Origin of the sequence: Vibrio stylophorae (assembly GCF_921293875.1) — a bacterium.
GTDB lineage: Bacteria > Pseudomonadota > Gammaproteobacteria > Enterobacterales > Vibrionaceae > Vibrio_A > Vibrio_A stylophorae.
The window spans coordinates 114,604-345,289 of record NZ_CAKLDI010000001.1; the positions used below are offsets into that span (position 1 = coordinate 114,604).

Here is a 230,686-nt window from a genome sequence, read left to right on the forward strand (position 1 = left end):
CTTTGTTGGCGCGCTATTTGTTTATCAACAATGGTTGATTCGCCAGCGTCAGCGAGAAGCCTGCTTTCAAGCCTTTTTGAATAATAACTATGTTGGTCTGGTGGTGTTTTTAGGGGTGGCGCTGGAATATCTATTGGCCTAATCAAGATGCGCCATTGGTGCGAACATTTATTCGAATCAGAAAAAGCCTCGCAGTTGCGAGGCTTTTTGCTATTTCTATGGAAGAATCAGTTCAATGGAAGAACAAGGCGAGCTTAAGCTGGTTTGCTTGGCGCTTTTGTTTCTTGTGCTTCTTTAACTTCAACTTCATTTTTTGTCTTGGCTTCAGTGTCAGGCGCTTTCTCTGCGATTGCATTCGATGCAGAAGCTTCAGAGGTATCAGTTTTTTCTGAGGCGTCCTCGTCATCATGGTGCTCGGCAACCGCGGCGATGGTCAGCTTCATATCCGCTGAGATCAGCTGATTAAGAATATCGAGCAAGCCGTCGACCTGATTCAACTGAGTTTGGCCCTCGGCATCAATATAGCCTTCTTGATGTAGGGTATTGACCAAAATGGCAAACACGCCTTTATCAAAGAACTCTGGCGCATTAATACCATGCAAGCGGCTTAGACGCTGCGCTAGCATTTGGCTCTGTTGCTCTAAGTCACTTTGCGCAATCTCAGGGCGTGAAGCGAGCACAGTTAGGCTAATGCAGTAGCGCTGTAGTGTTTCTTCAATGGTGCGACCAAGAAGCTGTACAGAGCGTAGGCGTGCGCGATTAATCTGAATATGGATATTATCGCAACGCAGTAACTGCTGGCGTGACAACTCAGCCAAGATACTATCGATGATCTCAGGCAGCTGCGCTTGCTCAAATGGCATAAATAGTTCCGCTTTGAGTAGCGGATAGATCGCGACAATTTGCTCATGCAGCTCATCACGGGTGAGGTTTTGATACTGCAGCGCGATATGTGCAATCAATGATGGCAAGGCAAACAGGTGAATGATGTTGTTGCGATAGTAAGTCATCAGAATGGATTCATGGCGTGTCAGTGAAATGATCTCACCAATGGCATCTTTCTCAATGACAAATTTATCCATCGCAATGGCACTATCGACAAGCTCTTCTGCACTTTGATTTGGCATGGTGCTAAAGGCGGAATAAGGCACTTCACGCGCTAAATCCAGATAGCAGGCCACTTGCGCAATCAAATCTTGGCGGCTTAGTGCGCGCTGGCCTGAAGCAAGTAGCGCCATGGCACAAAGTGACATCCCATTGAGCGCGGCTGCGCTGTTGATATGAGTCATCATACGACCTGCAAGTTGGTTGACGGTTGGCGTCATCCAACTTGGTTTTTGTGGCTCAAGTGGGTTAATTGCCTCATACCAATTGGGCACGTTTTGGTTGAGGTATTGGTTGAGCTGAATCGGCTCACCAAAGTTCACATAACCTTGGCCCAAGTTGCGCAATTTACGAATGGTACGCAGGACTTGGCCAACGTTCTCTTTCTCTTTACGTTTGCCGCGCAGCTCTTTGGCGTAGGTCTGCACTTCCATCACGTGCTCGTAGCCGATGTAAACCGGAACTAGCGTCACTGGGCGCTTAAGACCACGTAGCATAGCTTGAATGGTCATCGCGAGCATGCCGGTTTTGGCGGTCAGCAAACGACCGGTGCGTGAACGGCCACCTTCGCTGAAGTATTCCACGGAATAGCCGCGCGCAAAGAGTTCGGCAAGGTATTCACGAAAGACGGTGGAATACAGCTTATTACCGCGGAAGCTACGGCGAATAAAGAAGGCACCACCACGACGGAAAATCGGCCCAGCAGGGAAGAAGTTCAGGTTAATCCCCGCAGCGATATGCGGTGGCACTAAACCTTGATGGTAAAGCACGTAAGAAAGCAGCAAGTAGTCCATGTGGCTACGGTGACAAGGCACGTAGACAATCTCATGACCTTCTTGCGCCAGCTGGCGTACTTGTTCTGCATGGCTAACGTTGATGCCTTTATAGAGGCGGTTCCATAGCCAACCTAGAATGCGATCACCGGAGCGAACCAAGCCGTAGGAGAAATTGGCGGCGATCTCATCCATCATCGCCTGTGCTTCTTTTTGCACTTTTTCTACCGGCTCATCGCGGCGTTTGGCTTCTTCATTGACGATTTTTTCAATCGCTTTGGAGTTCAGCAAACGGCGGAATAGCGCTTGGCGGTTCGGTAATTGTGGGCCTGAAGCAGCCAGTTGCTGGCGCGAAAAATGGATGCGTGCAACGCGAGCCAGCTTTTGCGCGATGGCATCATCGGTGCCATGGTTATCGGCCATATAGCGAATTGATACCGGGCGGCTGAGGCGCACCAAGCAATCGCGACCCTGAGTGAGAATCGCCCACAGCTTCTGTAAACCATTCATGGCTGTAAGACGTGGGGTTGCTTTATTTTCATGACCTGGCTTGCGTCCCCAAAGCACGGATGCGGGTAGCAACTGCACATCCAGCTCACTGTCTTGCTGGTGGGCATGGAGCAGTTGGCTGAGCCAAGCTTGGGTTAGTTCTGGTAGATCGCGCTGGCGATTCATCAAACTTGGACCATTATCTAAAAATGCATAGCGCATCATCGACTGGCCATTGATTTCGATGGGGGTCAATGGGTCTGGTAGCCCGAGTTTCAAGGCATCACGACGCAAAGTAAGCAGGTCGGTGTTCGAACGAAAAGGCAATACATAGACCAGAGGGCGATCGAGGCTAAGGCCGAGGTCTTGCACCGGGTCGGCTGGTACCGATTGACTTTTAACCAGTAAAGAGAGCGGTGCTCGCAGTGTTGCGCGAGTCAGACGTTGCCAATGTGACATAATGGATGGACTGCCTTTGAGTAATTTATCCGCGCCAAGAATACCAGAAAAGCGCGCTAAAATTGCACTGAAAAGGTGAGGAAAGTAGGTTCATTGTCCTATTTTGTTGCACTTCCTCGTCATTATCCGCATAGTTGCACGCTATTTGATGTGAAATATCTTTCAGTTAGGAACACACATGGCTAAACATTCAGTTTTTAGTATTCGCCGCTTAATCAATGCCACTAAATTTTCTTGGTTGGGTTTTCGTGCTGCTTTTCGTGAAGAAGCCGCATTCCGCCAAGAGGTTCTGGCACTTTGTATTGCAATTCCAGCGGCATTTTTAATCGATGTTGATGGCATGACGCGTCTTTTACTGATCCTTTCTGTGCCTTTGGTGATGCTCACTGAGCTTTTAAACTCTGCGGTTGAAGCTGTGGTGGATCGCATTGGTCCTGAGCACCATGAGTTATCAGGTCGCGCTAAAGATATGGGCTCTGCCGCTGTGCTGATTGCCATGTTGATGGCAGCTGCAATCTGGGCTTATGCTATTTTCTTTGCTTAAGGTTCTGTTTTTAGAACGGATCAATTCGACATTGTGAGCTGGAAGTGTTGGCAATCTTTCGCCTACTGGATATACTGACAGTTAACTGTATAAAACGACAGGTTCGCGATGATGAAACCCTTAACGGCCAGACAACAGCAGGTCTTTGATCTGATTAAAGCCAAGATCGATGATCTTGGGATTCCCCCAACCCGTGCTGAGATCGCCAAGGAGCTTGGTTTTCGTTCTGCTAACGCGGCAGAGGAGCATTTAAAAGCGCTTGCGAAAAAAGGCGCGATTGAAATTGTTCCAGGTGCATCTCGCGGGATTCGTATTCTACTTGAAGATCAGAGTGAGGTTGAAGATGGCCTACCTTTGATCGGCAAGGTTGCTGCGGGTGAACCGATTTTGGCGATTGAAAATGTCGAGAGTCATTACAAGCTCGATCCAGCGCTATTTAGTCCCAATGCAGATTTTCTATTACGCGTGCAAGGCATGAGTATGAAGGATATCGGCATTATGGATGGCGACCTTCTCGCGGTTCATAAAACCCAAGAAGTCCGTAATGGCCAAGTGGTGGTTGCGCGTGTCGATGACGATGTTACTGTGAAGCGTTTTGAGCGCAAAGGCGACCAAGTGCTTTTGCATCCTGAAAACGAAGAGCTCAGCACCATTGTGGTGGATTTACAGCAACAGAGTTTGACCATTGAGGGTTTGGCTGTTGGCGTAATCCGCAATGAGTGGATGTAACTGATTGCTCAGAGAGCGGGCAGATAAACCCAAATAAAAGCGCACAGTGGTGCGTTTTTTTATGCTTGAGCTTTTATTTGATAATCATTATCATTTGCGTGTTTGGCTGATGGGAGAACGCCGTGACACACGCAAGATTACCGCAGATTCCTGAGCATTTAATGCAGCCCTTATGGTTGCGCCGCTGTGAAAGTTTTTGCCAAGACAGTTTGCTCTATGATCCCATCGCCGCCATGGTGTGTCAGCGCTGTGCTTACCAGCCGCAGTGTAAACAAGGAAAGATTCAAGCGCAGCAACAACTCCTCAATGTCTCACTCACTTGGCTCGGCGATCGCTTGGTGCGTGAATTTCTACAACTGCACCCGCAAGGTCGAGTGATTAACCTTGGTGCTGGTCTCGATACACGCTTTTTCCGCCTCGATAATGGCCGTTGTCAGTGGATAGATTTAGATTGCCAAGCGCATTTGATTTTACGTCAGCAGCTTTTTCATCGTACTGAGCGTTATAGCATGCTGCAGGGATGTATTGACAGTTGCGATTGGATTGAAGGACTCGCCAAAGAACAAAAACCAACGCTGGTGCTTGCAGAGCATGCACTGCTGGCATGTTCCCCCTCCGCTTGTGAGCAATTGGTGTTGCGTCTTTCTCGGCGCTTTAGCCACCTTGAGTTGGCCTTGGTGCTCGCGGGCAGTTTAAGTGAAAGCCGTTTGGCCAAGCATTTGGGCTGTACCGATTATGGCCATGGCTTTGAAGATGGCAAAGCTCAATTGCAACAATGGGTTCCTTGGGCGCAGTGGCAAGGCATCTATTCCCCTTTGGCTGTGCCTTGTCCGCGTTGGCAGCGCTGGCGCCGTTGGATAAAGCATTGGCCTGCACAAATGACTCAGCTCACGCCATCTTGGTATCACTTTTATTTCTAGTCCTCATTTTTCGGGGTGAATATTTCCATTCACTGGCCTTCTCAACAGGCTTCAGTACACTGACGCTAGTTTTTCTGCTTGAATTGAATCTATGCGTAACGCCTTAATGCAATGGACCTATCATCGACAGGTCTTTCTTCTTGCCATTCCCATGGTGCTTTCGAACATTACCGTGCCGCTGCTTGGACTGGTTGATGCAGCCGTGATCGGCCATTTGAGCCATGCATGGTTTTTGGGTGGGGTGGCGTTGGGCGGCACCATGATCAACGTGACCTTTTGGCTATTGGGCTTTTTGCGTATGGCCACTACAGGGATCGCTGCGCAGCGTTATGGTGCTGAGCAGCCGCACAAATTGGCACTCATTGGCTTGCAGGGCATGATGATGGCGCAATGTTTGGCACTGATTTTACTATTGCTGCATCAGCCCATTGCCTCTTTGATTTTTCATTTCAGCGATGCCAGTGCCGAGGTCAAGCTCTATGCCGAGCAGTATTACGCCATTCGTATCTATGCGGCGCCTGCAGCCTTAGCAAACTTGGTGATCATGGGCTGGCTATTGGGATGCCAGAACGCGCGCGGCCCCATGTGGATGGTGATTGTGGTGAATCTACTCAATATCGCCTTGGATCTGCTGTTTGTGCTTGGATTTGGCTGGCAGGTGCGCGGCGCAGCATTGGCATCTATGGGCGCAGATTACTGTGGTTTGCTGCTGGGCGGGTATTTTGTCTATCGCCAGTGGCATGCGCTCAAGCTGCCAACTTTGGCGACGATTTGGCCGCAGTGGCGCGATAACTGCAGCGCCTTGCTGAAACTCAATCGCGATATTTTCTTGCGCAGCTTATGTTTGCAGGCTGTCTTTAGTTTTGTCGCTTTTCGTGGCGCGGCCATGGGCGACGAAATTGTCGCGGCTAATGCGGTGCTAATGAGCTTTGTGATGCTAGTGTCCTATGGCATGGATGGCTTTGCCTATGCCATGGAGGCTATGGTTGGTAAGGCGGTGGGGCGTCGAAGTCGCGACGATCTGGCGGCATCGCTATGGGTCACTGGATTTTGGGGGGTGATGGTTTCTTTACTGTTAACCGTTGTTTTTGCGCTTGCGGGTTCTTGGATCATCAGCCTAGTCACCAGTATTGAGACGGTACAGCAACAAGCGCAAGCCTATCTGCCATGGCTGGTGGCCGTGCCTCTGGTGTCACTATGGTGTTTTCTTTTTGATGGGGTCTTTGTCGGCGCTACACGCGGAAAGGATATGCGCAATACTATGTTTATCGCCATGGCGAGCTTCTTTGCGGTGTGGTTTAGCTTTGCCTCATTGGGTAATCATGCGCTGTGGGCTGCGGTCTTGGTCTTTTTAGGCATGCGTGGTTTGACCTTAGCGATCTGGTTTAGCTATCTCTGGCGAAAAGAACGCTTTTTACCGGCCTAATCTGAAAGCCTTTTTACGCCATACTTTCTTCGCCATACTTTTTTCGCCATAGGTGGATTGTCGCTGTCTACCTCCGGTGTGGATTTGAGCGATAAACGCTAACGGTTAACCTCAGCGCCTAAATCGATTAGGCGCTAAAAGTTCTGTGCAACCACTTTGATTAGGCATTGGCGTAATCGGAGCGGTGTTTGAGCCAGCGCTCAATGATCGCCTTGGCGTTTTGCGGATAGCGATCATGAAGATAACGGGCCAGACGCTGCACTTCAGGAATCATCTGTTGGTCGCGCAGGATATCGGCGATCTTAAACTCAGCCACGCCAGTTTGCTTGGTGCCCAGTAGTTCACCGGGGCCACGAATCGCCAAATCTTGCTCAGCAATGACAAAGCCATCATTGCTTTGACGCAGTACCGCCAGACGCTTTTGCGCTGTATTGGACAGCGGTGCATGGTAGAGCAGCACACAGTGACTGGCGACGCTGCCGCGACCCACCCGTCCGCGTAGCTGGTGCAGCTGGGCAAGCCCCAAACGTTCAGGGTTCTCAATCACCATCAAGCTGGCATTGGGCACATCGACGCCCACTTCAATCACTGTGGTTGCCACCAAAAGATTGAGCTCACCTGCTTTAAATGACTGCATCACCGCCTGTTTTTCAGCGGCCTTCATTCGGCCATGAACCAACCCAATTTTTAGCTCGGGAAGCAGCGATGAGAGTTGTAGGTGGGTTTCTGCAGCGGCTTGCGCTTCAAGCACCTCGGAATCATCAATCAGGGTGCAAACCCAATAGGCTTGACGCTGCTGCTCCAAGCAGCTGGCACGAACGCGTGCGACGACCTCGTCGCGGCGGGTATTGGGAATCGCTACTGTGGTTACAGGTGTACGCCCCGGTGGTAGCTCATCAATGATTGAGGTGTCGAGATCGGCATAGGCAGTCATCGCCAATGTCCGTGGAATTGGGGTTGCCGTCATGATCAGCTGATGCGGATAGCGGCCTTGCTTGACCCCTTTTTCTCGCAGTTCTAAGCGCTGGTGGACACCAAATCGATGCTGCTCATCAATGATCACCAAGGCTAGGTTGGCAAATTGCACTTGCTCTTGAAAGAGCGCATGGGTGCCGACCACCATGCCCAGCTGGCCGGAGGCGATTTGCGCCAAAGATTGTTCGCGTGCCTTGCCCTTTTGTTTGCCGGCAAGCCAGCCCACTTGAATGCCAAGCGGCTCAAACCACTGTGCAAAATTGATCGCGTGCTGCTCTGCAAGTAGCTCGGTGGGCGCCATTAAGGCCACCTGAAAACCTTGCTCAATGGCATGCAGCGCGGCAATGGCAGCAACCAAGGTTTTTCCTGAGCCCACATCACCTTGCACGAGGCGCATCATCGCCTGTGTTTGATTTAAATCCTGAGCGATCTCTTGGCTCACCCGTTGCTGCGCTTGTGTGGGCGAGAAGGGTAGCTGAGCCAGTAGTGCTGGCACCAACTGTTGGCTGCTTGGTAGCGGCCAAGCTTGGTGTTGATAACCTTGTTGGCGAAGCGCCAGCATGGAAAGATTTTGCGCCAGCAGCTCTTCCATAATCAGTCGGCGTTGCGCGGGGTGTTGGCCGGCTTCAAGTTCGCTTAAAGACACACTTGGTGGTGGGCGATGCAGTAGTTTGAGTGCTTGCACTAGCGTCATTTGCTGATCATATAACCCTTGAGGTAGCAGCTCGGCGACGGCGCTGTGCTCAAGTAACGTTAGCGCTTGATCGGTGAGTTGGCGCAGGGTGAGCTGGCGTAATCCCTCAGTGGTGGGATAAATCGGTGTCAGTGAGGCTTCTAAGTTGGGCTCACTTTGACTGCTGATGATTTTGTAGTCGGGATGAATGATTTCAAATCCCGCCTTGCCGCGTTTCACCTCGCCATAGGCGCGCACTTGTGTACCCGCGCAGAGGCTATTTTGCATCGCTGCATTAAAATTAAAAAAGCGTAGGGTGAGGCTGCCCTGACCATCGCTGATTTTGACTGTGAGCATGCGTCGGCGGCCAAAAATTACATTATTGGCCATCACCTCACCTTCGATAGTCACCGATTGGTTGGGCATGAGATCAGCAAGCGGCCAGATGCGAGTGCGATCTTCATAGCGCAGCGGTAAATGAAACAGCAGATCTTGGACGGTGCCAAGGCCAAGTTTTTCAAGTCGCTCAGCTACCTTTGCGCCCACCCCTTTGAGGCTGGTGAGCGGGACTGCATCTAACAGTTGTGCGCCCATGCGCCACTCCTTTGCAAATTACTTCAGATGATCCTACTGAGTGGCGATGAGGCTGGCAAGATGCTATTTGCTACTTTGCATCGCTTGCCACCAAGCGGCATCGGCAATGATTTCACCTTGCTCATCAAAGCTTGGATAGGGTAGATTTTTACGCTTGGCGACTTTTGCTAGTACTGGATGGCCGCGCTCAAATAGCAAGCGATCAATGGCTTGACGATCGAGCTGAGCTGCTGGTGTCTGGTAAAGACCTGCAAGCTGACGTTGGCGCTGCGCTTCATACAAAATTAAGGCGCTGGCCACGGAGACATTGAGCGACTCCACCATTCCGACCATGGGAATGATGATGTGCTGATCTGCCATGGCGAGGGCTTCATCACTGATCCCTGTTTTCTCTTGACCCACCACAATGGCGGTTGGGCGGGTGTAATCCACCTGACGAAAATCAACGGCGCGATCCGATAGATTGGTGGCGACAATCTGCATGCCTTGGGCTTTGAGTTCGGCAAAAGCGCTGGCGGTATCATGGTGGGTTTGCACATCGACCCAGTTTCGTGCGCCCGCAGAGGTATGGCCAAGGGTGCGCATCTTGCTACCTCTGGGCCAAATGGCATGCACTTGGTGTACACCTACGGCGTCGGCGGTGCGGATCACTGCTGAGATATTTTGCGGTTTGTGCACCTGCTCCAGACACACGGTGAGATCAGGTTGGCGGCAGTCGAGAACTTGCATGATGCGTTGATAGCGCTCTGGCGTCATGGGTTAACCCTTATTTTTGCTGAGGCAGCATTGAGCGTGTGTTCAAGCTGCCTTGAAATCATAGAAAAAAAGCGTCGATAGGACGCTTTTCATAATTGATTGGTGATAAGCCGATTTAGGCGCGTTGACGCGAAACCTTAACCACTTCTGGCATCACACGAATTTTCTTCATAATGCTTGCCAGATGGACGCGGTTTTTGGTGGTCAACTTGACCGTGATGGCATAGATGCGGCCATCTTTCTCTTCGGTCGACAAGCCTTGAATATTTGCACCAGTTTTCGCAATCACGTTGGCCAGATCAGCAAGGACGCCCTGATGGTTCACCATGGTGACCTTGAGTTCGCTGATAAAGTCTTGCTCAAACTCTTCGCCCCATTCCACGGCCATATACTTGTCTGGCTCGTGTTGGTAACCACGAATGTTGGAGCAGGAATCGCGATGCACCACCAAGCCTTTACCTGGGCTCACATGGGCAATAATCGCATCACCCGGTAGTGGGCGACAGCAAGCGGCAAAGGTGAGCTGAATGCCATCCGCGCCGCGAATTGGCAAGGTATTGTTGGCATGGGTAAGCTCATCGGCATTACCCAGTAGGCGTCGAGCAACCACGATACTCATGCGTTCACCAAGACCGATTTGCTGTAGCAGTTGATCCATGGTTTCAAGGCGAAGTTCGCCGAGTACATGGTCAATATTGCCCTGCGGAATCTGGTCAATCTTCATGTCCTCGCCCAAAGCATGGTTGAGGAGACGACGACCCAGCGTGATCGCATCGCTATGACGCATCGACTTGAGCATTTGGCGAATTTTGGTGCGCGCACGTGAGGTCACCACATAGTTGAGCCATGCTGCATTTGGACGCGCGCCAGGTGCGGTGATGATCTCAACGGTTTGACCGTTTTTCAGACGTTTACTCAGCGGGTAAGGCTGGCGATCAACGCGTGCACCGACACAGGCATGGCCGACATCGGTGTGTACTGCGTAGGCAAAATCGACAGCAGTTGCGCCCACAGGAAGCTCAATAATGCGACCTTCAGGGGTGAAGACGAAGAGCTCATCAGGGAATAGGTCTGATTTAACGCTTTCGATAAATTCGTAGGCATTACCCGTGCTCTGTTGCAATTCCAGCAGGCTTTGCATCCAGCGCTGAGCACGTACTTGTGCTGTGGTGGTATCACGGCTGTCACTGCCACTCTTATAGGTCCAGTGAGCGGCCACACCCTTATCTGCCATTTGATCCATATCTTCGGTACGGATCTGCACTTCAACGGGCACCCCGTGAGGGCCGATCATTGAGGTGTGCAGCGATTGGTAGCCATTGGCTTTTGGCACGGCAATATAGTCTTTAAACTTACCAGGACGTGGTTTGTAAAGACCATGCACGCGGCCGAGTGCGCGATAACAGGTATCGACACTATCCACCACAATACGAAAGGCGTAGATATCCATAATCGAATGGAATCGCTGCTCTTTATTACGCATTTTGTGATAGATGGAATAGAGGTTTTTTTCACGACCAAAGACGCGGCCCGGAATTTGCGCTTCTTCCATGCGGCCTTTGAGTTCTTCGTGAATACGGTCAATCATCTCTTTGCGATTGCCGCGAGCCGCTTTTACGACGGCTTTGAGCACTCGATAGCGGTTGGGATACAAGCCTTCAAAACCACGCTCTTCAAGCTCGGTTTTGATGTTGTGGATACCCAAGCGATGGGCTAGTGGTGCGTAAATCTCAAGCGTTTCGCGTGCAATGCGACGGCGCTTATCAGGGCGCAGTGCATTGAGGGTTCGCATGTTGTGGGTGCGGTCAGAAAGCTTAATGAGAATAACGCGAATATCATGAACCATGGCCATGATCATTTTGCGAAAGTTCTCAGCTTGCGCTTCTTTGCGATCGCGGAACTTGAGTTTGTCGAGTTTCGATACGCCATCAACCAACTCAGCCACAGTGTCGCTAAAGCGCTGTGCTAAGTCTTCTTTGGTGACTTCGGTATCTTCAATCACATCATGAAGCAGGGCTGCCATCAGTGTTTCATGGTCGAGTTTCATTTCGGCCAGAATGGTGGAAACTGCAACAGGATGGACAATATAAGGTTCACCCGAAGAACGGAATTGTCCTTCGTGTGCATCGCGAGCGACCAAGTAAGCTTGCCGCAGCTCCTCAAGATGTTGATCACTGAGGTAACTTGCGGCAACGGTCCTTAAGCTTTCAAACAGGTACAACGATTAACCCGTCTTGATAACTTAACGAAGTGGATTGGTGATGGCGCTAACAGCAGCAAGCTCAGCAGCTTCTTGCTCTTGTAGCTCTTGACGCTCGCGCGCATCCAACACGTCTTGGTTGATCAAGCTTTCTTCGATTTCACGCAATGCGATCACAGTTGGTTTGTCATTTTCTTCTGCAACCAACGAATCTTTACCACCCGTTTGCATTTGGCGGGCGCGGCGTGCAGCGACCAAAACCAAATCAAAGCGGTTGCCAATTTTTTCTACTGCGTCTTGTACTGTTACGCGTGCCATGAAGAGCTCCAGTTATATGTGATAAGGCGGAAAATTGTACCGTAAGTGGTGACTACTGTGCCAGTAGTCCCGCAATCATGCTGCTATATTTAGCAGCTTGTTTTACTTGCTTCAATCGCTCAGCGCGAATAATCGCTTTGAAATCGACGATAGCAGCGTCAAAGTCATCATTGACGATAACGTAATCATATTCATCGTAGTGAGAGATCTCACTTTGTGCCTGATCCATGCGTTTGGCAATCACTTCTGCACTATCTTGACCGCGGGTGTTGAGTCGACGTTCAAGCTCCTCTTTTGAAGGAGGCAGAATAAAGATGCTTTTTGCCGCTGGCATTTGCTGACGAATTTGGCGGGCGCCTTGCCAATCGATATCTAAAAAGATGTCGATGCCTTGAGCAAGGTTTTGCTCAATCCAAGGGCGTGATGTGCCGTAGAAATTGCCAAATACTTCGGCATATTCCAAAAAGGAAGACTCATCGATCAGCGCTTTAAATTGATCCACAGTGACAAAGTTGTAATGCACGCCATCGCTTTCGCCGGGACGCGGTGCGCGGGTGGTGTGTGACACCGATACTTTCATCGCGTAGTTGGGATTATTTTCCAATAGCGCGTTGATCAAGCTGGATTTGCCTGCACCGCTGGGCGCAGAAACAATATATAGCGTGCCTTGGCTCATGGGATCACTCACCTGTTGGTTGGATCGTTTTGATCAAATCGATCCAATAAAAAATGGGGGCGGATGATAGCACGGAAAGTGCACGATTTAAATCACTGTGATAGGGCTATTTTGTCGCAGCGAGCGTACAAAATAGTCCTATATCGGAATGCATAAAATTTAGAGGGGCCCGATGAGATTACGGACGCTCTAATGCAAAATGAATAAATTGGCGGCCTTGGTAGGTTAAGGTACCGATATCATCAGCATTGAGCGCGTGATAATAGTGCACGCCGACTTTAAATTCGCGCTCTGGTCCACCTTTGACGGGTTGTACCAACAGCCAAAATTCGCTGTCGTCATCGCCAGGGACTTCAACCGGCACGTCGACCGCCTGTTTTTGTAAAATTCGAACGCGAATTTTACGCTCTGGGGCGTTGAGGCCCAGCATATGTCGGCGATAGATAAAGATGAAAAAAGCGCCGGAGATCGCCAGCAATAAAAGAACCAAGCCAATAAATAGAGCGGGCATAATACATCCTGTGTAGTGAGTGATCGCAAAATAACCAGGGTTAGTGTACTGATTCTACAAATCGCGAGTAGTCACAACTGCAGCGGCACCACAAAATCGTGATCTTGGCGTGAATTTTTTGCGATATTTCATGGCACTGACAGTATTCAGTTCAATTTGTTGTGGTCTTCAGGTTTGATCGAATGCCAATTTGCTATGGTGAAAAGATGGGAAAGGGGAGTTTGTTATGTCTGAAATTGCCATGGTGATTAAACGGAGTCGCCAAATCGAAACACTACTTCGGACCTATTACCACGCTGAAGGTCGTGGTCTGCATAGCCTTATTTCCAGTTGTGAGGAGCGTTTGCCACATCATTTGGTCTCAAAGCTGCGTTTTATAGCCTCGGTGCGCAATAAAGTGGTCCATGATGCCCATTATCGGTTGGACGATAAGGCCGGTTTTATGCGGGCATGCAAGCAGTGCGAGTCTGAGTTAACCCCCCGCAGTCACCGTACTGTACGCCGTTTCGCTTGGCTTATTTTTTGGTTGATGATGGGGCTTGGTGCGCTGTTTTATATGAAGCACTGGCCAAATATCCATTTTTAAAACTTTTTGCCCGAACAAACTAAAAAGCCACGTAATCAACGTGGCTTTTTAGTTTGTCTGAGCGCTGAAGAGCGCAATCATGTAAGAAAACATGATGTTTTAGAAATAGAACATAGGTAAAGCCATGAAGCCGACGATAACCGCAATCATAACAAGTCCTTGTTTTTGTGAGTGTGTAAGCATGACTTTACCTCTTTACTACGAATGACAAACTGATGGTGATTACAATATCATCAGTTTTGATCGCTTTTCAATGGATCCTGAAATTTTTGCCTAAAATTGACACTTTATGTATTTGATAGAAAGCGATTTATGCTTTTCTGCTGGTTTTTGTTTGTTTTTATTAATATAGCTTTTTTATGGAAATTCCATTATTTACATGTGGTTATGCTTTGTTTTTGCTGTGCCATTTGTTTTTTTATCTCTTGCTTGGATATTTTTGTTTAATGGACACAAATAAAAACTTTAATGGAGCGATAATGATTCCAAATCACGGCGAAGAGGTGAATACAAAGGTCGCTATGTCGATTTTGTGCGTTTACGCGATGAATCATAAAAAACGCTTGCAGAACAAATCATAGGATTTTGATTTCAAGAGTCTTAAAGCGCGCTGATTGGCGAAGCAATTGGGTATCTTTATGCTGTCTTTGATTGAGATTTGAAGTGAAATCTTGTTGATCTGCTTGTTTGATATTTATCAGCAAGTTTGCGAGGCGCTCACAAAGCGAAGGGAGAGCGCTGGCCAGTTATTCGTCTGCTTTTTACACTGTGATGAGAGAGAAAAGAGAGAAATAGCTATGATTTTGCATTCTATTGCGGCGATCGTTGCGGTTGGTTATCTCATCATGTTTTACCAGCAGAAGATGCAGATTGCGCATTGGTTGAAACCTGTTCCTGTTGTGATTCTGGCCATCGATGTATTTTTACATGCGGGTGAAAATGCCTTTTATGGTTTGATGATTGTCTGCCTGCTTTGTAGTGCTTTAGCTGATTTTTGGTTGGAAGAAAAAGCGAAGTTTTCTCGCGCTGTTCGGCTTTATCTGTTGGTTCATATTGGCTATGGCATCATTCTTTGGAGCCAACCGAGCGGCGATATGGTGCTTTGGTTACCAGCCATGCTGTTTGCCACAGGCATTATTACCTATTTTGCTGTGTTACCTTTTTTAGGGCGAGATGCTGGCAAGGTTATGATCTATATCTTGCTGTTGATCCAAGTCACCTGGGCAGCTGGACAATGGTATCTCAATGTTGGTTGCGTACCGGCGGCCTTTGCTTATACCGGCACATTACTCTTTTGTTTTTCAGGGGTTGTTTATGTGGTCAATCGCTTTCGTGGCCGCTTTAAAATTGCGCCCGCGCTGACTATGTTGACCTATTACCCTGCGCAAGCCTGCTTAGCGCAAGCGGTGATCCAAGTTTGTTTAAAAACATGAGTGATGGATGGTGCTGGTTTACGCTGGGCACCTCTGTTCTCGAGGTGTATCACAAAACCCACGCCAAATGATAATTAATCCTATTTGCCTGTTGATCTTTGCAAATGATAATGGTTATTATTTACCTGCATTCCGACGGTGACCTTAAAAAAGTGACCATCGTGAAGGCACGACATTGCTCACATTGCTTCCAGTGTACTTCAGCACTGGCTGAGCCAAGCACTTCGGTGATTGGTTATCAACAGCCTTACTTTTGCTGAGCGGCATTCCATTCGAATGCCGCTTTTTCTTTTTTATTTTCAGTGAAAATGATTGTCCACATCACCTGATCCTTTTAGGATCATCGGTGTCTTTTTACTCCGATCGTATCTTTATGATATTTAAGGTTTAATTTTTGTGGTTGTTGATTTTAAAGAAAAAGATCGCAGCTTATCGAATAAATATTAACAAAGTTATCCACAGAAATTGGTGGAAAGCGAAAAATCTTGGTTAACACTTATCGATGGTCATGGCATCCTTGTGCCATTCCTGCGCATCGAACAATAGGTAATGCACTATGGCAACCCTTCCAGATCAGCCGTTAGTCTTAATTGACGGTTCTTCATATTTATATCGTGCCTACCATGCCGCACCCAATTTCACCAATGGACAAGGTGAACCAACGGGCGCTGTGTATGGTGTGGTGAATATGATTCGTAGCCTGCAAAAGCAGGTGAAAACCGACAAGATAGCGGTGATCTTTGACGCCAAAGGGAAAACCTTTCGCGATGAAATTTATGCTGACTACAAGGCCAATCGTCCGCCTATGCCGGATGATTTGCGCTGCCAAGTTGAGCCTTTGCATCGCATTATTCGCGCCATGGGTTTGCCTTTATTGGCCATTGAAGGGGTTGAAGCGGATGATGTGATCGGCACCCTAGCGACCCAAGCTTCAGCACAAGGTCAGGCGGTGTTGATCAGTACAGGCGATAAAGATATGGCTCAGCTGGTTAACGAGCATGTCACTTTGATCAATACCATGACCAATGTGATCATGGATCCGCAAGGGGTGGTGGATAAGTTTGAAATCGGTCCTGAACTGATCATCGACTACCTCGCCTTGATGGGTGATAAAGTGGATAACATTCCCGGTGTGCCTGGTGTTGGTGAGAAAACAGCTAAGGCGTTGCTTCAAGGTTTGGGTGGTTTAGATAGTATCTATGCGCAGTTGGATCAAATCGCGACGCTCAATTTCCGTGGTGCGAGAACCATGGCGAAAAAACTGGAAGAGCATCGCGAAGGGGCTTATCTCTCCTATCTATTGGCGACGATCAAAACAGATGTGGCTTTGCCTCTGAGTTTGGATGAATTGGTGCTTTCGCCAGCCAATAACGCAGAGCTGGTTGAGCTTTATCAACAGCAAAACTTTAAGCGCTGGCTGGATGAGCTGCAAAATGGTGGTGTGGATACGCAAACTATCGCCGCTGAAACCGCAGCAACTGCCACTGTCACTACTGAAACTGTTACTGTGGATTTGCCACCGCTTGATCGCAGCTGTTACGAGACGATTTTAAACCAAGCGGATTTTGAAGCTTGGCTCGAAAAGCTAAAGCAAGCCCCTTATTTTGCCTTTGATACCGAAACCGACGGTTTGGATTATATGAGTGCTAATTTGGTTGGCGTGTCATTTGCCATCGCACCCAATGAAGCCGCTTATGTACCTGTGACACATAGCTATTTAGATGCCCCCGCTCAGCTTGAGCGTGATTGGGTCTTGGCGCAGCTCAAACCATTATTGGAATCCACCGAATATGGCAAAGTGGGTCAAAATCTAAAGTTTGATAGCAATATTTTGCGCCGCTACGACATTGAGCTGCGTGGCATTGTTGGTGATACCATGCTGGCTTCCTATGTACTCAATAGTGTGGCGGGTCGACATGATATGGATAGCCTTGCACTGCGCTATCTCAATCATCAAACCATGAGCTTTGAATCCATTGCTGGTAAAGGCAAAGGCCAGCTCACTTTTGATCAGATCGATCTGGAGCAAGCAAGTCCATACGCGGCCGAAGATGCCGATGTGACTCTGCGCTTGCAGGAAACACTGCTGCCACAAATTGAAACCTCTGAAGCGCTGACTCGCGTGCTCAATGACATTGAGCTGCCTTTGGTGCCCGTGCTGGCACGTATGGAGCATCATGGTGTGCTAATCGATCCGGCGATGCTCAATGCGCAGTCAAAAGTGTTAGCACAGCGCCTACTTGAGCTTGAGGCTGAAGCCCATGAGCTAGCAGGCGAAGCCTTTAACTTGAGTTCACCGAAGCAGCTACAGGCAATTTTGTTTGAGAAAATGCAGCTGCCCGTGATTAAGAAAACACCATCAGGTACGCCATCGACTAATGAAGAGGTATTGCAAGAGTTGGCACTGGATTACCCATTGCCAAAATGTATTTTGCAATATCGCTCTTTGTCGAAGCTTAAATCGACCTATACCGATAAGCTGCCGAAGATGATTCACCCACTGACCCAACGGGTGCATACTTCCTATCATCAAGCGGTGACCGCCACTGGGCGTTTGTCCTCAAGCGATCCAAACTTGCAGAATATTCCGATTCGTAATGAAGAGGGACGTAAGATTCGCCAAGCCTTTATTGCACCGAAAGGTCGTAAAGTTGTGGCCATTGACTACTCGCAAATTGAACTACGAATCATGGCGCATCTATCGCAAGATGAAGGCCTTATTCGTGCCTTTAGTGAAGGTCGTGATATTCACGCCGCTACGGCAGCTGAAGTGTTTGCCATGCCGCTTGAGCAAGTGACCAGCGAACAGCGCCGCCGCGCGAAAGCGATCAACTTTGGTTTGATTTATGGCATGAGCGCTTTTGGTTTGGCCAAGCAATTGGGAATTGGCCGCGGTGAAGCGCAGCAATATATGGATCTCTACTTTGAGCGCTATCCGGGTGTATTGACCTATATGGAAGAGACGCGTCAGCAAGCCAGTGCACAAGGCTATGTTGAGACACTCTTTGGCCGCCGCTTACATCTACCTGATATTCAATCGCGTAATGGCATGCGCCGTAAAGCAGCAGAGCGCGCTGCAATTAATGCGCCGATGCAAGGCACTGCAGCTGACATTATTAAACGTGCGATGATCGCAGTGGATCACTGGATCCAAGCGAATGCGGCAGAGCAAGTCACTATGGTGATGCAAGTACACGATGAATTGGTATTTGAAATTGCTGAAAGTGCAGTTGAAAGTTTGGTGCCTCAATTACAGCAATTGATGGAGCAAGCTGCCCAGTTGGATGTACCTTTGATCGCTGAAGCTGGTACAGGTGATAACTGGGATCAGGCCCATTAATAGATTTATTTGAGTCAAAGCGCAGCATGGGCTGCGCTTTTTTTATACATAAATTCATGAACAGTTTGTGTTTATTTATGTAAGTAAAAAAAAATAACTGAAATGAAATTACACAAATCCCTTTCCAATAGCAGGGATTTACGGTACATTGATCGTGTAGGGTACAGAGGTAAGATGTTCTATCTTTCAGACCTTTTGTTTCACGTTATTGGATTTGGCTGATTCAGCAGCCCCAGCGCAAGCGCTGGGGCTTTTTTTATGCCTATGATTTATAAAGATAAAAATTCGAGTCTTTATTTTAAGACATAGGATCCAACTTGATCTTGCGTGACGCCAATAAAATGTGAAAATAAATGAACAGAATCAAATGGGTGAGAAGACTCCCAAAATTAGAGTAATTACTTTAATTAATTGGGTGCTCTGGTTATAATCAGCGCGCTTCTTGTTCATCAGTGGTTGCGTTGTATGCGTCCACTTGAGAAACGCCGGTTCGTTTACTGCGAGCCGGTTTTTTTATGTCTGAAATTTGAGTGAATCATGTTCTGATGCGGTTCTGCCATGAATTTGTTCTGGATTTGAAGTTCAGGCTGAAAGTTCAGATCGAATTGGTAACTCACTTACAAAAATAGCCGCAGACTGCATTTCGTGAGAGCGATGAAAGGCTGCCGCGCAAAATGATGCATATTTCGCGGTTCTCATTTGCTTCGCATGGCTAAGAAAGTTTGCACAAAGGAATGTGTGGTTTGCAGGCAGGGTGAGGGAAAAGTCGAGAAAGCGCTTGCCTTTCATGGTTTTTTGACTGATTCTGGGAGCAGAACAACGATAATAATCTCTATTTCTCTCCCGTTGCCCCACCAAGCTGGTGGGGACTTATTTTCTTTATACTACCATTCAAATCACGCCGATTATTCAGCGTCAGATGTTTGATCCTGATCTTCAGATAAAGACGCAACATCCATATCAAGTGCGCTATCGAGTACGTTCAATTCTGGATAGTTACGCTCGTCATACCAATGACCAAGCACGCGCTGCACGATATCAACGCCAATGCCCTTTAATGATGAAAACAGTTCAATCTGAACTTCACCACCAAAATCTTTGGCTGCTTCACGCACTTTTAAAAGCGTATTTTTACGTGCGCCACTTTTCAGTTTGTCGGCTTTGGTGAGCAGAGCAAGCACGGGAATATTGCAGTCTACCGCCCAGAAGATGAGGTCTTGGTCGAGATCTTTGAGTGGATGACGAATATCCATCAGCACCACCAAACCTTTGAGACTATGACGTTTTTGTAGGTACTCGCCCAAGGATTTTTGCCACTTTTTCTTCATTTCTAGTGGGACTTGTGCAAAACCATAGCCAGGTAGGTCGATGATGCGTTTGTTTTCGGCAACTTCAAAGACGTTGATGAGCTGCGTGCGACCTGGCGTTTTACTGGTTTTTGCCAGCGATTTTTGGTTGGTCAAACGGTTGAGTGCGCTTGATTTACCTGCGTTTGAGCGGCCAGCAAAAGCCACTTCAATGCCACTGTCTTCCGGCATATCTCGAATGGTTGGAGCACTGGTAATAAAGTGAGTTTTTTGAAAATGAATAATCGGAGTGTCAGCCATGGGGTTCTCTTGCTGTGTCGGCACAGGACAGATATGAAAAAGGGTATACACTGAACATAGTGAATCTTTGCGTGAGTGTATCACGAATCGCATCAGACACGGGAAGCATAAGGATAATGTTGATGATCAAACAAGCAATCATAGGATTATGGATAATCCTCACACCGATGGCCTTCGCTCAGGGTGATCCTGTAGCGGGTAAAGCAAAATCAGCCACTTGCGTTGCCTGCCATGGCGCAGATGGTAATGGCATTGCGCCTAATTATCCGAAAATTGCCGGCCAAAATTACGCCTATTTGGTTAAGCAACTCAAAGCATTTCGTTTGGGCGCGCAAACCCAAGGTGAGCAGGGGCGTTATGAGCCGCAAATGAGTCCCATGGCAGCGCCGCTCAGTGATCAAGATATTGACGATTTAGCCGCTTATTACGCTAGTCTTTCCGCTTCACCTAATACCACACCGAGCAATGTGATTGAGTTGGGGCAAACGCTTTATCGTAGCGGTGATGCCGCACGCGGGATTCCAGCATGTATGGCCTGCCATGGACCGCGAGGCGATGGTTTACGGATGGCCGTTTTCCCCAAATTGTCACAGCAATATGCTGAATATATCCAATCACAGTTGGAAGCCTTTCGCGCAGGTGAGCGTCATGATGATATGAATGGCATGATGCAAGATGTGGCGCGCAACCTCACCGACGAAGAGATTCAAGCGCTGGCCTATTATGTGGGTGGTTTGCATTAACATTGGGCTGAAGGACACTCATTCATCAAGACACGCACCGACTCACTCGGTGCGTGTTGCTTTTTTCTTCGCTCGCTTTCTGCTATGTTGCCGCCAGTTTTTGTGCTGGAGTATTTATGTCGACTTTATCGATGCCGACTTGTCCGCTATGTGCACATGCACCGACTCAGGCCTATCATCAAGATAAACGCCGCCAATATTTCCAATGTCCACAATGTGATTTGGTATTTGCTGATCCCGCTGCGCTTTTGCCACCAGAGCAAGAGCAAGCCGTGTATAATCAGCATGAAAATAACCCCGAAGATTTGGGTTATCGCCGCTTTTTAAATCGTGTTGCAGAACCATTGTTGGCACGCGTTGGCAATGCGCCCAAGCAGGGGCTGGATTTTGGTTCGGGGCCTGGCCCCACGCTTTCGGTGATGTTGGCAGAAGCGGGTCATCAAATGGCGATTTATGATCCCTATTTTGCCGCCGATGAATCAGTATTAAGTCATCAATATGACTTTATTACCTGTACCGAAGCCATTGAACACTTTTACCAGCCAAGCCGTGAGTGGCAATTGCTGCTCTCGATGCTCAAACCCCAAGGTTGGCTTGGGTTGATGACCAAAATGGTCACCTCGCATGCGGGTTTTGTCACTTGGCACTATAAAAATGATCCGACCCATGTCAGCTTCTTTAGTCGTAAGACCTTTGCTTATTTGGCCGAGCGCGACCAGCTGACGCTTGAGTTTGTCGGAAATGACGTGATTCTATTGAGGAAGAAGTAACCATGAGTCGTAAAAAGAAAAGCCGCCGCCCAGGTTCTGAAGGGCCTGCGGTTTACCGCGAAAAATCATCATCAGCGCTCAATCAAGAGGGCCGTTTACGACAAAAACTACGCAAGCGTAAGGGTTTGAAAGCCGGCGCTCGTCACTCTGAAGGCAAAAGCCAAGGGACTGGTATGGCGCAGGGCCAACGTGACCCACGTATTGGTAGCAAAAAAGCGATTCCATTGGTGGTAGCGACTACGGCCCCTGAGCTGAAAAAAGGCGGTGTGGTTGAGCGTCAGCGCATGAGCACCGAAAAAGAACTGCAGATGCTGGAAAATGATGTCCAGCTGAACGCACTGCTTGATCGCCTCGATAACGGTGAGCGTTTGGGCGCGGGCATGCAGGCTTATGTCGATGAAAAACTAGCGCGTATTGAAGTGCTGATGAATGAATTAGGCTTATTGGATGATGAACCTGAAGTCGTTGAAAAGCCAGCCAAAGCCGTGAAAGCAAAACCTGCGAGCGATGATGATTTGCTGTCGCAGTTTGAAGGTCTTGATATGGATCAGTTCAAGTCATGATGACTGGACTGTTTGTGCTCGCCAGCCTCGTTGTGCTGGCGCTTGCCATTTACGCTGGGCGTTTGCTGTATCAGCTGCGCCATCAGCGTTTGTCGCAAACAGCACACATTGCGCGAATGAAACAACAGCGCAATGATACCTTGCTCGGTCATATTCGTGATCTAGCCAAGGCCGGCGAGCAGGATATGGGCGTGGTTTCGGAAGTGGTGATTCGCATTTATCAATTGTGGATTCATTTACAACCTGCGCCACACGGCTTTGCCGAAGCCTATCCTGCTTGTTTTGAACTTTATGAAATTGTTTGTGATATGCCGCGCGGTGAGCAGCGACAAACCTATCGCAAAAAAGAGCGCATGGCTTTTGATCTGCAACGATTAAAAGCGGAAGCGCGTTTAGGTCAAAGGATTGAAGAGGAATTGCTCACCTTAAGTCAGCTTACATATTAGTGAATCGTCACTGCCGCACTGAAATCAAGGAGCGCTGCATGTCAATGTCATCCTTGGTGTGGGATCAGGCCCTGATCGAAAAATATAACTATTCTGGGCCTCGCTACACCTCTTATCCAACCGCGGTCGAATTCCATGAAGGATTTGGCCACGACGAATTTATCAAAGCCTGTCAGGCTGCACCGCAGCGACCGCTCTCGCTTTATGTGCACATCCCTTTCTGCCACACCCTGTGTTACTACTGTGGTTGTAATAAGGTGATCACCCGCCATCAAAATAAAGCAGATATCTACCTTGATTATCTTGAGCGTGAAATTGCCGAGCGGGCGCAATGGGTCGGCCAGCGCCGCGTGACCCAATTGCACTTTGGTGGCGGTACGCCAACCTTTTTGGACGATGCGCAATTTACACGCCTGATGACCATGATTCGTGCGCATTTCACGCTGACGGATGATGCGGAAGTGAGCTTGGAGCTCGACCCGCGTGAATTTGGTGTTGAGCGCTTGGATACGCTGAAACAATTGGGCATCAATCGCTTGAGTATTGGCGTGCAGGATTTTGATAAAGAAGTGCAGCGCGTGGTTAATCGCGTTCAGGATGAAGCGCACATCTGTGCCTTGGTTCATCGCGCACGTGAGCTGGGTTTTGGTTCCCTCAATTTAGACTTGATTTATGGCCTGCCAAAACAGACGCAAGACGGCTTTCAGCACACCTTAGATCAAGTGCTCACGCTGCGTCCTGATCGTCTTTCTGTCTTTAACTACGCGCATATGCCGCAACTATTTGCCGCGCAGCGAAAGTTAAAAGATGAAGATATGCCAGCGCCGAAAACCAAGCTGGCCATGCTTGGCCAAACCATTAGTACCTTGACCCAAGCCGGTTATCAATTTATTGGTATGGACCATTTCGCCTTGCCTGAGGATGAGTTGGCCAAGGCGCAGCGCGCAGGGGAGTTGCACCGAAACTTCCAAGGTTACACCACCCAAGGTGAGTGTGACTTACTGGGCTTTGGTGTCTCTGCCATCTCGATGATGGGTGATAGCTATAGTCAAAATGCCAAAGTATTAAAGGAATACTACGCCGCGCTTGATGCGCAAGGTGAGGCTTTGTGGCGTGGTGTTGAGCTCAATCAAGATGATTTGATTCGCCGTGAGGTGATCAAGACCCTGATCTGTAATTTCCAGCTCAATAAAGCCAATATCGAAGCGCAGTTTGCCATCGATTTCGATACTTACTTTGCGGAAGATATGGCACTACTCAAACCATTTATTGCCGATCAGTTGGTGACATTAAGCGCCGATAAAATTGAAGTATCAGTGCAAGGCCGTTTGTTGATCCGCAATATTTGCATGTGCTTTGACACCTACTTGCGCGATCGCGCACGGCAACAGCAGTTTTCTCGCGTGATTTAATCCTTTCAGCGCTAAACGAAACAGATCGCGGCATAATGGCCGCGATTTTTTTCATTGATTGTTTTGACGATAACGTTTGCGTTTAAAAAATAGTTCAGTACAATCCGCTGCCAATACAATTTATTGCGCTGTATATCTCTGGAAGTCTGGTCCAGAAGTCTCTACCACATGACCGAATCATGTGACTACAGTCCAAACCCATTCTGATGCCTTAGCATCGACTGGGCGCCAGTGATACCCGTCAATAAATTCCCGATTTCATTTGATTTCAATAGGGCAAGACTATGACGTCGCTATCTCACACGGAGCGCCTCAACCACCATCCGCTGCTTGAGCGTATCTTTCAAATTTCTGCACGAAATTCTACGGTTCGCACTGAGCTTTATGCCGGTTTTGTGACCTTTTTGGCCATGTGTTACATCCTCGCAGTCAACCCAGCGATTTTGGGTAGTATTGATGGCGTGGATAAAGAAGCTGTATTTACCGCCACAGCGTTGGCCTCGGCTTTTGCTACTTTGCTGATGGGCTTTTGTGGCAACTATCCGGTGATGCTTGCACCGGGCATGAGTATGAACGGTTTCTTCAAAGGTCTGTTGGCATCGGGCTCAGTGGCATTGCTGTGGCACGAAGCGCTGTTGGGCATCTTCTTCTCTGGCATCATCTTTGTGATCTTCTCGTTGACCAAGATTCGCCGCACCATGATTGAGGCGATTCCAGAAGATTTGAAATTGGGGATCACGGTTTCTTTGGGCCTATTTATCACCTTCTTGGGTCTGAAAAATGCCGGCATCATCGTCGCCAAACCGATCGTGATGGTGGGCTTGGGTGATATCAGTCAGCCGCAAGTGGCCATCGCCTTTTTAAGTTTGTTTGTGGCGCTGGGCTGTATGGTGCGCAAATTTAAGTTAGCGACCTTTATTGCCTTTATGACCTCCATTTTATTGTCGCTTGGCTACGATATGGCCTTTGGTACAGAGCTGGTGCGATTGCCAGAGCAGATTGTCAAAATGCCACCTGATATGACGCCGACTTTTGGTGCCATCTTTAACTTTGATAGCCTCACTGCCAGTAAGATGTTTGATCTTTTCTTTGTGGTGATTTTGTTCTTTATCATCGACTTCTTTGATGGCTTATCGACCATTGTTGGTGTGGGTCGTGATGCGGGCATTATCAATGAAGATGGTAAGGTGCCAAATGCGCGTGCCGCACTGCTTGCGGATGCCGGTGGTACCGTGGTTGGCGCGGTGATGGGGACCACTTCGGTGACCTCATTCTCTGAGTCAGGTATCGCTTCAGCACAGGGCGCAAAAACGGGTCTCGCGGCAGTTGTTGTCGGCTTGATGTTCCTTTGCGCACTATTTTTCTCGCCGATTTTTGCTATGTTCTCTACCGCCATTGTGGCACCAGCGATGATTGTGGTGGGTCTTTATATGATCGGTCGCCTAGGTCAAATTCATTGGGATCGTGTTGAATCACGCATTGCAGTTTTCTTCACCATGGTCTTCACCGTGCTGAGCTTCTCACCGGCGAACGGCATGGCGATTGGCTTTGTCAGTTATGCATTTGCGATGTTGATTGGCGGTAAAGGTCGTGAAGTTCATCCTGTGATTTACGGTCTTTCAGCGCTATTTATCGCTTATCTTGTATTGCTCTAAGCGACTGTTGAAAGATAAAAAACGCAGCCATTGGCTGCGTTTTTTGTTGCTGCATATTATTTTTAGCGCGAGTTGGATTAACCGCGCGCGGCAGCCTTCGCGAGTAATGCTTGCTTATCGCTGTCGCTTAAAAAGGCCATGGCTAAGCCATTTTTCTGCAGCGTCGCAATGGCGTCATCGCTGAGTAGCAGGGCATCACGAGCGAGCTGGTATTCATGCATTAGCTCAATGCCTTCCACTGCGGGATCGTCGGTGTTGAGGCTGACGGGGATGCCATGTTTCAAAAATAGCGGTAGTGGGTGCTCGCTTAAATGCGCCACGGTGCTAGTTTGAAGATTTGAAGTTAGGCAAGACTCAATGCCAATTTGGTGCTGCGCTAGATAATCCATTAAGGCTGGATCTTGCACCGCACGCACGCCGTGACCAATACGGCTAGCGCCCAGTTGGCGAATAGCTTGCCACATGCTGTTGGCACCCGCCGCTTCACCCGCATGCACGGTAATGTTTAGACCGGCATCGCGCACCTTATCAAAGTGCTCAATAAAGCGATCGCCCGGCTGACCAAGTTCATCGCCGGCCAAGTCTACGGCTACCATATGCTCGCGATGCTGCAAAATGGCATTGAGCTCTTGCATGCAAGCCTCTTGACCAAAGGTGCGGCTGAGAATGCCGATTAAGTTGGCGTGCATATCAAAGTCTTTACAGCCTTGACGTACACCATCAACAACCGCTTCGACAACGCCTGCAATGGGGAGCTGGTGGCGCATCGCCATATAGTAGGGAGAAAAACGTAATTCAGCGTAATCAATGCCTGCATTTTTTGCATCTTCGACGTTTTCATAGGCAACGCGGCGACAGGCGTCGAGATCGCCGAGTACGGCGACGCCCCAGTCTAATTTTTGCAAAAAATCGACCAAACTTGGGCTGGTGCCTTGAATCTGTACATGGGGCAGCAAAGCGTCAAGTTGCGTCGCTGGAAGTTCGATATTGAATGCTTGGCCAAGCTCAAGAATGGTTTGTGGTCGAATGTTTCCGTCAAGGTGACGGTGCAAATCGGTCACGGGGAGGTTTTTTATTATCATCATGGGCTCCTTTTCCTCCCCCAGTATATGCATTTTTCCTCGCAGTCGCCTAGTCTAACGCCGACTCTTCCTCTGTTTGATTACTCTCAAAGAGTCGATTTTGCTGCAGCACACACTGTGCGACCAGTATTTGCGGCCAGTTGGTGAAAGGCGCGGGTTTGGCATAGAAGAAGCCCTGAATGCTTTGGCAGCCCAATTCACGCAAGATATCACGCTGCTCTGCGGTTTCTACGCCTTCAGCTACGAGCTGGCATTGGAAGCCTTGGCTCATATTGATCACCGCGTTGACGATGGTTTGGTGCGCTTTGTCTTGGCCTAATTGCGAAATAAAGGAGCGGTCAATCTTCAAGCAGCTAAAGGGGAGCTGGTTAAGATAGGCCAGCGAGGAGTAGCCGGTACCAAAGTCATCAATCGCCAAGCCAATGCCCAATTCACGAATTTGGTGTAGCACCTGCATGCTTTCCAAATCTTGTGTCATTAAGCGAGATTCGGTGATCTCTAGGGTGAGGTTTTTCGCTGGTAAACCACTGCGCTGCAAAATGGCTTGTAGCTGGCTGATGAAATCCTTTTGTCCGAGCTGGGTAACACAAAGGTTTACATGCAGATTAAAGTCATCTCGCCAGCCCTCTTGGCTGATCTTTTTCGCCACTTGGCGACAGGCATCTTCTAAAATCCAGTAGCCCAAATCGATGATCATTCCCGAGCTTTCAGCCAGAGGAATAAATTGTGCCGGCGAGACTAAGCCGCGGCGTGGGCAATGCCAACGTACCAACGCCTCTGCACCCGTGACGGTTTCATCCTGAGCATTCACCACAGGTTGGAAAAAGACGGAAAATTCATTGCGACGCAGTGCTTGGCGCATATCGCTGAGCATGCGCGTTTCATCCACGGTTTTTTGCGACAGCCCCGCATGGTAGCGCTCAATCCCCGCAGATTGTGGCTGTTTGGCTGTGGTGAGCGCTAGCCCCGCTTTATTGAGCCAATCTGGCACATCAGACTGATCGGTTTGTTCGGTTTGATAGATGCCAAAGCGTGCGGTGATCAAAATCTCTTCTTGCTGATCAAGGACAAATGGTGTGTTAAACAGCTGCACTAAGCTTTGAATCACCCCTTCACTGGGTAGGTTGAGTGCATCATCAAATAGGCAGATGGCAAACTCATCACCACCGACACGAGCCAGCTCACTGGCCGCCGGAAGATTTTGTTGTAGGCGCTGTTGCATCTCAAGCAACAGCTGATCGCCAATAAGGTGACCCAAGCTGTCTTTGATCGTGCGAAAAGAGTTGAGGCCAATGAGCACCAAGGTCACCTGACCGCGATAGGGATTGCGCTGTACATGTTCAATCAAGCCTTCACGGGTGGGAAGCCCGGTAAGATGGTCAAACAGTAACTGCTGACGTAGCTGGTTAAAGGAGTGGTGCAGTTTTTGGCTCATCTCATTAAAGGCGTTCACCAGCATATTGGTTTCGCGAATCTGGCTGGGTTGCTGGAGCTCTTGCTTCCACACGCCGCGAGCCAAGGAGCGAGCAGCATAACTGACTTTAATGATCGGATCGGTAATCCGGCTGACAATGACTAAACCAATAATCAAACCCGCGATGGCAATCAGTGCGCCACTGACCAGCGTGGTGCTGAGCATATCTGGAATCTGTTGTAGCAGGTCGTCCGTTGAGAAAATGGTGATAATTTTCCAGTTCAGCCCATAGCGCGCACCAAAATCAAACACATTGCCATAGTAGCGCACACCATCAATGGTGAATTGGAAGTGATCGGTAAAGTAACGATCATCTTGGTTAGCAACAAATTGGGCACTGGTTTGAATAATGGGATTCTTACTAGCCTGCGCATAGATGCGGCGGCGAGGCAGATTTTCATTGTGTTGGTGGGTGGTAATACTACCTGACATCGACTGAGCAATGAGTTTGCCGTGATCATCCATAATGTAAAGCAGGCCACCCAGCTCGCGCTGTTGTTCGCGTAGCTTTTGGTTAAATTGTTCCAGCTGAATATCGCTGGCGGTGACCCCAACTAGTTTGTCATTGAGGTAAATGGGGGTCGATGTGGTGATGGTGATGTCTTCATGCTCATCGACATTAAAGTAGATGGAAGACCAAGTGGATTTGCCCAGCTCTTTGGCCACAAGATACCAAGGGCGCTGACGTGGGTCATATCGATTGATACTAAAGCGCTGTGGATCGCTAGATTCAATGCCTTGATAACCGATTAAGTTAAAGCCACTGCGACGGTCTTTGAGTAGCAGTGTCAGTTGCTCATCGTTTTCCTTACGAAAGCCAACATAATTGCCCTGCGCATCACCAAAACCCATGGCACTCATTTGCGGTAAATGGACAAATAGTTTGCGATAGGCCTGTAGTAAATAGGACTGAATGTCTTCTAAATCGTTAGCGGGGTGAAGTTCGATAATATGACGAATACTATCGGCCATCACGCGGTTGGCTTGGAAGGGTGCATCTAAAAATGCATCCAGTTTGGTCTCTGTATTTTTGACCGTAACCTTGAGCATCTTTTGGCTAATTTCAGTGGCGAGTTGCTGGTGACCAACGTGTTCGATATAGGTCAAAATGGCAATAATCAATGCCATTAATAGCGCAACTGGAAAAACAATCGCCTGTTTTAATGAAATACCACGATGCGTCATGGAATTACCGTTAATGATGATTCTGATGATGAGTAAACACGAATATTCGCGTCATGAATGCGACTGAGATCACAAGCAGCTGCTCAATTTTACATCAAAATTCTTCTTTGTTAACTGATATTTAGCTCTTTAAGCTTGCGTGTGAGGGTGTTCCGTCCCCAGCCCAATAATTGCGCGGCCTGCTGTTTATGACCGTGGCAAAATTGTAAGGCTTGCTCAATCAGTACACGTTCAAATTGAGGTTGTAACGCACTTAATACCTGAGTGTGTCCTGCACTAAATTGCGTTTGTAACCATTGCTCAAGTGCCTGCTGCCAATTCTCTGAAGCATTGGAAATAACGGCAGGCGTCAGTACATCTTTAGGCAGATCATCAGGCAAGATTTCTTGGCTACTGGCCATCACTGTTAGCCAGCGGCAGCAGTTCTCTAACTGGCGAACATTGCCGGGCCATGTCAGGGTTTGCATCAATTTAGCGGTACTTGCATGCAAGGTTTTGGCATCCACACCTAGCTCAATGGCGGCAGATTTTAAAAAGTGCTTGGCCAGCTGCGGAATATCTTGCTGACGTTCACGCAGTGCGGGCAGCTGAATGCGAATGACATTGAGACGATGGAATAGATCTTCACGAAAATCCCCTTCAGCCACTCGCTGTTCTAAATTTTGGTGGGTCGCGGCGATAATACGCACATCGACCTGAACGGGGGCATGGCCACCGACACGATAAAATTGGCCATCAGCAAGGACGCGCAATAAACGGGTCTGCACATCCAGCGGCATATCGCCAATCTCATCGAGAAATAGTGTGCCGCCATTGGCTTGCTCAAAACGTCCTTGGCGAACACTGTTTGCACCGGTAAATGCGCCTTTTTCGTGGCCAAAGAGCTCAGATTCAATTAAATCCTTGGGAATCGCTGCCATATTCAAAGCAATAAAGGCTTGGTCACTGCGTGGGCTGTGTTGATGGAGTGCTTGGGCAACGAGCTCTTTCCCTGTGCCCGATTGACCGTTGATCAGCACTGAAATGGAGGAGCGTGATAAACGGCCAATGGCGCGAAACACTTCCTGCATTGCTGGCGCTTCGCCAATCATCCCACTTTGATTATTTTTTACGTCTTGTTGCCCTTGCGGCAGTTGCTCTTGGCGATGTTTCAACGCGCGCTCAATTAAATTTAAGGCTTCATCAATATCAAAGGGTTTGGGTAAATACTCAAAAGCGCCCTGCTGATAGGCACTGACCGCGGCGTCTAAATCCGAGTGTGCGGTCATCATGATCACCGGGACATCGGGATGGCTTTGCTGCAACTGTTTGAGCAGCGTTAAACCATCAATCTCTGGCATGCGAATATCTGAGACGATCACATCGGGCTGCTGTTGCTTGAGCGCGTTCAGTAATGCGGGGGCACGCTCAAAACTGCGGCAACCTAAGCCTGCGCTGGTGATGGTTTTTTCCAGTACCCAACGAATGGCACTGTCATCATCCACAATCCAAATATTTCCGGTCAGCATGAGTGATTCCTTATGGTTTGATGATTCTGATTGATGATTTAGGTCGATGCGTTAGTTTGATGATTCAGTGAGTGGCAAAAAAATCGAAAAACAGGTCTCACCCGGCGTGCTGGTGACTGTGATTTTGCCATGGTGCTGGTCAATGAGGTTATTGGCGATGGATAATCCTAAGCCGGTGCCATCAGCGCGGCCACTGACCATGGGATAAAACAGGGTATCCTGAATTTGTGCCGGAATGCCAGGGCCATTATCAATGATGTCGATTTGCGCCACTAGCTTGTGCTGTTGCCCATGCAATACGCAGTGATAAGCGGTACGCGTGCGAAGGGTGATTTGGCTATTGGGCTGCTCACCCAGTGCAATCGCTGCGTTGCTGGCAATATTGAGCAGCACTTGCTCAATTTGATGGGGATCCATGGCGATGTCAGGCAGGCTGGGGTCGTAATCGCGAGTTAATTCAATGTGTGGCGATTGCAGCTGAATCAGCTGGCGAACTTGCTCCAACACCAAGTGAATATTGGTGGCGATAAAGCGGCTTGGGCGCTGGGGGCCAAGTAGACGGTCAACCAAGTCGCGTAGGCGATCGGCCTGACTCATAATGATTTGGGTGTACTCTTTGAGATCGGGCGTCGGTAGTGTTTTTTCAAGCAGTTGCGCCGCGCCGCGTAGTCCGCCCAAGGGATTTTTAATCTCATGGGCAAGGCCGCGAACGAGCTCCTTTGCCGCTTGTTGCTGCGCACTTTGCATTGCTTCATGACTGAGTTTGCGTTGCTGATCCACAGGTCGTAGCTCCAACAGCAAATAGCGCTGCTGGGCTTCAGCAAAGGCGGTGACGGTAATATCAAGCAATAGCCATTGTCCTGCCAGTTTTAAGCTGACTTCATTACAGGTAAAGCTGTGTAGATGGTCAATGGTTTGTCGAAGGTGACTGGGCGTGAGTTCTGGATGGTGAAGCAATTGTTCAATGGGTTGCTGACATAGACGTCGACCGCTGAGTCCAAAAAGCTGTTCAGCGCTGGCATTGACTTTCAGCACCGTGAGTTGGGCATTGAGCAGTAACATACCGCTGCGTTGGTGATGAAATATTTGCTGATAGGGATCCAACATTCAAACCTTCCTGGTTATTGCACCAAAATGGTGCAAATTCAGTGTAGCGGTTTGTGCATCAATTGCCTAGTGATTCGCTTCACAACAAAAAGGCGGCTTACGCCGCCCTGTGGGAATTAGTTTGCTTTTTTCTTACGCGCAATGGGGCGGTGCACAAACACTTTGATGGTTTGAGAGGTTGCAATAACTTTGCCATCTTTGAGTAGTTGTACCGCAATCAGGTGTTCACCGCGCGGCAGATTGCTGACTAGCCAGCTGGTACTCTCTTGTGGGCTCATGCGCGCACGGCCATCGACCATCAACTGTAGGCTTTGATTTTTACCAAGTTCACCGCCTTTGAGGCGGACGCTGACGGGCACATTGCCCATATTGTTACGAATGGTTTCTTCATTGGTGGGCGCTTTAATGCTGACCCCTGATGCCATTTTTTTCGCAGCAGGTTTGTTCTCAGCGGTGGACTCTGAATCCGCTTTTGCTGTTTGGCTGGCTTTTTGCTCAGCGGGCACATAATCGCTAGATGGCGGTGGCGGGGAGAGCTCCATCACTTTTGCGCCTCGGCGCGGTTTATCACCAAAATGAGTGACGCCGTTTTCATCAACCCAAGTGTAAATAGTTTGGGCTGCAACATAGCAAGGCAGTAGGCAAAGCAACAAGATAATGCGCTTCATGAATGTGTTCTCCAGAGTCCGCGAGTTAGCAGAATAAGGCGGCAGTGCACATAAAAAAAGCCCACGAAATCGTGGGCTTAGCGATTATGCGATACAGTTCAAACTTTGATTAAACAGAGTAATAAAGTTCGAATTCAAGTGGGTGCGTGGTCATATTGACACGCTCAACGTCAGCCGCTTTTAGCTTGATGTATGAATCGATAAAGTCATCAGAGAATACGCCACCTGCAGTCAAGAAGCTGCGGTCTGCATCCAATGATGCCAAGGCATCTTTCAGTGACTCAGAAACTGTTGGGATTTCTGCTGCTTCTTCTGCTGGTAGATCGTAAAGATCTTTATCCATCGCTTCGCCTGGGTGGATCTTGTTGGCGATACCGTCAAGGCCAGCCATCAACATTGCAGCAAATGCCAAGTATGGGTTGGCTGCTGGATCTGGGAAGCGAACTTCGATACGGCGTGCTTTGGCGCTTTGTACCACTGGAATACGGATTGAAGCAGAGCGGTTACGTGCAGAGTAAGCAAGCATTACTGGCGCTTCAAACCCTGGAACCAAACGCTTGTAAGAGTTGGTTGCTGGGTTAGTAAATGCGTTTAGTGCGCGGGCGTGCTTGATGATACCGCCGATGTAGTAAAGCGCTGTTTCAGAAAGACCGCCGTACTTATCACCTGCAAATAGGTTGACGCCGTCTTTAGCAAGAGATTGGTGCACGTGCATGCCTGAACCGTTATCGCCAACCAAAGGTTTTGGCATAAAGGTCGCGGTTTTACCAAAGGCGTGGGCAACGTTATGAACCACGTATTTGTAGATTTGGATTTCATCTGCTTTGGTGGTCAAGGTGTTGAAACGGGTAGCGATTTCGTTTTGACCCGCAGTCGCCACTTCGTGGTGGTGCGCTTCAACAACAAGGCCCATCTCTTCCATGATCAAACACATGGCGCTACGGATATCTTGTGATGAATCCACTGGTGCAACAGGGAAGTAACCGCCTTTCACGCCAGGACGGTGGCCTTTGTTACCTTCTTCGTAATCACGACCAGTGTTCCATGCCGCTTCTACATCATCAATTTTGTAGAAAGAGCCAGAGATGTCGGTGTTGAATTTAACATCATCAAAAAGGAAGAATTCTGGCTCAGGACCAACCAATACGGTGTCTGCAACGCCAGTGGCACGCATATATTCTTCTGCGCGTTTAGCGATTGAGCGTGGGTCACGGTCATAGCCTTGAAGGGTTGCTGGCTCAAGAATGTCACAGCGGATGTTCAGGGTTGATTCTTCAGTGAATGGATCCAGTACCGCAGAGTCGAGGTCTGGCATCATCACCATGTCTGATTCGTTAATCCCTTTCCAGCCAGCGACTGAGGAACCATCAAACATTTTACCTTCTTCAAAGAAGTCGTTGTCTACTTGGTGTGATGGGATTGAGATGTGTTGCTCTTTACCACGCGTATCGGTGAAGCGTAGGTCAACAAATTTCACTTGATGCTCTTCAATGAGTGCAAGTACGTTTTCGACTGACATGAGAAAAACCTCCGGTGTTAAATTCTGCAATCCTGAGCGGATGGCTCAAGTTGGTAGACTATAAGCGAGAAGCGTGCCAACTTTTTAAATGCCCTATTTTTGCGACTTTCTCAGAAATAACACCCTGAGTTCGCATCAGATTTGCACCAAATTGGTGCAAGCTCGGATCATTTCAGTGCATTAGCAAACGTTTCCCTCGTTGCGTGCTTATTTCGCGCTCAATTTAGAATAAAGTCAATGATTTGCTTGGCTGTGGCCGGTGAACGCCCGATATTACGGTGTATCAGAGGTGAGCCTGAGTGAAAAATAGTCGGAATTTACGGCTTCGAAAAATTCATTTGGGTGATAGTGCTCACATAATAGGTGGGAATTGGTCAAAAATCTGGTAAATTATTGGCCGATTTAATTGTGTGGCGGCTGTCCTAGGCGCTGCAGTGACCCTGAGTAAGAAACCCATGTCTACGCCTCAAATTGAGAAACTAAGAAATATCGCGATCATCGCGCACGTTGACCACGGTAAAACCACCCTGGTTGATAAACTGCTTCAGCAATCAGGCACGCTAGAATCACGCGGTGAACTTGAAGAGCGAGTCATGGACTCGAACGACATTGAAAAAGAGCGTGGTATTACCATTCTGGCGAAAAACACCGCCATTAACTGGAACGACTACCGCATCAATATCGTAGATACTCCAGGGCACGCCGACTTCGGTGGTGAAGTTGAACGTATTATGTCAATGGTTGACTGCGTATTGTTGATCGTTGATGCCGTTGATGGCCCAATGCCACAAACTCGCTTCGTAACGCAAAAAGCATTTGCCCACGGTTTGAAACCAATCGTTGTGATCAACAAGATTGACCGTCCTGGCGCACGTCCTGATTGGGTTATGGACCAAGTGTTCGACCTATTCGACAACCTAGGTGCAACTGATGAACAGTTGGACTTCAAAGTGGTTTACGCATCTGCACTAAACGGTTGGGCAACCCTAGAAGAAGGCGCAACTGGCGAGAACATGGAACCACTATTCCAAACTATCGTTGATGTTGTATCGCCACCACAAGTTGACCTTGATGGTCCACTACAGATGCAAATCTCTCAGCTAGATTACAGCTCTTACGTGGGTGTTATCGGTGTGGGTCGTGTGACTCGCGGTACCGTGAAACCAAACCAACAAGTCACTGTTGTTGGTGCTGATGGTAAGACGCGTAACGGTAAAGTGGGCTCAGTATTGGGTTACCTTGGTCTTGAGCGTCATGACGTTGAGCTTGCAACTGCAGGTGACATCATTGCGATCACTGGTTTGGGTGAGCTTAAAATTTCTGACACCATCTGTGACCAAGGCCAAGTTGAAGCACTACCAGCGCTGTCTGTAGATGAGCCAACTGTAACCATGACCTTCCAGGTGAACACTTCACCATTCGCAGGTAAAGAAGGTAAGTTCGTAACTTCACGTAACATCCTTGAGCGTCTGCAAAAAGAATTGGTACACAACGTGGCACTTCGCGTTGAAGAAACTGATAACCCAGACCGTTTCCGCGTATCAGGCCGTGGTGAGCTTCACCTTTCAATCCTGATCGAAAACATGCGTCGTGAAGGCTTTGAACTTGCCGTTTCTCGTCCAGAAGTAATCATCAAAGAAGAAAATGGCGAGAAGATGGAACCGTTTGAAGTGGTTACCATCGACGTGATGGAAGAGCACCAAGGCGGGATCATGGAGAACATCGGTCTACGTAAGGGTGAGCTAAAAGACATGGCACCAGACGGTAAAGGCCGTGTGCGTATGGACTTTATGATGCCTTCACGTGGTTTGATCGGTTTCCAAACTGAATTCATGACCCTAACTTCAGGCTCTGGTCTTCTTTACCATACATTTGATCACTACGGTCCACACAAAGGTGGCGTGATCGGTGTTCGTAACAACGGCGTATTGATTTCAAACGCAACTGGTAAAGCACTGACTTACGCACTGTTTAACCTTCAAGAGCGTGGTCGTCTATTTACTGAGCATGCGGACGAAGTATATGAAGGCCAAATCATCGGTATTCATAACCGTTCAAACGACCTGACTGTAAACTGTCTGAAAGGTAAGCAACTTACCAACGTTCGTGCATCAGGTACTGATGAAGCGCAAGTACTAACGCCTGCGTTGAAATATACCCTTGAGCAAGCGCTTGAGTTCATTGATGACGATGAATTGGTAGAAGTAACACCTGTGAGCATTCGTATTCGTAAGAAATACCTTACTGAAAACGATCGTAAACGCGCAGCTCGTAACGCTTAATTATTCAGCAACGACTTGCATCAAAGCCTCCTTTTTGGGAGGCTTTTTGTTTTTAAGCGCAGCATTTATTTTGCGCACAAGGATTTAGATAAAGAAGGGAGTGAGCGATGTCTGCAGTGATTATTAGCGGTGGACCGGGTGCGGGAAAAACAACCTTGATTAATGCCCTTGCACAGCGCGGATTTCGTTATGGTGATGAAGTGTCTCGCCGTTTAATCGAAGAACAGCAACTGCGTGTTGATGGCATTTTGCCTTGGACCGATCTACCGGCCTTTGCTGCGCTGTGTCTCACGGAGATGCAAACACAAAAAGAGCAAGCACTCACCGACGCGCAATGGCACTTTCTTGATCGCGCCATTGGCGATATTTGTGCCTATTTAACTGTGGGTGGCGAGGGGATTCCTGCGCACTACAGCCAAGCAGCACAAGGCTATTATGGTGTGGTGTTTGTCTGTCCGCCACAGGCGCAAATTTATCAGCAAGATGCGGTTCGTCCACATCCCTTTGATGAAGCGCAACATATTCACCAGCAGTTGGTGCATACTTACCAACAATTGGATTATCAAGTGGTCACCGTGCCATGGCTGCCTATCGAGCAGCGCGCGCAGTGGGTTCTGGATTATCTGCAACAGGAACAGACTGGGAGCGAGCGTGAGCTATCTGTCTAATATGCACAAGGGTCTCAATAAGATGGGGCATGTTGTCGGCGCTGGATTTCAGCGGGTGATGCCTTTTTTCTATAATCTCAATGGATTTGGCCATCACCTGTGGGCGCGCGCAGTGCATGATCGGATGACAGTGACCGCGGGTTATCTGGCCTATGTCACCTTGCTCTCTTTGGTGCCCATGGTCACGGTGACCTTTTCGGCGCTTGCTCGTTTTCCTGAATTTGCGGACACCGGCGTAAAGCTGCAGCAGTTTGTGATTAATAACTTCGTGCCGACTGCGGGCGATACACTGCAAACCTATCTCAACGAGTTTGTTGCCAATGCGGGACGCATGACCACCATAGGTTTGGGCGCGCTATTTGTGATCGCAATTATGCTGATCTCCAATATCGACAGCAGCCTCAACTACATTTGGCGAGTCAAACAAAAGCGCCGTTTGGTGGTGTCTTTTTCAGTGTATTGGATGGTGCTTACTTTAGGCCCGTTGATGATGGGTGCCAGTTTAGCGGTGAGCTCCTACGTGCTGTCGCTCAGTATTCTTCATGATAGTGAGACCTTACACTCCATCTGGCCAACATTATTACGCTTTTTCCCTGTGATGGTTTCGAGCTTGGCGATTTGGGGCTTGTATATGATCGTGCCCAATACTCAGGTGAAAATTCGCCACGCTGCTGTGGGCGCTTTGATTGCCGCGCTGCTGTTTGAAGCGACCAAGAAGATTTTTGCCCTGTATCTGACTCATTTTCCATCCTACCAAGTGATTTATGGCGCCTTGGCAATTGTGCCCATTCTCTTTGTTTGGGTGTATTTGTGTTGGATTTTGGTGCTGCTTGGCGCTGAAATTACCGTCAGTTTGGCAGAGGGCGAGCAGTGGCGATATGACCGCCGCCAAGGTCCCATGGCACTTCGATTTGGTGCGCAAGCCAGAGCGGTTTCGTCAGCGACCAACCATGCCAATAGCGACGTGGTGGTAGGTCCAAAAACAGGACAAACAAAAGAGATAGACTCCTAGACGCTGCGGCGTGATTTGATAAGGATAGATATGATTGCTTTGATTCAGCGCGTGAGCGAAGCTGCGGTACGTGTCGATGGCCAAGTGGTGGGCGAGATTGGTGCAGGACTTTTGGTACTGCTTGGTGTTGCTGCTGATGATGATCAGGCGAAAGTGGAAAAACTCTGTCACAAGGTGCTGGGGTATCGCATTTTTTCCGATGAAAATGACAAGATGAACCTCAATGTTCAGCAAGCCGGTGGTGAGGTGCTGGTGGTATCGCAATTTACACTGGTGGCAGATACCCAAAAAGGGATGCGGCCGAGCTTTTCTTCAGGAGCTCATCCAGATAAAGCCAACGCACTCTATGAAGCCTTTGTTGCTTGTTGTCAAAGCAAAGGCGTCAACACCCAAACCGGTCAGTTTGCGGCAGATATGAAGGTTAGCTTGGTTAATGATGGTCCAGTGACCTTCTGGCTGGAAGTTTAACGTCCCTTATTTTGTTGCCACTGCAGATCGCTGATGCGATAAAGGCAGTGGCGACAAAGTGGATGATCCACCGGCAATTTAGGGTGGTCAAAATCAGACTCACAGTTCTTCATGCCTAAGCGAGTCATCAGCTGCCTTGATGGTGCGTTACAAAGCGCGGTAAAGGCATATACCTCCGCTAATTTAAGGCGTTCAAAGGCAAAAGTTAAAATGGCTTGCGCCGCTTCTTGCGCATAGCCTTGATGCCAAAATTCCTGAGCTAAACGCCAACCAATCTCCACTAAGGGACCATTGGGAAAGCTGCTATTTTGTCGGTGCAGTCCGGCAAGCCCCATAAAGGCACCATCGCTTTGTCGCTCTAGCGCCCAAAATCCCCAGCCATTTTCCTCAATGAGCTGCTGCATTTTATCGACCATGGCATGGCTTTGCTCAAGGCTGAGATGATTAGGGAAATAGCGCATCACCGCAGGGTCTTGGCTCATTTGCGCAAAGGGCTGGCGATCCTCTTCACGCCAAGGACGAATGATCACGCGAGGTGTGGTTAGCACAACGCCTGTCATTACTGGCACCTTTCATCGGTTTTGAGTTCGCTTTGGCCTTGAGACCACTGGCGACTTAAACGATGACAGTCGTAGTCCACCTGTAAGGTGAGGTTTTGCTGTTTAGGATGAGCAAAACGCCAGTTGCCCTTGAGCATCACTTGCATCTGTTGGCCTTGTAGTTGTGTCGCGGGCAATTTGAGCTCACCGCGATCAATACTAAATTCTCCCTTGGCATCATCCAAAGTCACGCTCTTGCTGAGTTTTTCCAGCGGCCAGCTTTGTCGCCATTGCCACTGCGTATCACTGAGCTGTTGCCACAGCGTTTTTTCACTCATGCGATCCAGTCTGAGATCGCGAAACTCATAGCGAATATCGCCGCTTAGGGTGTGATTGAGCGCGGTGCGATCAGCGGCTAATCCACTGAGGTTGAGGGTGAGGTCGTGATCGCCGAGAATTGGCAGCGGCCATTGGAACCAACGCTGGTAGAGATTCGCTGGAATGCCATCAGCTTTAATACTGAGTTGCCAAGGTTTGCTGATTTGCGCTAAGTCCATTTGCATTGTTGCCTGCATCAAACCATGACTAAACAGGGTGTTGAGCGCCATCTGCCACTGCCCTTTTTCAGTCGACATAATCAGCTCTGGGGTGCGCAAATCCACTTGGTTAAAGCTGGCTTGGGTGGCGGAGAGTTGCAGCTCACCATGCCATAATCCATATTGTCCATCACGCTTGAGAATCAGCTGCTTACCTGCACCATTGAGTGCGCTGAGCTGCATCGGCCAATCTTCATCGGGGTCGATATAGTGACTGTAGTGCACCGCTAGCTCATCAATCGCTAGATTGTCTAGGGTGGCAATATAGGCTTGCAACGCATGGCGAACCGGACCTGTACTAATCCATTTAATGCTGTTGATATCGAGTTTATGAATTTTCGCTTGCTGCGGGGATATTTCCCCTTCGAGACAAATATAGCCATCGAGCATTTTTAATGAGGCGCCATCGATATACCAGCGATTCGGCTGAATGCGCAGCTCCAGCAGTGGATTTTGAATTTGCCAGTGATCCCAAATGAGATCGCTGGCCTGCAATGAAACAATGGCATCTTTTTGCTGCCAGCGACCTTTACGGGTATCAAAGCGGTGCACCGCAATGTTGAGCTCTTCAACGCTGTGATTTTCCTCCGCGACACTCATGCCCATGATATCTAGACGCTCCACCAGCAGGTGATAGCCTGCTTGGCCATAGTGTTCAAATTGCTGCTTGAGCTGTCTGAGCGGCTGCCAATTTTGTAAACGCAGATCGCTGATGGTCATACCCGTGACGCGAATGGTGCGATCGCTTTCATCAACTCTGATATCGCCACGTAGCTGGGCACCAAGAAAATCCGCTGAAATACCGCTAAAGGTCCATTGCTTACCCTGCTTATGGCCTGAGAAGAGAATCTGATCGAGCTGGCTTTGATGCCAAGTGAGTTGCTTGGCTGAAAACTGAAACTCACCATCAAAATGCCATAAATCGTCATTGCTCGGTGTCCAGTTGTCGAGTTGCAATTTGCCATCGACAAAGGCGATATCCCCTTGGCTATAATGAAAGTGATGAATGGCGAGTCGCTTGGCGACAAAGGTTTTGGATAACAGTTGGTCGGGCTGCCAATGTTTGAAATTGGGCGCGGCGATTAAAATGGTATCAAAGTGCCAATGGCCGCGAAGAATTTCAAAAGGGGTGAGCCAAAGCTGTACACGCTCGGCGCTGAGGCTTTGCGTTTGTTTCTGCTGATCGGTGAGGGTGACTTGGCTGAGGGTGATTTCCCAAGGGGATTCAATGTGGTAATCAATATCAGCGACTTCAAGGGCGTAAGGGGTGGTTTTCTCAACCAGCCACTGAACCATGGGGACGGCATATTGTGTGTGTAGCACAGCCAATGCACTACCAAATGCAACCATGATGACAATTACAAGAGATAACAAGAGTTTAATAAGGCGCAGCATGGGTCCCTCCTCGCAGCATTTAGCCTCGCCCATTTATTTTGGCGGTGCAAGTGATTTGCATGGAATTTGGGGGCAAGTTGGTTTGTGGCGGTGAGAGAAATGAAAAAAGCCCTCAAAAGAGGGCTTTGGGTGATAAATGTGACCAATTAGTCCACTTGTGGGCCTGCGGCCACCAAGGAAGCACCTTCACTATTATCTGTGTATTTTTCAAAGTTCTTGATGAAGCGCTCACCCAAGTCTTTGGCTTTACTTTCCCATTGAAGTGGGTCGGTATAGGTTTCACGAGGATCAAGAATATTGGTATCTACACCAGGCAATACTTTTGGAATCTCCAAGTTAAAGATTGGGAGTTTCTGGGTTGGTGCATTTTCGATTTCGCCATTGAGGATCGCATCGATAATGCCGCGTGTATCTTGAATTGAGATACGTTTGCCAGTGCCATTCCAGCCAGTGTTCACGAGATAAGCCTCGGCGCCCACAGCTTCCATACGTTTCACCAAGACTTCGGCATACTTGGTTGGGTGTAGTGTGAGGAATGCTGCGCCAAAACAAGCTGAGAAGGTTGGTGTTGGCTCTGTGATGCCACGCTCAGTACCTGCCAATTTAGCGGTAAAGCCAGAGAGGAAGTGGTACTTGGTTTGCTCTGCGGTGAGTTTTGCCACCGGAGGAAGCACGCCAAAGGCATCAGCCGATAGGAAGATCACCTTGCTCGCATGGCCGCCTTTTGAGACAGGCTTAACGATGTTGTCGATATGATAGATTGGGTAAGACACACGGGTGTTTTCAGTCTTAGAACCATCATCAAAGTCGATGGAGCCATCATTACGCACAGTGACGTTTTCTAGCAATGCATCGCGACGAATTGCGTTGTAGATATCTGGCTCAGCTTCTTTTGACAACTTGATGGTCTTGGCATAACAGCCGCCTTCAAAGTTGAATACGCCGTTGTCATCCCAGCCGTGCTCGTCATCACCAATCAGCGCGCGTTTTGGATCTGTGGATAGGGTGGTTTTACCGGTACCAGAAAGACCGAAGAAGATTGCAACATCGCCATCTTGGCCCATGTTGGCACTACAGTGCATAGATGCCACACCTTTTAGCGGTAAGAAGTAGTTCATCATCGCGAACATACCTTTCTTCATCTCGCCGCCGTACCAAGTACCGCCAATGAGCTGCATCTTCTCAGTGAGGTTGAACACAGTGAAGTTCTCTGAGTTCATATTGTGCTCTTGCCATTTCGCGTTGGTGCATTTCGCACCATTCATCACCACGAAATCAGGCTCAAAGCTGGCTAATTCTTCTGCTGTTGGACGAATAAACATGTTCTTCACAAAGTGCGCTTGCCACGCAACTTCGGTGATCACACGAATACAGAGACGGGTGTCAACGTTGGTACCACAGTAACCATCGATAACAAAAAGACGCTTGCCGGAAAGTTGGCCAGTGACCAAGGTTTTCAGATCTTTCCAAGTGTCTGGCGTGATGGGTTTATTATCGTTTTTCACCGCACCAGTCCACCACATATGTTCGCGGCTGGTATCGTCCATCACGATAAATTTATCTTTGGGGGATCGGCCCGTGAATTCGCCGGTATCAACTGCAACCGCGCCAAGCTCCGTGACCACGCCTCGCTCATAACCTTCTAGGTCTGGGCGAGTTTCCTCTTCAAATAACAATTCGTATGAAGGGTTGCGTACTACCTCAGTGATATTGGTAATGCCGTATTGCGACAAATCGATATCACATGCAACCTTATTATTTACGTCTGTTACGTTCATAGGTGCTCCTGTAGGTAAGATGTCATTTTTATGTTTTTCTAAATCCATGCTAGCAGTCGGGTTTTAGCAATTCAGGGATTTTCATCAAAAATTGACCATAAATATGCTAACGTGCTGTTAAATGTGTTGAAGTGTCGTTGATGTCGCGTTTTTTGGGTGTGAAATGTGTGATGTGTTGAGCATTGTCTATAATAAGATGCAAGCTAAAACTGGTATGACCAATCAATGTGATCCATGGGTGTAGTAAAAGAAAAATTACGCTTTGGCGATATTTTAAACAAAAAAAGAGCGCTTCAAGCGCTCTTTTTGATCGGTTTAATTTTTTCAGTCTTTGACTGAGTCAGCGAATTAATGCTGTTGGCTGTCGCCTTTCATCGCATTTTCAAACAATGCAGCAACGTCCACATTGTCGAAATCATATTGTGCGCCGCAGTAATCACAGTTCATCACCACGGAACCTTGCTCACTGATTACCAGCTCAATCTCTTCACGGCCAACGTTGAGGATCGCGCCTTCGCAACGCTCACGTGAACAGCCACATTCAAAGCTGACTGGTTGTGGTTCAAAGAGTTTTACTTCTTCTTGGTGATAGAGGCGGTATAGCACTTCTTCCGCGTCAAGACTAAAGAGCTCTTCTGCTTTTACGGTTTCAGTCAGCGTTGCCAAATGCTCAAAATCAGCAGCGGCGTTTTCATTGGTATCTGGTAGCGCTTGCAGCAACATACCCGCAGCGTGCTGCGCATCGGTACGCATCACCAGTTTGGTTGCAAGTTGCTCTGATTGTGCAAAGTAGTTTTCCAAACATGCTGCAAGGGTGTCACCTTCCAAGGCAACAATCCCTTGGTAGCGTTCGCCTTTATTTGGGGTAATGGTGATCACCATATGGCCATTGCCCACCAAATCTTGAATGCGATTGCTGTTTGGCACTTCATCTGCATGGCGAGCAACACCACGTAGTTTTTGCTCGTGGTCGCCGTTGATCACGGCCAAGGATACTGGGCCATCGCCTTGAATTTGAACCGCGATTGAGCCTTCAAATTTCAAGGTTGCCGTGAGCAAGCTGGTCGCCACCAACAGTTCACCCAATAGGGTTTGAACTGGCGCTGGATACTGTTTGTTTTCTTGCATCTTGGCAAAGGTTTCATTGAGTTGTACCAATTCGCCACGAACTGAGAGTGATTCAAACAGGTAGCGGTACAAATTGTCTTTAGCCATGGGTTACTCCGGCATCAATCACGTGAAAGGTTATCTTTAAGTTTCATAATATCGCGGCGCTGTTTTTTATCAGGGCGGCGATCCGGCGCAGGTGCGTGTTGTGCATTGAGTTTGCGCAACTCAGCATTTTCTGCTCTTTTCTTTATGCTTTGTACAGTTTCTTGGTAAAGTGCCTGCGCTTCTGGCGCGCCGCGACGTTGGTCGCTAATGGCAACGATGGCGACGATTTTTTGATCGTGGCCTTGGCGAATGGTGAGTTCAGCGCCAATTTCGACGACTTTGCTCGGTTTGCTGCGTTGACCATTGTAGTGCACTTTACCGCCATCGATCATCTGTCTAGCGATGGAACGGGTCTTATAAAAGCGTGCTGCCCATAACCATTTATCTAAACGAACTTGAGCAGTCATTGTATTTGCCTTATGTGCTATTTACAGAATGGCGTCTCGTCTGCCTGCTGATATTATACCCATTGCGCAGCGATCGACCAATCTTGCATTCGGTCTCTTTTGATGGGGGCGCTGGATGCAAATTCCAACCAAAAGTTGGCGAAAATGATAAAAAAGTCGCGTAATAGGCTGGGAGCAAACTCATATTTCTGCGGCATTGATAAAAAAAAATTGGTGCTCTTACTTTGATTTGACAGTGCGATGTTATGATTTTGACCTGTCTTAACAGTCACCTATAAAAAGCGAATCTGTTGTGCCAAACCAATTGTTGTCCAACTTTATCCATCGTTGGCCGCTGAGCTCAGCCGCCAGTGCTCGCCTTGTTACTGTGCTGCTGCTTGCGATCGCAGGCTGGCAAGCGGGTGTATTGGCATGGCAGTTTTATCAGCCTCAGCAACAAAGCGCGGCACCGCAAATGGCAACCGTAAATGTTGAGCGTAAGGGGCCCGCTTATCAGCTACGCGATATTGTGGCGCACCATCTTTTTGGTCCCTATTCAGCAACCAAACCGCAGGCTCAACAGCCTCAAAAACCCAGTAATGCGCCGAAAACGCGTTTGCAATTGACCCTGCATGGGGTGGTGGCGAGCAGCAATCCAGCAAAAGCGCTGGCGGTCATTGGCAATCGCGGTAAGCAAAATACCTATGGCTTGGATGAAACCATTGAGGGCACTCGCGCAACCTTGGCTGCGGTGTATCCAGACCGGGTGATTATTCGCAATGCTGGCCGTGAAGAAACCCTGTTATTTGACCCCAATGCCAAACCATCACGCAGCCAAAGCCAAGCTGGCAATCCGCGCGTACAAAAGCCGCGGGCAAAGAGCGCAAATGCGTCCGAGCGCTTGGAACAAATTCGTCAGGAGGTTGTCGATAATCCCGCTGCGCTAATGACTTATATTCGCCTGTCTCAAGTGAAACGCGACGGCAAAGTGGTGGGATATCGCGTCAATCCTGGCAAAGATCGCGCCCTATTTGATTCTGTGGGCTTAGAGCCCAATGACCTTGCAGTGACCCTCAATGGGGTCGACCTCACCAATGATGCAGAAGCGGCTAAGTTGTGGCCGCAATTGACTCAGATGACTGAGCTCAATTTGGTGGTCGATCGCCAAGGGCAAAGGCATGACATTTATATTGGATTTTAATGACTGCGCCTGATGGGGCAGCCACGAGGAGAGATGTGTGAAAAAGTGGAAAAGCTTGAGTTCCTGGATGTTGGCGAGCGCCTTGGTTTGCGCATCACCCGCCTACGCCAGTGAAGAGTACAGCGCCAGTTTTAAGGATACGGATATTCATGAATTCATTAATATCGTGGGCCGTAATCTGAAAAAAACCATCATTGTTGATCCCAGCGTCCGTGGACAAATTGATGTCCGCAGTTATGACTTGCTCAATGAAGAGCAGTATTACCGCTTCTTTTTGAACGTGCTTGAGGTTCATGGTTTTGCCGCCGTTGAGATGGATAACGGGGTGATCAAAATCGTCAAAGATAAAGACGCCAAAACCTCAGCGGTTCCTGTGGTCGATAGCCTCAAAGGCCAACCCAATGATGCCATTGTGACCCGTGTGATTGCGGTGCGTAATGTGTCGGTGCGCGAACTCTCTCCTTTGCTGCGCCAACTCAACGACAACGCTGGTGCTGGTAACGTGGTGCACTACGATCCTGCTAACGTCATTATGATCACTGGTCGCGCCGCTGTGGTGGCGCGTTTAGCCGATATTATTGAGCGCGTCGATCGCGCCGGTGACAAAGAGATCACTGTGGTTGAGCTGCGTAATGCCTCCGCCTCTGAGATGGTGCGGATTGTCGATGCGCTGAATAAATCCGATCAGGCGAAGAATGTCCCTAGTTTTTTGCAGCCAAAATTGGTTGCCGATGAGCGCACCAACTCCATTTTGGTTTCAGGCGATCCTGCAGTGCGCCAGCGCTTAGTGAAGTTGATTCGCCAACTGGATAAAGAGATGGCGACCTCGGGCAATCACCGCGTGATCTATTTGAAATATGCTAAAGCGGAAGATTTGGTCGATGTGCTTAAAGGCGTTTCCGATAACATCATCTCGGGTAAATCTGGTGGTGCCAAAGAAGCAGCGCCAATGACCAGCAAAGATTCTGTGACCATTGCCGCCCATCCAGATACCAATGCCTTGGTGATCACCGCGCCGCCCGATGTGATGCGCTCACTAGAAGATGTGATTAGTCAGCTCGATATTCGCCGCGCGCAAGTGTTGGTCGAGGCGATGATTGTCGAGATGACCGAAGGTGACGGCATTAGCCTGGGCGTGCAGTGGGGCTCGCTGGAAGACGGCGGGGTGATTCAGTTCGGCAATACGGGCTTGCCGGTGAGTGCCTATGCTGGTGCGCTGGAAGCATCCAAAGATAAGGTCACCGAAACTGTGACCACAGATCGCGATACTGGCGCGGTGACAGGCAAAGTGACCACCACCGAAGAGGGTGATTTAACCGCGCTAGCGACAGCCATGTCTGGGCTCAATGGTGGCTTTATGGGGCTGGTGATGGGCGATTGGACCATGCTGGTCAACGCCATTCAATCCGATGCCAACTCCAATATTCTGTCATCGCCAAGTATCACTGTGATGGATAACGATGAAGCTTCATTTATTGTTGGTGAAGAGGTGCCAGTGGTGACGGGCTCTACTTCAAGCTCCAACAATGATAATCCGTTCCAAACCGTGGAGCGTAAAGAGGTGGGCATCAAGCTTAAGGTCACCCCACAGATTAACGAAGGCGACTCAGTACAGCTGAAAATTGAGCAGGAAGTCTCTTCCGTGCTCAATGCCAGCGGCGCCGTGGATGTGCGCTTTGCCAAACGTCAGCTCAATACCACGGTTTTGGTCAAAGATGGCCAGATGCTCGTGCTCGGTGGTTTGATTGATGAGCAAGTGGTGGAAAGTGACGACAAAGTGCCAGTGCTGGGCGATATTCCGCTGTTGGGCACGCTGTTCTCCTCAAAGAGCAATCAAAAAACCAAACGAAATTTGATGGTGTTTATTAAGCCCACCATTATTCGCGATATCACCACTGCCGATGGCGTGACCCAGCGTAAATATAACTATATTCGCGCTGAGCAGCTGTATCGCCAGCAGGAAGGGATCTCCTTGATGCCAAATACCGAGACGCCATTGCTGCCTGAATATCATGAAGATATGCAAGCGCTACCAGAGCTTCGGGTGTTTGCTGAGCAAGCGAGAGCGAGCCAATGAGTGTGGTGATCGCGCCGAAACGTTTACCCTTTGCCTATGCCAAGCGCCACCAAGTGGCCTTGGTGTGTGCAGAAGAACAGTTGTGTCTGTTGTGCGTGTTGCCCCCCCCTTTGGCGGTGCTCACAGAGGTGCGCCGCATCGCGGGTGCACCCTTTGAATTACAAATGGTCTCAGGGGATATTTTCAGTAAAACCCTGACTGAGGTTTATCAGCGTGATTCTTCTGAAGCACGTCAGTTGATGGAAGATATCGGTGCCGATAGCGAAGATTTCTTCTCACTGGCTGAAGAGTTGCCGCAAACGGAAGATTTGCTGGAATCTGAAGATGACGCGCCGATCATCAAGTTGATTAACGCCATGCTGGGTGAGGCGATCAAAGAGGGCGCTTCAGATATTCATATCGAAACTTTTGAGCATAAGCTGGCCATTCGCTTTCGCGTCGATGGCGTGCTGCGCGAAGTGTTATCGCCCAATCGTAAACTTTCACCGCTGTTGATTTCCCGTATTAAAGTCATGGCGCGTCTTGATATCGCTGAGAAGCGCGTGCCGCAAGATGGCCGTATTTCTTTGCGAATCGGAGGTCGCGCGGTGGATGTGCGTGTTTCCACCATGCCATCGTCACATGGTGAGCGGGTGGTGCTGCGTTTGTTGGATAAAAACCAAACCCAGCTCGATCTCAGTAGCCTAGGGATGACGGAGTCGGTGCAGTATCGTTTTCGTCAACTATTGCAGCGTCCACATGGCATTTTGCTGGTGACAGGCCCGACAGGCTCGGGTAAATCCACCACCTTGTATGCTGGTCTCACTGAGATTAACAGCCCTGAGCGCAATATTCTCACCGTTGAAGATCCCATTGAATTTGATATTGATGGGATCGGCCAGACTCAGGTCAATACCAAGGTAGATATGACCTTTGCTCGCGGTTTGCGCGCGATTTTGCGTCAAGACCCTGATGTGGTGATGGTGGGTGAAATTCGTGACTTAGAAACGGCGCAAATTGCCGTGCAAGCCTCTTTGACCGGTCACACCGTTCTTTCAACCTTGCACACCAATACAGCAGTGGGTGCGGTGACCCGTATGCGTGATATGGGGATTGAACCTTTCTTGCTCTCTTCATCGCTCCTTGGCGTGCTCTCGCAGCGTTTGGTGCGCACCTTGTGTAAGTCATGCCGCACCCCCTATGAGGCGGATGAAGAGCAGCGTAAGCATTTTCGCGTTAACGATGATGAGCCGCTGATTTTGTATCACGCCAAGGGCTGTGAGCACTGCAATCAAAAGGGTTATCGTGGCCGAACCGGCATTCATGAATTGCTGGTGATCGATGAGCAGGTGCAACAGCTGATTCATGCTGAAGCAGGCGAGATTGCCATCGAAAAAGCGATTCGTAGCCATACCCCAAGTATTCAAGCTGATGGTTTATCTAAGGTGCGCAATGGCACCACCACCCTTGAAGAAGTACTACGTGTGACGCGGGAGGGATAATGGCCGCCTTTGAATATAAAGCGCTGGATCGCCGAGGCCGTCAGTGCAAAGGCACACTTGAAGCGGATACGGCGCGTGGTGTGCGTCAGCAACTGCGTGAACAGGGGATGATTCCGCTGGATGTGGTGCCCACAAGGCAAAAAGAGCAGCAAACCGCCGCGCGCAGTTTTTTTAAAACTTCAATCAAAACCGCAGATCTAGCGTTAATCACCCGCCAGTTGGCAACCTTGGTGCAAGCCGGTATGCCGCTGGAAGAGTGTTTACGTGCTGTCGCTGAGCAAGCGGAAAATCCACGCATTAAAAATATGATGCTGGGAGTGCGCTCTCGCGTGGTCGAGGGCTACACCTTGGCTGATGGCATGGCCGAATATGAGCATGTCTTTGATGAGCTATTTCGTGCCATGGTGGCTGCCGGTGAAAAATCGGGTCACCTTGATACGGTGCTTAATCGCCTTGCCGATTACACCGAAAACCGTCAGCGCATTCGCAGCAAAATGCAGCAAGCGATGATCTATCCGTCAATTTTAACGCTGGTGGCTATCTCTGTGGTGGCTTACCTATTGGCGGCTGTGGTGCCAGATATCGTCAATCAATTTGTGCAGATGGATCAGCCACTGCCTCAGGTAACCCATATCCTGCTGGCAATGAGTGATTTTGTGGTGCATTACGGCTTATACCTGTTGATCGCGATTATTGCCGCGATTACGCTCTTTCGTCTGCGTTTACGCGATGCCAAAGCGCGTCTGTCGTGGCATAAAAAATTGCTGCATTTTCCGGTGATTGGCAAGGTCAACCGTGGTCTGAATACCGCGCGTTTTGCGCGAACCCTATCGATTTGTTCATCTAGCGCGATTCCTCTGCTTGAGGGCATGAAAATCTCGGCGCAGGTGATGACCAATCAGCATGTGAAAGCGCAAGTGCTTGAGGCGGCCGATCGCGTGCGCGAAGGCACCAGCTTGCGTAGCGCATTGCAGCAAACCAAGCTGTTTCCACCGATGATGCTGCATATGATCGCCAGTGGCGAGCGCAGTGGTGAGTTAGAGCAGATGCTTGGCCGTGCGGCGGATAACCAAGACCGTGAATTTGAAAGTTTAGTGACCATGGCATTGGCAGTGTTTGAACCGCTGTTGATTGTCTCTATGGCGGGGGTGGTGATGTTTATCGTCATGGCCACCCTACTTCCGATTATCGAAATGAATACCCTCGTTGCGAAATAGCGAGTGGTTTAATAACAGGAGAAATTCGATGAAACAGCAACGTGGTTTTAGCTTGCTTGAAATTATGGTGGTGATCGTGATTTTAGGTGTGCTGGGCGCCGTGGTGGTTCCAAACTTGATGGGCAATAAAGATATTGCTGACCAGCAAAAAGCAAAAACGGATATCAGCACGCTCGAAACTCAGCTGAAAATGTACAAGTTGCAAAATGGCCGTTATCCAACCACAGACCAAGGTTTGGAAGCCTTGGTGACCAAGCCTGATAGCGATCCTGTGCCACGTAACTACCCAGATGGTGGTTACCTTGAGCGTTTGCCAAAAGACTCTTGGGGCAATGACTACCAATATATGTCACCGGGTGATAACGGTGATTACGATGTCTTTACTCTGGGTGCTGACGGTCAAGAAGGTGGCGAAGGCATCAATGCAGATATTGGCAACTGGAATTTGGGAGACTTCCAGTAATGTCATTGCGTCGCGCTCGTGGTTTTACCCTGCTTGAAATCCTACTTGTGATGGTGATTTTGGGGATGAGCGCGATGTTTGTCACTATTGCGGTGCCCAACCAAAACGCCAAAGCAGAGCAAACTGAAGCGCTTCGTCTTGGCATGTTGGTTGAGATCCTGAGCGATGATGCGATTCGTCGCGGTGAAGACTACGGCATCTATTTTGATCAAAGCGCACAACCTATGAGCTATCGCTTTCTCATCCTTACGGCTGATGGTTGGCAGCCCTTAGAGCATCGCCTTGCTGAGAAGGTGACCATGGAAAAGGGGATGGCGATGTCGGTGACTGTGGATGGTTTTGCTTGGCAGCAAAAAGACAGCTTATTTGAAGGTGATGATAGTCTGTTTGAGCCCAGCCGTTTTGAGCAAGATGAGGATAAAATTGAGCCACCGCAGGTGCTGATTTTATCCAGCGGTGAGGTCACGCCTTTTGAAGCCGATTGGCTTGAACAGGGCAAAGAGGAATCTCAGCGTTGGTTTTTACGGGTGAACGAGTTGGGGAAAGGTGACTGCTGGCAAGGGGCTGAGCATGCGCCGCAGTGATTTATCCTATGTCTCAGCTGATTTACCAAGGCATGCAAAGCATCTCAATTGCCATTCCTTTGCTGTGAATCGCGGCTTTACTTTGCTTGAGGTGATGGTGGCATTGGCGATTTTTGCGCTCAGCAGTATGGCACTTTTGCAAAGTATGAGTCAGCACAGCAGCACCTTAATCCATCTGCAGCAAAATCTATTTGCCAACTGGGTCGCGGAAAATCAGCAGGTAAAAGTGGCCCTAGAGGGCGTGCCATCCTCAACCAAACAAGGTAAATCCGAGATGGCCGGACAAACCTTTTATTGGAAAATTCAACCGCAAAAGACCAGCGAGGGTAGCCTTGTGGCGGTGGACGTTGCCGTCTCCACAGAGGCTAATTTTGCCAGTCAACTGCTACAAATTCGTAGCTATCGAGCCAAGCCATGATAGCGTCGCACATTCGTTCACGGGGCTTCACTTTGCTTGAAGTGCTGGTGGTCTTGGTGATTTTTGTCGCCTTGAGCTTGAGCGCTAACCGCATTTTAGTAGGCGCGCAGCAAACCGAAATTATGACTGAGCAGGCGGGCGAGCGTTTAAAACAGATGCAGCGCGCTATGTTATTAATTGAAAACGATATACGGCAGATGGCACTGCGACCGCATCGCCTCGGAACGGGTGATGGTGCTCGGGTGCTCTATCACGGTAATCGCTGGCTTGAGTCGGATGATCAAGGGTTGAGCTTTGTTCGTGGCGGCGTGCTCAATCCGGCGTGGGCGTTTTCTCGCGGTGAAGTCGCGCGTGTGGGCTATCGCTTACAAGATGAAAAATTAGAACGTATGCGTTGGCACTATGCCGATGTTGACACTAGCAATGAGCCTAGCATGCAAGTGCTACTTGAAGGGGTCGAAAAGCTGCAGTTTCAGTTTTATGACAAGGGCCAGTGGCGCAACGACTGGCAAGATGCACAAGCATTACCGCAAGCACTGCGAATCAAATTAGTGCTGCAAGATTACGGCAAAATTGAGCGGGACTTTCTCCTCACCGGTGCCAGCCTGATGACCGATGAGGCGCCAAGCGATGTTTAATCCTGTGCAAGCGCCGAAGCACCATTTGAAATCGCTGACGGGCAAACAAGGTGGCGTTGCCTTGGTGATGGTGCTGCTCATTCTGGCCATTATGACCACCTTGGCAGCGACTATGTCTAAGCGGTTGTGGCAGCATTTTTATCGCGCAGAGGCGCTCAATACTCAGCAGCAAGCCTATTGGTACGGCCTTGGTGTGGAGCAGTTGGCGATTGCGATTTTGAAAAAAGATATCGCCGATAACGAGGTGGTGAATTTGTCGCAAAATTGGGCGCGCGGCGAACAAACCTTTCCCATTGATGAGGCCACCACCGTCGGGAAAATTACAGATATGCAGCGCTGCTTAAACGTCAACGCGCTTGCTGTGGCCAATGAAGGGGATGGCGTGAACCGTCCCTATTTGGTTGAGGTGCTGCAACGCACGCTAGAGCAAGCACAAATAGAGCCCTACCAAGCGGAAACCGTGGCAGATAGCGTTTGGGAATATCTAGATTTAGATGATGCGGTGCAAAGTGCTTTTGGTGCGGAAGACAGTTATTACGCTGGGCAAAACCCCGGTTATCTCACGGCCAATGGGGTGATTGCAGATATTAGCGAGCTGCGCGCAATTCAAGGCGTCACACCAAAGATGATGGGGCAGATCACGCCGTTATTGTGCGCCCTGCCAGATACCCGTTGGCTGCTTAATATCAATACCATTACTGCCGACCAAGCGCCGATCTTAGCCGCGTTACTTTATCCCAGTATCAGCCTGTCGCAGGTGCAGCAGCTGATTGAGCAGCGCCCCTACGATGGTTGGAGCGATTTAGACAGTTTTTGGCTTGAGCCCGCCTTATCAGGGCTCGATGATGCGACCAAAGATCGCGCAGTAAACTATCTCACGACCACCAGTCACTATTTTGAGTTAGATGCTGAAATTCAATTGGAACCAGCAAGAGTGCGAGAGCGCGCTTTGCTAAAACGCAATGCCGACGACCAATTTGAAGTGGTGCGGCGTCGTTATGGAGGAGTGCGTGAGCGAGCACCTGACGATTCGACTAAATGATGACCCGACATCGCCCGTGCCTTGGGCGGTATGGTCCACAGAAAGCCAGCAAGTGATGGCCTCTGGTGAGCTGAGTGATCATACCCAGCTGGCCGATCTACAAGAATATGCACAGCAGCGTCCGGTTTATGTGTTGATTGCCGGTCATACCGTCACCACGGTGCAAGTGGAGCTGCCGCCGGGATCGCGCTCACAGGTGCAAACTGTGGTGCCTTACTTGCTCGAAGAGCAATTGGCGGAAGATATTGATCAGCTGCATTTTGCTGTGCTGGCAAGACAAGGCAATCAAGCTTGGGTGGCTGTAGTGCGTCATGAATTGATGCAGCAATGGCTCGCTGATTTGGCTGCTGCCAATCTGCCCGTCAAAATGATGCTACCTGATTATCTGGCGCTACCTTGGCATGCTGAGCAAGGCGTGAGTGCGGTGGAGTATCAAGGCGAAGTACTACTGCGTTGGCATGCCCATGTCGGGGTGACCGTGGAGGCTGATTTGCTGCCCATGGCCCTGATGGGATTACAGGCGCTGAGCACTGCGCCTGCAAAGGATAAATCTGAAGCCCAGTCTCAGGATTTAGCGGCAGATCTAGCCGCCGATATCACTGACCCGATAGCTGCGAATGAAGATGAGGCAGCGGCCGTGTCACCATCTGAGCCTGTGGCTGAAGTGCCTGCCGTGGATCAAACCACGCTGGCCTGTTATTCCAATTTAACGGCGCCATTGCCATCGCCTTGGCATGCCACCATGTTGCCACAAGAGATGGTGCTTGGCCTGCTTGCCGAAGGCATGCTTAATCAGAGACACACCCTATTACAGGGACCTTATCGTCGTCAGGCACCTTGGCGTCGGCATTGGTTGTTGTGGCGCAAGGTGGCTATTGCGGCGGCTGTAGTCTTGGTGTTGCAGTTGATTTCAACGTTTTATGCCGTGGTGAGCCAAGAGCGTTTGGCTGAGCAGCTTATCGCACAAAATAACGCGGTGTTTCGTCAGGTATTTCCAAACAAAAAACGTATTCCAACTCGTAGCTATTTGCGTAATCAGCTCAAACAAGAGCATGCACGCTTAGTTGGCGGCGGTACCAATGTTGGAGTGTTGCCTTGGCTGGCGCAAATTAGTGAAAAAATGGGCGTCAGCAGTGGCATCAATGTGCAAACCCTCAAGTATGATGGCAAGCGCAATGAGCTGCGTATTCAGGCTACCAGCCCAGATTTTGCCCGCTTTGAAACCTTGAAAAAGGCGTTGGCGGATAAATATGACGTCGATGTGGGTCAGCTCAATCAAGAGAGCGGTGTGGTCAGCGGCGTATTGGTATTAAGGAGACGCTAGAGATGGCAGCAATCAAAGCATGGTGGCTCGGACTTGAAGTTCGCGAGCGCATTTTGGTGGCAACCTGTGGTGGGGTGATCCTTTTTGCTGTGCTCTATTTTCAGCTTTGGCAGCCCTTACAGCAGCGACAAGCACAAGCGCAGATGCGGGTGAAGAGCGAGCAAGCTTTATTGCAGTGGTCGCAAACCAAGGCCGCTGAAATTCAGTCGCTGCGCAAGCAAGGCGCAGGTGGCAATAGTGTGGCGGTACAAGGCGGCATCAATGAGCGCATTACGCAAACTGCATCGCAATTTAAAATTCAGATCACGCAGATTAAACCACAGCAAGATCTGGTACAGGTGGTGATCAAACCGTTGCCCTTTAATAACTTGATGGCTTGGCTTGACCATTTGGCCTTGCGCCAAGGCGTGGTGGTTCATGCGCTGGATCTTAAGCGCGGCGATCAGCCCGGTGTGGTTGAGGTCGTCCGTTTGCAATTGATGGAGGGTTAAGATGCGTCGTTGGCTTCCCTATGCCTTGGTGGCGTTGGCTTTTTTTGTCTTGAGCTTGGTTGCTCATGTACCAGCGTTATTGGCATTGCAGCAAGCGCCGCAGCTACGTGCGCAAGCGGTCTCAGGGACGCTCTGGCAAGGCCAAACAGGACAATTGACCTTACCGTTGGGCAAGCACGCTTTTGCGATGGGGGCTCTATCGTGGCGTATGAGTCCATGGACTGCGCTCATTGGTCGACCTAATGTCGATTTTGAGTTGTCAGGCGACATTGGTGCACTTTCGGGGCAGGGCCAGTTGGCGTGGCGCTGGGGGGATATCAGCGGTCACGATCTGATGCTCAATAGCCAGATCTCGGCTTGGCAGCGATATTGGCAACCCTATGGCGTGACCTTGCTGGGTGATTTTACGCTGGGCGTTCAGCATATCGCGCTCAATCAATATGATTGCGCTGAACTTAAGGGGCAGCTGATTTGGACTGATCCGCAAATCAATACTCCCATGGGACAAATGCAGCCGGGCGATCTCTTAGTTACTTTGCGTTGTGATGGACCGCGCTATCGCGCCGATCTCAATCATCAAAGTGATAGCTTCAATGCTGAGCTTCATGCCACAGTCAGTTCGGCTGGCCAATATCAATTGGCAGGCTGGATCAAACCGCAAGCAAAAATGCCCAAAGGGATTCGCAGTATCTTGGGATGGATCGCAAAAGGTGACAGTCAAGGGCGTTATCAGTTAGCCTTAAAAGGACAATTTTAACCTTTGACGAGGCTTGGCTATGCCATCAACCCCTTCGCCAAGTGCAGGCAACCGCCCCATCATTCGCGCAATTCGCAGTGTGGCGCAATCAAAACTTTTTCATATTGAAGCGCTTGATCTTCGTTTTTCCAACGGCGTCGAGCGTACCTATGAGCGCATGAAACCTTCCGGACGAGAGGCGGTGATGATCGTTCCCGTGACCGCCAATCAGGAGTTGGTGTTAATTCGCGAATATGCCTGTGGCACCCACCAATATGAATTGGGCTTTCCTAAAGGGCTGGTGGACTTAGGTGAAAGCGCCGAGCAGGCGGCTAATCGTGAGCTGACTGAAGAGGTGAGTTTACAGGCTGCGAAGCTTGAGCCATTGACGCGCTTTGTGCTGGCGCCTTCCTATTTTTCCAGCGAAATGAGTGTGTGGCTTGCGCAGGATTTAACACCGGCTAGCGCTGAAGGTGATGAGCCTGAGCCGCTTGAAGTGGTTTATTGGCCAATCGACCGTTGGCAAGAGCTCCTGACGCGTGATGATTTTCGTGAAGCACGCGCCATTGCCGCGTTATTGTTGGCGCAGCGCCATCTAGGGTGGGCTTAATGGATCATTGGATGCTGCTCGAGGCAGCCAGACGTATCGCCCGCCAATGTGGCGAAACCGTCACTCAGATCTATCAGCAAGGCGACTTTGAGCAACATCTGAAAGATGATCAAACGCCGGTGACCAGTGCAGATATGGCAGCGCATGCGTTGCTCACCCAAGCGCTGAGCTCTTTAACGCCACATATTCCTGTGATGTCTGAGGAAGGAAAATTTCTCCCCCTAGCGGAGCGCCAAGCTTGGCCCAGTTATTGGCTGGTGGATCCCATTGATGGCACCCAAGAATTTATTAACCGCAGCGATCAATTCGCGGTGGTGATAGCACTGATTGAGAACAATGAGCCAACCCTAGGTGTGGTGCATGCGCCTATACTGGGCCGCACCTATTATGCGCTGAAAGGGCAAGGCGCTTGGTGTCAGCTGGGCGATGAAACTGCTGGGCAACTGCAAAGTAAGCGCTATCGCACGCCACCTCGAGAGTTGAATTTAGCGGTGAGCCATCGGCAAAATGTGGATGCAATCACTGAACAATTGAGTCCTGCTTACCATTATGAATGGCTACGATTTGGCTCTGCAGCACTGAAAACCTGCTTGATTGCCGAGGGCGCTGCGGATGCCTATTGGCGCAGTGGACCCACTGGCGAGTGGGACACCGCTGCCGGACAAGTCATTCTGACCGAAGCGGGTGGTCAAGTGATGACACTGAATTTAGAGCCGCTTAGTTATAATCAGCGAGAAACCTTGATTAACCCTGATTTTATCGTCGTGGGTGATGGCCAATTACCTTGGGCGGAAATCTTACAGCGATAATACCTATTGACCCATGATGCTTTTGGCTGAATGTGGTCAATGCCACAGCTTGCCCTTGCCAGCGCCGACAGCGCTGAAAAAAAGGGTTATAGTATTGCCATCCTTTAATAGATTTTGAAATTAGATATGAAAGCCACTGGGGTACGCGCCCAACAAAAAGAAAAAACCCGTCGTACGCTCATCGACGCCGCTTTTAATCAGCTCAGTGCCGAGCGCAGCTTTTCCAATTTAAGTCTGCGCGAAGTTGCCCGTGAAGCTGGCATTGCCCCGACCTCTTTCTATCGTCACTTCAAGGATATGGATGAGCTCGGCTTAACCATGGTCGATGAAGGCGGTTTGCTGCTTCGCCAATTGATGCGTCAAGCGCGTCAACGCATTGCCAAAGAGGGCAGTGTGATCCGCACTTCAATTGAAACCTTTATGGAATTTGTTGAGAGCAGCCCCAACGTGTTTCGTTTGCTACTGCGTGAACGTTCTGGAACCTCGCCAGATTTTCGCGCGGCAGTTGCTCGTGAAGTGGATCACTTTATCGCAGAATTAACTGAGTACTTGGTCGCACGTGCCGATCAATCCCCAGAAGAAGCCTTTACCCAAGCAGAAGCCATGGTTACTGTGGTGTTTAGCTCCGGCGCTAATGCTTTAGATATGGATGAAATGGCACGCGCAGAACTTGCCGAGCGCTTGGTGATGCAGCTTCGAATGATTGCCAAGGGTGCTTATTGGTATCGCAAAGAGCGTGAGCGTTTTGCGCGCCAAGCTCAGCAATACTAGCGCACAGCTATATCAAGAATGAGGGATATCATGAGTCATCAACCCAAACGTGAAACCAAAACTTTATTATTGTCTTTGCTGGCCGGGATCTGTGGCAACGCGACTTGGTTTGTCTTTACCAGCGAACACGTTGCTTTTTCCATTTTCCCACTGATTTCGCTGGGCTTTACGCTCAATGCGCTGTACCAACACTATTTGGAACACCCTATGGAAGAGGGGACGCCGTTACTTGCTGCTGCATTGTTCTTGGTGGGCGCCTTTGGCCACTCTGCCTTTGCTCGCGCGATGAATCCTGAATTAGGCAGTAACTTCTTTGCCATTATTATCCTGCTGGCACTTCTGGGCTGGATTGGCCATCGCGTGGGATTCTTTGAAAAAATTATGACCCACAAAGATAACAATAAGCCCGTGACCGTGGAGCATGATGACGCCGCTTAATTGCGGATACCGAACCACTCAAACATCGTTCAGTTCAATTGAAAAAGCCCAATGCATCGCATTGGGCTTTTTGTTTGTTTGTTGTATTTCTTGATGGACATCAATAGATGAAAAATACCGTCGTTATCTATCCCGCAATTTACACCAGAAAAAGCGATTAATATTTCAGCAGTGAATGATTGGTTATATGTAGTCAGAATTTCTGAAAAGCGAATCTAGGAAGGAAATCGTGAAAAAAGGGATAGGCATATTTACATGGATAGTGGCTTTGTTCTTTTTCCTACTCACTGGGTGTGAATCCGTCGAGGAAAATGATCCTGAGTTATCTTTAGTTCGTATTGAAGTTGTCAGTGAATCCATTGGCGAAGGACAAGATGCCGGGAGCATTAGAATCACAGGCGTTGGTGACTTTGAGCAAGACAGAGTGATTCAACTGCGCGCCCTCGATGAGCAACTGACATTGATTAAATCTCAAATCATCCTCAACGAAGAGAATTGGCAGCAGGGCGTCTTAGTTTCTGTGCTTGCGGTTGACGACACGCTGATGGAAGGCGTGCATCAGGGGGAGCTTGAAGCTGTGATTCAGGCATCGGGAAATACTCAGCGCCAATATCGTCAAAGCTTAACATTCTCTATTTTAGATAATGAAACAGCTGGGCTTGAGTTGGCTGCAAGCGCTTTTACGGACAAAGATATTGCAACCTATATCTTTTATCTAGAGAGCCAGCCAATGGCTGATGTTAGGGTTTATCTTAAAGCCGTTTCAAAAAATGGTGATGAAATATCACAGTCATTAACGATTCAACCTGAAAATTGGCGTTCATATACCAATGCTTTATCCCTGAACTTGCCGGGTGCAATGGGCTCCTTTCCAGTTGAATATAAGGTTTATGTTTCTACAGAGTCGCAAGATCCAAATTTTGATCAACTGTCCATGATTCCGATGGAGAGCAAAGAGATTTCCGAAAGATTGATTCAATCGATCGCAAATGGTGATTATTATCTTTTGATCGGTGAAGGGGGGATGTTTGTTTCAATTCCGGTTGTATACCAAGGGGAAAACGATATTAATTATCAATTGATTGATCCTCCAAATGGCTTGGAAATGAAGACCATAGATGGCGTACTTACATTGTGGGCGGCAAAACATTTAGAGGAGCAAATGATTGTACAGCCCGTACGAATCTCAGATGGCAAAGCAGCGATCATTGTGCCAATTAATCTTCATATGGTTGCCAAAAGTAGTTGTGATTATGATTTAGGCGGTAAGCATCTTGAGGTGCAAGGCTCGAAGCATTGCTTTTTAAACGGCGCTCGTCTGCAATGGCGCGGTGAGCTTTACGATAGTTATCCATTTAAGGAAAAATTGTCAGCTGAAGAATTTGAGGTTATTCAGATTAATGATCTAAATAATCCCGATCGAATGATTAATAATTCGCAGTTTGTTGGACCTGCATTCAAGATCATGATGGGTGGTGATTCGGTCGTTGCATCGGGGGCATTTATTTTATATAGCCCAGATTTTGAAGGGGTAGCTGTTGCCGATGATGAATACCTTGCGCTTTTTGAATATATCTATGCGACTTGTGGTGCTGATGGATGGCGCCCGGTTGGAAAGGGAATGCTGGGGGATAAGCACTTACGAGCGAGAATATCTAATCTTTATGGGCCTATGCGGTATGTGAAGATTAAAGGTGATCCTGCTGATTTGCGTCTATTTTAATCCCTTAGGTGATAATTTGTCAGTTCCTAAAATAAGAGTAATTAATCTCTTTTATACCAATGGATAGGTAGGGTTCTTCATTTTGCTAAAGAAAAAGGCGCATGATGCGCCTTTTTTATCTGTTGTATTTGAGCGACTAGCGGCGCTCAAGCCAAACGCCAGCTTCCATATGATGGGTAAATGGGAACTGATCAAACAGTGCTGCGCGGCTAATGCGGTGAGTTTTGGACAAAATTTCCAAGTTCTCGCAAAGGGTGTCTGGGTTACATGAGATATACAAAATACGTTCGTAATCTTGCACCATGCGGCAGGTGTCTTCATCCATGCCCGAGCGTGGTGGATCGACAAAAATGGTATTGCAGTTGTAGCTTTGCAGATCGATATTGGCTTCTTCAAGGCGGCGGAAGGTACGTACGCCTTTCATTGCTTCGGTAAACTCTTCGGCTGACATGCGAATGATCTGCACATTATCAATTTGGTTGGCGGCAATGTTCCACTGCGCGGAGTGCACCGAAGGTTTTGCCAATTCGGTGGCAAGTACGCGTTCAAAGTTTGGCGCCAATGCCAGTGAGAAGTTGCCATTACCACAGTACAGCTCAAGCAGATCGCCTTGGCTATCGCGTGTGCAATCAAAGGCCCATTCCAACATTTTTTCAGCAACGCGGCCGTTGGGTTGGGTAAAGCTGTTTTCAATTTGTTGGTAGGTCAGGCTGCGATCAAAGCAGTTGATTTTCTCGACCACATAGTCGCGATCGAGCAGGATTTTTTGTTTGCGTGCACGACCAATGATATTGAGATTAAAACCTTCATCATTGAGTTTTTGCTTCATCGCTTTCGCAGCTTCTAGCCAAGCATCATCGAGTTGGCGATGGTATAGCAACGACACGAGGACTTCACCGCTGAGGGTGGAGAGAAAATCCACTTGGAATAGTTTGTGGCGAAGCGCTTTGCAAGGCTTGAGCGATTCAATCAGCAGTGGCATCAAATCGTTAATTAGACGGCTGGCTGCAGGGAATTGATCGACGCGATATTTCTCACGGGTTTCCTGGTTAAACATGATGTAGTAGAGATCGTCATCTTCATGCCAAACACGAAATTCAGCGCGCATACGGTAATGTTGTGGCGCGGATTCAAATACATCGAGAGCGGGTGGGTTAAAGGGAGCCAAAAGCGTATTGAGGCGAGCCACTTTGTCATCGAGCTGTGCGGCGTATTGATTGCTGAGAGTGTCTGACATCTGTTTTATCCAGGACTAAATTGCGAGCGCCGATTGTAGAGCATGCGCTATACAAGTCCAGTGCTGCTGAAAGAATATTCAAATTTAGCATCTACTCTACCATAGTCAGTAAATCTCAGCATTTGTCGCGAAAGTTACATCTAATTTGCCAAGGGATTGGCTGCTCTTATGTCGATGCTTTTGATTGACGAATATCAATTGACGCTGGACATTTTTTCTACAGGTCTCTAGTATCGCCTTCCAAGCTGGTGTGACAAAGATCAAACTCTTTGTTCTGAAAAGGGAATCTGGTGTAAATCCAGAACTGACGCGCAGCGGTAAGAGAGAACGAGCAAACAAAGACACTATAAACCGGGATGGTTTGGGGAAGTCGTTTGCAAGGCGATGGCAACATCATGCTCTCAAGTCCGAAGACCTGCCAGCCGGCTAAATACAACGTCTGTATTTAGCAGGAACTACGCGATTTAGGATGAAATAAAAATGAACCAATCAAAACTTGCAGTAGCGCTGGTTTCGCTGCTGCCTTTCTCTGCGTCTTACGCACAGTCCACTGATGAAAATACCATTGTTGTTACCGCCAACCGCTTTGAGCAGCCTAAGGATTCTGTCATTGCATCTAGTGATGTCATCACAAAAGAGCAAATTGAAAGGCTGCAATTTAAGACGCTAACAGATGCGTTGAAATGGTTACCAGGTATTCAGGTAACGAATAGTGGTGGCTTAGGGCAATCTAGCAGTGTGTTTGTCCGTGGTGGTGCAACGAGTCATTTGATCGTTTTAGTCAATGGCGTTCGTATTGGAAGCGCGACGCTTGGTGAGGCTAATTTCACAGCCATACCATTAACTGGCGTTGAAAAAATTGAAGTTATTCGTGGTGCTCGTGCAGCTGTATACGGTGCAGATGCGATTAGTGGCGTCATTAACATCATCACAGATGCTGGCTTTTCTGAAACTAACGCTGGACTTGTAAATCTAGGCTTGGGTAGTGATCAATATTATCAAGGAAGTGCATCAGGTTATTTACATGTCAGTGATGACAGTTGGATTAAGGCGGGCGTAAATTTAGAAAAATCAAATGGATTTAATGTTACCGATCAAAATTATGCTCCTCAGCAGCCAGATAAAGACGGCTTCCATCGTCAAGATTTATCGTTAGAACTAGGTAAACAATTCAATGCGAATTGGACGGGACGAGTCAGCGGTTTTTATCATGATGGGCAGAGTGAATATGATGGTTATTCTGATTGGAAGACAGGCAAGCTTTCGCCAGTAGAGCAGAAAACGAAGTTATATAATATTGCGGCTCAAGCTGAATATCAGTCTGAAAGTTGGTATTCATCGTTGACGATTGCTCAAAACCGTGATGAGTCAATACAAGTCGGCGGTGAATTCCCTGGGAGTACAATTGTCACTGAGAGATTTGTGACCAATTGGCTTAATTCATATGAGTTGTCTAATAATTTTAAAGTTCTTGGTGGTGTTGAATATTCACAAGATTCTGTTGCTGACTCTAATTTATACAATTCTGATACTGGTGTTTTCCAGCGCTATGATGGAGAAAAGCGTAACAATACTGCGGTTTATGCATCGTCGATAGCTCAAATTCAGCAGTTGGCGTTAGAAGCAAGTCTTCGCTATGACAATAATGATGTATACGGTGATTATACAACGTGGCAGTTAGGTGTTGCTTATGATATTGCGCAAGCCTTACGTGTATTTGCTTCGGCAGGAACTGCGTTCAAAACGCCGACCTACAATGACTTATATTGGCCAGGTTATGGTAACCCAAATCTAAAGCCTGAAGAGTCTTTGAGTTATGAGGCAGGTTTTGAGGCTTATTCAAACTATGGGATGTTTCGTGTAGCGGCTTACCGTAATGAAATTGATAATCTTATTTCTTATCAAGGTCAAGGTGTAGCATTGGAAAGTTCCAATGCGACGATCAATGGTATTGAGATTACGGCACAATTTGATACAGGTCCATTGAGTCATTCAGTTTCGGTTGATTTGCTTGATTCAGATAATCCGGTGAATGTTGCAGGTTGGAATGAGCCTCCGCAACTCGAATCGAAAGAGTTAAGTCGTCGCGCAGAGGCGGTTTATAAGTGGCTCATTAGCTACCAATACAACCAATTCCAAGCGGATTTAGCCTATATGTATCAAGGTGAGCGTTTTGATGATACGAAAAATACAACTAAACTCGATGCTTATAGTTTGGTTGATTTTGCGCTTTCTTATGACATCAACGCTAATTTCATCGTGCAGGGTAAGGTAACAAATTTGTTTGATGAAGAGTATCAAACAGCATATACCTACAACACCCAAGAAAGAGCTTACTACTTGAATGCGCAATACCGCTTCTAAGTGGGTTGCTGTTTGCTAAGATAAACCGCCTTCGGGCGGTTTTTTATTGCTGGCACGAATATCAAAGACGGATATAAAAGAGAGATGCAAAAAATCAACGTCATCATCAGCTGGTCGAGCGGCAAAGACGCAACTTTAGTGTTAGAGCGCTTAATGGAGGATCCGCGTTATCAGGTGGTCGGTCTATTTACCACTTATGTTGCGAAGGAAGTGCCTTTTCAAGCGACGCCCTTAGCTGTGGTATCCCTGCAAGCGCAGCGTTTAGGTTTACCGCTGGTTCTCATTGAATTGCCTGAAGTCTTTCCAAGCAATGCCATTTATCAATCCACCATTATTAATGGGCTCAAAGATTCGGGATTACCCATTGATGCAGTCGCCTTTGGCGATATGTTTTGTAATGGCATTGCAGCCTATCGTCGCAGTTATATTGAACCTGCGGGCTGGCAGTGTGTCTTGCCTTTATTGGGGGAAAGCAGCGCAGCATTGGCGCAGGAGATCATTGCGCGCGGCATTGAAACGCATATAGTCACTGTGGATAGTCAGCAGTTATCACCCGAATTTTGCGGTCACCCCTATAATGCCAAGTTACTAGAAACGCTGCCCCAAAGTGTGGATCCTTGTGGTGAGGATGGTGAATTTCATACCCTGGTGACCAATACCCGCAGTTTTTCTGCGCCCATTGCAGTGCAGCAAACCCATGTAGAAAAGACTGAGCGCTTTGTATATCAAAGATACCAAGTCCAATGATTGCCAAATCAAACCGGCGGCGTATGATCGCAACATCTTTCGTAGTGGAAAAATGCAGTGTCTCAGCAAGCGAATATATTGTTTTTTGATTCAGGTGTCGGCGGCTTATCGATTTACCAAGCGGTAAAGGCGAAGTTGGGGGCGGCGCAATATATCTATGCCTTTGACAATGCAGGTTTCCCTTATGGCGAACTTGAGCCGAAAGAGCTCATTGCGCGTACCCATGGCATCATTGAACGAGTGATGCAAAAGCATGCCATCGACTTGGTGGTGATCGCCTGTAATACCGCAAGCACTGTCGTGCTGCCATCACTGCGAGCCGCGTTAAATATACCTGTGGTCGGTGTCGTACCTGCGATTAAACCGGCTGCCGCTTGTTCAAAAATGAAAAGTATCGGTTTACTGGCAACCCCAGCAACGGTTAATCGTGACTATACCCGTGCATTGATTGAAGAGTTTGCATCAGACTGCCAAGTGCTGCGTTTGGGCTCTACCCGCCTTGTTGAAATAGCCGAAGAAAAACTAATGGGCGATGCGGTCGACTGTGATGAACTAGCCGCTCTGCTTGCCCCTTGGGATCAAAAAGTAGATTGCATCGTATTGGGCTGTACCCATTTCCCACTATTAAGAGAGGAACTGAAACAGGTGCTCTCGGCGCAAGTTGCCATTGTGGACTCAGGCGATGCTATCGCTGAGCGTGTTGCGTTCTTATTGAATGATGACAAATTGCAATCAACTTCTTATATAGAAGAAAAACAAAAAGCGATGACCGGCATCGCTTATTGCGCAGAGATGACCGCCAAGGTTGCGCGTTTACAACCGGCGCTACAATCGCTTGGCTTTGAACACTGCGTTAGTCTAGATTTTCCTCGCTGCGCGGATCATTCGCGATACGCACTTTAAGGGTTCGTTGGCCATATTCTGAATTACTCAGTGCGGCAATGGCATTTTCTGCATCGGCTGCCGCCATTACCACAAAACCAAAGCCGCGACGTTTGCCAGTGCGTTTGTCTTTCATTAAGCGCACAGCAAAGACTTCGCCATGCAGGCTGAAAAGATTTTTCACGTCATTCTCATTGGCACGGTAGGGCAGATTACCCACATAAATAGTTTTGCTCGCCTGATCCATCATCGGCGAACGTGAAGGTGCAATCATCAAAATAAACAAATAAAGACAAGTTGCCACCGCCGCACCCACAGCAAATGCAGTTGCTGGCGAAAAAATCTGAGCGGGCAAAGTGAAATAACCAATGATGGCAATGGCTAGATTGACGATAAAAGCAAGATAAGAAGGTTTCATCATAAAGTAGTCTGCTATATCAAGAGCGAAAATAAACAATGCGCGTTAGTAAAATGTTACAGAGCATCCTGCCTAGCAACAATAATGCTAAGTTTTTGCCGGAAAAATAAGCGCAGAACACAGAATAGATGATGATTTAATCAATCGAAAAAAAAATACGAAAAAGTTCTTGCGATATCACATTCGCCACCTATAATGCGACCCCACTGACACGGCGGACGCGAACTAACGCAGAAAGCTGGAAGGCTTCGAAAGAACAACGAAGCGAAGTCAACAAGACGTTTTTGATTTCGAGAGTGACTCGAAAATAAATTGAAAATTTCTTCTTGACTTCAAGTTAGGAAAGCGTAAGATACGCCTCCCTGACAAAGCAGCGAAGCTGCTGAGTCAACGCTCTTTAACAATGTAACCAATCAATCTGTGTGGGCACTCGTTATTGATAGTCGAAAGATTTAAATCAATGAACTGAGTGACCAAACAAATCGAAAGATTTGGCACAGTCAATTCACATTACGATAGTAATGTAATCAGTATTCATTGAGTCGGTCGAAAGACCAAAAAAACTTTTAATTGAAGAGTTTGATCATGGCTCAGATTGAACGCTGGCGGCAGGCCTAACACATGCAAGTCGAGCGGCAGCGACATAAACAATCCTTCGGGTGCGTTTATGGGCGGCGAGCGGCGGACGGGTGAGTAATGCCTAGGAAGTTGCCCAGTAGAGGGGGATAACCATTGGAAACGATGGCTAATACCGCATAATCTCTTTGGAGCAAAGCAGGGGACCTTCGGGCCTTGTGCTACTGGATACGCCTAGGTGGGATTAGCTAGTTGGTGGGGTAAAGGCTCACCAAGGCGACGATCCCTAGCTGGTCTGAGAGGATGATCAGCCACACTGGAACTGAGACACGGTCCAGACTCCTACGGGAGGCAGCAGTGGGGAATATTGCACAATGGGCGCAAGCCTGATGCAGCCATGCCGCGTGTGTGAAGAAGGCCTTCGGGTTGTAAAGCACTTTCAGCAGTGAGGAAGGTGGTAAGATTAATACTCTTGCCATTTGACGTTAGCTGCAGAAGAAGCACCGGCTAACTCCGTGCCAGCAGCCGCGGTAATACGGAGGGTGCGAGCGTTAATCGGAATTACTGGGCGTAAAGCGCATGCAGGCGGATGATTAAGCCAGATGTGAAAGCCCCGGGCTTAACCTGGGAATAGCATTTGGAACTGGTCATCTAGAGTCTTGTAGAGGGGGGTAGAATTTCAGGTGTAGCGGTGAAATGCGTAGAGATCTGAAGGAATACCGGTGGCGAAGGCGGCCCCCTGGACAAAGACTGACGCTCAGATGCGAAAGCGTGGGTAGCAAACAGGATTAGATACCCTGGTAGTCCACGCCGTAAACGATGTCTACTTGGAGGTTGTTCCCTTGAGGAGTGGCTTTCGGAGCTAACGCGTTAAGTAGACCGCCTGGGGAGTACGGTCGCAAGATTAAAACTCAAATGAATTGACGGGGGCCCGCACAAGCGGTGGAGCATGTGGTTTAATTCGATGCAACGCGAAGAACCTTACCTACTCTTGACATCCATAGAACTTAGCAGAGATGCTTTGGTGCCTTCGGGAACTATGAGACAGGTGCTGCATGGCTGTCGTCAGCTCGTGTTGTGAAATGTTGGGTTAAGTCCCGCAACGAGCGCAACCCTTATCCTTGTTTGCCAGCACGTAATGGTGGGAACTCCAGGGAGACTGCCGGTGATAAACCGGAGGAAGGTGGGGACGACGTCAAGTCATCATGGCCCTTACGAGTAGGGCTACACACGTGCTACAATGGCGTATACAGAGGGCGGCGAACCAGCGATGGTAAGCGAATCCCAAAAAGTACGTCGTAGTCCGGATTGGAGTCTGCAACTCGACTCCATGAAGTCGGAATCGCTAGTAATCGTGGATCAGAATGCCACGGTGAATACGTTCCCGGGCCTTGTACACACCGCCCGTCACACCATGGGAGTGGGCTGCAAAAGAAGTGGGTAGTTTAACCTTCGGGAGGACGCTCACCACTTTGTGGTTCATGACTGGGGTGAAGTCGTAACAAGGTAGCCCTAGGGGAACCTGGGGCTGGATCACCTCCTTACCTAAAGACTACTGACAAGTGTCCACACAGATTGATTTGGTTATAAAGTACGAGCAACGCTTATTGGGTCTGTAGCTCAGGTGGTTAGAGCGCACCCCTGATAAGGGTGAGGTCGGTGGTTCAAGTCCACTCAGACCCACCAATTCTTCTCCAGAAAGAATTGGATGTAAGCGAAATATTTGGGGCTATAGCTCAGCTGGGAGAGCGCTTGATTTGCATTCAAGAGGTCTGCGGTTCGATCCCGCATAGCTCCACCATCTTTAAACGCATTTGCTTAAGTGCTTTTAAAAATGGTTTCGAAAGAAACACATGCTCTTTAAAAATTTGGAAAGCTGACTAGTAAATTCATTTGAATGTAAGTTCAATGAATAACTAAAAATGTTTATTCATATACCCATATGAATAAACGAGTTCTCAAAAACACAATCAAGTGTCTTGAGTACGGCGAAAACTAGAAATCTTGGTGACTGTTCATATAGCCCTCTTCGGGTTGTATGGTTAAGTGACTAAGCGTATACGGTGGATGCCTTGGCAATCAGAGGCGATGAAGGACGTACTAACCTGCGATAAGCCATGAGGAGACGGTAAGAGTCATTACTACTCATGGATTTCCGAATGGGGAAACCCACTTGCATAAGCAAGTATCTTACAGTGAATACATAGCTGTAAGAGGCGAACCGGGAGAACTGAAACATCTAAGTACCCCGAGGAAAAGAAATCAACCGAGATTCCGAAAGTAGCGGCGAGCGAAATCGGACCAGCCCTTAAGTTTTTAGTGTGCTAAGCGAACGTTCCTGGAAAGGACGGCGATACAGGGTGATAGCCCCGTAGCTGAAAGTGCACTTTAGATGAAATCGAGTAGGACGGGACACGTGGTATCCTGTCTGAATATGGGGGGACCATCCTCCAAGGCTAAATACTCCTGATTGACCGATAGTGAACCAGTACCGTGAGGGAAAGGCGAAAAGAACCCCTGTGAGGGGAGTGAAATAGAACCTGAAACCGTATACGTACAAGCAGTGGGAGCACCTTCGTGGTGTGACTGCGTACCTTTTGTATAATGGGTCAGCGACTTATATTCAGTGGCGAGGTTAACCGATTAGGGGAGCCGTAGCGAAAGCGAGTGTTAACTGCGCGTTTAGTCTCTGGATATAGACCCGAAACCGAGTGATCTAGCCATGGGCAGGTTGAAGGTTGAGTAACATCAACTGGAGGACCGAACCGACTAATGTTGAAAAATTAGCGGATGACTTGTGGCTAGGGGTGAAAGGCCAATCAAACTCGGAGATAGCTGGTTCTCCCCGAAAGCTATTTAGGTAGCGCCTCGGACGAATACTACTGGGGGTAGAGCACTGTTAAGGCTAGGGGGTCATCCCGACTTACCAACCCTTTGCAAACTCCGAATACCAGTAAGTACTATCCGGGAGACACACGGCGGGTGCTAACGTCCGTCGTGGAGAGGGAAACAACCCAGACCGCCAGCTAAGGTCCCAAAGTATTGCTAAGTGGGAAACGATGTGGGAAGGCTCAGACAGCCAGGATGTTGGCTTAGAAGCAGCCATCATTTAAAGAAAGCGTAATAGCTCACTGGTCGAGTCGGCCTGCGCGGAAGATGTAACGGGGCTAAGCAATACACCGAAGCTGCGGCAATGTACTTTAGTATATTGGGTAGGGGAGCGTTCTGTAAGCTGTTGAAGGTGAACTGAGAAGTTTGCTGGAGGTATCAGAAGTGCGAATGCTGACATGAGTAACGACAAAGGGAGTGAAAAACTCCCTCGCCGGAAGACCAAGGGTTCCTGTCCAACGTTAATCGGGGCAGGGTGAGTCGGCCCCTAAGGCGAGGCTGAAAAGCGTAGTCGATGGGAAACGGGTTAATATTCCCGTACTGCTGATAACTGCGATGGGGGGACGGAGAAGGCTAGGTGGGCCAGGCGACGGTTGTCCTGGTTCAAGGGTGTAGGTTGAGTGTTTAGGCAAATCCGGACACTTAAGACTGAGACCTGATGTCGAAGCCACTACGGTGGTGAAGTCATTGATGCCATGCTTCCAGGAAAAGCCTCTAAGCTTCAGGTTATCAGGAACCGTACCCCAAACCGACACAGGTGGTCGGGTAGAGAATACCAAGGCGCTTGAGAGAACTCGGGTGAAGGAACTAGGCAAAATGGTACCGTAACTTCGGGAGAAGGTACGCTCTTGATGGTGAAGTCCCTTGCGGATGGAGCTGCTGAGAGTCGCAGATACCAGGTGGCTGCAACTGTTTATTAAAAACACAGCACTGTGCAAATTCGAAAGAAGACGTATACGGTGTGACGCCTGCCCGGTGCCGGAAGGTTAATTGATGGGGTTAGAGGTAACTCGAAGCTCTTGATCGAAGCCCCGGTAAACGGCGGCCGTAACTATAACGGTCCTAAGGTAGCGAAATTCCTTGTCGGGTAAGTTCCGACCTGCACGAATGGCGTAATGATGGCCACGCTGTCTCCACCCGAGACTCAGTGAAATTGAAATCGCTGTGAAGATGCAGTGTACCCGCGGCTAGACGGAAAGACCCCGTGAACCTTTACTACAGCTTGGCACTGAACATTGAGCCTACATGTGTAGGATAGGTGGGAGGCTTTGAAGCAGAGACGCTAGTTTCTGTGGAGCCGACCTTGAAATACCACCCTTGTATGTTTGATGTTCTAACTTGGCCCCATTATCTGGGGTGAGGACAGTGCCTGGTGGGTAGTTTGACTGGGGCGGTCTCCTCCCAAAGAGTAACGGAGGAGCACGAAGGTGGGCTAATCACGGTCGGACATCGTGAGGTTAGTGTAATGGCATAAGCCCGCTTGACTGCGAGAATGACGGTTCGAGCAGGTGCGAAAGCAGGTCATAGTGATCCGGTGGTTCTGAATGGAAGGGCCATCGCTCAACGGATAAAAGGTACTCCGGGGATAACAGGCTGATACCGCCCAAGAGTTCATATCGACGGCGGTGTTTGGCACCTCGATGTCGGCTCATCACATCCTGGGGCTGAAGTCGGTCCCAAGGGTATGGCTGTTCGCCATTTAAAGTGGTACGCGAGCTGGGTTTAGAACGTCGTGAGACAGTTCGGTCCCTATCTGCCGTGGGCGTTGGAAGATTGAGAGGGGCTGCTCCTAGTACGAGAGGACCGGAGTGGACGAACCTCTGGTGTTCGGGTTGTCACGCCAGTGGCATTGCCCGGTAGCTAAGTTCGGAATCGATAACCGCTGAAAGCATCTAAGCGGGAAGCGAGCCTCAAGATGAGTCTTCCCTGAGACTTTAAGTCTCCTAAAGGGTTGTTCGAGACTAGAACGTTGATAGGCAGGGTGTGTAAGCGTTGTGAGACGTTGAGCTAACCTGTACTAATCGCCCGTGAGGCTTAACCATACAACACCCAAGAGGGTTTTACGTACACAAGCTTGATTGTGTTGAGAACGAAGCAAGAACTAGTCGAATAAAGCTTTCCAGATTTAACAAATTTGCTTGGCGGCCATAGCGCTGTGGACCCACCTGATTCCATGCCGAACTCAGAAGTGAAACGCAGCTGCGCCGATGGTAGTGTGGGGCTTCCCCATGTGAGAGTAGGTCACCGCCAGGCTTCAAATTTAAGCTGATGCATCGCATCTGCTTGAGTGGAGCGGTAGTTCAGTTGGTTAGAATACCGGCCTGTCACGCCGGGGGTCGCGGGTTCGAGTCCCGTCCGCTCCGCCACTTATACTAAGCCCAAGTCGAAAGACTTGGGCTTTTTTACGTCTGAATGTTTCCTAGGCCTCTGTTGTTAGGGCTTACTTTTTTACTCATCACTTGATGATAAAAAAGGCGCATTCGAGCCCTTATCCATGTGTTGTACAAAGCTTGCTATGTGTTCATTTAGGTTGCTGATAAGCCATGGTAATTAAATTTTTCGTTTGGCTATAGCGTTCAAAACGCATGCGCAGCTCGTTAGGCAGCGTTTGTGGTTCAATCGTCTCGAAGCCATGTTGCTGGTAAAACCCTTCGAGGTGCGCATAAGCAAAGCAGTAACAAGGTGTTGATTGAATATGGCTAAGGCAGCCTTTGAGCAGTAGGTTGCCAAGCCCTTGCCCACGTTTATGACTATCAATCGCCATACCGGTCAGAAGCTGCTCGTTTCCAATCAATTTGAAACGAACGGCACCAAGGATGACACCTTGACGCTCAAGCACCCAAATCGTCTCCTGCTTATTGGCCTTGCCTGCTGGATAATGCGTTTTATAGAAGCGCTGAGCCAGTGGAAAGCGAATAGGGTCAAGTGGCTGTATGCTTAGAGAAGTCGGGTCGGTCACTGCTATTTCCTAGGGATTGCGTTAGAATGCATCAGTTTTCACTGATAAGCATCATACCATGAATCAACTACCAACTCGGGATCTCATCCACTCTCATACCTTTGCTATTCATAGCCAAGCTGCGGCAATTGTCGATATTGAACAGCCTGATGAGCTGATTCAGCTATGGCGTGACCCACGTTATCAAAACTTACCCAAATTGGTTGTAGGGCAAGGTAGCAATTTGCTCTTCTGTGATGACTTTGAAGGTGTGGTTGTACGTAATCGCATTATGGGAATTGAAATCAAAGAAAGCGATGTTGCTTGGCATTTACGCGTCGGCGCCGGTGAAGATTGGCATCAGTTGATTCAGCAATGCTTAGCCAAGGGAATTTATGGCTTAGAGAATCTTGCCCTGATCCCCGGTTGTGTGGGCTCATCACCAATTCAAAATATTGGTGCTTATGGCGTGGAGCTCAAAGATGTCTGTGAGTCGGTAGAATGTTTAAATCCGATGACAGGGGAGTCTGAAACCTTAACCAATGCGCAGTGTCAGTTTGGTTATCGTGATTCCATCTTTAAGCATGCCTATCAAGATCGCGTAATCACCTATGTTCATCTGAAATTAGCTAAAGATTGGCAGCCTGTATTGCATTACGGTGGTTTGGCTTCTGTATTTGCAGACCGCCCAGTTTCAGCGCAAGCGATTTTTGATGAAGTGTGCCAAACGCGAATGGCGAAATTGCCGAATCCGAAAGAGCTTGGTAATGCGGGTAGCTTCTTTAAAAACCCAGTAGTTGCGACAGCACATGTTGACGCGCTGTTAGCGGAATACCCTAATATGCCGCACTTTGCTGCAGGTGAAAATACACAAAAATTAGCGGCTGGTTGGTTGATTGACCAAGCCGGCTTGAAAGGATTTCAAATTGGCGGCGCTGCGGTACATGACAAGCAAGCCTTGGTGTTAGTCAATAAGGGCGGGGCAACCGCTCAGGATGTGATTGCGTTAGCAGCGCATGTCGTCGACACAGTGAAAGCGAAATTTGGTGTCTCCCTTGAGCATGAAGTTCGCTTTATTGGTTGTCATGGTGAAACACGCTTAGAGCAGGTGCGATATGGTTGAGCATGGGCCACGCTTGACACTGATTCGTCAATTGGCAGATGGCCAATTTCACTCAGGTCAAGCCTTGGGTGAATTACTGGGAATGAGCCGCGCGGCTATTGCAAAACATATTCAAGTACTTCAGCAATGGGGTTTGGATATCTATCGGGTGCAAGGTAAGGGTTATTGCCTTAGTCAGCCCTTGGATTTGCTTGACGAGAGTCAGCTGAAGCAACTCGCACCTAGCTTGCCTGCGATTTTGGTCAAACCTGTGATCGATTCAACCAATCAATATCTGCTTGATCGCGTCGGTGAGCTTTCATCAGGCGCGGTGTGCTTAGCTGAATATCAGGTGGCAGGTCGTGGTCGCCGAGGGCGTCAGTGGATTTCGCCCTTTGGCTCAAATCTTTATTGCTCCATGTATTGGCGACTTGATGCAGGTATGGCTGCAGCTATGGGCTTAAGCTTGGTTGTGGGCGTCGCGCTTGCTGAATGGTGTGAAGCTTTTGGTGGTGATGGCGTCAAAGTGAAATGGCCAAACGATCTTTATTATCAGGATCAAAAGTTGGCCGGTATTTTAGTTGAGATGACAGGACAAGCCGGCGAAGCAGCGCATTTGGTGATTGGTATGGGGATTAATTTAGCCATGCCAGCGCAAGCGGCAGAGGGCGTGACTCAGCCGTGGACCAATTTGCAACAAGCCTGTGGCGTGCTGCCAGCGAGAAATGAATTGGTTGCAGATTTACTTAATCGTCTACAACAAACGCTATTACAGTATGAAGCGCAAGGATTGGCGGGTTTTGTTGAGCGTTGGAATCGACTGGATAACTTTCTCAATCGCCCAGTGAAGCTGCTAATAGGTCCTAATGAAGTCCGTGGCATTGCCCGTGGAATTAATCACCAAGGTGCACTGATGCTTGAGACAGAAACGGGAATTCATCCCTATCTTGGTGGTGAAATCTCACTACGCAGTGATGCTTAATTGTCTGTGCTGATGCAATAAAAAAGCCGCAATAGCGGCTTTTTTATATCGATCCAAATGGCGTTTTATTTTTTCAAAACCACAGCATCAATGGCGTGGTCATCATATTTCTTCAACACTAAGTTGGCGCGGTCTCGTGTTGGCAAAATATTTTCACCGAGGTTTTTGCCATTAATTTCACGCCAAATTTTCTTCGCTGTTTTGACCGCTTCTGCTTCGCTAATGAGCGTGTAGTGATGGAAGTAGGCATCAGGATCTAAAAATGCGCTGCTGCGAAACTTCATAAAGCGATCGACATACCATTTTTCAAGCGCTGGCGTATCGGCATCAACATAGATTGAGAAATCGAGAAAATCTGAAATAAAGACGCGATGTGGGTCTTGTGGGTAATCCATGCCACTTTGCAGTACATTGAGCCCTTCTAAAATTAGAATGTCAGGTTGCTCAATACACTTCATCTCACCTGTAATGTCATAGCTTAAGTGTGAATACACAGGTGCATAGACTTTCTCTTCACCCGCACGGATATCACGCAGGAAACGAACCAGGCTACGAATGTCGTAAGATTCAGGGAAGCCTTTACGACGCATTAAATCACGCTCGTTAAGTACCTGGTTGGGATAGAGGAAACCATCAGTGGTGACTAGCTCTACGCGTGGATGTTCCGGCCAGCGACTGAGTAGCGCTTGTAGCAAACGCGCCGTGGTGCTTTTACCGACAGCTACGCTACCTGCGATACCAATAATAAAGGGTGCTTTAATGGTGCGGTCGCGTAGAAGGAAATCATCGAGAACAGCACTGCGGCCTTGGCGTGTTTTGACATAGAGATTCAATAAACGCGTGAGCGGCAGGTAGATATCGCGAACTTCTTGAAGAGAGATATGTTCATTGATACCACGCAGCTTCTCCAAATCATCCTCACCTAAGGTCATGGGTACAGAGTCGCGCAGCGACGCCCAATCTTCGCGGGTAAAAGTTAGATAGTTAGCCGTGTATTGATGTATCGACATAGATCGCTTCCATGATTTGGAGACAGGACAATACACTACGAAGGCGCTCAGGGAAAGGGATTCGCGCATTCCGATGACAAGGGTTGAAATGTAAAACCGTGAACTCTGATTAAAACCTGCGCAGCTAGCGAAAATTTCAGCTTTTTTTTAATTCAAGCTATTGCAACGATTTCGCCCTTTTAATAGAATGCGCAGCACTTACGCCGGCTTAGCTCAGTTGGTAGAGCAACTGACTTGTAATCAGTAGGTCGCCAGTTCGACTCCGGCAGCCGGCACCATCTTCTCTTAGAAGATGTGAATAAAAAATTTGGAGGGGTTCCCGAGTGGCCAAAGGGATCAGACTGTAAATCTGACGGCTCCGCCTTCGAAGGTTCGAATCCTTCCCCCTCCACCATATTCAAATAGATTGATAGCTCTACGAGTAACGAGACGCGGGCATCGTATAATGGCTATTACCTCAGCCTTCCAAGCTGATGATGCGGGTTCGATTCCCGCTGCCCGCTCCACTCATTCAGTGCTGATATAGCTCAGTCGGTAGAGCGCACCCTTGGTAAGGGTGAGGTCCCCAGTTCAAATCTGGGTATCAGCACCACTCCTCAAGTTCAATCATTCTCATTTGATATATACTCTACAAAACCCATGATAGGTTATGTGGTCGTGACCACTGAATACCGTGCTTAGAGGGACTACTCATGTCTAAAGAAAAATTCGAACGTACGAAACCGCACGTTAACGTTGGTACTATCGGCCACGTTGACCACGGTAAAACTACTCTAACTGCAGCAATCTGTACCACTCTTGCAAAAGTTTACGGCGGTGCCGCTCGTGACTTCGCATCAATCGATAACGCTCCAGAAGAGCGTGAGCGTGGTATCACCATCTCTACTTCACACGTAGAGTATGACACTCCAACTCGCCACTACGCGCACGTAGACTGCCCAGGGCACGCCGACTATGTTAAAAACATGATCACTGGTGCGGCTCAAATGGACGGTGGTATCCTAGTAGTAGCAGCGACTGATGGCCCAATGCCACAGACTCGTGAGCACATCCTACTTGGTCGCCAAGTTGGTATCCCATACATCATCGTATTCATGAACAAATGTGACATGGTTGATGATGAAGAGCTTCTAGAGCTAGTTGAGATGGAAGTACGTGAACTTCTATCTGAGTACGATTTCCCAGGTGATGATTGCCCAGTAATCATGGGTTCTGCTCTTGGTGCACTAAACGGCGAAGAGCAATGGGAAGCGAAAGTAGTAGAACTAGCAGAAGCGCTAGACAACTACATCCCAGAGCCAGAGCGTGCAGTTGACATGCCGTTCCTTCTACCAATCGAAGACGTATTCTCAATCCAAGGCCGTGGTACAGTAGTAACTGGTCGTGTTGAGCGCGGTATCATCACCGTTGGTGACGAAGTAGCGATTGTTGGTATCAAAGAGACCGTAACTACTACTTGTACTGGCGTTGAGATGTTCCGTAAACTTCTTGACGAAGGCCGTGCAGGTGAGAACGTTGGTGTTCTTCTACGTGGTACTAAGCGTGACGAAGTTGAGCGTGGTCAAGTTCTTGCTAAGCCTGGTTCAATCACTCCACACACTACTTTCACTTCAGAAATCTATGTACTTTCTAAAGATGAAGGTGGCCGTCATACTCCGTTCTTCAAAGGCTACCGTCCACAGTTCTACTTCCGTACAACTGACGTAACCGGTACTATCGAGCTACCAGAAGGCGTTGAAATGGTAATGCCTGGTGATAACGTATCAATGACAGTAACTCTAATCGCACCAATCGCGATGGACGAAGGTCTACGTTTCGCTATCCGTGAAGGTGGTCGTACTGTAGGTGCGGGTGTTGTTGCTAAGATCATTGCTTAATCATTATCATTGAATAAGATTTGACGTAGCACTAAGAAAAAGGGCATCATTTGATGCCTTTTTTCTGTACTAAAAAAACTGTTGGTGATTTGTTGGCCAAAAGGCAGAACAAGGTCAATGATTGATAAGTGAAAAACGGTTAGTTTTGAACGTTTGTTGACTCAATCACTTATCAGTGAACCTCGCAGTTAGCGGGGTATTTTCGTTAATTTTAGTGATTAAGTTGCAGGTTGTTGTATGAAAACAGACACCAAAAACCAAAGCAGCGAGCAAGTGAGCGGCGGTGCCGACACCTTCAAATGGGTGATGGTCTTTACCCTTCTGATTGCCGCTATTATCGGCAACCACCTCTTTAGCGCCGGTGGTCAAGATTTGCTAGCTAGCATGATGCCTGCGCCTGAAGTGGCGGAAGGTTCAGCTGCACCTAGTTATGTTGTTCCTGTGGTCTTTCGTGTTCTTGGCGTGATCGTGCTAGCCGGTTTGGCTGCATTGGTCGCTGCGACAACCACGAAAGGAAAAGCGGCTGTTGCCTTTGGTCGCGAATCTCGCATGGAAATGCGCAAAGTGGTTTGGCCAACTCGCCAAGAAACAATGCAAACTACGCTAATCGTTCTCGCAGTTACTTTGCTTATGGCACTGATTCTGTGGGGGATTGACGGCATTATGGTTCGTCTAGTGGCGCTAGCGACTGGCGTGTGAGGAAAATAGAATGAGCGAAGCTCCAAAAAAACGATGGTACGTTGTTCAAGCTTTTTCTGGCTTTGAAGGACGTGTGGCGCAATCTTTGCGCGAACATATCAAAATGCACGAAATGGAAGACTACTTCGGTGATGTTCTTGTACCAACTGAAGAAGTTGTAGAAATGCGTGCGGGACAACGTCGTAAAAGTGAACGTAAGTTCTTCCCTGGCTACGTACTTGTACAAATGGTGATGAACGATGAATCGTGGCACTTAGTACGCAGTATCCCTCGTGTAATGGGCTTCATCGGCGGTACTTCAGATCGCCCAGCACCGATTTCTGATAAAGAAGCCGATGCGATTCTAAACCGTCTTGAGAAATCTGCTGAAAAACCAGTTCATAAGACTGTATTTGAGCCAGGTGAAATTGTTCGTGTTAACGATGGCCCATTTGCTGACTTTAACGGTGTTGTTGAAGAAGTTGATTATGAAAAGAGCCGCGTAAAGGTTTCTGTTTCTATCTTCGGCCGCGCAACTCCGGTAGAATTAGATTTCTCTCAAGTCGAGAAAAACTGATTAAAATGCCAACAGTTCATGGTTGGCATGGGCGTGGAATTGGACTATAATTCTGCGCCCTTTCGTTAGACGGGGAGCCGACAAAATCGGCGTTTGAACCCAAATTTAGGTAATATCTAATGGCTAAAAAAGTAGAAGCGTACATCAAGCTGCAAGTAGCAGCTGGTGCAGCGAACCCAAGTCCACCAGTTGGTCCAGCTCTTGGTCAACACGGTGTGAACATCATGGAATTCTGTAAAGCGTTTAACGCTAAGACTGACTCTCTAGAGAAAGGTCTTCCAACTCCAGTTGTGATCACTGTATACAGCGACCGCTCTTTCACCTTCATCACCAAGACTCCACCAGCTGCAGTTCTTCTTAAGAAAGCTGCTGGCCTTAAGTCTGGTTCTGCTCGTCCAAACACCGACAAAGTTGGCACTGTGACTGAAGCTCAAATCCAAGAAATCGCAGAAACTAAAGCTGCTGATATGACTGGTGCTGACATCGAAGCAATGAAGCGTTCTATCGCGGGTACTGCTCGCTCAATGGGCCTAGTGGTAGAGGGTTAATACGATGGCAAAACTAACTAAGCGCATGCGCGTTATTCGCGACAAAGTAGAAGTTACTCGTGACTACGAAATCAACGAAGCTGTTGCACTTCTTAAAGAACTAGCAACTGCTAAGTTTGTTGAGTCTGTTGACGTTGCTGTTAACCTAGGTATCGACGCTCGTAAATCTGACCAAAACGTACGTGGTGCAACTGTACTACCACACGGTACTGGTCGTGATATTCGTGTTGCTGTATTCACTCAAGGTGCAAACGCTGAAGCTGCGAAAGAAGCTGGTGCGGACCTAGTGGGTATGGAAGACCTTGCTGATCAAATCAAGAAAGGCGAAATGAACTTCGACGTAGTTGTTGCTTCTCCAGATGCAATGCGCGTTGTTGGTCAACTAGGTACCATTCTTGGTCCTCGTGGTCTTATGCCAAACCCTAAAGTTGGTACTGTAACTCCTAACGTTGCTGAAGCGGTTAAGAACGCGAAAGCAGGTCAGGTTCGTTACCGTAACGACAAAAACGGCATCATCCACACTACCATTGGTAAAGTAGATTTCGATACTAACAAGCTGAAAGAAAACCTAGAAGCACTTCTAGTTGCTCTGAAGAAAGCTAAGCCTTCTTCAGCAAAAGGTACTTTCATCAAGAAAGTTAGCATCTCTACTACTATGGGTGCTGGCGTTTCAGTCGACCAAAATACTTTGGACGCGAACGCAAACTAATTTACTTGAGCGCGCGGTTATTTTATAATCTGCCGCTCAATTATGGCTGAGGCTGCTATGCAGCCTTACGTCAAAGACCGTAGGTGTACTTAAGTACTTAATTTACCTACGTAGACGGTGCCAGAACATGATTAATTTTTTGATCTTGGATCTGCGCCGTTAGTACTCTCCTGCTGTGAAGCAGTGAGTGGTGTAAACCCAACCTCGGTTGGATATAAATCCAGGAGCTATACCAATGGCATTAAATCTTCAAGACAAGCAAGCGATTGTTGCTGAAGTTAACGAAGCCGCCAAAGGTGCCCTGTCTGCAGTTGTAGCTGATGCACGTGGCGTAAGCGTAAGTGCTATGACAACTCTTCGTAAACAAGCGCGTGAAGCGGGCGTTTATGTGAAAGTTGTTCGTAACACTCTAGCTCGTCGCGCTGTTGAAGGTACAGACTACGAGTGTCTTACTGAGACATTCGTTGGTCCTACTCTAATCGCATTCTCTACTGAGCACCCAGGTGCTGCAGCGCGTATCTTTAAAGATTTCGCGAAAGAGAACAAAGATTTTGAAGTAAAAGCAGCGGCATTCGAAGGCGCTATTACAAACGCTGAAGTACTTGCGACTCTACCAACTTACGACGAAGCAATTGCACGCCTAATGATGTGCATGAAAGAAGCTTCTGCTGGCAAGCTGGTTCGCACTATCGCAGCGGTTCGCGATCAAAAAGAAGCTGCATAAGCTATTTTTTGTCGCCCTTAATACATTAATTGTTAACTTTAAAGAGAATTGTTATGTCTATCACTAACGAGCAAATCCTAGACGCAATTGCAGAAATGTCTGTAATGCAAGTTGTTGAGCTAATCGAAGCAATGGAAGAGAAATTCGGTGTTACTGCAGCAGCAGCTGTTGTAGCAGGCGGTGCAGTAGCAGATGCTGCTGAAGAGCAAACTGAATTCGACGTAATCCTAACTTCTGCTGGCGCTAACAAAGTTGCTGTTATCAAAGCAGTACGTGGCGCAACTGGCCTAGGTCTTAAAGAAGCGAAAGCTCTTGTAGACGGCGCTCCAGCACCTCTTAAAGAAGGTGTTGACAAAGCAGAAGCTGACGCGCTTAAAGCTCAGCTAGAAGAAGCTGGTGCAACTGTTGAAGTTAAGTAATAATTACTTAATTTCTTAGCCTTTTTAGGCTAATGGCTGGTGGCAATTGCCACCGGCCTTTTTGCGCTGTAGGGCATTGGTAAAATTTCACACTGTTTGACTACCAATCCCAAGCAAAAAACTGAGTCATCCATTGGCCCGGTTCTCTACAGAAACAGTGTTTAGTCACTGTCCCATCTCCACCTCAACAAAGGATGGACGGACAGATTGGGTCACTTATCAGCGAGCTGAGGAACCCCATGGTTTACTCTTATACCGAGAAAAAGCGTATCCGTAAGGATTTTGGTAAACGTCCACAAGTTTTGGATGTTCCATACTTGCTGTCTATCCAACTCGATTCATTTAAAAAATTCATCGAGCAGGATCCAGAAGGCCAATATGGTCTAGAAGCAGCGTTCCGCTCTGTGTTCCCGATTCAGAGCTACAACGGTAATTCTGAGCTGCAATACGTTAGCTATCGTCTCGGCGAGCCTGTATTCGATGTGAAAGAGTGTCAAATCCGCGGCGTGACGTATTCTGCGTCTCTTCGTGTGAAACTGCGCCTTGTGCAGTACGACAAAGATGCTCCAGCAGGCACCGTAAAAGACATTAAAGAAGACGAAGTCTACATGGGTGAAATTCCACTCATGACAGACAATGGTACCTTTGTAATCAATGGTACTGAGCGCGTAATCGTATCCCAGCTACACCGTAGCCCAGGTGTATTTTTCGACAGCGATAAGGGTAAAACCCACTCTTCAGGGAAAGTACTCTACAACGCACGCGTTATCCCTTACCGTGGTTCATGGTTGGATTTTGAATTTGATCCAAAGGACAACTTGTTTGTTCGTATTGACCGCCGTCGTAAATTGCCTGCATCGATCATTCTTCGTGCCCTCGGTTACACCTCAGAGCAGATCCTCGATCTATTCTTTGACAAGGTGAAATTCCGCATTGATGGTCACGATCTGAAAATGGAATTGATCCCTGAGCGTCTACGTGGTGAAACCGCTGCGTTTGATATCCAGGCTGAAGGTACCGTTTTCGTCGAGAAAGGTCGCCGCATTACTGCGCGCCACATTCGCCAACTTGAAAAAGCGAATGTTACTGAAATCGAAATTCCTCGTGACGCGATCAGCGATTTTATTCGCGACAAGATCGTGGCGCACGACTATGTGAACAGCAACACTGGTGAATTGATTGCAGCAGCAAACAGCGAGCTTGCAACTGAAACTCTTGAGCTAATGGTTCAAGCGGGTCACACCGAATTTGAAGTGCTGTACACTAATGAGCTAGACCAAGGCCCATACATGTCAACCACGCTACGTGCAGACTCGACGACTGATCGTCTGAGCGCACTGGTTGAAATCTATCGTATGATGCGCCCTGGCGAGCCACCAACAAAAGACGCCGCAGAAGCGCTGTTTGAAAGCTTGTTCTTCTCTGAAGAGCGCTATGACCTATCTTCTGTAGGTCGTATGAAGTTCAACAGTTCTCTATTGCGTAAAGAGATGACCGGCCCTGGCATTCTTGATGAAAATGACATCATCGAAGTAATGCGCAAGCTTATCGATATTCGTAACGGTAAAGGTGAAGTGGATGATATCGACCACCTTGGTAACCGTCGTATTCGTAGCGTGGGTGAAATGGCAGAAAACCAATTCCGTGTTGGCCTTGTTCGTGTAGAACGTGCCGTACGTGAACGTTTGAGCCTAGGTGATCTTGATGCTGTGATGCCACAAGACCTTATCAACGCTAAGCCTATTTCGGCAGCGGTGAAAGAGTTCTTTGGTTCTTCTCAGCTATCTCAGTTCATGGACCAAAACAACCCATTGTCAGAAGTAACGCACAAGCGTCGTATTTCTGCCCTTGGCCCTGGCGGTTTGACTCGTGAGCGTGCTGGCTTTGAGGTGCGTGACGTACACGCGACTCACTACGGTCGCCTATGTCCAATCGAAACGCCTGAAGGTCCAAACATCGGTTTGATCAACTCACTATCTGCCTATGCGCGTACTAACGATTACGGTTTCCTAGAAACCCCATATCGTAAGGTTGTTGATGGTGTTGTGACCGATGAGATCGAATACCTATCTGCGATTGAAGAAGGCCAGCACGTTATTGCGCAGGCAAACTCAACGCTAGATGAAAGCAACCACTTCACCGAAGAGCTAGTTACTGCTCGTTGCCACGGCGAATCAGGTTTGCACCCACGCGACCATGTAGACTACATGGACGTTGCAACCAACCAGGTTGTATCTGTGGCGGCATCTTTGATTCCGTTCCTAGAGCACGATGATGCGAACCGCGCCTTGATGGGTGCGAACATGCAACGTCAGGCAGTACCTACTTTGCGTTCAGACAAACCACTTGTTGGTACTGGTATTGAACGTGCAGTAGCGGTGGACTCTGGTGTAACTGCAGTTGCTAAGCGTGGTGGTGTGATTCAGTCTGTTGACGCATCACGCATCGTGGTTAAGGTTAATGAAGATGAATTGGTTCCTGGTGAAGCAGGTATCGACATCTACAACCTAACCAAGTACACCCGTTCTAACCAAAACACCTGTATCAACCAGCGTCCATGCGTGATGCCGGGTGAGCCAGTGGTTCGTGGTGACGTACTTGCAGACGGTCCTTCAACTGACCTTGGTGAATTGGCACTAGGTCAAAACATGCGCATCGCGTTCATGCCGTGGAACGGCTATAACTTCGAGGACTCCATCCTCGTATCTGAGCGTGTTGTACAAGAAGACCGTTTCACCACCATTCACATTCAAGAGTTGTCATGTACAGCTCGTGACACCAAGCTAGGTAGCGAAGAGATCACCGCGGATATTCCAAACGTGGGTGAAGCTGCACTATCTAAATTGGATGAGTCAGGCATCGTGTACATCGGTGCTGAAGTGAAAGGCGGCGATATCCTAGTTGGTAAAGTGACACCTAAGGGTGAAACCCAACTAACTCCTGAAGAGAAGCTACTACGTGCGATCTTCGGTGAGAAAGCGTCTGATGTGAAAGATTCATCACTACGCGTACCAAACAGCGTGACTGGTACTGTTATTGACGTTCAAGTGTTTACCCGTGAGGGCGTTGAGAAAGACAAACGTGCACTTGAAATCGAACAGATGCAGCTCAAAGAAGCTAAGAAAGATTTGACTGAAGAACACGATATCTTGATTGGCGGCTTGATGGCACGTGTTTCTGTTGTGCTGAAAAATGCTGGCTATAGTGATGAGAAGATCGCGAATCTTGATCACAAAGCTAAGCTTGCACAAAGCTTGGAAGATGAGTCTCTCCAAACTCAGCTTGAGCAATTGGCTGAGCAGTATGACGAACTAAACGCAGAGTTTGATCGTAAGTTCGAACGTAAGCGTGAGAAGATCACCAAAGCCGATGACCTACCTCCAGGCGTGCTGAAGAACGTGAAGGTTTACCTAGCGGTGAAACGTCGCATTCAGCCTGGTGATAAGATGGCGGGTCGTCATGGTAACAAGGGTGTTATTTCGAAGATCAACCCAGTTGAAGATATGCCTTACGATGAGAAAGGCCAACCGGTTGATATCGTACTAAACCCACTGGGTGTACCGTCTCGTATGAACATCGGTCAGATTCTTGAAACCCACCTTGGCCTAGCGGCGAAAGGTATCGGTGACAAGATCAACGCGATGATCAAAGAGCAGCAAGAACTAGCGAAGATTCGTGAATTCTTGCAGAAGGTATATGACCTAGGTGATACCCGTCAGAAAGTGAACATTGCTGATCTTTCTGATGACGAAGTTCGTACACTGGCTCAAAACCTACGTAAAGGTCTACCAATTGCAACACCTGTATTTGATGGTGCACCTGAACCACAAATTAAAGCGTTGCTAAAACTTGGTGATCTACCTGAGTCTGGCCAGCTAACCCTGTTTGATGGTCGTACTGGTAACCAGTTTGAGCGCCCTGTAACCGTTGGTTATATGTACATGCTGAAACTGAACCACTTGGTTGACGATAAGATGCACGCCCGTTCTACCGGTTCATACAGCCTTGTTACTCAGCAGCCGCTGGGTGGTAAAGCGCAGTTCGGTGGTCAGCGTTTCGGTGAGATGGAAGTATGGGCACTAGAAGCATATGGTGCTGCATATACCCTTCAAGAGATGCTAACCGTGAAATCGGATGACGTGAACGGTCGTACTAAGATGTATAAGAACATCGTCGACGGCGATCACCGCATGGAGCCGGGAATGCCGGAATCTTTCAACGTATTGTTGAAAGAGATCCGCTCGCTAGGTATCAACATCGAGTTGGAAGACGAATAAGCCACGCTTATTGTCCGGTAAAATTGTTGGGGCTGAGACATCAGCCCCTGCATGGGTAACCTCCTAACAGGAGCCGAATGTGAAAGACTTACTCCAGTTTCTGAAAAAGCAAAACCAGACCGAAGAATTTGATGCGATCAAAATCGGTCTTGCTTCACCAGACATGATCCGTTCATGGTCTTTTGGTGAAGTTAAAAAACCAGAAACCATCAACTATCGTACCTTCCGACCAGAGCGTGACGGCCTTTTCTGTTCACGTATCTTTGGTCCGGTAAAAGATTACGAGTGTCTTTGTGGTAAATATAAGCGCCTCAAGCACCGTGGTGTGATCTGTGAAAAATGTGGCGTTGAAGTAACGCAAAGCAAAGTGCGCCGTGAGCGCATGGGTCACATTGAACTTGCGTCACCAGTTGCCCATATCTGGTTCCTAAAATCGCTTCCATCTCGTATCGGTCTACTTCTAGATATGCCGCTACGTGATATTGAGCGTATTCTTTATTTTGAATCTTACGTGGTCACCAGCGCTGGCATGACCAACCTTGAGTCTCGTCAAATGCTGACTGAAGAGCAGTACCTTGACGCACTTGAGGAGTGGGGTGACGAGTTCGATGCCAAGATGGGTGCAGAAGCAGTGAAAGCATTGCTTGCTGACATGGATCTTGTGCAACAAATCGAAGAGATGCGTGAAGAACTACAAACCACCAACTCTGAGACCAAGCGTAAGAAGATCACCAAGCGTCTGAAATTGGTTGAGGCATTCGTTCAATCTGGTAACAACCCAGAGTGGATGATTCTGACTGTATTGCCAGTTCTGCCACCTGATCTACGTCCACTAGTACCACTAGATGGCGGTCGCTTTGCGACTTCAGATCTAAACGACCTATACCGTCGTGTGATCAACCGTAACAACCGTTTGAAACGTCTGCTAGACCTAGCTGCACCAGACATCATCGTACGTAACGAAAAACGTATGCTGCAAGAGTCTGTGGATGCGCTATTGGATAACGGTCGTCGCGGTCGTGCGATCACAGGTTCAAACAAACGTCCTCTGAAATCTTTGGCAGATATGATCAAAGGTAAACAAGGTCGTTTCCGTCAGAACTTGCTTGGTAAGCGTGTAGACTACTCTGGCCGTTCGGTTATCACCGTAGGTCCATACTTGCGTCTACATCAGTGTGGTCTTCCTAAGAAGATGGCACTTGAGCTATTCAAACCATTTATTTACGGCAAGCTTGAGCTTCGTGGTCTAGCGACCACCATCAAAGCTGCGAAGAAGATGGTTGAACGTGAAGAAGCCGTGGTTTGGGATATCCTGGATGAAGTCATTCGTGAACACCCAGTGATGCTGAACCGTGCGCCGACCCTTCACCGTTTGGGTATCCAAGCATTTGAACCAATCCTAATCGAAGGTAAAGCGATTCAGTTGCACCCACTTGTGTGTGCGGCATATAACGCCGACTTCGATGGTGACCAGATGGCGGTTCACTTGCCATTGACGCTAGAAGCGCAGCTTGAAGCGCGTGCGTTGATGATGTCAACTAACAACATTCTTTCGCCAGCATCTGGTGAGCCAATCATCGTACCTTCTCAGGACGTTGTTTTGGGTCTGTACTACATGACCCGCGATAAAATCAACGCCAAAGGCGAAGGCATGGTGCTTGAAGGCTCTAAAGAAGCAGAGAAAGCTTACCGTACTGGCTGCGCAGAATTGCACGCACGCGTTAAAGTTCGTATTACACAAACTTTGATCGACGAAGATGGCAACCGCAGCGAGCACACCGGCCTGATTGATACGACTGTGGGTCGTGCAATGCTTTGGGCAATTGCACCAAAAGGCATGCCTTACTCACTATTCAACCAGAAGCTTGGTAAGAAGCAAATTTCTAAGCTGATCAACGAGTGTTACCGTACCCTTGGTCTGAAAGATACTGTTATCTTCGCTGACCAAATCATGTACACAGGTTTCGCATACGCAGCCCTATCTGGTGCCTCTGTAGGTATCGACGATATGGTGATTCCAGATGCGAAATACACCAAGATCGCTGAAGCTGAAGAAGAAGTAGCGCAAATCCAGGAACAATTCCAATCTGGTCTTGTAACTGCAGGCGAACGTTACAACAAAGTGATCGATATCTGGGCAACCACCAACGATCAAGTAGCGAAAGAGATGATGCGCAACCTTTCTTCTGAAACTGTGATTAACCGTCACGGCGAAGAAGAAGAGCAAGAATCATTCAACAGCGTTTACATGATGGCCGACTCCGGTGCGCGTGGTTCTGCTGCACAGATTCGTCAGCTAGCAGGTATGCGTGGTCTGATGGCTAAGCCAGATGGCTCAATCATCGAAACACCGATCACAGCGAACTTCCGCGAAGGTCTAAACGTACTTCAGTACTTCATCTCAACGCACGGTGCGCGTAAAGGTCTTGCCGATACCGCATTGAAGACAGCGAACTCAGGTTACTTGACTCGTCGTCTAGTTGACGTGGCACAAGACGTGGTGATTACTAGCCATGACTGTGGTACCCACGAAGGTATGACCATCATGCCTTTGATCGAAGGCGGCGAAGTGAAAGAGCCACTACGTGAACGCGTATTGGGTCGTGTTGTTGCTGAGGATGTTCTACACCCACTATCAGGTGAAGTGATTGCGCCACGCAATACGCTACTTGATGAGAAATGGTGTGACATTCTTGACGAGAACTCAATCGACGTTGTGAAGGTACGTTCTGTTGTTACTTGTGAAAACGACTTCGGTTGTTGCTCAAGCTGTTACGGTCGTGACCTAGCACGCGGTCATATGGTGAACCAAGGTGAAGCTGTTGGTGTTATTGCAGCACAGTCAATCGGTGAACCAGGTACACAGTTGACCATGCGTACGTTCCACATCGGTGGTGCGGCATCTCGTGCGGCAGCAGAAAACAGCATTCAAGTGAAGAACGCAGGTACTGTGAAGCTACACAACGCGAAATTCGTTGTGAACAACGCTGGCAAGCTTGTAATCACTTCTCGTGCAGCTGAAATGACCATCATTGATGAGTTTGGCCGTACCAAAGAAAGCTATAAAGTACCTTACGGTTCGATCCTAGGTAAAGGCGATAGCGACAGCGTTGAAGCGGGTCAAATCGTTGCAAACTGGGATCCACACACCATGCCAATCATCACTGAAGTGGCGGGTCGTGTGCAGTTCATCGATATGATCGATGGCGTAACGGTTCAGCGTCAAACTGATGAACTTACTGGCCTATCTTCAATCGTTGTTCTAGACCCAGCTGAACGTGTAACTGCTGGTAAAGATATGCGTCCTGCGGTGAAACTTGTTGATGCTGATGGCAAAGACGTGATGATCCCGGGTACAGATCAACCAGCGCAATACTTCATGCCAGGTAAAGCGATTGTTCAGCTAACTGACAACGTTGAAGTTGGTATTGGTGACACCCTAGCACGTATTCCTCAGGAATCAGGCGGTACTAAGGATATCACCGGTGGTCTACCTCGCGTAGCCGACCTATTTGAAGCGCGTAAGCCAAAAGAGCCTGCAATCCTTGCTGAAATCTCAGGTACTGTGAGCTTCGGTAAAGAGACCAAAGGTAAGAAACGTTTGGTGATCACGCCTGCAGAAGGTCCAGTATACGAAGAGATGATCCACAAGTGGCGTCAGCTGAACGTCTTTGAAGGCGAGCAAGTTGAACGTGGCGATGTGATCGCGGACGGTCCAGAAACTCCACATGACATTCTACGTCTACGTGGCGTGCACGCTGTATCTGAATACATCGTGAACGAAGTTCAGGAAGTTTACCGACTCCAAGGCGTTAAGATTAACGATAAGCACATCGAAACCATCATTCGTCAGATGCTACGTAAAGTGACTATCGTTGAAGCGGGTGACTCTGAGTTCCTACCTGGTGAACAGGCAGAATACTCACGTGTAACCATCGCTAACCGTAAGCTAGTTGCTGATGGCAAAGCGCCTGCGACCTTTGAACGTGACCTATTGGGTATCACCAAAGCGTCTCTTGCGACTGAGTCCTTCATCTCTGCGGCATCGTTCCAGGAAACCACTCGCGTTCTTACAGAAGCAGCGGTATCTGGTAAGCGTGATGAGCTACGTGGTCTGAAAGAAAACGTAATCGTGGGTCGTTTGATCCCAGCGGGTACTGGTTTCGCATACCACCAAGAGCGTCAACGTAAGCGTGAAGCTGAGCTTGAATCTGTAGCACCACAAGTGGATGCAGAGCAAGCAACCCAAGACCTAGCGGCACTATTGAACGCTGGTCTAGGTGGCAACCACGAAGACTAATGGTTAAAAACCATATTAAAAGGGCGCATTGAGCGCCCTTTTTTTATATCGGTTTGCTGACCAAACCTTCCGTGGTGAGTTCATGAAGCGAATCTTGTCTATTCAAACGTGGACATGTACAAATTGCCTCGCTGTAAGTGCCTTGTTGTCAGGTAAATTCAGCAGTGCTGACAGACAGCAGCCATGTGCTACGACAGCCTATGTGATGCCTTCATCTGAAACGAAAGCCCGTTAAGCGCCTGGTGGTACCGCCAAACTATCAGCAATGAGCTGAATCAAATGATCTTCTCGCGCAAAGCGAATCTCCATAATTTCTCCAACACGAGACAAGTCGGCATCGAGCTTGATGAGTTCATCATTCGGATCAACATCGCCATACTTATCACTAAAACTGAGTAAGGGCTCAGTGGTTTCGGTGATATGAAAATAGGCCTGATTAATCTCATCGGTCGGTGAGTACCCACTGCGGCGCCACTGATCCATCACCATATCGTAGATGCGGAAATGTCCCGCTGAAATATAATCGACGAGCTCTTGGCAAAAATTTTGCAATTCGGCAGGGGTGGGGAGATGATTGACGTTCGATTTGAAGGGGGGAAGACCCGATAATTTGCAGTATTCGATCAGCAATTTCTGTCGAATATCCAGCCAGTGATCGATGACGTCACTAGCGCCAGCCCATTGTTCTTGAGTCTTCTGGAGTTTTGTCAGCATGACCCTCTCCTTTTTTGGTAGCAAACGAGCCCAAAGGGGCCAAAAGAAAATTTAACATTTTATTAGCATTTTTAGCTTGCCAGTAAACAGGCAAGGACGCAAGGAGGAAAGCGGTGCTGAAATTTGAACCATCTCAACAATGTTGGTGTTGCTTTGTACAACAGCGCGCAATTCATCTGCCACAGGGACAATTACCACAGATGAGTTGGCAGCAAGCGCAGCAAATAAGCTCGCAGTGGCGACAAATTGGTGAGTTTGCCGGTCAGCCCGTGTTGTGGCTTGAGACGAAAAATGACCAAAGCCGTGAATATCACAGTCTGCGCGATTTACTCAATGCACCAGCTGAACTATTTAATCTGGCAGGCAAGGCCACACAGCTGAGTCATATGTGCCAGAACATGGCTTATTGCGGTGTGTGTGGTGGGCAGAACGCCTTGCATGAAGCGCAATTGGCGATGCAGTGCCAATCTTGTCAGCAGATTCATTACCCGCAAATCTCCCCCTGCATTATTGTTGCTGTTCGCAAGGATGAGACAATTTTGCTCGCTCAGCATCCACGTCATAAAACAGGTTTGTATACCGTAATCGCAGGTTTTGTTGAAACAGGGGAAACCATTGAGCAATGTGTCGCACGTGAGGTTTTTGAGGAAACCGGTATTGAGGTGACCAATGTGCGCTACTTCGCCAGTCAGCCTTGGCCATTCCCATCCAACATCATGCTCGCCTACCTTGCGGATTATCGCGCTGGTGAGATCAATCCAGACTATTCTGAATTAACCGATGCCGCTTGGTTTAAAGCGGATGAATTGCCGCTGGTGGCACCTCCAGGAACCATTGCTCGCGCTTTGATTGATCATACGCTTGACGCGATCAAAGCGGATCATGCCTAGGTTATTTTTACGAAAACCGAAGCGAACAATTGCGCAGGATCGTGCAGCTGGCAAAAAACAGGCAAAAAACAGGCAAAAAAAAACCCTTCAAATGAAGGGAGTAAGGTGATGGTTCGGTGCTGATGCACCTTTATTCGAGTTAGGGATCCTAGTTGTATCATGTGGATCCGCGCAGATGCAATGGAAGGCGCTTGCGGTAATTGATAAACATGAGCCGGTTAACAAATGCTAGTTTTTTGCGAGGTGAAGGGTGATACACTAGGGCCCATGCTATGCATCAGAATAACGATAAGGAAAAGACCATGAGTGCATTACAAAATGATCGTTACCTGCGCGCTTTGCTCAAGCAGCCAGTCGATGCCACCCCCGTTTGGATGATGCGTCAAGCCGGGCGTTATTTGCCTGAATATCGTGCGCTGCGTGCTGAAGCAGGCAGCTTTATGAACCTTTGCCAAAATCCTGAATTGGCTTCAGAAGTCACTTTGCAGCCATTGCGCCGCTTTGACTTGGATGCCGCGATCCTATTTTCGGATATTTTGACCATTCCCGACGCCATGGGTTTAGGTTTGCGTTTTGAAACGGGTGAAGGGCCAAAATTTGATCGCCCAATTACCTGTAAAGCAGATGTTGAGAAGATCGGCGTGCCAGATCCAGAAGGCGAATTGCAATATGTAATGAATGCCGTGCGTCAAATTCGCAAGGATCTACAGGGCCAAGTGCCGCTGATCGGTTTTTCTGGTAGCCCTTGGACGCTGGCCACTTATATGGTGGAAGGTGGTAGCTCCAAAGCCTTTACCAAGATCAAAGGGATGATGTACAGCGAGCCTGCGACCTTGCATCTTTTGCTGGATCTGTTGGCCAATAGCGTGACGCAATATTTGAACGCGCAAATCAAAGCTGGCGCGCAATCTGTGATGATCTTTGATACTTGGGGCGGGGTGCTGACCCCACGTGACTACCGTGAATTCTCTTTGCAATACATGCACAAAATTGTCGATGGTTTGATTCGAGAAAATGAAGGCCGCCGTGTGCCGGTGACCCTCTTTACCAAAAATGGCGGCATGTGGTTAGAAGCCATTGCTGACACAGGTTGTGATGCCGTGGGCTTGGATTGGACTATTGAAATGGCCGATGCCAAAGCTCGCATTGGCGATCGCGTGGCACTGCAAGGCAATATGGATCCATCCATGCTCTATGCCTCTGCTGAGCGTATCGAGCAGGAAGTGGCGCACATTTTGGCAGGCTTTGGTCAAGGTTCAGGCCATGTCTTTAACTTGGGTCATGGTATCCATTTGGATGTGCCACCAGAGAATGCAAAAGTGTTTGTTGATGCGGTGCACCGTCTCAGCCAGCCTTATCACACTCGTTAATTGGCCTATTTGGCTTTAGAAAAAAACGCGCTGCGGCGCACTATGAGAGCTCTATGATTAAAAACCCGCTTCATCTGCGTTTGGAACGTTTTGTGCCATGGCAGCAGATTACTTTTATGGCCGCCCTGTGCGAGCGTATGTATCCAAACTTTGCAGTTTACTGTGAAGAAGATGAAGCGCTTAGCGCTCACCCCTATCGTGTGGTGCTTGATGCGGTTTGGGAATTACTGACAGTAAAAAGTGCGAAGATCAACTGGGAGCGTCAGCTGGAGCGTTTGGAAGAGGTGATTCCAACGCCAACTGAAGACTCGCCATACTTGGCCTATCCAGCCTTGGATGCCTGTGTCGCACTATCGACCTTACTGCATGGCCTACTGGATCGTGATGAGCTGTTTGAATCTATGATTCGCATTAGTGCGCTGTCTGTGCAAACGGTAGCGCAACTAGAAACAGCGCAAACTGGCGTTGAGATCACCGAAGAAAACGCTAAGGCTTGTGAAGCTGTGTGCCAAGAGTGGGATGTGCAGTGGGCGATTTTCCGTCCGCTGATCGAAGCGGAAGAGCGTGATATCGATTTGATTCGTGACTTACGCCATGAGTTGCGTGAAGACGGCTATAGCAACATCGGTCTACATATCTAATCTCAAGTGATTGATGGCAAACAAAAAGAGCGCATAATGCGCTCTTTTTTATAACTGAGCGATTTGCTTAAATCGCGATCAATCACACTGGCACTTAAGCCGATGGTTTTTGCTTGTCAGTGTCAGTTTGCCCATCATCATGTTGACCGGTGCTGTCATCGCTGTTTTCTGTCTCACCTTTGTCAGGCGTTACATCAGTGTCTGGCGTTGCATCAGTTTCAACATTGAGATCGGCTTTGTGATTTGCTTTGTCATCAAGCTCGTCGAGGTCGGTGTCATCGCTAATGCGTAAGCCATGGGTTTGTTGCCACATTGCCCAGCGTTTGTGCGCGAGTTTTTGCATATCCGTGATGCGATCAGCCTCATCGACAATCTCTTGGCCAAGCAGCTGCTCAAAGATATCTTCAAGGGTCACCAAACCTTGCACGTCACCATACTCATCGACCACAAGGCCAAGCTGAGAGCGCGCTTTCATCAAAATATCAAAGCAGCGTGGCAAGCTGACTGATTTCATCAGCACGGGTAGCGGGCGCATCAGCTCAGAGAGCGGTGTGTTGCCTTCACGGCGATGATGGTAAGCGAACACTTCCAAGCGGTGCACAAAGCCCAAAATATCATCCTTGTGATCGCCGTATACCAAAATACGTGAGAATGGCGTTTTGGCATTTTTGCTGAGGAACTGATCCACACTTTGGCTGGCCGGCACACGCATCAATACGGTACGTGGGGTCATGACCTTGGTGACATTGACCTCACGCAGCATCAATAGGTTGCCAAGAATACGCGATTCATCTTCCGCTAACTCACCAGTCTCGCTGGCCATCAGTGCCATAGCTGAGAGTTCATCACGCAGTTTTGGATCTTGTTTGCCACGAGATAGGCGAGAGGTCACTTGCTCTGATAACCAAACAAATGGGCGCAGGCACCACACCATGATTTCTAGCATGCGCGCTGTCCATGGTGCCAATTGACGCCAGTAGGTGGCACCAATGGTTTTTGGCAAGATTTCAGAGAGGAATAAAATACCCAGAGTCAAAATGGCTGAGAATAGGCCCAACCATTCGCTACCAAAAACAGTGCTTGCTTGCGCACCGGCGCCGGCCGCACCTGCGGTATGGGCAATGGTATTGAGGGTCAGGATCGATGCCAATGGGCGATCAATATCGGCTTTTAGTTTGCTTAATTTGGGTGCCGCTGGGTCTTGATGCTGACGCAGCGTGGCAATATAGCTGGGGGTAATGCTCAATAATACCGCTTCTAAAATAGAGCAGATAAAGGAGACACCAATCGCAGCTGTGATGTAAACAGCCAATAACAGCATAATTTGTCTTCGCTTCCTATAAGGGTGAACGCCTCTTTATACTGGTGAAATGGGCTCGAAGCCAGTATTTCAGCGGGATGTCAGAGGCTTATTTTGTGATTTTGCGCTCAGTTTAGCTTAAAGAGCCAGCAAATAGTTCGCAACATGGGTTTAACCCTTTGCCAGACGGGCTTCTTTTGAATTAGAGTTGGTCACGTCTATCAAAATGCATAGAAAGGAAAAACTATGAACAAGACTCAACTGATTGATGTAATCGCTGAACAAGCAGATCTAACCAAAGCTCAAGCGAAAGCTGCTCTAGAAGCAATGCTTGGCGGCGTAACAGAGTCACTAAAATCTGGCGACCCTGTACAGCTCATCGGTTTTGGTACGTTTAAAGTGAACCACCGTGCAGCGCGCACTGGTCGTAACCCACAAACGGGCAAAGAGATCCAAATTGCTGCTGCAAACGTTCCTGCATTCGTTGCTGGTAAAGCACTGAAAGACTCAGTGAAATAAGATGTATCCGCCCTCACTTGTTGAGGGCGGCTCTTTTATGAATCGAATTCTTCCTCTCCTTTTCTCTCTGTTCTTTTTAACAAGCTGTGCCGGATGGCAGGGCGCTGCAACCTCGCAAGTTTCACAACGCACCATGAGTTATGCCAAGTCTCAGTCTGATGGCCTGCATCTCTATTGGCTGCGCACCCAAATGCGTAAACCACAGCAGTTGTTTGAACGCGTGCTATTGAGCCAAGGCGGCCAATATCAAAGTGAATATCGTTGGCAAGACGGGGTGCTTCGAGAAGTACAGCGAGAAGGGGTGATTGGCTCAGGTGAACAAGCGCAAACTATGCGTTTGCATATTCGCTTTGGCAGTGAAGGTCAGCCTTTGTATCAGCGCTATCAACGCGGTGATAGCGTGATGCCTTTATCTGAAGCTGAATTGCTGCAAGTTCGCGATTATGCCGAGATGCTGGTGGCTTGGCTACAGGAGCAGCCCAGTGGCGATCGCTTGATTCAAGGCTATATCACGCCACAGAGTTTTGCGCCTTGCGGTGCTGATCGTTCATGGCCATGGCAATCTGAATTCTTGCCGCAACAGGCGCTTTCAGAAACGCCGCAGTTTGTTTTGGCGCTGGGCCATAAACGCATTCAAGACTACCAAATCAATCAATGGCTCTATCAAGCGGCGCATGGCGATTGTTTTTATGAGCCAACTTGGCAAAAGCAATAGCCCATAGTCATCGTGTTAAGACTCAGCTTGACGCAATCACATTGAATATAAAAAAGCGCACCCAAAAGGTGCGCTTTTTGTTTGTGTGTTTCACGCCTGTGGGCTGGTTTCGTTTAAGCTTCAACCAGAGCTTGTTCACGGGCAATGGCACGATAGCCAATGTCGTTGCGATAGAACATGCCATCCCAGCTAATTTGCTGCGCCAGTGCGTAGGCGGCTTGCTGCGCTTCGGTGACTGTATTGCCAAGCGCTGTGGCGCACAGTACGCGACCACCATTCGTGACCACTTGCCCCTGAGCATTATTGCTGGTGCCAGCATGGAACACCTTAGCGCTGTTTGATTCGCTTAAAGGCAATTGAATAACATCGCCTTTGTTGTAATCGCCAGGATAACCACCCGCTGCAAGTACCACACCGATGGCTGCGCGTGGGTCCCACTGAGAATCCATTTGATCCAGCTTGCCATCAAGGGCTGCTAGGCACAGATCAACCAGATCCGATTGCATGCGCATCATGATCGGTTGGGTTTCTGGATCGCCAAAGCGGCAGTTGTATTCGATGACTTTTGGTGTGCCCGCAGCATCAATCATCAAACCTGCGTACAAAAATCCAGTGTAAGGATGACCTTCAGCTGCCATACCGCGTACAGTTGGGTAGATCACCTCTTGCATCACACGCTGGTGGATTTCATCAGTCACTACTGGTGCTGGGCTATATGCGCCCATGCCGCCGGTGTTGAGGCCGGTGTCACCATCACCTACACGTTTGTGGTCTTGGCTGGTGGCCATTGGCAGCACGTTTTCACCGTCAACCATGACGATAAAGCTGGCTTCTTCACCGGTGAGGAACTCTTCAATCACCACGCGATGGCCGGCTTCACCAAAGGCGTTACCTGCTAGCATGTCTTGTACAGCAGCTTCCGCTTCTTCAAGCGTCATGGCGACGATCACGCCTTTACCGGCGGCCAAACCGTCGGCTTTGACCACAATTGGTGCGCCTTTTTCACGAAGATAAGCCAACGCAGGCTCGATTTCGGTGAAGTTCTGATAATCCGCTGTTGGGATTTGATGACGGGCGAGAAAATCCTTGGTAAAGGCTTTTGAGCCTTCAAGCTGCGCTGCGCCTTGGCTTGGACCGAAAATCGCTAAACCTGCCGCTTGGAACGCATCAACCACGCCAATCACCAAAGGTGCTTCTGGGCCAACGATGGTGAGATCGATGGTATTGTCTTTGGCAAAGGCAAGGAGGGCGGGGACATCTTCTGCGCCAATGGCGACATTTTCCACCTTGGCTTCAAGCGCGCTGCCGGCATTACCGGGCGCTACGAAAATTTGGCTCACTTTTGCCGATTGGGCAACTTTCCATGCCAGTGCGTGCTCACGGCCACCAGAGCCGATAATCAGTACTTTCATCTTCAAAATCCTTATCGCAATCCCTACCGCTAAATGAATTTACATTATGTCTTGTTGCAAACTGAAGTGGCAGGTTGGCTGTGTCTGATATCACATTAGGGCGTTGCAATCAGACCAGCCATCAAAATGAGATTGTCATGGTTTCCGTGCGCATCAGACATGCGCACGGCGCATCGCTATTAGTGACGGAAATGACGCATGCCGGTAAAGATCATCGCCATGCCATGCTCATCTGCCGCATCAATCACTTCTTGATCGCGCATTGAGCCGCCTGGCTGAATCACACAGGTAATGCCGGCTTCGGCTGCAGCATCGATGCCATCACGGAATGGGAAGAAGGCATCAGAAGCCATCACGCTGCCAGCTACTTCGAGACCTTCATCGGCGGCTTTAATTCCTGCGATTTTAGCCGAGTAAACGCGGCTCATTTGGCCCGCGCCAATACCGATGGTCATATCGCCTTTGGCGTAAACAATGGCGTTGGATTTGACATATTTCGCCACTTTCCAGCAGAACAATGCATCTTTAAGCTCAGCATCACTTGGTTGGCGCTTGGAGACGACTTTCAGATCATTCAAGTCCACCATGCCTTGGTCACGATCTTGCACCAATAGGCCACCATTGACACGTTTCACATCAAAGCCTGTGGTTTTGCTTGACCACTCACCACACACCAAAAGGCGCACATTTTTCTTTGCCGCAACAGCAGCAACCGCCGCATCGCTCACGCTTGGTGCAATGATCACTTCGACAAACTGGCGCTCAACGATAGCTTGCGCGGTGTCACCATCCAACTCGCGGTTAAAGGCGATAATGCCGCCAAAGGCAGAGGTTGGGTCGGTTTTGTAAGCGCGATCGTAAGCTTCCAAAATATTATCGCCTAGCGCCACACCACATGGATTGGCATGTTTGACGATCACACAGGCTGGCAGGTCGAACTCTTTGACGCACTCAAGGGCGGCATCGGTATCTGCGATGTTGTTGTAAGAGAGCGCTTTACCCTGCAACTGTGTTGCAGTGGAGACAGAGGCTTCCTGTGGATTGGCTTCTACATAGAAAGCCGCGCCTTGGTGGCTGTTTTCGCCATAGCGCATATCTTGTTTTTTCAAGAATTGTTGGTTGAAGGTGCGTGGGAACGTCGATGCTTCATCACCCTCTTTGTTATCGCCATAACTTGGGACCATGGTGCCAAAGTAGTTAGCGATCATGCCGTCATAGGCTGCGGTGTGTTCAAAAGCTGCGATGGCCAAATCAAAGCGGGTGGCATGGGTCAAAGAACCATGGTTTGCAGCCATTTCGGCAAGTACACGTGAATAATCGTGCGCATTGACGATGATGGTGACATCTTTGTGGTTTTTCGCGGCACTGCGCACCATGGTAGGTCCACCGATATCGATGTTTTCCACGGCATCTTCAAGGCTGCAATCTGGGTTGGCGACGGTGGCCGCAAATGGGTAGAGGTTGACCACCACCATATCAATCGGCGCGATGTCGTGCTCAGCCATGATCGCGTCATCTTGACCGCGACGGCCAAGGATCCCGCCATGAATTTTAGGGTGTAGGGTTTTGACACGACCATCCATCATCTCAGGATGACCCGTGTGATTTGAGACTTCAGTAACAGCAATCCCGCTGTCAGCTAAAAGACGCGCAGTACCACCAGTCGACAGAATATCGACTCCTTGGTCTGCCAGAGCTTTGGCAAAGTCTACAATGCCAGTTTTATCTGATACGCTGATCAGCGCGCGACGGATTGGGCGAGCGTTTTCCATTTGCAACCATCTTCTTTCGTAAAATTAACGGGGATATTTCGCAAAAAACCAGTGAACATCCTGATTCTTGTCTGCATTTTTTGGGAAATATCCACGAACACGACAATCAATGTCGAGATTTGTCCGTAGGCTCACCGTGATGGCGCGCTATTCTAACTAAAAAAATGTGAAAAAGCTCGCGCAATCGGTTGCTTGTCACAAAATCGAACTTTTTCTCGATGCTTTCTCGAATCAAGGAGTGCATTTATGGCGGTTTATTTGATTGGTCAATTGGCCAAAAAGGCGAAAGTAAGCACCGATACGCTGCGATTTTATGAAAAAAATGGGCTGATCTCGCCCAGTGGTCGCAGTGAGTCTGGTTATCGCGTTTACAACGAAGCCGATCTGGCTCGTGTGGCCTTTATTGTGCGCTCAAAAGCTGTGGGATTAAGCCTTGAGGAGATTGGCGAACTGCTCACTATTCGCTTAGAAGCCACCCAGCATAGTTGTTCTGAGGTCAAAGCTATTACTCAGGCAAAATTGGATTTACTGGATCAGAAAATTGCTGAATTGCAGCATATTCGCAAAGGGCTGAAAAAACTCAATGATGCTTGCTGCGGCACCGACCACGATGCCTCGCACTGCTCTATTTTGGAAGCCTTAGCGGATGAGCCTTGCCATATCTGTAATCGCCATTTGGATAAACAAAGCAAGTGCTGTGAATAATTTGCCAGCTTGCATTGATGGATGATTTATCGCTACTCTCGATAGCCTAAACAACCAATCAAATCACAAGGATGAGGATATGATTCAGCATAATCGCTATTTTGAAGATCAAGTTCAGTCGCTCGGTTTTGAGCAAGCGCAGCCCCTGAGTGTTGGTGTGATGGCCACCGGTGAGTATCGTTTTACCACCGCTGCGGCTGAGGTGATGACCGTGGTGCGCGGTAATTTAACCATTTTGCTAGCGGGCGCTAGTGAGTGGCAAAGTTATGATGATGGCCAGTCATTTAATGTGCCGGAAAATAGCTATTTTGATGTCAAAGTGGCGCAGCCGACCGCCTATCTTTGCGAATATGCCAACTAATGCATTGAGTCTTGCGCTCTTTGTTTAGCAAGAAAAAGCACGCCTAGCGCGTGCTTTTTCTTTTGAGCCTTAGTGAGCGAATGGTTGAAACGCAATGAATCAATCTGCGGAATTGACTTCAACCGCCAAGGGCGGGCGATAGAGCTGCAACAAAAAATGGCGCTGATGCCAGTAGTGCAAAATAAAGTGACCAATCACCCATGCCATGAGTCCTGTGGCGACGATTAATTCAATGATCCCCAAGGCTTTGAGCCATAGCCAGTGTGTATGATCCTGCGCAAAAAAGCTGGTGAGACGATACATAGCGACCACGCTAATGACCGAAGGGAAGGTCAGCGCGGCAATGGAAGGCTGAAAGCGCTGACGCAATAGGTAGAAATAACAGAGGTACACCAAAATGGTCATGGTGATCGCCACGCCAGCTAGCGCACCAACCAAAATGGGATCGGGCTGGCTCATATTGGCTAAATAGGCGGCGAGGGCGAGATTCACCGGCGCGGCCATAATTGCCAAAGTGGGCCGTGCGGGGCGAGGTAAGCGACCAGCAAAGCAAAGACGATAGAGCACCACGGGCAGCATCACAAAATAGATGGCGATACAAACTAGGGTCATCACATAGGTCATTTGATGAAAGCCCAAGCTGGGGCCTGCCAAAGTGCCGCTAATGCCACCCACGGGATAGAGAAACCAGCTGGGAAGCAGGTGAATCAATCGAAAGTTGCGAATTTGATGCTGATAAAAATAGAGCATCATCCCGAGATGAAGGGCAATGGCAGGAAACCACACCGCGCGGGCCAGCGTGAGATTGAGTAGGGTGAGGTAATCGGCAATGATCAGCAAACACATGGAGATCGGTGCCATCAGTCCGCCATACAGCGGGTGACGAAGATCTTGCAAGAAAAGATGCGGATAACAGCAATATTTCACCAATACAGGCAGTAGCAGAAGCACGGCAAATCCCAAGCAGATGGGACGAATCACGCCGGTCATGGATGGCCAATAGAGCGACCAAGCCAAACTTGATCCCATCACTGCTAGCGCCAAAGATGCCTGCGCCGTGGGAACGTGGCGAAAAAGCTGAAACAGCAGCCGCGCCATAATCTCTCCTTGAAAATGGGATGAACAAAAAAGCGGCATTTTCCTTGTTTTATCAATGCCGTCAAGTGCTTCATTGAGTATAGAAAAATCGCCAACCGATTGTTCGATTGGCGATTTTTAATGTTTTCCTTCGCTGAGAAACGGTCTGACTCAGGCGCGCTTTGTTTAGTTCGGCTCAATCAATGGACGAATAAAACCATGGTGCTCATCTAAGGCCAATCGCGCGCGATCGGCGCTCAGTCCAGTGAGCACCATGACGATCGCGGTTTTACAGTGGTTATTGGCCTCTGCAAGTGCGCGCTCCGCGGTTTCACCATCACATTCGGTAGCGGCCATGACAATGCGACGTTGGCGATTGTGTAATTTGGCATTGGTGGCTTGTACATCCACCATCAGGTTGCCATAGACCTTACCCGTGCGAATCATGGCGCCCGTGGTTAGCATATTGAGTACCAGTTTTTGCGCCGTACCCGCTTTCATTCGAGAAGAGCCAGTGATCACTTCTGGGCCAACCACTGGTGTGATGGCAATATCCGCCAGTTCCGTCATTGGGCTACTTGGGTTGCAGCTGACGGAGACAGTGGTGGCACCACATTGCTTGGCATAACTGAGCGCACCAAGCACATAGGGGGTGCGGCCACTTGCAGCAATACCCACCACCACATCGCGATCGCAAAGGTGATGTTTTTGTAGATCAATCACCCCTTGATCGCGGTCATCTTCGGCATTTTCCACCGCATGGCGAAGTGCATGCTCACCGCCAGCAATAATGCCAATCACTTGATTGGGATCGCTACCAAAGGTCGGTGGGCACTCACTGGCATCGAGCACGCCAAGGCGGCCGGAGGTGCCTGCGCCAATATAAAAGAGGCGACCGCCGCGATGAAAGGCCGCGGCAATGATATCTACGGCTTGCGCAATGGCATCAAGTTCATGGGCGATGGCTTGGCTGACCAAGGCATCCTGTTGATTGATGATCGCCAACATGTCGCGGGTTGCGAGGGTATCAATGTGTCGGCTAACGGGGTTTTGGCTCTCAGTGAGCAGTGTTTTGAGCGATTCCGGCATCATAATTCATCACTTTTTTCTGTGCCTTGTTGTGATTAAGGTCTTGGTTTCAATTGAATCGAAAGCGCCAATACACAGCTGCGCGAAACGGCTAAATGAAGGCTTAACGTATTTTCGCTAAGACCATAAAAATATGAGCGAAAATAGCGCAAGACACAATTGAAAATGCCAATTTATTCAGGCGTGATTCATGGGCTCGCTTATTGGCTTGCGCTTTCATCACCGGAGAAAAGATCGCGGAAAAAATGGCCGGTTTCGCGTGTCACATCACGAGCTGTGTGGCCGACGGTGCGCGCACCATCTTTAATGTCACTTTTTTCTTGTGCGCTACAGGCGGTCAATACCAACGCAAGCATTGCGACAACAGGTAAAGCTTTCATAATCAATTCCTTCTGTTTGATTTATGGCCATATTCTACTGCGAGAAGAAAAACAGCGAAATCCTTCAATTTGAAATGTGTGCAAAATCTGGTTTTTTCGCCGCGAGTTACGGCAAGATAAACGTGCTAGTTATTTCATCTTTAATTTCAATAATTGGATATGAAATCAACTGTATATCGCAAAAATACAGAGAATAAATTCAAAATATAGCGCAGGGAAAGAGATGAAAAAATTTGCTGCAATGGCATGTATCGGTATCAGTGCTTTGCTGGTTGGCTGTGATAATTCTGCACCTAAATGTGCTGATCAAGACACTCAGGATTTGGTGTTAGAGATCGCGCGTGATGAGTTGGTGAAGATGTATGGCAATAGTGCCGCGAGTACCATTACCATGGAACTCGATATGATTCGTACTACAGACACCAACGAAAAAACAGGTACCCACACTTGTGCCGCTGAGCTTGTCTTCAAAGGCCCAGGTGGTACTGAGAAAGGGGATATCACCTATACCTCAGAAAATACCGATGAATCTGATGAGTTTTACGTCACCGTCTACGGCCTGTAATCAAGGTTCGATGACTTTAGCCACGCTTCGGCGTGGTTTTTTTATGGGTTGTTTTTGACCTGCTATTTTCTACGACATGCGCATGTCATTTGCTATGTCATATTTTACGCCATGAGCTATATATGGCACGGGCTATACTTTGAGTGACCTCTAACACGGATTGATTTGTGTAAGGTGCGCTCATGACCTCAATGCCTACCTCTTTGTCTTCGCATCAAGCTGATATTTTAGCGGCTTGTCATCGCCTGTTATTGCAATGCCCCTATGCACAATTAACCACGGTGGATTTTGCAAAAGCGGCGAAGGTGAGTCCTCGCTCACTTTATCGGCCATGGCGAAATCAGCGCGGTTGGCTGCTGGCCTTGATGCGCTGGCGGTTGGATAAGCAGCTTAAGAAATATCCCTTTGATGGTGCACAAAGTGGGATGTCTTTTCTCGCTGAGCAAAGTTTGATGTTTTACCGTTTCTACGCTGAAGATCGCGATTTTTCTCAAGCCTATTTTGCACAATCGCTACAAACAACCAGTTACTTTCAAGACCAGCTCCATGTCTTTGCCGAGCAATTGGCTTTTTGTTTGCGTCATGAGTTACCACAATGCACAGATGCGCGCAGAATGCTGGTGGCCTCGGCTTGGGTGAGTCAGTACTTACATTGTTTATTGCAGGGGTTAGTGTCTGAGCAGCCACCTGAAATTTGGCACCAGCAATTGATTCACTGGTGCCAAGATTTAGTGTTGATGTGTCGCGGAGAGTGAGGTAAATGCCGTCCTAGGCAGGGGATGTTGCCGTTAAATCACGCTGCCAGCGTCCCTGTCGTAAACGCCACTGGCAAATCAGCATCTTGCCGAGCTCTTCGATCAGCAGCAAGGTAAAAACCGCCGGCGCTGACCAATCAAAATAACGGCCACAGAGCCACATGCTGGGCAGCAAAAAGAACCACTGCGCCATAAAGTCGAGCCAAAAACAAAATCGCACATCGCCCCCAGCGCGGAGCAACCCGATCATCAGCATCATGGTAACGCTGCGCAGAATCATCGCCAGCGCAATCAGCTGATAAATATTGGCTGTTAATTCGAGCACGCTTGGGTGCTGGCTCACCAGCGTTTGCTCAATCCAAGGATAAAGCAGCAGCATCAGCACGCAGGTTGCACCGCCAATCAGCCAAGCCAGTTGGAGGCAACTTTTTTGGTCGCGGTGAAGCTGTGTTTGTTGATTGGCACCTATGTGCTGACCAATCAAAATACTCGCCCCTTGGCTTGAGCCGATCATCATCGCCATCAGTAGTGACTCAATGGGACCGAGCAAACCGAGAACCAATAAAAGCTGTGGCTCGACGCGGGCTAATATGGCATGACAAACAAAGACCCCAAGCGCCCAAAGGGTGCAGTTCAACGCCGCGGTATAGCTGAGATAAAGCAGCAATTTACAGCGCTGCCAATGGCACTGCTGACGAATATGGGCGCCCTTTTGACACAGCAGGTGGCGACGATAATGAAGCCAGCCCCAAAGCACCGCTGTTTCCAGTAGCGCGCTAATCAGGGTGCCCCAAGCCGCGCCTTTGATGCCTAATGCTGGACAGTGAAGACCCAGCCAAGGCAGTTCAAATCCGCGAATGAGTAGCCAGTTCAATAGAATATTGGCCACGACCCCAATCAAGCTCACCACAGTGGCGATCATCGCTTGATTTAAAATGCGCAAACCAACGGCCATGCTGTTGGTCCAGGCATAGAGCAAGTAGGTGGGTGCAATGATGGTGAGATAGATTGAACCACTTTGAATAATGGCGTGATCGTCACTAGCTAATTGCATCAGCTGACCAGATAGCGGCCAGAGAATGATGATAGCCAGTAGCGCGATCACCAAGCTCAGTCCCAAGGTGAGTTGAATCGTCGCCTGAAAAGGTGCTTCCCCTTGTTGCTGACGACGGCCCCAGCACTGAGCTGCGGCTTGCGCGCCACCAATGCCAATCCCCATCAGCAAAAAGCTGATCACCAGTTGAATTTTACTGGCAAAGCCAATGGCAGCCACAGTGTGGCCGCCAATTTGACTGAGCATCAGGGTATCCACCAGCCCTTTGCTGGAGAACACCGCTGTTTGCAGCGCGATGGGAAAAGAGAGTTGCCACAGCTGCTGCCAGCATCCAGCCCATTTTATGCGCATGATTCAAGCTCGCGGGTGACTGCCGATAAATGCATGCCATGAGGTGCTTCGTGCAATGGTTGAGCCGATTCATCAAGCGGAAGCTGCTTGACGATTTTGGCTGGATTTCCCACGACAATCGCGCCTGCCGGCACATCATGATAAACCACGCTATTGGCACCAATCACGGCATGATCGCCGATGGTCACGCCTTTTAAAATGGTGGCCCCCATGCCAACCCATACATGCTTGCCAATTTCAATCGGTGCGCTTTTGGTGCGCTCCGCTTCGCTGGCATCACCGCGGTTAAGCAGAGGGTGACCGCTACTGTCCATGATGGTGACACGGGGACCAAACATACTGTGATCGCCAATACTTACTTGCTGGTAGCAAACAATATTGGTGCCTTGAAGCATGACATGTTCGCCGATTTGAATCCGTCCCGCCGGGTGCTGATTGACTTTGACGCAGGTCAGTCGTACCGGTAAATTTTCAAAGGCGAGGTTATTTTCTGAATAGATCACCGTGTTTTGGCCAAGGGAGATGCAGTGCTGAAAATCATCGGCATCAATTTCCACTCGCTGACAAGCGGTGACATAGTCTTCAGCATCGCGCACCAGCGTAAAACCGACATGGGCTTGACCAAACCAAGAGCACTGCTGCTCGCCGACAATCCAGCGCTGGCGATCCTCGCCATAACGCTGGATAAAATCAGCACCCAAGGGGTAGAGGTTTTCATAGACGCAAGCCATGACTAAACCGCCCACTGCTGTTGGTCAAGCTGCTGAAATTCATGAATCACACGGTTGAGAGGCCAGCCAAGTTGCGGTAGGTCGACGTTATAAAAACTGGTTTGCCAAAGTTGATATTTTTGATGGATTCGCGCCGCCGCACTTTTTGCTTCTTCGCTGTAATCCTGCACTTCTTTTGGATGTGGCCAGTGGAAAGAGCAGATATCAGGCTTCATCACAAACATGTTGTTGTTGATAAAGAGTCGTACAGCGAGATCCACATCTTCGCCGCCCCAGGTGTTAAAGCTCTCATCAAAGAGTCCGGCTTTGATGAGCTCACTGCGCTCAGCAGAAACATGGCAGGTCCAAAATAGGTCAAAGGGTGCTGGCCAGTCGGCAATGTTGTTGCCCAAAATATCGTATTGTTGTTGGCGAATGTCATAGGCATCTTGTGCTTTCAGCGCATCAAGCACGGTATCCACATTGCTGTTGTTGATGATCGGACGCATTTTGGCAATGCCTTCACTATCCAGATCAAAACCGTAGACATAGCCGATCATCGCAATTGGGTGTGGACGAGAACGGTGCTGTTTAAGGTGACCTTCCAATGCGGTGGAGCTTAAAAGAACGCCGCAGTCGATATACACAATGTACTGACCATCGGCCATCATGGTGCCGACATTACGGGCTTTCCCTGCACGAAAGCCTAAGTCAGGCTGCCAGGCATAACGAATATTGAGTCGGTCGGTAAAGCTTTCAACCACGCCTTGGCTATCATCATGGCCGCCGTCATCGACAACGATTACTTCAAATTGTTCACGGTTGAGGGTTTGCTGTGTCAGAGCACGAAGTGTGTGGGCAAGCAAGTCCTGGCGGTTATAAGTTGGAATGACAACGCTAATATCGATCATCTTTTTCATCCTTTGAAAATAATCTCACGCTCAGCATCATAAAATCGATCGATTTTTGGTCAATCCCCTTGTTTTTATCGATTAGTCGTCATGATTGGCGAAAATAACAGCATTTTTATTGTTTATTGCTGAGGATGTATGCGCGATTGCTGTTTATGTGACTTCGATTCACTTTTTAATATCGCGGCATTGATCAAAAAAATGTTACTGAATGTATCAATTGAGTTTGCAGTCAATTCATGTCGAGCATTCTCACGGATGAGAAACCCAGTCAGAACAATGCTTTCAAAGGATGTTGGCTAAATAGTGATTGTTAATTTTTTTACAGTACTTAGTAGTGAATCTGATTGAGAATCGCGTTTCAAAAGATGACCTTATAAAAGAAACGGCCAATTAGTGAGAGCTGGTGTCCAAATTATGTTTTCTTTATTACATTTTTTTGACTGTAATTTTTCGAGGTGGATAAGCGAATTCGATAATTTGTGCTAAAGGCTGTGATAGCTGCCGCAGCAGGTGGATGAAAGCCCCAAAACCATGGGGCTTTTTAGTTGATGAGTCCATCGATAATGACATTCTTTGCGCATGGCAGAACTTGGCGATGCGCTTGCGGGCCAGCTTGATATTGGCTCCTATCACTTCACCTTGGGAAAGCGGAATTTACCGCTTTGATCCGCGTCCATCAGCACCTTGCAGTTTGGATGGGCTTGGCTAAACCATGCGGGTACCTCAAGGCCAAATTTATTACCGCGAAGGTCGAGACATTGCAGCTGAGCTAACTTTGGTAGCTCAGGGAAACGGCCAAAGCTGTTGTTTGAGAGATCCAAGCTGCGCAGTTCTGTATAGGCCTCTAAGCCAGCTGGCACCTGAATCAGACGACAACCGCTGAAGTTGATTTGCTCAATGGTAAATGGCAGTAGGTTGGGTGCTGGCAGATGGTGCTGGTAATAGCAATCATTGGTCCAACCATATTTGAATTCTCGATTGTCCTGAGCTGCTTGTGGCAGTGATGATAGGCCCACCACTTGTCGCCAATCTAAAGTGCCTTGCAGCTGATCACAGCAGCTTGCTAGTACAGGTGCTAATTCAGCGCTACTCGTTTTTGAGCTGATCAAAAAGCGCAAACCTTGTCCATAGATTTGCCAATAGTGGCGCGCAAATTCGCTGAGAATACGATCGGAGCACTTGGCTTTGCGGCGACGCTGTAAAAAGGGCGCGACGGCTAAATCACTGGCCGGAATATTGAGTTGCTGTGCATCCCAATCGCCCGTTTTTATGTAGTCACGGCTTTCTATGAGGCTTTGCACATCGGGATCGGCAAAGTGGCTAAGGAGCGCCTTCGCTTGGCGTCGAAAGGCCGCGTTTTGACTCAGTTTTAGCGCAATCAGCAAAGGCCAATTCAGCGCGTCGACCATGCCGCCCTGTTTAATGAGTTCCAATGCCAAGAGTTGCGCCGCTTCGTCTGGCGAGCGCAGCATGGTTTCAATGTGCGCCACCATTTGTTGATGACTCGCGGCACCTTGTGTTTGAGATTGCGAGTCAGTAGCGGCATCCATTGACTCGGCTTGCTGCAAAAATTGCGGTGTTTGCTGAGCAAAGAAATTGAGCAGTGCCGCTTCATTAATGATTTGATGCTGGCTGGTCTCGACCTTTTCCATGTGCTGCGGGCGATTGCCTATCACCACATGCGTCACGGAATCATCGAGTGTTTTGCTGACGCGAAGCCCTGTCTCCTTTGCTTTCTCATTGAGTGCTTTGGCTTTGATCCCTTGGCCGCTGTAATAGATCACTGCGCCAGATTGAAGCGGTGATTGGATCAGCGTTTGTTCGCTGTGCTCGCTCAACCATTGATTGGCTTGGGTTAGATAAAGCGGCAGATTCATCTCCAGTAGTGCGAGAAAATATGGCGGCTGCTGCAGTGCATTGGGAAGCGCTTTGCTGGAAACAAAACAGATTTGCTCAATAAAGGCTTGTTTGGTCGCGCGGCTAAATTGCGCGGCGCGCAGTTTTTTTTGCAGTGCGTTAAAGCGCGCCCCAGAGATCTTGATTGGCGCACTGAGGTTGAGCTCAAAACTTTTAGGTAGCATCACCAATTCTGTCAGCTGCTCGGCAAGATTGGCATCAAAGTACAGATTGATGGTTTTCGGAAAGGTTTGAAAGCTATGTAGATCGCTCAGTGCAGGCAAGTATTCGCCTTGCAAGGTCAGCGACTGCAATTGCGTGAATGCACTGAGATTGCCCAATCGTCCGAGTCGCTCACAGCGTGCTGAGGATGTGATGATCTCATCGCTGTCATCATCATCGCTGTCGTCGTCATCATATAAATCATCGTCATCGAATTCGTCGTCTTCATCCTCCAGCTCATCGAGTTCATCATCCTCATCATCTGGCGCGCGATATTTCACATAGAGATGTTCCAGCTGTGCACTGCGACAAAGCCAAAGTGGTAAGGACTGCTGCTCACTGAGCTCGATGGTGACGGATTCAACCGAATCGGGCAGGGTGAAATCCTGCGCCATGTCAGGCCATGATTCCGCAGCAAGCTTGAGTGATTTTAATTGCGGCAGTGCTGCCAGCACCTCAAGGTGTTCAATGTGCGCGCGACAATCAATGGTGAGTTGGGTGAGCTGCGTACAATCCGCAAGACCGCGTAAATCCAAAGCGATCGATGTGTTGATTGTTAGATGTTGAATGTGCGGACATTGGCTGAGCTGATCCAGATGGGTGATGGCCGTCTGTGTATCTAAGTGCAGGGCTTTCAGTTGCGCGCATTGATTGAGCCAGGCCAGTGGCATGTCGCTGTGATAATGAAAACGAAGCTGCTGAAGCTGAGAACAGCGTGTTAGGGGCGCTAGCTGCTCCACGGTAAGGTTGGGCGCGTGGCTGCAAAAATTGCTCAAATTTGGCAACTCGAGCAGAAAATCAAAGTTGGGCAGTACACCCAGATTACGCGGCCAGAAGTTGAGGGTATGAATATCTTCAAGCGCCTGATTAAATCCGCCGCAAATTTTATTAATTTTCGCTAGATATTCTTTAGACAAGGTCGCTTGGGTCATTTGAGGATCTCTTGTGGGCATAGGACTTGTTTGGGCGTGAATGAGTCGGACTATATGGATAAAAGCGGCGCGTTATGGGGCGCCGCTTTGTTTTTTTCCTCTCAAATCATGAGCGCACGGTTCGCTTAGATTGAGCCGGAGGCTTCGCTGTCATCGGTGAGAATGATGCAGTCTGGATTTTTCTGGCGAAACGTCTCTGGAATCTCAATGGCCTGATAGTCCGGCGCATCATAACCCGTGCGATAGAGCGGCGCACTGGCACGGCGTAGATCAAGCCACTTGAGATTGGGCATTTTTAGCAGCACGGCAGGAAACGTCTCAAAGTGGTTAAAACTTAAGTTGAGATGTGTCAGTGCAGAAAATTGACTGAGTTTAGCGGGTAGGGCGCTCAGGCAGTTTCGTGATAGATCCAGCGCTTCAATATTTGCGTAGGCCTCAAAATTGACTGGCAGCGTACTGAGTAAACAGTTACTGGCGTTGATCGCCTGAATGCTCTGAGATAGGCGTGTTGGATCTGGTAATCTGGTTTTTAAGCTGCTGATCTCATAGTTGCTATGGCCCAAGAAAAGATCTGGGTCGCGATGGGTATCCATCAGATGTTGGGCGCGATCTTCTGGGGTGTCTTCATCCGCATGCATCCAATGTAAGCCATTATTAAAGCCACAGGCGCGTGACCAGTTGAGGCAAACTTGGCCGTCATTCTGCGTTTCAATACAGCTGTTGATCACTTGGTCGCGAATCTCGCTGTCAGTTTTATCCACCAAAATATAGGTTAAGCCTTCGCCCTGATGCTGCCAGAAACGCAGGGCCACCGCTTGGCAAAGCGGCTTGCCCCATTTTTTCTCAAGTGTTTTAAGGCGTTTATAAATGCCGCCTTGGCCTTCGTATTCGAGCATCCCCGGGTCTTTATGATAAAGCTCGTGTAGAAAAGCGCGATCTTGCACTGCGGTTTGGAATGTTTCATCACCACAGCCGCCAAGTAACATGCGAATGGACTGGCGAATATTGGGGTTTTTGCTGGTTTTCAGGGCAAAAAATAGCGGCAAATGCATGGCTTCCGTGATGCCGCCTTGCTCAATCAAACTGAGCGCCACTTGGTGTGAGGCTTCATCGGGAGAGGCCAGCATCTCAAGTACTTGTGCGACCATGGCTTGGCCTTGCTCGGGCTGATCGTTGACTGCTTGTTGTAAAAACTGTGGCGCTTGCTGTTGCTGCGCTTGCTGCAGTGCGGACTCGTCGATGATGCGTGGGTCATCGGCAGCAAATTGCTCGGTTTGTTTGGGGTTTTGACCCACCAGAATATGGGTGACTTGTGGGGTGAGTTTTTTGCTTAAACTAATCCCAAGGCCACTCAATTTTTCTTTGAAGGCGGTGGCTTTGAGCGCGGTTTTCCCGCAAAGATAGAGGACAGAACCGGTGATCAAAGGGTGCTGCGCGATATGTTGTGCGCTTGTTTGGCGCAGCCATGCCAAGGACTTTTCTTTAAATGGGGTGTATTTACCCTCAAGGTAAGTGAGATAAAAACGTCCATCCATTTCCGGCAGTTCACGCGGGAAATTCATCGTAAACAGGGTATGAAAATAGCGAATTTTTTCATCATCACTGAGCTTGGACTGACGCAGCACTTTTAGCTGCTTCATCAAATCATTACTGCGCCGTGCATTTTCATCTAACTCTAGGTCGATTTCAGTCTGCGCGGGTAGCAATGCGAGCGCGATCGGCATGGCATCTTTTGCAAAGTTGCCGCGAAGCTTCACTTGCTCAAGCTGCTGGTGCGGAATTAATGCATCCAAATTCGGTAGCGGTAGCTGCTGTGCTGGCGGTGTTTCTTGGTGAATGTGCACCGCTTTGAGATGATGAATGGCGCTAAGATCGCCCAGTTCATTCAGCGGGCTTTGATAAAGGCTGATGGATTCAAGTGCGCTTAGTTGTCGAATAAATTCAGGTAGTACTTTGGCTTGCAGCCTACTTAGATCAATTTTTTTTAGTTGTGATGGCAGTGATACTTGGGTATCTGCATCGATTGCTGGCATCTCTCTAAGGCTCAGACTGGTGAGCTTGGGGAGTTTGCTCAGCGCTGATAGCGATGACCAGTCCCGATGACTCAGTTCAAGGTGGTTGAGATTTGGACAACTGCTGAGCGTTTCAAGTGGCGGCACTTGATGATCAGACTGTTCTTGAGAATCGAGCTCATAACTGTAATAGCCCAGCGAATGTAGCTTTGTCATGTCGCTCAAATCACCGAATTGCTCAAAATTGCAGTGGATGAGATCCAATTTTTCTAGTTGCGGCAATTGACGAATGATTGAGGGCACCTCGGTACCATATAGTTTACTTATCGACAGCTCTTTGAGTGTTGAAGGCAGGTAAAGACGCTGTGTGGTTTGGGTTGGTGGCGTGCAATGAACCGCCAGTATTTCCAGATTGGTGCAATGTGCAATCCAATGTAGGTCATCCCAGGTGTAATCATTAAAGTGCCAAAGATAAAGGTGTTTTAGCTGGGTTAGGTCACCATATCGTTGTTCTAGGGTGTCACGCTCTTGGGCGCTTAATGGCGGGATCGGCATCTGCAAGTCTCTAAATGAGCAAAGTTGACAAAAATCTAGCACGTAATTTTATTGATTTCATCATCAATATGGGTTTAACCTGTTTTAAATCATAAAGTTATATTTACATCGACATCGTTTTCTTAAGGGCTATCGCTCTGAGAATTGCCTTTAAGAGTCCAATTTTTCATGCTATCGATTTTTCCTTCCTCACTTGCAACGCCTTCAGCGGCGCAAAGTATCGCCGCGGCCATGGTGCGGTTGATGCTCGCTGAGCCCTTTTATGGCCACTATTTTACAGTGATGCAGAAGCGCGAAGTTCAGCCCGCATCTGAGGATGCCGCTCTATCATCTGCGCCCGTGATGCAGTTGGTGTTAGAGCCTCAGGGTGAGCTAGCGCTTTGTTATCAGGCCTCGTTGTGGCAAGCACTCACCGCGCATCAACAGGTTGGTGCGTTAAAACAGCAAGCGCTGCACCTGCTACTTGGCCATCTATGGCGTCGGCACCTGTATGCCGATTTGGCTTGTTTTGATTTAGCGGCTGAGCTGGTGGCGGTGCAATATCTCAAGCCTGAGCAGCTTGCTGATGATGCGGTGACGCTGGTGCAGGTCAATACCATGCGCATGGCTGCTGGACTTGCTGAGCTACCGTCTTTTGCTGGGGTGGATGACTACTATCAGGCGCTTTTATTGTGGCGACCTCAGCTCAATGATGCGCAGTTTGCGTCACTTTTTTCTGCGGCCATTGCTCAGCACCAAAGTTGGCAATCGGTAGCATTGCAAGGCGAGGCCATGGTGCAGCTGGCGCAAAGTCAGTGGCAACAGCATCTGTTGCAGGCCGCCCATCGTATCGGTGGCTTGGGCTGCGGCGCATTACCACAACAGGTGAAAGCCCTGATTGAGGCGGCGCAATTGCGTATGCAGGCGCAGATTAACTGGCGGCGATTACTGCGCCTATTTGCCAATAGCGCGCGAAAAACCATGCTTAAAAATACCCTGCGCCGTCCTTCCAAACGCTATGGCACAGTGCCGGGTATTCAAGTGAAAGCGCGACAGCATCTATTGGTGGCGGTGGATACTTCAGGCAGTGTCAGTGAAGCGCAGTTGGCTTGCTTTTTTGATGAAATCTACTGGATTTGGCGCGCTGGCGCTGAAATCACTGTGGTGGAGTGTGATGTACAAATCACCCGTCAATTTACCTATCGTGGACAAGCCATTACCGAGGTTAGCGGGCGCGGTGGCACCGACTTTAATGCACCTATTACGCTGGCCAATCAACTGCGTGTTGACGCGCTGATCTACTTTACTGATGGCTTAGCAGAGGTACCAACCGTCGCACCGCGCATGCCTTTGTTATGGCTGCTGCACAGTGGCCAAATGAATGCCCAACATTCATCTGTGGATATGACGTATTCAGCACTTAGCAGCTGTGGCCGCGTACTGGTGATGCAGGGTTAACTGATTGAATTATTTTGATAGCGCCACAGATAGCTAAAAACAATCTGAGAGCAAAGGGCGTTATCTATTGAGGGAGCTGGCATGAGCCAAAGCAAACAACATTATCAATTTTATGGGCAGCGCTGCGATGCATTATCAGTGCAGCGTTTTATCGAACATGTGCTGAGCTGTGAGGTGCGCACCCCAGTCTGTATTTGGGGACGCCACGGTATTGGTAAAACCGAGCTGGTGGCTGATATTGCCAAGCAACAAGGCATGGCCTTTCGCGCTATTGCGCCGGCGCAATTTGAGGAGATGGGCGATCTGTTGGGCTTGCCTCAGCTGCAAGAGGCCAATGGTAGCGCTGTGACGCAATTTGCGCCGCCGCAGTGGGTGCCCACTGAAGATGTTCCGGGCATTTTGCTGATTGATGATGTCAATCGCGCTGACGATCGCATTTTGCGCGGAATCATGCAGCTGTTGCAAAATCACGGCTTGGTGAGTTGGTCACTGCCACCACAGTGGCGCATTGTGCTCACGGCCAACCCTGATGGGGGCGATTATAGTGTGACCCCTATGGATGACGCCATGCTCACGCGGATGATGCATATTACGCTGGAATTTGATGTGAAAGCTTGGGCTTGGTGGGCGCAGCAAGCGGGCGTGGATTCGCGTGGTATCGACTTTGTGCTGATCTACCCTGAACTCATCAGTGGCGCGCGCACCACGCCGCGATCCTTAGTGCAATTTTTCCAAAGTATTTCCGGTATTGCGGATCTCAAAGCGCAGCTGCCCTTGGTTAATCAATTGGCGCAATCTTGCCTAGATGATGCCACGGCCGCAGCCTTTGTTGCCTTTGTGCAGCAAAATTTAAGCGAGTTGGTCAGCGCAGAAACCATAGTCACTGCCAGTGATTTTGATCAGCAGGTACTGCCAGCGATTTTGCGCAGTGTGGGGGAGCAGACACCGCGCATTGATGTGCTCGCTACCCTGTGTACCCGTTTGTTCCACTATTTAAAGCAGCATCCAAACCAAGCCAAAGGGGCGGGACTGCTTAATGTGCAACGATTTTTAAAAATGACTCAGCTGCCGCAGGATTTACGTTTGAGCCTAATGCAAGACTTGGTTCAAAGCGGCCAACCACAGCTGAAAGCTGTCATTGCGGACGCCGAACTGGCGCAGCAGTTTTTGGCAGTGTCGATGATTTAAATGGTCTGGTTCTGAGTCTTCAAATACAAAAAAGCCCCACGCAATGCGTGGGGCTTTGAATTGGTTCACGTTATCGGCCGTGGCTTAGTTCATGCCGTATTTTTTTAGTTTTTTGCGTAGGGTGCCACGGTTGATGCCCATCATGTTTGCTGCGCGAGTTTGGTTACCGCGAGTGTATTGCATGATGGTATCGAGTAGAGGTTGCTCTACTTCAGCAAGTACGAGTTCATAAAGATCATTGACTTCCTGGCCATTCAATTGAGCAAGGTAGTTTTTCAACGAGGCTTTTACAGAGTCACGTAGAGGTTTTTGCGCCACTTGATCGTGTGCAGTTACGGTCGCGACTGTTAGCGCTTCGGAAGTCAGGTTTTGTTCGAACATATATCTGTCAGCTCTTCTCGATTTTATGCAATGCTTTCAAAGTAACGCTCAAGTGCTTGAATCTGCGCCTCGGCATCTTCAATGGCGTTGAGGTTACTGCGAAAATCCCTAGTATCGCCCTGTTCAGCTAAATACCAGCCAATGTGCTTACGAGCTATGCGTAGCCCTTTGTAAGCGCCATAGAAGCTATGTAAGGCTTGAACATGGCCGAGCAAGCTCTCACGCACCACCTCAATAGAAGGGGGTGGTAACAACTCGCCTGTTGTTAAGTAATGTTGGATCTCCTGAAAGATCCAAGGGCGTCCCTGTGCCGGACGGCCGATCATCAATGCGTCGGCGCCGGTGTAGTCCAATACCGCGCGTGCTTTTTGCGGTGAGTCAATGTCGCCATTGGCGATCACCGGAATTTGCACGGCTTGTTTAACCGCCTTGATGTAATCGTATTCAGCCTCACCTTTATACATGCAGCTGCGTGTGCGGCCATGGAGGGCGAGGGCTGTAATGCCCGATTGCTCGGCGATTTTGGCGATATCGACACAGTTTCTATGTTCAAGGTCCCAACCCGTACGCGTTTTCAGCGTCACAGGAACAGAGACGGCCTTGACCACAGTGGTCAATATGTTCTCAATCAGTGCTGGATCTTTTAGGAGTGCCGAGCCTGCCAGTTTTTTATTCACTTTCTTGGCTGGGCAACCCATGTTGATATCAACAATCTGAGCACCGTTGTCGACGCAGTATTGTGCCGCTTGTGCCATCTCCTGTGGATCGGAGCCAGCAATTTGAACGGAGCGAATGCCGGGTTCTTCAAGCTGCACGAGACGTTGCTGTGATTTGGCTGACTTCCAAACATCAGGATTGGAGGACATCATCTCGCTCACCGCCATGCCGGCGCCAAATCGCATACAGAGTTCACGAAATGGACGATCGGTCACGCCTGCCATCGGAGCAAGGATGAGCGGTATCTCGATTTGATAGGGACCAATATTCACAGAGCAAGTCGTACTACGTCAGTAAGGGCGCGCATTTTACGCATTTTTTCACAGGGTGAAAAGGCCAATAAATAACCATTTTGCCTATAAAGTGTAAAACCTTATAAAAAACAGAATATTGGCCTTTAAAAAACTGCAAATTAAGGACGTTTTTGGCCGCTGATACGACACCACTCTTCACGTGCAATTACAGGTGCAAGTTCGATGGCATCTTGGTAGTAAGTGGCAACATCTTCAGCCTGGCTCTCAAGCACGCCTGAGATCGCGAGGAGACCCTGTGGTTTCACCAAGCTGGTAATCACAGGTGAAAGCTCACGAAGTGGACCAGCAAGAATGTTGGCAACCACGACATCTGCTAGCAGATTCTCTGGTTGGTTTTGCGGTAGGAACAGCTCAAGCTTATCGGCAACGCCATTGCGCTCTGCGTTGTCTTTTGAGGCGATCAAGGCTTGTGGGTCGATATCAATACCGATCACTTTTTCTGCGCCCAATTTCAGTGCGGCAATGGCCAAAATGCCTGAACCACAACCAAAGTCGATTACGGTTTTGCCTGCCAAATCTTGGCCATCAAGCCATTCAAGACAAAGGGCTGTGGTTGGGTGGGTACCAGTACCAAAAGCCAGACCAGGATCGAGCATCACATTGACCGCTTCAGGATCCGGAATTTCACGCCAGCTTGGGCAGATCCAAAGACGCTTGCCAAATTGCATTGGGTGGAAGTTATCCATCCACTCGCGTTCCCAATCTTTGTCTTCGATTTGCTCAATCTTATAGGCAAAATCTGGGTTTAGCAGACCGCAGCCTTGAATGATTGGCATCACCATATCCATATCGGTTTCGGCGTCATATAGCGCCAACAGATCGGTTTCACCCCAAAGGCGTGTTTCACCTGGGAGTGGTTCGAAAATTGGCGTGTCTTTGGCGTCTAAAAAGGTCACAGACAGGGCGCCGGTTTCGTCCATTAGCATGTCGCCAATGGTTTCCGCGTTATCCAACGTGGCGTTCAGTTTGAGTTGAATCCAAGGCATGGTGATCGCTCGTGCATCAAATAAAGGCGAGAGTTTAGCAAAAAAACAGCCAAGGCTCTTACAAATCCTGCGCACAATCACACTTTTTCTGAATAAAAAAACGCCTTCATTGAGAAGGCGTTGGTTTTGTTGGCATGGCCGTGAGTTGAATGGATGGCTTACGCGGTTTGGCCAAATTGTGTTGCTGTATTGGGGCGAAGCAAAGATCCCCCCACAAAGGCCAATAGGCTGACTAGTAAAGTCGGCACAATGGCGTGAATACCATTCATGTCCGGTTTAAAGGTCACCAGCGCTGCGTAGCAGCCAAGGCCGGCGATCATACTGCTTGCTGCGCCAAAGCTTGAGGCGCGCTGCCAGTAAAGGCCAAGGACGAGAGGCCAGAAGAACACAGCTTGCATGCCACCAAAGGCTAGTAGGTTGAGCCAAATAATCATTTCTGGTGGATTAAAGGCGGCGGCAAACACCAACAGTGAGAAGATGCCAGTGACCCAGAGAGACAGACCCGGCATCCGCTTTTCTAGACGCTCACTGCGTTGTTCTTGCAACTGTTGCTCGGCGTTTGAACCCGCGGGTTTACCAATGCCGCGTACATAGTTCCAATAGAGATCTTTGAGCAAGGTGGCGGAGGCTTGAATCAGCTGTGAGTCGATAGTCGACATAATTGCCGCCATGGGACCGGCAAGGAACACCCCAGCCAATACCGGTGGCAGCACAGTAATCATCAGCTCTGGCAAAATGTTATCTGGGCTATCGGGTGATGGAATGATGGCGCGACCCAAGGCTCCCGCAAAGTGCATACCGAAGATCAAAAAGCCGACAATCACAGTGCCGATCACCATAGCGCGGTGCAGCGATTGGGTGTCCTTATAGGCCATACAGCGCACTGCGGTGTGCGGCAAACCGATCACCCCAAAACAGACCAGCACCCAAAAGCTCAGCATAAAGGGTTGGCTAAGAAAATCGTTGGCGCCATAGGGCTGGGTCAGCGCCGGATCAATGCTGTGTAGCTTGGTGACCAGCTCAGTTAGGCCGCCACCCGCATAAATGACACCTCCAAGTAGCGCCACGGTGCCAATGAGCATCATGATCCCTTGTAGGGTATCTGTCATCACCACAGCACGAAAACCGCCGATGGTGGTATAGATGCCGACAGTGAGCGCAAATAGCATCAAACCTTGCTGATAAGAGAGCCCTGCCGCGCTTTGCAATAAACGCGCGCCACCGACAAATTGCACCACCATGGTGCCAAAAAAGGCGAGCAGTAGTGCCAATGAGGCAAAGATCACCACGCCGCGGTTTTGATAACGGGCATAGAGCATGTCATTAAGGGTCATGGCGTTATGACGGCGCGCTTCAATGGCAAATTTTTTGCCCAGTACGCCAAGGGTGAGCCAAGCGGTGGGGAGCTGAATCATCGCCAATAGCACCCAGCCTAAACCATGCTTATAGGCTGCGCCGGGACCGCCGATAAAAGAGCTGGCACTGATAAAGGTGGCAGCCAGCGTCATCGCAAGGACGAAGCCGCCCATGCTGCGACTACCCATCAGGTATTCGGCCATAAAGCCTTTGCTATCGGTGAGATGGCGACGGGATAAAAAGGCGAGGGCAAAGACGCCTACTAAATAGAGCGCCATGGGCCAAAGAACGGCGTGATTCATAGCACCTCCTTGCTTTGCTTGTCGGCCGATGCGTTGTCGTTAGCTGCTTGCGGATGATCCTCAAGTTCTAGCGACATCGGTTTATAGAGCCATTTCACCATGGCGGCGCAAAGTAAGCAGAAAAGAATGGGGCCAATCACACAGGCCATCAAAAACCACAGAGGTAGGCCCCAGTACAGGGTCAGGTGCTGGGCAGATTGCGGCGCAAGGCCATAGGCGCTGAGATACCACCAAGCAAAATAGGCGAGCGTGAGGGCGATGGCCCACCAGGCTTCGCGGTGTGCTTGGCGATAGCGCTGAGCTAGGGTTCGCATCATCTTGTCCTTGAAAAATGGGTAAATAAAACTGCTGTATTGTCTGTGCTTTGATTAAAACTTCAAGTAAATGGTCAAAAAGTGCAAGAAATTGGATAAAAAAAAGCCTGCATATATGCAGGCTTTTGGATAATTCCTGTGCATTCACTGCGATTAGGACAGACCTAATTTTTTCTCAAGATAGTGAATGTTGGCGCCGCCATGTTGGAAATTCTCGTCATTGAGGATATCCAAATGCATTGGGACGTTGGTTTTGATGCCATCAACCACTAATTCATGCAGTGCATTCTTCATACGAGCAATGGCCACGTCACGGTTTTCACCGTAGCTTACCAACTTAGCGATCATTGAATCGTAGTGTGGTGGCACGCGATAGCCAGTATAGATATGAGATTCCCAACGAATGCCCATGCCACCTGGTGGGTGGAAGCGGGTGATTTCACCTGGGCAAGGTAGGAAGCGCACTGGATCTTCGGCGTTGATACGACACTCGATAGAGTGACCTTTCAAAACGATGTCAGACTGGGTAAATGACAATGGTTGACCGGCGGCAATACGTAGCTGCTCTTTCACCAAGTCGATACCAGTGACCATTTCAGTAATGGTGTGCTCAACCTGAATACGGGTGTTCATCTCGATAAAGTAGAACTCACCGTTTTCGTATAGGAATTCAAAGGTACCTGCACCGCGATAGCCGATTTCGATACAAGCACGGCAGCAGCGCTCACCGATGTATTTACGCATTTCCGCAGTAATACCTGGTGCTGGCGCTTCTTCCACAACTTTTTGGTGGCGACGTTGCATTGAACAGTCACGTTCACCAAGGTGGATTGCATTGCCTTGACCATCGGCGAGTACTTGCACTTCGATATGACGTGGGTTCTCGAGATATTTCTCCATGTACACCATGTCATTGTTAAAGCAAGCTTTGGCTTCTGCGCGGGTCATTGCGATTGAATCCACCAGCTCTTTTTCGCTGCGAACAACACGCATACCACGACCGCCGCCGCCACCAGAGGCTTTGATGATCACTGGGTAGCCGATACGCTTAGCAAAGGCTTTGTTCTTGGCTTCATCATCACCCAATGGGCCGTCAGAACCAGGCACACAAGGCACGCCTGCTTTTTTCATCGCACTGATCGCAGATACTTTGTCACCCATCAAGCGAATAGTTTCCGCTTTTGGACCGACAAAGATAAAGCCAGAGCGTTCAACTTGCTCAGCAAAATCGGCGTTTTCAGATAAGAAACCGTAACCTGGGTGAACGGCAACTGCCCCTGAAACTTCAGCCGCACTGATGATGCGAGGAATGTTCAAATAGCTTTCAGTGCTTTTTGCAGGACCGATACAGATGGTCTCATCAGCCAATAGCACGTGCTTGAGATCGCGGTCGGCAGTGGAGTGCACGGCCACGGTTTTGATCCCGAGTTCTTTACATGCGCGCAAGATACGCAGCGCAATTTCGCCTCGGTTGGCGATAACCAATTTATCTAACATTGATCCGTCCTGTTACTCGATCACAACAAGCGGCTCGTCAAACTCAACAGCGCCACCGTCTTGGGCAAGAATCGCAACCACAGTCCCTGCTTTGTCTGCAGTGATTTGGTTCATCATCTTCATCGCTTCAACGATGCAAAGTGGGTCACCAACGTTGACTGTTTGTCCAACTTCAACAAATGCTTTGGCTTCTGGGCTTGGTGAGCGATAGAAAGTGCCAACCATTGGTGAAAGCACTTGGTGACCGGTGATCTCTTTTTTCGCAGGTGCAGCTTCAGCAGCTGGTGCTTCTGCTACAGGCGCAGGTGCTGCAACAGGTGCAGGCGCTGCTGCATAAGTTTGTACAGCTGGCGCAGCAACTGGGCTGGTACGGCTGATTCGTACAGATTCTTCACCTTCTGAAATTTCTAGCTCAGAAATACCAGATTCTTCTACTAACTCGATGAGTTTTTTGATTTTACGAATATCCATGGTGTTGTCTCTTATACCGTCTTAATTTGATTGGGACGCTTGCAATCGCGTGATCGCAGCGCGTAGTGCAAAGTGATAACCATCAGCCCCTAGACCACAGATCACGCCAATGGCTTTGTCTGAGAAGTAGGAGTGATGACGAAAAGGCTCTCTGGCATGAACATTGGACAGATGAACCTCGATAAACGGAATCGATACGGCCAACAGGGCATCGCGCAGGGCGACACTGGTATGGGTAAAGGCGGCTGGGTTGATAATGATCAGATCAATATGATCCATGGCTTGATGAATCGCATTGATCAATTCAAATTCAGCGTTGGATTGAATATGTGTGAGCTCAACATTGGCTTGCGTCGCTTCTTGCTGTAGCGCGTCAACAATCTCTGGTAAGGTTGCTGCACCATAATGACCGGGCTCTCGACGACCTAGAAGGTTCAAGTTCGGGCCATTGACCAGCAGAATGCGATGTTTTTTGCTCATATTCGCCACCTTTTGCACAAAATTAGCCGATCTTGTCGCTAAAATTCACGAACGTGTTTTAAAGCGATATCCACATCGATTTTATGGCTAAATTTTGGTCGTTCGACTTAATTTTTTCCGATTATAGTGAATTCGCAGCAATTAGCAGCAAAATACTGGTCTTATCAGCACTTTTATCGCATCCAACACGCTCTAAAATAGCCTTTTGCCTGCAAATTAAACAATTTTTTGCGATCTTGGCTGCAAAAAAGCCCTTTGAGTGCACACGTGTTCACTAAAATCTTAGGTTATCAATACATTAGCATTGCTTGTGGCGACTTTGTAGCCATTTCATGTTGACTCGCACTATGTGACAATACGCACCTTTCATCAGTCATCGATGTGCTGATTTTTTGCCGCTTTTTGTCATAAGGAACGCTCATGAGAATGCAAACGCCACCTGCGCTTTGGTTGGCTCTCTTCTTCTTTGGAACCTTTTTCTGTTTTGGTGTTTACATCCCTTTTTGGGGTGAATGGATGCAATCTCTCGGCTATAGCAAGCAAGATATCGGCATGGTGATGGGCTCTGTGCTTGCCGCGCGCTGTATTGCTAACCTCACCATTACCCCACGTTTGCACCGTATTGAATGGTTGCTGCCATCGCTGCGCTGGCTTTCTGTGATCGCGCTGGTGGTGATGACGCTACATATTTGGGGTGGTGCAAATTTATGGGTGCTTTTTGCTTTAACTATTGTGGCCAACTTAGCCTTTGGCCCGATTACCGCGCTCAGCGATACGCTTGCCAACTACTATAGCAAGCTCAAGGTGTTGGATTACGGTCGAACACGATTAGTGGGATCCATCGCATTTATTATTGGCACCATTACCGTGGGTTTTTTCAGTGAGCACTTTGGCTCTGCGGTGATTCCTGTGGTTGCAGCCCTTGGTATGGTCGCTGCGCTGTTCTTTAGCCAATTCAATCTCAATCCAATGCCGGTATCACAGCAAGAAAACAGCGCAGTACACATGCCGCTGCGTAAATTGTTGGGGATTCCAACGGTGCTCACCTTTCTTTGTGTGACCGCTTTGGTGCAAGGTAGCCATGCGGGTTACTACAACTTTAGCGTGATTTATTGGCAGTCTTTGGGTTATAGCAAATCGCTGACCGGGATGATCTTTAGTTTGGGCGTGGTGGTTGAGATTGCGGTATTTGCCATGGGATCGCGTATTTTTGAGCGCATCTCCTTAATGGCGATGTTCCGTCTGGCGGTAGTGGGTGCCATTTTGCGTTGGTCTTTAATGGCCATGGCTGATTTTTTACCGGCACTGATTATTGCTCAAGCGCTCCATGGCGTGACTTTTGCGGTCTGTCATTTGGCTGCAATTCGTTATATTCAGCAGATGCCAACTGTGCATATGGTCGGTTTGCAGTCTTTATATAACGCCATTGCATTGGCGGGCAGTATTGCGGTGATGAGTCCGATCAGTGGTTGGATTTATGATCATTATCAAGGACAGATGTTCTGGTTCTTGGCTGCCTTTGTGGTTCCTGCGCTGGCTTTAGTGATTCGCACATGGCAGTTGCCAGAGCAAGCAATCGATGAGGCGCTCAGTGAGCGTCAATCTTAGGCGCTGAGCGAGCAACTTTGATTTACATTGAGCGAATGTGAATTGAAATAGAAATAAAAAAGCAGGGCACAAGGCCCTGCTTTTTTATGGCGTTCATCGGAATGAACGGGGTGAGGCCAAGGCCTCGATTCAAGCGAAGGTTCACTGCCACCCGTGGGTGTGAGACAGATCGGGATGAGATAAATCTCGTTGATTAAATGCAATGCTTTAATCATGTTGTGTTTGTAAATTTATCAATTGCTTGTCTGACAAACAATCACAAACGTTAACATTTTTACAACAACTATCAAAAACGAGAGCTGTTCGATCAATTGCAGTGAAACACTTACACGCTATCGGGTTTTGTCATCAGTTTGTCATCTTGCTCTGGATCTCAAACTGCTGAAGATGCTGAACAAAGCGTTCTGGTCCTTGAAAGCCGGTGATGGTCGCTGCAGGTAATAATTCACCTTGGTCATTCCAAAATAGAATGGTGGGCAGCCCCTGCACATTGAGCTGTTTCATCAACGCCTGATGCTCTGGCAGGTTATCGGTGGCATCAATTTGTAGCATGCGCACACCGTGTAAGGCTTGCTGAACCTTCGTTTGGCTAAAGGTTTTGTGCTCAAACTCAATACAAGCACGACACCAATCGGCGTAGAAATCGAGCATTACAGGTTGATTGGCTTGCTGTGCAAGGGTCAATTGGTGTTGCAGTTCGGCGCTGTTATCAATGCGAATAAAACTGAGTTTTTGGCTTTGCTGATAGCTCTGATATTGCACCAAGCTTTGGCTGAGCGTGCCAATGCCCACCAATAGTGCAATTGCAAAAAGCGCGACTTTGGCTAAGCCATGAGTGAGTTGTCGCTGCAAGCAAATCAGCCAAGCGGCAAAGGCCAATCCAAGTAGTAGCCATAGGCCGATACTTAGCAGCTGCGGCACAATACGCTCCATCAAATAAAGCGGTACTGCCAGCAAAATAAATCCAAATAGGGTTTTGATATGGTTCATCCAGCTGCCTGCGCGAGGCAGTAAATGGTTCCCAAACATTGCCACAATCAGCAATGGAATGCCCATGCCTAGCGCCAACATATAGAGGGTAATGGCACCGGTCATGAGATCGCCCGTTTGCGCCACATAGAGCAGTGCGCCAGACAGCGGTGCCGTGGTGCAAGGCGAGCAGATCAGTCCTGAAATCGCGCCCATCAAAAAGACGCCGCCTAACTGCCCCTGTTTTTGGCCTTGGCTAAGTTCGCTGAGTTTGGTTTGTAGGCCGCTTGGTAGTTGAATCTCAAATAGACCAAACATCGATAAAGCCAGCGCCACAAATAGCAAACTCAAGCCGCCCAAAATAGCCGGATGCTGTAATGCCGCTTGAAATTGCACGCCCGCCATAGCAACCACTAAACCCAGCAGCGTGTAGGTGAGCGCCATACCCTGAATGTAACTCATGGCCAGCACAAAGGTGCGTCCATGGCTGCGCTTGTTGGGACCTAAGACGATGCCCGCCAAAATCGGATACATGGGAAATACGCAGGGAGTAAAGGCGAGCAAAATACCAAAACCTAAAAACAGCAAGGGTGCCCATGCCTGCTGCGCCAGTTGATTGGCTAGCTGACCAGACTCGCTGTGCTCAAAGGGTGCAGTATCTTCTGTGATTGCATTTTTGCTGGCCGCATGATTTTCAGCGGCAGTGACCGATTGACTGCGCGGGGTTGCGTTGTCTGAATCCGTCTTATCTGAGTCAGTTAAAGCGCTACTGGTTGCGGTTTGTGTGGCATCCAATGCAGAAAGTGGAATTTGTTTACTCTCTGGCGGATAGCAGAAACCGGATGCGGCGCAGCCCTGATAATGCACGGTAAGGGTGCTGATATTGCTCGCTTGGGTTAAGTGAACATCCACTGAGATTGGTTGGCGATAGATGATCACATCACCAAAATATTCATCATGATATTGCTCTCCCACGGGTAGCGTGACGGGCTTAAATTGCGCCTGATCGCCGCTAATTTCTAGGCTGCTTTGGTAGAGATAGTAGCCAGGTAGGGTATCCCAGCGCAGAGTGACCCGATCGCCTTGCTGTGAAAAAGAGAAGGGAAAAGCTTGGTCAACGGGAGCAAAAGCTTGGTTTTGGTTTGGCAGCGTAAAGCCTGCCTGCGTTGGCAGACTGAGCAATAGCAAACAAAAGAGAGCGAAGCGTTTTATCATGGAATTTTGTGATTCTCGCGCAAATTGATTTGGCGTCACATGATTTCGATAGCGAGCACCAAATGCAGTTTTTATTGATTGTATGGTAACCAGTCAGACGCCATTTGTCCGCAATGATTCCCTTCGTTCAGTGGTGAGGGGCGTCATAGGCTCATCTTTGCGATAAAGCGCGCAGCCTTTTGTGGATTGCGCTGAAAATTAAATAGTTGATATAAAAACAAAAGCCGCTGATAGAACAGCGGCTTTGCGATGGTGTTGATGAATAGCTTAGTCATCGAGATGATGATAGCGCTGCGCTTTATATTGCGGATGCATCAGGTTTTCGGTTGAGAAAATATCATCGAGCTGCTCTTCGGTGAGTAGGCCACGTTCGAGCACCACTTCGCGCACGCTTTTTCCCGTTTCTGCACAGATTTTACCGACGATATCGCCCTCGTGATGACCAATAAATGGGTTGAGGTAAGTCACGATACCGATGGACTGAAAGACGTAGTCTTGGCAGATGCTGGCATTGACGGTGATCCCATCCACACACTTATGGGCCAAGGTATGACAGGCGTTGGTGAGCAGCGTAATGGACTCAAATAGCGCTTGGCCAATCACCGGCTCCATCACGTTGAGTTGTAGTTGCCCCGCTTCTGCGGCAAAAGTGACTGTGGTGTCATTGCCGATCACCTTAAAGCATACTTGGTTCACCACCTCGGGAATCACCGGATTGACCTTGGCTGGCATAATCGAAGAGCCAGCTTGCATCTCGGGTAGGTTGATTTCATTGAGGCCTGCGCGCGGGCCTGATGATAGCAAACGCAGGTCATTACAGATTTTCGAGAGCTTGACGGCCAGACGTTTGAGCGAGCCATGAACCATCACGTAAGCACCGCAATCTGAGGTCGCTTCAATAAGGTCTTCTGCAGGAATGCAAGGTAGATCTGTAATTTCAGCCAAGTAGCGAACCGCCAAAGCTTGATAGCCGGTGGCCGCGTTTAAGCCAGTACCAATGGCGGTGGCACCTAAATTCACCTCAAGCAATAAACCTGCGGCATATTTAAGGTTTTTGATCTCCTCTTTGAGCAGCACGGCAAAGGCGTGAAACTCTTGACCGACGGTCATTGGCACTGCGTCTTGAAGTTGCGTGCGCCCCATTTTCAGCACGGCTGCAAAGCTTTGCGCCTTGCTTTCCATGCTTTGTTGCAGCACATCAATGGCAGCCATCAAATCGCTAATGCTGTTGTACACCGCAATGCGAAATCCGGTGGGATAGGCGCAGTTGGTAGACTGACTTTTATTGACGTGATCATTAGGGTTGATGATGTCGTAGCGACCCTTGGCATAGCCCATTTTTTCGAGTGCTAGGTTGGCGATCACCTCATTGGCATTCATATTCACTGAGGTCCCTGCGCCGCCTTGGAACAGGTCAGTGGGGAATTGATCCAAACATTGACCCGTTTGTAGCATGGCATTACAAGCGTCGATAATCGCTTGGCCAATAGTTTCTGAAATCACCCCAAGTTCAAGGTTGGCCATGGCAGCCGCTTTTTTGGTGTAGACCATGCCACGGACAAATTCAGGCACCTGCGAAATGGTGTGGCCAGAAATCGGAAAGTTTTCAATGGCGCGCAGGGTATGAATGCCATAGTAGGCATCGGCTGGCACGGCGCGCTCACCGAGAAGGTCATGTTCTATACGGGTGGCTTGGCATGGAAGCTGGGTGGAATTTGACATGGGATCACCTTAAAACAATCAAGCAATATAAGAGGCGAAGGCCAATTCTGCGGTGCATCCATTCAACAGCGAGTTGGGCGATTCATATCTTATGAATGTTTCCATCATAAGAGGATTGGCATGAAAAAATAGTGCGAAGATCGCCTTTTATTGCCATTTTTCATCGCCTGTGAGAGTCGTCACGAGATTGTCGGCCGCCATGGCGAGCCAAATGGCGGCGCTGATGACATTCGAAAATTAAAATTCGAAAAGTTGTCAGCAATTGTGTTTGTTTATTGTTTTTTCTGCAAAGCAGCCCAATGATAGAGAAAGCGAAAGAAAAGAGATGAGCGACCTATGTTTTTAGTGATTTTGTTGTTGTTTGTGGTGATCCCCATGGTGGAGATCGGCGTTTATATTGAGATGGGCAGCCTACTTGGCCTTTGGCCAACCTTAGGTTTAACCATTTTAACCGCGGTGGTGGGTGCAAGCTTAGTGCGTGTGCAGGGCATGCAAACCATGTTGCGGGTGCAACAACAGATGCAGCGTGGACAAATGCCCGCGCAGGAAATTGTCGCAGGTACTTTGCTGGCAGTGGCCGGCGTGTTGCTCTTTTTACCTGGCTTTGTTACCGATACCTTGGGGGCGCTGTTATTGATTCCAGCGCTTCGAATGTGGGTTGCAAAATGGTTGATGACACGCGTGCAGATGCGTCAGGTCAATGGCTTTTATCAGCGCCAGCAATCGCAAGATGATCACACCTTTGAGGGTGAATTTAGTCATCGCGATGAGCAGCAAGAATCACGCTCATCGCGTTATCTCGATCATCGTGATGATGATAAATAAAATTTCAATCGCCACACCCACCATAGGGAAACCAATCCGCTGACTGCGTTGGCGATGGCAATCCCGATAAATAACCCCTGCGTGCCATCGTAAAGGCTACCGAGCCATGCGCAGGGGATCATCAAACCAAAGAGCCGGGTGAGATTACAAAGCAATGCATAGTGTGATTTTTTCAGTGCATTGAGCGATCCCACCAGCTGAATGGTCACGCCTTGCAAGCCATAACTGATGGGCACAATGACCAAATAGAGCCAGAGCAGTGATTGCACCGCGGGTTCTTGGCTAAATAGCATAGCCAAAGGCCAGCTCAGTGGCACCATGGCGATATACACCAAGAGCTGAAAGGCAAAGGCAAATTTCACCGCGCTGACCAAGCCTTGGTAAGCCCGCTCTGTTTGCTTCGCACCGATATTTTGCGCCATAAACGGCGTGAGTACTGAGGCCATGGAAAACATCACCAGTAACAATATCGCTTCCACGCGCGCAGCTGCACCATAGGCGGCAACGGCTTCGGTGCCTTGCTTGGCCAAAATGATCATCATCACCGCGCTGGCCAATGGCACCAGAAGATTGGAGGCTGCAGCTGGCAGGCCAACGGCTAAAATCGATTTGCAATCGGTCAGCCAGCCATTAATTTTCGGCCAGCTAAGGAGCTGATAGCGACGCACCATGATCCACAAAGAAAGTATGGAAGCCACCAACCAGCTCAGGCCACTGGCTAGCGCTGCACCGCCAATCCCCATAGCGGGAACTGGGCCCCAACCAAAAATCAGTAGCGGATCAAGCCCGCCATTAATGCCCCCTGCCAGCATCATAATCATCGCTGGCGTTTTGGTATCGCCAGTGGCGCGAATTGCTGAGCTGCAAGCCATGGGCAGCGCCAAAAGTGGCACCATCCATAGCCAGATGGTGAGATATTGATGGAGCAGTGGCGCAATATCAGGTTTGGCGCCTAACCCGCGAAAGAGGATAGGTTGTGCCACCAGCAGTAGCGCAGAAAGCGCTATTGCAATTAGCACGATGAAGATAATGCCATGGCTACATAGAATTTGGCTGGCGCGCGAATTTGATGCGGAAGAATAGGGCGCAATGTGGTTTGTTTGAGTTGCCCCGCTTGGCTGGTTGTGATCGAGGTTTTGCTGGTTTTGATCGTGATGTTGCTGATGTTTACCAAGGCGCTGACCCAAGCAGCTCAGTAAACCCACGCCCAATCCCATGGTGATGCTGTTGAGGCCAAAGGTGACCGGAAAGGTAAAACTCATGGCCGCGAGGGCTTTGGTGCCAAGCAGGGAGACAAAGAAGGTATCGACAAGATTAAACATCAGCACCGAGATCATACCCAATGCCATAGGGATCGCCATATGGCGCAGGGTGTCAGGAATCGGGCCTGAAAGCAGACCGTGCTTGTCTTGCGTGCGATTGTTATGTTGCATGCGGGGCTCTTGTCTGCTGAATGAAAAATAACCGATAGCAGTATGATGCGGTGCCGGCACCATGACTGGCACGGCATTTGTAGCAAACTGTGAAGCAGATTGCACTGATCGGGCTTTTTTTTAAAAAAATTTGTCGCTACCCCTTGGGATTTGCTGTCGCTATCCCCACATTTTGAACCATGAGCGAGCGCAGTGAGTGCGCCGCGTTTTTACTAAAACCAACGGATAGTTTTAATTCAGGAGACGACCGATGAACATTCGTCCTTTACATGATCGCGTGATTGTTGAACGCCAAGAAGTTGAATCAAAATCTGCAGGTGGCATCGTGCTAACTGGCTCTGCTGCTGAGAAATCAACTCGCGGTGTGGTGCTTGCTGTAGGTAAAGGCCGTGTGCTTGAGAACGGCAGCGTTCTACCGCTAGATGTCAAAGTGGGTGACACCGTGATCTTCAGCGAAGGCTATGGCACCAAGACAGAAAAGATCGACGGCAAAGAAGTGCTGATTCTGTCTGAAAACGACATCATGGCAATTGTCGAGTAATTGCGGTTATCGAGTCTGATTGTCTCGTTTGAAATCAAATTAAAAAGGAAATCATAATGGCTGCTAAAGACGTTAAATTTGGTAACGACGCTCGCGTAAAAATGCTTGAAGGCGTGAACATTCTTGCCGATGCGGTAAAAGTGACACTAGGTCCTAAGGGCCGTAACGTTGTTCTAGACAAATCTTTTGGTGCACCAACCATTACCAAAGATGGTGTTTCTGTTGCGCGTGAAATCGAATTGGAAGACAAATTCCAAAACATGGGCGCACAAATGGTGAAAGAAGTTGCGTCAAAAGCAAATGACGCAGCGGGTGACGGTACCACCACAGCAACCGTGCTTGCGCAAGCAATTATCGCTGAAGGCCTAAAGGCTGTTGCTGCAGGTATGAACCCAATGGATCTAAAACGCGGCATCGACAAAGCCGTTGCTGCAGCCGTTGAAGAGCTAAAAGTGCTTTCTGTTCCTTGCGCAGATACCAAAGCGATCGCGCAAGTGGGCACCATCTCTGCAAACTCTGATGCGACCGTAGGTAACATCATTGCAGAAGCGATGGAAAAAGTGGGTCGCGACGGCGTGATCACCGTTGAAGAAGGTCAAGCACTACAAGACGAGCTTGATGTAGTTGAAGGTATGCAGTTTGATCGCGGCTATCTTTCTCCATACTTCATCAACAACCAAGAGTCTGGTTCTGTTGATCTAGAAAACCCATATATCCTATTGGTGGATAAAAAAGTTTCAAACATTCGTGAATTGCTACCAGCACTGGAAGCAGTTGCGAAAAACTCTCGCCCACTATTGATCGTGGCTGAAGATGTTGAAGGCGAAGCCTTGGCAACTTTGGTTGTGAACAACATGCGTGGCATCGTGAAAGTTGCAGCGGTGAAAGCACCAGGTTTTGGTGACCGTCGTAAAGCGATGCTTCAAGATATCGCGGTACTGACTGCAGGTACTGTGATCTCTGAAGAAGTGGGTCTAGAGCTTGAAAAAGCACAACTAGAAGATTTGGGCCAAGCAAAACGCGTGACCATCACCAAAGAAACCACCACCATTATTGATGGCGTGGGCGATGAAGTGATGATTCAAGGTCGTGTGGCGCAAATTCGTCAACAAATCGAAGATGCAACTTCAGACTATGATCGTGAAAAACTACAAGAGCGCGTAGCGAAATTGGCTGGCGGTGTTGCTGTGATCAAAGTGGGCGCAGCCACTGAAGTTGAAATGAAAGAGAAGAAAGATCGCGTTGAAGATGCGCTACATGCAACACGTGCGGCGGTTGAAGAAGGCGTGGTTGCTGGTGGTGGCGTGGCATTGATTCGCGCAGCATCAAAAGTGGTAAATCTTCAAGGTGACAACGAAGAGCAAAACGTGGGTATTCGCGTTGCACTTCGCGCTATGGAAGCACCACTTCGTCAAATCACCAAAAACGCAGGCGATGAAGAGTCTGTGGTTGCGAACAACGTACGTGCGGGCGAAGGTAACTACGGTTATAACGCGGCGACTGGTGAGTACGGCGATATGATCGATATGGGTATTTTGGATCCAACCAAAGTGACTCGTAGCGCACTTCAGTTTGCAGCCTCTGTTGCTGGCCTGATGATCACCACCGAAGCTATGGTGACTGAGCTTCCTAAGTCTGATGCTGGTGCACCAGATATGGGTGGCATGGGCGGCATGGGTGGTATGGGCGGCATGATGTAATCATCGCTCTCACTGATGTGAATGCTTAAAAAACCGAGGCGAATGCCTCGGTTTTTTTATGCCTAAATTTAGTGGTGATCCGCAGTAGAAATGGCCCAATAAAACGCTGGATAAACAAAAAGCAATGCACCTTGAATTGAACGAGATTTTGACTTACCACTGACTTGTCGCAGCTGCGCGAAACACTGTTTTAGAGGTGTCCCTCAAATTGCATGCGAAAGATGGCAGCTTAACGCTGAGAAACTAGGCTTGAAGCTTGATAACGCTTGGTTTCAAGCATGTGACTTAGGGTTGGCGTTGTGGAATCACAGAACCATGACGCCTCTTTAACATGACTGGTTTACTGGGCGTTCATAATCGAAGTTGTACACTTTGATGCATATTCATCGATATGGAGTTAACCATGAAAAAGCTACTCATCACCGCAGCGGTGACAGCCTCTCTCGTTTCACCCAGTGTGTTGGCCGACAGCACGCCTGTGATGTTCTCGTCGATCAATGGTTTTAATGCGCCATCTGCGCAAAAAGTAAATGGCGTACGTTTGGCGGTTTTGCACGGTCAGGTGCAAGAGGTCAATGGTGTGGACTTTTCAGTACTCGGACTGTCAGAAAGTGATCGCACCACAGGGGTTAATTTTGGTTTGTTCTTTGGTGCGGCGAAAGTGAATCAGGAAATGAAGGGCGCATCACTGGGCTTGCTGAACTGGAATGAAGGCGAAACCTTGGGCGCCAATGTGGGGTTGGTCAACATGACTCATGATGTGCGCGGCCTTAACTGGAGTGCCGTCAACTATTCAGATGGTTACACCATGGCAGATGTAGGCTTTGCCAGTATTTCTGATAAATCGAATTTCCAATTGGGTCTATTTAATATGACCAACGAGATTGATGGGGTGCAGATTGGTTTGTTGAACTGCGCTGACAATGGCTTTTTGAAATGTTTTCCATTTATCAATTTCTAAGGGGGCGTTGAAAGGTCGAGCGTCGCTCGTTTCTTTTATGCCACCTTAGAGAATAAGTTCATTGATAAAAACCGCAGCCAAGGCTGCGGTTTTTTATGCGCGCTATTTGTACCTTTCTTAAAAGGATTCAACCTTTGAAGCATATCGATGAATATGAATCTAATCGCAATCTGTTTCAGTGATTTTCGTTAGCTGGTGTGAAAGCTGATAGATTAAATTTTTGCTTGAAAAAGCATCGCCTTACACTATGCGCAACTTGAGTATCATGGCCAATGACAGGGAGTAAGTCACGATGTTGTGGGGAAAGCGGGTTTACCGTAAGAAACTGGGGCATGTCGGGGATTTTTGCGCAATTTGCCGTAAGATCACTGCTAATAAAGTTGAAAAGCGAACGCTTCGTCGTGCGGTTTTGGGCATTCCCGTGAGTGCGCCATTGCGCATTACCCATGATAAGACATGCTGTGATTGCGGCACGCAAACCGGCTGTTACCCCAGCTATTATCAAGAATATCTCCGTCGTTTACCCAAGCACATTTCAGTGGAAGCGCTGAGTGCACGTACCTTTCCTGATATTTATCAGCGTTATGATGGCCGCTTGCAGCTTGAGCAGCACGTTTATATCAATCCCAAAACCATTGGTACCTCACAGCGCTATGAGTTGTTGCAAGAGCCCTTTGATCTGTTGAGTTCGGAAGTGGATCAAAAAATGGCGCAAGGTTGTGTCGATTGGCAGGTGATACTGACATTTATCCTGCTGCTAGCTGCGCCTGTGGGGTCATTTTATTTAGGTGTCATCTTTGCGTGGCCAGTGCAATGGTGTGTGTATACCCTGATGGCTAGTGTGTTGATTCTTGGTATTGTTGCACTCAATCAAATCTCTTTGGCTAAAAGCCGCTGGGTACGTCGCCGGATTTTTCCGCGTTTATCACGCGCCGTGCGTCCTTTGTTACCTACGGATAAAGAGCTTGAGATCGTGTTTGATAAATATACGAGGCAGCGTAAGCGCATCGCCCATCGCCGCGATAAGAAAGCGCTACTCAATATGGTCCATAAGACGCCGATTACCACAGCGACTACCATGGCTTCTTAACTTGTCAATAATCACCAATGTGCCTATGCTGCCGCAATATTCAAGGAGTACTTATGAAGATTGTGGTTGCGGCACTGGCCGTCAAAAACCAATGTGTTTTACTTGCGCGACGTGATGCGCAGCAAAAGCATGCTGGATTCTGGGAATTTCCCGGCGGTAAAGTTGAAAACCAAGAAACCTTAGCGCAAGCCCTATGCCGTGAGCTGCAAGAGGAGCTTGGTGTGATAGCGCAAGTGGGCGATGAATTTGCACGTAGCCAATATCACTATCCCGGTGGTGCTATTGAACTGGTGGCGCTTTGGACTGAATTTGATGATAGTCCCATGGCGCTGCGCGTTCATGATGCGGTGCAGTGGGTTCCCATCGAGCGCTTGCGAGATTACGGATTAACGCCGGCGGATATCCCTATTGCTGAGAAACTGATCACAACGCAGCTTAAGGACGCGCATTAAGCACTCGGGTTTTGTGTTTTACCTCGCAATTTAGCGCGGACTGACCTTCAATTGTCGGTTGAGGCGCACAATCTATCTCTTCTTTTCCTATTTTTAACATGTGGTAACAATTTGTTTACCTTGCTCCATGGAAAACTATTCGCACCCCCTATGCGAATAAGGAGAAAAGAGATGAACCCCTTGTTTGTATTTATGATGGCGATGCTGCTCTGCTGTACGGTTCAGGCAGGCCTATAAATTAACCGCGGCGCTGTGCCGCGGTTTTTGTTTTCGCGCATCTACGCTTGAAGAGTGCCACCAAGCCCACACTTTTCCACTTTCCCATCTTTAAAATAGTTTGCCAAATCTGCCTTGTGCATTTGCCTCTGTGCTAGACTGGGGGTCATTTATTTTTCTTGGTAGTTGCATGTTAGTCGAACAACAAATGGAACAGGCAAAGGCGATCTGTGACCAACGCGGGGTGCGGATGACACCACAGCGGATGATGGTTTTTGCGCTTTTACTCAGGCAGCGTAAAGCTCAGAGCGCCTATGATTTGTTGGATGCATTAAAGTTAGAAATGCCCCATGCCAAGCCGCCGACTGTGTATCGCGCCTTGGATTTTTTGCTTGAGCAGGGATTTATTCATAAAGTTGAATCGACTAATAGTTTTATCGCTTGTGGCCATCTTGGCTCGGCACAACACTGTTCAGTATTGCTGATTTGTGAGCGTTGTGATGCGGTGGTGGAAACTCACCATCACCAGATTGAGCATGCGCTCAATGAACAAGCACAGCAGCATGGGTTTCAAGTGCTTCAGCATGTGATCGAAACCCATGGTGTGTGCCCTCAGTGCCAGTCTTAGGTCGCACCATTTGATTGAGTAAAGATATTTAGAATAATGCGTGCAGAATTTGTAAACCCGTTTTTATCCTCGTTATTAAACGTGCTAAAAACCATGGCAGCCTTGGAGCTGCAACCGCAAAAACCTCGTTTAAAAAAAGATGAGGTGGCGCGGGGAGATGTGTCTGGTCTGATTGGGATGATCGGCCCGCAAACCAAAGGCTCATTGAGTATTACCTTTGATGAGTCTTTGGCGCTGGAGATCATGGAGCGGATGCTTGGTGAGCGTCCAAGATCCATCGACGAAGACGTGACCGATATGGTCGGTGAAATTACCAATATGGTTACCGGTGGTGCCAAGCGAATGTTGGCAGAAAAAGGGTTCGATTTTGATATGGCGACGCCTGCTGTGGTGTCGGGGAGTAATCACACCATTACCCATAAGACTGATGGCGCCATCATCATCATGCCTTTTCAATCAAGCTATGGTTCAGCCCATATTGAAATCTGCTTTGATTAAGTAGAACGCACAAAGTGCGATACATGGAGCGTAAGCAATGACTGGGATGTTGTGGCTGTCGTTGTTGTTTGTCTGTTTACTCGGGGCGATGTCACCTGGCCCGAGTTTAGTGATTGTGGCTCAGCATACGCTGGCTAGTGGTCGAAAGCAGGGGGTATTAACCGCTTGGGCGCATGCGCTGGGTATCGGTTTTTATGCGCTGCTAACCTTGATGGGTTTAGCGCTGTTGATTGAAGCGCATCCCACGGCCTTTCGTGTGGTCAGTTATGCCGGTGCCGCTTACCTCATTTGGCTTGGCATTGGCGCTTTACGTTCAACCCATGGCATTGGTGCAAAGCTTGCTGCTGGCAAGCCCGCGCCTTGGTATGCCGGCATGCGAGATGGTTTAGCCATCTCCTTACTGAGCCCCAAAATTATCCTCTTTTTTACCGCGCTGTTTAGTCAATTTGTCAGCCCTAGCCAAGGGCAAGAGGGCGCGTTTTTAATCGTGATGACGCCATGGGTGGTTGATGGCCTATGGTACACCTTGATTGCCTGTTTACTCTCACACCCGAAATTCTTGCCTTGGGTTCGTCGCCGCGCCGTGATGATTGATCGTCTCTCCGGCATCATTTTGATCGCACTGGCACTGCGCGTATTGATGGGCAGTTAATGCGCCGTAGCCTATTGATCATACGACCATCAAAGCGCAAAGTGGCAGACACTTTGCGCTTTTGCCTTCAGTTGGCTAAACTTCGCAGCCTATTTTGTCACCGAATAAGAGTTTGTGATGTCTCAGCCTATTAGCCGCTATCGTTTTTCCATTGCTCCTATGCTTGATTGGACTGATCGCCATTGCCGTTATTTTCATCGTTTAATGACCCAGCAAACTTTGCTGTTTACTGAAATGGTGACTACTGGCGCGATCATTCATGGTAAAGGGGACTATTTGGCATTTAACGAGGCGGAGCATCCTGTGGCATTGCAGCTGGGTGGCTCAAATCCTGCGGATTTGGCGACCTGCGCAAAATTGGCGCAAGAACGTGGTTATGATGAAGTGAACCTCAATGTGGGCTGCCCTTCTGATCGCGTGCAAAACGGCAAATTTGGCGCCTGCTTAATGGCTGAACCACAACTGGTGGCTGAGTGCGTGGCAGCAATGAAAGCCGTGGTGGATATTCCCGTGACGGTGAAAACACGTATTGGGATTGATGAGCAAGACTCCTACCCATTTTTGACTGATTTTATTCGTACGGTCAAAGAGCAAGGCGGTTGCGATCATTTCACTATTCATGCCCGTAAAGCATGGCTGCAGGGTTTAAGTCCAAAGGAAAACCGCGAAATTCCAGAGTTGGATTATTCGCGCGCCTATCAGCTCAAAGCTGATTTTCCTGAGCTCACCATTGCGGTTAATGGCGGCGTGACCTCACTTGAGCAAACAAAAGAACACCTTCAATATTTAGATGGTGTGATGATGGGGCGTGAAGCTTACCAAAACCCCTATATTTTGGCCGAGGTGGATCAGCAATTGTTCGCGAGTGATCGTCCAGTTATCACCCGTCGTCAAGTGGTGGAAGCGATGTTGCCTTATATTGAGCAACAGCTCAGTCAAGGCAGCTACTTAAGTCATATTAGTCGTCATATGCTGGGTTTATACCAAAATATGCCAGGTGCGCGTCAATGGCGTCGCTATATTAGCGAAAATGCGCATAAAGCCGGATCTGGACCGGAAGTTCTGTTAACCGCAATGGCAAAAGTGCCAGATGAGGTTAATCCTTAAGTTAGCCGAGTTCCTATGGATAGGGACGATTGTTCAAGGTTCGGCGTCAAATCAGAGGAATCGTCATGTTTGAAGTGCTCTTTTTTGTCGGTTTTGTGTCAGTACTCTTATTTACTGGCGTGAGTTTTGCAGGGGTTATTTTGGCGCTCAGTATGGGACTGACCCTACTGTTGATTGCCGGTATGTTTCTACTGCTGCTCAAGCTATTGCCTTGGATTTTGCTCGCGCTGTTGCTGGTATGGCTGGCGCGACGTTATGGACCTGTGCAGTTTCGCAATCGCGAGGCAGCAGAAAGATATTTAAGACGGTGGAAGAATCGCCGATAAGCTTAAATTGATGCGATGAGTGGTTGAAGGTTTTTCCTTCAGCTGACAGTTTTTTGAGCACAACTTTGTTATAGTGCTCAGGTTTTTAGTCACAATGAGTGAGCGGAGACGCGAATGAAAAAATTAATGACTTCTGCAGTGGCGTTAGCAGTGACGTCTGCGCTGGCAATGCCTGCGCAAGCTGCAATGTTGCTTGGTGCCAAGGCTGGCGTTTATGGCTGGGTTGCTGAAACTGACGTGACTCCAGTTGGCGGCGCAGAATTAAACGGTGGTGATGACGTAGCGAAAGGTGCCTATGTTGCAATCGAGCACTTTATTCCATTGATTCCAAATGTGAAATTGCGTTACCACAACTATGAAGCTGATCGTTTTGAGATGACTCAAACGGATATGATCGCTTACTACGAAATCTTGGATAACGATGCATTGGCATTTGATATCGGTGTGAACTTCTCAAACTACGACGGTATCGACCGTACTGCAGGCGGCAAAGCTTTTGATAGCTGGACCCCTAGCATCTACAGTGAAGCAATCATCGGTCTACCTGCAACGCCATTGAGCCTTTACGGTGAAATGAACTTCGGTAGCTTTGATGGCACATCAACCTTTGACGGTCAATTTGGTTTGTTCTACACCTTGCCAATTCCTGCAATTGATGTGAACTTGAAAGCTGGTTACCGCGTGATCGATAACGACTTCGACAACTTCGATGGTTATTCTCGCGAATTCAACCAAGAAGGTTTCATCTTCGGTGCAGAGATCGTGATGTAATCCAGCTGGATTTGAATTGCAAAAAGCGCACGCCAGTCGTGCGTTTTTTTATGCCTGCGAGTTAGCATTTAGTTGAGATTAACTGATGCTATTCGCGTATACGCGCAGCCAAATCACAGGCGAAAGAGTAGGTTAAAGCTGGTGGTGGTATCGCGACTTTCAAGGCCATCGGGCACGCGACTTTGATAGCGTAGCGACTGGCTAAATTTCACTGCAATGCTATCGGTGATATTACTGGTGATACTGAGTTCACCTTCCAAGGTCTGGTTGCTATCGCCGGCAACGCCAGTCAGCAGGCCAGTAATGCTGACATTTGCTGAGCTATCCCATTGCAAACGCGCGGTTCCCTTGCCGATCGCCTCATCGACCGTTTCTGGCAAAATCAGATCAGAATCACTGAGCTCATCTAAGTTGGGTTCTTGATGGCGAAAGCCGGGGCCAATTTCAAGTTCGAGCTTGAGCGTGTCTCGATCAATCACGCGAAAACCTAAACCTATGGCGGCGGTGACGTTATAGAAATAGGATCCAAACTTATCTTCTAGAAAATCGACGTTACCAAAAAGGTAACTGTTAGATTGAGGCAGGAGCAGGTAGTCGCTTTGCAATTTGAGCTGGCTGCGTTGGCCGCTGCGCTCGCCATCGGATTGCGCGGTATAAAGGCGCACTTCACCAAAGCTACGGGAACGGCCATATTGATAGCTAAGGGCGGTGCGGCTGTTAAATGCATGGCTGTTCTTATTGCCGTCTTGACCAAAATAGCCCAATTCAATTTCCATATCCCACAGACCAGCGCTGGTTTCTTGGTCCGAATAATAAGATAGTGAATCAACTTGAGGCGTGGGGCGATCCATTACCGCGGGCATGGGATTGTTGAGTCGATAGGGATGGTAGAGGGTGGCACTCACAGGGACAGCTGCGGCGCATAAGCAAAAAAGAACTAAATACAGCGATCGCAAATGCGCAACCTCGAATAAAAAATAGCCTTGCTCACCATAGAGAATTGCATTTTGATTAGCAAGGGTGAGGCTGGGTGATGGCGCACAGATTCTGTGAATTTTCGGTCAGAATTTTGATTTGTGCGCTAATGCGGCAATGAGCGCATTCGCACCTCGAAGCGACCGCAGATTATGAGTATACTGGTGCGCTATTCATAAAGAGAGATGAGATTCGATGGCCGAAGTCGCAAAACATCCCAAACGTGGGGGCAAAGATAGCCAAGTTGATGGCGTCAAAATGCCACCCCATTCGCTAGAGGCTGAGCAGTCTGTTCTTGGCGGCTTGATGCTGGATAACGAACGCTGGGATAACGTGGCCGAAAAAGTAGTGGCCAAGGACTTTTATTCTCGTGCCCATCGTCTGATCTTTGGATCGATTCAAGCGATTTTGGACAACGGCCAACCGCTGGATTTGATCACCCTTTCTGAACATCTCGAATTGCATGAAAAGCTCGAAGAGGTGGGCGGTTTTGCCTATCTTGCTGAGCTTGCGAAAAATACGCCAAGTGCGGCGAACATTGGTGCTTACGCTGAGATCGTGCGCGAACGTGCGCTTATCCGTGAAATGATCTCGGTCGCCAACGAAATTGCTGACAACGGCTATGAGCCGCAAGGTCGCAGTGCGGGTGACTTGCTGGATTTGGCGGAAAGTAAAGTGTTTGCTATTGCTGAGCAACGCACCAGTGCCAATGAAGGTCCGCAGAACGTTGAGCGTATTTTGGAAAGTACCCTTGAACGTATCGAGCTGCTGTATCAAACGCCGCAAGATGGCGTCACTGGGGTTTCCACAGGCTTTAATGATCTCAATAAGAAAACGGCAGGTTTGCAGCCTTCTGATTTGATCATCGTCGCGGCGCGTCCGTCCATGGGTAAAACGACGTTTGCCATGAACCTGTGTGAAAACGCAGCCATGGATCAAGAGAAGCCGGTGTTGATCTTCTCTTTGGAGATGCCCGCCGAACAGATCATGATGCGTATGCTGGCCTCTTTGTCTCGCGTCGATCAAACACGCATTCGTACCGGCCAGTTGGATGATGAAGACTGGGCGCGTATCTCATCGAGTATGGGTATTCTGATGAATAAAAAGAATATGTATATCGATGACAGCTCTGGTTTGACGCCTACTGATGTGCGCTCTCGCGCCCGCCGAATTGCCCGTGAGCATGGCGGATTAAGCATGATCATGGTCGACTACTTACAGTTGATGCGCGTTCCTGGCATGCAGGATAACCGTACCCTGGAGATCGCAGAGATCTCTCGCTCGCTAAAAGCGCTGGCCAAAGAGCTCAATGTGCCTGTGGTGGCGCTGTCGCAGCTGAACCGTAGTCTGGAACAACGCGCCGACAAACGTCCGGTGAACTCGGATTTGCGTGAATCTGGAGCGATTGAGCAGGATGCCGATTTGATCATGTTTATTTATCGCGATGAGGTGTATAACCCCGAGAGCCCATACAAAGGAACCGCCGATATTATCATTGGTAAGCAACGTAACGGTCCCATCGGTTCGGTTCGTCTCACCTTCCAAGGCCAATGGTCGCGTTTTGATAATTATGCTGGCAGTACAGATTTTGATGAATAAGGAACAAGCATGATAGCGGCAACCGCGCAGATTGACTTAAACGCGCTGCAGGCCAACTGGCAAAAACTTCGACAACAAGCATCCAATAGCAAACTCCTCGCTGTGGTGAAAGCCAACGGCTATGGCGGTGGTTTGGTGCCAACAGCAAAGGCCTTAACCGATGCCGACGCCTTTGGTGTCGCGCGTTTTGAAGAGGCGTTAATTTTGCGTGCAGGCGGTATTGATGTGCCCATTTTGCTGCTTGAAGGTTTCTATCATCCTGATGCTTTGCCGCAGATTGCCGATCTAAAAATTGAAACTGTGGTGCACAGTTTTGAGCAGCTTGAAGCGCTTGAGCAAGCGCAGCTATCACGCCCCATTCCGGTGTGGTTGAAAATTGATACAGGTATGCATCGCTTGGGCATTCGTGCCGAACAGGTGGATGAAGTGGTGGCGCGTCTACATGCCTGCGACAATGTCGCCAAACCTGTACGTTATATCAGTCACTTTGCCTGCGCCGACGAGCTCAGCAATCCACTGACTGAGCAGCAAATTGCCTGTTTTGAAAAACTGACTGAAGGTCACCGTGGCGAGCGCTCCATTGCAGCTTCAGCGGGGATCCTTTCTTGGCCACAAAGCCACTATGACTGGGTGCGTCCCGGTATTATTTTGTACGGTGTGTCTCCCTTTGCTGAAAAATGTGGGCAGGATTTGGGCTACCAACCTGTGATGCGTCTTTCTAGTTCGATTATTGCCGTGCGTGACCATAAAAAAGGCGAGCCCGTGGGCTATGGCAGCACTTGGCGCGCTGATCGCGATACCAAACTTGGCGTGATTGCCATTGGTTATGGTGATGGCTACCCACGTTTGGCGCCAAGTGGCACGCCAGTCTGGGTTTGTGGCAAGAATGGTCAAGCGGGTCGTATGGTGTCGCTGGCTGGTCGCGTCTCCATGGATATGATCACTGTTGATCTAGGGCCAGATGCTACCGAGCAAGTGGGCGATGAAGTGGTGCTCTGGGGTCCTGAACTACCTGTTGAGCGCATTGCGGAAGGTGTTGGTACCATCGGCTATGAATTGGTGACACAACTCACCCAACGTGTGCGTATGGTTTACATCGACTAATCCAAAACACGTCATTTTTGAGTTTGAAAAAACGCGCCTTTGGGCGCGTTTTTAGTTTATTGGCGAGTGAAGCCGATGAAATTGAATGCGTCTCGAATTTGTTCTTAAAGTATTGATGTAATAAATGGATTGAAATGTTCTTTGGCATTTTTCGCTTTATATTGTGGCGTTATTGGGTATTGAGGAATGCGTCTCATGAAGCGAGTCATCATGTTATTTCTGTGTATGCCGATGTTGGTATGGGCTAAAGGACCCCCCTGGGAGGTAGAATATGATATTTATCATCATATCGATCCTTATCAGAAACTAACGGCTGAGCAATACCAGCAGGAAGAGCGGTGGTATTACTGCAGTATATTTGTGTCTGATGTGAGTATTGCGACAGGTTCTCTGTCGATCACTGAGCCGCATCGCGTACAAGAGCATCTCGACATATTAGCCACAATATATCCTGTTGAGGAATATGGGATTGATGGTGAGCTACATCAGATGGTCTTTGATATGGCTAAGCAATACGCAGGCGCGTGGGTAGAAGGCGCGGACAATACAGCAATTAAGCAAGAAGCGTGGCGGCGTTGTATGAATATTCCTGTGGCCCGCTTTAATTAGTTTTCTTTCTTGAACGCGCCTTTGGGCGCGTTTTTTGTTGCGTGAACAAATTGAATGCTAGCTCGAACAATTAATGAAAAGCATTATGAAACATAGGGATAATCGTTATTTTTTAATCCGAAATCATATAATCCGCCACTGAATGTTACGGAGTGGAATGGATTTGATGAAACGATTATTGGCGGTATTGTTGTTTTTCCCAGTGTTAGTATGTGCTGAAAGTCAGCCATGGGAAATCTATTACCCTATGCATCGGGATGATGACGGTTCACAGGAATATATGCTTGAATTTGAACGTTGGGAAGCGTGTCGAATGATGGTTTTTAATGCCGGCATTGCGACGCAAGCGTTAGCTATAGGCTTGAACCCTGAGAATCTTGATTTGACTAAAGATGAATTTCTTGCAATGCAAAGAAAGACGGTTCAGTCGATGTATGACACGAGTCTGGAAGGCGTTGAGGGGCGCATGAATCAGCTGATTTTAAATATCGCTGAAGCTCATAAAGAGGCGTGGGTGGTGGATCAGCCTAACTTATCAATTCATCAAGACGCATGGAATCAGTGCATACAAATGGATTTAAGTTTGTTTGAGTAACATGAATAAACGCGCCTCTGGGCGCGTTTTTTTATTGCCCTTGAATGGTCACAACCAATCGGCGCTGGCCACCATGCTGGCGGTGCTCACCTAAATAGATACCTTGCCAAGTACCTAGTAAGAGTCGGCCATTGGTCACGGGAATGGTCAGCTGATTGCCAACCAGGCTGGATTGAATATGCGCGGGCATATCATCAGGGCCTTCATCAGTATGGGTGAAGTAGGGCGTATCGTCAGCCACCGCATGGGCAAAGTAGCGCTGCATATCGGCGCGCACGCTTGGGTCCGCATTTTCATTCAGGGTTAAGCTTGCTGAGGTATGCTGTAAAAACAGATGAACTAATCCACATTGTGGTAACAAATGGCCAATATATTGTTCGACTTCATGGGTGATGAGATGAAAGCCGCGTGAGCGTGCTTTAAGTGTGATGAGCTGTTGTTGCCACATGGTGATTTGCCTGACATTGATGAAAATTCATATTGACTAATAAATCATGAACATCACCACAGTTAAGTGAGCAAATGTCATGCGTCTGTGAAGAAACTGGACTAAATTGTGTGACATAAAACTCGACCGAGCAAGGGCCGATTCGGTAGACTTTGGGCCTTGCACAAAAATCAATTTTCGAGGGTGGCAGCAAGAGCTGCGGCTCTTTTTGCTTGCGAGTGCAGGGGAACCTGCCAATCAAAAAAATTAGGATGTTTCGATGAAAAATATCAACCCAACGCAAACTGCGGCATGGGCCGAGCTACAAGCGCACTTTGATGCGCAGCAAGGCTTTGACCTACGCGCTGCATTTGCTGCTGATAGCAATCGCTTTGCGAACTTCTCGACCTCTTTTGGCGATGATTTTCTTTTGGATTACTCCAAAAACCTGATCACTGAAGAGACCATGACCAAGCTAGTGGCGTTGGCAGAGCAAATCGATCTACCAAGTGCCATTGCAGCGATGTTCTCAGGTGAAAAGATCAACCGCACTGAAGATCGCGCAGTATTACACGTGGCCCTTCGTAACCGCAGCAATATGCCAATCAAAGTCGATGGCGAAGATGTCATGCCAAAAGTAAATGCTGTGCTTGAGAAGATGCGCGGCTTTACTGATCGTGTGATCTCTGGTGATTGGAAAGGCTACACCGGCAAAGCGATCACTGACGTCGTGAACATTGGTATCGGCGGCTCAGATTTGGGTCCATACATGGTATGTGAAGCATTGACGCCATTTAAAAATCATCTGAAACTTCACTTCGTTTCTAACGTTGATGGCACCCATATCGCGGAAACATTGAAAAAAGTGGATCCTGAAACCACCCTATTCTTGGTGGCTTCAAAAACCTTTACCACCCAAGAAACCATGACCAACGCGCACTCTGCACGTGATTGGTTTATGGCGACTGCAGGTGACAGTGCCCATGTTGCGAAACACTTTGCGGCGCTTTCAACCAATGCGCCAGCAGTTGCTGAGTTTGGTATTGATACCGACAACATGTTTGAGTTCTGGGATTGGGTTGGCGGTCGCTACTCTCTTTGGTCAGCGATCGGTATGCCAATTGCGCTAGCCATTGGTTTCGATAACTTTATCGAGCTATTAAGTGGTGCCCATGATATGGACCAACACTTTGCCAACACCCCGCTACGCGACAACATGCCAGTGATTTTGGCACTGATTGGCCTTTGGTATAACAACTTCTATGGCGCTGAATCTGAAGCGATTTTGCCATATGACCAGTATATGCATCGTTTTGCAGCGTACTTCCAACAGGGCAATATGGAGTCCAATGGTAAGTATGTGGATCGCAATGGCAATCCAGTGGATTACCAAACTGGCCCAATCATTTGGGGTGAGCCGGGTACCAACGGTCAGCATGCTTTCTATCAGTTGATTCACCAAGGTACCAAACTGATCCCTTGTGACTTTATTGCCATGGCGCAAAGCCACAACCCACTTGGCGATCACCATCCAAAATTGATGGCGAACTTCTTTGCACAAACAGAAGCTTTGGCCTTTGGTAAAACCAAAGCGCAAGTGGAAGCTGAGTTTGTCGCTGCTGGTAAATCAGCAGAAGAAGTGGCATCGCTTGTACCATTTAAAGTGTTTGAAGGTAACCGCCCAACCAACGCGATTTTGCTTAAATCATTGACCCCACGTAGCTTGGGTCAGTTGATTGCTATGTACGAGCACAAAATCTTCTGTCAGGGCATTATTTGGAACATCTTTAGCTTTGACCAATGGGGCGTTGAGCTTGGTAAACAGCTTGCCAGTGCGATCCTGCCTAAATTGGAAAACGAAGCGCTCGTGTGCGATCACGACAGTTCAACCAATGGTTTGATCAACCGCTTTAAAATGATGCGTCGCTAATTGCGCGTCTTCATTTGAAAATGTTTGATAAAAAACGCGCCTCTCTGGGCGCGTTTTTGTATTTAGAAATCCCCTTTGATTGCGCCTTGGATGATTCAATATTGTTTTGGATGAGCGGCAGGACGCCGCGAAAGCTTTGTCTGTGTCGGGAACACATTCAAAGCGGTCCAAATGAGCAATATTGAAGCATCAAAGAATGAGCGCAATTTAGGGCGGCCTCTTTGCCTACTTTCTGGGCTGTTGCAGAAAGTAGGTCGCCTTTCGGGGCGAGACCCGAAAGGCACAAACCGTTTTCTTGAAATCACTTGGTTGAATTGCCTGAAGAGCTCGTTCTTTATTGAGTAAAGATCGAAAGCTCTATTCCAAATGTAAATCGATGAGCGTTTTACTTGGGCGCCCGCCAATTTCACGAGTCAGTTTAGGCACCAAATAGCCAGACACTAAGGTCACGAGATTGGCCATGATTTCGCGCGCGCGATCGTCGCTGACTAAGAAATGAGCTGCGCCCTGCACTTTATCTAAAAGGTGTAGGTAGTAGGGCAAAATGCCGATATCAAAGAGTCGGTTACTGAGAGTCGCCAGTATTTGCGCGTCATCATTAATGCCTTTGAGCAGCACCCCTTGGTTAAGCAGGGTGACACCTGCGTTTTTCAGTTTTCGCATCGCACTTGCCAGCGCTTCGTCGATCTCTTGCGGGTGATTAATATGGGTAACTAGCAGCACTTGAAAGCGGGTGTTTTGTAGCAGATCGCAGAGTGCGTCGGTGACACGACTTGGGATCACCACAGGCAAGCGTGAGTGAATGCGCAGCCGTTTGATATGGCCAATGGGCTCAAGTTGGGCGATCAGCCAATCAAGTTCATGATCTTTGGCCATCAGCGGGTCGCCGCCAGAGAGAATGATCTCATTGATCTCAGGTTGCTGGGCAATATAGTCAATCGCTTGTTGCCAATGACGCTTGCCACCTGGATTGTCGGCATAGGGGAAGTGACGGCGAAAACAGTAGCGGCAATTTACCGCGCAGCCGCCTTTGAGGATCATCAGCGCGCGATTTTTATATTTATGTAAGATACCGGCTTGCTGATTGCTGGCATGCTCTTCAAGGGGATCGGCGGTAAAACCTGGGCTTTGGAATAATTCCTGCTCAATGGGCAGCACTTGTTTTAAAATGGGATCATCAATGTTTCCCGGCTGCATGCGATCGATCAATGCTTGTGGTACGCGCTGGGCAAATTGCGCACGAGCTGCCTGCCAGTTGGGCCACTGTGCATGAGGAATCGCCAATTTTTTGAGTAGTGTCTCAGGATCAGACACGCCATGGGCTAACTCATCGAGCCAGTTTTGTTCAACTGTGACCCTGTTTCGGGTTATCATGTGCGGCATTATTTTTTAACTCGAGATGTTAAGAGGATCAGATGGCGTCTTTTAGTACTAACGACTTCCGTAGCGGACTTAAAATTATGCTCGATAATGAACCTTGTGTCATTACCGACAACGAGTTCGTCAAACCAGGTAAAGGCCAAGCGTTTAACCGTGTAAAAATTCGTAAACTGCTATCTGGCAAAACCCTTGAGAAAACTTTCAAGTCTGGTGAAACCGTAGAAGCTGCTGATGTAATGGATATCGATCTTGATTATCTATACAACGACGGTGAGTTCTACCACTTCATGAACAACGAAACCTTTGAGCAAATCGCGGCTGACGTTAAAGCAGTGGGCGACAACGCAAAATGGTTGGTTGAGAACAACGAATGTATGCTAACCCTTTGGAACGGTAACCCAATCGCGGTAACCCCAGCAAACTTCGTTGAGCTTGAAGTCATTGAAACTGATCCTGGCCTGAAAGGCGACACTCAGGGTACTGGCGGTAAACCTGCAACACTTTCAACTGGTGCTGTGGTTCGTGTTCCTCTATTTATCCAGATCGGTGAAGTGATCAAGGTAGATACACGTAGCGCTGAATACGTGGGCCGTGTGAAGTAATCACTTGGCTTTGATAAAAAACCACGCCCGATGCGTGGTTTTTTTATGCGTGAAATTTGGCGTTCACGGTCAGCCTTGACCATGCTTAGTGATGCTCATGGCACATTTAGCGGAGGCGACATGACCCGTGATCAATTAAGACAGATGTACCAAAACCAAGTGCTGGTGGAAGCGCAGGTGGAGCCATCCTTGCATGGCCAATCTGGCTGGATTGTGGCCTGTCGTGATGCGCGAGGCCAGCTGCATCGGCTGACCGATTATGCTGGTGGTGAATGTTGCTATGGCAGCTTGGATGATGCCATGGAAAGCGCGCAACAAATCGGTTTTGCGCAGGTTCGAATCATTGATTAAACCGCTTAGGTTCATTTTGGCGTGGTAGAAACAACAGCGGGATGCGCATTTCCTTTTTCCAAAACGTTATAAAACATACTGATCCATTCTTTCTCCTTATTTTTGTAACTGGCTAATCTATCGTCACGCAATGAAAAGGAATGTCGTGATATGTCTGCTAAGGATTTATTGGGATTCGCCAGTCCCCTCTCTGATCAGCAAGTGAACCAGTTGCAACAAGGCATCGCAGATCTTTCTGCGCAGCAACTGGCCTGGGTCAGTGGTTATTTTTGGGCGCTCAGCCAAACGGGAACACAAGCTGCACAATTGATCCCTGCGGCTGCAAGTGCTGGGCCTCAAGCGCACCTAACGGTGATTTATGCATCGCAAACGGGTAACGCCAAGGGCGTCGCTCAGCAAGTGGTTGAGCAGGCGCAAGCGCTCGGTTTACCTGCCTCTTTGTATAGTGCTGATGACTACAAAGGAAAGCAGCTTGGCAAAGAAACCCATGTGCTGATTGTTGCCTCTACCAATGGTGAAGGCGAGCCGCCAGATAACGCCATTACGCTGCATGAATTTCTGCAATCGAAAAAAGCGCCCAAACTGGATGCGCTGAAATACGCAGTGATTGGTTTGGGCGATTCAAGCTATGAGTTCTTCTGCCAAACCGGTAAAGATTTCGATAACTACCTCGGTAAGCTTGGCGCCAGCGCTTTTGCTGCGCGTCTTGATTGTGATGTGGATTATCAAAGTGAGGTGGATGCATGGATTGGCGCGCAGCTCGGTGCATTAAAAGCAGAATTTGATAGCGTAGCACCAGCCGCTGGCACAAATGTGAACGCGCCTGTTGCGACCACAACGGCTGCATCAGCGTATAACAAACGTAATCCCTATCCTGCGCCGCTACTCACCAGTCAGCGCATTACCGGCCGTGATTCTGACAAAGCTGTGCACCATATCGAGTTGGATCTCGAAGACTCAGGTTTGCATTATCAACCGGGTGATGCACTGGGCGTGTACTTTGATAACGATGCTGGACTTGTGGATGCCATCTTGGCCGCTGTCGATCTCGATGGACAAACATCGGTGACAGTTGATGAGCAAGCGCTGACGCTTCGTGAGGCTTTGATTTCGCAATATGAAATCACCAGTGCGACGCCGCAGCTGATAGGCAAATATGCTGAGCTTTCAGGTAGTAAAAAGCTTGAAAAACTAGCGCAGGATAAAGATGCCTGCCGTCAATATGCCAACAACACCCAAATTATCGATGTCCTCAAGCAAAAGAAAACCAAACTCAGCGCTGAGCAGTTGCTTGGTCTGCTGCGCCGTTTGACCCCACGTTTGTACTCCATCGCCTCTAGTCAGGCGGAAGTCGGGGAAGAGGTGCATCTCACCGTTGGTGTGGTGCGTTATCAAGTGGGTGATGAAACTCGCGAAGGTGGCGCATCTAGCTATCTTGCCAATCGCGTGCAAGAAGGCGACACCGTGCGTGTCTATGTGGAAAGTAACGATCACTTTAAGCTGCCAAGCGCCGATACGGATGTGGTGATGATCGGTCCTGGTACTGGGATTGCACCGTTTCGCGCCTTTATTCAGGAGCGCGATGATCAGGATGGCGATGGTCGTAACTGGTTGTTCTTTGGCGATCGCACCTTTACCCAAGATTTTCTCTACCAAGTCGAGTGGCAAAAATATATCAAAGATGGCGTTTTGGATCGTATTGATTTGGCCTTTAGCCGCGATCAGAGCGACAAGGTCTATGTTCAACACCGCATTGCCGAGCAAGGGGCTGAGCTATGGCAATGGCTCGAAAATGGCGCGCACCTTTATATTTGTGGTGATGCGACGCTCATGGCCAAAGATGTGCACGAGGCGCTCAAGCAAGTGGTGATTGCGCACGGCAATAAAGATGAAACCAGCGCTGAAGCCTATCTCAATGAATTGCGTCAACAGAAACGCTATCAAAAGGATGTGTACTAATGAGTGAGCAAAAATTATCAGATAACGAGCGTTTGAAAGGGCAAAGTAACTTTCTGCGCGGCACCATTGAAGCCGATTTGGCTGATCCCCTAACCGGCGGCTTTACCGCCGATAACTTTCAGCTCATTCGTTTTCATGGCATGTATCAGCAGGATGACCGCGATATTCGTGCTGAGCGCGCCAAGCAAAAATTGGAGCCGCTGCATAATGTAATGCTGCGTGCGCGAATGCCGGGCGGGGTGATTTTGCCTCATCAATGGCTGGCCATCGATAAATTTGCCGATGAGCACACCAGCTATGGCAGTATTCGTTTAACCACTCGGCAAACTTTTCAGTTTCATGGCGTGCTGAAACCCAATATTAAATTGATGCACCAAACTCTCAATAGCATCGGCATTGACTCTATTGCCACGGCGGGGGATGTGAACCGTAATGTGCTGTGTACTTCCAATCCCATTGAGTCTGGCGTGCATCAGGAAGCTTATCAGTGGGCAACTAAAATTAGTGAGCACCTTTTGCCGCGAACTCGCGCCTATGCGGAAATTTGGCTTGATGGCGAAAAGCTGGAAGAAACGGATCAAGAGCCGATTTTAGGGAGCAACTATCTGCCCCGTAAATTCAAAACCACGCTGGCGATCCCGCCGATCAATGATGTGGATGTGCATGCCAATGACCTGAACTTTATCGCCATTAGTGAAAATGGTGAGCTGGTGGGCTTTAACGTTTTGGTTGGTGGTGGTTTGGCGATGACCCATGGCGATACCAGTACTTATCCACGTCGCGCCGATGATTTTGGTTTTATTGCCAAAGAGCACACCCTTGCCATTGCTGAGGCGGTGGTGACCACCCAACGTGATTGGGGCAACCGTAGTAATCGTAAAAATGCCAAAACCAAATACACCCTCGATCGTGTCGGCGTTGATGTCTTTAAAGCAGAAGTGGAAAAGCGCGCTGGAATTACCTTTGGTCCAAGCCGACCTTATGAATTTACCCATCGCGGCGATCGCTTTGGTTGGGTTGAAGGTATTGATGGTAAGCATCATCTCACTCTGTTTATTGAAAATGGCCGCTTGTTGGATTTTCCGGGTAAGCCACTGAAAACAGGGATGGCTGAAATTGCCAAGGTGCACCAAGGTGATTTTCGCATGACAGCCAATCAAAACATTGTGATTGCCGGGGTGCCCGAAGCACAAAAAGGGCAAATAGAGCGGATTGCGCGTGCCCATGGATTGCTTGATGATAACGTGAGTGAGCAGCGCCTCAACTCCATGGCTTGTGTGGCTTTTCCAACCTGTCCATTGGCGATGGCAGAAGCGGAGCGCTTTTTACCGGGATTTGTCACAGATGTGGAAGGCTTGCTCGCCAAACATGATGCCAGTGATGACAATATCATTTTGCGCGTCACTGGTTGTCCTAATGGTTGTGGACGCGCCATGCTTGCCGAGGTGGGCTTGGTGGGCAAAGCGCCGGGTCGCTATAACTTACATTTGGGCGGTAATCGTAACGGCACGCGGGTACCTAAGATGTATCGTGAAAATGTGACAGTTGAGCAAATTATGTCTGAGTTGGATCAGTTGATTGGCCAGTGGCGCAAGGATCGTCAAGGTGATGAAGCCTTTGGTGATTTTGTGATTCGCGCGGGCATTGTTGACGAAGTGAAGGTATCGAAGAGGGATTTTCATGCTTAAACCGCTTTCAGAGTTACTGACTTTAGACAAGGCTGCACGTACGCAAGCTTTGGCTGCCGTTAATGCAGAGCTATCAACACTGAGTGCGCAGCAGCGCGTAGCTTGGGCGCTCACGCACCTTGAGGGTGAATTTGTGCTCTCATCTAGCTTTGGTATTCAAGCGGCGGTGATGCTGCATTTGGTGACACAGGTGAAGGGGGATATTCCGGTCATCTTGACCGATACGGGCTATCTTTTTCCTGAAACCTATCACTTTATTGATCAGCTGACTGAGCGCTTAAATTTGAATTTGCGCATCTATCGCGCAGCGCAAACCCCGGCTTGGCAAGAGGCGCGTTATGGCCAGTTGTGGACGCAGGGCGTTGAAGGGATTGAGCACTATAACCGAATCAATAAAGTGGAGCCGATGCAGCGCGCATTAAAAGAGCTGGGTGCTCAAACCTGGTTCTCTGGTCTGCGTCGAGATCAAGCGAGTTCTCGTGGCGCGCTGCCAGTATTGAGTATTCAAAATGGCGTGTTTAAGTTTCTGCCGATTATTGATTGGACCAACAAAGATGTGCACTACTACTTGAAAGAGTTTGATCTGCCCTATCACCCATTATGGGATGAGGGTTACCTCTCTGTTGGCGATGTGCACACCACACAAAAGTGGGAACCGGGTATGACGGAAGAGCAAACTCGCTTTTTTGGCCTCAAACGTGAATGTGGTTTGCATGAGGACAATGAAGTGGATGGCTCTGGCATCTAGGGGTTGCCTCTGGGTTGATTTGTTTGATGAAAAGCGCTTCGGCGCTTTTTTTCGTTGTTAGCACTGCTGACAGTGCAGAAAAACAGGCTGAGTATTTACTCAATTTTGTTTGTGATTTGGCCGAAAGCTGTATTGTAAGTTCATGATAAAAAACATTTTTGTTGAGATCTTGCTCTGACTATAGTGAACGTTTTCAATGCTTTAACGGAACTTGGTTGCCATTTTTTAGTACCCGCGTATAAAGAACGCAAAGCTAAATGTTGTTATTTTTTAAGGGGTTACCATGTCTGTACCAAGCGTAGAAGAGTTCAAATCAATGCCACAAGTCAAGCAAGCTTACCTGCTTTATTTGACTGTGATTTTGGCGATCGTCGGTGTGTTTTTCTCATTTGTGAACCGTGAAAAAGGTGAAGAGTGGGAGCAAGCACATTGCATGTATCAGCTGAAAAATGTGGTGATCTCTTTGCTTGCTAGCGTTGCTGTGGGTTTCGTTGCTGGCATTATCGGGATGATTGCAGGCTTCTTGGGTGCGCTAATCGGTTTGGTCTTGAATATCGCGGTATTTGGTTGGTTGTGGTATCGCAGCTACTTGGGTTACCAAGACTATCTTCGTAGCCGTGAGCCAAGTGTAAAAGGCTTCCTATTTGAGTAATTGAGATTCTCAAATATGTGACCAGTGATAATCGTTACTGGTATGGAGAAGCATGAGGATTCACACCGCTTGTGTGAGCTCTCATGCTTTTTTTATTTGGTCAGGATTTCCCAACTTGTATTCGGCATTATACGGTGGAAATTTATTGATATATCTAGGGGATAGAATGAACCAGGAAGTTGTAGTAAACGGCGATCCAAAAACAGCAAAGCTTATTTATATTTTGAACTTTGTTAGTCTTGTTTTTGGTATCACGAGCTTGGTTGCAGTGATTATGGCTTACATCAATAAAGATGGCGCCGAGCCATGGTTAAGCGAGCATTACCGTTATCAGATTCGTACATTTTGGATTGGTATGTTGTATGGTGTGATCAGTCTGATTTTGTGCGTTATCTTGATCGGATTTGTGCTGGCGTTCGCGCTATTGGTATGGTTTATCATTCGTAACGTGAAAGGCTTCCAAGCATTAGAGCAAGGGCAAGCCCCTACCAACGTGGATTCTTGGTTATTCTAAGTGATTCTGCGTTTATGCAATAAAAAAGGCGCTTTAAGCGCCTTTTTTATTGCAGTTGCTACTGAAATTAAAGAATTTCAAGAAGCTCTACATCAAAGATCAATGCTGCGTGTGGTGGAATCGCTGCACCTGCGCCGCGCTCGCCGTAAGCAAGATCTGAAGGGATGTATAGACGCCATTTTGAGCCAACAGGCATCAATTGTAGCGCTTCAACCCAACCTTTAATCACGCCAGTCACAGGGAAAGTCGCAGGCTGGCCACGGTTCACTGAGCTATCAAATACAGTGCCATCAACCAATTGACCGTGATAGTGCACTTTGACAGTTTTGTCTGAGCTTGGGATTTCGCCTTCGCCAGCAGTCAGAACTTCATATTGAAGACCAGACTCAGTTACTTGAACTTCTGGACGCATCGCGTTGTCTTTCAGGAATAGCTCACCTTCTTCTGCAGCAGCTTTTGCAGCCGCTTGGCGAAGCTCTTCTGCACGGCCGTGGATTTCACGAAGTGCATTGTTGATCTCATCAACTGAGATCTCTGGCGCATCGCCAGTTAAAGCAGTTGCGATACCTTTTGCAATTGCGGCAACATTAAGGCCTTCGAGACCGCTACCCGCAAGTTGTTGACCCATTTGCAGGCCAATACCGTAGCTTGCTTTTAGTTCAACGGTGTCTAGCGTTAGTTCTGACATCTTAGTCACTCTTTGGTCGAGAAATGAAGGCGCAGCATAACAGTTGTCGCCTATCGTGGTAAACTTTTGTCAATAAAGGCGCGAGTGCGCGCATCTTTCTGTTGTGGAGAGCAACATGGGACAAGCAAAACGTCGCGCCCCGAGGCCGACTTCGCAAAAAAGGCAGATTCAATTTCAACTGCCGCGTGTTGATTGGCAAGGACATTGGCAGCGCATCAAACAGCGTTGCCAGCAAGGTGTGCAGCAATGTACTCAGCGAGTCAAACCTTTGTGGTATCGCCTACCAAAGCCCCACCGCATTGCAATTCTTTGTATTTTGCCGATTGTGATTTTGGTGAGTTTACTACCATCGTCACCAGCCGTGCCTGAGCCTAAGCATGCTAAGCCAGCAAGGCAAAGTATTGCTATGGATCCTGCACGTTTAGAGGCGGAAAGTGCAGCGGTGCCAGTGGAAGACGTGGTGCCACAAGAGGCGATCAAACCTTTGGTGCAAACTCAATGGCAGCGTTACCAAATTCAATCAGGTGATACCATGGCCAAGGTATTTCGTGAGCATAATTTGGCGGAAACCGATCTTTATGCCATCGCTAAAATAGAGGGTGCGCAGACCATTCTCGGCGAGATTCAGCCCGGTCAGTGGATTCGCTATAAACAAAAGCAAAATGGTGAATTGGACGCATTGCAAATTGAGTCAGACAAGCCGATTTTGTTTGTGCGTTTGTCCAATGGCAGTTTTGCCCGCGCCAAAGACTAAGCCTTAGCACGTGAAAGATGACACATTAGCGCGCGTATAATTTATCAGGCCAGCGTCTTAAGCTTGATATTGCTGAGCAATGTGCGCCACTTGCTCAGCGGAGGCGACCATCTCCTGATGTGGAATATCATCTTCAAGATACACATCGCTGGCCGCGACAAATCCCATCTTTTGATAAAACCCAGCGGCATAAACCTGCGCGCCTAAACGCAATGCTTGGTTCGGCCAGCATTGATAGGCCGCATGCATGGCGCGTTGCATCAGCGCTTCTCCCAAGCCTGTGCCTCGCGCTGATTTTGCAATGATAATGCGACCAATAGCCGCCTCTTTAAAGCTTAACTTGGGCGGTAAAACGCGCGCATAAGCAAGAATTTCACCCTGATTTTCGGCGAAAAGATGCAAAACTTCGGCATCAAGATCTTTGCCATCCAGCTCTTGATAGGGACATTGCTGCTCGACCACAAACACCGCCACGCGCAGTTGCATAATGGCGTAAAGTTGCGCGCTTGAAAGCGATGAAAAGGGCAGTAAATGCCAGTGTGGCGCTGTGCTCATGGTTGATGTTATCCGTCGAAAGGAGGGTCAACATTGCACCATATTTACGGGCAAAAAGCAGCGGCCTGAAAACTTTTCGATATAAAAAATAAGCTTTTAGAATTTCACGCCAACATCTCCCCCCCCTATAGTGCTCTCATCAACTTTTACGAGGGCTGGTCATGGATTACTTGCCAATTTTTGCAGATTTAAAGCGTCGACCTTGCTTGGTGGTCGGTGGCGGTGAAGTGGCGTGGCGAAAGATTCGCATGCTACATAAAGCTGGTGCCGAAGTGCGCGTTGTGGCGCCTGAACTTCATCCAGAAGTGGCGGCTATGGTGCATCGTCAAGAGGTCTTGCATTGGGGTGATAGTTTTGCACCTGAGCAGCTTGATGGGGTGTTTTTAGCCATAGCAGCGACCGATAAAAAAGCGGTGAACGCTCTGGTGTACCAGTCTGCCAATCAGCGACAAGTGCTGGTCAATGTGGTGGATGATCAGCCGCGCTGCAGCTTTATTGTGCCTTCAATTATTGACCGCTCACCGATTATCGTGGCGATCTCCTCTGCTGGCAAAGCGCCAGTGCTGGCGCGTTTGCTACGTGAAAAGTTGGAAGCCTTGATTCCCCAGCACCTTGGCAACATGGCAGAACTTGCTGGCCGTTTTCGCGATCGCCTTAAGGCCAAACTGCCATCGCTTACTTTACGTCGTAAGTTTTGGGAAACCGCATTTACTGGTCGTTTTGAAAGCTTGGTTGCTAGCGGCCAAGAACAGCAAGCCATGGATGCATTGGAGCAGCTTAGTCAAGGCTTAGAGCCGCGCGGTGAAGTGGCTTTGGTGGGCGCAGGTCCTGGTGATGCCAGTTTGCTCACGTTGCGCGCACTGCAATTGATGCAGCAAGCTGATGTGGTGCTCTATGACTATTTAGTATCCGATGAAGTGATGGAATTGGTGCGTCGAGATGCCGAATTGGTATGTGTCGGTAAGCGCGCAGGTTTTCATAGTGTGTCACAGGAACAAACCAATCAGCTGCTGTTGGAATACGCGCAAAAGGGCAAGCGTGTGGTGCGTTTAAAAGGTGGCGATCCCTTTATTTTTGGTCGCGGCGCTGAAGAGCTCAGCGTTTTGGCCCAAGCCAATATCCCTTTTCAAGTGGTCCCCGGTATTACCGCCGCTGCCGGCGCCACCGCTTATGCGGGGATTCCATTGACTCATCGAGATTTTGCTCAAAGCGCGGTGTTTATTACCGGCCATCAAAAGCCCGATGGTGACGCCCTTGATTGGTCCACCTTGGCGCGTGGTCAGCAGACCTTGGTGATCTATATGGGTTTGATGAAGTCCCCCTATATTCAGCAACAATTGATTGAACATGGCCGCGATAGTGCCACCCCCATCGCCATTATTGAGCGTGGGACACAGCGACAACAACGGGTGCTCACCGGGCAATTGTCGCAATTGAGTGAACTTGCCGCGCAGGCTGAATCACCCTCACTGATTGTGGTGGGTGAGGTGACCACGCTGGCGCATCAACTCCACTGGTTTAGCGGTGAGACGCAAAGTGATATCCCAGCGCCACAAGCGGCCCTCAGTCTTTAAAAGGAATACAGCATGGAACAGCAAAAACTAACCCATTTACAGCAGCTGGAAGCGGAAAGTATTCACATTATTCGTGAAGTGGCTGCCGAGTTTGATAATCCCGTAATGCTTTACTCCATTGGTAAGGATTCATCGGTGATGTTGCACTTGGCGCGCAAGGCCTTTTACCCCGGGAAAATCCCATTTCCACTGTTGCACGTTGATACCGATTGGAAATTTCGCGAGATGATTGAGTTTCGCGATCGCACCGCCGAAAAGTATGGCTTTGAGCTGTTGGTGCACAAAAATCCGGAAGGTCTGGCCATGGGGATGAACCCTTTTGAACACGGCTCAAGTAAGCACACTGATGTGATGAAAACCCAAGGGCTGAAGCAGGCGCTGGATAAATATGGTTTTGATGCGGCCTTTGGTGGCGCACGTCGCGATGAAGAAAAATCGCGAGCCAAAGAGCGCGTCTATTCCTTTCGAGATAAGCACCATCGTTGGGATCCAAAGAACCAGCGACCTGAGCTTTGGCGCACCTATAACGGTCAGGTGAATAAAGGCGAAAGTATTCGCGTATTCCCGCTTTCTAACTGGACTGAGTTGGATATTTGGCAATACATCTACCAAGAGCAGATCGACATTGTGCCGCTCTATTTAGCGAAAAAACGCCCTGTGGTTGAGCGTGATGGCATGTTGATCATGGTCGATGATGAGCGCATGCCCATTGAGGCCAATGAGCAAATTGAGCAGCGCAGCGTGCGTTTTCGCACCCTTGGCTGTTATCCACTGACCGGCGCGGTGGAGTCTACAGCCGATACCCTGCCAGAAGTGATCGAAGAGATGTTGGTGGCGACCTCCAGTGAGCGTCAAGGCCGTGCCATTGATCACGACCAATCGGGCTCCATGGAGCAGAAAAAACGTCAGGGCTATTTCTAATCGAGCCGTTTCTAAGGAGCAGAACCATGAATTCAGCAATTGCACAACAAGTGGCGGCGCAAGGAATTGAAGCCTATTTGGCGCAGCACCAAGAGAAAACCCTACTGCGATTTTTAACCTGCGGTAGCGTAGACGATGGCAAAAGTACCTTGATTGGTCGCTTGCTACACGATTCACAACAGATTTATGAAGATCAGCTGGCTGCCCTGCATGCCGATAGCCAAAAGGTGGGCACCACAGGTGAAAAGCTTGATTTAGCGCTGCTGGTAGATGGCTTACAGGCCGAGCGCGAGCAGGGGATCACCATTGATGTGGCTTACCGTTATTTCTCCACAGAGAAGCGTAAATTTATTATCGCCGACACGCCGGGGCATGAGCAGTACACCCGCAATATGGCCACGGGCGCTTCGACCTGTGATTTAGCCGTAATTTTGATTGATGCGCGTAAAGGGGTCTTAGATCAAACCCGTCGTCACTCTTTTATCGCTAGTCAGCTTGGCATTCGTCATTTTGTGGTGGCGGTGAACAAGATGGATTTGGTGGGCTTTGATGAGGCCACTTATCGCGCCATTGAGACAGACTATCTGCAATTTGCCGCCAAGCTTGAAGGCAATATTGATATTTCGCTGATTCCACTTTCTGCACTTGAGGGCGATAACGTGGTCAATCTCAGTGGTCAAACGCCTTGGTATCACGGCGAGCCGCTGTTGTCGATTTTAGAAAATGTGGCCATTGACGCGCATAGCGAGCAGGGCAAATTGCGTTTTCCAGTGCAATATGTCAACCGCCCCAATCTCGATTTTCGCGGCTTTGCCGGCACGATTGCTTCTGGTGTGGTGCAAGTGGGTGATGCCATTCAGGTGCTGCCTTCGGGCAAGCAATCGACAGTGGCACGGATTGTCACCTTTGATGGTGATTTACAGCAGGCGCGCGCAGGCCAAGCCGTCACGCTGACGCTGGCCGATGAAATTGATATTAGCCGTGGTGATGTCTTGGTTCCTGCCGGAGAAGCGGTGACCCAAAGCCAAAGCGTCATTGCTGATGTGGTGTGGATGGATGAAAAGCCGCTGGAGCCGGGACGTTACTACGATATTAAGATCGCTGGTAAAAAGACCGTGGGCTCAGTGACCCAAATTCAATACCAAGTGGATATCAACAATTTGGAAACGCATCCTGCAGCAGCACTGCCGCTCAATGGGATTGGCCGCTGTCAGCTTGGATTTACCGAAGTGGTGCCTGTGGATACCTATGGCGTGAGTCCAGATACAGGCAGCTTTATTTTAATTGATCGCTTAACCAATGTGACCGTCGGCGCGGGCATGATTCGTAGCCTAGTTGCCGATAGCCAACCGCTAGATGATGGCGATTACAGTAGCTTTGAGCTTGAGCTCAATGCATTGGTGCGCAAGCACTTTCCCCATTGGCATGCGCGCGATTTAAGCGCGCTGAAGTAGAAAAGAGGATGCGATGAGCTGGGAGCAAGGATTGGTCCTAGCCATGTTGCTGACTATCATCAGCTGCTTGGCGCTGACCAAACTCAAGCCTGCATGGGTCTTTGCAGCGTCAAGTTTTGCTGCGTTTCAGCTTGGCCTCGTCGAGCTGCCGCAGCTGGCCAATAATTTTACCAATGACTCCTTAGTGACCTTGGTATTGCTGATCCTCTCTTCGGTGGCGGTGGAAAAAACGCGCCTGATTGGTTGGGTGGGCAATCAGTTATCCAGTGGCAGTTTGTCCACGGTGCTTGCGAAATTAGGGTTGTCCACCGCTTTTCTATCCTCTTTTACCAACAACACAGCGGTGGTGGCTTCCCTGATTGGTGCGATTAAGCGTAATCAGCGCCACGCACCTTCCAAATTATTGCTGCCGCTCTCCTATGCAGCGATTTTAGGTGGCACGCTGACCCTGATTGGTACCTCGACCAACCTTATCATCAATAGTTTTGTGGTGGATGCAGGACTGCCGAGCTTGGGCTTTTTTGCGCCAACGCTTGTGGGACTTGCATTGCTGCTGTGTGGATTGCCCGTACTGGTGTTATTTGGTCGATTTTCGCCTGAGCATGATGCTGAGCACGATGAAGGTTTGCCCTATTTTCTTGAGGCAACCGTCAATGCAGACTCGCCCTTAGTGGGGCGAAGCGTGGCGGATAACGGCTTGCGCGCGCTGCGCAAACTATTTTTGGCTGAGGTCGTTCGTGAGGGCAAGGCCATTGCTCCTGTGCGCCCCAGTACTTTGCTACAAGCGGGCGATAAATTGCTGTTTTGTGGGGATGTGGAAAGTGTGGCAACACTACAAGAGATCGATGGATTATCCCTGTTTGGTCAGCATCATCTCAATGGTCAAAGTTTGCAGGAGCTGGTGGTCAGCCATTCCGCTTCACTGCGCGGGCAAACCCTAAAAAGCAGCCGTTTTCGTGAGCGCTATGATGCTGTGGTGGTGGCGATTCGCCGTGGCCATGAGCGTCTGGCGGGTGGTTTGGGCAATGTGGTGCTGCTGCCTGGCGATACCTTGGTGGTGGTACCAGGACGCCAATTTATGCAGGAGCTGCGCCGCCATCCTCGTGATTTCGTACTCATTAATGATCTCGACTCCAGCGCTCGCTTGGATCGACAAAAAAGCGCTTGGGTGCTGGCGGGCTTTGCAGCGGTGATGGCGTTGGGTATCGGTGGGTTACTGCCCATCATCAATGGCTTGGCGGCTTACTTGTTGCTGCTTTTATGCTTTCGTGTGGTCACACTCAATGAACTACGTCGCCGTTTTCCCATCGATATTGTGGTGATCGTCGGCTGCGCCCTGACCTTGGCACAACTGATGATGAGCACTGGACTTTCAGTAGCACTGAGTCAGTGGGTGATGGCGCAGTTTCATGGTCAAGGGGTGTTTATGGGCTTTGTCGCTGTCTATCTGCTGACCCTATTGCTGACCGAAGTGATCACCAATAATGCGGCCGCCGCCTTGGCTTTTCCCATCGGTTATAGTTTGGCTCTGGGCTATGATGCCAATGTGATGCCCTTTGTGATGGCCGTGCTCTTTGGTGCCAGCGCTAGTTTTATTTCGCCCTATGGTTATCAAACCAATTTGTTGGTTTATAGCGTGGGTAATTATCGACTCAAAGATTACGTGAAATTGGGGTTGCCACTGTCGCTGGTTTATTCCGCGGTGGTGATTTTACTGGTGCCGAAGATTTTCCCATTTTAACGGCAAGGACATTGAATAAGGAGGCGCCATGGGCGTAACCACTGAAAATATCGTTTGGCATCAACATGCGGTCGATGCCAATGCGCGCGCAACACAAAAGGGGCAGCAGCCTGTGGTGCTGTGGTTTACGGGGCTTTCCGGTGCTGGTAAATCCACGGTGGCGGGGGCATTGGAGCAAGCGCTTCATGCGCAGGGTTACCATACTTATCTGCTTGATGGTGATAATGTTCGCCATGGTTTGTGTCAAGATCTCGGATTTTCGCCGCAAGATCGCCGCGAAAATCTACGTCGTGTCGGTGAAGTGACCAAGTTGATGGCCGACGCTGGTTTGATTGTGCTCAGTGCCTTTATTTCACCTTTTCGCGCCGAGCGGCAGATGATTCGCGATCTGTTGCCTGAGGGACAGTTTGTTGAAGTCTTTGTTGATGCGCCATTGGCGCTTTGCGAAGCGCGGGATCCCAAGGGGCTCTACCAAAAAGCGCGCGCTGGTGAGATTAAAGATTTCACCGGTATTGATGCTGATTATGAAGCGCCGCTATCACCAGAAATCCATTTGCTCAGCGATGAAACCAATTTACAGCAACTGGTGGCGCAGTGCTTGAATACATTGCGTGTGCGTGGTGTGATTCAAGGCTAAGGGAAGGAGAAACGCCATGACTGAGTTTGCACCCAGCCATCTATTGATTGAGATTTTAACGCTCGCGCAAAGTGCGGGCGATGCCGCGATGCAGCACTATCATGGTGCGGTATCGGTGGCGCAAAAAGCCGATGACAGTCCAGTGACTGCGGCTGATTTGGCGGCAAACGCGGTGATCGTAGCAGGTTTGTCGATTTTAACCCCAGATACGCCGATTTTATCCGAAGAAACCCAACATGCCCCTTGGTCTGAGCGTCAATCATGGCAGCAGTTTTGGTTAGTGGATCCTTTGGATGGCACCAAGGAATTTATTAAGCAAAATGGTGAATTTACCGTCAATATCGCTTTGATTGACCAAGGTAAGCCCGTGTTGTCTGTGGTTTATGCGCCAGCCTTAGGGATGGCGTGGGGCGGCGATCAGCGCGAATCTGCGCAGGCGTGGCGTATTGAGCAAGGGTTATGGACGCCGATTCAAAGCCAATGGCAACATCCCCCTGTGGTGGTGGGTAGCCGCTCTCATCCGAGTCCTGAACTGGCTGAATATCTCAAAAGTTTAGGTGAGCACCAGCTTGTGGATGCAGGCTCATCCTTGAAATTTTGTTGGGTGGCTGAAGGGCGCGTGCAGCTTTATCCGCGTTTAGCGCCAACCATGATGTGGGATACTGCCGCGGGCCAATGTGTGGCAGAGTGCGCTGGTGCTTTGGTGGTCAATCTGCAAGGTGAACCGCTCAATTATCACCGTGAAGCGCTGTTAAACCCACATTTTGTAGTACGCGCACCCCGTGAAACCATTTATGAGGCTGTGGATTAATCCATCGTTTTTCACTGTGCTTTATTCAATATTCGGCGGCCTTGTCTTTGAGAGAGGGCCGTTTTTTTAAATATGGCAGAGGCTCTTTGCTGTCAATTCCCAGACGTTGAATGATGAAAAGATAAAGAGATGAAAAGATAGATAAAGGCGCGACGGCTTTTTCTTCTGTCACCATTTCGCCAATTCCCTGTCACCTGATGTTCATTTGCTTTGGCTAGGCTCAAATTGAGTTCTGACCTTGGAGGCAAATGATGCAACCTTCTCTTAATCTCGAAGATAAAAATCGGCTGTATCGCGTTGACTATGCGATGTCACGTTGGTGTTTACAGCATCCCTATAATCAGCAAGTGGCACAGGTGAGTCGCGCGATTTCCCATACCGGTGATGGTCACCTTTACTTTTGTTTTGCGCTGCTTGCCTATTGGCTCGGTGATGAGGCGGGTATTCAGTTTTTTTGGATGCTACTGGCGGCTTTTGCCATGGAACTGCCCCTGTATTGGCTGCTAAAAAACGCCATTAAGCGCGACCGACCGCAACAGCTCCCCAGTTTTATTAAACCTTCTGATCGCTATAGCTTGCCCTCGGGGCACAGTACCGCCGCATTTCTAGTCGCTAACTTGCTGGCCGTGTGTTATCCGCCCTTACTTTGGCCGATGCTGATTTGGGCGAGCTTGATTGCACTTTCTCGTGTGCTTCTTGGCGTACATTTTGTCAGTGACATCATCGTGGGCGCGTTGCTCGGTACGGCAATCGCGCAGTGGACGCTACTGCTTTGGTCTAGTCCACTGAGGAGTGCGTGGTGATGAAAATTTTATATGGCGTACAAGGCACTGGGAATGGGCATATCTCAAGGGCGCGCGCTATGGCTAAGGCGATGGCAGCGCAGGGGCTTGACGTGCAGTTCCTATTCTCAGGACGTCCAACCAAGGATTATTTCGACATGGCCGACTTTGGTGATTATTGGCTGCGTGATGGGCTTAGTTTTGTCTCAAGCCAAGGGCGCATTCGGCCTTTAAAAACCGCCTTCAAGCTGAAATTGTGGCGTTGTTATCGCGATATTCAGCAGCTTGATTGTTCCCCCTATGATTTGGTGATCTCTGATTTTGAACCGATCACCGCATGGGCAGGTAAAAAACAAGGCAAGCCAGTGTTATCACTCAGCCACCAAGCGGCGCTGCTGGCTGATGTTCCTGGGCAAGTGGAGCAAGTATTACCACGTTGGTTGATGACCCATTTTGCGCCGGCAAGTGAGTACCTAGGTTTGCATTGGTATCATTTTGGTCAAGCGCTGTTGCCGCCCATTGTTGACTTGAGTCCGCAGCAATTGAGTCAAGCGAGTATCAGCACTGACGCGCCGGTTCTGGTTTATCTTCCCTTTGAGTCATTGGCCGAGATTCAGTCGCTGTTCTCGCGTTTTCATCACCAAAATTTTGTGATCTTTCATCCGGCAATTGATGGGCCACGGGTGGTGGCTAATTTACAGCTGTGTCCGCCCAGTCGTAGCGGTTTTGCTGAGGCATTAATGGCGGCCAGCGGGGTGATTGCCAATGCCGGTTTTGAGCTACCTTCTGAGGCGCTGAGCTTGGGCAAAAAGTTGCTATTGAAACCGCTGCAAGGGCAGTTTGAACAACAATTTAATGGCACAAGTTTAATGGCCATGGGGCTTGCGCAATTAATGCCTCGTTTTGATTTAACGACGATTGCCAATTGGCTACAAAAAGACGCTGTGGGCCGCGTGTGTTACCCAAATGTGGCGCAAGCCATCGCAACATGGTTTGCGCAAGGGATGCAGCAACCGTTAACCGAGATAGCCACGCAGCTATGGCAACAAACACATTTTCCTGATTCAGTGTTGGCTTTGTTAGAACCCGATGCTGATGGTGCGGCGATGGCATTTCAATCGCTTTCCTAAGTGACCATTTCAATCGCTTTCCTAAGTGACCATTGCGCAGCGCTATGGCTTGTCACCTGAATCATTGCTATCGCCAATAGCAATGAAAATTTCAGTGATAAGCTTCACTCTCCAAACATCTATTTTTCAGTGCGGAAAGCTGGCTTGATTAACTTAGCCCTAGCAAAATCATGGGTTTTATAAATTCAAGTTTGTTTTTGAACGCTGTTCAGTCGCCACTCAGTCGCCCCATGTTGTAGTCATCCGTTGTTGATGAGCACAGAAGGAGGCTGTGAGTCGCTGCGGGAAGGGAGACCTGAGAATCAAGTGAGGTGAAAAATGACTGAGCGTTTGGTAGCGAGTAATCGCAATGAGCAGCCCATGGAGACTGTGCTGCGTCATGTTGACCTCAATTTGCTGACGGTGTTTGCCGCGGTGATGCAGGAGCAAAATATGACCCGCGCAGCAGTGCGTCTGGGCATGTCACAACCAGCTGTCAGTAATGCTGTGGCTCGGCTGAAAAACATGTTTGATGATGAGCTGTTTGTTCGCAGCGGTCGCGGTATTCAACCCACGCTTCGCGCTCAGCATCTGTTTACACCACTGAGACAAGCGCTACAGTTGGTTCAAAATGAGCTGCCTGAAGCCAGTTTTTGCCCGCACAGTAGCCAGCGCACCTTTGGCGTAGCTATGGCCAGTCCTTTGGATTTGCGTTTGGGGCCTTCGCTTAGTCAGCTTGTCACTGAGCAGGGCGAAGGGATTAAATTGGCGATGACCAACCCTTTAAATATGGACGTGGCGGCAGAGCTAAGTCAGCAAACTATCGATTTTTATATTGGCTATCAGCATTTGCCCACCAGTGAATTTGAGGCGGAATTACTGTTTTGCGATCAATTGGTGGCGGTCACCAAAGCGCAGCGATATGCACCGGAAGTTGAACTGACACCGCAGCTGATTCGTCAATCGCCTCATGCCAAGCTTGCCATGGGTTATGAGCTTGAATCGATATTAGATATTTTCTATCAGCGCCATCCGGTGGCAGAAGTGGCCTATACCGGTTATAGCTGCAGCGACCTGCTATATATGGTCAGTCAATCCAATTTAATTACTGTGTTGCCAAGTTGGCTTGCACAGCGATATGCGCAGCGCTGGCCGCTGAAAATTCATTCACTTCCCTTCTTTGAGCAGGGTTTCGATGCCTTTATTAATTGGCATTGCGGACGGAGCAATGACCAGGGGCATCAATGGCTAAAAAATCTGATTCTCAGCACCTATCAGTAAGATATTCATTTGAAAGATAATTAGGCAAAAAAGATCATATTTGTTTACATCTTTCACGAAATTGTCGCTTTCTAAGCAAGTGGTCGGCTTTTTGAACGCCTTAACATTTTATATTCTTAGCATGCAATTTTGATTGCCTTTTTACCTTGTCGAGGTAGACTGCTTATTGAAATAGCTTACACCTGTAAGCTTAACGGCCTGAGAAGTTAGATGACCGAAAATACCTACCATTTGCTTCATTGCCTGCGTCAACGCATGGCAGAACACCCACTTCGCACCGCTCTTCGCTATCGCCAGCAAGGTGAATGGCACGATATCTCGTGGCAATCGCTTTCTGAGCAAGTTGAGCAGCTTTCCTATGCGCTTTTGGCGCAGGGTTTTGGCGTGCAGGATAAAGTGGGGATCTTCGCCCAGAATATGCCGCAATGGACCATTGCTGATCTTGCTGCGTTGCAAGTTCGCGCTGTGTCTGTGCCAATCTATGCAACGAATACCGCCGATCAAGCAGCCTACATCGTTAATGATGCGGATATCCGCGTTCTTTTTGTCGGTGATCAGCAACAATATGATCAAGCCATTTCAGTGGCTGATAACTGCCCACAATTGGAAGTGATTGTGGCGATGAAAGATGACGTGGATCTGCGTGACCACGCACTTGGCCAGCATTGGCAAACATTTATGGCCAAAGGTGATGTCCGTGATACCGCGACCTTTGAGCAGCGCTTAGCCACGGCATCCATGGATGACTTGGTCACATTGATCTACACCTCTGGCACCACTGGTGAACCAAAGGGCGTGATGATCGATTACGCTAACTTTGCGCATCAGCTTGAAAGCCATAATGTGCGTTTGAATGTGACCGAAAAAGATGTGTCAATCTCATTCCTACCACTTTCACACGTATTTGAGCGTGCTTGGTGTTTCTATGTGCTTTATTGCGGTGGCACCAACTGCTACCTCGAAAATACCAATGAGGTGCGTGAAGCCCTAACTGAGATTCGTCCAACTGTGATGTGTGCGGTTCCGCGTTTCTACGAGAAGATCTTCTCTGCGATTCACGAAAAAGTGGCGCGTGCGCCGATGCAGCGCAAGATGGTCTTTACTTGGGCGGTTAATATGGGCGCTCGCATGGCGGCATGCCGTCAAGCGAACAAACCAGCCTCTTGGTTGTTGCGTAAATCCTATGCGCTGGCGGATAAACTGGTGCTTAGTAAATTGCGCCGCCTACTGGGTGGTAATATTCGCTTTATGCCTTGTGGCGGTGCCAAATTGGAGCCAAGCATTGGCCGTTTCTTCCATGCCATTGGTGTGGATGTGAAGCTGGGTTACGGCATGACCGAAACCGTGGCGACGATTTCATGTTGGGAAGATGGTCGTTTTGAGCCTGATTCTATCGGTACTGTGATGCCGGGCACTGAAGTGAAAATCGGTGACGATAATGAAATTTTGGTGCGTGGTGGCATGGTGATGCGTGGCTACTACAAGCGCCCAGAGGAAACGGCTGCAACCTTTACTGCAGATGGATTTATGAAAACAGGTGATGCCGGTCATTTCGATGAAAATGGCAACCTATTCATTACTGATCGCATTAAAGAGTTGATGAAAACATCAAACGGTAAGTACATCGCGCCGCAGTTGATCGAAGGTAAAATTGGTTGTGACCACTTTATCGAGCAGATCGCTGTCATCGCCGATACCCGTAAGTTTGTTTCTGCGCTGATTGTGCCTTGTTTTGATAGCCTTGAAGCCTATGCGAAAGAGCTCAACATTGCTTATCACGACCGTTTAGAGCTGATTAAGCACTCACAAGTGGTTGAGATGTTTGAAGCGCGCTTGATGGAGCTGCAAAAAGAGTTGGCGAAGTTTGAGCAGGTGAAAAAATTCACCCTGCTACCACAAGCTTTCTCCATGGATTTGGGTGAATTGACCCCAACCTTGAAGCTACGTCGTAAAGTGATCAGCGAGCGTTATATGGAACAAATCGAAGCCATGTACCGTGAGCCAAAGAAAGCCTAATCGCTTAACAAAGACAACGAAAAGACGCTCATTGAGCGTCTTTTTTTTTGCCTCGTGGTTGGCATGACATGGCTCATTTGAGGCCATGTCATATGCCATTACGAATGTGCAAAAATGGCTTTCAATTGCGTGATGAGATCTTTTTGTAAGGCACTACTGCGTTGATCGCGGCGCTGCACCAAGCGCATCTCAATGGGTTGAAGATTATTCAGATGTTGGCAGTCGAGCATCACCAAATGCGCGCTGTAGTAATCATCTTGAGTCATCAGATGCATGGGCACCAGCGCCCAGCCGACGCCGCGAGAGGCTAAACCTGCAATGGAAAAATAACTATCGAGAAGCCAGTAGTTGGCACTAAGAGGTACCGCCAGTTGTTGGTGCTCACTGGCGCTAATCAGCAGTTGGCGGTGGGCTTGTAGCTGGCTGATGGTGGGCGCTTTGATTTTTGCCAGTGGATGCTCTGGCGCGACGATTAAACAGGGTTCAATCATACCCAAGGAGTGAAAATCTAAGGGTTCAGGATGCGGGGTGTTGTGATGAAACAGCACGCCAAAATCGGCTAGATTCTGTGTCACCCACTTGCCGATATCTTGCTGGGATCCCGTGATCACACGCAGCTGGAGCAGCGGATAGTTGTCACTCACCTGCACCATAAATTGCTCAAGCAGGCGCATGGGAAGGGCTTCATCGAGCGCGATGGTCAAGCTCAAGGGTTGTGATTGGCTGGCCAATAGCGCACGGGCTTCAAATCGTTGGCACTGCTGCAAAATTAAATTGGCTTCAAGGTAAAGCTGCTGGCCCTCTTTGGTCAGTGTTGGAATACGAGTGCTGCGATCAAATAGGGTTAAATTCAGGTCGGCCTCAAGGTTGGTGATCGCGGTGCTAATCCGTGATTGCGCTTTACCCAGCGAGCGTGCCGCAGCACTAAAGGAGCCTTGCTGCACCGCTGCGCAAAAGGCGTTGAGTTGATCTAAGCTCCACTGCATCAGGCACTCCATTTGTCTGATTTCATTCTGATTAAACTATCCGATTATCGGATGGTTATTAACTTTATTCTATCTATTTTATTTCCATAATAGCGCCAGTTTGAATATTTCAGGTTGAGGTTTCTATGCAACAAAAAGCCGTCACAAAGACCTTTTGGCGTTATGTGATTCCAAGTGTCGCAGCCATGTTGGTGAGCGGCTTATATCAGGTGATTGATGGCATTTTTGTCGGTCACTATATCGGTTATGACGGTTTGGCAGCGATCAATCTGGCCTGGCCATTGATTGGCATCATTATGGGGCTTGGCGTGCTGATTGGTCTGGGCGCTGGTAGCTTAATCTCCATTGCTCGCGGTGAAGGTGAGCTGGCTCAGGCGAAGCGAATTTTAGGCCAAAGTTTTTGGCTGATTGGCGGCTTGGCCATTTTAATTATGGGCGTTGTTTGGTGGGCGGCAGAGCCTTTATTGCATGCACAAAAAGCCACGGGTGATGCCCATGATTTTGCTCTGAGTTATCTACATACGATTGCGCTGGGTGCGCCGCTTTCCATTGCGGCGATGGCGCTGCCCATGTTGATTCGTAACGATGACAGCCCTGCATTGGCAACACTGCTGATGGCAATTGGTGCACTGAGTAATGTGGTATTGGATTACCTGCTGATCGTCCATTTGCAATGGGGTTTGGTAGGCGCTGCCGTGGCAACCTTAATGGCGCAATCTATGGTAGCGCTATTGGCTTTGTTCTATTTTTTCAGTCGCAAAAGCCTGCTGCGTTTGTCGGTTGCAAGTCTTGCACTTGATCTATCGCTACAGCGAAAAATCATCAGCTTGGGCAGCTCGGCGATGGTGATGTATCTCTATTTCAGCTTTCTATTGGCTGTGCATAACAGCTTGTTTATGCAGTATGGTGGTAGTGTGACGGTCGGAGCCTTTGCGCTCATTGGTTACATTATGGGGTTGTACTATATGTTTGCCGAAGGGGTCTCGAGCGGGATGCAGCCGCCGATTAGCTTTGCCCACGGCGCTGGCCAATCACAAATGATGTTGCAGATTTTGCGTATGGGCATTGGCGTAGTGGTGGTGTCTGGCCTGCTATTGGTGGTGGTGCTCAATCTTTTTCCACAGCAGATCATTGCGCTGTTTAGCGCTGACCAAGTCTTGCAGCAGGTCGCTGTGACTGGAGTGCATCTACATTTGTGGGGGATGTGGTTGGATGGCGTGCTGGCGCTGACCGCGGTGTATTTTATGTCGGTCAATGAGGCGGGTAAGTCGCTGTTTGTTTCTTTGGGTAATTTGGCGGTGCAGCTGCCTTGCTTATGGCTATTTCCTAAATTGTGGGGAACCACGGGGATTTGGTTGGTCGTGCCTATTTCCAACGTGATGCTCTGTAGTGTGGTGCTACCGATGTTGTGGCGTCACTTGGCGCAATATCGCCAGCAAGCGCAGGTCACTCAGCCGTCGTTACCGCTATCTCAAGCGCAGCAAATGGTGAAAATGCCGCTACCTGAGTAGCATGGATCACTGATAGAAATTAAATGCCGTATTTAATCATCTGTTAAATGCGGCTTTTTTTTATTTATCGACTGTGAAAGGTGATGATTTTAGTGATTTTTTGCGTATTCGCCTCATTCTGGTCGATTTGAAACAAAGCCCAGATTCAGGCATAGACTTGGAGGGGAAGGAGACGTTAAAGTTGAACCAATGCATGCGCTGCATGTGGCGGTAAGGAGTACCGCAAATAAGGATTGAGATGCGAAAGCATCAGGAATGAGGAGGCATTCAATGGAGATGATATCCGGCGCAGAAATGGTTGTGCGCTCGATGATCGACCAAGGCGTGAAACATATCTTTGGTTACCCCGGTGGCTCAGTGCTCGACATTTACGATGCGCTGCATGAAAAGAGCGATATCGAGCATATTCTCGTGCGCCATGAGCAGGCGGCAGTTCATATGGCCGACGGTTATGCCCGTGCCACGGGTGAAGTGGGCGTGGTGTTGGTGACCTCAGGTCCAGGTGCGACCAATGCGATCACTGGCATTGCTACCGCTTATATGGATTCGATTCCTTTGGTGGTGTTTTCCGGTCAGGTGATGAGTAACCTGATTGGTAATGATGCATTTCAAGAATGCGATATGGTGGGGATCTCTCGCCCAGTGGTGAAACACAGCTTCTTGGTGAAAAAAGCAGAAGATATCCCTGCTGTTATCAAAAAAGCCTTTTATATCGCCTCTACCGGCCGCCCAGGTCCTGTGGTGATCGATTTACCAAAGGATGTGCTCAATCCTCAAATCAAACATCCCTATCAATATCCAGAGAGTATTTCGCTGCGCTCCTACAGCCCAACGACGCAGGGCCATCGCGGGCAAATCAAAAAAGGTCTCAAAGCGCTGCAAACGGCAAAGCAACCTGTGCTTTATGTCGGCGGCGGTGCGATCACCGCTAATTGTAGTGAGCAGCTGATTGCGCTATCGGAAGCCTTGTCGATTCCTGTGGTGAGCTCTTTGATGGGCCTTGGCGCCTTTCCGGCGACCCATCAACATAGCTTAGGCATGTTGGGGATGCACGGCACCTATGAAGCCAATATGGCGATGCACCATGCTGATTTGATCTTTGGTATCGGCGTGCGCTTTGACGATCGCACCACCAATAATTTGGAAAAATATTGCCCCAATGCCAAGGTGATGCATATCGACATCGATCCATCGTCGATCTCGAAAACCGTATCGGTGGATATTCCAATTGTTGGCTCGGCAGATGAAGTGCTGGGTCATATGGTCAAACTGCTCGCCAATCAAGGTGAAGTGGCCGCAGATTTGGGGCACTGGTGGCAGCAAATTGAAGGTTGGCGTCAGCGCCAATGCTTGTCCTATGAATCACACCCTGAGCGTATTAAGCCACAGCAAGTGATTGAGATGGTGTATCAGCTCACCCAGGGCGATGCCTATGTCTCTTCCGATGTGGGTCAGCACCAGATGTTTGCCGCGCTTTACTATCCATTTAATAAACCACGTCGTTGGATCAACTCCGGCGGTTTGGGCACCATGGGCTTTGGTCTGCCAGCCGCCATGGGTGTGAAGATGGCGCTGCCTGAAGAGACGGTGATCTGTGTGACCGGTGACGGCAGTATTCAGATGAATATTCAGGAGCTTTCCACCGCCCTGCAATACGATCTGCCGGTGAAGATCATCAACCTCAATAACCGATTCCTCGGTATGGTCAAACAGTGGCAGGATATGATCTATCAAGGTCGTCATTCGCAATCCTATATGGATTCGGTGCCTGATTTTGCTGCAATCGCTGAAGCCTATGGTCATGTCGGGATTCGTATTGAGCGCCCTGAAGATCTGCAAGCGGGTCTAGAAAAAGCGCTGTCGCTCAAAGATCGTTTGGTCTTTGTCGATATCTCCGTGGATGAGACAGAGCATGTCTACCCGATGCAGGTACGCGGCGGCGCAATGAATGAGATGTGGCTAAGTAAGACGGAGCGAACCTAATGCGACGGATTGTATCAGTACTTTTAGAGAACGAGCCGGGTGCGCTTTCGCGTGTGGTGGGACTTTTTTCCCAGCGCGGCTATAACATTGAATCTTTGACGGTATCCCCCACAGATGATGCGACGCTTTCGCGCTTAAATATCACCACCGAAGTGGAAGATGATGCGGCACTTGAGCAGATTGAAAAGCAGCTTCATAAGCTAATTGATATTCTCAAGGTGAGTAATGTCACTGCACATGAGCATCTTGAGCGTGAGCTGATGCTGATTAAGCTCAAGGCGAGCGGTTATGCGCGGGCTGAAGTGAAACGCACCGCTGATATTTTCCGTGGGCAAATTGTTGATGTTACTGCTGCGCAATATACGGTGCAGCTGGTGGGCACTGGCGATAAGTTAGATGCCTTTATTGCCGCCGTGAGTGAAATCACTGAGGTGATTGAAGTGGCTCGCTCTGGTGTTGTGGGGATCGCTCGCGGTGAGCGCGCGCTTCGCCCTTAGCGGTCTGCATTACCGAATAGCTGGGTTAGCGCTGGGTAAAAAAAAGGTAGCCATCAAGTGGCTACCCGGGAACGGACAAGCGAAAATGTTTCCATATTGAGATACCCCGCAGCAGTGGAGCGGGATAGGGGCATTATGCGTGCTTCAGCCTGAACTTAAGCTGTCCCAGCGACCCACTTTATAAATTAATGTAACCATTAAAAAACGCAGCACTCAGTGCTGCGTTTTTTTGCGTCGGTGGCGTTTGAAAAGCTTGTTGATAAACAGCAGCCAGATGAGATTACGCAACTGCGCTGAGGGTGCTATCCATGTAGTAATCAAATTGGTGAATCATTTCATGGCGAACCAGTTTGATATCGCGAGCCAGTACTGCTTTCATCATTCTTTCGTGCTGGCTGGTGATGATGGCGACCTGCTCTGGATTTTGCCGATGGGTGTCTAACCAAATATGACGATAGCGAGCTAGCTGAAGGCAAAGGGTATCAATAAAGCGCATTAAACTAGGTGATTGGCATTCACTGATTAAGGCTTGGAAGAATGCCAAACGTTTTTGTCCCCAAGTATTGGCACAAAAATCCTCAGCTTGTAGATCCATGCGATTGAGTTTGTGATAGCTGGTGATCACCGCAACCTCCCATTCTTCCCCCCCCATAGCAATGGACTGAGCAACGGCTTGCGTCATGAGTAGCTGCAGGGTTTGGCTGAGGTCTGAGAACTCTTCGCGAGAGACAGGTGCAACCCAACATCCTTTTTGAGGTTCAAGGGTTACGTAGTTTTGCCAAGCCAATTGAACTAAGGCTTCGCGTACTGGTGAGGCTCCAATTTGGTAGCGACTTTTCAGTTCAGCAACCACTAGTTTTTCTTTGGGCTGGTAGTGTCCCAGTAAAATATCGTCGGCGATTTTTTGTTGTACTTTTTGAGCAAGAGTTGGCGTCGACACGATGAGTTATCTCTTTGAATGATCGAAAATAGTTAACGGATTGTTGTTCTGTATAATGTCGAATTATAACCAACTGTTTGCCTAAGTAAACAGCCATTCATGGGCTGCTTAATAATCTGTGATCGCAAATGGAAATTTTAAATAGGCATAAAAAAACAGAGGCTTTCGCCTCTGTTTTGTGCATCGCTAGTGCGAAGAATTATAGTACGTGTACAGATGCAGTGTTTGTGGTGCCAGAAGCAACCAAAGCACCAGAAACCATCACCACGATATCGCCTTTGTTACCCATACCGGTTTCAAGCGCGATTGCTTTACCTCGGATGTAGAATGCATCAGTGTTTTCGAATGCATCAACAGTCACAGGGGTTACACCTTTCACAAGTGCTAGCTGAGCAGCTGTTTTCTTGTTGTTGGTAAGTGCAATGATGTTTGCAGTTGGGAAGTACTTACGTACAGAGCGAGCAGACTTACCAGCGTTGGTTGCAACGATGATTAGTGGTGCTTGAAGTTTCTCTGCAGTGTCTACAGCGCCTTTACATACAGCTTCAGTGATGCGTAGACGATCGCTGTCTAGACGTGAACCTAGCTCAGCTTTTAGTGCACGGTCAGTACGCTCACAGATTTGTGCCATGATAGACACTGCTTCTAGAGGGTATTTACCTTTAGCAGATTCACCAGAAAGCATAACTGCGTCAGTACCATCCATGATGGCGTTCGCAACGTCACCCGCTTCTGCGCGAGTTGGACGTGGGTTCTTGATCATTGAATCAAGCATTTGCGTTGCAGTGATAACAGTCTTACGAGCGCGGTTACACTTCTCGATCATCATCTTCTGAGCGAAGATAACTTCTTCAACTGGGATCTCAACACCTAGGTCACCACGAGCAACCATGATGCCGTCAGACACTTCTAGAATCTCGTCGAAGTTGTCCACACCTTCTTGGTTTTCGATTTTAGAGATGATTTGGATGTTCTCGCCACCGTTTGCTTGTAGAAGCTCACGGATTTCAAGTACGTCTTCTTTCTTACGGATGAAAGAAGCTGCGATGAAGTCAACGCCTTGCTCACAACCAAATTTAAGGTCAGCTTTGTCTTTTTCTGCAAGTGCAGGAAGTTTTACAGAAACGCCAGGAAGGTTCACACCTTTGTTTTCGCCTAGGTCGCCGTTGTTTAGAACTTTACACTTCACTTCAGTGTCAGTAGTCGCGATTACTTCCATCTCGATTAGACCGTCGTCTACAAGAATGGTGTTACCCGCAGAAAGGTCTTGTGCGAAACCAGGGTAGGTCACAGCAACAGTTTGTGCGTTACCAACAACAGATGCGTCAGTAGTGAAAGTGAACTCTTGACCAGCAACTAGTGATACATCGTTACCACCTTCTAGTTTGATGGTACGGATTTCAGGACCTTTAGTATCAAGAAGAATGGCAACTTGCTTACCAGTTTCTGCCATCACTGCACGAACGTTCTTGATACGGTTACCGTGCTCTTCAAAGTCACCGTGAGAGAAGTTCAAGCGCATTACGTTCATGCCAGCGTCAACTAGTTTGCCTAGCATTTCTTTTGATTCGGTTTTTGGACCAATCGTACAAACGATTTTGGTTTTTTTCATTGAGATGTATCTCCGGAAGAACTATGTAATTGTAAAAATTCAAATTGGTTCGCTGCGCTACATATTCCCCCTGTAGCTGGCCAGCATTACGACTTGCGCGTTTTTCGCTTTATGCAAGTGGTAATAATTCGACATTTCAATTGCTTACGTAATTGGTGGCGGGGCGCCGAAAATATTATCTGTTTCAGCCATAAAATAGCGTCACAATCTGTGATCAGCCACCCAATTACGGCGCGGTATGTTATCAGAAAGTCCCTAATAAATCACTTTATTTGAAAAATGGCAGCCAAGCCATAGAGGGTGCGGGATGGCGACTAATTGCTTATTATTTCACTGAAAAAAATAAATAATTTGATGAAAAAATTTTTCACGTTGATGACTAAAAATGCTGATTTATGGCCAGCATTTCACAAAATTAACCCAAGAATGATGAAAATTATCAACAAACGAAATGAAAAACGCGCCGAAGCGCGTTTTAAATTCGAGATTCATTCTCAGTGAATGTTATTTTTTCGCTTGGCAACAAGCGGCGGTGAACACCACGTCCGTTGAGCTGTTGAGCGCTGTTTCTGCTGAGTCTTGAATCACCCCGATAGCCATCCCCACAGCCACAACTTGCATGGCAATATCGCTTTCAATGCCAAATAGGCCGCAAGCCAGTGGAATCAGTAGCAAAGAGCCGCCAGCAACACCAGATGCGCCACAGGCTGATACAGAGGCGACAACACTGAGCAAAATCGCAGTCCAAATGTCCACTTCAATGCCTTGGGTATGAACCGCAGCAAGGGTGAGCACGGTAATGGTGATTGCCGCGCCCGCCATGTTGATGGTGGCACCTAGCGGAATAGACATGGAATAGGTTTCTTCATCCAAGCCAAGACGCTTACAAAGCGCCATGTTCACAGGCACGTTGGCCGCTGAGCTACGTGTAAAGAAGGCGGTCAGGCCACTTTCACGCAAGCAAACCAGAATCAATGGGTATGGGTTGCGGCGGGTTTTGTAGAACACGATCATTGGGTTGATCACCAAGGCAACAATAGCCATGGCGCTGAGAAGAACCACAATCAGTTGCAGATAGTTGCGAAGTTCGCCAAAACCATGGGCTGAGATGGTTTGTGCTACCAAACCAAAGATACCAAAAGGCGCGAGACGAATGACAAAGCGAACAATCAAGGTGATGCTTTCTGCGATGTCAGCAAACACTTGCTTGGTGCTGTCCTGTGCGTGGCTCAAGGTGATACCTAAACCAATGGCCCAAGCTAGCGTGCCGATAAAGTTACCAGTCATCAGCGCGTGTACTGGGTTATCGACCAATTGGAACAGCAAGCTGTGGATGACGCCAACAATGCTTTGTGGTGCTGCGCGATCGGCAGCGGCATCTAGCGCAATTTCGGTTGGGAAAAGAAAGCTAAGGGCGACTGCGACGCTTGCTGCAGCCAAGGTGCCAAAGAGGTAAAGGCCAATGATTGGACGCATTTTGGTATGCGCGCCTTTGGCTTGGTTGGCAATAGCTGCTGCGACAAGCATAAAAACCAAAATGGGAGCAACAGCTTTTAGCGCGCCAACAAAGAGTTCGCCGAGCATACCAACAGATTGCGCTGTTTTGGGCTCAAAATAGGCTAAGGTAATGGCGGCGACGATACCTATCGCGATTTGTAGTACCAACGGCGCTCGAAAGGCGCGACGGCACATCGACATCAATGGATTCATAATATCTTCCTGAACATGGTGTTGTGTTTGATTATCTTTGAATTGTGTTTTGGTGTGTGGTGCAAGCACATCCTTATGGGCAAGTCACCAGAATATTCTTTGTCTATTTCTCACACTACTGAGTGTTATAACAGGAAGTGATGATTTTATTCAAACCTAATTTATTAGTTTTTTATCCTGTTTATCGTTTGTTTGATGGGAAAATGAATGTTTTTCTAGAAAATTTGCAAGCTAAATAGCAAAAAGTTGTTATTTATTTATTGCTTAGGGTTTTCAAAATAAAACACCACCGCCAATAAAGACGCTGGTGTTTTTATTTTAGATTGGATGCAAGGACGTCATTTTTGATTAGGGCTGCAACTGCCAGGCTTGGCTTTGATCGGGCTGATCGCCCTGTGTCCACCACTGGGCTTGATAGCGCTTGCCTTGATAGGTGACGATATCGCCAGCATTGTAAGCTGTGGCCGCTTGCCAAGCATTGGTTTCAGAGCTCATCACCTGCCAAGCTTGGCTTTGATCGGGCTGGTCACCCTGAGTCCACCATTTTGCTTGGTAGCGCACGCCTAAATAAAGCACTTCACTTTGCGCCGGATAGGCGACATCAGCTTGCCACTGCGCAATATCGCCTGTGCTCGCTTGCACGATGACCTCAGTGAGGGCACTTGCACTGCTTTGGCCATCACTGACAGTGATAGTAACGGCAATCGTGCCTGGCGCTGTATTGGCATCTGTTGCTAGCGTGACCTGATATTGGTTGTGGTGCATCACCACTTGTCCATGCGAGCTGGTGACCGTGAGTGGATCTTGGTCGATGTCGTTGATCTCAAGGGCGATATTGGCGGTTTCGCCAGCCACAATGGTGAGTGATGGTGGGGCTTGAATGACCGGCGCATTGTTGCCTGTTTTGCTTTCGATTTGGAACGTCGCATCCTGCACTGGGCTAAACACTTGGTTGGCGCTTGGTGTGCTAGCGAGAACCAACTGGCCTTGTTCAAGCACACCGATGGCTGCTTGCCCTGAAGCCACACTGTCGAGACGCTGCGCTAACTCTGCGACCCAAATATCAGGCGATTGATTGTTGGCGGTAATCGCGATCTTTTCATCCACTAACTCTTGTCCTGTGGCATTAAACAGACGAAAACGTAGGGTTTCGCCGACTTGCGGTGCAAATCCTGGTTGAATCAAATGGCCGAGGGAAACGCCATATGTCGGCGTTGCATTGTCGCCAAATTGGATATCACTACAGTTGTAAAAGCCTTCACCGGCTGGGTCATCACGCTGCCAGCGAGTATAGAGCACCGCTTTACCTTGGCGATCCGCAGGTAGATTGACTGTCATTTCATAATATTTGCCCTGTGCATCTTCCAATACGGGGAGATCGCCAAAGCTGCCAATGAGTTCTAAGTCACTCCAATGCAGTGGCATGGTGGCAACATCAAAGCCGGGTTTGCTGAGATAGATGCGCCAAAAGCTTGGGTTGTGCGGTGTGGATGCGTGAAAACGTAATTTGAGTGGGCCGCCTTTGGCATCAACCACAGTGGTTTGCCAAGCATTGGATGGCGTATCCATGCCAGCCTTTTGTGGGTCGGCGGCGCTACATAGGTTGCCATCTGTCACCACGGCTTCGACTGCCGTTTGGTTTTGATAATCGCTGACCAGCGCTGCATATTCATGATGCTGAATAAAAGGTGTCCAGCTTGAGGTGAGATAGGCTTGGCGACAGGCATCATTGGCAATATCACTACCATCAACTGGGCCCCAATGGCCGCCTTGTTGATTACAGATCAATTGACGTGCTGGTGGATATTCGGTGTAACCGTGAGCAAAAAGTTGTGGGCTGAGCGCGAGCAGCGCAAGGCCGGGAAGGGTTCTTTTGAGCATAACTTTCTCCTTGTTATATGAAGCTGTGCGAGTGCTTCAATCAAGGATTGCAATGCATGTGTCGGCAATTTGCCAATGGCGCGCGTCAACTTGGTAGCAGGCTGCCAAAATTGAGCCGCCTGTGATGAATGAGTGGTAATTTGCTGCGAATGAGCGCTAAATTTGATGTTTTTTGACAGAAAAACAACGCAACTTTTAAATCAGTCTTAATTGGGCATCAGGCTAAAATAGAGCAGGTAGAAGAGGCACCAGCAGCCGAACAATACCCAAGTTACGGGAATTGGTGTGCCGCGCTTTTGACTGAGTCGGCGCAAGCCTGTGGTCACCATGGCGCATAGGCTGGTGACCAGAACAAATCGAATCAAACGTGCGGGAATGGAGATCAGCAAAAACAGCACTAAAGGGATGCCTGCTTGCGCGCTTTGCAGGGCATAGAGTTTATAGGGCGTGCCAGATAATGGCCCAAGGAGCATAGCGCTGACGCCTTGCTGCTCAAGATCCAACGCCACTTGCTTTATTTGTGCCGACGAAATGGCTGGGATCATATCCATGCCATGTAGCGCTTTAGGTAGCATATGGCTTTGACTGCCAAGCCAGTAGAGGAGTAAGCCGCCAAGTAGTGCGCCGAGCAGTGCCATAAAACAAGCGACGAGTGCATGGCGATAACTTTTCTGTGCCAGATAACTGAGCCAGACATCGGGCACGATAAAAAACAGGGTGGCTTCAGCAAAGCCCCAACCCGCCGCGACTTGATAGCTGCGGCGCCATCGAGCTTTGGGCCTATGCGTTAATTCCATAATTCTCGGCGCTAATCCCATTGCTGAAAATGTCCCTCTTGCTCCAACTGATAAAAACGCTGTTCAAGCGCGTCCATAAATGCGTGGCGATCGTCTTGGCCAAACAGCGGCTCACCAATAAAGCCATCACAAAAGAAAGGCACCAGTAGCCAGTCGCCCTTGGGAAGCGCTTTACCAAGGCCATGCAAAAAAATGGGCACCACAGGAATGTCGGGATAACGTGCGGCTAGTTTGGCAATGCCGCCCTTAAATTGGCAGCGCTTTTCAGGCTCGCCGCGGCTGCCTTCAGGAAAGAAGATCAAAATATCCCCGCGCTCTAAGGCCTCATAACAAGGGGCGAGTGGATCCTGATCCGCTTCTCGATGACGCGAGATCGGCAAAATGCCAACGATCTTTAAGGCAAACCATGCCAGTAGGCGATTTTTCAAAAAGTAATCCATCGCCGCCACAGGCTTTGCGCGTTTAAGCTGGGCATTGCTCAGCAGAGTCATCAGCACCATGGTGTCGAGGTGGCTATTGTGGTTCGCCACTAAAATCACGGGTCCTTGATTGGGGATCAATTGACGTCGACGAATATTTAGTCCCAACACTAAGCCAATAATGCTGCGAATGATCAGCCGATAGTAAATCCAGCGCAGCAGGCCATTGAGTCCATTCTTAAACCATTGCATCGCAAACTCTTAGGTGTAGTAGAAGTAACGAATAAAGTGCATAAACAGCGGCGCGCTATAGGTCAGGCTATCAATGCGATCGAGGATCCCGCCATGACCAGGCAGCAGATTCCCGCTGTCTTTAATTTGCAAATCGCGTTTTAGTGCCGAGATGGTGACATCGCCAATAAAGCCACTGATTGCAATGAGTACTCCCGCAGCCATGGCCATGGGCCACTGCATGGGGGTGAGAAAGGGCGCAAGAGCCACTGCCAGCGCTGTGGTTGTGGCGACGCCGCCAACAAAGCCAGCCCAAGTTTTATTGGGGCTGACCTTGGGAATGATTTTGCGTTTGCCCAGCAGTTTGCCCCAAGTGTATTGCGCCACATCGTTGAACTGGGTCAGCACCACTAAATAGAGCACCAAGCCAGGGCCGCCCGCGAGCGCATCACCATGGTCGGGTAGCGCCAGCAAAAAGGCCAAGTGGCTCACGCTAAAGACCATGGTCATCAAACCCCAGTGAATGGTGCCTGCCGCGCGTAAGAAGCGGTCAGTTTCACCGACGATCACCATCTGCATCGGTAGCAGTAGGAACATGTACACCGGAATAAAGATGATGAAAAAGCCATAGTCAGCGAGCCAAACCCAAAAAAACTGAATGGGAATGGCGAGATAGGCCCAAAACAGCACGCGGCGATCAGCGCGGCGGGTGGGAATAATGGAGAAATACTCCTTAAGTGCGAGATAGCTGATCAGCGCAAAAAAAGCGATGGCCACAGTGCGGCTGACAATCAGCGCGCCGCAAAAGAGAAACACCATGATCCACCAAGAGCGGATGCGCAGCCAAAGCTCAGTGTAATCGCGATCCGGATAACGCCATTTCAAACCATGTACCAATACAGTGGCAAAGCAGAGCACCGAGAAAATGGCGGCAAGAACCAGCTGAATGCCATGATGAAGCTGAGTGAGATAATCCATGATCATGCCTTTCCTTGTTGCGCTAATTCATTGAGTGCCTGACGGCTGCGGTTGATGATGGTCAGCGATAGTAGGCCAAGTACTATCCATAAACCGCCATTGAGCCAGCATGGGTTGAGCCAACCGCCGGCCATCAGTAGTGCGATAAGGCCAAAAATAAAGGCGCGGTCACTTTTGCCCATGGGGCCATCGTAACGGCGTGATGCGCCAATTTGCACACCAATCACCCCAGTCATCTCACTGATAATGGCAAAGATACAGACCAAGACCACGGCAATGGGGTTGAGCCCTGCAATCAAGGCAAAGGGTAGGTAGAGCGCTGTATCGGCTAATACATCGCCCAGCTCATTAAGGATCGCTCCGAGATTGGATTGCATTTGATGCTCTCGCGCCAGCATGCCATCAATGGCGTTGAGTGCCATGCGAATAAACAGTAGTACAGGCACGCACCATAGGGGCCAGGCATAGCTTGGCCAAATGGCAATGGCGGCACCAAGCGCAGCGCTTAACAGCAGTGCAAATAGGGTGACTTGGTTGGCGGTGATGCCCCAGCGAGCTAGTCGCTGTACCAGCGGTCGTAATAAGTTTTGAAACGCAGGTTTGAGCTGATAGATCGATGCCATAACAAATTCCTTCTCCAATACTGCCGACATCATAGCGGAAGTGTGTTGTTATCCTATTGATAAAAATCGTTTTTTTTGAAGTTATACGCGCTTTATTCTTTTTCGTTATAGATAAGCTCATTTTGATGTTTGTGTGATCTATTGCACATTCCTAGAATCGCTCGACTATTTCACTAAAAAGTAACAATTGATTAGTTGGATATACCAAACATCTCACTAACCCATTGTGATTTATCGGGGGTTCACATGACTGGCTTGTTGTTAGTTAACTTATTGGTCTTTTTGGGGCTGGCTTGGCTGGTGCGAACGCAGCAGCGTGCGGGTCACTCGTTATCGCGTCAGGTACTGATCGGCCTGATTCTTGGTGTTGGTTTTGGCTTCTTGCTGCATTTGGTTTATGTCGACCAAAGTGAGGTCATTGCAAAAACATTGGCGTGGACGCAAGTCGTCGGTGGCGGTTATGTATCATTGCTGAAAATGATTGTGATGCCATTGGTGTTGGTATCGATGCTATCAGCTGTGGTTAAACTGGATCGCTCTGGTTCACTAGGCAAAATTAGCCTCACCACCATTAGCATTCTATTGGTCACCACCATGATTGCGGCGCTGATTGGTATTTTGGTGAGCGCAGGCTTTGGTTTAAGTGCTGAAGGTTTAACGCAGGGCGTGCGTGAAGCGCAGCAACTTGAGCAGTTGGGTGTGCGTGAAGCTGCGGTACAAAACCTGACTTTGCCACAAATGATTTTGAGTTTTATTCCGACCAATCCTTTCGCGGATTTAACCGGTGCGCGCTCAACATCCATTATCGCCGTGGTGATCTTTGCGATTTTGCTGGGTCTGGCAGCACGTCATGTGATGCATGAAAAGCCTGAACTTGAGCGTGGTATTCGCGGCGCGGTTGAAATTGCACAATCTGTGGTAATGCGTTTGGTAAAAATGGTGATGGCACTAACGCCATACGGCATTTTGGCGCTGATGACCAAGGTCGTGGCAAGCTCTAGCTGGACCGATATTCTCAATCTATTGAGCTTTATTGTCGCTTCCTATGTTGCGATTGCCCTGATGTTTGTGGTGCACGGTTTGCTAGTGGGTTTGGTTGGTGTGAATCCAATTCAGTACTTCAAACGTGTATGGCCTGTGTTGACCTTTGCCTTTAGCTCACGCTCAAGCGCGGCGACGATTCCACTAAACGTGGAAGCGCAAATCGACAAACTCAATGTGCCGCCAGCGATTGCCAACCTATCGGCAAGCTTTGGTGCGACCATTGGTCAAAATGGCTGTGCGGGTATCTACCCTGCCATGCTTGCTGTGATGGTTGCGCCAAGTGCAGGCATCAACCCAATGGACATTCACTTTATCTTGTCTTTGATTGGCGTGGTGGCAATTAGCTCCTTCGGTATTGCCGGTGTGGGTGGCGGTGCAACCTTTGCAGCGCTGATTGTATTGCCAACAATGGGGCTCAACATTGCTGTTGTGGCATTGCTGATCTCTATTGAACCTTTGATTGATATGGCGCGTACGGCACTTAATGTAAGTGGTTCGATGACCGCAGGTACATTAACCAGTCGCATTCTGGGATCAAGCAAAGATGAGTCGTCAGAAGTTTTGCCATCAGGCCAAGAGTCGGCTTAATCCTTGCGCTTATTGATCAAGCTGACTAATCAAGCCATAAAAAAAACCGCCCATGAGGCGGTTTTTTTATGGCTGTTTTACGGCCGAATTGGATTAGTTTTGACGAATCCCTTCGACATGCAAGGTGAGATCCACATAGCTCGATGGTCCCATCACGGCAATGCCAAAATCTTTGAGCTCTAAACGGGTGGTTCCCATAAAGCCTGCACGATAACCGCCCCAAGGATCTTCGCCTTCACCAATTAATTTTGCATCAATGGTAATGGGTTTGGTCACGCCGTGTAGTGTGAGATCGCCTTGAATGGTGAATGCGTCTTTGCCCAAATCGGTCACTTTCTTGCTGACAAAGGTCGCGGTGGGATATTGGCTGGCATCAATAAAATCAGCGCTACGAATATGCTTATCACGTTCGGCATGAGCAGAGTCCAAACTTTTGGTTTGTACTGTGACGGTAACGCTGCTGTCACTGATTTTGTTGGGGTCAAAATTAAAGCTGCCCTCAAACTGATTAAAGCGTCCAGCAATAAAGCTATAGCCTAAATGCGGCACTTCAAAGTTAATGGAAGCATGCGCACCTTGGGTATCAATCAAATATTCAGCGGCCATGGTGTGACTACTGAACAAAAGCGAGCTGATTAGCGCGGCGCGGGAAAAAAGAGATTTCATGAGCTGACTCCTAGCATTTTTTTTAGTGTGTTGTCCTTGTTGATCCAGTGGTGTTTCAGCGCTGCAAGCAGATGCAAAACACTGAGCCCGATGAGCGTATAGGCACTGAATTTGTGAATGGTGCCGGCTATATCTGCTTGGTTGCTAAAAGCAAAAGGCAACGCTGGAATGGGTAGCCAATCAAACCAAAGAATGGGGCGGCCATCGGCTGTGGAGATGAGGTAGCCGGAAATAAACAGGATGAAAAGCAGTAGATATAGCAGGTGATGCGCAGATTTCGCCGCTATTTTTTCCCATCGTTGGCCACTGATTTTCGGCGCTTTCCAGCGAATCAGGGCAGCCACGCGAAGTAGGGTGAGTAGCAGTAAAATCAGGCCCAAGGATTTGTGCCACATTGGCGCGGTTTTATACCAAGGGCTGTAGTAGGTAAGGGTCATCATCCAGTAGCCCAGCGCGAATAGGCCGATGACAAAAAGTGCCGATAGCCAGTGCAAAATGATGCTAGCTGCGCTGTAGCGAGTGGGCTCTGTGGAAGTACGCATGCGTCGCTCCGTCAATGCATTGAATGCATCAAGTGTGAGTCAGCATCTGCAAAAAATCGAGGTCATGAAATAAAACAAGCTGTTCAAGGATTTTGAACAGCTTGTTGAGATAAAGCGATGCGGCGACTTATTTACTGGCGCGATTTTGCTCGATTTGTTTTTCCAGGAGCGCTTCAAGGCGATCAATTTGTGCCTTTAGGGCATCGACTTGCGCCACGGTGGCGGGCTCTTGCTTTTGCTCTTTGGCGTTGAGGTTTTCTTTACGCTGAGCTTCCACTTCAGAGGTCATCACCTCTAAGACGGCGCCCACCATCATGTTGAGGAAGATAAAGGCGGTGAGGAAGATAAAGGTGAAGTAGTAGATCCAACTGAGCGGGTAAACCGTCATGGTTTCATACATCACATCGGTCCAATCCTCAAAGGTGGCGACGCGAAATAGTGTCAACATCGCATGGCTGACATCGCCCCAAAGGAAGTCATTGATCTTGCCAAATAGAATCGCACCCACAGCGCCGTAGATATAGAAGATCACAAACATCAGCAGCGCGATATAGCCCATACGCGGCAGTGCGCGAAGCAGTGAGTTCACCAGCATCCGGAGATCAGGCAGCATGGAAACCAAACGCAAGACGCGGAAAATACGCAGCAAGCGGGCAATAAACACAGCTTGTGAGCCAGTGATTGGAATTAAGCTGGCGAGCACAATCAAAGTGTCGAAAATATTCCATCCTTTGCTAAAGAACGCCTTTGGTCCTTTGCTCGCCATAAAGCGCAAGCTGATTTCCGTGGCAAAGAAGAGGGTAATAAAGTAATCGAGACTGGCTAAAGGCTTACTGAGCCAGTTTGGCAGCTCATAGGTTTGGGCACCGACAGACAAGGCTGAAATGACTATCACGGCAATGACTAAACCTTGGAATAGGTTACTTTCATCAATGCGTTGAAGATAAAGCTTAATGGTCGACATGGTGTTGAATTGGTCATGAAAATAGATGCTTAGAATGGCAGAAATTTTATTTTCCGGCAAAACAAAGGGGCTCAAATCGAGCCCCTTATCATAGTGTGATTTCAGCATGCAGATGAATGCGTGCAAAGCCGACTTATTGGTAAAACTGCGCCATTTGCGTTAGTGCCTGTTGAATAATGGCTCGCGGCATTTGTTGGTCGCGCACCAAGATGAGATCATCATTCATCAGTCGGCTTTGACCTGTTGGGTCAGCCACCATAATCAGCTCTGGGGTAATGATCGCATAGTTGTAATAACTACCGGCAATAAACCAATCGCGGCTCGGCGTTGGCGAAAAGAGATCATGACCGACGCTATAGGCGTCAGTATTGCCTTGCACATCAAATAGCTGATTCAGCAGTGTTGGCACCAGATCATAGTGCGTGGTGCGATAGTCAATCACCTGTGGTTTTTGATCGGGAATATAGACAAAAAGCGGTACCTGTAATTGGGTGTGGCTATAGTTGCCGGAATGTCCCCAATAGTTTTGGTGGTGATCGTTAAACTCTTCACCATGATCAGAACTAATCACCACGATGGTATTGGATAAATCCACATGCGCCAGTACCTGCTCAATTAACCCATCAATATAGTAGAGCGCGTTTTTATAGCGGTTGTGATAGAGGTTTGGATCAAAATCATTGTTAAGGCGCATATGATCCACGCGTGACCAATAGGGCTTAAATTTTGAACCCGTTTTTTCAGGAAACTCGGTGCCATGCGCTGAGTCGTAAAACAGCATGCCAAAATAAGGCTGGTCGCTAGGCTGCTTAGTAAAGTCGATAAAGTCTTGCGTGATTCGTGCGTCGCGCTCAACCTGATTTTCCCCTGGCGTGCGCAGGCGAAGATTGGGCACTGATTTAAAGACGGTGCGCGAAAGCGGCGGACTGGTCAGCGGCGCAGAGCCTAAAATCATTGGGCGATAGCCTGCCTGTTGCAGCTGAGTGATAAATAGCGGTGGTGTTTGGCTCGCTTGAAAGCTATTCCAATAGGTCGCTGGAATGCTATAGAACAGGCTAAACATCCCAGCTTGAGTTGAGTTACCGCCGCTAAAGTGTTGCTTAAATTGGTTTGTTTTCGGGATGAATTCACTGACATGCGGCATTACTGCAGCATTCACATCATCAATGCGCCAAGCATCAATCAAAATAAATAGCACATTGGGCTGCTTGGCCTTAGCGGTGAAATGGAGATCGCCGCGTGGATAGTTGAGCGCACTGGTTTGAATGGGTTTGAGCTCAAGGCGCTGCTTTTCTGCGGCCACTTGATCCACCCAGCCGTGGCTATAAAGATATTTACGTGCAGTGAGCGGGTAGTACACCGGCCATTGGTTATTGTATTGGCTCAAGCTTGGATTAAATTTGGCGTGCTCAACGGCATGAATACCTTGGCTGGCCAGCAAAATGACAAACCAAGCGAGAACGCCTTGCCATAGTGCGCGATGCTGACTGAGGCGGTTACTAGCGATTACGGCTAAGGCGATGGCAAGCATGCTGGGAACCATGCTTAGCGCAAACAACAGCCAGCTCATCCAAGACAGTTCAAATACATCGCTACCTGCATCTAAAAACATCGAAATCAGCAATGCATTGATATGGAATTTATAGTGCTCAAAGGTGGTGAGATCGATTTTAAGTAGCAGCAAGAGCGCAAAAGCGATCACAACAGCAATGGTTTTAAATCCACGCGATGGTAGCCAAGCGATAAGCCATAGCCCGATACAAAGCAGCAGTGAAAACACGCCAAACCAACCGATTTGGGTTGTGATGAGATAAGTCCACTCAATGGCAGATAATTGCGTCCAGTTCACCTGTGCGAGGTAGGGCGCACCAATTAAGGCGAGAGCCAGCGTAAAGAAAAGGAAAAAGTTCACTAGCCAACGGCTGTGATACAACCAACGTTGGGTCATAAAATATGTCTCTTGTGGTGATGCGAGACTGAATTATCAAGGCGCGTCACGGCGTCTTTGTCTACAGCGAATCCGCAAGCAAAATGGAAAAATAAATATAAGCGTGGTCTGCTGACCACGTGCTGAAAATTATGGGGAAAAATGGGAGCTATATCAAATTTATAAAGCCAATTTATGCGCCGAAACAATGAAAAACGCCCAGCAAAAAATCTGCTTAGGCGTTGGGGGATGGGTTAAAAAGTGAAACGCAAGGCTTTAGTAGCGATGACTCCATGCTGGTGCAACGCCATTGACAAAGGCGCGCTGCCCTTGACGGATAACCTCAATTTCAATGGCTTGTTGGGGCAATAGTTGATTGAGCAGCAAGTGAAAATGGGGATCGTCTTCAATTAATTGGCCATTGATCGCAATGGGTTGGTCGGTCATACGCAATCCCATTTGTGCCAAGGGAAAAGAGGGTGCAAGTTCGGTAATTTGAATTGGCATTCTGCCCTGGGTATAGATCCCCCAACGTGGCACAACCAAATAACCATGCTGATCCAAACTGTAATCGTGAAATGCAAAGGCGTAGGGCGCTGGAATTTGCGATTGAAAGCGCCAATGGTTTTGTTTATCCAATGTGAAATTCTGCCGATAGCTGGCTAAATCAATTTTCCAGCCTTGATTGTGCTCAAAGAGCCAAGGGGTACATTGATACTGACCTGAACGATAGAGGATCACAGCGCGATCTTGATTAATCAGCACCTTATCGATGCTGCATTGCTGATAACGTTTGAGTAAATAACGCATTTGCGCTTGGCGCCAAGGATGGGCGGCCAAGTAATCGCGGCTAGCTTGATTATAAAAGGGCAAATCAGATTGACGCTGCTGTCCTGCAAGCGCTTGGAATAATTGGCGCAGTGCCACTTCTGGCGTTACCGCATGCGGCTCAAAATGAATTGGGGCGGCGGTCGGCTGTATATCATCTTGTTGCGCTATTTGTTGATTTTGCGCGCGCTGATTATATTGGCTGGGCGTTGTTTCAGGCATGCTCCCCATCATTTGATCGGCCGGTGTGACATAGGCTTGCGGTGCGGTGTGCATTGGCGATTTTCCACCAACTGGCGTGGCATCGAGGCCTTTTCTTGAACCCGTCGAAAAGAACGACAGTGCGCGCCATGGCATAAAAGAGAGAGCGGGCCTATTGAATGACGGCAAGTTGAGCGTACTTTGGTGCGGCTGGGTTTGCCAGCAGCCGGTGAGTAAAGTACTGGCGATGGTCAGGGAAAAAAGTGAAATCACGAGACGAATGGGCATGACGATCCTTGTCGATCACAAAAAAGCTAATCACGGCGCGCCATTTTATGCATCATCTGTGATATGGCTTGCACAAATCCCCTTTTTCTTGAGCGCTCTGGCGATTTTTTCTTAGAAATTTCTATGGATCTACATCACGTTGTGCAGCATCTCTTATTTATTTTATGCGATGAAATAAATCAAATTGTGCGCTTTGGCGAAAATTTGCACAGAAGTGATGGGGTAAGCAAAGAAATGCGTCGTGAATAGCGCTTGGATGATGGTTGCACCCTTGGCAGCATGATAATGTGTAGGGATATTGTTGATAGATAACAAAAGGATAGGTTGTCTATTCTATTGTTAAGTTGGGTGTTTATGAAAATGAAACACTGCATTCAGCAATTGATTGAGTGGATTACACTAAACAGTTTCAATATTTTGGCATTCAGGATGAATTATGACGCCGCAAATTAAGCCCGCGAACCCCAACTTTTCTTCTGGCCCATGTGCTAAACGCCCTGGCTATCAGCTTGCAAATCTCAGTACTGAGACACTTGGCCGCTCACATCGTGCTGCGATTGGTAAAAACGCGCTGGAAAAAGCGATTGTGGATACCAAAACCATTCTTGGCATTCCCGATGACTACCGTGTCGGTATTGTGCCTGCATCTGATACCGGTGCCATGGAGATGGCCATGTGGTCCATGCTCGGTGAGCGTCCTGTGGATGTTTGTGCGTGGGAAGCATTTGGCCAAGAGTGGCTGACTGATATCACCAAGCAGTTACAACTCAAAGATGTACGCAGTTTCCTTGCTGATTATGGTCAGATTCCAGCGTTAGAGCAGACCGATCCAAATCACGATATCGTCTTTACTTTTAACGGCACCACATCAGGCGTTCGTGTACCGCATTGCGATTGGATTGCTGATGATCGCCAAGGTTTAACGATTTGCGATGCAACTTCCGCTGTTTTTGCCATGGAGATGCCTTGGCACAAACTGGATGTGATCACCTTTAGTTGGCAAAAAGTACTGGGTGGTGAAGGCGCACACGGGATGTTGATTTTGAGCCCGCGCGCGGTTGCTCGTTTGGAGTCTTATACCCCAAGCTGGCCAATGCCAAAGATTTTCCGCTTGGCCAAAGGTGGCAAGTTAATGGAAGGGATCTTTGAAGGCTCCACCATCAATACACCATCAATGCTTTGCGTGGCCGATTACCAAGATGCGCTAGATTGGGTGCAATCCATGGGCGGTTTACAAGCCGCAATCGCGAAATCAAAAGCCAACCTTGCGGTGCTGGAAGATTTTATCGCTCGAACGCCGTGGATCGATTTTCTCGCGCAAGATGCCAGCATTCGCTCAAATACCAGTGTGTGCTTGAGTCTGGATTTAACGCCAGATCAGGTGAAAGCGCTGATTAAGCTACTGGCTGAGCACAAGGTTGCCTTTGATGTGGGCGCTTATCGAGATGCACCCGCAGGGCTTCGAATTTGGTGCGGTAGCACAGTCGAAGCGAGCGATTTAAAAGCGCTGCTACCATGGCTCGAATGGGGATACCAACAAGTCAAAACCCCAGCCACTGCAGAAGCTCAAGCATAAAAACAATATCTATTTTCAGCGCTCATTTGAGCGCTGTTTTTTTTCCAAATCCAATCACTGAAACAACACAAGGATGTGCCATGTACCGCATTCAAACATACAACCAAATAGCGCCCATAGGATTGGCGCAGCTTCCCTATGATCAATTTGATATTGGCAATGAACAGGCTGATCCGCACGCGATTTTATTGCGCAGTCATCAGCTGACTACTGCGCAGTGTGGTCCAGCGCTGCTCGCCGTTGCGCGTGCAGGTGCGGGAACCAATAACGTGCCCGTAGCTGAGTGCACAGAGCAAGGGGTGGTGGTGTTTAATACCCCCGGCGCTAATGCAAATGCGGTGAAAGAGCTGGTGCTCAGTGCGCTGCTGATGGGTTGTCGCGGTATTGCAGAAGGGATGCAATATGTACAGCAACATGCTGCTGATGACGACCTTGCCGCGCAGCTGGAAGCGCAAAAAAAACGTTTTAAAGGTGTGGAGTTACAAGGCAAAACCTTAGGGGTTATCGGCCTTGGTGCGATCGGTGCTAGTGTCGCTGCTTGCGCGCTTGATTTGGGGATGAATGTGGTGGGTTATGATCCCGCGATTTCGGTGGATGCGGCATGGCGCTTGCCAAGTGCCGTGGCGCGAATGGAAAGCCTTGAAGCGCTGCTTACTCGTGCGGACTTTATTACCCTACACATTCCAGCACTGCCGAGCACCATTGGTTTACTTAACCAAGAGAAGCTTGCTTATCTTAAACCTGGCGCGGTGCTGGTCAATTTTGCGCGTGGTAGCGTGGTGGATAATCATGCGGTGTTACAAGCGCTCAATGAGGGACGATTGAGCAAATATATCAGTGACTTTCCTGCGCCTGATTTATTGGAACATGAGCAAGTGCTGTTATTGCCGCATTTAGGCGCCAGTACCCAAGAAGCCGAAGATAATTGTGCGGCGATGGCGGCAAGCCAGCTGGCGGAGTTTTTGCGTTTTGGCAATATCACTAACTCAGTGAATTTTCCGGTGACGCAATTATCATCAAGCACGGGTTATCGACTCACATTTGCCAATCGTAATGTGCCCGGCGTGCTGGGGGACGTATTATCCATTTTGGCTGAATACTCAGTGAACGTGACAGATATGATCAATAAAAGTCGCGATCAAGTCGCCTATAACATTCTCGATACTGATGGTCCTTTAACGGATGCGATGCTTGAACGTATTCAGGCGCTTGAAGCAGTGGTCAAGGTGCGTTATTTACCGACCCAAGCCGCGATGGCCACAGAGCAAGAAGTAGAAGAGAGCGCAACGGCTTGAAAGGGCGTTTCACCTTCTCAGTGAGCGTCTTTCTTTCTGTAAAAACCAGCACACAGTGCTGGTTTTTGTTGGCTTGAATCTGCCTTGATGTTTTATTAACCTCAAGGGAAATCATAATATTTTGTGATGAGGCCATGGCGCAGCTCAATCCGATCTGGTTACAAACCTTTCAAACTTTGGTCGAACTAGGCCATTTCACACAAACAGCGCAGCAGCTCAATATGACGCAGCCAGGCGTCAGCCAGCATATTCAAAAGCTTGAGCAAGCCTGCGGGCAGAGCTTGATTAGCCGTTTTGGTAAACGCTTTGAGCTGACTGAAGCGGGGCGGTTGGTGTATCAATATGCCTGCCAATTCAAACAACAACAGGCCAGCTTACTTGCATCGTTAGCGCAAGATGACCCTTGGCAAGGTGAATGCCGTTTAGATTGCTCCGGTTCATTGGCTTTACTTCTTTACCCGCAATGCTTAGCACAGCAAAAACTACAGCCAGGTTGGTCTGTATCCATTGAGGCTGCGCCTAACGAGCGTATTTTGCAGCGTATTGAAGCCGGTTTATCCCATGTTGGTATTGTCAGTTATTGTCCTGCGCCCAGTCAGTTTTATGCTGAGTCCATCGCCAGCCAAACCCTTTGCTTGGTGCTGCCAGCAAGTTTTGCCAAGCAAGCGATTAATGCCTCGGTGCTGCATCAGATTGGTGTGGTGCAGCATCCTGATTTGGCGCACTATCTGAATCGATATATGGAGCTGTGCGGCGATGATGCGTTAAGTCATGTGCAATTTCAGGATTTAAAAGTGACCAGTCGAATCAACCAAATTGGTCAAATTCTACTGCCTGTGCTATTGGGATTGGGTTTTACCGTTTTACCCTACAGCGCGGTTTTGGCTTGTCCATATCGTGAGGATTTGCTGATCCATCAAGCGCCCAATCCGGTGTTGGAGTCTTTATATTGGGTACAGAAACGAAATCGCCAATTGCCGAAACGTTATGATTCGCTGAAACATTTGGTAGAACGGAGTCTATCGCCGCTGAGCACAGGCTAGGTCTAGCAGATACAAAAAACGCAGCCAAAGGCTGCGTTTAAAAGATGGTGGCCCCTGACAGACTTGAACTGTCGACCAAGCGATTATGAGTCGCCTGCTCTAACCACTGAGCTAAGGGGCCAAGGCTGCCGATTATAGGTGATTTGATGCAAAAGTGTCTAGCTTGATTCGACTCTGAGCGCTTGTTTTTTCAGCAATTAAATAAAAATGCTGCTATCCCTTTTGGTCGTCACTGTTCTTCGTTTTATTGCTAACTGCTTCATATGCATCAAATAATAAAAAAGCCGCACTGAATGCGGCTTTTTAAATTGCAGATCACTGGCGCGGATTATTCATCCAAGAAGCTGCGAAGAACTTCTGAGCGGCTTGGGTGACGCAATTTACGCAGTGCTTTGGCTTCGATCTGACGAATACGCTCACGTGTTACATCAAATTGTTTACCAACCTCTTCCAAGGTGTGGTCGGTATTCATATCGATACCGAAACGCATACGTAGTACTTTGGCTTCACGTGGTGTAAGGCCTGCCAATACTTCGTGCGTTGCCATGCGAAGACTGCTTGCAGTGGCTGCATCAACAGGCAATTCAAGCGTGGTGTCTTCGATAAAGTCACCTAGATGCGAATCTTCATCATCACCAATTGGTGTTTCCATGGAGATAGGCTCTTTGGCGATCTTCAGCACTTTACGAATTTTATCTTCTGGCATTTGCATGCGCTCTGCCAGCTCTTCCGGTAGTGGTTCACGACCCATCTCTTGCAGCATCTGACGAGAGATGCGGTTCAATTTGTTGATGGTTTCGATCATATGAACCGGAATACGAATGGTACGTGCCTGATCCGCAATGGAGCGCGTGATCGCCTGGCGGATCCACCAAGTTGCATAGGTTGAGAATTTGTAACCACGACGGTATTCAAATTTATCAACTGCTTTCATCAAGCCGATGTTACCTTCTTGGATAAGATCCAAGAATTGTAGGCCACGGTTGGTGTATTTCTTGGCAATCGAAATAACCAGACGCAAGTTTGCTTCAACCATCTCTTTCTTCGCACGGCGTGCTTTTGCTTCACCGATAGACATGCGACGGTTGATGTCTTTGATTCGCTCAATTGGCAAACCAGTTTCTTGCTCAATTTGTGCAAGTTTCGCAATGCAGCGTTTAACTTCTTCTTCAACGCCGTTGAGTTTCTCAACAAAAGGTTTACCTGTGGCAACCGCTGCGTCGAACCATGACTCAGAAGACTCGTTACCAGTGAATAGGCTAACGAAGGTTTTCTTCGGCATTTTGCATTGTTCAACACACATGCGCAGAATCAGACGTTCTTGAGTACGAACACGATCCATCATGTCACGCATTGAGCCAACAAGGTGATCAAACTGTTTTGGCACCAAGCGGAACTGTTTGAAGATTTCAGACAGCTCTGCAATTGCAGTTTCAGACGCTTTATCAAAACGACCTTTGGCTTCGATAGCAGAGTGCATTACGGTGTAGCTTTGACGAAGCTCAGCGAATTTTTCGCGTGCTAGCTCAGGATCGATGCCGGTATCTTCGTCATCGCTGTCATCATCATCGCCATCTTCGTCTTCGTCGTCATCAAGATCTTCATCTTCATCTTCAAGATCTTTGCCACTAAGCTCAGAGCCGATGTGCGTTGCGGTCGGTGCTGATGTTTCGTCAGCATTTGGATCGACAAAGCCAGAGATAATGTCAGTAAGACGCGCTTCTTCTGCTTCAACTTTATCGAATAGTTCAAGCAAGTGAGCGATGGCGCCAGGATATTCAGCAACAGAGCACTGAACTTGGTTGATGCCGTCTTCAATACGTTTGGCGATGTCAATTTCGCCTTCACGAGTCAGTAGTTCGACGGTACCCATTTCGCGCATATACATGCGTACTGGGTCCGTGGTGCGACCAATTTCTGATTCAACGCTTGAAAGGGCCTGCGCTGCAGCTTCCACCGCGTCCTCATCGGCAACGGTTTCAGACATCATCAAATCATCGGCATCTGGGGCTTGTTCAACTACTTGAATGCCCATGTCGTTGATCATCTGAATGATGTCTTCGATCTGATCGGAATCGACAATATCTTCTGGAAGATGGTCGTTAACTTCAGCGTATGTTAGATAGCCTTGCTCTTTACCCTTGGCGACAAGAAGTTTGAGCTGAGACTGAGGGCTTTGCTCCATAGACGATATCCAACTTATGATCTGAGTGAAGAATGTAGTATGCGGAAACGCAAACTGCCAATTATAACAAATTGCAAAAATCTTGGCTATGTTTTAGTCGGGACGATTCAGTATAAGTAGCTGTAATTCCCGCCGTTCATCGGTTGATAAACCGACCTGTCGCTCTTTCGCCTGCAATTGTTCAATTTGTCGTATGACGCATTGGTTAAACACTTTATCCAATGCATCGATAAATACTGTGGTCACGGTGTCATCATCAGTACTGAGTTCCCAACTATTGAGTCGCTTAATCAGCTGTTCATTGGGGTGACCGCGCCAATGCTCTAGCAATTGGCCTGTGCTGATATTGGGGCGTGATAAACAAAATTCAACCAGCTCAAGCAATAAATCTGTGCCCGGCATGCCTGAATCTTCCAGCGCCTCGACCCCTTCGGTGTATTGCACCAAATCAGGATTTTGAATCAGCAAGGCGATGGCAATACGCATGGGGGTGCGTTTAATGCTAGGTAAGGCTTGCTGTTGTTTGGCTTGTGGCCGTTTACTAAACAAACGATCCACTTGATAGCTTTCATTGATCCCTAATTTTTTGCCTAAGGTGTCGCGCAAGTATAGCTGCAAGGTTTGCCCTGGGATCTTTTCGATCAAGGGAACGGCTAACGTGGTGAGCTTGGCTTGTCCTTCGCGTGAGCTAACGTCGACCTGCTTTAGCAAGCTTTGAAATAGGAAATCACTGAGCGGCATGGCTTGCTGCACTTGTCGCTCAAAGGCATCTTTGCCGTGCTGACGAATATAGCTATCCGGATCTTCGCCATCAGGGAGGAACATAAATTTCAGTTGGCGGCCGTCATTAAGTTGTGGCAGCGCTTGCTCCATGGCACGCCAAGCCGCTTCACGACCGGCGCTATCGCCGTCATAGCAGCACACCACGGTATCGGTTTGGCGAAATAGCGTTTGCATATGATCGCCTGTGGTTGAGGTGCCCAAAGAGGCTACGGCATAGTCGACGCCAAATTGCGCCAAAGCCACTACATCCATATAACCTTCCACCACCAAAACTTGGTTTGGCTGGCGATGGCGTTGCATCACTTCATAAAGGCCGTAGAGTTCACGTCCTTTATGAAAGATCGGGGTTTCAGGGGAGTTGAGGTATTTGGGTTTTTCATCGCCCAAAACTCGGCCGCCAAAGGCGATGGTGCGGCCACGGCGATCGCGAATGGGGAACATGACACGACCACGAAAACGATCGTAGCGGCGCTTTTGATCGTTTTCGATCAACATTCCGCACTCAACCAATGCAGATTCACGCTCAGCATCTTGGCCAAAGCGGCGTTTGACTAATTCCCATTCATCGGCGATATAGCCAATGCCAAATTGCTGACAAATCTCACCGCTGAGACCACGGTTTTTGAGATAGTCGATGGCGTGTTGACCGCTAGGTTGGCGCAGTTGCTGCTGATAAAATTGCGCAATGCTGGCCATGAGATCATAACGATCACGTTTGATCGCAGGTTGCGATCCTTGCCCCTGTTCGCGTGGCACTTCCATACCGCATTGGCTGGCAAGCTCTTCAATAGCATCAACAAACTCAAGTCTGTCGTACTCCATGATGAAATCGATGGCATTACCATGCACACCACAGCCAAAGCAATGGTAGAACTGCTTTTCAGGACTGACGCTAAAAGAGGGGGTTTTTTCGTTATGAAAGGGACAACAGGCGCCGTAGTTCTTGCCTTGCTTTTTCAGCTTCACACGCGCGTCGATCAGATCAACAAGATCCACTCTTGCTAAAAGATCATCGATAAATCCGCGAGGAATACGAGCCATGCCAGTCCTTAAGGGAATTTTTTATATTCGAATAAATGCAAACAAGCCGCGCAGTCCCGAAGGAACGCACGGCTTGCTTTGAGCGCTGAGTGGAATTAACCGAGTTTCGCTTTCACGAGTTGGCTAACGACACCCATATCGGCACGGCCCTGAATTTGCGGTTTCAACACCGCCATGACCTTGCCCATCTCTTGCATTGAAGTCGCGCCCGAAGCGTCTACGGCTTGTGCAACCAAAGCAGCAATCTCGTCACTGCTCAAAGGTTGCGGCATAAACTCTTCGATCACCGCAATCTCTGCAAGCTCTGTATCGGCAAGATCCGTGCGATCTGCTGCTTGATATTGAGCCGCAGAATCACGACGTTGCTTCACCAGTTTGGTGAGCACGGCAAGCACTTCGTCATCATTCAAGGTTTTTCTTTCGTCAACCTCGATTTGCTTGACAGCAGCAAGCACAAGGCGAAGGGTCCCCAAACGGAGTTTCGCCTTCGCTTTCATTGCCGATTTTTGTTCGTCTTTCAGACGCTCGATCAGAGCCATAACCTTGCTAATCCTTAGTGATTAGTAAAGGCGTACGCGGCGTGCGTTTTCACGAGCCAATTTTTTAAGATGACGCTTAACTGCAGCTGCTTTCGCGCGCTTACGTACTGTGGTTGGTTTCTCGTAGAATTCACGGCTGCGAACTTCAGAAAGAATACCTGCTTTTTCACAAGAGCGCTTAAAACGACGTAGCGCTACGTCAAATGGTTCGTTTTCACGTACTTTAACTACTGGCATGTGCCTTTCACCTCAGGGGTTGTTCTTTAACGCTGGCGAGCGATTAGCCAGCCTGATTAAAAATGGTGCGAAATTCTAATCTGATCTTAGCCCCTTTGTAAAGCATTCTTGCGATCAGATCTGGTGAATTTTCACTATCGCGGTTAAGATGACGCCTCGAATCGACCAGCGATTGAGGAAAACACGCCACCATGCGAATTTTAGGCATTGAAACCTCTTGTGACGAGACCGGAATTGCCATTTATGACGAACATCAAGGTCTGCTGTCTCACCAGCTCTACAGCCAAGTGAAACTCCATGCCGACTATGGTGGTGTGGTGCCAGAATTGGCGTCGCGCGATCACGTCAAAAAGACGCTACCACTGATTCGCGCTGCAATGCAAGAAGCCAATCTCACCCCAGCTGATATTGACGGTGTTGCCTATACCGCAGGCCCAGGCTTGGTGGGCGCCTTACTTGTAGGCGCAACCATAGGTCGCAGTCTTGCTTACGCTTGGAATGTCCCTGCGGTTGCGGTGCATCATATGGAAGGCCATTTGCTTGCACCGATGCTAGAAGACAATCCTCCGCCATTCCCATTTATCGCGCTGCTGGTTTCTGGCGGCCATACCATGTTGGTGAAAGTGGATGGCATTGGTGAATACGAAATCATGGGTGAGTCCATTGATGACGCTGCCGGTGAAGCCTTCGATAAAACGGCTAAGTTGATGGGTTTGGATTATCCAGGTGGCCCTTTGCTATCAAAATTGGCACAAAACGGCACGCCAGGTCGCTTTAAGTTTCCACGTCCAATGACTGATCGCCCTGGTTTGGATTTTAGCTTCTCAGGTTTGAAAACCTTTACCGCCAATACCATTGCCAGCAATGATGGTAGCGAACAAACTCGCGCTGATATCGCCTTGGCATTTGAACAAGCGGTGGTGGACACACTGGCCATTAAATGTCGCCGTGCGTTGCAGCAAACGGGTTATAAGCGTTTGGTTATCGCCGGAGGGGTGAGTGCTAACCGCCGATTACGTGAAGAGCTTGCCGCGATGATGAGCAAGTTGGGTGGTGAAGTATTCTATCCGCGTACTGAATTTTGTACCGATAACGGTGCGATGATCGCTTTTGCGGGCATGCAGCGTTTGCGTCAAGGTGAGTATCAAGATTTGGCGGTACAAGCCAAGCCGCGTTGGCCCATTGATAAGCTAGCACCGATTGAAAAATAAAAATCGATTGATAAAACAGATGTTTTAATCACCAAGGATCCTACTGGAAAGATCCAAAAGATCCGATTTTTGTTTCAAAGATAAAAAAAACCGCGTTTTCGCGGTTTTTTTGATCCTTGTGATCCAACATAACTTTAAGCTCAGCCTTGAGTGCAGACTTGGATCTGGATTTCACCATTATTTCACAGATTTCTCACTGAGCGTTTCCGCATCCTCGTTATGCTCTTTCAGTGCCGCTTTGAGCTGTTGTTTTTTCTTCCACACTTTGTCTTCTTCGCCATTGGCAAGTCGGCGCAAATTATCAAAGTGGCGATAAACAATCAGGCAAGAGAGCATGGCTACGGGCATGGTGTATTGCGATTTCACCCAAAAGGTAAAAAGCGGAGCAACCAGCGCGGCGACGACAGAAGCCAGAGAGGAATAGCCAAATAGTAAAATCGTAATCAGCCAAGTTCCCATCAACATGCCAGCAAGATCAGCACCAATCGGTGCCAATGCGCCTAATGCCGTGGCAACGCCTTTACCGCCTTGAAAATGGAAAAAGATGGGGTAGATATGACCAAGACAAGCGGCAATGGCCACGATACCAAGGATCAAAGGGTTTAAGTCTAGAAAGTAGCTTCCCCAAACAGGTATCATCCCTTTGAGAATATCGCACAAAAGTACGGCAGCGGCCGGACCTTTGCCGCCAATGCGGAGCACATTGGTTGCGCCGGGATTGTTTGAGCCATGACTGCGCGGATCTGGTAGACCACAGATACGACAGATCAGCACTGCGCTGGAAATCGAGCCCAGTAAATAAGCAGCAATGATGATCAAAAAAGGTAAGGGGGTCATGCACTTCCCGTGGCAGTTTGCAATTTACTTTTGTCAGCTTATTCTGATTCCCTGTATTTTGCTGACAATTTGTAGGCATGATACGCAACTTTACCTAAATTAGGTATCCGACCTGTAACAAAAACAGAGTAAAAAAACGTGGATAAAGTCTTTATTGATCAATTGGAAGTGATTTGTACCATCGGCGTTTATGAGTGGGAGAAAACCATTTCACAAAAACTGGTACTGGATATCGAAATGGGTTGGGATAACCAACCAGCGGCGCGTAGTGATGATGTGGCGCTGGCTTTGGATTATGCCAGCGTGAGTGAAGCAGTGACAAAGCACCTGCAAGCGAAACCCATTGAATTGGTTGAACGCGTTGCTGAAGAGGTGGCCGATCTGATCTTTGATCGTTTTGCCGTGCCTTGGTTGCGCATTCGCGTGAACAAGCCGGGTGCGGTGGCCAATGCGCGTAGCGTGGGTGTTGAAATTGAGCGTCAGCGCCGATGAACACTGCTTATATTGGTGTTGGCAGTAATATTGAGCCCGAGCGTTATATTGCTCGCGCGCTTGCGCTATTGCAGCAGCAATTTGGCACCCTGCAGTGCTCTAGCTTGTATCGCTCTGCGCCACTTGGATTTGATGGTCCGCCATTTATCAATGCGGTGATCGCGCTTAAAACTGGTTGCGGCGCACAATCATTGATTTCGAAATTGAAGAACATAGAGCAGCAATGCGATCGGTCTCTCCCTCAGGATGTAAAAGGGCACACCCTTGATCTCGATCTACTGCTATTTGACTCGCAAAGCTGCTACCATCCGGACCTACCTAGACAAGACATCATCAAATTTGCCTTTGTCGCGATGCCGCTCGCAGAGCTGGCACCTAACCTTTTGACGGCGTTAGACCCGCGTTCCATGGTGGATATTGCAGCTGAGCTTGCAGCGCGTTATCCATTAAAGCGCGAGCCCATGCCGTCGTATTGGATAAAACAATATGAGTCATGTTGAAGCTTTTATTTTGGCCCTAATTCAGGGGTTCACTGAGTTTCTGCCGATTTCAAGCTCGGCGCATTTAATTCTGCCTTCGGAAGTTTTGGGTTGGCCCGATCAAGGCACTGCCTTTGACGTCGCCATTCATGTCGGTAGTTTGATGGCGGTGATGATCTACTTTCGTCATGAGATCGTTACCCTATTAAGTGCCTGGCTGAAGTCGATTTTCAAAAAGGAAAGTAGCCGAGAATCGCATTTGGCGTGGATGATTATTTTCTCCACGATTCCAGCATGTGTCTTTGGTTTGTTTATTGCTGACTTTATGGATGCGCTGCGCTCTAGTTTGGTCATTGCCACAACCACCCTCATTTTTGGTGTCCTTCTTTGGTGGGTTGATGTTCGTGCAACGCAAAAGCAAGATGAGTACCAAACCACTGCAAAACAGGCATGGTTGATTGGTTTAGCGCAAGCTGCCGCTTTGATTCCCGGCACCTCACGCTCAGGTGCCACCATGACTGCAGCGCTGTATTTAGGTTTTACTCGTGAAGCAGCGGCGCGTTTTTCATTTTTAATGTCCATTCCAATTATTTTGCTGGCAGGTGGCTATGAAGCTATTGCCCTAGTGCAAGATCCAAGCTTGATGGATTGGAACGCCATGGCGCTAGGGGTTGCGACCTCTTTTGTTAGCGCGCTGATCTGTATCCATCTCTTCCTTGGCATTATCAGTCGCATGGGGATGGCACCATTTGCCATTTACCGTGTCTTCCTAGGGATTGGTTTGCTGGTGATGGTTTTAGGCTAACGCCAAGAAAAACGCCGCATAGCGGCGTTTTTTTATGTCTCAAGAAAGTGGCGGGTTAGCTTTTGAGTTGCTGGGATCCAAAAGCTCAAAAAGCTGAACATGGCATTTTTCGCGATCGATTCATCAGGCTTGATACTCGCATCGATTCATCGATTGCACATATAATGGCGCAAAATTGAACCACACTGGGCACACTTGATTGCCCATAAGATGAGTCTTTGATGTTGAAATGTTTAAAACGAACCCTGCTGTGGTTAGTGCTATTGGTGATTGGCTTAGGTGCTTTTCATCTTTGGTTTATGAATCATACCGAGCAAGAATTGCGCGCAGAGCATAAGCAAGCCTGTTTGACCTTAATGGCTGCCGACCAAATCGGCTCGCCGCAAGGGGCGAAGCAAGAGCTCGCAAGCTATATGCTGAAAGGACAAGCGGAAGATTATGATAAGGCGGGTTTAGATCCTTATCGTCGTTACGTCTATCTCACCGAGCTAGAAGATATTTATCGCGATTGTGCGGGATTGTGATTGAAAAAAGCGCCATCTTGGCGCTTTTTACTTTTTATCGATGCTTCAATTGCTGCAGTTGTTTTAAGCATAGGGATTGCTTTGCACGGTTGCTTTTATTTGCGCCAGATAGCTAAGCGCTAACTGCTCCGCTTCTGCATGTCGCTGTACGGACTCTTGCTGTCGCAATGTTTGGTATAACGCTACGGTTTGCTCAAATGCTTGCAGTAGTGAGCGCGGCTCAGGTACCGCTATGGTCGCTTTGAGCTGCTCAGCAAATTGCGGTAATCGCATTTCAATGGTACGCACACCGGATGGCGTGAGGTTGTGCTGGCGAAGTGCCAGTGGCGAAAGTACCGTGGTTCGCAAAAAGGAGAGAAACTCCATCGCCTCAAAATACTCACCTCGGCCAATTTTCGTTGCGCCATAGTGCAGCCAAATCCAGAAGCGATCCTCAATCCACTGCGCATTGGGCTGCGGATAGCAGGGGGCTTGCATGTCATACATTTTCGTTAGCTGTTCATCGCGCTGCCAAAGAATTTTCGCATCATCGACTCGTTGGGCGGCATCGCTCAGTGAGACAAATTTAAAATCAACGTGGATCGCATGAGGCGCATAAAGGGCGATCACTAAACGTGGCTCGCCGACATGTTCACCGGTAAAAGCACTGACGCAACCTGGGATCTTTTCGATAAGCTGAAAACGCTGAGCCATCACTGCCGCATAATGCTCGGGATCGATAGCGATGATTAAATCGAGATCGCTAAATTGATCCATGTGATTGCTAGCATAGGATCCGCCAGCGGCGATGCCGACTAGTCGCGCGTCTTGTGAAAATTGCGCCAAAATTTGTTCGAGAAGCTGCTGGTGCTGATGGGGTAGGGTGCTTGGATATTTCATATTTTACCTTTGAATTGGGTGAGAACTGCCTTGGCAGTTAGTGCGGTAAAATAAACGCAGCATTCCAATGTATCGAGATTTCTGAGTAATCGCAATAGTTTGATATTTTTGAAAATTAAAGCTTTTGACTTACTGAAAAGCTTAAAAAGCTGATCAAACCTGCTTTCGCTGACCTATAAAAGTGCTTTAGGTTGTCTATGAAACGCTTTATGTTGCTCATGAAAACGCTTTAGGTTGCGAAAAACAGAGCGTAGGTCGCAGGCTGCAATATGATCGGAATCTTTTCTCTGCCCGCGGCTTACGATTTGATGGTGGGAACCCTACGTCTTCAATCTTCATTTCTAGAGCTGAATGTCTAGATTTGAATGTTTGGATCTGAGTGTGAGCGGCTTAAGCTTTAAAAGCTTGCATGCTTTCAATCAATGGCGCTAGCACTTGCGCGCGCTTGGTATTGAGTGCATCACGTATGGCGGCGCCTTTGATCCCTTGTGCAATGATCATCTGAACATCCACTTGCGCGGCTAATTCAAATGCTTGTTTGAGCCACGTGGCCTGTGGATAGGGTTCGTTCTCAAAGCCCAAACGCCCCGCATGATCTGCGGAGCAGGCAATGGCGAGTTGTGCTACGCGCTCAGGTTTTCGCCATGCGTCGAGTTGATTCAATAGTGCAATGATCGCTTCGCCCGATAAATGAGCCAGCTGATGCACTTGGCCATGCAGAGCGCACACTTGCAGCGCAAGATCGCGATATTGTGCTGGCACCTTAATGCGTTGGCATAGATTTTTGACCAGAGCCACGCCTGCTTGCTCATGCTCAGGATGGCGCGGCAGCGCATCGGCAGCGGTGAGTCCTTTGCCTAAATCATGCAGCTGCGCGGCAAAGCGAATACAAGGATCATCGGTGAGTTTAGCGGCTTGCTTGGCCACCATGAGCATATGTACGCCGCAATCAATTTCTGGATGCGAGCTCGCCGATTGCGGGACGCCAAAGAGCGCATCCATTTCAGGCAATAAAATCGCCAGTGCGCCGCAATCGCGTAGTACTTGCAAAAATACCTCAGGTGATGGTGTGGTGAGGGCACGTTGCCACTCTTGCCAAACCCGTTCGGCAGTGAGGTGGTTGAGCTCTCCTGCGTTGCCCATTTGACGCATCAATTGCAGGGTTTCATCGGCAATGGTGAAACCTAGGTGAGCAAAACGCGCCGCAAAGCGAGCAACGCGCAATACGCGTAGTGGATCTTCACTAAAAGCTGCGGAGACATGGCGTAAAATACCTTGTTTAAGATCCTGCTGACCACCGTAAGGATCGATCAAGCTGCCATCATCGGCTTGGGCCATGGCATTAATGGTGAGATCGCGACGCAGTAGATCTTCTTCGAGCGTGACATCGGGCGCGCTGTAGCAGATAAAGCCTTTATAGCCATGGCCAGATTTGCGTTCGGTGCGCGCCAGTGCGTATTCTTCTTTGGTTTTTGGATGCAAAAATACCGGGAAATCTTGGCCCACGGTTTGGTAGCCTTGAGCAAGCATTGCCTCTGGTGTCGCACCAACCACAACCCAGTCTTTGTCTTTTGCTGCAATGCCAAGTAATTGGTCGCGAACTGCGCCGCCAACAAGGTAAATTTGCATTCACTTACTCCATATCTTTTAACTGCACCCAAGCATACCTTGCTAAGACTTTACATTCGAGTGTGTGCTGAGTAACGTGTCGACAGTTTTGTCATCGGATGTCGTCATGTATCAGGATTATTATCAGCTCAAAGAGCTCCCTTTTACCATCGTCCCCAATGCTCGATTTGTCTTTTTAAGCGCGCGTCACCGTGAAGCTTTGCACCAGCTTACCTCAGGTTTGGCTAATGGCGGTGGTTTAGGACTGCTTACGGGCGAGGTGGGAACCGGGAAAACCACTGTGGCACGCCTGTTGATGACCAAGCTGGATAAAGAAGCGCAAATTGGCATGCTGCTCAATCCAACATTGACAGTGGAAGAGCTGCTGACCGACATCTGTAAAGCCTTTGATATTGAATGCCCAAGTCCGGTGACGATTAAAGAGCGTACGGACTTAATTTACGATCATTTGATGGCCAACCATGAGGCGGGTAAGCAAAGCCTATTATTGGTCGATGAAGCGCAGCATCTACTGCCACAAGTACTTGAGCAGCTTCGTTTGCTCACCAATTTAGAAACGGATCAGCACAAGCTATTAAAAGTGGTGCTGATTGGTCAGCCAGAATTGCAGCATCTGCTGCAGCATGAAAGTTTACGTCAGCTCGCGCAGCGTATTACGGCGCGATACCACTTGATGCCGCTCACCACCAATGAAGTGGGGCAATATATTCGCCACCGTCTGGATGTGGCCGGCGCTATGCGTCCGCTTTTTGATCAGCGCGCCATTGATGTCTTTGCCAAGGCGACCAGCGGTGTGCCACGTTTGATTAACCTGTGTTGCGATAAAGCACTACAGCTCGCGCAGCAACGCAGTTTGATGACAGTGGATCGTCCCACGGCAGTGCGCGCTTGCCAAGAGGTGCTAGAGTGGCAAACCGCCAGTGTGGACCAAAAAGCGCTGCGCGCAACGCAGCGCCGTAATCGCATCGCTAAATTGACCTTGAGCTTAGCGGCCTTGGGTGTTGCTGCTTGGGCCTTTGCGCCGCGTTTACAGCAATTGATGGATGCGCGTTTGCCTGCCGCGAGTCCGGCATCTGCGGTGGCATCGACACCTGCAACTTCAATACCAGCTTCAGCGCCACATTCGACCCTATCCTCGACGCCGGGTGAGGATGCTTTTGCGCGTTTACAGCAAGTAGATTCGACGGGTGTGAATGGCCATAGCGTGGAAATGGCGGTGGCAAGCGAGTCTGAACGAGCACAACTGGCCAAGGCGATTGAGCAAAGTCGTAATCAAGAGCGCGCCTTTATTCATCTTTATGAAACTTGGGGCTACCAAGTTTTTCCTCGTGAAGCCAAATGTAGCTCGGCGGATCGCGCTGGCTTACATTGCTATAAAGGTGAAAGTAATCTTGATCTGCTTTCGCGACTCAATCGACCGGTGATTTTGACCCTGCAAGATGATCGCTATATCCCATATTATGCGGTGCTTTATCGTCAATGGCCTGATAGCTATGAGTTGCTGGTGGGTGATATTGCCATTCGTGTGACTAAGTCTTGGCTGCAGCAATATTGGCGTGGTGATATGGTCACCCTATGGCGTCCGCCAGAAGGCGGCGCGCGTAGTATTCGCTATGGCCAACGTGGTGAGCGCGTGCAATGGCTCGATGGCGCATTGCAAGAGTGGTTGGGAATTAAGGATCTGAGCATCGAGCGCTTTGATCAAACCTTGCTTGCCCGTGTCAGACAGTTCCAAGAAGCCAATGGTTTGGCACCTGATGGTGTGGCTGGGCCGGAAACCTTGATGATGCTTGATGCTGCGTTGAAATTGCCGGGGCCAACACTGCGTCCGGTGGCTTCTCGCGATAAAGCGCCAAAACCAGCATGGACTGAGCCAAAATTGGTGACCTTTAGTGTAATGCCGATGCCGACGTTCTTTGCTGAGCCTTTAGCGCCAAAAGCTGAAAATGAGTACAGCAATTTAACGCCAGAAATTGTGGCTGAGCCTGCGGCAAAGAAAAAACCGACTAAGCCAACCGCATCGCCAGAAAAGGTGAAAACGGCATCTGTGAATCAACAAAGCGAAGATCTGAACCTTGATGAGATTGACTACTCATCGATGTCACCTGAGCTGGCCGCGCAACTTCGCGAGGCGGTGGCCGCAACCGCAGATGATGAACCCATGGGCTCTGTCACTCAGCCTTTAGAGAAGCTACCGAATGCCTTACGTCGACAGTTACCGCCGCTGAATTTTCAAACCCATTTGTATGCCTCTAATCCTGAGCGCCGTTGGGTGAAGGTCAATGATGTGGAAGTGCGTCAAGGTGAGATGATTGCGCCCAATTTAAAGCTGGTGGCTATCGAGCCACGTAGCGTGGTGCTGCAATACAACGATGTGCGCTTCTCAATGCCGGCGCTGTCTGAATGGGCGGGCGAATAAAAAGGATTCTGCGCTAGGCGCTTGCGCGACAAAAGCGTAGCGACAGAAAATAGCCAGGAAACGAGCCATAAAAAAGACCGCATTAGGCGGTCTTTTTTATGGTCAATTGCTTGCGCTGTTGCTTACATCCAACGGTCTTTTTTGCGACGACTTGGAACCAAGTGTGGCAATAGCAAACCAAGAATCAGACCAAGGCCTGCAACCATGGCGCCATAGGTAAACCAACGCATCAATAGATCATCTTTTTGCGTGTCGATTTTCGCTTGTAGCTCGCGAATCATCGCTTGGTCAGCGCTAAGCTGATCATTGAGCTCAAGGTTGCGGGCTTCTAAATCTTTAATGGTGAGTTTGTACTGCTCAACTGCGGTGGTGAGGCCTGAGGTTTTCACCTTCGCTTGTTCATTGGCTTGTGCCAATGTCTCTTTCACTTCAGTCAATTCAGTTTCAAGTGCACCAAAGCGTGCCTTGTAGCTTGGTTGTTTGCTGACAAACTTGCTCTCTACCCAGCCTTCGTGGCCTTTGCCATCACGAACTTTGGTGTAGCCCGCTGCACCGTTGACGCTCAGAATCGTCACTTTGGTACCCGCATCAATGGCGCCAGTAATACGATATTCCGTACCCGGACCGCGGTGCATATAGGTATAGAGATCATCTGAAATGTAACGAGGTGAGGCTTGCGCTGGTGCAATCGCTGCAAAGCTGAATACAAGCAGAGCTAGTAGCTTTTTCACTGTGTGTTCCTTAATGACGAATTGATGCCCAAGGGGCTCAGACGGGAAATATTAGCAGGTTCGAGATGTGGTGCAATCAACAAGGGAGCCCGTAGGCTCCCTAAATGAGAGGTCAGCCCAGAATTAGGCCATCACTGCGGACATAATTTCGTAGAAAACTACGGCCAGTAATGCGCCTGCAGGCAGGGTAACCACCCAAGATGCCACGATATTACGCACCACGCCCATGTTTAGGGCTGCGATACCGCGAGCAAAACCAACACCGAGAATCGCACCCACAAGTGTTTGTGTGGTTGAGATTGGCAAACCAGTACCAGATGCCAATACCACAGTTGATGCGGTGGCAAGCTGGGCAGCAAAGCCGCGGCTTGGGGTGAGTTCAGTAATGCCTGTACCAACAGTTGCCATGACTTTATGGCCAAGGGTCGCAAGACCAACAACGATACCCACACCACCCAAAGGTAGAATCCACCAAGCGATGGTTGATGTAGCTGTTAGCTCACCCATGTGCTCAACGGTTGAAACCACTGCAGACAATGGACCAATCGCGTTTGCAACGTCGTTTGAACCATGCGCAAAAGCCATGGCACAAGCGGTGATCACCATCAACACGCTAAAGATTTGCTCAACGCCAGCAAAGCCGTTGTCATCTTTTGAGGTCGCCGTGGTGTTCTTGTATTTCTTCGCGATATACAGATAACCACCCACCATGACCAACGCTGAAATGATTGCAGAGCAAACAAATGCTTCATTGGTGGTGAGGTGAAGACCAACGTGTTTCAAACCCTTCTTGATGGTTACCATTGCAATCACCATGGTGGTGATAAACATGTAAACAGGGACAAAACGTTTAGCGTTAATCAGTGGCTTGTCGGTATCAAAAATGAGGCGCTGGGCGCTAACAAAAATGATATAAGCAAAGATACCTGAGATGGCAGGCGTAATCAGCCAGCTACCTACGATGCCTTGAACTGAGCTCCAGTCCACAGCTTCTGTACCTACGGCCACACATGCAAAACCGATGATTGCACCGATGATGGAGTGAGTCGTTGATACAGGCCAACCCATATAGGATGCAACGATCAACCAAGTACCAGCGGCCAATAGTGCAGACATCATGCCGTAAACCAAGACTTCTGGTTTATCCGCAAAAAGTGCAACGTCAATGACACCCTTACGGATGGTATCTGTCACTTCACCGCCTGCAAGGTATGCCCCTGCGAACTCAAAGATCATGGCAACGATAATGGCTTGTTTCACCGTCAGCGCTTTTGAGCCGACCGAAGTACCCATTGCGTTTGCCACGTCATTGGCACCGATACCAACCGCCATCAGAAAACCAAAGATAGCGGCAGTGATAATAATCCAGGTGCCGTAATGCTGTAGAATTTCCATTGTTCAACCTTGTGAATAAATTCGCGCTTATGAGCGAGACAACATCAGCTCTAAGCGCGAGCCTACACGGAGTGCTTGGTCAGCAATGGCACCGACCCACTCAAGAATTTTATACAAGAACATCACATCAACAGGATTGTAGTCTTGTTCTACCGCCATTAATTGTTGGCGTAGTCCAATCTGCATACTGTCAGTGTCATCTTCAATGAGATCAAGTTGATTGATCATCTCAGCAACAAGTGTCACTTCACGGCCTTTAAAGCCGGTTTCAAGAAGCTCATCGAGTTCGTTAATAACAAGGCGTGCTTGTGCAGCAGCATCAATACAACGAATCAAATAAGCTTCAAAATTTTCAGTGAGTGCTTCTGGCACTTGCAAACGACGACCCAATACACGACCCGCGATATCTTTAGAGAGATTCGCAAGTTTGTCTTGTTGCGTCAAAAGGCTAAGAAAATCAGTGCGGTCCACAGGCATAAATAGGCCACGTGGCAGCTTGAGGCGAATTTCGCGTTTCAGTACGTCTGCGTCTTTCTCCAATTGAGAGATCTGCTCACGTAGTTGAGCGGCTTTATCCCAGTCGTTTTCAGCGCAAGCTTCAAAGAATGGAACGAGTAACTCACAACATTCATGGACTTTGGTCACATGACGTTGCAGCGGTTTAATTGGGGACTTTGCAAAGAGTCCCATAATAGTATTTACTGGCATAATCGGATAACACCTTTGTGGCGAAACCTTAAGCGATAGTAATCGTGAGGCCGAATGGTATCGAATCGTGACGACAAAAGAAACACTTTTGCTCAAGTTTGCTTTACCAGATTTTTTGCCAATTTTTTGTGCTGTTTTCGACGATCATACTGGCTTTTTAAGCCCCTTTAGTTACGGAACTGATTATGGAAACTGAGATAGAACTTAAGTTTTTCGTCTCACCTGATATTACTGAATCTCTTTATACCTTTCTTGAGAATGGCTCATCTTTAGGGCACAAAGTACTGCAACAGCGCTGTCGCATGCTGGGGAACGTTTATTTTGATACCCCAGATCATCTGCTACGTCAGCATGATATTGGCCTGCGCGTTCGTCGTTATGATGACGTTTATGTACAAACCGTGAAAACCGCTGGCCGTGTAGTGGCAGGTTTACACCAACGTCCCGAATACAATGCTGAATTGGATGATGCAACACCAGATTTGAGCTTGGTGGATGCCACCGCATGGCCTGAAGACCTTGATATTGACGCACTCGCGCAGCAAATTAGCCCACTATTTAGTACGGATTTTGAGCGCCAGCAGTGGCTGCTCGGTATGCCTGATGGCAGCCAAATCGAAGTGGCGCTGGATCAAGGCCAAGTGACCAGTGGCGATTTAAGCGACCCGATTTGTGAGTTGGAGCTTGAGCTTAAATCTGGCCAAACCGATGCGCTATTTACCTTGGCGCGAGAATTTTGCCAACTCGGTGCCATGCGCTTGGGCAACCTAAGTAAAGCGGCTCGCGGCTATCGACTCGCTACGAATTATCAAGGCGATGCCATTTATGAGTTGCCTTCTATTGCGCTGACGGATAGCACCGCCATTGAAGAAACCTTTGTACGTAATATAGAAGCGGCACTGGAGCATTGGCATCATCATGAACAGATCTATACCGAACGTTTTGAGCATCAAGCTTTAGAACAAATTAGCCAAGCCATCTGCTTTATTCGTCAGCAACTAGCGGTTTTTGGTGAGGTGATTCCACGTCGAGCCAGCGCTATTTTGCGTCAAGAGTTTGAATGGCTTGAAGGTGAGCTCAGTTGGTTACAGCAAGCCAATCAGATCGATTTTCTATTGGAAGATCGCGCGAGTGTGCTGCGTAAGCTCAATGCGCATAAACAGTTGCAGGATATTTTGGCTGAATACGCAGCCAATGAATTGCCATCGCAAGAAGAGATGTTGGCACTGCTCAACTCCTCACGCTATTGCGGATTGCTGCTGGATTTAAGTCGCTGGCTACTGTCGCGCGGTTGGCAGCCTTTCCTTGATGACAAAGCACGCCAGCGTTTGGCAAGCCCAGTGAAACCTTTTGCGGATGAGGCGCTGACCCAAGCATGGCATACTCTGCGCGCACAATTTGGCGAAGAGATCGTGCTTGATCGCAATGGCTATCAGCAGCAAGCGCGATTATTGAGCCGTAATTTACTCACGGGTGTCGCTTTTGCTGATCTCTATGACAGTAAGTGGCGCCAAGTCTTTCGTGACCCATGGCGTGATCTATTGCTTGGCGTTGAAGAGATCAGCATTATCGATTTGCTCAACGAGCATAAGCGGGATCTTGAAGAGGAAGACTGTTTGCAGTTTGAAAAATGGATTGAGCGTAAAGAAAGTTATCTACTTTATGCCATGGAGCAAACCCGTGCCATGGCGCTCTCCATGGAGCCTTACTGGGAACATTAAGCCTGAAATGAAGGCCGATAAAAAAGCGCTCAATGAGCGCTTTTTTTGATTCAGACGGAAGGCTTGGGCGGTTGGTTAGTCAGGCGAATTTTTTGAGTCGACATTATTTGAACTTGGTTTGTTCTCTTTTGACGGTATCTGATTGTCGGACTCGTCTTTAGCTTTTTCGTTATCTTTATGTTCGTCTGGAGAGTCTGCAGTGACGGCATTGACTGTTAGGGGTTGTTCAGTCGATGCGGCTCGCTGAGTACTCTCGAATTGTTCGCTCATCTGATTTTCAAGGTGTTCCAATCTAGCCAATAGCGCTTGTTGCTGGGCTGCAATGGCTTTGCTGGTGGCTAAAATCTCTGCTTGCTGCTGATGAAAGGCTTCAATGGCTTGGCGTTGCTCACTGTCATCTTCGGCATTGATGGTGGCACTGATTAAACCTGAAATCATACCGAAAATACCCACACCGCCGACAATCACCACCACGGCAATCACTTTACCGGCAAGCGAGACAGGGTAGTAATCACCGTAACCCACGGTGGAAACGGTAACAATGGCCCACCACAGTGCATCAATAGGCCCCGTAATATTAGCGCCTTCCACGCCGCGCTCCGCCATCAATACAAAGGTGGAGCCGACCGTAAGCTGAATGGTGAGTAGCAATAAAATAGAAGCCAACGTCGTTTCACGGCGATGAGATTGAATGGATGTCAGTAGATCGCGCCCAGCGCGCAAAATACGAATCACCCGAAAAATTTGAAACACGCGCGCAAAACGAAGTGGTTCGATAATTGGTAGGCTCGCCATTAAATCGATCCAGTGGTGTTTCACATATTGGCCTTTATGTGGGGCTCGTGAAAAGTCCACAGCCCACTGAAAGAGGAAAATGCCACAGATAAAGGTGTCGAGCGCCAGTAATAATGGGTATGCCTCATGCTCGATGTTAAGAAACAAAATGGTGGTCACAATCCCAAGCGAAATAAAACTTAAGATTAAGGTCAGTAAACTTAAGGGACGAACGTCATTGTTGATGGAAGCCATACTTTATCACTCTAAAGATTCCCATTTATTTGCCGATATATATGATATTCAAAGAATAAGTGATCTTGCTCGCGCGTGATCTTGAAAAATACAGTTGTTTCATTTTATGTGCTGCAAGCCACGCCATGGTACAGCGCATCGTTGTAACCGGGAGGCTTTATGGCCGGCATTGTATTTAAACCCTGGGAACGTTGGTTCGTTCAAATTCGTTTTATGCCGAAACTACTTGGCATTCTCTTGCTTAGTATTTTGCTATTGATTGGTAAGCAAGTTTGGGATGCCAAACACATGTATCAATCTTTATTAACGGTGCAGCAAGAGCGCGCGCAAGCGTTAGCGATTAATGGCGCAACCATGGTGGACACCTTGGTTCAAGCGCAGCAGCTAACTCAAGCACAGGCTGTGATTGAAGCGCAGCGTCAAAAATTGACCCATGGTGCACTGGTTTATATGGTGCATCCACAAAGTGGTCGTGTGGTTGCTTACCCACAAATCAACGACTTATCAAAGCTGGCGGTGAACACTACAGCGGGGCCCTTGAACCAAAGCTTAATACAAAAGCAGCAAGCCTTTGCCTTTGAAGTGGCGAATCAAGATTATGGCTATGCTGTACCTGTGCAAGGCAGTGGCTGGTGGGTGATCGCCAGTGAAAGTAACCAACAAGCCAAGGCGCAGCTGGCCAGCACGATGCAAACTATGGTGTGGCAAACCCTTCTATTGGCGCTGGTCTTGGCGTTATGTTTTGTTTGGATTGGCTCGATGTGGCATCGTCAAACCAAATACTTGACCAAGCAAATTGGCTATTTAACCCAAGGCGATCTGCAGCAATCGATCATCATGCCGGGGCGCGATGAGTTTTGTGATTTAGCAAAAGCCTTGGAGCAAACGCGTGAGCAGCTTCATCGCTTAGTTGATGGTCAGCGCCGCGCAGGTGAAGAGCTGACATCTTTAGCTGAAGTCATGGCTATCAGTATGGAAGAGACCAAGGATTCTGCTGAAGAGCAATTTAGCGAAATCGATCAGTTAGCATCGGCCATGGATGAGATGTCATCAACGGTACAAACGGTGGCGGAGCATGCTCGCAACGCTTCTGATGCGACGACGGAAGCTTCTGTACAAGCAGCTAAAGGCCAAGCCTTTGTACGCGATACCATCACCACCATTAACCGTCTATCCAGTGAAATCAGCGCTTCAGCACATGTGGTGAATAATGTGGAAGAGCGTGTAGATGCCATTAGCTCGGTGATTGTGACCATTCAAAGTATCTCTGAGCAAACCAATCTACTGGCACTCAATGCGGCCATTGAAGCGGCACGTGCGGGTGATGCCGGCCGTGGTTTTGCGGTGGTTGCCGATGAAGTGCGTAATCTTGCGCAGCGCACGCAAACCGCGACCGTTGAGATTCAATCGATGATCAACGAGCTGCAAAGTAGTGCACAAAAAGCGGTGGAGATCATGGAGCAAAGCGTGGTGGAAGCCGCCGAGAGTGTGGAGCAGGTGGCTAATGCGGGGAGTGAGCTTGAGCATATCGTCACACACGTTGACACCATTAATGGCATGAACTTCCAAATTGCATCGGCAGCAGAGCAGCAAAGTACGGTAGCCAATGAAATGAGCCAAAATCTCACTAATGTTCGAGAGATTGTGGAAGCCTCAGTGACTGTGATTGCAGAACTGGCTGAAACCGCAGAGATGCTGCAAAGCGGCGCTGAAACCATGGAAAGCAAAGTAAAAGTGTTCCAGTTGTAAGTGGTCACTCGCTCGCTTTTTAGAGCAACAGTAAGAGTAAATAAAAACGCGCCATTGGGCGCGTTTTTTATCGCTGCTGACTTGTCATCAAGACAGCTGAGCGTCACACTGACAAACAACTGATTGGCCAATGGGAAGGGATGCAATGCAAGTGGAGCAACAGCCAGGGGAATCATCTGAACAGGTATCTGAACTGTTATCTAAGGTACCTGCAGCGCTACAACGCGTAATGGAAAAAAACTGGCAGCACTTTATTGAGCGCCAGCCAAATTGGCAGCAGGATTGGCCTGTGGCTGAGGAAGCTGAACTGCGTCGCGTGTTGGGGTTCAGTGATTTTGTCTGTCATAACTTAAGCTGCGATCCAACACTGTTACCTTGGTTAGTGAGCGCTCGCCATAATGCATCCTTGAGCGAAGCGTATCGCACGCAGCTCGCGCAATTGTTGCAACCTTGCCAAGATGAAAACCGTTTATTGACCCTGCTACGTCAGTTTCGTCGTCAGCAAATGACCCGAATTGCTTGGCGTGATTTTGCCAATCTTGCCAGCTTAAAAGAGAGCTTGCAGGATTTGTCAGCGCTAGCTGAGGCGATGATCATGGAAGCCTATAACTGGCTTTACGCGCATTGCTGTGAACAATGGGGTACGCCCATGGACAGGGAGGGGCAGCCTCAGCCGATGCTCATTCTCGGCATGGGGAAACTGGGTGGTGGCGAGCTGAATTTCTCTTCGGATATCGATCTTATCTTTACCTACCCGGAAAATGGCGAAACCCAAGGCGCGCGGCGCAGCATTGATAATGGCCAATTCTTTATTCGCCTAGGTCAGCGTTTAATTAAGGCGCTTGATCAGGTGACCGCCGATGGTTTTTGCTATCGCGTAGATATGCGTTTGCGTCCCTTTGGTCAAAGTGGCCCCTTGGTGATGAGTTATGCCGCCATTGAAGATTATTACCAAGAGCAAGGGCGCGATTGGGAGCGCTACGCGATGATTAAAGCGCGGGTGATGGGCAAAGAGAGCTATCCGCAATATGCCGAACTACGGCAAATGCTTCGCCCCTTTGTGTTCCGCCGCTATATCGACTTTAGCGCGGTGCAATCGCTGCGCCGAATGAAGGCGATGATCAGCACTGAGGTGCGTCGCCGTGGCTTGGTCGACAATATTAAATTAGGGGCCGGTGGCATTCGTGAAATTGAGTTTATCGGCCAATCTTTTCAGCTGATTCGCGGCGGGCGTGAGCCAGGGCTTCGTGAGCGCGGTATTTTTGCCACCCTGCAAGCGGTGGGCGAGTTACATCTTTTATCAACGCAAGAAGTGGCCACCCTTGAACAAAGTTATTGTTTGCTGCGCCGCTGTGAAAACCTTTTGCAAGCCATTGATGATAAGCAAACACAAACCCTTCCTGCCGATGCAGTGAATCAAGCGCGTTTAGCTATGGCCATGGGTTATGGCGATTTTGCCGCCTTAAAAGCGGATTTAGCTGAGGCGATGGCGGCGGTGCATCTTATTTTTGATAGCCTGATAGGTCCTGATGATGCCGATGATGAGTTGCAGGTGAGTGCACCCTATCAAGAGCTTTGGGATATGGCACATCAGCCTGAGGTATTGCATGCCGTGCTCAGCGAGCTTGAGGCTGCCGATATTGAAGATAAGGTGCAGCAGCTCATTCAAGCCAAGCAAGATCTGGCTAAGCGCACCATAGGTCCGCGTGGCCGAGAGGTGCTCAATCAGCTGATGCCACGTCTGCTGGCACTTTCGGTGCTTCATGAGGAGAGTGCCAAACTGCTACCGCGTCTTTGCACCCTGATTAATCGCATTGCCACCCGCACCACCTATCTTGAATTGCTACTGGAGCATCCCGTAGCACTGTCGCAATTGGTTCGGCTTTGCGCTGAAAGTGCGATGATTGCAGAGCAGCTCGCGCAATATCCTTTACTACTCGATGAGCTCCTTGATAGCCAAGCGCTGTATGATCCGACGCCGCTTGGCGAGTATCAGCGCGCGCTGAGTGAATATATCGCGCGCATTCCGCAAGAAGATGTGGAGCAGCAGATGGAAGCGATTCGCCAATTTAAGCAAACTCAGTTGCTGCATATTGCAGCGGCGGATATTGCAGGCGTATTACCCATTATGAAAGTGAGCGATCACTTAACGGCGTTGGCGGAAGCCATTATTGCGGCCGTGGTGGATCAAGCTTGGCGACAAATGGTGCCGCGCTATGGCTGCCCTGATTATCTGCTCAATCAAGACAGCACCGGATTTGCGGTGATTGGTTATGGCAAATTGGGCGGTTGGGAGCTGGGTTATGGCTCCGATCTTGATTTGGTCTTTTTACATGACTGCCCAGCTGATTCACAAACCGTGGGCGATCGCGCCATTGATAGCCGGCAGTTCTTTATTCGCTTGGCGCAGCGCATCGTCCATTTGTGCTCTACCCGCACCGCATCGGGCGTGCTCTATGAAGTGGATATGCGTTTGCGACCTTCTGGCGCATCCGGGGTTTTGGTCAGTCCAATTGATGCCTTTTCGGCATATCAACAGCAAGATGCATGGACTTGGGAGCATCAGGCGTTAGTGCGCGCGCGTATGGTTTATGGCGACGTCGAATTAATGCAGCGTTTTCGTGCCATTCGTAAATCACTTCTGTGCAAGGAACGTGATGAGTCACAACTAGCCAGCCAAGTGGTCACCATGCGCGAGAAAATGCGCGCGCATTTAGGCTCAAAGGATGCGCAGGTGTTTTATATCAAGCAGGATGTGGGCGGTATTACGGATATTGAGTTTTTAGCGCAATATTTGGTGCTGCGCTTTAGTGCTGAGTATGACCATGTGGCCTACTGGAGCGATAATATTCGCATCTTTGATAGTCTGACTGAGGTCGGAGTGATGGCGCCAGAGCAAGCGGCTGCTTTAAAACATGCCTATATCACCATGCGCGATGAGATCCATCGATTGAATCTGCTGGGGCGCTCAGCGCGTGTTGCCGTAGATGCCTTTGCGAGTGAGCGTGATGTGGTCAGCCAAGCATGGCAACAATGGCTCGGTCATGCAGAGCAAAATGAAGCACTGTTGGCGCCCATGAGTGCCTTTGAGTCGTAAATTGTGTTTTAAAAACGCATAAAAAACGCCGCAATTGCGGCGTTTTTTGTTGTCTCTTGGTATCAGCAGCTGTTGGTATCAGTACCCTGCTGGCATCAGTACAATGAAGGCTCACCTTCTGGTCGTGTTTTAAAGCGACGATGAAGCCACATATATTGACTTGGCGCGCGCATAATGGATTTCTCAATTGCCTTGTTGATATAAGCTGCGGCAGCGGTTTCATCATCATGAGGAAACGCGTCCAGTGGTGGATCAACACGCAGGGTATAGCTGTAGTTATCTGGATTACGCACGATTGAAAAGGGCACCAAAGCGCAATCACTTGCGTTCGCAAGTAAGCTGGTGCCAGTCGTTGTATTGGCTTTTTCCACCGCAAATAGTGGTGCAAAGGTACTACGGCGTTTGCCATAGTCGTGATCAGGTGCGTACCACAGGAATTCGCCTTGGCGCAGTGCTTGCAGCATGGATTTGACATCTTTGCGATCAATCATCGCTTTATTGGAGCGTACGCGGCCATGAAACTGAAACCAGTCATAAACTGGGTTGTTATTGGGACGATAAACACCTAAGCCAGGTGTTTTTTGACCAAAGGCACGCGCGCCAATTTCTAGATTAAGTGAATGCACTGCAATTAACAGAGCGCCTTTGCCCTCTTTTTGCAGTTGATAGAGGTGTTCTAGCCCCTCATAGCGAACGTGACGTTTGATACGCCAATTAGGCCAAAACCAAGCCATCATGGTTTCAAATGCAGCTAAGCCTGAATTACCAAAGTTGTCATCGACCATGGCTTTGCGCTCTTGCTCGCTCATCTTTGGAAAGCACAGCTGTAAGTTGCGATCGGCAACTTTTACGCGGCTTTTGAGCACAATCTTGAGCAAGCGCCCCACACCACGACCGAGCCAAAATTGAAGGCGGTAGGGAAGCCAGCTAATCAAATAGAGTGAGCCCATGCCAAACCAAATATGCCAGTAACGAGGATGAAGCCATTGAATGGTAAATTTGGGTGGTTCAAAGTGATGCATAATTCAGGCGTAGCGAATCAAAAGAAGGTGTCAGTATAATGCAAACAAGCGATCGGTGCAGCTTACCTAACTAATTCGTTATGTTACAATTCAGCTAATTGACAGCATTTGGAGTGACGATGAAAGTCTCCTTACCTGATTATGATAAAGCCACAGTGCTTGTGGTTGGTGATGTCATGCTTGATCGTTATTGGCATGGCCCAACAGGTCGTATTTCGCCTGAGGCACCTGTGCCAGTAGTAAAGGTCGAGCAAAGTGAAGAGCGCCCAGGTGGCGCGGCCAACGTGGCCATGAACATTGCATCCTTGGGTGGCCATGCCACTTTGATTGGTTTAACGGGTAACGATGAGCCAGCAGATACCTTAGCGAAAAAGCTAGAGTCGCTTTCGGTTCGTTGTGACTTTGTTGCTTTGGATGATTTTCCTACTATCACTAAATTGCGTGTGATGAGCCGTGGTCAGCAATTGATTCGCTTGGACTTTGAAGAAGGCTTTGATCAGGTTGATGCGCAGCCGATGCTGGATAAAATTGCCGCGCAAGTGAGCCAAGCGGGGGCAGTGATCCTTTCTGATTATGCCAAAGGCGCATTGAGCCAAGTGCAGGCGATGATTCAAATCGCACGCAAAGCGGGCGTGCCGACCCTTGTGGATCCAAAGGGCACTGATTTTGAGCGCTATCGCGGTGCGACGATGCTGACGCCAAATATGTCAGAGTTTGAAGCGGTTGTTGGCAAAACCATCGACGAGCAAGATCTGGTGGCGAAAGGTTTGGCGCTGATCGCTGAATATGATTTTGAAGCCTTGTTGGTGACTCGTAGCGAGCATGGCATGACGCTATTGCAACCTGGCCAAGAACCAGTGCATTTGCCAACCCAAGCACAGGAAGTGTATGACGTGACGGGTGCTGGTGATACTGTGATTTCAGTGATTGCAGCGTCTTTGTCTGCGGGTAAATCTTTGGTTGAGTCTTGCGCCCTTGGTAATGCGGCGGCCGGTGTGGTGGTTGCGAAACTGGGTACATCAACCCTGAGCACCATCGAACTTGCAGAAGCAATGCATGGCGTTCAAGAAACTGGTTATGGCGTGGTGACAGAAGCGCAGCTGATTCAAGCGGTGCGTGCAGCGCAAAGCCGCGGTGAAAAAGTGGTGATGACCAATGGTTGCTTTGATATTTTGCATGCAGGCCATGTCTCTTATCTAAATACCGCAGCACAATTGGGCGATCGTCTGATTGTCGCGGTCAATAGCGACAGCTCAGTACAGATGCTCAAAGGTCCTGGTCGTCCAGTGAACCCTGAAGATCGCCGCATGGCGGTACTAGCTGGGCTTGGCGCCGTGGATTGGGTGGTACCATTTAGCGAAGAAACACCGCAACGTCTGATTAGCCAAGTGTTGCCAAACCTCTTGGTAAAAGGCGGTGATTATCGCCCTGAAGAGATTGCTGGTGGTCAGGAAGTGATTGCCAACGGCGGCGAAGTAAAAGTACTGAACTTTGAAGATGGTTGTTCAACCACTGAAATTATCAATGCGATTCGTGGTGGTCGTGGTTAATTGCTGTTAAAGCGAACCGTCATGCTATAAAAAAACCCGCTATTGCGGGTTTTTTCTTTTGATGGTTTAGGCTAAAAAAGGTCTAGGCCAGAAAAATAGTGGCGAGTCCAAGAAAGACCATTAAGCCAATCACATCGGTGACTGTGGTCAGTGCCATACCGCCAGCCAATGCGGGGTCGATATTGAGCTTTTTCAAGAATATGGGGATCGCAACGCCAGCGATGCCAGCGATGATTAAGTTGGTGAGCATGGCGGTGGAAATAATTAAGGCGAGCACTAAATTGCCTTTCCAAAAATACACCACACTACCAATGATCAGCGCCCACAATAGACCATTCATGAGACCCACGGCCGCTTCTTTTGCAAGCAAAAAACGGGTGTTGGATTGGCCGATATGACCCACGGCAAGACCACGAATAACGAGTGCAACCGTTTGGTTACCTGCCACACCGCCCATGGATGGGACGATGGTCATCAGCACCGCAATGGCCGCCATTTTATCTAATGTGCCTTCAAACATGTTGGACACAGAAGCAGCTGCCAGTGCTGCGAGCACATTGACGCCCAGCCAAATACTGCGGCGACGTGCTGATTTCACGGCTGGCGCAAAGGTATCTTCGTCATCATCCAAACCGGCCATACTCATCATTGAGTGTTCCGCGTCTTCACGAATGATATCCACCACATCATCGATGGTGATACGACCGACAAGATGGTTATTTTCATCCACCACAGGCGCCGATACCCAGTCACGACGTTCAAATAGACTGGCCACTTCGCCATCATCCATGGTCACCGTAATGGCTTCGTCGGCATCGGTCATCACTTCACTGATTTGCACATCAGGTTGGGTGGTTAATAGGGTGGTGAGGGCGATCTCGCCAATCAAAAAGTTATTTTCATCGACCACATAGAGGGCATCGGTGGCCTCTGGAATTTCGCCGCGCATACGCAAGTAACGCAGAACCACATCGGCATCGACGTCGGCACGAATGGTGATGAAGTCGGTATTCATGATACCGCCGGCGGTATCTTCCGGATAGGAGAGCGCCGCTTGGACACGCTGGCGATCCTGCGCATCCATTTGATCGAGTACTGAACGGGAGACGTTTTGTGGCAAGCTACGAAGGACGTAGGCCAAATCGTCGGTATCCATGCCTTCGGTTGCGGCGACCAGGCTTTCTGGTGCCATTTGCGCGACGATGCCGTCTTTTACATCTTCAGAAAGCTCTTCAAGGATTTCACCATGAAGTTCAGGATCGGTCAGTTGCCAAAGGGTATCACGGCTGCGAACGGGCGAGGCTTCAAGCAGGTGCGCAACATCTTCAGGTTCCATGCTTTGCAACAATCGCCTGACGTGCACAAACCGCCCACTCTCGAGGGCTTTGCTAACTTGTTGCAGGATCTGTTGTGTAGGGTCTTGGTCGACTATTTCTGCCATCGCGCACGACCTTGTTGATGAGACGCAATATGCGGAATCATATCGCAAAAAGTTCGATTTTGCTTGTTTCAAATCGAGCCAATGGTGAAAAAAGTTATTTTGCGGCTTTTTTAATCAACTTCATCAAAGCCAGATTCAATCAGCGCTGTGGCGGCATTGAGTGCTTCAAGCGCCTGACTTCCTGTGGCTTTCACATCAATATATTGACCTTGCGCTGATTCCAGAAGCAAAAGCCCCATCACGCTATCGGTGCTGGCTTCTTTCTCGCCATTGCTGACGGTGAGTTTGGCATCATAGTGCTGGCTCAGCTCAACCAACTTCATGGCTGCGCGAGCATGCAAGCCCAAACGGTTTTTAATCAGCAATGTGCGAGTCTGTGTCATGGCAAACGTTCCAATGTACGGTGCCGCGTTTGCACCTGATGTCCATGTTGTTTGAAATAGTTGGCTAGCTGCTCTGCGACATAGACAGAACGATGTTGACCACCAGTGCAGCCCACTGCAACGGTGAGATAGCTGCGGTTATTTTTTTCTAGCATCGGTAGCCACATCTCAAGAAAGTGGCGTGTTTGATAGACAAACTGACTGACGCTGCTTTGTCCTTGGAAAAATTCAATGACTGGTTGATCGAGACCTGTGAGGGGCTTTAGTGCAGGCTCCCAATGGGGGTTGGGTAAAAAGCGCACGTCAAAGACATAGTCCGCATCAGAGGGTAGGCCGTGCTTAAAGCCAAAGGATTCAAAAACCATCACCAGTTCACGCGCCTCGCGACCGAGCATGCGGGAGCGAACGGTTTCACTGAGGTCATGAATGGAGAGTTGGCTTGAGTCGATGACCAAATCAGCCATCTCTTTCATCGGAGCGAGGCGGGAGCGCTCTGCTTCAATTGCCTGCTCGAGAGACATTTGCTGATGCGACAGTGGATGCAAACGGCGCGTTTCGCTATAGCGTTTGATGATCACCTTATCGTCGGCATCAATAAATAAAATATTGGTTTGATAATCCTGTGGTAACAGCGCCAGTGTTTGCGTGAGCTCCTCTGGATCGCTTGGCAGATTACGCACATCCAAACTAATGGCAACAGGGCGCGCGGTGGATTGTAGATTGGTCGCAAGGCTGGGCAATAAACTCAGCGGAATATTATCAACGCAATAGTGACCCAAATCTTCAAGAACACGCAGCGCAACGGATTTCCCTGAACCCGAACGGCCACTGACAATGGTCAGCAGCTGAGTCGCAGAATTAGTTGGCATGGACGGTGTCTTCTTGTGAATCAAGGGTAGTGCTGGTGATTAATTGATATAGCTCTTCATCGGACTGAGCTTGGCGCAGCTGCTTACAGACGCGTTTATCACTGAGTTTTTCAGCAATTTTCGCCAGTGTTTTTAAATGAGCTTGGCACTGCTCTTCTGGCACCAACAGGGCAAAGAGAAGATCCACAGGTTGGTTATCAATGGCGTCAAATTCAATGGGCTCTTGGCACTGAAGCAGAACACCAATGGCATGGTCACTATGAGTCAGACGACCGTGGGGAATCGCGATCCCAGCGCCGATGCCTGTACTGCCCATTTTTTCTCGGCTCAGTAGGCACTCAAAAAGTTGCTGCGGGGATTGATCAAGCGCAGTTGCTGCAAGTTCACTGATGATTTCAAGCGCGCGCTTTTTACTAGAACATTGGACTGCACTTTTGGTGCAGTCCAAGGATAGAACAGAATCAAGTTGCATAGTTAATGACTATTTAGCTTTTCTTTATGCTTATTGAGTTGGCGACTGAGTTTGTCGATCAGGCCATCAATAGCGGCGTATAAATTTTCATTGGTGTTGGATGCATGAACTTCACCGGCATTCACATGCAGGGTTGCCTCAACAGTCTGGTCATTTTTCTCAACTTTGACCACCACGTGAACATTGTTGATGTGTTCAAAGAAGCGCTCTAGTTTAGCGAATTTTTGATCAACATACTCACGGATTGAATCGGTAATTTCGATTTGTTGGCCGGTTAGATTGATTTGCATAGACTCGTTCCTTTTGTGAGGCAGTCGACTAGAGTAGTCGTTTGCGCTGATTGGATGGAAGAATTCCTAATGATTCACGATACTTAGCAATAGTACGACGTGCAACTTGGATCCCCTGATCTGCTAACAGCTTGGCAATTTTACTATCACTGAGGGGTTTGGCGGGACTTTCCGCCGCAACCAATTTTTTCACCAGCGCGCGAATGGCTGTGGATGAGCATTCGCCGCCGCTATCCGTGCTGACATGGCTGGAGAAGAAATATTTGAGTTCAAACACACCGCGCGGTGTGTGCATATATTTTTGTGTGGTGACGCGTGAAATGGTGGACTCGTGCATCTCCACTTCAAGGGCGATGTCGTTGAGTACCATAGGTTTCATCGCTTCTTCACCATACTCAAAGAAATTTTGCTGCTGCTCAACGATGCAGCGGGCGACTTTAAGTAGGGTTTCATTTCGACTTTCTAGGCTTTTGATCAGCCATTTCGCTTCTTGAAGATGGGTGCGAATAAACTGGCTATCGCTGGCGTTGGTGACTTGTTTGCCTAATGAGGCATAGTGCTGATTGACGCGAATGCGCGGCACGCTATCTGGATTGATGGTGACGATCCATTTGCCTTGATGCTTAAACACAGTGACATCGGGCACGATATACTGTGGATCGATCTGAATCACTCGATTGCCTGGGCGAGGATCAAGCTGATGAATCAAAGCCATGACTTCTTTGAGCTGTGGCTCTTTCAGTTTGGTCTCTTTCATCAGTTGACGGTAGTCGCGATTGCCGAGTAAATCGATGTGTTTTGTCAGTAGAAGCTTTGCTTCCGTTAGCCATTCGGTATCTTTATCGTAGGTGCCGAGCTGAATCAATAGGCATTCTTGCAGGCTGCGCGCAGCAACGCCGAGCGGGTCAAAATGTTGAATGCGTTTAAGGACAGCTTCAACTTCATCAAGTTCAACCTCGGGCTGGCCCAAACTTTCTAAAATATCGTCACTACTGACGCTAAGAAAACCGGAGTCATCGATGGCATCAATGATGGCAGTGGCAATGGCCAGATCGGTTTCGCTAAAAGGAGAGAGCTGAACTTGCCACATTAAGTAGTCTTGTAGACTCTCAGTGGTTTCGCCTTGGTAGACGGGCATCTCGTCATCGAGCGCAATGCCCGTGTTGCCACTATGTGAGACGTAAACATCTTCCCATGTGGTATCGACAGCAAGCTCATCACTGATTTCATTTTTTTCAATAGCGCTGGCACTATCAAAGGATTCTGCGGGATCGTAATCGAGCTCATCGCTGGCTTCATGATGAGCGTCGGTGGTTTGTTCTGAGTGGTCGTTACCTTCAAGATCATCGTTAAAATCGGGATGATCTTCTTCGAGCAATGGGTTTTGCTCCAGCGCTTGTTGAATCTCTTGCTGCAAATCGAGGGTGGAAAGCTGCAACAAACGAATCGCTTGCTGAAGCTGTGGCGTCATCGCAAGCTGTTGGCCAATTTTCAGTTGCAGCGTTGGTTTCATGCGGTTGTTCAGTACCTTATTCAATCAAACGGCCGACAACGCAATGTGGCCCATGTAATAACTATAGCTTGAACTGATCACCTAGATAGACACGTTTCACATGCTCATCCGCAAGGACTTCTGCTGGTGTACCGTTGGCGATTAAACGCCCCTGACTCACAATATAGGCGTGTTCACACACATCCAGTGTCTCACGTACGTTATGATCGGTAATGAGAACACCGAGGCCTCGATCGCGAAGATGCTCAATAATCTTTTTGATATCGATGACCGAGATTGGGTCAACACCAGCAAAAGGTTCATCGAGCAGAATAAATTTAGGATTGGCGGCAAGTGCACGGGCAATCTCTACTCGGCGACGTTCACCCCCTGATAATGCCATACCTAAACTATTACGAATGTGCTGGATGTTGAATTCTTCAAGTAATTCTTCCAAACGGTCGTGACGCTCCTCTTTACTCAGGTCGTCACGGGTTTGAAGCACCGCCATAATGTTGTTGTAGACCGACAGGCGACGGAAAATAGATGCTTCCTGAGGAAGGTAGCCGATCCCTAGGCGCGCACGTGAGTGCATGGGAAGCAAGCTAATATCTTTGCCATCAATGGTAATACTGCCTTCATCGCGGCCAACAAGACCAACAATCATATAAAAAGAGGTAGTTTTACCGGCCCCGTTTGGGCCGAGCAAGCCGACAATTTGGCCTGAATTCACTTCAAGGCTGACATCAGAAACAACCTTGCGACTTTTATAACTTTTAGCCAAGTGGCTTGCTTTTAACAGGGCCATAGCGGTTTACTTTTGATTGATTTTGTTCGGTTGAATGATGGTGGTTACGCGCTCTTGACCACCGCTTTTTGCCACCAATTTCTGCTGGACGATGCTATAGCTGATGCTATCACCTTTGATCACACTGCCTTCTTGGTTCAATTCAGCATTGGTGGTCATGGTCAAAAATTCTTTGGCGATTTCATAACGTAGTTTGTTGGCTTTGCCATTGAGTGGTTTGCCATCATCTGTGGTTTGTTGGAAGGTTGCCGGTTTACCGTAAGCTTCGATAATTTCCTGACCTTCTTTACCTTTAGGGCGGATCACCACGATGCGATCGGCATGGATCTTAATCGAGCCTTGGGTGAGCACCACTTTGCCGCTAAAGGTGACGGTATTGGTCTTCATATCCACTTGTTGGTTATTGGAATGAATCACAATGGGTTGTTCGGTGTCATTACTCTTGGCCCAAGACCATGGGCTGGCAAGGCAAAGAAGTAAGAGCCCTAGTTTAGCGAATGAAACTTTCATAGCGACCTTGTACCTCGTCTTGTAGTTCAGCAACATGTTGCTCTAAGTTGCCCTGCATTTTATTGCCGCGGCTGTGAAAGCCTGGGCCTTGAATTTGTGTCGGTTGATCAGTATTAAAATCTTTACTTATCAAATCAAGTACTAAGTAATCCGTTTCCATTTTTTCAAAGGCATTGTTGGGTAACAGATTATAAAGTTTGACGTCATCCACCAAAATCAGCATTTGCTCTTTGGTGAGGGTGGCATGTTTCGCGGTTAAGCGCCATTCTGCCTGATCGCCATTGCGAAACACCAAGAGTGTGGGTTGTTCAAACTCAGTGTTTCCGTGTTCAGCAAAGTAGGAGAGTTTTTTCGACTCGACTTGATAGTTGAGTAGCCCCTGTGCTGAGTAGCCTTTATTAATAATATTATCGCCAACGAAAATTGGTTTTTCGATATCAATGGCCACTTGCACTTCCGATTGCCAGTGTTTTTCAAAGAGGTAATGGCCAGCGCCAGCGCAGACAATCACAAGCAGCGCAATAAAGAAACGCTGCCAACTCATATGCTGCGTCCTTGATAGGCTTCGAGTTGATCACGTGCGGCGAGTAACAGATCGCAGACTTCACGAACCGCACCAAAACCGCCACGTGTCGCCGTACAAAAATCAGCGCGCTGGGCAAGCAGTGGATGGCCATCTTGGACGCAGATACCCAAGCCTACTTTTTCCATGACTGGCCAATCAATAAGGTCATCGCCAATATAAGCCACTTGCTCAGGTGCCAGCTGAAGTTGTTGCTGCAGATCTTGATAGGCTGCAAGTTTGTTATCTTGACCTTGATAAAGGTGTTGAACGCCCAAGGCATTCATGCGGTTGCTCACGATGTTTGATTGACGTCCAGTGATCACTGCCACTTCAATGCCTGCATTCATAATACATTTGATGCCATAGCCATCACGGGTATGAAAGGCTTTTAACTCTTCGCCATCGTTGCCCATATAGACGCGCCCATCGGAAAAGACGCCATCTACATCACAGATGAGCAATTGAATTTTTGCTGCTCGTTGCCAAATGGTTTGAGGCACTGGACCGTATAAAAAATCAATCATCGTTTTGTTTACACCACACCAGCTTTTAAAAGGTCATGCATCTGTAATGCGCCAATTAGTTGTTGCTGCTCATTGATCACCAACAAACTGGTGATTTTGCGCTGCTCCATTAACAGTAGTCCTTCCGCTGCAAGTAGATCGGCACTTGTGGTATGAGGGTTTGCTGTCATGACTGTGCCGATCTCTGTGTGCTTGAGGTCAATGTTGCGCTCAAACAGACGGCGTAGGTCACCATCGGTAAAGATGCCAAGTACCTGTTGATTCGCATCGACAACAGCGGTCATACCTAATCCTTTTTGCGTGATCTCAAAGAGTGCCTGAGCCACGGTTGCTGTTGGCTGAATGCAAGGCAAATCATCGCCTTGGCGCATAATATCACCAATCTTTAAGAGCAGTTTACGACCCAATGCACCGCCAGGGTGAGAGAGTGCAAAATCTTCAGCAGTGAAGCCGCGCGCTTCCAATAGGGCAATCGCGAGCGCATCGCCCATGGCAAGTGTCGCTGTGGTGCTTGAGGTTGGCGCTAAATTCAGTGGGCAGGCTTCTTTGGGAACGGTAATTTGCAAATGTACCTTGGCCAGTTTAGCCATGCTAGATTCTGGATTGCCGGTCATGCAGATCATTGGAATGCCAAGGCGTGACAGTACAGGTGCCAGAAATAAAATTTCACCCGCTTCACCTGAATTCGAAATCGCCAAAACCACATCTTTTTTGCCAATCATCCCGAGATCGCCATGGCTGGCTTCGCCAGGATGCACAAAGAAACTTGGTGTGCCGGTGCTGGCTAAAGACGCGGCAATTTTGCAGCCGATATGTCCTGATTTGCCCATACCCATCACGATCACTTTACCTTCACACTGCATCATCAGTGCGCAAGCGTTGGCAAAATCATCATTAATATATTGCTTGAGGTGATTGAGTGCATCGATTTCGATATCTAAAACACGTTGGCCACTTTGGCAAAAGGAAGCGGTGGCTGTCATGACAACTCCTTGACTGCAAACTGGTGGTTAAGCGGAGAGATTCACCAGCAAATAACCTTGATAAACCACAAAACAGGCGAACAAAATAAAACCTGCAATTCGGCCTAGTTTACGCTGTTTTGCAAGTGCGAGCACGACCAAAAGCGCAGAAATTGCAAACATCACATAATAATCGCGCCCCATCACTAGTGGATTAATGGCGGATGGATTGAGTAGTGCGGGAATGCCCATGACGGCGAGTATGTTGAATATATTGGAGCCGATGATATTGCCCACCGCCATATCATCTTCACCTTTGAGCACACCTGCAACGGACGCGGCAAGCTCAGGTAAGCTGGTGCCAATGGCAATAATAGTCAGACCAATGACCAAATCACTCATGCCAAAATACTCTGCGATGGTCACCGCGGAATCGACCAATAAATTGGCCGAGTAGGGGAGTAATAGTAAGCCCAACACAACCCAGCCCGCCGCGGCTTTGTTGCTGACACCTTGCGGAATTTCGCTCTCTTGCTCGGTGAGCATGGGGTCGTCTTGGTAATCTTTATCTTTGCTGATTTTCAGCATGGTCAGAATAAAGGCGGCAAATAAAGCGATCAGTACGATACCTTCAATAAAGCTAAGGTAGTTATTCCACAGTAAGATACCTGCGATGAGGGTGACCGCCATCATCATGGGTAGTTCACGGCGAAGGACGGCTGAGCTGATGGATAATGGGCGAATCAATGCCGTTAACCCAAGGATAAGGGCAATATTGGCAATATTTGAGCCAATGACGTTGCCTACTGCGGTATCAGTTTTACCATTCAGTGCTGCGGTGGCTGAAACCACCATTTCAGGCGCAGAGGAGCCCATGGCTAAAATGGTCATACCAATCACTAAAGGGGCGATGCCATAGTTGCGCGCAAGCGCGGCAGCGCCATAGACCAAGCGGTCTGCGCTCCAGACCAATAAAATCAATCCAATGATTAGAAATATCACAGCGGTTAACATCATGTTCAGCTCGCTTGGTTAGAGTGAAGGGTTCAGTATTGAATATAACAGCATGAAATGTGAAGTGTTTGACGCTATTTCTTACAGATTAACCGAGCGTTAAAATCCGCGTCTTTATTGAGATTTTACTCATTTTTGACAGCTGCCTATTTTTATTTGGTGCAATATCAAATGAGCGTAAGGTAAATGACAGGGTAGGCGTAATTTTATGCGAGCTGAATCAGCTTGCCACCTTGTTCATTGGGTTGGGAATCTCTATCATGCGTTTGATTTTATTTAATCTTTTTGATTTTTCTATAAATAAGCGGATGCCTTATGGCGCAAAATGAAAATTTGATCACCATTCGCGATCTGCATTTCTGTCGTGGTGAGCGGGTTATTTTTGACCACCTCAATTTGAATATTCCCAAAGGAAAAGTGACCGCCATTATGGGGCCATCAGGGATTGGTAAAACTACCCTGTTGCGTTTGATTGGTGGACAATTACTTCCCGATCAAGGGGATATCTTCTTTCATCAATGGAATATACCCAAGTTAGGTCGTCGAGCGCTTTATACGGCGCGCGAAAAAATGGGGATGTTATTTCAATCGGGCGCGCTGTTTAGTGATATGTCAGTGTTTGACAATATTGCCTTTCCGCTGCGTGAACATACGCAGCTCAGCGAGTCATTGATTGCCACGATTGTGATGCTGAAATTAGAAGCAGTTGGCCTGCGCGGCGCTGAAGCGCTGATGCCAAGTGAGCTTTCTGGGGGAATGGCGCGGCGTGTGGCTTTGGC

Annotated in this window: 203 protein-coding genes, 8 tRNA genes, 3 rRNA genes, 1 pseudogene and 2 riboswitches (2 of these 217 running past the window's edge); of the genes and pseudogenes, 125 read left to right on the plus strand and 90 right to left on the minus strand. The window is 48.7% G+C overall.

Annotation, left to right across the window (positions count from 1 at the left end):
• Positions 1 to 142, plus strand: the final stretch of a protein-coding gene (gene ubiA, locus L9P36_RS00560; RefSeq protein ID WP_237464108.1) for a 4-hydroxybenzoate octaprenyltransferase. It extends 719 nt beyond the left edge of the window; the window shows 142 of its 861 coding nt (coding positions 720-861); its start codon lies off the left edge, out of view; it ends in the stop codon at positions 140 to 142.
• A gap of 256 nt (positions 143 to 398) precedes the next feature.
• On the opposite strand, the pseudogene plsB reads toward ubiA, so the two are convergent.
• Positions 399 to 2,825: pseudogene (gene plsB / locus L9P36_RS00565) on the minus strand (glycerol-3-phosphate 1-O-acyltransferase PlsB); the annotation flags it as partial.
• 178 nt (positions 2,826 to 3,003) lie between these two features.
• Between plsB and L9P36_RS00570 the strand changes: the two are divergent.
• From L9P36_RS00570 to dinF, 4 genes are all read left to right on the plus strand, one after another.
• Positions 3,004 to 3,369, plus strand: coding sequence for a diacylglycerol kinase (locus tag L9P36_RS00570; protein ID WP_237464112.1), 366 nt, complete (start codon positions 3,004 to 3,006; stop codon positions 3,367 to 3,369).
• A gap of 111 nt (positions 3,370 to 3,480) precedes the next feature.
• Positions 3,481 to 4,098 (plus strand): transcriptional repressor LexA, encoded by a 618-nt coding sequence (lexA, locus tag L9P36_RS00575; protein ID WP_237464114.1) that lies wholly within the window; start codon positions 3,481 to 3,483, stop codon positions 4,096 to 4,098.
• Between the two features lie 122 nt (positions 4,099 to 4,220).
• Entirely contained in the window at positions 4,221 to 5,018 is a 798-nt protein-coding gene (locus tag L9P36_RS00580; protein WP_237464116.1) for a class I SAM-dependent methyltransferase, read from the plus strand.
• A gap of 91 nt (positions 5,019 to 5,109) precedes the next feature.
• Positions 5,110 to 6,444: an MATE family efflux transporter DinF gene (gene dinF, locus L9P36_RS00585; protein ID WP_237464117.1), complete on the plus strand. Its 1,335-nt coding sequence runs from the start codon at positions 5,110 to 5,112 to the stop codon at positions 6,442 to 6,444.
• A 160-nt stretch (positions 6,445 to 6,604) separates the two neighbouring features.
• Here dinF and recG read toward each other — a convergent pair whose 3' ends face one another.
• The 6 genes from recG to L9P36_RS00615 form a co-directional block, all read right to left on the minus strand.
• Positions 6,605 to 8,686: an ATP-dependent DNA helicase RecG gene (gene recG / locus L9P36_RS00590; protein ID WP_237464119.1), complete on the minus strand. Its 2,082-nt coding sequence runs from the start codon at positions 8,684 to 8,686 to the stop codon at positions 6,605 to 6,607.
• Between the two features lie 63 nt (positions 8,687 to 8,749).
• Positions 8,750 to 9,442, minus strand: coding sequence for a tRNA (guanosine(18)-2'-O)-methyltransferase TrmH (gene trmH / locus L9P36_RS00595; protein ID WP_237464121.1), 693 nt, complete (start codon positions 9,440 to 9,442; stop codon positions 8,750 to 8,752).
• Between the two features lie 115 nt (positions 9,443 to 9,557).
• Positions 9,558 to 11,663 (minus strand): bifunctional GTP diphosphokinase/guanosine-3',5'-bis pyrophosphate 3'-pyrophosphohydrolase, encoded by a 2,106-nt coding sequence (gene spoT, locus L9P36_RS00600; RefSeq protein ID WP_237464122.1) that lies wholly within the window; start codon positions 11,661 to 11,663, stop codon positions 9,558 to 9,560.
• Positions 11,664 to 11,684: 21 nt separating this feature from the next.
• Positions 11,685 to 11,960, minus strand: a complete 276-nt coding sequence (rpoZ, locus tag L9P36_RS00605) for a DNA-directed RNA polymerase subunit omega (RefSeq protein WP_237464123.1) — start codon at positions 11,958 to 11,960, stop codon at positions 11,685 to 11,687.
• Positions 11,961 to 12,012: 52 nt separating this feature from the next.
• Entirely contained in the window at positions 12,013 to 12,636 is a 624-nt protein-coding gene (gmk, locus tag L9P36_RS00610; protein WP_237464125.1) for a guanylate kinase, read from the minus strand.
• A gap of 178 nt (positions 12,637 to 12,814) precedes the next feature.
• Positions 12,815 to 13,147, minus strand: a complete 333-nt coding sequence (locus L9P36_RS00615; RefSeq protein WP_237464126.1) for a DUF2500 domain-containing protein — start codon at positions 13,145 to 13,147, stop codon at positions 12,815 to 12,817.
• Between the two features lie 226 nt (positions 13,148 to 13,373).
• Here L9P36_RS00615 and L9P36_RS00620 point away from each other — a divergent pair, with 226 nt between their 5' ends.
• The 4 genes from L9P36_RS00620 (at position 13,374) to spfP (ending at position 18,728) form a co-directional block, all read left to right on the plus strand.
• Positions 13,374 to 13,733, plus strand: a complete 360-nt coding sequence (locus L9P36_RS00620) for a DUF4145 domain-containing protein (protein ID WP_237464127.1) — start codon at positions 13,374 to 13,376, stop codon at positions 13,731 to 13,733.
• Between the two features lie 797 nt (positions 13,734 to 14,530).
• A complete protein-coding gene (locus L9P36_RS00625; RefSeq protein ID WP_237464128.1) occupies positions 14,531 to 15,166 on the plus strand; it encodes a lysoplasmalogenase family protein in 636 nt (211 codons plus the stop codon).
• A gap of 556 nt (positions 15,167 to 15,722) precedes the next feature.
• Positions 15,723 to 18,506 carry a DNA polymerase I gene (gene polA, locus L9P36_RS00630; protein WP_237464129.1) on the plus strand — a complete coding sequence of 928 codons (2,784 nt, stop codon included), beginning with the start codon at positions 15,723 to 15,725 and terminating at the stop codon, positions 18,504 to 18,506.
• Positions 18,507 to 18,680: 174 nt separating this feature from the next.
• Positions 18,681 to 18,728 carry a small protein SpfP gene (spfP, locus tag L9P36_RS16455; RefSeq protein ID WP_438616993.1) on the plus strand — a complete coding sequence of 16 codons (48 nt, stop codon included), beginning with the start codon at positions 18,681 to 18,683 and terminating at the stop codon, positions 18,726 to 18,728.
• Positions 18,729 to 19,411: 683 nt separating this feature from the next.
• Here spfP and yihA read toward each other — a convergent pair.
• The gene (yihA, locus tag L9P36_RS00635) at positions 19,412 to 20,113 is read right to left on the minus strand and encodes a ribosome biogenesis GTP-binding protein YihA/YsxC (RefSeq protein WP_237464131.1); all 702 of its coding nucleotides are present in this window, start codon (positions 20,111 to 20,113) and stop codon (positions 19,412 to 19,414) included.
• Positions 20,114 to 20,235: 122 nt separating this feature from the next.
• Here yihA and L9P36_RS00640 point away from each other — a divergent pair, with 122 nt between their 5' ends.
• The 6 genes from L9P36_RS00640 to L9P36_RS00665 all read left to right on the plus strand — a co-directional run bounded on the left by L9P36_RS00640 (position 20,236) and on the right by L9P36_RS00665 (position 25,702).
• Complete coding sequence (locus L9P36_RS00640) at positions 20,236 to 20,856, plus strand: c-type cytochrome (RefSeq protein WP_237464133.1); 621 nt, start codon at positions 20,236 to 20,238, stop codon at positions 20,854 to 20,856.
• A gap of 131 nt (positions 20,857 to 20,987) precedes the next feature.
• A complete protein-coding gene (locus L9P36_RS00645; RefSeq protein ID WP_237467810.1) occupies positions 20,988 to 21,626 on the plus strand; it encodes a class I SAM-dependent methyltransferase in 639 nt (212 codons plus the stop codon).
• 2 nt (positions 21,627 to 21,628) lie between these two features.
• A complete protein-coding gene (gene yihI / locus L9P36_RS00650) occupies positions 21,629 to 22,189 on the plus strand; it encodes a Der GTPase-activating protein YihI (protein ID WP_237464135.1) in 561 nt (186 codons plus the stop codon).
• Positions 22,186 to 22,635: a DUF2489 domain-containing protein gene (locus tag L9P36_RS00655; protein WP_237464137.1), complete on the plus strand. Its 450-nt coding sequence runs from the start codon at positions 22,186 to 22,188 to the stop codon at positions 22,633 to 22,635. Before yihI ends, L9P36_RS00655 begins: the two co-directional genes overlap by 4 nt.
• A gap of 23 nt (positions 22,636 to 22,658) precedes the next feature.
• Positions 22,659 to 24,047 carry an oxygen-independent coproporphyrinogen III oxidase gene (gene hemN / locus L9P36_RS00660; RefSeq protein ID WP_435532751.1) on the plus strand — a complete coding sequence of 463 codons (1,389 nt, stop codon included), beginning with the start codon at positions 22,659 to 22,661 and terminating at the stop codon, positions 24,045 to 24,047.
• A 108-nt stretch (positions 24,048 to 24,155) separates the two neighbouring features.
• Positions 24,156 to 24,255: riboswitch (purine riboswitch) on the plus strand.
• A gap of 76 nt (positions 24,256 to 24,331) precedes the next feature.
• Positions 24,332 to 25,702, plus strand: coding sequence for an NCS2 family permease (locus tag L9P36_RS00665; RefSeq protein WP_237464139.1), 1,371 nt, complete (start codon positions 24,332 to 24,334; stop codon positions 25,700 to 25,702).
• A gap of 77 nt (positions 25,703 to 25,779) precedes the next feature.
• Here the strand turns inward: L9P36_RS00665 and add are convergent, their stop codons facing one another.
• The 6 genes from add to glnA form a co-directional block, all read right to left on the minus strand.
• Positions 25,780 to 26,784 (minus strand): adenosine deaminase, encoded by a 1,005-nt coding sequence (add, locus tag L9P36_RS00670; protein ID WP_237464141.1) that lies wholly within the window; start codon positions 26,782 to 26,784, stop codon positions 25,780 to 25,782.
• A 49-nt stretch (positions 26,785 to 26,833) separates the two neighbouring features.
• Positions 26,834 to 29,443: a bifunctional diguanylate cyclase/phosphodiesterase gene (locus L9P36_RS00675; protein WP_237464144.1), complete on the minus strand. Its 2,610-nt coding sequence runs from the start codon at positions 29,441 to 29,443 to the stop codon at positions 26,834 to 26,836.
• Between the two features lie 110 nt (positions 29,444 to 29,553).
• Positions 29,554 to 30,951 (minus strand): nitrogen regulation protein NR(I), encoded by a 1,398-nt coding sequence (glnG, locus tag L9P36_RS00680; protein WP_237464146.1) that lies wholly within the window; start codon positions 30,949 to 30,951, stop codon positions 29,554 to 29,556.
• A 51-nt stretch (positions 30,952 to 31,002) separates the two neighbouring features.
• On the minus strand, positions 31,003 to 32,058 hold the full coding sequence (gene glnL, locus L9P36_RS00685; RefSeq protein ID WP_237464148.1) for a nitrogen regulation protein NR(II): 1,056 nt from the start codon (positions 32,056 to 32,058) through the stop codon (positions 31,003 to 31,005).
• Between the two features lie 116 nt (positions 32,059 to 32,174).
• Positions 32,175 to 32,726, minus strand: a complete 552-nt coding sequence (locus tag L9P36_RS00690; RefSeq protein WP_237464149.1) for a DUF4124 domain-containing protein — start codon at positions 32,724 to 32,726, stop codon at positions 32,175 to 32,177.
• A 109-nt stretch (positions 32,727 to 32,835) separates the two neighbouring features.
• Complete coding sequence (gene glnA, locus L9P36_RS00695; protein WP_237464151.1) at positions 32,836 to 34,245, minus strand: glutamate--ammonia ligase; 1,410 nt, start codon at positions 34,243 to 34,245, stop codon at positions 32,836 to 32,838.
• Positions 34,246 to 34,700: 455 nt separating this feature from the next.
• Between glnA and typA the strand changes: the two genes are divergently transcribed.
• The 4 genes from typA (at position 34,701) to dtd (ending at position 38,675) form a co-directional block, all read left to right on the plus strand.
• On the plus strand, positions 34,701 to 36,527 hold the full coding sequence (gene typA, locus L9P36_RS00700) for a translational GTPase TypA (protein ID WP_237464153.1): 1,827 nt from the start codon (positions 34,701 to 34,703) through the stop codon (positions 36,525 to 36,527).
• Between the two features lie 107 nt (positions 36,528 to 36,634).
• Positions 36,635 to 37,195 (plus strand): AAA family ATPase, encoded by a 561-nt coding sequence (locus L9P36_RS00705; protein WP_237464155.1) that lies wholly within the window; start codon positions 36,635 to 36,637, stop codon positions 37,193 to 37,195.
• A 58-nt stretch (positions 37,196 to 37,253) separates the two neighbouring features.
• Complete coding sequence (locus tag L9P36_RS00710) at positions 37,254 to 38,207, plus strand: virulence factor BrkB family protein (protein WP_237467811.1); 954 nt, start codon at positions 37,254 to 37,256, stop codon at positions 38,205 to 38,207.
• Between the two features lie 30 nt (positions 38,208 to 38,237).
• Complete coding sequence (gene dtd, locus L9P36_RS00715) at positions 38,238 to 38,675, plus strand: D-aminoacyl-tRNA deacylase (RefSeq protein ID WP_237464157.1); 438 nt, start codon at positions 38,238 to 38,240, stop codon at positions 38,673 to 38,675.
• On the opposite strand, the gene L9P36_RS00720 is transcribed toward dtd, so the two are convergent.
• The 5 genes from L9P36_RS00720 to hslR all read right to left on the minus strand — a co-directional run bounded on the left by L9P36_RS00720 (position 38,672) and on the right by hslR (position 44,605).
• The gene (locus tag L9P36_RS00720; RefSeq protein WP_237464158.1) at positions 38,672 to 39,235 is read right to left on the minus strand and encodes a GNAT family N-acetyltransferase; all 564 of its coding nucleotides are present in this window, start codon (positions 39,233 to 39,235) and stop codon (positions 38,672 to 38,674) included. The two genes, dtd and L9P36_RS00720, sit on opposite strands and share 4 nt — an antisense overlap.
• Positions 39,235 to 41,205, minus strand: coding sequence for an AsmA family protein (locus L9P36_RS00725; protein ID WP_237464160.1), 1,971 nt, complete (start codon positions 41,203 to 41,205; stop codon positions 39,235 to 39,237). The genes L9P36_RS00720 and L9P36_RS00725 overlap by 1 nt, the downstream gene beginning before the upstream one ends.
• A 146-nt stretch (positions 41,206 to 41,351) precedes the next feature.
• On the minus strand, positions 41,352 to 42,983 hold the full coding sequence (gene pckA / locus L9P36_RS00730) for a phosphoenolpyruvate carboxykinase (ATP) (protein ID WP_237464161.1): 1,632 nt from the start codon (positions 42,981 to 42,983) through the stop codon (positions 41,352 to 41,354).
• A gap of 348 nt (positions 42,984 to 43,331) precedes the next feature.
• The gene (hslO, locus tag L9P36_RS00735; RefSeq protein ID WP_237464163.1) at positions 43,332 to 44,198 is read right to left on the minus strand and encodes an Hsp33 family molecular chaperone HslO; all 867 of its coding nucleotides are present in this window, start codon (positions 44,196 to 44,198) and stop codon (positions 43,332 to 43,334) included.
• A 14-nt stretch (positions 44,199 to 44,212) separates the two neighbouring features.
• Entirely contained in the window at positions 44,213 to 44,605 is a 393-nt protein-coding gene (gene hslR / locus L9P36_RS00740) for a ribosome-associated heat shock protein Hsp15 (RefSeq protein ID WP_237464165.1), read from the minus strand.
• Positions 44,606 to 44,897: 292 nt separating this feature from the next.
• Between hslR and gspC the strand changes: the two genes are divergently transcribed.
• The 17 genes from gspC (at position 44,898) to L9P36_RS00825 (ending at position 60,607) form a co-directional block, all read left to right on the plus strand.
• Positions 44,898 to 45,785, plus strand: a complete 888-nt coding sequence (gspC, locus tag L9P36_RS00745) for a type II secretion system protein GspC (protein WP_237464167.1) — start codon at positions 44,898 to 44,900, stop codon at positions 45,783 to 45,785.
• A gap of 37 nt (positions 45,786 to 45,822) precedes the next feature.
• On the plus strand, positions 45,823 to 47,862 hold the full coding sequence (gene gspD / locus L9P36_RS00750) for a type II secretion system secretin GspD (RefSeq protein ID WP_435532719.1): 2,040 nt from the start codon (positions 45,823 to 45,825) through the stop codon (positions 47,860 to 47,862).
• Positions 47,859 to 49,343, plus strand: a complete 1,485-nt coding sequence (gene gspE, locus L9P36_RS00755; protein WP_237464169.1) for a type II secretion system ATPase GspE — start codon at positions 47,859 to 47,861, stop codon at positions 49,341 to 49,343. Before gspD ends, gspE begins: the two co-directional genes overlap by 4 nt.
• The gene (gene gspF, locus L9P36_RS00760; RefSeq protein WP_237464171.1) at positions 49,343 to 50,560 is read left to right on the plus strand and encodes a type II secretion system inner membrane protein GspF; all 1,218 of its coding nucleotides are present in this window, start codon (positions 49,343 to 49,345) and stop codon (positions 50,558 to 50,560) included. The genes gspE and gspF overlap by 1 nt, the downstream gene beginning before the upstream one ends.
• A 28-nt stretch (positions 50,561 to 50,588) precedes the next feature.
• On the plus strand, positions 50,589 to 51,023 hold the full coding sequence (gspG, locus tag L9P36_RS00765) for a type II secretion system major pseudopilin GspG (protein WP_237464173.1): 435 nt from the start codon (positions 50,589 to 50,591) through the stop codon (positions 51,021 to 51,023).
• Positions 51,023 to 51,607 carry a type II secretion system minor pseudopilin GspH gene (gene gspH / locus L9P36_RS00770; RefSeq protein WP_237464175.1) on the plus strand — a complete coding sequence of 195 codons (585 nt, stop codon included), beginning with the start codon at positions 51,023 to 51,025 and terminating at the stop codon, positions 51,605 to 51,607. The genes gspG and gspH overlap by 1 nt, the downstream gene beginning before the upstream one ends.
• The gene (gene gspI / locus L9P36_RS00775) at positions 51,594 to 52,025 is read left to right on the plus strand and encodes a type II secretion system minor pseudopilin GspI (RefSeq protein ID WP_237464177.1); all 432 of its coding nucleotides are present in this window, start codon (positions 51,594 to 51,596) and stop codon (positions 52,023 to 52,025) included. The genes gspH and gspI overlap by 14 nt, the downstream gene beginning before the upstream one ends.
• Positions 52,022 to 52,663, plus strand: a complete 642-nt coding sequence (gene gspJ, locus L9P36_RS00780) for a type II secretion system minor pseudopilin GspJ (protein WP_237464179.1) — start codon at positions 52,022 to 52,024, stop codon at positions 52,661 to 52,663. The genes gspI and gspJ overlap by 4 nt, the downstream gene beginning before the upstream one ends.
• A complete protein-coding gene (gene gspK, locus L9P36_RS00785; RefSeq protein WP_237464181.1) occupies positions 52,656 to 53,705 on the plus strand; it encodes a type II secretion system minor pseudopilin GspK in 1,050 nt (349 codons plus the stop codon). The genes gspJ and gspK overlap by 8 nt, the downstream gene beginning before the upstream one ends.
• Complete coding sequence (gene gspL / locus L9P36_RS00790; RefSeq protein WP_237464183.1) at positions 53,674 to 55,029, plus strand: type II secretion system protein GspL; 1,356 nt, start codon at positions 53,674 to 53,676, stop codon at positions 55,027 to 55,029. The genes gspK and gspL overlap by 32 nt, the downstream gene beginning before the upstream one ends.
• A gap of 2 nt (positions 55,030 to 55,031) precedes the next feature.
• Positions 55,032 to 55,520: a type II secretion system protein M gene (locus L9P36_RS00795; protein WP_237464186.1), complete on the plus strand. Its 489-nt coding sequence runs from the start codon at positions 55,032 to 55,034 to the stop codon at positions 55,518 to 55,520.
• Position 55,521: 1 nt separating this feature from the next.
• Positions 55,522 to 56,277 carry a type II secretion system protein N gene (locus tag L9P36_RS00800; RefSeq protein WP_237464188.1) on the plus strand — a complete coding sequence of 252 codons (756 nt, stop codon included), beginning with the start codon at positions 55,522 to 55,524 and terminating at the stop codon, positions 56,275 to 56,277.
• Positions 56,278 to 56,296: 19 nt separating this feature from the next.
• Complete coding sequence (gene nudE, locus L9P36_RS00805; RefSeq protein WP_237464189.1) at positions 56,297 to 56,866, plus strand: ADP compounds hydrolase NudE; 570 nt, start codon at positions 56,297 to 56,299, stop codon at positions 56,864 to 56,866.
• Positions 56,866 to 57,675, plus strand: coding sequence for a 3'(2'),5'-bisphosphate nucleotidase CysQ (gene cysQ / locus L9P36_RS00810; RefSeq protein WP_237464191.1), 810 nt, complete (start codon positions 56,866 to 56,868; stop codon positions 57,673 to 57,675). The genes nudE and cysQ (L9P36_RS00810) overlap by 1 nt, the downstream gene beginning before the upstream one ends.
• 126 nt (positions 57,676 to 57,801) lie before the next feature.
• Entirely contained in the window at positions 57,802 to 58,446 is a 645-nt protein-coding gene (gene fabR / locus L9P36_RS00815) for an HTH-type transcriptional repressor FabR (RefSeq protein WP_237464192.1), read from the plus strand.
• Positions 58,447 to 58,476: 30 nt separating this feature from the next.
• Positions 58,477 to 58,884, plus strand: coding sequence for a YijD family membrane protein (locus L9P36_RS00820; RefSeq protein ID WP_237464194.1), 408 nt, complete (start codon positions 58,477 to 58,479; stop codon positions 58,882 to 58,884).
• A gap of 229 nt (positions 58,885 to 59,113) precedes the next feature.
• Positions 59,114 to 60,607: a hypothetical protein gene (locus tag L9P36_RS00825; RefSeq protein WP_237464195.1), complete on the plus strand. Its 1,494-nt coding sequence runs from the start codon at positions 59,114 to 59,116 to the stop codon at positions 60,605 to 60,607.
• Positions 60,608 to 60,743: 136 nt separating this feature from the next.
• Here the strand turns inward: L9P36_RS00825 and trmA are convergent, their stop codons facing one another.
• Positions 60,744 to 61,844, minus strand: coding sequence for a tRNA (uridine(54)-C5)-methyltransferase TrmA (gene trmA, locus L9P36_RS00830; RefSeq protein WP_237464197.1), 1,101 nt, complete (start codon positions 61,842 to 61,844; stop codon positions 60,744 to 60,746).
• A 229-nt stretch (positions 61,845 to 62,073) separates the two neighbouring features.
• Positions 62,074 to 62,281: riboswitch (cobalamin riboswitch) on the plus strand.
• Positions 62,282 to 62,324: 43 nt separating this feature from the next.
• On the opposite strand from trmA, the gene L9P36_RS00835 reads away from it, so the two are divergent.
• The 3 genes from L9P36_RS00835 (at position 62,325) to murI (ending at position 65,858) form a co-directional block, all read left to right on the plus strand.
• Positions 62,325 to 64,208 carry a TonB-dependent receptor domain-containing protein gene (locus tag L9P36_RS00835; RefSeq protein WP_237464199.1) on the plus strand — a complete coding sequence of 628 codons (1,884 nt, stop codon included), beginning with the start codon at positions 62,325 to 62,327 and terminating at the stop codon, positions 64,206 to 64,208.
• 84 nt (positions 64,209 to 64,292) lie between these two features.
• Positions 64,293 to 64,955, plus strand: coding sequence for a Dph6-related ATP pyrophosphatase (locus L9P36_RS00840; RefSeq protein WP_237464201.1), 663 nt, complete (start codon positions 64,293 to 64,295; stop codon positions 64,953 to 64,955).
• A gap of 57 nt (positions 64,956 to 65,012) precedes the next feature.
• The gene (murI, locus tag L9P36_RS00845) at positions 65,013 to 65,858 is read left to right on the plus strand and encodes a glutamate racemase (RefSeq protein ID WP_237464203.1); all 846 of its coding nucleotides are present in this window, start codon (positions 65,013 to 65,015) and stop codon (positions 65,856 to 65,858) included.
• Here the strand turns inward: murI and L9P36_RS00850 are convergent.
• Positions 65,809 to 66,255: an RNA recognition motif domain-containing protein gene (locus L9P36_RS00850; RefSeq protein ID WP_237467813.1), complete on the minus strand. Its 447-nt coding sequence runs from the start codon at positions 66,253 to 66,255 to the stop codon at positions 65,809 to 65,811. The genes murI and L9P36_RS00850 overlap by 50 nt on opposite strands.
• 567 nt (positions 66,256 to 66,822) lie before the next feature.
• Between L9P36_RS00850 and L9P36_RS00855 the strand changes: the two genes are divergently transcribed.
• From L9P36_RS00855 to L9P36_RS00880, 6 genes are all read left to right on the plus strand, one after another.
• Positions 66,823 to 68,375 (plus strand): 16S ribosomal RNA (locus L9P36_RS00855).
• A 65-nt stretch (positions 68,376 to 68,440) separates the two neighbouring features.
• Positions 68,441 to 68,517: transfer RNA gene (locus L9P36_RS00860), tRNA-Ile, on the plus strand.
• 39 nt (positions 68,518 to 68,556) lie between these two features.
• Positions 68,557 to 68,632 (plus strand) — tRNA-Ala (locus L9P36_RS00865).
• Between the two features lie 239 nt (positions 68,633 to 68,871).
• Positions 68,872 to 71,762, plus strand: a 23S ribosomal RNA gene (locus tag L9P36_RS00870).
• Between the two features lie 95 nt (positions 71,763 to 71,857).
• Positions 71,858 to 71,973: ribosomal RNA gene (gene rrf, locus L9P36_RS00875) — 5S ribosomal RNA — on the plus strand.
• The 16S, 23S and 5S rRNA genes sit together here with 3 tRNA genes alongside, the layout of an rRNA operon.
• Before the next feature lie 36 nt (positions 71,974 to 72,009).
• Positions 72,010 to 72,086, plus strand: a tRNA-Asp gene (locus L9P36_RS00880).
• 155 nt (positions 72,087 to 72,241) lie between these two features.
• On the opposite strand, the gene L9P36_RS00885 is transcribed toward L9P36_RS00880, so the two are convergent.
• Positions 72,242 to 72,679 (minus strand): GNAT family N-acetyltransferase, encoded by a 438-nt coding sequence (locus tag L9P36_RS00885; protein ID WP_237464204.1) that lies wholly within the window; start codon positions 72,677 to 72,679, stop codon positions 72,242 to 72,244.
• Positions 72,680 to 72,737: 58 nt separating this feature from the next.
• Here L9P36_RS00885 and murB point away from each other — a divergent pair, with 58 nt between their 5' ends.
• On the plus strand, positions 72,738 to 73,781 hold the full coding sequence (gene murB, locus L9P36_RS00890; RefSeq protein ID WP_237464206.1) for a UDP-N-acetylmuramate dehydrogenase: 1,044 nt from the start codon (positions 72,738 to 72,740) through the stop codon (positions 73,779 to 73,781).
• Complete coding sequence (gene birA, locus L9P36_RS00895; protein ID WP_237464207.1) at positions 73,774 to 74,742, plus strand: bifunctional biotin--[acetyl-CoA-carboxylase] ligase/biotin operon repressor BirA; 969 nt, start codon at positions 73,774 to 73,776, stop codon at positions 74,740 to 74,742. The genes murB and birA overlap by 8 nt, the downstream gene beginning before the upstream one ends.
• Before the next feature lie 65 nt (positions 74,743 to 74,807).
• Here birA and coaA read toward each other — a convergent pair whose 3' ends face one another.
• Positions 74,808 to 75,752, minus strand: coding sequence for a type I pantothenate kinase (coaA, locus tag L9P36_RS00900; RefSeq protein ID WP_237464209.1), 945 nt, complete (start codon positions 75,750 to 75,752; stop codon positions 74,808 to 74,810).
• Between the two features lie 202 nt (positions 75,753 to 75,954).
• On the opposite strand from coaA, the gene L9P36_RS00905 reads away from it, so the two are divergent.
• From L9P36_RS00905 to rpoC, 13 genes are all read left to right on the plus strand, one after another.
• Positions 75,955 to 76,030 (plus strand) — tRNA-Thr (locus L9P36_RS00905).
• A gap of 31 nt (positions 76,031 to 76,061) precedes the next feature.
• Positions 76,062 to 76,146: transfer RNA gene (locus L9P36_RS00910), tRNA-Tyr, on the plus strand.
• Between the two features lie 37 nt (positions 76,147 to 76,183).
• Positions 76,184 to 76,258: transfer RNA gene (locus tag L9P36_RS00915), tRNA-Gly, on the plus strand.
• 10 nt (positions 76,259 to 76,268) lie between these two features.
• Positions 76,269 to 76,344: transfer RNA gene (locus L9P36_RS00920), tRNA-Thr, on the plus strand.
• A 100-nt stretch (positions 76,345 to 76,444) separates the two neighbouring features.
• Entirely contained in the window at positions 76,445 to 77,629 is a 1,185-nt protein-coding gene (tuf, locus tag L9P36_RS00925; protein ID WP_237464210.1) for an elongation factor Tu, read from the plus strand.
• 384 nt (positions 77,630 to 78,013) lie between these two features.
• Entirely contained in the window at positions 78,014 to 78,328 is a 315-nt protein-coding gene (gene secE, locus L9P36_RS00930; RefSeq protein WP_435532752.1) for a preprotein translocase subunit SecE, read from the plus strand.
• Positions 78,329 to 78,338: 10 nt separating this feature from the next.
• Complete coding sequence (gene nusG / locus L9P36_RS00935) at positions 78,339 to 78,884, plus strand: transcription termination/antitermination protein NusG (protein WP_237464213.1); 546 nt, start codon at positions 78,339 to 78,341, stop codon at positions 78,882 to 78,884.
• Positions 78,885 to 79,003: 119 nt separating this feature from the next.
• Entirely contained in the window at positions 79,004 to 79,432 is a 429-nt protein-coding gene (gene rplK / locus L9P36_RS00940; protein ID WP_237464215.1) for a 50S ribosomal protein L11, read from the plus strand.
• Positions 79,433 to 79,436: 4 nt separating this feature from the next.
• The gene (gene rplA / locus L9P36_RS00945) at positions 79,437 to 80,141 is read left to right on the plus strand and encodes a 50S ribosomal protein L1 (protein ID WP_237464217.1); all 705 of its coding nucleotides are present in this window, start codon (positions 79,437 to 79,439) and stop codon (positions 80,139 to 80,141) included.
• A gap of 235 nt (positions 80,142 to 80,376) precedes the next feature.
• A complete protein-coding gene (gene rplJ / locus L9P36_RS00950; RefSeq protein ID WP_237464219.1) occupies positions 80,377 to 80,865 on the plus strand; it encodes a 50S ribosomal protein L10 in 489 nt (162 codons plus the stop codon).
• A 53-nt stretch (positions 80,866 to 80,918) separates the two neighbouring features.
• Positions 80,919 to 81,284: a 50S ribosomal protein L7/L12 gene (gene rplL / locus L9P36_RS00955; protein WP_237464221.1), complete on the plus strand. Its 366-nt coding sequence runs from the start codon at positions 80,919 to 80,921 to the stop codon at positions 81,282 to 81,284.
• Between the two features lie 239 nt (positions 81,285 to 81,523).
• Entirely contained in the window at positions 81,524 to 85,561 is a 4,038-nt protein-coding gene (gene rpoB, locus L9P36_RS00960) for a DNA-directed RNA polymerase subunit beta (RefSeq protein WP_237464222.1), read from the plus strand.
• A gap of 79 nt (positions 85,562 to 85,640) precedes the next feature.
• Positions 85,641 to 89,861: a DNA-directed RNA polymerase subunit beta' gene (gene rpoC, locus L9P36_RS00965; RefSeq protein WP_237464224.1), complete on the plus strand. Its 4,221-nt coding sequence runs from the start codon at positions 85,641 to 85,643 to the stop codon at positions 89,859 to 89,861.
• A 231-nt stretch (positions 89,862 to 90,092) separates the two neighbouring features.
• Here the strand turns inward: rpoC and rsd are convergent, their stop codons facing one another.
• Positions 90,093 to 90,575, minus strand: coding sequence for a sigma D regulator (gene rsd, locus L9P36_RS00970; protein ID WP_237464225.1), 483 nt, complete (start codon positions 90,573 to 90,575; stop codon positions 90,093 to 90,095).
• A gap of 113 nt (positions 90,576 to 90,688) precedes the next feature.
• Here rsd and nudC point away from each other — a divergent pair, with 113 nt between their 5' ends.
• The 3 genes from nudC (at position 90,689) to L9P36_RS00985 (ending at position 93,476) form a co-directional block, all read left to right on the plus strand.
• Positions 90,689 to 91,465, plus strand: coding sequence for an NAD(+) diphosphatase (gene nudC, locus L9P36_RS00975; RefSeq protein ID WP_290368653.1), 777 nt, complete (start codon positions 90,689 to 90,691; stop codon positions 91,463 to 91,465).
• Positions 91,466 to 91,767: 302 nt separating this feature from the next.
• Positions 91,768 to 92,835 (plus strand): uroporphyrinogen decarboxylase, encoded by a 1,068-nt coding sequence (gene hemE, locus L9P36_RS00980; protein ID WP_237464227.1) that lies wholly within the window; start codon positions 91,768 to 91,770, stop codon positions 92,833 to 92,835.
• Between the two features lie 53 nt (positions 92,836 to 92,888).
• Positions 92,889 to 93,476 carry a YjaG family protein gene (locus tag L9P36_RS00985; protein ID WP_237464234.1) on the plus strand — a complete coding sequence of 196 codons (588 nt, stop codon included), beginning with the start codon at positions 92,889 to 92,891 and terminating at the stop codon, positions 93,474 to 93,476.
• Positions 93,477 to 93,570: 94 nt separating this feature from the next.
• Here L9P36_RS00985 and L9P36_RS00990 read toward each other — a convergent pair whose 3' ends face one another.
• Complete coding sequence (locus L9P36_RS00990) at positions 93,571 to 94,797, minus strand: CNNM domain-containing protein (protein ID WP_237464235.1); 1,227 nt, start codon at positions 94,795 to 94,797, stop codon at positions 93,571 to 93,573.
• A gap of 225 nt (positions 94,798 to 95,022) precedes the next feature.
• Here L9P36_RS00990 and hupA point away from each other — a divergent pair, with 225 nt between their 5' ends.
• Positions 95,023 to 95,295, plus strand: a complete 273-nt coding sequence (gene hupA / locus L9P36_RS00995) for a nucleoid-associated protein HU-alpha (protein WP_237464237.1) — start codon at positions 95,023 to 95,025, stop codon at positions 95,293 to 95,295.
• A 37-nt stretch (positions 95,296 to 95,332) separates the two neighbouring features.
• Complete coding sequence (locus L9P36_RS01000; RefSeq protein ID WP_237464239.1) at positions 95,333 to 96,010, plus strand: DUF1481 domain-containing protein; 678 nt, start codon at positions 95,333 to 95,335, stop codon at positions 96,008 to 96,010.
• A 113-nt stretch (positions 96,011 to 96,123) separates the two neighbouring features.
• Here the strand turns inward: L9P36_RS01000 and purD are convergent, their stop codons facing one another.
• Both purD and purH read right to left on the minus strand, forming a co-directional pair.
• Positions 96,124 to 97,422: a phosphoribosylamine--glycine ligase gene (purD, locus tag L9P36_RS01005; RefSeq protein ID WP_237464240.1), complete on the minus strand. Its 1,299-nt coding sequence runs from the start codon at positions 97,420 to 97,422 to the stop codon at positions 96,124 to 96,126.
• A 179-nt stretch (positions 97,423 to 97,601) separates the two neighbouring features.
• Positions 97,602 to 99,194, minus strand: a complete 1,593-nt coding sequence (gene purH, locus L9P36_RS01010) for a bifunctional phosphoribosylaminoimidazolecarboxamide formyltransferase/IMP cyclohydrolase (protein ID WP_237464241.1) — start codon at positions 99,192 to 99,194, stop codon at positions 97,602 to 97,604.
• Between the two features lie 246 nt (positions 99,195 to 99,440).
• Between purH and zntR the strand changes: the two genes are divergently transcribed.
• Together zntR and ppnP are read left to right on the plus strand one after the other, a co-directional pair.
• Positions 99,441 to 99,899 (plus strand): Zn(2+)-responsive transcriptional regulator, encoded by a 459-nt coding sequence (gene zntR, locus L9P36_RS01015; protein ID WP_237464242.1) that lies wholly within the window; start codon positions 99,441 to 99,443, stop codon positions 99,897 to 99,899.
• Between the two features lie 79 nt (positions 99,900 to 99,978).
• Entirely contained in the window at positions 99,979 to 100,260 is a 282-nt protein-coding gene (gene ppnP, locus L9P36_RS01020) for a pyrimidine/purine nucleoside phosphorylase (protein WP_237464244.1), read from the plus strand.
• 99 nt (positions 100,261 to 100,359) lie between these two features.
• Here ppnP and L9P36_RS01025 read toward each other — a convergent pair whose 3' ends face one another.
• The 3 genes from L9P36_RS01025 to L9P36_RS01035 form a co-directional block, all read right to left on the minus strand.
• Positions 100,360 to 101,358 carry a TDT family transporter gene (locus L9P36_RS01025; protein WP_237464245.1) on the minus strand — a complete coding sequence of 333 codons (999 nt, stop codon included), beginning with the start codon at positions 101,356 to 101,358 and terminating at the stop codon, positions 100,360 to 100,362.
• A gap of 165 nt (positions 101,359 to 101,523) precedes the next feature.
• Positions 101,524 to 102,426, minus strand: coding sequence for an N-acetylmuramic acid 6-phosphate etherase (gene murQ / locus L9P36_RS01030; RefSeq protein WP_237467815.1), 903 nt, complete (start codon positions 102,424 to 102,426; stop codon positions 101,524 to 101,526).
• Between the two features lie 200 nt (positions 102,427 to 102,626).
• On the minus strand, positions 102,627 to 102,806 hold the full coding sequence (locus L9P36_RS01035) for a hypothetical protein (RefSeq protein ID WP_237464247.1): 180 nt from the start codon (positions 102,804 to 102,806) through the stop codon (positions 102,627 to 102,629).
• A 223-nt stretch (positions 102,807 to 103,029) separates the two neighbouring features.
• Here L9P36_RS01035 and L9P36_RS01040 point away from each other — a divergent pair, with 223 nt between their 5' ends.
• Both L9P36_RS01040 and L9P36_RS01045 read left to right on the plus strand, forming a co-directional pair.
• Entirely contained in the window at positions 103,030 to 103,371 is a 342-nt protein-coding gene (locus tag L9P36_RS01040; RefSeq protein ID WP_237464248.1) for a hypothetical protein, read from the plus strand.
• A 182-nt stretch (positions 103,372 to 103,553) separates the two neighbouring features.
• The gene (locus L9P36_RS01045) at positions 103,554 to 104,126 is read left to right on the plus strand and encodes a TetR/AcrR family transcriptional regulator (RefSeq protein WP_237464250.1); all 573 of its coding nucleotides are present in this window, start codon (positions 103,554 to 103,556) and stop codon (positions 104,124 to 104,126) included.
• Positions 104,127 to 104,139: 13 nt separating this feature from the next.
• On the opposite strand, the gene L9P36_RS01050 is transcribed toward L9P36_RS01045, so the two are convergent.
• The 5 genes from L9P36_RS01050 to L9P36_RS01070 all read right to left on the minus strand — a co-directional run bounded on the left by L9P36_RS01050 (position 104,140) and on the right by L9P36_RS01070 (position 112,772).
• Complete coding sequence (locus L9P36_RS01050) at positions 104,140 to 105,531, minus strand: MATE family efflux transporter (protein ID WP_237464252.1); 1,392 nt, start codon at positions 105,529 to 105,531, stop codon at positions 104,140 to 104,142.
• Positions 105,522 to 106,262, minus strand: coding sequence for an acyltransferase (locus tag L9P36_RS01055; protein WP_237464254.1), 741 nt, complete (start codon positions 106,260 to 106,262; stop codon positions 105,522 to 105,524). Before L9P36_RS01055 ends, L9P36_RS01050 begins: the two co-directional genes overlap by 10 nt.
• Before the next feature lie 2 nt (positions 106,263 to 106,264).
• A complete protein-coding gene (locus tag L9P36_RS01060; RefSeq protein WP_237464256.1) occupies positions 106,265 to 107,152 on the minus strand; it encodes a glycosyltransferase in 888 nt (295 codons plus the stop codon).
• A 632-nt stretch (positions 107,153 to 107,784) separates the two neighbouring features.
• A complete protein-coding gene (locus tag L9P36_RS01065; protein ID WP_237464257.1) occupies positions 107,785 to 110,205 on the minus strand; it encodes a leucine-rich repeat domain-containing protein in 2,421 nt (806 codons plus the stop codon).
• Positions 110,206 to 110,330: 125 nt separating this feature from the next.
• Positions 110,331 to 112,772 (minus strand): leucine-rich repeat domain-containing protein, encoded by a 2,442-nt coding sequence (locus tag L9P36_RS01070; RefSeq protein ID WP_237464259.1) that lies wholly within the window; start codon positions 112,770 to 112,772, stop codon positions 110,331 to 110,333.
• Positions 112,773 to 112,940: 168 nt separating this feature from the next.
• On the opposite strand from L9P36_RS01070, the gene L9P36_RS01075 reads away from it, so the two are divergent.
• Positions 112,941 to 114,209, plus strand: a complete 1,269-nt coding sequence (locus L9P36_RS01075) for a vWA domain-containing protein (protein ID WP_237464261.1) — start codon at positions 112,941 to 112,943, stop codon at positions 114,207 to 114,209.
• 81 nt (positions 114,210 to 114,290) lie between these two features.
• Positions 114,291 to 115,397 (plus strand): AAA family ATPase, encoded by a 1,107-nt coding sequence (locus L9P36_RS01080; RefSeq protein WP_237464262.1) that lies wholly within the window; start codon positions 114,291 to 114,293, stop codon positions 115,395 to 115,397.
• Positions 115,398 to 115,481: 84 nt separating this feature from the next.
• Here the strand turns inward: L9P36_RS01080 and fis are convergent, their stop codons facing one another.
• The 8 genes from fis to aroQ all read right to left on the minus strand — a co-directional run bounded on the left by fis (position 115,482) and on the right by aroQ (position 122,215).
• Complete coding sequence (gene fis, locus L9P36_RS01085) at positions 115,482 to 115,778, minus strand: DNA-binding transcriptional regulator Fis (RefSeq protein ID WP_237464264.1); 297 nt, start codon at positions 115,776 to 115,778, stop codon at positions 115,482 to 115,484.
• A gap of 23 nt (positions 115,779 to 115,801) precedes the next feature.
• Positions 115,802 to 116,767, minus strand: a complete 966-nt coding sequence (dusB, locus tag L9P36_RS01090; protein WP_237464266.1) for a tRNA dihydrouridine synthase DusB — start codon at positions 116,765 to 116,767, stop codon at positions 115,802 to 115,804.
• A 140-nt stretch (positions 116,768 to 116,907) separates the two neighbouring features.
• Complete coding sequence (gene prmA, locus L9P36_RS01095; protein ID WP_237464267.1) at positions 116,908 to 117,795, minus strand: 50S ribosomal protein L11 methyltransferase; 888 nt, start codon at positions 117,793 to 117,795, stop codon at positions 116,908 to 116,910.
• Between the two features lie 158 nt (positions 117,796 to 117,953).
• Complete coding sequence (gene panF / locus L9P36_RS01100) at positions 117,954 to 119,453, minus strand: sodium/pantothenate symporter (protein ID WP_237464269.1); 1,500 nt, start codon at positions 119,451 to 119,453, stop codon at positions 117,954 to 117,956.
• Positions 119,450 to 119,767, minus strand: coding sequence for a YhdT family protein (locus L9P36_RS01105; RefSeq protein WP_237464271.1), 318 nt, complete (start codon positions 119,765 to 119,767; stop codon positions 119,450 to 119,452). Before L9P36_RS01105 ends, panF begins: the two co-directional genes overlap by 4 nt.
• Before the next feature lie 153 nt (positions 119,768 to 119,920).
• The gene (gene accC, locus L9P36_RS01110) at positions 119,921 to 121,264 is read right to left on the minus strand and encodes an acetyl-CoA carboxylase biotin carboxylase subunit (protein ID WP_237464272.1); all 1,344 of its coding nucleotides are present in this window, start codon (positions 121,262 to 121,264) and stop codon (positions 119,921 to 119,923) included.
• Between the two features lie 12 nt (positions 121,265 to 121,276).
• Positions 121,277 to 121,735 (minus strand): acetyl-CoA carboxylase biotin carboxyl carrier protein, encoded by a 459-nt coding sequence (accB, locus tag L9P36_RS01115; protein WP_237464274.1) that lies wholly within the window; start codon positions 121,733 to 121,735, stop codon positions 121,277 to 121,279.
• A 21-nt stretch (positions 121,736 to 121,756) separates the two neighbouring features.
• Positions 121,757 to 122,215, minus strand: a complete 459-nt coding sequence (gene aroQ / locus L9P36_RS01120; RefSeq protein ID WP_237464275.1) for a type II 3-dehydroquinate dehydratase — start codon at positions 122,213 to 122,215, stop codon at positions 121,757 to 121,759.
• A gap of 420 nt (positions 122,216 to 122,635) precedes the next feature.
• Between aroQ and L9P36_RS01125 the strand changes: the two genes are divergently transcribed.
• Positions 122,636 to 123,823: a 3-phenylpropionate MFS transporter gene (locus L9P36_RS01125; protein ID WP_237464277.1), complete on the plus strand. Its 1,188-nt coding sequence runs from the start codon at positions 122,636 to 122,638 to the stop codon at positions 123,821 to 123,823.
• Between the two features lie 348 nt (positions 123,824 to 124,171).
• Here the strand turns inward: L9P36_RS01125 and L9P36_RS01130 are convergent, their stop codons facing one another.
• Together L9P36_RS01130 and aspA are read right to left on the minus strand one after the other, a co-directional pair.
• Positions 124,172 to 126,007: a protein-disulfide reductase DsbD gene (locus L9P36_RS01130; RefSeq protein ID WP_237464278.1), complete on the minus strand. Its 1,836-nt coding sequence runs from the start codon at positions 126,005 to 126,007 to the stop codon at positions 124,172 to 124,174.
• Positions 126,008 to 126,274: 267 nt separating this feature from the next.
• The gene (gene aspA, locus L9P36_RS01135) at positions 126,275 to 127,729 is read right to left on the minus strand and encodes an aspartate ammonia-lyase (protein WP_237464279.1); all 1,455 of its coding nucleotides are present in this window, start codon (positions 127,727 to 127,729) and stop codon (positions 126,275 to 126,277) included.
• A 336-nt stretch (positions 127,730 to 128,065) separates the two neighbouring features.
• Here aspA and L9P36_RS01140 point away from each other — a divergent pair, with 336 nt between their 5' ends.
• Complete coding sequence (locus L9P36_RS01140; protein WP_237464281.1) at positions 128,066 to 128,554, plus strand: FxsA family protein; 489 nt, start codon at positions 128,066 to 128,068, stop codon at positions 128,552 to 128,554.
• Here the strand turns inward: L9P36_RS01140 and L9P36_RS01145 are convergent.
• Positions 128,533 to 129,987: an MATE family efflux transporter gene (locus tag L9P36_RS01145; protein ID WP_237464283.1), complete on the minus strand. Its 1,455-nt coding sequence runs from the start codon at positions 129,985 to 129,987 to the stop codon at positions 128,533 to 128,535. The two genes, L9P36_RS01140 and L9P36_RS01145, sit on opposite strands and share 22 nt — an antisense overlap.
• 250 nt (positions 129,988 to 130,237) lie before the next feature.
• On the opposite strand from L9P36_RS01145, the gene L9P36_RS01150 reads away from it, so the two are divergent.
• The 11 genes from L9P36_RS01150 (at position 130,238) to L9P36_RS01200 (ending at position 138,929) form a co-directional block, all read left to right on the plus strand.
• The gene (locus L9P36_RS01150) at positions 130,238 to 130,528 is read left to right on the plus strand and encodes a co-chaperone GroES (protein WP_237464285.1); all 291 of its coding nucleotides are present in this window, start codon (positions 130,238 to 130,240) and stop codon (positions 130,526 to 130,528) included.
• 56 nt (positions 130,529 to 130,584) lie between these two features.
• The gene (groL, locus tag L9P36_RS01155) at positions 130,585 to 132,228 is read left to right on the plus strand and encodes a chaperonin GroEL (protein WP_237464286.1); all 1,644 of its coding nucleotides are present in this window, start codon (positions 130,585 to 130,587) and stop codon (positions 132,226 to 132,228) included.
• 403 nt (positions 132,229 to 132,631) lie between these two features.
• Positions 132,632 to 133,189, plus strand: a complete 558-nt coding sequence (locus L9P36_RS01160; RefSeq protein WP_237464287.1) for a VC2662 family protein — start codon at positions 132,632 to 132,634, stop codon at positions 133,187 to 133,189.
• Between the two features lie 292 nt (positions 133,190 to 133,481).
• Entirely contained in the window at positions 133,482 to 134,279 is a 798-nt protein-coding gene (locus L9P36_RS01165; protein ID WP_237464289.1) for a hypothetical protein, read from the plus strand.
• Positions 134,280 to 134,332: 53 nt separating this feature from the next.
• Entirely contained in the window at positions 134,333 to 134,731 is a 399-nt protein-coding gene (locus L9P36_RS01170; RefSeq protein ID WP_237464290.1) for a (deoxy)nucleoside triphosphate pyrophosphohydrolase, read from the plus strand.
• A 406-nt stretch (positions 134,732 to 135,137) separates the two neighbouring features.
• Positions 135,138 to 135,575 (plus strand): zinc uptake transcriptional repressor Zur, encoded by a 438-nt coding sequence (gene zur / locus L9P36_RS01175; protein WP_237464292.1) that lies wholly within the window; start codon positions 135,138 to 135,140, stop codon positions 135,573 to 135,575.
• Positions 135,576 to 135,611: 36 nt separating this feature from the next.
• Positions 135,612 to 136,073 carry a chemotaxis protein CheX gene (locus L9P36_RS01180; RefSeq protein ID WP_237464293.1) on the plus strand — a complete coding sequence of 154 codons (462 nt, stop codon included), beginning with the start codon at positions 135,612 to 135,614 and terminating at the stop codon, positions 136,071 to 136,073.
• Between the two features lie 37 nt (positions 136,074 to 136,110).
• Entirely contained in the window at positions 136,111 to 136,725 is a 615-nt protein-coding gene (locus L9P36_RS01185; protein WP_237464295.1) for a LysE family translocator, read from the plus strand.
• Positions 136,726 to 136,842: 117 nt separating this feature from the next.
• Positions 136,843 to 137,832, plus strand: a complete 990-nt coding sequence (gene dusA / locus L9P36_RS01190; RefSeq protein WP_237464296.1) for a tRNA dihydrouridine(20/20a) synthase DusA — start codon at positions 136,843 to 136,845, stop codon at positions 137,830 to 137,832.
• 65 nt (positions 137,833 to 137,897) lie between these two features.
• Positions 137,898 to 138,158 carry an envelope stress response protein PspG gene (locus L9P36_RS01195; protein WP_237464298.1) on the plus strand — a complete coding sequence of 87 codons (261 nt, stop codon included), beginning with the start codon at positions 137,898 to 137,900 and terminating at the stop codon, positions 138,156 to 138,158.
• Between the two features lie 114 nt (positions 138,159 to 138,272).
• Positions 138,273 to 138,929 carry a TIGR04219 family outer membrane beta-barrel protein gene (locus L9P36_RS01200; RefSeq protein WP_237464301.1) on the plus strand — a complete coding sequence of 219 codons (657 nt, stop codon included), beginning with the start codon at positions 138,273 to 138,275 and terminating at the stop codon, positions 138,927 to 138,929.
• Positions 138,930 to 139,042: 113 nt separating this feature from the next.
• Here L9P36_RS01200 and L9P36_RS01205 read toward each other — a convergent pair whose 3' ends face one another.
• A complete protein-coding gene (locus L9P36_RS01205) occupies positions 139,043 to 139,834 on the minus strand; it encodes a DUF481 domain-containing protein (protein ID WP_237464302.1) in 792 nt (263 codons plus the stop codon).
• Between the two features lie 265 nt (positions 139,835 to 140,099).
• On the opposite strand from L9P36_RS01205, the gene L9P36_RS01210 reads away from it, so the two are divergent.
• From L9P36_RS01210 to L9P36_RS01225, 4 genes are all read left to right on the plus strand, one after another.
• Positions 140,100 to 141,503, plus strand: a complete 1,404-nt coding sequence (locus L9P36_RS01210) for a replicative DNA helicase (RefSeq protein ID WP_237464304.1) — start codon at positions 140,100 to 140,102, stop codon at positions 141,501 to 141,503.
• A gap of 9 nt (positions 141,504 to 141,512) precedes the next feature.
• Positions 141,513 to 142,607: an alanine racemase gene (gene alr, locus L9P36_RS01215; RefSeq protein ID WP_237464306.1), complete on the plus strand. Its 1,095-nt coding sequence runs from the start codon at positions 141,513 to 141,515 to the stop codon at positions 142,605 to 142,607.
• 195 nt (positions 142,608 to 142,802) lie between these two features.
• Entirely contained in the window at positions 142,803 to 143,216 is a 414-nt protein-coding gene (locus L9P36_RS01220; protein WP_237464307.1) for a hypothetical protein, read from the plus strand.
• Between the two features lie 166 nt (positions 143,217 to 143,382).
• Complete coding sequence (locus tag L9P36_RS01225) at positions 143,383 to 143,811, plus strand: hypothetical protein (protein WP_237464309.1); 429 nt, start codon at positions 143,383 to 143,385, stop codon at positions 143,809 to 143,811.
• A 31-nt stretch (positions 143,812 to 143,842) separates the two neighbouring features.
• Here L9P36_RS01225 and L9P36_RS01230 read toward each other — a convergent pair whose 3' ends face one another.
• Positions 143,843 to 144,259 carry a secondary thiamine-phosphate synthase enzyme YjbQ gene (locus L9P36_RS01230; protein ID WP_237464311.1) on the minus strand — a complete coding sequence of 139 codons (417 nt, stop codon included), beginning with the start codon at positions 144,257 to 144,259 and terminating at the stop codon, positions 143,843 to 143,845.
• A gap of 259 nt (positions 144,260 to 144,518) precedes the next feature.
• Between L9P36_RS01230 and pgi the strand changes: the two genes are divergently transcribed.
• A complete protein-coding gene (pgi, locus tag L9P36_RS01235) occupies positions 144,519 to 146,168 on the plus strand; it encodes a glucose-6-phosphate isomerase (protein ID WP_237464313.1) in 1,650 nt (549 codons plus the stop codon).
• Positions 146,169 to 146,525: 357 nt separating this feature from the next.
• Here pgi and epmB read toward each other — a convergent pair whose 3' ends face one another.
• Positions 146,526 to 147,551 carry an EF-P beta-lysylation protein EpmB gene (epmB, locus tag L9P36_RS01240; protein WP_237464315.1) on the minus strand — a complete coding sequence of 342 codons (1,026 nt, stop codon included), beginning with the start codon at positions 147,549 to 147,551 and terminating at the stop codon, positions 146,526 to 146,528.
• Positions 147,552 to 147,583: 32 nt separating this feature from the next.
• Between epmB and efp the strand changes: the two genes are divergently transcribed.
• The 7 genes from efp (at position 147,584) to L9P36_RS01275 (ending at position 154,062) form a co-directional block, all read left to right on the plus strand.
• Positions 147,584 to 148,150, plus strand: coding sequence for an elongation factor P (efp, locus tag L9P36_RS01245; RefSeq protein WP_237464316.1), 567 nt, complete (start codon positions 147,584 to 147,586; stop codon positions 148,148 to 148,150).
• A 120-nt stretch (positions 148,151 to 148,270) separates the two neighbouring features.
• On the plus strand, positions 148,271 to 148,501 hold the full coding sequence (locus tag L9P36_RS01250; protein ID WP_237464317.1) for a thymidylate kinase: 231 nt from the start codon (positions 148,271 to 148,273) through the stop codon (positions 148,499 to 148,501).
• 150 nt (positions 148,502 to 148,651) lie between these two features.
• On the plus strand, positions 148,652 to 150,460 hold the full coding sequence (locus tag L9P36_RS01255; protein WP_237464318.1) for an assimilatory sulfite reductase (NADPH) flavoprotein subunit: 1,809 nt from the start codon (positions 148,652 to 148,654) through the stop codon (positions 150,458 to 150,460).
• Entirely contained in the window at positions 150,460 to 152,148 is a 1,689-nt protein-coding gene (gene cysI / locus L9P36_RS01260) for an assimilatory sulfite reductase (NADPH) hemoprotein subunit (protein WP_237464319.1), read from the plus strand. Before L9P36_RS01255 ends, cysI begins: the two co-directional genes overlap by 1 nt.
• Positions 152,141 to 152,896 carry a phosphoadenylyl-sulfate reductase gene (locus L9P36_RS01265; protein ID WP_237464320.1) on the plus strand — a complete coding sequence of 252 codons (756 nt, stop codon included), beginning with the start codon at positions 152,141 to 152,143 and terminating at the stop codon, positions 152,894 to 152,896. Before cysI ends, L9P36_RS01265 begins: the two co-directional genes overlap by 8 nt.
• Positions 152,897 to 153,179: 283 nt before the next feature.
• The gene (locus L9P36_RS01270; protein ID WP_237464321.1) at positions 153,180 to 153,548 is read left to right on the plus strand and encodes a hypothetical protein; all 369 of its coding nucleotides are present in this window, start codon (positions 153,180 to 153,182) and stop codon (positions 153,546 to 153,548) included.
• A gap of 166 nt (positions 153,549 to 153,714) precedes the next feature.
• Entirely contained in the window at positions 153,715 to 154,062 is a 348-nt protein-coding gene (locus L9P36_RS01275; RefSeq protein ID WP_237464322.1) for a DUF4870 family protein, read from the plus strand.
• A 67-nt stretch (positions 154,063 to 154,129) separates the two neighbouring features.
• Here L9P36_RS01275 and bamJ read toward each other — a convergent pair whose 3' ends face one another.
• Positions 154,130 to 154,750 carry a BamJ family beta-barrel-assembly machinery protein gene (bamJ, locus tag L9P36_RS01280; RefSeq protein ID WP_237464323.1) on the minus strand — a complete coding sequence of 207 codons (621 nt, stop codon included), beginning with the start codon at positions 154,748 to 154,750 and terminating at the stop codon, positions 154,130 to 154,132.
• Between the two features lie 115 nt (positions 154,751 to 154,865).
• Here bamJ and L9P36_RS01285 point away from each other — a divergent pair, with 115 nt between their 5' ends.
• Complete coding sequence (locus tag L9P36_RS01285; RefSeq protein ID WP_237464324.1) at positions 154,866 to 155,504, plus strand: LysM-like peptidoglycan-binding domain-containing protein; 639 nt, start codon at positions 154,866 to 154,868, stop codon at positions 155,502 to 155,504.
• Positions 155,505 to 155,561: 57 nt separating this feature from the next.
• Here L9P36_RS01285 and L9P36_RS01290 read toward each other — a convergent pair whose 3' ends face one another.
• On the minus strand, positions 155,562 to 156,059 hold the full coding sequence (locus L9P36_RS01290) for a GNAT family N-acetyltransferase (protein WP_237464325.1): 498 nt from the start codon (positions 156,057 to 156,059) through the stop codon (positions 155,562 to 155,564).
• A gap of 161 nt (positions 156,060 to 156,220) precedes the next feature.
• Here L9P36_RS01290 and cysG point away from each other — a divergent pair, with 161 nt between their 5' ends.
• The 10 genes from cysG (at position 156,221) to L9P36_RS01340 (ending at position 168,385) form a co-directional block, all read left to right on the plus strand.
• Complete coding sequence (gene cysG / locus L9P36_RS01295) at positions 156,221 to 157,633, plus strand: siroheme synthase CysG (RefSeq protein ID WP_237464327.1); 1,413 nt, start codon at positions 156,221 to 156,223, stop codon at positions 157,631 to 157,633.
• A gap of 12 nt (positions 157,634 to 157,645) precedes the next feature.
• Positions 157,646 to 158,554, plus strand: coding sequence for a sulfate adenylyltransferase subunit CysD (gene cysD, locus L9P36_RS01300; protein WP_237464329.1), 909 nt, complete (start codon positions 157,646 to 157,648; stop codon positions 158,552 to 158,554).
• A gap of 26 nt (positions 158,555 to 158,580) precedes the next feature.
• Positions 158,581 to 160,008 carry a sulfate adenylyltransferase subunit CysN gene (gene cysN / locus L9P36_RS01305; protein WP_237464331.1) on the plus strand — a complete coding sequence of 476 codons (1,428 nt, stop codon included), beginning with the start codon at positions 158,581 to 158,583 and terminating at the stop codon, positions 160,006 to 160,008.
• A 13-nt stretch (positions 160,009 to 160,021) separates the two neighbouring features.
• Complete coding sequence (locus tag L9P36_RS01310; RefSeq protein WP_237464332.1) at positions 160,022 to 161,749, plus strand: SLC13 family permease; 1,728 nt, start codon at positions 160,022 to 160,024, stop codon at positions 161,747 to 161,749.
• 28 nt (positions 161,750 to 161,777) lie between these two features.
• Positions 161,778 to 162,386, plus strand: coding sequence for an adenylyl-sulfate kinase (gene cysC / locus L9P36_RS01315; RefSeq protein ID WP_237464333.1), 609 nt, complete (start codon positions 161,778 to 161,780; stop codon positions 162,384 to 162,386).
• A gap of 16 nt (positions 162,387 to 162,402) precedes the next feature.
• Complete coding sequence (gene cysQ / locus L9P36_RS01320) at positions 162,403 to 163,197, plus strand: 3'(2'),5'-bisphosphate nucleotidase CysQ (RefSeq protein WP_237464334.1); 795 nt, start codon at positions 162,403 to 162,405, stop codon at positions 163,195 to 163,197.
• 248 nt (positions 163,198 to 163,445) lie between these two features.
• Positions 163,446 to 164,000: a phosphatase PAP2 family protein gene (locus tag L9P36_RS01325; RefSeq protein WP_435532720.1), complete on the plus strand. Its 555-nt coding sequence runs from the start codon at positions 163,446 to 163,448 to the stop codon at positions 163,998 to 164,000.
• Positions 164,000 to 165,109, plus strand: coding sequence for an MJ1255/VC2487 family glycosyltransferase (locus L9P36_RS01330; RefSeq protein ID WP_237464335.1), 1,110 nt, complete (start codon positions 164,000 to 164,002; stop codon positions 165,107 to 165,109). Before L9P36_RS01325 ends, L9P36_RS01330 begins: the two co-directional genes overlap by 1 nt.
• 318 nt (positions 165,110 to 165,427) lie before the next feature.
• Complete coding sequence (gene leuO / locus L9P36_RS01335; protein WP_237464338.1) at positions 165,428 to 166,369, plus strand: transcriptional regulator LeuO; 942 nt, start codon at positions 165,428 to 165,430, stop codon at positions 166,367 to 166,369.
• A 210-nt stretch (positions 166,370 to 166,579) separates the two neighbouring features.
• Positions 166,580 to 168,385, plus strand: a complete 1,806-nt coding sequence (locus tag L9P36_RS01340) for an AMP-dependent synthetase/ligase (RefSeq protein ID WP_237464341.1) — start codon at positions 166,580 to 166,582, stop codon at positions 168,383 to 168,385.
• A gap of 98 nt (positions 168,386 to 168,483) precedes the next feature.
• Here L9P36_RS01340 and L9P36_RS01345 read toward each other — a convergent pair whose 3' ends face one another.
• Positions 168,484 to 169,371 carry a LysR family transcriptional regulator gene (locus L9P36_RS01345; protein ID WP_237464343.1) on the minus strand — a complete coding sequence of 296 codons (888 nt, stop codon included), beginning with the start codon at positions 169,369 to 169,371 and terminating at the stop codon, positions 168,484 to 168,486.
• A gap of 125 nt (positions 169,372 to 169,496) precedes the next feature.
• Between L9P36_RS01345 and L9P36_RS01350 the strand changes: the two genes are divergently transcribed.
• From L9P36_RS01350 to ilvN, 3 genes are all read left to right on the plus strand, one after another.
• On the plus strand, positions 169,497 to 170,882 hold the full coding sequence (locus tag L9P36_RS01350; RefSeq protein ID WP_237464346.1) for an MATE family efflux transporter: 1,386 nt from the start codon (positions 169,497 to 169,499) through the stop codon (positions 170,880 to 170,882).
• 270 nt (positions 170,883 to 171,152) lie between these two features.
• Positions 171,153 to 172,865, plus strand: coding sequence for an acetolactate synthase 3 large subunit (locus L9P36_RS01355; RefSeq protein ID WP_237464347.1), 1,713 nt, complete (start codon positions 171,153 to 171,155; stop codon positions 172,863 to 172,865).
• On the plus strand, positions 172,865 to 173,362 hold the full coding sequence (gene ilvN, locus L9P36_RS01360) for an acetolactate synthase small subunit (protein ID WP_237464349.1): 498 nt from the start codon (positions 172,865 to 172,867) through the stop codon (positions 173,360 to 173,362). Before L9P36_RS01355 ends, ilvN begins: the two co-directional genes overlap by 1 nt.
• Before the next feature lie 280 nt (positions 173,363 to 173,642).
• Here ilvN and L9P36_RS01365 read toward each other — a convergent pair whose 3' ends face one another.
• From L9P36_RS01365 to L9P36_RS01405, 8 genes are all read right to left on the minus strand, one after another.
• Complete coding sequence (locus L9P36_RS01365) at positions 173,643 to 174,302, minus strand: GntR family transcriptional regulator (RefSeq protein ID WP_237464352.1); 660 nt, start codon at positions 174,300 to 174,302, stop codon at positions 173,643 to 173,645.
• A gap of 199 nt (positions 174,303 to 174,501) precedes the next feature.
• Complete coding sequence (pykF, locus tag L9P36_RS01370) at positions 174,502 to 175,914, minus strand: pyruvate kinase PykF (RefSeq protein ID WP_237464355.1); 1,413 nt, start codon at positions 175,912 to 175,914, stop codon at positions 174,502 to 174,504.
• A 504-nt stretch (positions 175,915 to 176,418) separates the two neighbouring features.
• Positions 176,419 to 177,624 carry a serine/threonine transporter SstT gene (sstT, locus tag L9P36_RS01375; protein ID WP_435532721.1) on the minus strand — a complete coding sequence of 402 codons (1,206 nt, stop codon included), beginning with the start codon at positions 177,622 to 177,624 and terminating at the stop codon, positions 176,419 to 176,421.
• Between the two features lie 348 nt (positions 177,625 to 177,972).
• The gene (locus L9P36_RS01385; RefSeq protein WP_290368654.1) at positions 177,973 to 179,505 is read right to left on the minus strand and encodes a lytic polysaccharide monooxygenase; all 1,533 of its coding nucleotides are present in this window, start codon (positions 179,503 to 179,505) and stop codon (positions 177,973 to 177,975) included.
• A gap of 206 nt (positions 179,506 to 179,711) precedes the next feature.
• On the minus strand, positions 179,712 to 180,302 hold the full coding sequence (locus tag L9P36_RS01390) for a hypothetical protein (protein ID WP_237464357.1): 591 nt from the start codon (positions 180,300 to 180,302) through the stop codon (positions 179,712 to 179,714).
• An 11-nt stretch (positions 180,303 to 180,313) separates the two neighbouring features.
• The gene (locus L9P36_RS01395; protein ID WP_237464358.1) at positions 180,314 to 180,973 is read right to left on the minus strand and encodes a lysophospholipid acyltransferase family protein; all 660 of its coding nucleotides are present in this window, start codon (positions 180,971 to 180,973) and stop codon (positions 180,314 to 180,316) included.
• A 9-nt stretch (positions 180,974 to 180,982) separates the two neighbouring features.
• The gene (locus tag L9P36_RS01400; RefSeq protein ID WP_237464360.1) at positions 180,983 to 181,930 is read right to left on the minus strand and encodes a phosphatidate cytidylyltransferase; all 948 of its coding nucleotides are present in this window, start codon (positions 181,928 to 181,930) and stop codon (positions 180,983 to 180,985) included.
• A gap of 2 nt (positions 181,931 to 181,932) precedes the next feature.
• Positions 181,933 to 182,553: a CDP-alcohol phosphatidyltransferase family protein gene (locus tag L9P36_RS01405; protein ID WP_237464362.1), complete on the minus strand. Its 621-nt coding sequence runs from the start codon at positions 182,551 to 182,553 to the stop codon at positions 181,933 to 181,935.
• A 246-nt stretch (positions 182,554 to 182,799) separates the two neighbouring features.
• Here L9P36_RS01405 and L9P36_RS01410 point away from each other — a divergent pair, with 246 nt between their 5' ends.
• On the plus strand, positions 182,800 to 184,185 hold the full coding sequence (locus L9P36_RS01410) for an L-cystine transporter (protein ID WP_237464364.1): 1,386 nt from the start codon (positions 182,800 to 182,802) through the stop codon (positions 184,183 to 184,185).
• A gap of 93 nt (positions 184,186 to 184,278) precedes the next feature.
• Here L9P36_RS01410 and L9P36_RS01415 read toward each other — a convergent pair whose 3' ends face one another.
• The 5 genes from L9P36_RS01415 to L9P36_RS01435 all read right to left on the minus strand — a co-directional run bounded on the left by L9P36_RS01415 (position 184,279) and on the right by L9P36_RS01435 (position 189,601).
• A complete protein-coding gene (locus L9P36_RS01415; protein ID WP_237464365.1) occupies positions 184,279 to 184,851 on the minus strand; it encodes a YceI family protein in 573 nt (190 codons plus the stop codon).
• On the minus strand, positions 184,848 to 185,393 hold the full coding sequence (locus tag L9P36_RS01420; protein WP_237464368.1) for a cytochrome b: 546 nt from the start codon (positions 185,391 to 185,393) through the stop codon (positions 184,848 to 184,850). The genes L9P36_RS01415 and L9P36_RS01420 overlap by 4 nt, the downstream gene beginning before the upstream one ends.
• A 127-nt stretch (positions 185,394 to 185,520) precedes the next feature.
• A complete protein-coding gene (locus tag L9P36_RS01425; protein WP_237464371.1) occupies positions 185,521 to 186,432 on the minus strand; it encodes an ion transporter in 912 nt (303 codons plus the stop codon).
• A gap of 58 nt (positions 186,433 to 186,490) precedes the next feature.
• Positions 186,491 to 188,305, minus strand: coding sequence for a DUF3413 domain-containing protein (locus tag L9P36_RS01430; RefSeq protein ID WP_237464373.1), 1,815 nt, complete (start codon positions 188,303 to 188,305; stop codon positions 186,491 to 186,493).
• A 255-nt stretch (positions 188,306 to 188,560) separates the two neighbouring features.
• A complete protein-coding gene (locus tag L9P36_RS01435) occupies positions 188,561 to 189,601 on the minus strand; it encodes a hypothetical protein (RefSeq protein WP_237464376.1) in 1,041 nt (346 codons plus the stop codon).
• A 436-nt stretch (positions 189,602 to 190,037) separates the two neighbouring features.
• Here L9P36_RS01435 and L9P36_RS01440 point away from each other — a divergent pair, with 436 nt between their 5' ends.
• The 3 genes from L9P36_RS01440 (at position 190,038) to L9P36_RS01450 (ending at position 193,515) form a co-directional block, all read left to right on the plus strand.
• Positions 190,038 to 191,177, plus strand: coding sequence for a phosphoserine transaminase (locus L9P36_RS01440; RefSeq protein WP_237464378.1), 1,140 nt, complete (start codon positions 190,038 to 190,040; stop codon positions 191,175 to 191,177).
• Positions 191,178 to 191,257: 80 nt separating this feature from the next.
• On the plus strand, positions 191,258 to 192,472 hold the full coding sequence (locus tag L9P36_RS01445; RefSeq protein WP_237464380.1) for a phosphoglycerate dehydrogenase: 1,215 nt from the start codon (positions 191,258 to 191,260) through the stop codon (positions 192,470 to 192,472).
• A gap of 134 nt (positions 192,473 to 192,606) precedes the next feature.
• Positions 192,607 to 193,515 carry a LysR family transcriptional regulator gene (locus L9P36_RS01450; RefSeq protein ID WP_237464383.1) on the plus strand — a complete coding sequence of 303 codons (909 nt, stop codon included), beginning with the start codon at positions 192,607 to 192,609 and terminating at the stop codon, positions 193,513 to 193,515.
• Between the two features lie 45 nt (positions 193,516 to 193,560).
• Here the strand turns inward: L9P36_RS01450 and L9P36_RS01455 are convergent.
• The 5 genes from L9P36_RS01455 to rpsU form a co-directional block, all read right to left on the minus strand.
• A tRNA-Ile gene (locus tag L9P36_RS01455) sits at positions 193,561 to 193,636 on the minus strand.
• 207 nt (positions 193,637 to 193,843) lie between these two features.
• Positions 193,844 to 195,700 (minus strand): RNA polymerase sigma factor RpoD, encoded by a 1,857-nt coding sequence (gene rpoD / locus L9P36_RS01460; protein WP_237464385.1) that lies wholly within the window; start codon positions 195,698 to 195,700, stop codon positions 193,844 to 193,846.
• Between the two features lie 93 nt (positions 195,701 to 195,793).
• A complete protein-coding gene (dnaG, locus tag L9P36_RS01465) occupies positions 195,794 to 197,524 on the minus strand; it encodes a DNA primase (protein WP_237464387.1) in 1,731 nt (576 codons plus the stop codon).
• A gap of 95 nt (positions 197,525 to 197,619) precedes the next feature.
• Entirely contained in the window at positions 197,620 to 198,063 is a 444-nt protein-coding gene (locus L9P36_RS01470; RefSeq protein ID WP_237464388.1) for a GatB/YqeY domain-containing protein, read from the minus strand.
• Positions 198,064 to 198,084: 21 nt separating this feature from the next.
• Positions 198,085 to 198,300, minus strand: a complete 216-nt coding sequence (gene rpsU / locus L9P36_RS01475; RefSeq protein ID WP_237464389.1) for a 30S ribosomal protein S21 — start codon at positions 198,298 to 198,300, stop codon at positions 198,085 to 198,087.
• Positions 198,301 to 198,491: 191 nt separating this feature from the next.
• Between rpsU and tsaD the strand changes: the two genes are divergently transcribed.
• Entirely contained in the window at positions 198,492 to 199,511 is a 1,020-nt protein-coding gene (gene tsaD / locus L9P36_RS01480) for a tRNA (adenosine(37)-N6)-threonylcarbamoyltransferase complex transferase subunit TsaD (RefSeq protein WP_237464390.1), read from the plus strand.
• Positions 199,512 to 199,688: 177 nt separating this feature from the next.
• On the opposite strand, the gene plsY is transcribed toward tsaD, so the two are convergent.
• Positions 199,689 to 200,348 carry a glycerol-3-phosphate 1-O-acyltransferase PlsY gene (gene plsY / locus L9P36_RS01485; RefSeq protein WP_237464391.1) on the minus strand — a complete coding sequence of 220 codons (660 nt, stop codon included), beginning with the start codon at positions 200,346 to 200,348 and terminating at the stop codon, positions 199,689 to 199,691.
• A gap of 138 nt (positions 200,349 to 200,486) precedes the next feature.
• Between plsY and folB the strand changes: the two genes are divergently transcribed.
• From folB to L9P36_RS01505, 4 genes are all read left to right on the plus strand, one after another.
• Positions 200,487 to 200,840 (plus strand): dihydroneopterin aldolase, encoded by a 354-nt coding sequence (gene folB, locus L9P36_RS01490; RefSeq protein WP_237464392.1) that lies wholly within the window; start codon positions 200,487 to 200,489, stop codon positions 200,838 to 200,840.
• Positions 200,837 to 201,340: a 2-amino-4-hydroxy-6-hydroxymethyldihydropteridine diphosphokinase gene (gene folK / locus L9P36_RS01495; protein WP_237464393.1), complete on the plus strand. Its 504-nt coding sequence runs from the start codon at positions 200,837 to 200,839 to the stop codon at positions 201,338 to 201,340. The genes folB and folK overlap by 4 nt, the downstream gene beginning before the upstream one ends.
• Positions 201,327 to 202,124, plus strand: a complete 798-nt coding sequence (locus L9P36_RS01500) for an undecaprenyl-diphosphate phosphatase (RefSeq protein ID WP_237464394.1) — start codon at positions 201,327 to 201,329, stop codon at positions 202,122 to 202,124. Before folK ends, L9P36_RS01500 begins: the two co-directional genes overlap by 14 nt.
• A 221-nt stretch (positions 202,125 to 202,345) precedes the next feature.
• On the plus strand, positions 202,346 to 202,648 hold the full coding sequence (locus tag L9P36_RS01505) for a hypothetical protein (RefSeq protein WP_237464395.1): 303 nt from the start codon (positions 202,346 to 202,348) through the stop codon (positions 202,646 to 202,648).
• A gap of 63 nt (positions 202,649 to 202,711) precedes the next feature.
• Here the strand turns inward: L9P36_RS01505 and L9P36_RS01510 are convergent, their stop codons facing one another.
• Both L9P36_RS01510 and L9P36_RS01515 read right to left on the minus strand, forming a co-directional pair.
• Entirely contained in the window at positions 202,712 to 203,527 is an 816-nt protein-coding gene (locus tag L9P36_RS01510) for a nucleotidyltransferase domain-containing protein (RefSeq protein ID WP_237464397.1), read from the minus strand.
• A 390-nt stretch (positions 203,528 to 203,917) separates the two neighbouring features.
• Entirely contained in the window at positions 203,918 to 205,156 is a 1,239-nt protein-coding gene (locus tag L9P36_RS01515) for a multifunctional CCA addition/repair protein (protein WP_237464399.1), read from the minus strand.
• Between the two features lie 106 nt (positions 205,157 to 205,262).
• On the opposite strand from L9P36_RS01515, the gene L9P36_RS01520 reads away from it, so the two are divergent.
• Entirely contained in the window at positions 205,263 to 207,575 is a 2,313-nt protein-coding gene (locus tag L9P36_RS01520; RefSeq protein ID WP_237464400.1) for an AAA family ATPase, read from the plus strand.
• Positions 207,576 to 207,697: 122 nt separating this feature from the next.
• On the opposite strand, the gene L9P36_RS01525 is transcribed toward L9P36_RS01520, so the two are convergent.
• The 3 genes from L9P36_RS01525 to L9P36_RS01535 form a co-directional block, all read right to left on the minus strand.
• Positions 207,698 to 208,306, minus strand: coding sequence for a TIGR04211 family SH3 domain-containing protein (locus tag L9P36_RS01525; RefSeq protein WP_237464403.1), 609 nt, complete (start codon positions 208,304 to 208,306; stop codon positions 207,698 to 207,700).
• Between the two features lie 123 nt (positions 208,307 to 208,429).
• Positions 208,430 to 209,701, minus strand: coding sequence for an inorganic phosphate transporter (locus tag L9P36_RS01530; protein WP_237464405.1), 1,272 nt, complete (start codon positions 209,699 to 209,701; stop codon positions 208,430 to 208,432).
• A 27-nt stretch (positions 209,702 to 209,728) separates the two neighbouring features.
• A complete protein-coding gene (locus tag L9P36_RS01535; protein WP_237464406.1) occupies positions 209,729 to 210,409 on the minus strand; it encodes a TIGR00153 family protein in 681 nt (226 codons plus the stop codon).
• Positions 210,410 to 210,594: 185 nt separating this feature from the next.
• Here L9P36_RS01535 and L9P36_RS01540 point away from each other — a divergent pair, with 185 nt between their 5' ends.
• Complete coding sequence (locus L9P36_RS01540; protein ID WP_237464408.1) at positions 210,595 to 212,130, plus strand: CYTH and CHAD domain-containing protein; 1,536 nt, start codon at positions 210,595 to 210,597, stop codon at positions 212,128 to 212,130.
• Between the two features lie 75 nt (positions 212,131 to 212,205).
• On the opposite strand, the gene L9P36_RS01545 is transcribed toward L9P36_RS01540, so the two are convergent.
• On the minus strand, positions 212,206 to 213,159 hold the full coding sequence (locus L9P36_RS01545; protein WP_237464409.1) for a potassium channel family protein: 954 nt from the start codon (positions 213,157 to 213,159) through the stop codon (positions 212,206 to 212,208).
• 159 nt (positions 213,160 to 213,318) lie between these two features.
• Here L9P36_RS01545 and L9P36_RS01550 point away from each other — a divergent pair, with 159 nt between their 5' ends.
• Together L9P36_RS01550 and glnE are read left to right on the plus strand one after the other, a co-directional pair.
• Positions 213,319 to 214,908: a methyl-accepting chemotaxis protein gene (locus L9P36_RS01550; RefSeq protein ID WP_237464411.1), complete on the plus strand. Its 1,590-nt coding sequence runs from the start codon at positions 213,319 to 213,321 to the stop codon at positions 214,906 to 214,908.
• 145 nt (positions 214,909 to 215,053) lie between these two features.
• Positions 215,054 to 218,005, plus strand: coding sequence for a bifunctional [glutamate--ammonia ligase]-adenylyl-L-tyrosine phosphorylase/[glutamate--ammonia-ligase] adenylyltransferase (gene glnE, locus L9P36_RS01555; RefSeq protein ID WP_435532722.1), 2,952 nt, complete (start codon positions 215,054 to 215,056; stop codon positions 218,003 to 218,005).
• 95 nt (positions 218,006 to 218,100) lie between these two features.
• Here glnE and lpxL read toward each other — a convergent pair whose 3' ends face one another.
• Positions 218,101 to 219,027, minus strand: coding sequence for an LpxL/LpxP family Kdo(2)-lipid IV(A) lauroyl/palmitoleoyl acyltransferase (lpxL, locus tag L9P36_RS01560; protein WP_237464413.1), 927 nt, complete (start codon positions 219,025 to 219,027; stop codon positions 218,101 to 218,103).
• 119 nt (positions 219,028 to 219,146) lie between these two features.
• On the opposite strand from lpxL, the gene hldE reads away from it, so the two are divergent.
• The gene (gene hldE / locus L9P36_RS01565) at positions 219,147 to 220,577 is read left to right on the plus strand and encodes a bifunctional D-glycero-beta-D-manno-heptose-7-phosphate kinase/D-glycero-beta-D-manno-heptose 1-phosphate adenylyltransferase HldE (protein ID WP_237464414.1); all 1,431 of its coding nucleotides are present in this window, start codon (positions 219,147 to 219,149) and stop codon (positions 220,575 to 220,577) included.
• Positions 220,578 to 220,659: 82 nt separating this feature from the next.
• On the opposite strand, the gene mgtE is transcribed toward hldE, so the two are convergent.
• The 12 genes from mgtE to L9P36_RS01625 form a co-directional block, all read right to left on the minus strand.
• Positions 220,660 to 222,018 carry a magnesium transporter gene (gene mgtE, locus L9P36_RS01570; protein ID WP_237464415.1) on the minus strand — a complete coding sequence of 453 codons (1,359 nt, stop codon included), beginning with the start codon at positions 222,016 to 222,018 and terminating at the stop codon, positions 220,660 to 220,662.
• A gap of 110 nt (positions 222,019 to 222,128) precedes the next feature.
• Complete coding sequence (locus tag L9P36_RS01575) at positions 222,129 to 222,401, minus strand: HPr family phosphocarrier protein (protein ID WP_237464416.1); 273 nt, start codon at positions 222,399 to 222,401, stop codon at positions 222,129 to 222,131.
• A complete protein-coding gene (rapZ, locus tag L9P36_RS01580; RefSeq protein WP_237464417.1) occupies positions 222,398 to 223,270 on the minus strand; it encodes an RNase adapter RapZ in 873 nt (290 codons plus the stop codon). The genes L9P36_RS01575 and rapZ overlap by 4 nt, the downstream gene beginning before the upstream one ends.
• On the minus strand, positions 223,260 to 223,742 hold the full coding sequence (gene ptsN / locus L9P36_RS01585; RefSeq protein ID WP_237464418.1) for a PTS IIA-like nitrogen regulatory protein PtsN: 483 nt from the start codon (positions 223,740 to 223,742) through the stop codon (positions 223,260 to 223,262). The genes rapZ and ptsN overlap by 11 nt, the downstream gene beginning before the upstream one ends.
• A 2-nt stretch (positions 223,743 to 223,744) precedes the next feature.
• On the minus strand, positions 223,745 to 224,032 hold the full coding sequence (gene hpf / locus L9P36_RS01590) for a ribosome hibernation promoting factor (protein WP_237464419.1): 288 nt from the start codon (positions 224,030 to 224,032) through the stop codon (positions 223,745 to 223,747).
• 28 nt (positions 224,033 to 224,060) lie between these two features.
• Complete coding sequence (locus L9P36_RS01595; protein WP_237464420.1) at positions 224,061 to 225,545, minus strand: RNA polymerase factor sigma-54; 1,485 nt, start codon at positions 225,543 to 225,545, stop codon at positions 224,061 to 224,063.
• Positions 225,546 to 225,606: 61 nt separating this feature from the next.
• Positions 225,607 to 226,332, minus strand: coding sequence for an LPS export ABC transporter ATP-binding protein (lptB, locus tag L9P36_RS01600; RefSeq protein WP_237464421.1), 726 nt, complete (start codon positions 226,330 to 226,332; stop codon positions 225,607 to 225,609).
• A 6-nt stretch (positions 226,333 to 226,338) separates the two neighbouring features.
• A complete protein-coding gene (gene lptA / locus L9P36_RS01605) occupies positions 226,339 to 226,842 on the minus strand; it encodes a lipopolysaccharide transport periplasmic protein LptA (protein WP_237464422.1) in 504 nt (167 codons plus the stop codon).
• Positions 226,823 to 227,386 carry an LPS export ABC transporter periplasmic protein LptC gene (gene lptC, locus L9P36_RS01610; RefSeq protein ID WP_237464423.1) on the minus strand — a complete coding sequence of 188 codons (564 nt, stop codon included), beginning with the start codon at positions 227,384 to 227,386 and terminating at the stop codon, positions 226,823 to 226,825. The genes lptA and lptC overlap by 20 nt, the downstream gene beginning before the upstream one ends.
• Positions 227,383 to 227,931 carry a 3-deoxy-manno-octulosonate-8-phosphatase KdsC gene (kdsC, locus tag L9P36_RS01615; RefSeq protein ID WP_237464425.1) on the minus strand — a complete coding sequence of 183 codons (549 nt, stop codon included), beginning with the start codon at positions 227,929 to 227,931 and terminating at the stop codon, positions 227,383 to 227,385. Before kdsC ends, lptC begins: the two co-directional genes overlap by 4 nt.
• An 8-nt stretch (positions 227,932 to 227,939) precedes the next feature.
• Positions 227,940 to 228,914, minus strand: a complete 975-nt coding sequence (locus tag L9P36_RS01620; RefSeq protein WP_237464427.1) for a KpsF/GutQ family sugar-phosphate isomerase — start codon at positions 228,912 to 228,914, stop codon at positions 227,940 to 227,942.
• A gap of 27 nt (positions 228,915 to 228,941) precedes the next feature.
• Positions 228,942 to 229,907: a calcium/sodium antiporter gene (locus L9P36_RS01625; protein WP_237467819.1), complete on the minus strand. Its 966-nt coding sequence runs from the start codon at positions 229,905 to 229,907 to the stop codon at positions 228,942 to 228,944.
• A 315-nt stretch (positions 229,908 to 230,222) separates the two neighbouring features.
• Between L9P36_RS01625 and mlaF the strand changes: the two genes are divergently transcribed.
• Positions 230,223 to 230,686, plus strand: the 5' portion of a protein-coding gene (mlaF, locus tag L9P36_RS01630) for a phospholipid ABC transporter ATP-binding protein MlaF (protein WP_237464428.1). The gene runs 334 nt beyond the window's last position; 464 of the gene's 798 nt are visible here — the first part of the coding sequence; its start codon is at positions 230,223 to 230,225; its stop codon lies off the right edge, out of view.

Coding starts and splice junctions, on each gene's coding strand:
- L9P36_RS00570 (WP_237464112.1), top strand. CDS start 3,004: ATGGCTAAACATTCAGTTTTTAGTATTCGCCGCTTAATCAATGCCACT.
- lexA (WP_237464114.1), top strand. CDS start 3,481: ATGAAACCCTTAACGGCCAGACAACAGCAGGTCTTTGATCTGATTAAA.
- dinF (WP_237464117.1), top strand. CDS start 5,110: ATGCGTAACGCCTTAATGCAATGGACCTATCATCGACAGGTCTTTCTT.
- recG (WP_237464119.1), bottom strand. CDS start 8,686: ATGGGCGCACAACTGTTAGATGCAGTCCCGCTCACCAGCCTCAAAGGG.
- trmH (WP_237464121.1), bottom strand. CDS start 9,442: ATGACGCCAGAGCGCTATCAACGCATCATGCAAGTTCTCGACTGCCGC.
- rpoZ (WP_237464123.1), bottom strand. CDS start 11,960: ATGGCACGCGTAACAGTACAAGACGCAGTAGAAAAAATTGGCAACCGC.
- gmk (WP_237464125.1), bottom strand. CDS start 12,636: ATGAGCCAAGGCACGCTATATATTGTTTCTGCGCCCAGCGGTGCAGGC.
- L9P36_RS00615 (WP_237464126.1), bottom strand. CDS start 13,147: ATGCCCGCTCTATTTATTGGCTTGGTTCTTTTATTGCTGGCGATCTCC.
- L9P36_RS00620 (WP_237464127.1), top strand. CDS start 13,374: ATGTCTGAAATTGCCATGGTGATTAAACGGAGTCGCCAAATCGAAACA.
- L9P36_RS00625 (WP_237464128.1), top strand. CDS start 14,531: ATGATTTTGCATTCTATTGCGGCGATCGTTGCGGTTGGTTATCTCATC.
- polA (WP_237464129.1), top strand. CDS start 15,723: ATGGCAACCCTTCCAGATCAGCCGTTAGTCTTAATTGACGGTTCTTCA.
- yihA (WP_237464131.1), bottom strand. CDS start 20,113: ATGGCTGACACTCCGATTATTCATTTTCAAAAAACTCACTTTATTACC.
- L9P36_RS00640 (WP_237464133.1), top strand. CDS start 20,236: ATGATCAAACAAGCAATCATAGGATTATGGATAATCCTCACACCGATG.
- L9P36_RS00645 (WP_237467810.1), top strand. CDS start 20,988: ATGCCGACTTGTCCGCTATGTGCACATGCACCGACTCAGGCCTATCAT.
- yihI (WP_237464135.1), top strand. CDS start 21,629: ATGAGTCGTAAAAAGAAAAGCCGCCGCCCAGGTTCTGAAGGGCCTGCG.
- L9P36_RS00655 (WP_237464137.1), top strand. CDS start 22,186: ATGATGACTGGACTGTTTGTGCTCGCCAGCCTCGTTGTGCTGGCGCTT.
- L9P36_RS00665 (WP_237464139.1), top strand. CDS start 24,332: ATGACGTCGCTATCTCACACGGAGCGCCTCAACCACCATCCGCTGCTT.
- add (WP_237464141.1), bottom strand. CDS start 26,784: ATGATAATAAAAAACCTCCCCGTGACCGATTTGCACCGTCACCTTGAC.
- L9P36_RS00675 (WP_237464144.1), bottom strand. CDS start 29,443: ATGACGCATCGTGGTATTTCATTAAAACAGGCGATTGTTTTTCCAGTT.
- glnG (WP_237464146.1), bottom strand. CDS start 30,951: ATGCTGACCGGAAATATTTGGATTGTGGATGATGACAGTGCCATTCGT.
- glnL (WP_237464148.1), bottom strand. CDS start 32,058: ATGTTGGATCCCTATCAGCAAATATTTCATCACCAACGCAGCGGTATG.
- L9P36_RS00690 (WP_237464149.1), bottom strand. CDS start 32,726: ATGAAGCGCATTATCTTGTTGCTTTGCCTACTGCCTTGCTATGTTGCA.
- glnA (WP_237464151.1), bottom strand. CDS start 34,245: ATGTCAGTCGAAAACGTACTTGCACTCATTGAAGAGCATCAAGTGAAA.
- typA (WP_237464153.1), top strand. CDS start 34,701: ATGTCTACGCCTCAAATTGAGAAACTAAGAAATATCGCGATCATCGCG.
- L9P36_RS00705 (WP_237464155.1), top strand. CDS start 36,635: ATGTCTGCAGTGATTATTAGCGGTGGACCGGGTGCGGGAAAAACAACC.
- L9P36_RS00710 (WP_237467811.1), top strand. CDS start 37,254: ATGCCTTTTTTCTATAATCTCAATGGATTTGGCCATCACCTGTGGGCG.
- dtd (WP_237464157.1), top strand. CDS start 38,238: ATGATTGCTTTGATTCAGCGCGTGAGCGAAGCTGCGGTACGTGTCGAT.
- L9P36_RS00720 (WP_237464158.1), bottom strand. CDS start 39,235: ATGACAGGCGTTGTGCTAACCACACCTCGCGTGATCATTCGTCCTTGG.
- L9P36_RS00725 (WP_237464160.1), bottom strand. CDS start 41,205: ATGCTGCGCCTTATTAAACTCTTGTTATCTCTTGTAATTGTCATCATG.
- pckA (WP_237464161.1), bottom strand. CDS start 42,983: ATGAACGTAACAGACGTAAATAATAAGGTTGCATGTGATATCGATTTG.
- hslO (WP_237464163.1), bottom strand. CDS start 44,198: ATGGCTAAAGACAATTTGTACCGCTACCTGTTTGAATCACTCTCAGTT.
- hslR (WP_237464165.1), bottom strand. CDS start 44,605: ATGACTGCTCAAGTTCGTTTAGATAAATGGTTATGGGCAGCACGCTTT.
- gspE (WP_237464169.1), top strand. CDS start 47,859: ATGAGTGTGGTGATCGCGCCGAAACGTTTACCCTTTGCCTATGCCAAG.
- gspF (WP_237464171.1), top strand. CDS start 49,343: ATGGCCGCCTTTGAATATAAAGCGCTGGATCGCCGAGGCCGTCAGTGC.
- gspG (WP_237464173.1), top strand. CDS start 50,589: ATGAAACAGCAACGTGGTTTTAGCTTGCTTGAAATTATGGTGGTGATC.
- gspH (WP_237464175.1), top strand. CDS start 51,023: ATGTCATTGCGTCGCGCTCGTGGTTTTACCCTGCTTGAAATCCTACTT.
- gspI (WP_237464177.1), top strand. CDS start 51,594: ATGCGCCGCAGTGATTTATCCTATGTCTCAGCTGATTTACCAAGGCAT.
- gspJ (WP_237464179.1), top strand. CDS start 52,022: ATGATAGCGTCGCACATTCGTTCACGGGGCTTCACTTTGCTTGAAGTG.
- gspK (WP_237464181.1), top strand. CDS start 52,656: ATGTTTAATCCTGTGCAAGCGCCGAAGCACCATTTGAAATCGCTGACG.
- L9P36_RS00795 (WP_237464186.1), top strand. CDS start 55,032: ATGGCAGCAATCAAAGCATGGTGGCTCGGACTTGAAGTTCGCGAGCGC.
- L9P36_RS00800 (WP_237464188.1), top strand. CDS start 55,522: ATGCGTCGTTGGCTTCCCTATGCCTTGGTGGCGTTGGCTTTTTTTGTC.
- nudE (WP_237464189.1), top strand. CDS start 56,297: ATGCCATCAACCCCTTCGCCAAGTGCAGGCAACCGCCCCATCATTCGC.
- cysQ (WP_237464191.1), top strand. CDS start 56,866: ATGGATCATTGGATGCTGCTCGAGGCAGCCAGACGTATCGCCCGCCAA.
- fabR (WP_237464192.1), top strand. CDS start 57,802: ATGAAAGCCACTGGGGTACGCGCCCAACAAAAAGAAAAAACCCGTCGT.
- L9P36_RS00820 (WP_237464194.1), top strand. CDS start 58,477: ATGAGTCATCAACCCAAACGTGAAACCAAAACTTTATTATTGTCTTTG.
- trmA (WP_237464197.1), bottom strand. CDS start 61,844: ATGTCAGACACTCTCAGCAATCAATACGCCGCACAGCTCGATGACAAA.
- L9P36_RS00835 (WP_237464199.1), top strand. CDS start 62,325: ATGAACCAATCAAAACTTGCAGTAGCGCTGGTTTCGCTGCTGCCTTTC.
- L9P36_RS00840 (WP_237464201.1), top strand. CDS start 64,293: ATGCAAAAAATCAACGTCATCATCAGCTGGTCGAGCGGCAAAGACGCA.
- L9P36_RS00850 (WP_237467813.1), bottom strand. CDS start 66,255: ATGAAACCTTCTTATCTTGCTTTTATCGTCAATCTAGCCATTGCCATC.
- murB (WP_237464206.1), top strand. CDS start 72,738: ATGAATCAACTACCAACTCGGGATCTCATCCACTCTCATACCTTTGCT.
- birA (WP_237464207.1), top strand. CDS start 73,774: ATGGTTGAGCATGGGCCACGCTTGACACTGATTCGTCAATTGGCAGAT.
- coaA (WP_237464209.1), bottom strand. CDS start 75,752: ATGTCGATACATCAATACACGGCTAACTATCTAACTTTTACCCGCGAA.
- tuf (WP_237464210.1), top strand. CDS start 76,445: ATGTCTAAAGAAAAATTCGAACGTACGAAACCGCACGTTAACGTTGGT.
- secE (WP_435532752.1), top strand. CDS start 78,014: ATGATGCCTGCGCCTGAAGTGGCGGAAGGTTCAGCTGCACCTAGTTAT.
- nusG (WP_237464213.1), top strand. CDS start 78,339: ATGAGCGAAGCTCCAAAAAAACGATGGTACGTTGTTCAAGCTTTTTCT.
- rplK (WP_237464215.1), top strand. CDS start 79,004: ATGGCTAAAAAAGTAGAAGCGTACATCAAGCTGCAAGTAGCAGCTGGT.
- rplA (WP_237464217.1), top strand. CDS start 79,437: ATGGCAAAACTAACTAAGCGCATGCGCGTTATTCGCGACAAAGTAGAA.
- rplJ (WP_237464219.1), top strand. CDS start 80,377: ATGGCATTAAATCTTCAAGACAAGCAAGCGATTGTTGCTGAAGTTAAC.
- rplL (WP_237464221.1), top strand. CDS start 80,919: ATGTCTATCACTAACGAGCAAATCCTAGACGCAATTGCAGAAATGTCT.
- rpoB (WP_237464222.1), top strand. CDS start 81,524: ATGGTTTACTCTTATACCGAGAAAAAGCGTATCCGTAAGGATTTTGGT.
- rsd (WP_237464225.1), bottom strand. CDS start 90,575: ATGCTGACAAAACTCCAGAAGACTCAAGAACAATGGGCTGGCGCTAGT.
- hemE (WP_237464227.1), top strand. CDS start 91,768: ATGAGTGCATTACAAAATGATCGTTACCTGCGCGCTTTGCTCAAGCAG.
- L9P36_RS00985 (WP_237464234.1), top strand. CDS start 92,889: ATGATTAAAAACCCGCTTCATCTGCGTTTGGAACGTTTTGTGCCATGG.
- L9P36_RS00990 (WP_237464235.1), bottom strand. CDS start 94,797: ATGCTGTTATTGGCTGTTTACATCACAGCTGCGATTGGTGTCTCCTTT.
- hupA (WP_237464237.1), top strand. CDS start 95,023: ATGAACAAGACTCAACTGATTGATGTAATCGCTGAACAAGCAGATCTA.
- L9P36_RS01000 (WP_237464239.1), top strand. CDS start 95,333: ATGAATCGAATTCTTCCTCTCCTTTTCTCTCTGTTCTTTTTAACAAGC.
- purD (WP_237464240.1), bottom strand. CDS start 97,422: ATGAAAGTACTGATTATCGGCTCTGGTGGCCGTGAGCACGCACTGGCA.
- purH (WP_237464241.1), bottom strand. CDS start 99,194: ATGGAAAACGCTCGCCCAATCCGTCGCGCGCTGATCAGCGTATCAGAT.
- zntR (WP_237464242.1), top strand. CDS start 99,441: ATGGCGGTTTATTTGATTGGTCAATTGGCCAAAAAGGCGAAAGTAAGC.
- ppnP (WP_237464244.1), top strand. CDS start 99,979: ATGATTCAGCATAATCGCTATTTTGAAGATCAAGTTCAGTCGCTCGGT.
- L9P36_RS01025 (WP_237464245.1), bottom strand. CDS start 101,358: ATGGCGCGGCTGCTGTTTCAGCTTTTTCGCCACGTTCCCACGGCGCAG.
- murQ (WP_237467815.1), bottom strand. CDS start 102,426: ATGCCGGAATCGCTCAAAACACTGCTCACTGAGAGCCAAAACCCCGTT.
- L9P36_RS01035 (WP_237464247.1), bottom strand. CDS start 102,806: ATGAAAGCTTTACCTGTTGTCGCAATGCTTGCGTTGGTATTGACCGCC.
- L9P36_RS01040 (WP_237464248.1), top strand. CDS start 103,030: ATGAAAAAATTTGCTGCAATGGCATGTATCGGTATCAGTGCTTTGCTG.
- L9P36_RS01045 (WP_237464250.1), top strand. CDS start 103,554: ATGACCTCAATGCCTACCTCTTTGTCTTCGCATCAAGCTGATATTTTA.
- L9P36_RS01050 (WP_237464252.1), bottom strand. CDS start 105,531: ATGCGCATAAAATGGGCTGGATGCTGGCAGCAGCTGTGGCAACTCTCT.
- L9P36_RS01055 (WP_237464254.1), bottom strand. CDS start 106,262: ATGGCTTGCGTCTATGAAAACCTCTACCCCTTGGGTGCTGATTTTATC.
- L9P36_RS01060 (WP_237464256.1), bottom strand. CDS start 107,152: ATGATCGATATTAGCGTTGTCATTCCAACTTATAACCGCCAGGACTTG.
- L9P36_RS01065 (WP_237464257.1), bottom strand. CDS start 110,205: ATGACCCAAGCGACCTTGTCTAAAGAATATCTAGCGAAAATTAATAAA.
- L9P36_RS01070 (WP_237464259.1), bottom strand. CDS start 112,772: ATGCCGATCCCGCCATTAAGCGCCCAAGAGCGTGACACCCTAGAACAA.
- L9P36_RS01075 (WP_237464261.1), top strand. CDS start 112,941: ATGCTATCGATTTTTCCTTCCTCACTTGCAACGCCTTCAGCGGCGCAA.
- L9P36_RS01080 (WP_237464262.1), top strand. CDS start 114,291: ATGAGCCAAAGCAAACAACATTATCAATTTTATGGGCAGCGCTGCGAT.
- fis (WP_237464264.1), bottom strand. CDS start 115,778: ATGTTCGAACAAAACCTGACTTCCGAAGCGCTAACAGTCGCGACCGTA.
- prmA (WP_237464267.1), bottom strand. CDS start 117,795: ATGCCTTGGATTCAACTCAAACTGAACGCCACGTTGGATAACGCGGAA.
- panF (WP_237464269.1), bottom strand. CDS start 119,453: ATGAATCACGCCGTTCTTTGGCCCATGGCGCTCTATTTAGTAGGCGTC.
- L9P36_RS01105 (WP_237464271.1), bottom strand. CDS start 119,767: ATGCGAACCCTAGCTCAGCGCTATCGCCAAGCACACCGCGAAGCCTGG.
- accC (WP_237464272.1), bottom strand. CDS start 121,264: ATGTTAGATAAATTGGTTATCGCCAACCGAGGCGAAATTGCGCTGCGT.
- accB (WP_237464274.1), bottom strand. CDS start 121,735: ATGGATATTCGTAAAATCAAAAAACTCATCGAGTTAGTAGAAGAATCT.
- aroQ (WP_237464275.1), bottom strand. CDS start 122,215: ATGAGCAAAAAACATCGCATTCTGCTGGTCAATGGCCCGAACTTGAAC.
- L9P36_RS01125 (WP_237464277.1), top strand. CDS start 122,636: ATGAGAATGCAAACGCCACCTGCGCTTTGGTTGGCTCTCTTCTTCTTT.
- L9P36_RS01130 (WP_237464278.1), bottom strand. CDS start 126,007: ATGATAAAACGCTTCGCTCTCTTTTGTTTGCTATTGCTCAGTCTGCCA.
- aspA (WP_237464279.1), bottom strand. CDS start 127,729: ATGTCAAATTCCACCCAGCTTCCATGCCAAGCCACCCGTATAGAACAT.
- L9P36_RS01140 (WP_237464281.1), top strand. CDS start 128,066: ATGTTTTTAGTGATTTTGTTGTTGTTTGTGGTGATCCCCATGGTGGAG.
- L9P36_RS01145 (WP_237464283.1), bottom strand. CDS start 129,987: ATGCAACATAACAATCGCACGCAAGACAAGCACGGTCTGCTTTCAGGC.
- L9P36_RS01150 (WP_237464285.1), top strand. CDS start 130,238: ATGAACATTCGTCCTTTACATGATCGCGTGATTGTTGAACGCCAAGAA.
- groL (WP_237464286.1), top strand. CDS start 130,585: ATGGCTGCTAAAGACGTTAAATTTGGTAACGACGCTCGCGTAAAAATG.
- L9P36_RS01160 (WP_237464287.1), top strand. CDS start 132,632: ATGAAAAAGCTACTCATCACCGCAGCGGTGACAGCCTCTCTCGTTTCA.
- L9P36_RS01165 (WP_237464289.1), top strand. CDS start 133,482: ATGTTGTGGGGAAAGCGGGTTTACCGTAAGAAACTGGGGCATGTCGGG.
- L9P36_RS01170 (WP_237464290.1), top strand. CDS start 134,333: ATGAAGATTGTGGTTGCGGCACTGGCCGTCAAAAACCAATGTGTTTTA.
- zur (WP_237464292.1), top strand. CDS start 135,138: ATGTTAGTCGAACAACAAATGGAACAGGCAAAGGCGATCTGTGACCAA.
- L9P36_RS01180 (WP_237464293.1), top strand. CDS start 135,612: ATGCGTGCAGAATTTGTAAACCCGTTTTTATCCTCGTTATTAAACGTG.
- L9P36_RS01185 (WP_237464295.1), top strand. CDS start 136,111: ATGACTGGGATGTTGTGGCTGTCGTTGTTGTTTGTCTGTTTACTCGGG.
- dusA (WP_237464296.1), top strand. CDS start 136,843: ATGTCTCAGCCTATTAGCCGCTATCGTTTTTCCATTGCTCCTATGCTT.
- L9P36_RS01195 (WP_237464298.1), top strand. CDS start 137,898: ATGTTTGAAGTGCTCTTTTTTGTCGGTTTTGTGTCAGTACTCTTATTT.
- L9P36_RS01200 (WP_237464301.1), top strand. CDS start 138,273: ATGAAAAAATTAATGACTTCTGCAGTGGCGTTAGCAGTGACGTCTGCG.
- L9P36_RS01210 (WP_237464304.1), top strand. CDS start 140,100: ATGGCCGAAGTCGCAAAACATCCCAAACGTGGGGGCAAAGATAGCCAA.
- alr (WP_237464306.1), top strand. CDS start 141,513: ATGATAGCGGCAACCGCGCAGATTGACTTAAACGCGCTGCAGGCCAAC.
- L9P36_RS01220 (WP_237464307.1), top strand. CDS start 142,803: ATGAAGCGAGTCATCATGTTATTTCTGTGTATGCCGATGTTGGTATGG.
- L9P36_RS01225 (WP_237464309.1), top strand. CDS start 143,383: ATGAAACGATTATTGGCGGTATTGTTGTTTTTCCCAGTGTTAGTATGT.
- L9P36_RS01230 (WP_237464311.1), bottom strand. CDS start 144,259: ATGTGGCAACAACAGCTCATCACACTTAAAGCACGCTCACGCGGCTTT.
- pgi (WP_237464313.1), top strand. CDS start 144,519: ATGAAAAATATCAACCCAACGCAAACTGCGGCATGGGCCGAGCTACAA.
- epmB (WP_237464315.1), bottom strand. CDS start 147,551: ATGCCGCACATGATAACCCGAAACAGGGTCACAGTTGAACAAAACTGG.
- efp (WP_237464316.1), top strand. CDS start 147,584: ATGGCGTCTTTTAGTACTAACGACTTCCGTAGCGGACTTAAAATTATG.
- L9P36_RS01250 (WP_237464317.1), top strand. CDS start 148,271: ATGACCCGTGATCAATTAAGACAGATGTACCAAAACCAAGTGCTGGTG.
- L9P36_RS01255 (WP_237464318.1), top strand. CDS start 148,652: ATGTCTGCTAAGGATTTATTGGGATTCGCCAGTCCCCTCTCTGATCAG.
- cysI (WP_237464319.1), top strand. CDS start 150,460: ATGAGTGAGCAAAAATTATCAGATAACGAGCGTTTGAAAGGGCAAAGT.
- L9P36_RS01265 (WP_237464320.1), top strand. CDS start 152,141: ATGCTTAAACCGCTTTCAGAGTTACTGACTTTAGACAAGGCTGCACGT.
- L9P36_RS01270 (WP_237464321.1), top strand. CDS start 153,180: ATGTCTGTACCAAGCGTAGAAGAGTTCAAATCAATGCCACAAGTCAAG.
- L9P36_RS01275 (WP_237464322.1), top strand. CDS start 153,715: ATGAACCAGGAAGTTGTAGTAAACGGCGATCCAAAAACAGCAAAGCTT.
- bamJ (WP_237464323.1), bottom strand. CDS start 154,750: ATGTCAGAACTAACGCTAGACACCGTTGAACTAAAAGCAAGCTACGGT.
- L9P36_RS01285 (WP_237464324.1), top strand. CDS start 154,866: ATGGGACAAGCAAAACGTCGCGCCCCGAGGCCGACTTCGCAAAAAAGG.
- L9P36_RS01290 (WP_237464325.1), bottom strand. CDS start 156,059: ATGAGCACAGCGCCACACTGGCATTTACTGCCCTTTTCATCGCTTTCA.
- cysG (WP_237464327.1), top strand. CDS start 156,221: ATGGATTACTTGCCAATTTTTGCAGATTTAAAGCGTCGACCTTGCTTG.
- cysD (WP_237464329.1), top strand. CDS start 157,646: ATGGAACAGCAAAAACTAACCCATTTACAGCAGCTGGAAGCGGAAAGT.
- cysN (WP_237464331.1), top strand. CDS start 158,581: ATGAATTCAGCAATTGCACAACAAGTGGCGGCGCAAGGAATTGAAGCC.
- L9P36_RS01310 (WP_237464332.1), top strand. CDS start 160,022: ATGAGCTGGGAGCAAGGATTGGTCCTAGCCATGTTGCTGACTATCATC.
- cysC (WP_237464333.1), top strand. CDS start 161,778: ATGGGCGTAACCACTGAAAATATCGTTTGGCATCAACATGCGGTCGAT.
- cysQ (WP_237464334.1), top strand. CDS start 162,403: ATGACTGAGTTTGCACCCAGCCATCTATTGATTGAGATTTTAACGCTC.
- L9P36_RS01325 (WP_435532720.1), top strand. CDS start 163,446: ATGATGCAACCTTCTCTTAATCTCGAAGATAAAAATCGGCTGTATCGC.
- L9P36_RS01330 (WP_237464335.1), top strand. CDS start 164,000: ATGAAAATTTTATATGGCGTACAAGGCACTGGGAATGGGCATATCTCA.
- leuO (WP_237464338.1), top strand. CDS start 165,428: ATGACTGAGCGTTTGGTAGCGAGTAATCGCAATGAGCAGCCCATGGAG.
- L9P36_RS01340 (WP_237464341.1), top strand. CDS start 166,580: ATGACCGAAAATACCTACCATTTGCTTCATTGCCTGCGTCAACGCATG.
- L9P36_RS01345 (WP_237464343.1), bottom strand. CDS start 169,371: ATGCAGTGGAGCTTAGATCAACTCAACGCCTTTTGCGCAGCGGTGCAG.
- L9P36_RS01350 (WP_237464346.1), top strand. CDS start 169,497: ATGCAACAAAAAGCCGTCACAAAGACCTTTTGGCGTTATGTGATTCCA.
- L9P36_RS01355 (WP_237464347.1), top strand. CDS start 171,153: ATGGAGATGATATCCGGCGCAGAAATGGTTGTGCGCTCGATGATCGAC.
- ilvN (WP_237464349.1), top strand. CDS start 172,865: ATGCGACGGATTGTATCAGTACTTTTAGAGAACGAGCCGGGTGCGCTT.
- pykF (WP_237464355.1), bottom strand. CDS start 175,914: ATGAAAAAAACCAAAATCGTTTGTACGATTGGTCCAAAAACCGAATCA.
- sstT (WP_435532721.1), bottom strand. CDS start 177,624: ATGAATCCATTGATGTCGATGTGCCGTCGCGCCTTTCGAGCGCCGTTG.
- L9P36_RS01385 (WP_290368654.1), bottom strand. CDS start 179,505: ATGCTCAAAAGAACCCTTCCCGGCCTTGCGCTGCTCGCGCTCAGCCCA.
- L9P36_RS01390 (WP_237464357.1), bottom strand. CDS start 180,302: ATGGAATTAACGCATAGGCCCAAAGCTCGATGGCGCCGCAGCTATCAA.
- L9P36_RS01395 (WP_237464358.1), bottom strand. CDS start 180,973: ATGCAATGGTTTAAGAATGGACTCAATGGCCTGCTGCGCTGGATTTAC.
- L9P36_RS01400 (WP_237464360.1), bottom strand. CDS start 181,930: ATGGATTATCTCACTCAGCTTCATCATGGCATTCAGCTGGTTCTTGCC.
- L9P36_RS01405 (WP_237464362.1), bottom strand. CDS start 182,553: ATGGCATCGATCTATCAGCTCAAACCTGCGTTTCAAAACTTATTACGA.
- L9P36_RS01410 (WP_237464364.1), top strand. CDS start 182,800: ATGACTGGCTTGTTGTTAGTTAACTTATTGGTCTTTTTGGGGCTGGCT.
- L9P36_RS01415 (WP_237464365.1), bottom strand. CDS start 184,851: ATGAAATCTCTTTTTTCCCGCGCCGCGCTAATCAGCTCGCTTTTGTTC.
- L9P36_RS01420 (WP_237464368.1), bottom strand. CDS start 185,393: ATGCGTACTTCCACAGAGCCCACTCGCTACAGCGCAGCTAGCATCATT.
- L9P36_RS01430 (WP_237464373.1), bottom strand. CDS start 188,305: ATGACCCAACGTTGGTTGTATCACAGCCGTTGGCTAGTGAACTTTTTC.
- L9P36_RS01435 (WP_237464376.1), bottom strand. CDS start 189,601: ATGCCCATTCGTCTCGTGATTTCACTTTTTTCCCTGACCATCGCCAGT.
- L9P36_RS01440 (WP_237464378.1), top strand. CDS start 190,038: ATGACGCCGCAAATTAAGCCCGCGAACCCCAACTTTTCTTCTGGCCCA.
- L9P36_RS01445 (WP_237464380.1), top strand. CDS start 191,258: ATGTACCGCATTCAAACATACAACCAAATAGCGCCCATAGGATTGGCG.
- L9P36_RS01450 (WP_237464383.1), top strand. CDS start 192,607: ATGGCGCAGCTCAATCCGATCTGGTTACAAACCTTTCAAACTTTGGTC.
- rpoD (WP_237464385.1), bottom strand. CDS start 195,700: ATGGAGCAAAGCCCTCAGTCTCAGCTCAAACTTCTTGTCGCCAAGGGT.
- dnaG (WP_237464387.1), bottom strand. CDS start 197,524: ATGGCTCGTATTCCTCGCGGATTTATCGATGATCTTTTAGCAAGAGTG.
- L9P36_RS01470 (WP_237464388.1), bottom strand. CDS start 198,063: ATGGCTCTGATCGAGCGTCTGAAAGACGAACAAAAATCGGCAATGAAA.
- rpsU (WP_237464389.1), bottom strand. CDS start 198,300: ATGCCAGTAGTTAAAGTACGTGAAAACGAACCATTTGACGTAGCGCTA.
- tsaD (WP_237464390.1), top strand. CDS start 198,492: ATGCGAATTTTAGGCATTGAAACCTCTTGTGACGAGACCGGAATTGCC.
- plsY (WP_237464391.1), bottom strand. CDS start 200,348: ATGACCCCCTTACCTTTTTTGATCATCATTGCTGCTTATTTACTGGGC.
- folK (WP_237464393.1), top strand. CDS start 200,837: ATGAACACTGCTTATATTGGTGTTGGCAGTAATATTGAGCCCGAGCGT.
- L9P36_RS01500 (WP_237464394.1), top strand. CDS start 201,327: ATGAGTCATGTTGAAGCTTTTATTTTGGCCCTAATTCAGGGGTTCACT.
- L9P36_RS01505 (WP_237464395.1), top strand. CDS start 202,346: ATGTTGAAATGTTTAAAACGAACCCTGCTGTGGTTAGTGCTATTGGTG.
- L9P36_RS01510 (WP_237464397.1), bottom strand. CDS start 203,527: ATGAAATATCCAAGCACCCTACCCCATCAGCACCAGCAGCTTCTCGAA.
- L9P36_RS01515 (WP_237464399.1), bottom strand. CDS start 205,156: ATGCAAATTTACCTTGTTGGCGGCGCAGTTCGCGACCAATTACTTGGC.
- L9P36_RS01520 (WP_237464400.1), top strand. CDS start 205,263: ATGTATCAGGATTATTATCAGCTCAAAGAGCTCCCTTTTACCATCGTC.
- L9P36_RS01530 (WP_237464405.1), bottom strand. CDS start 209,701: ATGGAAATTCTACAGCATTACGGCACCTGGATTATTATCACTGCCGCT.
- L9P36_RS01535 (WP_237464406.1), bottom strand. CDS start 210,409: ATGCCAGTAAATACTATTATGGGACTCTTTGCAAAGTCCCCAATTAAA.
- L9P36_RS01540 (WP_237464408.1), top strand. CDS start 210,595: ATGGAAACTGAGATAGAACTTAAGTTTTTCGTCTCACCTGATATTACT.
- L9P36_RS01545 (WP_237464409.1), bottom strand. CDS start 213,159: ATGGCTTCCATCAACAATGACGTTCGTCCCTTAAGTTTACTGACCTTA.
- L9P36_RS01550 (WP_237464411.1), top strand. CDS start 213,319: ATGGCCGGCATTGTATTTAAACCCTGGGAACGTTGGTTCGTTCAAATT.
- glnE (WP_435532722.1), top strand. CDS start 215,054: ATGCAAGTGGAGCAACAGCCAGGGGAATCATCTGAACAGGTATCTGAA.
- lpxL (WP_237464413.1), bottom strand. CDS start 219,027: ATGCATCACTTTGAACCACCCAAATTTACCATTCAATGGCTTCATCCT.
- hldE (WP_237464414.1), top strand. CDS start 219,147: ATGAAAGTCTCCTTACCTGATTATGATAAAGCCACAGTGCTTGTGGTT.
- mgtE (WP_237464415.1), bottom strand. CDS start 222,018: ATGGCAGAAATAGTCGACCAAGACCCTACACAACAGATCCTGCAACAA.
- L9P36_RS01575 (WP_237464416.1), bottom strand. CDS start 222,401: ATGACACAGACTCGCACATTGCTGATTAAAAACCGTTTGGGCTTGCAT.
- rapZ (WP_237464417.1), bottom strand. CDS start 223,270: ATGCCAACTAATTCTGCGACTCAGCTGCTGACCATTGTCAGTGGCCGT.
- ptsN (WP_237464418.1), bottom strand. CDS start 223,742: ATGCAACTTGATTCTGTTCTATCCTTGGACTGCACCAAAAGTGCAGTC.
- hpf (WP_237464419.1), bottom strand. CDS start 224,032: ATGCAAATCAATCTAACCGGCCAACAAATCGAAATTACCGATTCAATC.
- L9P36_RS01595 (WP_237464420.1), bottom strand. CDS start 225,545: ATGAAACCAACGCTGCAACTGAAAATTGGCCAACAGCTTGCGATGACG.
- lptB (WP_237464421.1), bottom strand. CDS start 226,332: ATGGCCCTGTTAAAAGCAAGCCACTTGGCTAAAAGTTATAAAAGTCGC.
- lptA (WP_237464422.1), bottom strand. CDS start 226,842: ATGAAAGTTTCATTCGCTAAACTAGGGCTCTTACTTCTTTGCCTTGCC.
- lptC (WP_237464423.1), bottom strand. CDS start 227,386: ATGAGTTGGCAGCGTTTCTTTATTGCGCTGCTTGTGATTGTCTGCGCT.
- kdsC (WP_237464425.1), bottom strand. CDS start 227,931: ATGATTGATTTTTTATACGGTCCAGTGCCTCAAACCATTTGGCAACGA.
- L9P36_RS01620 (WP_237464427.1), bottom strand. CDS start 228,914: ATGACAGCCACCGCTTCCTTTTGCCAAAGTGGCCAACGTGTTTTAGAT.
- L9P36_RS01625 (WP_237467819.1), bottom strand. CDS start 229,907: ATGTTAACCGCTGTGATATTTCTAATCATTGGATTGATTTTATTGGTC.